Raw genomic sequence first — 229,029 nt, 5'->3', positions numbered from 1 at the left:
TCGACCGGCTCCGCTGACGGGAGCGGCTGCCGGGAGCGGAGCCGGCAGCGAACCGTACGCGGACACGGCCGAGCCCCCTCGGCCAGGACGGCGAACCAGTCGAGAGGGCTCCAACAGTGATGCGGTGATGCAGTGATGCAGTGATGCGGTGATGCGGTGATGCAGTGATGCGGTGGTGCTTGATGGTGCATATGCGATTGTTGTGCCGTGGTGCTTCGGTACGTCAGTGTCTCGGTACTCCTCCGTTCTGCCTGTCAGAACGCTCCCGTGCTCACCTCGTGCACGAACGCATTCCACGAGTCGGGGGCGAAGCCGATCGAAGGCCCTTCCGTGACCTTCGAGTCCCGCACCGCGATGGCGTGCAGCACGGGGGACTTGACCTCTACACACGCTCCGTTGCCCGTGGAATACGAGGACTTGATCCAGGAATCCGCGGTGCCTTGCTGGATGGCCATGTTTGCTCCGGTCTAGCCAGTGGTCGAATTGCAGCCCCGCTCGGTGATCCAGAGCGGTTCTCGCCAACGATCGTGTCTTGATGGCGTGATCGACGCTACTCGCCAACTTGGGTGCGTGAAGCGGCCATTCACTCAACCGGATGGCATATTCCATAGAGGTCTTCCGCCATGCGGAGTCGAAGGTGTACCGTGCGGCGCCTTTGCCTCGGAGGCATGAAAACCGGCGAATCGGTGACGGAATCCGACCTTCCGGAAATTGCCTCCGAAGATCGTCAGCGTGCGTACTCCTTCGCGATCTCCGAGATGAACTGTCGCGATTGCTCCACATTCAGCGCCTGTGCCCGCAGATGCTCGTACATGACGCTGTACTTCTGCACGTCGTTGGCCTTCTCCAGATACAGGTCGCTGGTGACGCCCTCGATGTAGACCACGCTGGAATCCGCCGCGTCGGGGAACTCCAGAATCGCGTACTGCCCGTTCAGACCCGGGTGCGCGCCCATCTCGAACGGGATGACCTGCACGGTGACGTGCGGCAGTTGGGACTGCTCGACCAGGTGCTCCAACTGCTCGCGCATGACGTTCTTGCCGCCGACCGTCCGCTTCAGCGCCGCCTCGTCGAGGACCGTCCACAGGCGCAGCGGCTGGTCGGCCGCCTGGATGCGCTCCTGGCGGCGCATACGGACCTGGACGCGCTTGTCGATGTCCGACTGGGTCGTCTCCGGCAGTGCGCCGTTGATGAGCGCCTCGGCGTAGCCCCGGGTCTGCAGCAGGCCGGGGACGACCTGGGGGTCGTAGACGCGGAGACTCGCCGCGTCCGTCTCCAGGCCGATGTAGACGCTGTACGGGATGTCGCCGAAGGAGTGCCACCAGCCCTGCTGGCGCGAGTCCTTGGCCATCTGCATCAGCGAGTCGACGATCCGATGGTCCTCGACCTCGTACACCCCGCACAGGTCGCGGACGTCGCGCTGGCTGATGCTGCGCCGCCCGTTCTCCAGGCGGCTGATCTTCGACTGTGACACCAGCAGGCGCTCGGCGACCTCTTCGGCGGTCATGCCCTTGAGCTCGCGGAGCCTGCGCAGCTCTTGGCCCAACCGGCGTCGCCTGACGGTGGGATTGACGTTGGACGCCACGGGACGTGCACCTCCGGCTGCGTGCATTTTTTTGTACGTTGCGTATCTGCTGCTGAGCAGATTGCCACCAACAGGCGTCAAGCGCTGGCAAACAGCGGATATGCACGGGATACGCACCCGTCGCGGGCCCCGGGGGACACCCTGTGCGAACGCGACGCGCACACGCGACCGCGCGGGGCGACGGCCGGGCACCCGCTCGATGAACGGATGTCCGGTGCATCGCCCCGCGCGGTACAGCGGCTCCCGAACCGGGTCTTTGGGGACTGCGGTGCGGCGCTGTTGCGGGTGGTGCGAGTAGTGCTTCGGTTACGCGTGGTGCTGGTGTCGCCGGCTCACTAGTGGGCGACGGCGCGCGCCATGGATCCGCGGCGCTGCTGTTGCATCGGAACGCCGCTCGCGGGTTCCGGTGCGCCCCGGCCCGCCGGGGCGGCGGGCGAGCGGCGTGGCTGAGCGGCCACACCGTTCTGGACGTCCATCACGGCGTGCGCCACGAGGCCGCCCATGGGGTCGTGCCTGATCAGATCCCGCAGCCGGGAGCGGGACGATCGTCCCTCGTTCCCCGGGTACAGGTGCTTGCCGAGTCCGACCGCGTGGGCCAGCGCGGCGAGCGCCGCGGTCCGTGGGTCCGGCGGAACGCCGGTACGGATCGCTGAATCCAGCCGGGACCTGATCTCCCGGCTGATAGCCGTGTCCGTCGCCTGGTAGCGAGTCGTCGGCAGTACCCCGCACATCTGTCCCGCCACGGCATGCACCATGCCGCACCGCTCCAGGTGCGAGAGGTAGGTCTGGCGAAGCCCCAGTCGTGGCCCGCCAATCCAGTGGACCGCCCGCACAGGAGCGCCGCGCCTTCGCAGCAACTCCAACGCGCAGTCCAGAGTCGGATCTCCGGTCGGCCGTGGTGCCACCACGGCGATACGATCCCCGTCTGGGGCTATCCGTCCGGCCAGCGCCAGCTCTACTAGCTGTGCTCCGGCCAGACCTAGGTCGAGCGACTGCGGCTGTGCGGTGGTACCCGTGGTCGGGTCCAGCGCCAGCAGCAGAAGCTCCTCCGGAAGTGTTCTGCGGCTCCTGCCCATCCATGCCTCCCCGCGTGGATGAATGACAGGGTGACCCCTCTCACATTGGCTTGTCGAGGGTGCGTGGGGGCTTTGGGCGGGAACCAGTAGGTATGTCGTTCTCGTCTACCACGTGGGTGAAGACCCCACACAGGACACTGGTACATGGTTCGGACAGTGCTGGTTTGCGCCGGCGCGTAGTGGTCAGCGGTCGAGGAGGCATTGGTGGCGGGGACCCCCGACAGGTCGGGCGAAGAGCAGAAGGCGTCGGGCGGGCCGGTCCCGGACAAGCGGGATCCGCGCATTGCGGTGGCGCGGGAGACCCCGTCGGCGTCGGGCGTGGATCAGGCGACGGCGGTGTTCTCGGTCCGCGATGTCGCGGCGGCGGACGCCGGGTCCGGGCCGGCCGCTGCCGCGGAGGAGGCCGGTGAGGCGGGTTCCCCGTCCGAGGCGGCCGGTGACGCGCGGCTGAGGGCCGCGGTGGCCGCGTGGGTCTCCGGCGGGGACGGTGGCGCCGAGTCGGACGCGGACGGGTCCGGTGACGCCGATGAGGCCGGCACCGACGCCGAGGCCGCGCCGAGCGCGGACGCGGACGCGGAGACCGAATCCGAGTCCGAGCCCGAGTCCGAGTCCGACCCGAGTGGTGAGGCCGGGGAGCCGGTGGCTGCTGTCGCGGAGGACTCCGGCGCCGCCGAGGCTTCGGACGACGACGCCACGGATCGTCCCGAGCCGGCCGCGGCCGCGGCCGCGGCCGAGCCCGAGACTGAGCCGACGGTCGACGCGGATGCCGCCGAGGCCGAGTCGGCCGTTGCGGACGACTCGGTCAGCGACGCGGATGCCGAGCCGGAGTCGGCCGCGCCCGAGGAGCCTGCGGCGGCATCGAAGCCGCCCGCCGGTGACGATGACGGCGATGGCGATGGCGATGGCGATGGCGACGCTGACAGTGACGATGAGGACAAGCCCGAGCCGTCCGCGGTAGCGGATGCGAAGCCCGCCGAGTCGAAGCCCGACACCTCCGACGACGAAGCCGACGCCACCGACGCCACCGACGCCGGGGCCGCCGAGCCCGAGCCCGACGCCGCCAAGGCTCAGGGCACCGATCAGCCCACCACCGTGTTCAAGGCCGTCGCGCCGCTGGTCGACCAGCCGACCACCATGCTCAAGGCGCCCGGCGCGAAGACGCCTGAAGCCAAGCCGTCCGACGCGAAGCCGTCCGACGCCAAGCCGTCGTGGGCGAAAGCCAGTGGGACCGAGGAGTCGGAGGCCGAGCGGACCAGCAGGTTCGTGCCGCTCAAGCCGCTGGACGACAAGGCCGCACCCGGCGCGCCCGCCGCACCCGGCACCGGCAAGAAGTCGACCGGTCAACCGGCGGAGCCCCCCGCCCCGGAGCGGACCACCCAGCAGCCCCTGCCGCCCAAGCCGCCGCTGGACCTGCTGGCCGAGCTGACCAACACCCCGCCGCCCCCGGAGACCCGGGTCCGCACCACCGTGCGCCGGGTCAAGGTCTGGACGCCGCTGGTCCTGCTGCTCGTGGTCGTGTTTGCAGTCGTACAGGCCGTGCGCCCACTGCCGACCCCGACGCTCGACCTCACCGCGCAGGAGACCGTCTCCTTCGAGGGCGGCAAGCCGTCCGTGCCGTGGCCGAGCCAGGGGCAGGCGGCCATGGACGTCAACGGCATCGGTACGTTCGGCACGTCCGGCAACCAGAAGCCCGTACCGATCGCCAGTATCGCCAAGGTGATGACGGTCTATCTGATCCTGCGCGACCACCCGTTGAAGCCGGGTGAGAAGGGCCCGAAGATCCCGGTCGACGCGGCCGCGCAGAAGCACTACGAGACCGGCAAGGCCGAGAACGAGTCGGTCGTGAAGGTCACCGAGGGCCAGCAGATCAGCGAGTACGAGGCCCTTCAGGCGGTCATGCTGCCGTCCGCGAACAACATCGCCAAGCTGCTCGCGCGCTGGGACACCAAGAGCTCCTCCGAGGACGCGTTCGTCGACAAGATGAACAAGACCGCCAAGGAGCTGGGCATGAAGAGCACCACCTACACGGACCCCAGCGGCCTCGACAAGACGACCGTCTCCACCGCGCAGGACCTGGTGAAGCTCGGCCGTGCCGCGATGGAGAACCCGGTCTTCAAGGAGATCTCCCGCCAGCCCAGCTACGTGGACCTCAACGGCGACAAGCAGAACAACTTCTTCGGGCTCGTCCCGACCGTCGCCATCGGCATCAAGACCGGCACCACCACCGCGGCGGGCGGCAACATCCTGTTCGCCGCGGAGAGGAAGGTCGACGGCAAGACGCAGACGATCATCGGCGCGGCCCTCGGCCAGTACGGCCGCAACGGCACCGCCAACATCGACGAGGTCACCGGCGTCGTCAAGAAGCTGATCGAGTCGGGGCAGAGCGCGCTCACCGCCAAGACCGTCGTGAAGAAGGGCGACGTCGTCGGCCAGGTCGACGACGGCCTGGGCGGCACCACCCCGGTCGTCGCCACGAAGGACGTCTCCGCCGTCGGCTGGTCGGGCCTGACGGTCCGGCTGACGCTGGACGAGCAGAAGGGCAAGACGATCCCGCACTCGGCGAAGGCGGGCACGCAGGTCGGCGTCCTGAGCGTCGGCGACGGCAAGAACGACGCCGACGCCGTCGAGGTCCCGGTGGCACTCCAGAAGGACCTCACGGAGCCGGGCTTCGGCGCGAAGCTCCGCAGGGTCGGCTGAGCGGGAGCGGGAGCGGGAGCGGGAGCAGGAGCAGGGAGCAGGAGCAGGAGCAGGGAGGGAGCGCCCGCCGGTCACCGACCGGCGGGCGCTCGTTCGTTCTCCCCTTCAGTCCCCGGGGCACACCGCACGCCCTTCCCCGAGGGCCCGCCGTAGGCGGAGCTGATCCGGACCGTGCCCGGGGCCTTCACCGTCAGGCGGGTGAACTCTCCGGACGGTGCCAGGCAGCCGGCATCCGCCCACAGCCAGGGTGAGTAGGCGATCCGCACGGTGACGGATCCTGCCTTCGGCATCGACACGACCAGGTTCGCTCCGTCGGAACTCGCCACCGAAGCGGGCGGATCCACGAGGGGCACGGCGTCCCGCACGCGGTAGATCTGCCAGTTGGCGTCGTGCCACACCTGCTTCAGGTAGCGCGGCTCGCTCATGACCAGGGCGTGCTCCAGCTTCGCCGGGCCGTCGGGCGCCCCCTTGGGGAGGACCACGAAACCCACGGCCCAGTGGTCGAGCCAGGCGCGGTAGGAGGCCGAGGTGAACGAACCCTCCGGCACGTTCGTGCCGCCGTTCCCGTCGTAGAAGAGCCGCCCGCGTTCGACGTCGGCCTGGCGGTTCCAGCCGCGGGCCATGTTTATGTACGGGGCGAGGACGGCCGCTTCGCGGTGGTCGCGGGCGGGCACCACCTCGACGCGTGTGCGCTCGGCGCCCAGTCGCTTGAGCTCGGTGACGACGCCGCTCGTCCGCACCGCCCAGGCCGGAACCTCCGTGTTGGCCCTGATGTCGGCGATCGTCTTGCCCGACAGCCAGGTCAGGGAGAGACACAGAGCGACGACGCAGACCGCCCGCCGGCGCCGTGGTGTGAACGGTCCGCCGGCCGGGGAACCGCCCTCGGCACCGTGGAACCCGTGCAGGGCGATGGCCAGCAGGGCCGGTGGCGCGGCCAGTTCCGTGAGGCGCTCGACATTCGTTCCGACGGGCGAGGTGACGAAGAAGGTGAGGACCACCCCGAGCGCGTACACGGCAGCCCCGCATCTCAGCAGGCGCCACGCGCGCGGTGCCGTCAGCAGGATCACGGCACACAGCAGAACGGGCGGCCAGATCCGCCCGAACGGCATCGGTTGCTCGCCCTTGAAGGGGAACAGCCACGTGGTCAGGGCGACGACGACGACCGGAGGGACGAGCAGCGACGCCGCCCGGCTCCCGTCGCGGGTCAGCAGATGGGCGGCGCCGACCACGACGAGGAACAGGCCGGCCACCGGACTGGCCATCGTCGACACCGCCGCGCACAGGGCCGAGACCGAGAGGCGCGCGGCGCCGTGTCCGCCCGCGAGGACGACGACCGCCGCGAGCCCGAAGGCCACGCCGAGCATGAAGGTGGAACGTCCCGACACCACCTGGCACCACAGACAGAAAGCGGCGACCAGCGCCGGTGCCAGGGGCCGGCGCACCTTGGCGCGGAGCATCAGCACGCCGGCGAGCCACGAGGACGCGAGCCCGGACAGCAGCGTCATCGGGACGACACCGATGGCCGCCATCACGTAGGGCGAGATCACGCTGTAGTTCGCCGTGTGCAGACCGCCGTACCAGAACAGGTTGTACGCGTATCCCGGGTACTGCCGCGCGAATTCCGCCCACGCCACCTGGGCCGCGAGGTCTCCGCCGCCGGTCGCGAAGACCGCCCACCACAGCCCGTACAGCGGCACCGTGCACGCGGTGACCAGGAGCGGCATCCGGTGGCGAACGTGCCACGGCACGGGGACGCGACGCTCGGCGGGAGTGCCTGCGCCGAGGGCGTTGCCGGGGGCGGGCAGTTCGGTGGAGTGCACTGAGCGTGTCCGTCTCGGTCGGGGAACGTGGTCGGTTCTGTAGACGCTATTCAGTGCTGAGGCGATGCCCGACGCGTGACACATCCGCGGGGCGCCACCGAAGAGTGTGCCGTCAGGAAGAGCCGGTGCGCGCGGGCCACGTGCGGAACCATCCCGCGGCATCGGCCCGCAGGACCCGTGCTAGCGTCGCGAGACCGGGGCAGAGCCGGGACGTTCCCTCGGTCGGTAACGACGGTACGTACGGGAGTGTCAGCAGTGACCACAACGGAGTCGACGCTCCCTGATGACGCCGAGCCGGGCGCGGGGGGCGTACGAATACATCCCCGCGCCGGAGAGCCGGGGGGCCAAAAGCCGTCCGCGTCTCCCGCCGACGGTGACGGTGCGCCCTCCTGGACGGACCGTGCCCATCGGCATCCGGTCGTCGTCGCCACCGCCCTCGCGGCGGTGCTGCACCTCATCTGGTTCTTCACGTTCGCGAACAGCGGCGGTGACCTCGCGGCTCAGGACGCCTGGGCCGAGTTCGTCGGCCAGCACCCCGACTCCGCGTACAACCTCGCCTGGTACGGCGGCATGCACCCCGTCTCGTACAGCGTGGTGTCGCCGTACCTGATGGCCGTGCTCGGTGTCCGTACGACGATGATCGTCGCGGGCACCCTGTCCGCCGCCCTGCTGACTCTCCTCCTGACCCGCGCGCGCGTCGTGGCGAGACCCCTGTGGCCCGCGCTCGCCGGCGTCTTCGCCCTGGTGTGCAACGGGGCGTCGGGGCGCGTCACCTTCGGGCTCGGCATGATGTTCGGGCTCGCGGCGGTCGCCGCCGTGTTCTGCTGGCCGTACCGCTGGCGTCACAAGCGGTGGGCGAAGGCCGTCGTCGCCGCCCCGCTGGCCGGGCTCGCGACGGCCTCTTCACCGGTGGCGGGCCTGTTCGTGGGGCTGGTCGCCGTCGCGCTCTTCCTGCAGAAGCGGCGGCCCGGCGCGTACGCGCTCGGACTCGCGCCCGCCGCCGTGGTCGGGCTGTCCGCGTGGCTGTTCCCGTTCTCGGGCACCCAGCCGATGCCGTTCCTGTCGGCGCTGCTGCCGCTCGTCTACGGCGCCCTCGTCCACTTCCTCGTTCCGAAGGAGTGGGTGACGGTCCGGATCACCTCCGCCGTCTACACCGTGTCCGTGCTGCTCGTGTGGCTGGTCAACTCGCAGATCGGCACCAACATCACGCGTCTGCCGATGCTCTTCGCGGGCGTCGCGCTGCTCGCCGCCCTGCCGTTCACGGTGCCGCGTTCACGCAAGTGGTACGTCACCGTGATCGCGTTCATCGGGTTCAACGGGTGGGTCGGAGGCAAGTTGGCCTACGACGTCGTGCACACGATCCCGGCCGCCTCCTGGGCCCGCGAACTGGCCCCGCTCGTCAACGAACTCCAGCAGGTCAAGGCCGAGCGCGGCCGCGTCGAGGTCGTTCCCGCCCGTTCGCACCGGGAGGCGTCCGCGCTCGCCCCGTACGTGAACCTGGCCCGCGGCTGGACCCGGCAGGCCGATATGAAGCGCAACCCGCTCTTCTACGACGACACGCTCAACTCGGCCAACTATCACCAGTGGCTCAAGCGCTGGGCCGTGCACTACGTCGTCCTCCCCAAGGGCGAACCGGACGGTGACGGCGGCGAGCGTGAGCGGGAGCTGGTGCAGCGCGGGCTGCCGTATCTGAAGCAGGTCTGGGGCGACGACAACTGGCAGCTGTTCGCCGTCACCGACCCGACGCCGCTGGCCGAGCCGAACGCGGCCGTGGACGCCGCCGAGCAGGCCGAGCTGACCATCGAGGTGACCAAGCCGGGCCGGGTGCTCATCCGCGTCCCGTACTCGCCCTGGCTGGCCGTCGTCGACGCGGACGGCAAGGCGCTGGAGGCGCCGAGGGAGACCGAGGCCTCGAAGCGGGCCCGGGAGAGCGACGAGTTCTCGCCGAAGCGGTACGAGAACGTGCACGGGTGCCTGTTCGAGACCGAGGAGGACGCGTCCGGCGACCAGTGGACGGAGCTGGTCGCCCCGCGTGCCGGCACGTATCACCTGGCGGCGCCCTACAAGTGGTGGTCGCGGGGCACGCCGTGCCCGGACGAGCTGCGGTAGCCGTCCGGCGGGTGCGGGGGGTTCCTGCGCGGTTGCCGGGTGCGGTCTCGTCGGCGGGTGCGGGTGCGGGTGCGGGTGCGGGTGCGGTCTCGTCGGCGTGTGCGGGTGTGTGGGGCTTCTCGCGCAGTTCCCCGCGCCCCTGAAGCATGCGCTGCGCGCAGCTCTCAGGGGGCGAGCAGCTCGGTCAGCCGGGACAGTTGTGCGGGGTCCTCCAACGCCGAGCCCACGGCGACCACCCGCGCCCCGGCTTCGAGGTAGGCCGCCGCGTTCCCCGCGTCCATGCCCCCGGTCGCCACGAACGGCACCTCGGGGAACGGCCCGCGCATCGCCCGGAACCAGTCCACGCCCAGCACGCTCGCCGGGAACGCCTTCAGCCAGTCGAGGCCGAGCGCCCGCGCCGCCTGCACATCGGTGGCCGTGGCCACCCCGGGCAGATGCGGCAGGCCCGCGTCGATGCTGTCCCGCGCCACCCGCTTGTCGAGCCCCGGCGCCACCGTGAACGCGGCGCCCGCGGCCGCGGCCCAGCCGAGCCGCTCGGCCGTGGTCACCGTGCCCGCGCCCACCGGTTTGCCCCGCTCGGCCCCGGCGGCCACCACCGCGGCGAGCACCCGCGCCGCCTCCTCGCTCTGCACCGGTACCTCGACACACTTGATGCCCAGGTCCCATGCGCGTACGGCGAGTTCGACGGACCTCTCGGCGGACATGCCGCGCAGGATCGCCATCACCGGCACCCCGGCGAACAGCTCGTCGAAGGACGTCGGTGCCTTGTCGGTCATCGGATTCACGCTCGCCATCCCAGTTCCTCGGAGATCGTCTCGGCGGTGGTCAGCAGGTCGGGCAGCACGTCACGAACCAGCGCGTCGAGGTCCGCGCGGGCCTTGAGCGCGGTCACCGACACGGCCGCGACCACCTCGCCGCCATGGTCCCGCACGGGGACGGCGACGCAGTTCACGTAGTCCTCGTACTCGCCGTCGTCGACGGCCCAGCCGCGCGCCCGCGTCGCGTCGAGCGCCGCGCGGTACGCGTCCGGGTCGGTGAGGGTGGTCGCGGTGCGCGGCGCGAAGTCGCAGTCCACCAGCAGGAGTTCGGCCCGCTCGCGGGGCAGGTGGGCGAGGATCGCCTTGGCGACCCCGGCGGTGTGCAGCCGCACGGGCCGGCCGATCTCGGCGTAGAGCCGCACCCCGTCCACCGGGTCGATCTTGTCGGCGTAGACGATCCGGTCGCCCTCCAGGGCGGCGAGGTGCACGGTGTGCCCGCGGCGTTCGCCGAGGGCGCGCAGGTGCGGGCTCGCGATGTCGCGCAACCCGAACTGTTCCAGGGCGAGTTGGGCGAGCCCGGCGAGTCGGTGCCCGACCGCGTACCGGCCGTCGGGCAGCCGGCGCGCGAGGCCGCCCTCGGTGAGCGACTCCAGCAGGCGCAGCGCCGTCGAGCGGTGCACACCCAGATGGGCGCCGACCTCGGTCTGGGTGCGGGGGGCGCGGGCGACGAACTCCAGGATGTCGACGGCCCGCCGTACGGTCTGCGACACCCGGTCACACGCCTTCGGCCGGTACGTAGTCCTCGATGCTGCGCAGGGTGCGCCCGGCGAGCCGGTGGCCGAGGGCGAGGCGGTCGCGCGGCGCGTCCCCGGCGAGCAGCGCGCCGAGGTATCCGGCGGCGAAGGCGTCCCCCGCGCCGACGGCCTCGACGACGTCGACGGCGGGCGCGGCCACGAACTCGGTTGTCCCGTCGGTGAATTCGGTGGCGCCGACCGCGCCGTCCTTCACCACGAGGGTGCCGCGCGGCGCGAGACGGGCGTGCAGTTCCTCGGCGGTGGCGGTGCCCCAGAGGGCCTCGCCCTCGTCGCGCCCGACGAGCACGATGTCGGCACGGCGGGCCAGGGTGAGCAGCGCGTCGGCCGCCTCCTCGCGTGAACTCCACAGTGCGGGGCGGTAGTTGAGGTCGAAGGAGAGCAGGGTGCCGTGGTCCGGGGCTCGTTCGGCGAGGGTGTGGACGAGGTCCGCGCAGCCGGCGGAAAGGGCCGGGGTGATCCCGGTCAGGTGCAGCAGTCGTACGCCGTCCAGGTCGATCCGGTCGGCGTCGGAGGACGTCATCCGGGAGGCGGCCGAGCCGCGGCGGTAGTAGTGCACGCGGGTGGTGCCGTCGGGCCCCGGATCCTTGAAGTAGACGCCGGTGGGCGCGAGCGGGTCCACGGCCACGCCGTCTACGCGCACCCCGCGGGCCGCGACCGTCGCGGTGATCCGCCGCCCGAACGGGTCGTCGCCGACCCGGCTCACCCAGGCCGTGCGGTGCCCCAGGTCGGCGAGGTACTGCGCGACGGTCGACTCGGCGCCCGCGACCGCGAGCCGGATCTCCCGGCTGTGCTCGAGACCGGCGCCGTCGGCCGGGGTGAGCTGCGCCATGGTCTCGCCGAGGCAGATCACCTCGGGGCGGTGCGGGGCTGTCACGGGGTGGCTCCTTGCGCGGCGGGGGCGGGCTGTGGCCGACGCTAACAGGAGACGCGCAACGGGCGTGCACATGGTGCAACAAGGGGTCCGTCGGTCTCGGCCGGTCCGGAATCCGGATGCGCCCCCGCACCGCTCCCGCCATCATGCGGATCATGCCGTTCACGACGAAGCACACGATCCCGCCCGGCACGCTCTCCTCCGTCCCGCAGCCGACCTTGCGCACCGCCGACGGGGAACTCCTGCTCCGACCCTTCGAGTTGGCCGACGCCGAGACGATCCACGAAGCCTTCGAGGACCCGGCCCTGAGCCACTGGAACATCCGCACCATGGACTCCCCGGACGAGGCGCGCGACTGGATCGAGTCGGTGCGCGGGGCCTGGCGCGAGGAGAGCGGCGCCCAGTGGATGGTGACCAGGGCCGCCGACGGCGAGCGGCTCGGGCGGATGGCGCTGCGGACCGTGGACCTGTGGGAGGGACTCGCCGAGATCGGCTACTGGGTGCTGCCGGGTGCCCGTGGGCTCGGCGTGGCCCCCCGGGCGCTGAACGCCATGACGGACTGGGCCCTGGGGGCCGGCTTCCACCGCATCGACCTGCTGCACTCCACCCGCAACGAGGCCTCGTGCCGGGTCGCCGAGAAGTCCGGCTATCCGCTGGAGGGCACCCGCCGCAGTTCCGCGCTGCACACCGACGGCTGGCACGACATGCACGTACACGCACGGATCCAGTAGCGCCGGACCACCGACCGGCACCGGGTCACACGAGGACGAGAGCGGCGACGACCGGCGCCGCGTACAGCAGCGGGAACGGCACGTGGCTGAACCAGCGGGCCCGCACCACCGTGACCACGGCCCCCGCGAAGTACAGGACGAGGCCGATCCCGGCCGCGATCCCGACGGCCGGCACCGCGAGCCCGACCAGCAGGCCCACCGCCCCCGCGGCCTTCGCCGCGCCCAGCCACGGCAGCCATCCGGCGGGGACGCCGTAGTCCGCGATCGGCTTCACCACCCACTCGGCGCGGGCGAAGACGGAGACGGCGGAGAAGGCGGTCATGGCGGCGGCGACCACGGTGACGACGACAAAGGCGACAGACATCGAGAACTCCTCGACTCGCGGGCCGGCGCGGCCCTCAACTGGCTTTTCGTGACGTGGAATTGATCCACTGCCTGTCTGACGCGGCCCGCGCCGAAGGTGTGACAGCACCACGACTCAAGACCTCGAACCGAAGCTGCGGGAAGCACTCTTGACAGCGTGCGTACTGTTTCGCGACCTTTGAGCCCCATGGGGGAAAAGGGGGGCCCATGCTGCACCGCACGCCGTACACGATGTGCATGATCCGCACGGTCACTGATCCACGCGCCCCTGCGGAAGGGCGGTCGATCGCACGGTGAACATCACCACGCACAGACCCGAGGAACTGAGCTCGTCCCTGCGCGCTGTCTGGCACGAGATCATGGACGACGCGCCCGACTACCAGAATCCCTTCCTGTCACCGGAGTTCGCGTCCGGTGTGGCCCGTCACCGGCCCGGGGTGCAGGTGGCGGTTCTGCGCGAGGGGGGAGAGCCGGTCGGTTTCCTGCCCTACGAGAAGGGCCCGCTCGGCGTCGGCCGCGCGCTCGGCCTCGGCCTCTCCGACTGCCAGGCCCTGGTGCACAGACCCGGCGTCACCTGGGACACCCAGCGGCTGCTGAGAGCCTGCGGCCTCGCGGTCTTCGAGTTCGACCATCTCGTGGAGGAACAGAAGCCCTTCGGCCGCTACGTCACCGGGACGTTCGCCTCACCGGTCCAGGACCTCAAGGACGGCGGCCACGACTCCTACGAGGAATGGCTGCGGGCGACCTACCCCGGCCAGGCCAGGACGATGCTCAAGAAGGAGCGCCGCCTGACGCGGAACGTGGGGGAGATGCGCTTCGTCTACGACGAACGCGACCCGGCCGTCCTGCGCGGGCTGATGCGCTGGAAGTCGGCGCAGTACCGCCGCACCGGCCGTATGGACCGCTTCGCCCGCCCCTGGATCGTGCACCTGGTGGACGAACTCTCCACCGTCCAGGCGCCCCACTTCACCGGCGTCCTCTCCGTCGTCTACGCGGGCGACCGCCCCGTCGCCGCCCACTTCGGGCCCACCTCCCGCACCGTCTTCGCGGGCTGGTTCACGGCGTACGACCCCGAGTTCGCCTACTACTCGCCGGGCCTCATGATGCACCTGCGCATGGCGGAGGCGGCGGGCCGGCGCGGCATCCGGATGATCGACTGGGGCCGCGGCGAGAAGGAGTACAAGGACTGGCTCAAGACCCGTGAACTGCGCGTCGCCGAGGGCTTCGCGACCCGCCCGCACCACCCGATGGCGACGGCCCACCGCATGTGGCGCCGCCCCGTCCGCGGCCTGCGCAACACGGTCCTGGCCCATCCCGAGCTGCGCGACCGCGCGGACCGCCTGCTGAAGACGGTGGGTTCGCTGCGCCGGTGAGTCCCGTCGTGCGTCAGCCCCTGCGGGCCACGCCCCCGTAGAAGCCGATCCTCCCCGCCTCGGCCGGCGGCGGGGAGTCGGGCCGCCAGTACGAGATCTGGGCGAGCCCCGGCTCGACGAGCTCGAACCCCTCGAAGAACTGCTCCACTTGAGCCTTGGGCCGCAGGTTGAGGGAGGCGGACGCCTTGCGGCTGTAGCCGTCCTGGGCGTCGCTGCGGTCGGCGAAGTCCCCCGTGGCGTGCGACAGCACCAGATAGCTGCCGGCCGGCAGCGCGTCCCTCAACTCGGCCGCCACGCGCCCCGGTTCGTCGCTGTCGGCGAGGAAGTGCAGCACCGCGACGAGCAGCAGCGCCACCGGCTCGTCGAAGTCGATGAGCCGCCGCACGTCCGGGTGGTCGAGGATGCTCCGCGGATCCCGTACGTCGCCCAGGATGATGCCGGTCGACCCGGTGCGGCTGAGCAGCGCGTCCCCGTGGGCCTTCACGATGGGGTCGTTGTCGACGTAGGCGACGCGCACGCCGTCCGACGTGACCTGCTCGGCGATCTCGTGCACGTTCGGCGAGGTGGGCAACCCCGTCCCGATGTCGAGCACTTGACGCACCCCCTGCCCCACCGCGAACCGCACGGCCCGCTCCATGAAGGCCCGGTTGGCCCGCACCCCGGCCCGCGCCTCGGGCGCCACGGCGACCAGCTCCTCACCGGCCTGCCGGTCCACGTCGTAGTGGTTCTTGCCGCCCAGCAGGTAGTCGTAGATCCGGGCCGGGTGCGGCCTGCTGGTGTCGATCACCCCGGCCGCGATGTCGTCCTGCTGCACGCTGCGCTCCCTCCACGATCAAGTGCGAACAGCTTCGCACATCAACTTTCTCTGTAGTCAACGGAGTTGGCTGCCCCCGTCACGCCTCCTCCGCGAGCGCCTTGATCCCCTGGAGGGTGGTCTCGATGCCGGCGCGCAGTTCGCCGAGCCGGGCGGCCACGATCCTCTCCTCGGGAACCGGCATGCTCTCGATCGCGAGGCTGACCCCGGAGCGCCCAGGACCGATCCGCACGGCCTGCCGCAGCCGGGTGCCATCGCCCTCGCCCACCAGATCGAACCGCCAGGCCGCCAGCGCCTTCGCGGGGTCCTCCGTGGGCTCCCCGTACCGGCCGTCCGCATCCATGACGGCCCAGGCGAGAGCACGCCCCGGCACACACTCGACGATCTGCGAGACGGTCCGCCACTCACCGATCACGGGATGCCGGTTGTGCCCGGCGAACCGCGCGCCCACGACCGCCGCCCCGGCCCCGCCGAGCCATTCGACACGCTGCAACTCGGGACTCAGCCGCGCCGGCAGACGGACATCACTCACCAACTCCCAGACCCGCGCCGGATCCGCGTCGACGTAGAGCTCGCACTGGATGCCCGGTCCGTCGGCGTAGCGCATGGTGTCTCCCTCTGGGGCACGTTGGTGCGCCGGCTGCTTCCGGCGCTTCGGCACTTTCGGGCGCCCACTATGCACTCGGCCGGTCGGCCGTCCGATGGCAAGGTGGCCACGTGAAGACGCGCGACGAACTCATGGGCGCCCTTTCCGGGATGCGACGGGCGCAGATAGGCAGCCGAAGGGCCCCGCACAAGCCACTGCTGGTGCTCTGGCTCCTGGGGCGCTTCGTCAACTCGGGGAGTACCGCTGTCACGTACGCGGAGGCCGAGGAGCCGGTGAGCCGCCTGATCAACGACTTCGGCCCGGCCGTCACGAGCCGGGCACGGGCCCGCGAGCGGGCGGCGATGCCCTTCGTGCACCTGGAGCGCGAACTGTGGGATCTCCGCGACCACGACGGAAACCCGGTCGGCCCGGACGTCCCGGAACGCGGCAACTGGCTTCGGAGCCACGGCGCTCACGGCCGGCTGAGCGGGGACGTGGAGCGGCTCCTGTCCGTCCCGGGCACGCCCACGGCAGCCGCCCGCCTGCTGCTGGAGCAGCACTTCACGCCGTCGCTGGAAGCCCCCGTCTGCGATGCCGTCGGCCTGGACCTCGCCGACCCGGACGCCGACTCCGTACTGCGACCGTCCGAGGCGAAGCGCCGCAAGCGCCGAGCGGGGTTTGCCGAGGAGGTGCTGCGCGCGTACGCGTATGCGTGCGCCTTCTGCGGATACGACGGGGCGCTCGGCCGCAACCCCGCCGGACTGGAGGCCGCGCACGTCAAATGGCACAGCCAGGACGGCCCCGACGAAGTGCACAACGGGCTGGCTCTCTGCTCCCTGCACCACACCCTGTTCGACCTCGGAGTACTCGGCCTCCTGCCCGATCTGCGCATCCAGGTGTCGCAGCTGTACGTGGCCCGAAGCCCGGCCGGCCAGGCCGTCGACGCCCTGCACGGCCTGCCACTGGCCACCCCCAGGCCCGGCCGCCCGGCGATCGACGTCCGGTTCGTTCTCTGGCACGGACAACAGGTCTTCAAACGCCCTGGAGCCCAGGCCGCGTGAATCCGGTCCCGCTCCGCGCGCCCGCGATCACGACAAAGGGCCAGTCCAAGAGGATCAAGCCTCTGAACTGGCCCTTAGTGCTGTGCCCCCGGCAGGATTCGAACCTGCGACACCCGCTTTAGGAGAGCGGTGCTCTATCCCCTGAGCTACGAAGGCGAGGCAATACGCGGCCAGTGTAGCGGGTGCCGGTTTCGGGGCGGGGGTGTCAGGGGGTGGGGAGGGCGGGCAGGAGGTCGGCGACGCCCTTGCGGACCGAGGGGATGTCGGAGCCGGTCAGGTAGTGCTCGTTGTAGGTGGTGGGGCCCAGGGCGTCGCGGATCAGGGTCTCGCAGGTGCGGCGGTGTTCGGTCATCTCGGGGGAGCCCAGGTGCGGGGTGCCGAGGATGTCCCAGGCGCGGTCGACGAGGCCGAAGATGCGGGCCGCCAGCGCCGGGCGCTGGTCGCCGGTGGCGGCGACGGCGAGGGAGTCCAGGGTGACCGCCATGCCGTAGAGGTCGTCCAGGTTCCACTTGGCTTCCAGGGAGGAGCGCAGCGGGGCGATCGCCTCGGCCGGGGTGCCCTGGGCGATGCACTGGTTGCCCCAGACGTAGTCGGCGTAGGAGCGGGCCCAGATCTCGCCGATGGGGATGGTCAGTTCCCGCAGGCGGTCCACCCGGGCCCGGACGCCGTCGGCCTCGCCGAGCATCATGTGCGCGTAGCCCCAGGTGGGCAGGCAGACCAGTTCGATGATGGGCGGCCCCGAGCGCGCGGCCTCCTCGTAGGCGGCCGCGTACAGCGGCAGCGCCCGGTCGGGGTGGCCCTGCAGCGTCAGGGCGCTGGCGTGCACGCACAGGGCGCCGGCCAGCGCGGGCTTGTCGTCGTACTTCTCGGCCAGCACCCGCGACTGCTCGGACAGCCGGGCGGTGGCGTCGAGGTCGCCCTGGCCGAGAGCGACCATGCCGCACGCCCACAGGGCCCGCGCCGACCCGCGCGGCCGGTCGGGGGCGAGGTCGAGGGCGGCCTCCAGATAGTGCCGGCCCTCGCGCAGATGCCCGCAGCAGAACCAGTAGTAGACGAGGTCGCTCGCCATCTGCAGGGCCGTGTCCGGGTCCGTCTGCAGACAGGTGTCCAGGGCGGTGCGGAGGTTGGGGAGCTCGGTGGCCGTCCGGGCCTGCCACTTCGGCTGGTCCGGGCCGATCCACTCCTGCTCACCGAGGTGCGCCAGGTGGCCGTAGTAGTCGCGGTGGCGCAGCCGCACCTGCTCGCTCTCGCCGAGCCGCTCCAGCCATTCGGCGCCGTACTCGCGCACGGTGTCGAGCATCCGGTAGCGGCGCGCGTCCGCGGTGCCCTCGGGCAGCAGCACGGACTTGGCGACGAGACCGTCCAGGACACCGGCGAGGTCACAGTCGCTCAGCGGGTCCGCGCTGCACACGAAGTCGACGGCCCGCAGATCGAAGCTGCCGGGGAAGACGGAGAGCCGGGCCCACAGCAGCCGCTCCTGCGGGGTGCACCACTCGTGGCTCCAGCCGATGGTGGTGCGCAGGGCGCTGTGCCGGGCGGGCCGGCGCACGGTCGGGACGGTGTCGGCGGCGGCGGCCGTGTCGGTGACGTCGGTGACGTCGATGTAGTCGGAATCGGGGAGCGGTGGCTCGGCCCCGGCGTTCGACGACAGGACGTTCATCCGGTGGTCGAGGCGCTCCACGAGGTGATCGACGGAGGTGGCCCGCAGCAGTCCGGCGGCGAGCTCGATGGCGAGCGGGACACCGTCCAACAGGGCGCACAGGCGCGCGAGTTCGGACGGGTCGGACAGGTCGGGCGACTCCGGTTCGAGCTCGCCCGGCCAGGCGCGGGCGCGCAGCAGCGCCAGTGCCTCGCCCTCGGGTTCGGTGCCCATGGGGCCGACGTCGATCACCTTCTCGTACGGCACGTCGAGAGCCTGCCTGCTGGTGGCCAGGACGCGCAGTCCCGGCGCCGCGTCGAGGAGCGTGCGGGCGAGCCGGGCGCACTCGTCGACCATGTGCTCGCAGGTGTCCAGGACGAGGAGCAGCTCGCGCTCGCGCAGATAGTCGGCGAGTACGTCGATGAGGGGCCGGTTCGTCTGGTCGGCGACCCCCAGCACGCCCGCCACGGAGTGTTCGAGGAGGTCGGGGGAGAGGACCGGGGACAGCTCCACCAGCCAGGCGCCGTGCCTGAGCAGCGGCGCGGTGCGGGCGGCGGCGCGCAGCGCGATCCGGGTCTTTCCGATGCCGCCGGGGCCGGTCAGTGTGACCAGCCGTTCCGATTCGAGGGACGCCAGGACCTCGGTCATCTGGCGGGCCCGCCCGATGAACGCGGTGTTCTCTACGGGCAGGTTGCCGCTCCGAGAGCTGTCGCTGTGCATGACCATGGCGGGATCCCGCCTCCCCTGTGAGGCTCCGGCTTCCAAGCACGGAGCGTTGCACAGAGGAACACCCCCTGTCACTCGAACGGGGGATTGTTGTGGGTGTGCGCCGTTCTGGAGAACGGCGGGCGAAAGCGCTGGTGGCGGGCGGGAGTTGGGGGAGAGCCGGGCGGCGGCCGCTACGACCTCAGGAACGCCAGGACCGCCAGGACCCGGCGGTGGGTGTCGTCGGTCTGCGGCAGGTCGAGCTTGGTGAGGATGTTGCCGATGTGCTTGCCGATCGCCGCCTCGGAGACGACGAGGGCGCGGGCGATCGCCGCGTTCGACCGGCCCTGCGCCATCTCGCCGAGGACCTCGCGCTCGCGCGGGGTGAGGACGGACAGGGGGTCCTTGCGGCGGCGCAGCAGCTGGCGGACGACCTCCGGGTCGACGACGGTGCCGCCGGCCGCGACGTCGGTCAGCGCGGCCAGGAACTCCTCGACCTGCCCGATGCGGTCCTTGAGGAGATAACCGACGCCGGTGCCGTCGCCGGAGTCGAGGAGGTCGGCGGCGTACGCGCGCTGCACGTACTGGCTGAGGACGAGGACGGGCAGGTCGGGCTGCCGCTCGCGGAGTTGGAGGGCGGTGCGCAGCCCCTCGTCCTGATGGCCGGGCGGCATCCGGACGTCCGTGACGACCAGGTCCAGGTCCGGGGCGTGGTCCTGGACCGCCTTGGCCAGCGACGGGGCGTCGCCCACCGCCGCCACCACCTCGTGGCCGCCGCGCGCGATCAGTCCGATGAGGCCCTCGCGCAGCAGCACGCTGTCCTCGGCGAGGACTATGCGCAGCGATCCGGATTCTCCAGAGGGCACGGCAGCTCCACACGCAGCAGGGTCGGACCGCCGGGCGGGCTGGTCAGCGTCAGTCTGCCATCGAGGACCGACACCCGGTCGGCGAGTCCGGTCAGGCCGGTGCCGCGGGCCGGGTCGGCGCCGCCGTGGCCGTCGTCGCGTATCTCCAGGACCAGGCGGCCCGCGGTGTGGGCGCCGGTCACCAGAGCCCGGTCCGCGCCGCTGTGCCGGGCGATGTTGGCCAGGGCCTCGGTCGTGACGAAGTAGGCCGCGGACTCGACCGCGCGCGACGGGCGGGCGCCGTCCGGCAGTTCGAGCCCGTCGAGGTCCAGGTCGACGGGGGTGGGGGAGCGGTCGGCGGCGTCCGCGACGGCTGCGGCCAGGCCGTAGTCGGTGAGCACCTGGGGGTGGATGCCGTGGATGAGTTCGCGCAGCTCGGACAGGACGAGACCGGCCTCGCCGTGCGCCTTGGTCAGCTGGTCGGCGAGCGGGCCCGGCGGCGCGTCCAGGCGGGCCAGGCCGAGCGTCATGGTGAGGGCGACGAGGCGCTGCTGGGCACCGTCGTGCAGATCGCGCTCGATACGGCGGCGCTCGGCCTCGAAGGCGTCGACGAGGCGGGCCCGCGACGAGGTCAACTCCCTTACGCGCACGTCGGTTTCCGGTGGGGTGAGGAGCAGCCGGGCCAGGGCCGCGCGGGCGCCCGCCGCGCAGCCGACGACGTACGTGCCGAGGGCCAGCAGGACCACCCCGAGCAGCGCGGACGCCCAGGCGCCGGACCAGGACGTGACCGTCCACAGCTTCACCACCCGCGCCTCCTCGCCGTCACCGGCGGTCGCCATGAGCGCGGGCGTGGCGACGACGGCGAGCGGCAGGAACAGGCCGACGGCCAGGGCCAGCGCGTCCAGCGGCCACAGCACGGTGGCGAGCACGACGGTGTGGGCGAGGTCGCGCCACGTGGCCCGCTCCCGGGCCCGTGTGCGCAGCCAGCCCCACGGGCCGTGGGTGTCCGGGGTGCGGTGCGGGTCGGGGAGCGGCGGCGCGGCCGGGTCGATCAGGCGCAGCCTGCGCCGTTCGAGAGCCGCCACCGGCAGCCCGGTCAGGGCGACCGCGGCGAGCAGCGGAAGCCCGATCAGGAGCAGGGCGAGCGCGATGCCGGCGGCCGCCGTCACGACCAGCGCGAGCAGGGTGACCAGGCCGCAGACCGCGCCCGTGAGCAGGTACGCGGCGCCGCGCCACGGCCAGGCGGAGACGGGGTGGCCGGGGCGGGCCATGGCCTGCCAGACGGTACGAGGGGGCTGCATCGCTGAACCGTATGCGCGGGCCCGTCCCGGCGGCCATCGTGCCAGGGGGAGGGGTGGGGGTATGCCTGGCCCTACCCCAGGTCTCGTCCAGGCGTGACTGTGCCGGGGCGGCGCGGACGGTTTCGTGGAGGTCATGCAGAACACCACCTCGGGCACGTCCCCGTACGCCGTCCAACTCGACTCCGTGACAAGGGAGTTCGGCCGCCCGGCCGTCACCGCCCTGGATCATGTCTCGCTCGGCTTCCCGCACGGGTCGTTCACCGCGGTGATGGGGCCCTCCGGCTCCGGCAAGTCGACGCTGTTGCAGTGCGCGGCGGGCCTGGACCGGCCGACCTCCGGAACCGTCACCGTGGGCGGCACCGACCTGTCGCGGCTGAGCGAGCGGCGCCGCACGCTGCTGCGCCGGGACCGCATCGGCTTCGTCTTCCAGAGCTACAACCTGCTGCCCGCGCTGACCGCCGAGCAGAACGTGGCCCTGCCGCTGCGGCTCGCCGGACGAAGGCCGGCCCGGGGTGCGGTGCGGGAGGCGCTGGAGCGGGTGGGGCTCGGCGACCGGGGCCGGCACCGGCCCGGGGAGTTGTCCGGCGGACAGCAGCAACGGGTCGCGCTGGCGCGGGCGTTGGTGACGCGCCCCGACGTGCTGTTCGGGGACGAGCCCACCGGCGCGCTGGACTCCGTCTCGGGGCGGGAGGTCCTGGGGGAGCTGCGGGCCGTCGCCGACAGCGGGCAGACCATCGTGATGGTCACGCACGACCCGGTCGCGGCGGCCTGGGCGGACCGGGTGGTGTTTCTGGTGGACGGGCGCCTCGCGGGGGAACTGGTCTCGCCCCCGGCGGATCTGGTCGCCGCGGAACTCGCCCGCCTCAGCGGCCTCCGGGACAGGCCGTCCACCGGCCGCGGGACGGACGCGACTGGTCACGCCCACGCGGCGGCGGAGCCGCACCCCGCCGCGGCCCGCGCCTCTTTCGGAGAGATCTCATGCTGACCACTGTTCTGCGCACCCTGCGCCTGCGCTGGACCACCCTCATCGGCACCTTCGTCGCGCTCGCCCTCGGGGTGGCCGCCGTCGCCGCCATGGGGTTCGCGCTCGACGCCGCACAGGACACGCCCCGGCGCGCGCCGGAGCGGTTCGCCGCCGCGCCCGTCCTGGTGCGCGGGGACGACACCCTGCGCGTCGGCGACAACACCCGCACCCTGCCGCGCCCGAGACCCGTACCGGCGGCGCTCGTAAGGGAGTTGGCAAGACTCGGGCGGGTCGTCGAGGACCGCTCCTTCGGGGTGTGGGTGCGCGGCGGGCCCGCCGAACTGGTGGGGCATCCGTGGTCCGTCGCCGTCTTCGGGCGGTACGCGGTCGAGGACGGGCGGGCGCCGCGCGCGGACGGCGAAGTCGTCGTCGGCGCGGGCGTGGCCCGCGTCGGGCAGCGGCTCGGCACCTCGCGCGGCACCGTGCGGGTCGTGGGAGTGACCCGTGAGACGTCGTCCGCCGAGCGCGCCGTCTTCTTCACCGACCGGCAGGCCGCGCACATCGCCCCCGACGTCCGGCAGTTGGCCGTGACCGGCGCGCCTCTCGACGCCGTACGGGATGCCGTCCGGGGCCGTCCGGGTGTGCGCGCCCTGACCGGGGACGCGCGGGGGATCGCCGACGGCGGTCCTGAGCGGGACCAGGAGGCGGTCACCGCGCTGAACGCCCTGTTCGGCACCGCGGCCGGGGTCACCGGGTTCGTGGCGGTGTTCGTGGTGGCGTCGACGTTCGCGTTCTCGGTGGACCGGCGGCGCCGGGAGTTCGGGCTGCTGCGGCTCGCGGGGGCGACGGCGGGGCAGGTGCGCCGCGCCGTGGTCGCCGAGGCGCTGGTCGTGGGGGTGCTCGCGTCGGCCGCCGGATGTGCGCTCGGCGGATGGGGAGCGCCGTACCTGGGGCGGTGGACGGTCGCGCGGGAGCTCGCGCCCGAGTGGTTCGTGATCAGTCCGGGCGGCACCTCGTGGCCGTACCAACTCGCCTTCTGGACAGGGTTGTTCGTCGCCCTGTGCGGAGTCGCCGTCGCCTCCTGGCGGGCCGGTCGCACCCGGCCCGGGCAGGCGCTGCGCGAGGCGTCGGTGGACGGCAAGGTCATGACCCGGGGCCGGACCGTGGCCGGCGGCGGCCTGCTCGTCACGGCCCTGGTCACCCTCGCGCTCGCCCTCTCCTCCGACCCGGGCGACCTGCTGCACCGCAAGACGTACCTCACCCGCCCGATGCTGCTGATCGCGGCCGCCGCGCTGCTCGCCCCGGTCCTGGTGCGCCCGTTCCTGCGCGCCGCGGCCTGGCTGCCCGCGCAACTCCCGGGCATTACCGGCCTGTTGGTGCGGGAGAACACCACCACGAGTCTGCGGCGCACCGTCGCCGTCGCCGCGCCCGTCCTCGCCACGGTGGCGCTCGCCGGGTCGCTGCTCGGCGCCACCGGCACGATCGCCGGGGCGAAGGCCGCCGAGGCGCGGCAGCGGACGGCCGCCGACTACGTCGTGACGCCGCCCGGGGGAGACGGGATCGGCGCGCGGGAACTCGGGAAGCTGCGGCAGGTGCCGGGCGCCACGGTCTCCGCGACCGCCGCGACCACCCTGTACGTCCCCGAGGACGGCGGCATCGCGCTGGTGAAGTCCGAGGCCAGGGCGGTCGATCCGCACCTGCTGGCGCGGACCGTGCGCCTGCCGGTGGCCGCGGGCCGGGTCGCCGACCTCGACGACGACTCCATCGTGGTCAACGAGGAGTGGCAGCGGCACACCGTCGGTCAGCGCGTCGACGTCCACCTGGCCGATGGCACGCACAGGTCCCTGCGGATCGTCGCCGTCCTGCGCACCGGCACCGGCGACAACGGCGCCTACGTCACCGCGCGCAACGCCGGGGGCGCGCCCGTCGACCGGGTCGACGTGCGGCTCGCCGGGAGCGCGGCCCCGCTGCGGGCCGCGGTGGACGGCACCGGCGCCCGCGTCGCCACCACGTCCCAGTGGCTCGAAGCGAGTTACCCCGCGACCAAGCGGACCACGCGGGTCGGCATGCTCCTCGTCCTCGGTATCGCGCTGCTCTACACCGGGATCGCCGTCGCGAACATCACCGTCATGGCCACCGCCGACCGCACCCGCGACCTGACCGCGCTCCGGCTCGCCGGGGCGACCCGCTCCCAGGTGCTGCGCGTGATCGCCGTCGAGGCCCTCGCGGTGGCCGGTGCGGGCGGGCTGCTGGGGGCGCTGGTCGCCGGGGCGAACCTGCTCGGGATGCGGTGCGCGCTGGCCCGGCTCGGGGTGTCCGCCCCCGTCGAGGTGCCGTGGACCGCGCTCGGCGCCACCCTGGCGGCCTGCGCTGTGATCGCGACCGTCGCCGCGCTGCTCGCCGCCCGCACCGGCGGGGATCGGTGTGCCGTGCAGGCGTCTTGACGCGGGCCGGGCCCGGGGACGTACCGTCCGGTATGGCTTCGTCCCTGGAAGAACTGAAGGCCCTGGAAGAGCTGCTCACCGGACCGGGCGCCCCCTTCGCCGTCATACGCGACGAAGGCGGGCGCCTCGCCTATGCGGAAGGGGCCCGCACCCTGCGCGAGTTCGCCGAGACGACCTGGGCGTTCGGCGACACCCCGTACCTGATCGCCGACAGCGGGCGGCTCACGTACGGGGAGTTCTTCGCGGCGGCGAGCGCGCTGGCCCGCCGCTTCCTGGACACGTACGGCCTCGCGCCGGGTGACCGTGCCGTCATCGCCATGCGCAACCATCCCGAGTGGCAGGTCGCCTTCTGGGCGGCGCAGTTGGCGGGCCTCGTGGCCGTGCCGCTCAACTCGTGGTGGACCGCGGACGAACTCGCGTACGCCCTCGACGACTGCCGCCCCGGGGTGCTGCTCGTCGACGGGGAGCGGTACGAGCGGGTCGCCCCCTGGCTCGACGCCCGTAGCGGCGACGACCGGCCCTGGACCCTGGTCTGCCACGAGGAGGGGCGGGAGCCCGGCGGACCGCGCGTCGAGCGGTACGCGGACCTGCCCGCCGCCGACCCGCTGCTCGGGCCGCCCGACGTGGACGTCACGCCGGAGATGGACGCCACGATCCTCTACACCTCCGGCACCACGGGCCGCCCCAAGGGCGCCGTCGCCACCCACCACGCCCACATGGGCGCCATCGCGAACCCCCGCTACTTCGCGGCGCTCTCGATGCTGGGGCGCGGGCTCGTGCCCGGACAGACGGCGCCGCTTCCCGGGCTGCTCACCTTCCCGTTCTTCCACGTCGCGGCCTTCACCGGGTTCTACGCGGCCATGGCGGCGGGCGGCACGCTCGTCCTGATGCGCAAGTGGGACACGGACGCCGCGCTCGACCTGATCCGCGAGCACGGCGTCGGCAGCTTCGGGGGAGTCCCGGCGACCGCCCTCCAACTCCTGGCCAGAGCGGACGAGTTGGACGACGACCTGCCGACCCTGACCATGTTCAACACGGGCGGCGCGGCCGCGCCGCCGGAACTCGTGGCCCGCCTCACCGCCCGCTTCGGCGAACGCATCGAACCCCGCAACGGCTACGGGCTCACCGAGACGCTCGGCGGCATCAGCGCCAACTTCGGCGCGCAGTACCGGCGTTGGCCCGAGAGCGTGGGGCGTCCCGCGCCCGCGGTGGAGGCCCGGATCGCCGACCCGGACGGCGGCGCGCTGCCCGACGGGGAGGTGGGCGAGCTGTGGCTGCGCGGCCAGTGCCTGATCCGGGGGTACTGGGAGAACCCGGAGGCGACCGGGGCGGCGTTCACCACGGACGGCTGGTTCAGGACCGGTGACCTGGCCCGGATCGGCGACGGGCGGATCAGCGTCGTCGACCGGATCAAGGACATGGTGATCCGGGGCGGCGAGAACGTGTACTGCGTCGAGGTCGAGGCCGCGCTGCACGGCCACCCCGACGTCCTGGAGGCGGCCGTCGTGGGCGTCCCGCACCCGGTGCTCGGCGAGGAGGTCGCGGCGGTGGTCAGGGTCCGGCCCGGCTCCGATCTCGACGCGGCCGGGGTGCGGGAGTTCGCGGCGAAGTCGCTGGCCGGGTTCAAGGTGCCGGCGCGGGTGGTGGTGCAGGAGGCGGAGTTGCCCCGCAACGCGACGGGGAAGGTTCTGAAGCGGGAGGTGCGGCGGGGGCTGGCGTCACCCTGAGCGGAGCGTCGCCTGTTCATCTGCCGGGTGTGCCCGGTTCGCGCGTGCGGCTCCGGTGGGGGCTTCTCGCGCAGTTCCCCGCGCTCCTGAAGCGAGCTGCGCTCGCTGTCGGGGGCGCGGGGAAACCGAAGCCGCGCCCGGAAGCTAGCGCCGTGAGACGTACACCCGGTAGCCGCCGCCCTGCTCCACGCCCGCCACGGAGATCCGTACTCCCGTCCTGCGGTCCTTGAAGACTTCTCCGGGTCGGTAAGCCGCGTCGGACAGCTCGGCGTGCACGTTGGGCCGCCGCGTGCACCCCCCGCTGTCCGGCGTCGCGTCCTCCACGGTGATGGGACCGTGCCCGGTGTCCACGTCCGCGTCGACCCGGTAGACGAGAACGCCCGGCCGGCACACCGCCTCGTCGTTGCCGCCGGAGCTGCGCACCTCGATCGCGTACCCGGTCTTCTCGGTCAGCGGCACGAACGCCATCTTCGTGCCGTCCCCCTTCGTGCCCATCGGCGTGATCACGTCCTCCGTGGTGCCGGGCTGCGCGGCGCAGCGGATCTGGGAGTCGTCGAGCCAGCCCAGCTTCCACTTGTGCCAGCCGAGGAGGTCGTTCCCGACGCCCCAGTCCTCGCTCATGATGTCCCAGTGCCCGACGGCGCCGCCGCCGTCCTGGGTGTAGAGGTCGGGCAGGCCGAAGACGTGCCCGTTCTCGTGCGGCAGCACCCGGTAGCCGGTCTCCGCGTACGAGCCGGAGCCGTCGTCCTGCCGGGAGTACACGAAGGACGCGTTCGACAGCGGCACCCCGTCCGCGACCGGCGCCTCGTGGTTGCCCGCGAAGGTCACCGAGAGCACGGTGTCCAGGGCGGAGGGGCCCGCGTTCGGCGTCACCAGGATGTTCACGAGGTCGTACGCGCTGAAGTCCACGTCGGGGTCGGCGGCCGTCACGATGTCGTCGACCAGCTCGCGGTAGCCGGGGTCGAAGGGGGCGCCGCGCTCTATCCCGTACGCCGTGAAGGGCTTCGGCATGCGCAGCCAGTGCTTGACGGGTGCCTCGGGGACGTAGTCGAGCTTTCCGTAGGAGGCCTTGGCGAACCACTCCTGGGTCTGCGGGAAGAACTCCCCGAGCCGGTCCATGGCGGTGCCCTCACCGGGCGCGTCGGGGAAGTCGATCATGAGGTTCAGGGCGTGGACGGTGCCGGTCGAGCGGGCGTAGCCGGTCGAGGTGGGCACGCCCTCCGACATCTGGACGCCCATGGTGCCGCGGATCATGCAGGGTCCGAGCGAGGTCGCCCGGGCGAGAGCCACCGGGCCCGCCGCGGTGGGCGAGCTGTCGACGAGCCGGCCGGTGCTCGCGGTCATGGTGAGCGCGAGGGCGACGGCGGTGGCCCCGGCGAGCAGCGCACCGCGCCGACCCCTGCGTATGTGCTGCCGCATCCGACCCGCCTCACGCTCGGCTCCGTTTCGATCACCCTGTGTCGAGGTGCGGCGTGTCGCGCGCTGGGTGCGCCGATCGTGGGTATTCGCGGCGCGCGAGGTGTGAGTCAGGTCACATGCCGGGCGGGAAATAACCGGGGACGGTTTCCCCGTTTGGCTAGGTGCCCGGATGAAGCGGGGAGTCGTTCCCCACTTCTCCCGACCGTGACCAGTTCGCGACCAGTCCGCACGACCAGTCCGCACGACCAGTCCGCACGACCAGCCCGTCAGACCAGCCCGTCAGATCAGAGGAGACCGCCGTGGCCACCGCCCCCGCCACCGAGCAGCCACTGCGCCGCACCCCGCGCCCGCGGGCCGACGCCGTGCGCAACCGGGAGCGGATCGTGGCCGCCGCGCGCGAACTGCTCGTCGAGCACGGGACCGAGCTCCCGCTCGACGAGGTGGCCCGCCGGGCCGGGGTCGGCAACGCCACGCTCTACCGGAACTTCAAGGACCGCGGCGAACTGCTGCACCACGTCGTGCTCACCGTCACCGACCACGTCACCGACCACGCGGAGCAGGCACTCGCCGCCGAGGAAGCCGGCGAGAAGGAGATCTTCGAGGCGCTGGGCGCCTTCGTGCACGCGGCCGCCGACGAACGCATCGGCGCCCTGTGCCCGGTGCTCAACGCCACCTTCGACAAGGACCACCCCGACCTCGTCGCCGCTCTCGACCGGCTCACCGCCGTCATCGAGACGCTGATCGGCCGCGCCCACGCGGCCGGCCGACTGCGCCCCGACGTCGGTGTCGGGGACCTGATGGTCGCGCTCTCCCAGCTCACCCGGCCGCTGCCCGGCACCGCGTGCCTCGGCTTCGACCGGTACGTCCACCGTCATCTGCAGCTGTTCCTCGACGGCCTGATGGCACCCGCCCGCTCGGAACTCCCGGGCGAGGCCGCGACCTTGGAGGACCTCCGCCAGGGCTGAGGTCCCGGCCCGCCCCGATCACGCAGCAGTTCACTCGGCAGCATCCCGATCCCGTACAAACGCGATTTCTCACGCTTATTCACGACTTGGAGTCCCGCTGTGGGTACCCCCTTGCCGGAAACGGCTCTCGACTCGCGGCGCTGGAAGGCCCTGGCCTTCATCGCGCTCGCCCAGCTGATGGTGGTCCTCGACGCCACCATCGTGAACATCGCCCTGCCGTCGGCCCAGGCCGACCTCGGCATATCCGACGGCAACCGCCAGTGGGTCATCACGGCCTACGCGCTCGCCTTCGGCGGTCTGCTCCTGTTCGGCGGCCGCATCGCCGACCTGTGGGGCCGCAAGAACACCTTCGTCACCGGTCTGATCGGCTTCGCCCTCGCCTCTGCGCTCGGCGGCGCCGCGCAGAACGAGGGCATGATGCTGGGCGCCCGCGCCCTGCAGGGCCTGTTCGGCGCGCTGCTCGCGCCCGCCGCCCTCTCCCTGCTCGCCGTGATGTTCACGGACGCCAAGGAGCGCGCGAAGGCGTTCGGCATCTACGGTGCGATCGCCGGTGGCGGTGGCGCCGTCGGCCTGATCCTCGGCGGCTTCCTCACCGAGTACCTGAACTGGCGCTGGACGTTCTTCGTGAACATCCCGTTCGCCGCCGTCGCCGTGCTCGGCGCGCTCTTCGTCATCACCGAGCCGGCCGGCACGCGCAACCGCTCGCCGCTCGACATCCCCGGCGTCGTCCTGTCCACGCTCGGCCTGGTCTCGCTCGTCTACGGCTTCACGCGCGCCGAGTCCAACGGCTGGTCGGACGCCTCCACCATCGGCCTGTTCGTCGCCGCCGTGGTCCTGCTGGCCGCCTTCGTGTTCACCGAGTCGAAGGTGAAGCACCCGCTGCTGCCGCTGCGCGTGGTCGCCGACCGCAACCGCGGCGGTGTCTACGCCTCGCTCGGTCTCGCCGTCATCGCGATGTTCGGCCTGTTCCTCTTCCTGACCTACTACCTCCAGGTCGTGAAGGGCTTCTCGCCGGTCAAGACCGGCTTCGCGTTCCTGCCGATGATCGCGGGCATGATCACGGGCTCCACCCAGATCGGCGCCCGCCTGATGACGCGGGTCCCGCCGCGCCTGCTGATGGGCCCCGGCTTCGTCGTCGCGGCGCTCGGCATGGGTCTGCTGACCCAGCTCCAGGTCGACTCGTCGTACGCCGGTCTGATCTTGCCCGCCCAGCTGCTGCTCGGCCTCGGCATGGGTACGGCGTTCATGCCCGCCATGTCGCTCGCCACGATCGGCGTCGAGCCGCGGGACGCGGGCGTCGCCTCCGCGATGATCAACACCTCGCAGCAGGTCGGCGGCGCCATCGGCACGGCCCTGCTGAACACGATCGCCGCCTCGGCCACGGCCGCGTACATCGCGGACCACGCGGCCGGCGCCCGCAACGCGCAGCTGCTCCAGGCGCAGGCCATGGTCAACGGCTACACGCACGCCATCTGGTGGGCCGTGGGCATCCTGGTCGTCTCGGCCACGATCGCCTTCACGCTCATCAACACCGGTGTCCCGGGCGCCGGTTCGGCCCCCGCCGCCTCCGGTGACACGGACGGCGTCGAGGACGAGTTCAAGATCCCGGTGGTCGCGCACTGACCTCCGGCGCCCCCGGCACCGGCCTTCGGGTCACCTGAGCCAGGGGAGGTCCGCCCCGGCCTCCTTCGGCTGAAGTCCCTCGGCGACGATCGACATGATCTCGCCGAGGGACTTCTGCTGTTCGGGGCTGAGCCGCTCGAACAGTGCCTGCCGCACGGCGGAGACGTGCCCGGGCGCGCTCTTCTTCAGTACGTCGAGACCGTCGTCCGTCAGCACCGCGAACTGGCCCCGCTTGTCCGAGGGGCAGTCCTCGCGCCGCACCCAGCCGCTCTTCTCCAGGCGGGCGATCGCGTGCGAGAGGCGGGACCGGGTGATCTTGGCGCTCCTCGCCAGCTCGGTCATCCGCAGCCGCCGCCGGGGCGCCTCGCTGAGCTGCACGAGCAGCCCGAAATAGAGGTGCGGCATCTTCGCGTCGCGCTGCAACTGTCGGTCGAGGTGGTCGTCGAGGAGAGCGGTGGCCTGCAGATACGCACGCCAGACCTGCTGCTCGTCCGCGGAGAGCCACTGCGGCTCGGGGCTGTTCATGGGCTCCATCGTAAAGACCTCCTCCTTGAACGTTAAACAAACGACGGGTATCTTCGTCAGTACCCGACGCTTGAAACTTCAAGGAGGTCGTCGTGTCCACCGCAGCCGCACCGGAGCGCATGCCCGCGCTCTATCTCTCCCACGGCGCCCCGCCGCTCGCCGACGACGCGCTCTGGCCCGGCCAGCTCGCCGCCTGGTCCGCCGACCTGCCGCGCCCCAAGGCGATCCTGATGGTCTCCGCGCACTGGGAGGAGGCCCCGCTCGCCCTCGGCGCCACCGAGACGATCCCGCTGGTCTACGACTTCTGGGGCTTCCCCGAGCACTACTACCAGGTGACGTACGCGGCTCCGGGTGCGCCCGAACTCGCCGACTCCGTACGCAAGTTGCTGCGCGCCCCGGGCATCCCCGTGCAGGACGTGCCGGACCGCGGCCTCGACCACGGTGCGTACGTCCCGCTCGTCGAGATGTACCCGGACGCCGACATCCCCGTCCTCCAGGTCTCCATGCCGACGCTCGACCCGAGGAAGCTGATGGACATCGGGCGGAAGCTGGCGCCGCTGCGCGACGAGGGCGTGCTGATCGTCGGCTCCGGGTTCTTCACGCACAACCTCGCGGCGCTCCGTGCCTCCGGCGGTGTCCCGTCGTGGTCGGCGGAGTTCGACGACTGGGGGCAGCGGGCGCTGGCCGCGGGGGACGTGGACGGGCTCCTCGACTTCACGCACAAGTCGCCCGCGGGTGCGCTGGCCCATCCCCGTACGGAGCACTTCGCACCGCTGTTCGTGACCCTCGGCGCGGTCGAGGCCTCCGGCGAGCTGGGGACGCAGCGGTCGGTGATCGACGGGTTCTGGATGGGGCTGGCGAAGAGGTCGGTCCAGTTCGGGTAGCGGGCGAGGGGGCGGTCGCGCCCGCCGGGTTCCTGTCGCGTGGCCCGCAGCCGCCGGCGTGACCGTCAGACCAGCGGCGCGCTGAGTTCGATCGACCGGAGCGCCGCGCTCAGGGCCGTCTCGTCACCGACGTCCAGCGCGGTGTCCGTGAACTTGATGACGTGTTCGTCGCCGTGGGCCAGCGCCCGCTCGACGACCTCCTCGGCGCTGAAGGTGCCCGGCGGCTCGTAGGCGACGGGCGCGTCCGGCGCGTACATCGCGGTCACCGCCGCCGAAGCCGTCCACGCGGCGGCCAGGGACGGCACCCACAGGGGGCGGGGCAGCGCGGGCAGGACACGCAGCACGGCGTTGGGCGCGGTCGCCGCGTGGACCAGCATCGTCTCCTCGCCGTGGCCATGGGTGGCGTACCGGTGGGTGGCCGCACGGACCAGTGCGGTGAGCCGGCGCCGGGCCTCGTCCGGATCGGTCACCGAGCGCGCCCACACCGGCAGGGCCGTGACCCGGGCGAGCCGTGCGGGGAAGCCGCCGTCGCGGTCCGTGATCGGCGGCACCGCGTCCAGGGCGGCGGCCGGGTCGTCGCCGGTGCCCGGCAGCACGGTGAGACCGGTGACCGGGCGGTGCCGGGCGGCCCAGTAGCCGAGCCCGTGCGCGAGTTCGGCGATGCGCGGTGCGGTCGGCTCGGTGGACAGCAGGGTGCGGACGGCGTGGCCGACGCGGATCACCGGATGCGTGGCGGCCCCGTACAGACCGGGCAGCAGCCGCGGCCACCACTCGGCGAGCACCTCGGGCCACGGGCGCTCCTCGATCTCCCGCGAGAAGAAGGCGATCCAGTCCGCCGCGCGGCGCGGATCGCCCAGCGCCTCCTGCCAGTTGACGGCCGTGACGGCTTCCACCGGGTCGGGGAACTCCTCCAGCCTGGGCGCGTACAGGTCCAGCCAGCGGTGCACCGAACCGGCCCGGCCGCGCGCGGCGAGAGCCTCGACCGCCATCGGGGCGTGGTTGCTCAGCCGCCCGAGCCGCTCGGGCCCGGTGGCGTGCAGCCGCTGCAGCGCCTCGTCGAGGGTGCCGGAGGCGTCGGTGTTCCGGCTCGTGTCCGTGCCCGTACCTGTACCTGTACCTGTACCTGTGTCCGTGCCCGTGTCCGTCGTCATGGCGGAACCGTAGGCACCCGTGGGCAGGCCACGTAACCGTCTGTGGCCCTAGGCGCCGGGCCCTAGGTCACGACCTAGGACTCGCCTAGCCTCTGGCCATGACTGATGCGACCGAGGTGATGATCAGGCCCGGGACCGAGGCGGACCTGGAGGCGCTGACCGACCTCTACAACGAGTACGTCCGTACGACACCGATCACCTTCGACACCGAACCCTTCACGGCGGAGGCGCGCAGGCCGTGGCTGCACGCGCACCCCGACCACGGACCGCACCGCCTGTTCGTCGCCGAGGAGACGGTGGGCGGCCGCGTTCTGGGGTACGCGACGTCGAGCGCGTTCCGCCCCAAGGCGGCGTACTCCACCTCTGTGGAAGTGACGGTGTACTGCGCTCCGGATGCGGGCAGGCGCGGTGTCGGAACACAGTTGTACGAGGCCCTGTTCAAGGCACTGGAGGGCGAGGACGTGCACCGCGCGTACGCGGGTGTGACCCAGCCCAACGAGGCGTCGACACGGCTGCACGCCCGCTTCGGCTTCCGGCCGATCGGTACGTACCGGGAGGTCGGGCGGAAGTTCGGCCGCTACTACGACGTGGCCTGGTTCGAGAAGGACCTGGAGAAGGACCTGGAGAAGGACCTGGAGAAGGATCTGGAGAAGGATCTCGATCGGGGCCCCGGGGAGGAGGCAGGGCGATCCGGGCGGGAAAGTCGGGGCGAAAGGCCCTGACGTTCGTGACCTTTGCGGTCGCCGCGGTGGCTCCGGACGCGCAACCATCAGAGCGCTGGAGCCGTCTCTGGTGGCAGAGAGCCGACGGCGGGCGAGGGTGACGTCACTCGTGACCCACGGCCTGACCTGCTTCTCTGTGGTCTCCGACGGTCTCTCGTCGGGCCTTCTCGCGCAGTGCGGCGCGACAGGGTACTGCATGATCACAAAAAAGATGGGCGGCTTGGGAATTCTGTCCGGATTCCACGCGTTGATTCATTCGGAAGCAGGGCACCCGAAAGGCGTCTGAGACGCCTCAAGGGCGTACAAGCCGACCTACCACCGCAAGGGAGCACGCATGGCAACCCGTGCCGTAGCCCGTCGTAAGTCCGCCGCCTCCGGCGAGACTGTCGCGGCACGCAGTGTTCGCGCCGTAGGCGGGGAGATCGCCGACCGCGACCTGGTCGGTATGTACCTCGACGAGATCGCGCGTACACCGCTGCTCGACGCCGCCAAGGAAGTCGAGCTGTCCCAGACCATCGAAGCGGGTGTGTACGCCCAGCAGATACTCGACGGCGAGGTCTCCGACAGCAAGGCCGCCGTCGAGGCGTCCCGCGAGGAGCTGGAGGCGCTGGTCGAGGCGTCGGAGAAGGCCAAGGACATCTTCATCCGGTCGAACCTGCGCCTGGTGGTCGCGGTCGCCCGCCGCTACCCGAGGAGCGGCCTGCCCCTGCTCGACCTGATCCAGGAGGGGAACGCGGGCCTGGTGCGCGCGGTCGAGAAGTTCGACTACCGCAAGGGCTTCAAGTTCTCCACGTACGCGACGTGGTGGATCCGTCAGGCCATCACCCGCTCCATAGCCGACCAGTCCCGCACCATCCGCCTCCCCGTCCACCTGGTCGAGGAGCTGGGCCGGATCCGCCGGGTGCAGCGCGAGTTCAACCGCGAGCACGGACGTGAGCCGGAGCCCGCGGAGATCGCCGCCGAGCTCGACAAGACGACGCCGGAGCGCGTCGTCGACGTCCTGGACTGGGCCCGCGACCCGGTCTCGCTGAACATGTCGGTGGACGACGACGGCGATACCCAGTTCGGTGACCTCCTGGAGGACACCTCCGCGGTCTCGCCCGAGCAGTCCGTCCTGACCCTGCTGCGCAGCGAGGAGCTGGACGACCTCATTGGGCGCCTCGACCAGCGCACGGCGTCGATCATCAAGATGCGGTACGGGATCGAGGACGGCCGGGAGCGCACGCTGACCGAGGTCGGCAAGGAGCACGGCCTCACCCGCGAGCGCATCCGCCAGATCGAGAAGCACGCGCTCCTGGAACTGAAGAAGCTGGCCCGCGACACCGGGTTCGACGCGGCGGCCTGAGCCCCGACAGGGGCGCGGGGAACTGCGCGAGCAACCACGACGAAAGCCGCGGACGCATCTGCTGGGCACATGAGCAGACGCGTCCGCGGCTTTTCTATGGCTGAGCGCGCAGTTCCCCGCGCCCCTGATCGACACTCCGCACCATGCGGTTGCCCAACTCCCTGACGGCGTCGATCAGTTCCTCCGGGCCCCGGACGCGAAAGTCGAACCCGGTCGTCGCCAGCCGCACCGCCATCCACTCCACGGCATCGGAGACGCTGGCCCGCAACCGGCACCCCCCGCCCGGCAACGCCTCCGGCACCCCCACGGAACCCGGCACGCGAGCCGCGACCACATCCACCGGCGCCGAGAACTCCACATCCAGCTCGTACGAGCCCGCGCCGCGCGACGACACCGACCGCCGTACGAACTCCGCCGCACCCCCTTCCGGCACCACCCGCGGAGCGAACCGCGCGCCGGTGGCGAACGGCTCGGTCAGCCGGTCGACCCGGAACGTCCGCCAGGCGTCGCGATCGATGTCGTAGGCGACGAGGTACCAGCGGCGCCCGGTGGAGACGAGGCCGGACGGCTCCACCAGGCGGCGCGTGTCCGTGCCGTCGGCCGCCCGGTAGTGGAAGCGGAGCCGCTCGTGCCCGGCCGTCGCCGAGGCGATCACGGTCAGCGTCTCGGGCGCGATCGTGGCGCCGTCCCCCGAGGTGAGCGGGATGGTCGCAGCCTGGAGCGTGGCCACCCGGTGCCGCAGCCGGCCCGGCAGCACCTGTTCCAGCTTGGTGAGGGCCCGCACCGACGCCTCCTCCACGCCCTCGACGGCGTGCCCGGCGCCGGCGCGCAGGCCGACCGCGATGGCGACCGCCTCCTCGTCGTCGAGCACCAGCGGGGGCAGCGCCTTGCCCGCGACGAGCCGGTAGCCGCCGTCGGCACCCAGCGTGGCCTGCACGGGGTAGCCGAGGTCGCGCAGCCGGTCGATGTCGCGGCGGACGGTGCGCCGCGAGACGCCGAGCCGGTCGGCGAGCTCGCCGCCGGGCCATTCGCGCGGGGTCTGCAGGAGGGAGAGGAGCTGGAGCAGCCGGGCCGGTGTGTCCGTACTGGATGTGCCGTGCGTCGTCATGTTCTCCATGTTCATCAGGATGACGCCCATCTAGGACAGGATCTGACCTAGATGGGTTCTACGGTCGTTCCATGACCTCAACCGCAGCACTCGACACGGGGGCCGACCGGGCCGACCGCCGCCGCTGGTTCGCGCTCGCCATCGTGATGACGGCGGCGTTCATGGACCTCGTCGACGTCACGATCGTCAATGTCGCCCTGCCCACCATCCAGCACGACGAGGGCGCCACCACCGGGCAGATCCAGTGGATAACCGCCGGGTACGCGCTGGCCTTCGCGGCGCTGCTGATCACGGGCGGCCGGCTCGGTGACATCTTCGGCCGCAAGCGGCTCTTCCTGCTCGGCATCGCGGGCTTCACCGCCGCCTCCGCGCTCTGCGGCTTCGCCGTGAACCCGGAGATGCTGGTCGCCTCCCGCGTCCTGCAGGGCGGCATGGCGGCGCTGATGGTGCCGCAGGTCCTGTCGATCGTGCACGCGACGTTCCCGGCGCACGAGCGCGGCAAGGTCTTCGGCCTCTTCGGGGCGATCGTCGGGCTCGGCGCGGTCACCGGGCCGCTGCTCGGCGCGCTGCTCACGCAGTGGAACATCGCGGGTCTGGAGTGGCGCCCGATCTTCCTGATCAACCTGCCCGTCGGCATCGCGGCGCTGATCCTCGGCTCCCGCTTCATCACCGAGTCCAAGGCGCCGAAGGCCCTCAAGCTGGACCTCGTCGGCGTCGTGCTCGTCACGCTCGCGATGCTGGCGCTCGTCTACCCGCTGACCCAGGGCCACGAGAACGACTGGCCGCTGTGGGGCTACGTGATGATGGCGTCGTCCGTCGTGATCGTCGCCGTACTGATCGCGTACGAGCGGGCGAAGACGCGCCGCGACGGCTCCCCGCTCATCGAGCTCTCGCTGTTCAAGGTGAAGAGCTTCGCGGCCGGCATCGCCGTGCAGACCGTCTTCGGCCTCGTCATGGGCATCTTCTTCCTGACCTGGACGCTGTACATGCAGATCGGCCTCGGCTGGAGCGCGCTGCGGGCGGGCCTGACCGGAGTGCCGTTCTCGATCGCCGTCTCGGTCGCCGCCGGGATCTCCGTACAGAAGCTGGTGCCGCGCTTCGGGCGCAAGGTGCTGCAGGCGGGCGCGCTCCTGATGGCCGCCGGTGTGCTGATCTACGTGGTGGAGGCCGGGCACTACGGACTGGGCATCGCCTCCTGGCAGATGGCGCTGCCGCTCGTCGTGATGGGCCTCGGCATGGGCCTGATCGTCGCCCCGCTGACCGACGCCGTTCTCTCCGAAGTGCCGCGCGAGCACGCCGGTTCGGCGTCCGGGCTGATCAACACCGTGATGCAGATGGGCAACGCGCTGGGCCTCAGCCTGGTCTCGGTCGTCTTCTTCAACGTCGTCGAGGACCACGCGGCGCAGGGCAACGCGGCCTTCGTCGACGGTTTCCGCAGCGCGCTGGTGTGGGCGGCCGCCATCCTGGTCGGCATCTTCCTGCTGATGTTCGCGCTGCCGAGCAAGCCGGCCGTGGGCGCGGACGGCGAGACGGCGGAAGCCGATCAGCCGGCCCGCGAGCCCGAGCTGGTGTAGAACTCCCGCCCCTGACGCATGTCTCAGGGGCGCGGGGTCGTGTCGATCAGCGGCTCCGCCGCGGGGCGCGAGAAGCCCCACCGGCCGCCACCCGGCAACGAAACAACTCAACGAACGGCGCTGGCCCTCAGGCGCTGGACCCCACTCGGTCCAGCGCCTCCAGCACATCCCGCGGCCGCCCACCGGAGGTCACCGCGGAGCCGATCCGCTCCCGTATCGCGGAGCGCACCGTGGGCCACGACTCAAGGCCCACCGGATGGAACTCCGCATCCGGCAACTGGCGCACGAAAGGCCACAGTTCGCGCTGCGAGCGGTCCTCGCCGAGCTCCTCCGAGTCGCTCACCGTCGCCGGCAGCGTGCCGGTGCCCGTCCCGTAGGTCCGCGCGGCCGGCGAGGAGAACAGGAACGTCAGGAACGTCTTGGCCTCCGCGCGGCGGCCGTTCGCCCTGAACGCCATCAGCCAGTCGTTGAGCCCGACCGGGGGAGCCGCCCCTTCGCCGTCCCGCTTGGGGAAGGCCGCGGTGGCGTACTTCAGGCCCGCCTGCCGGGCGGCGCCGAGCAGCACCGGGTGGGCGAGGAGCATGCCGACCTTCCCTTGGAGGAACTGCGCGTACGCCTGCGTCCTGGTGAGCTTCGCCGGGTCGGTGCCCGCGAGGCCCTCGCCGACGAGCCGGTCGCGCAGCCAGGTCAGGGTCGCCTCGTTCTCGGCGGAGACGAACGCGTAGCCGGTGGCCGAGGAGTAGCCGCCGTCGCCCGCGAGCAGCCAGGCGAGCAGTTCGTCCTCCGCGGCCTCGGGGCCGAAGGTGAGCGCGTAGGGCGTGGCGACGCCGATTCTCCGCAACGCCCGTGCGCAGGAGTGGAGTTCGTCCCAGGACGTGGGCGCCCCGCTCCGTCCGGCCTGCTCGAAGAGGGCCGCGTTGAAGAAGAGGCGCGGGGCGCTGGCCTGGGTGGGGATGCCGTACTGGACGGAGTCGACCTGTCCCGCGTCGGCGAACGAGTCGATGAAGTTCGCCTGCACGGGCACGTCGAAGAGCTCGCCGGCCGGGTAGAGCCTGCCGTCCTCGGCGTACGCCGCGAAGAAGTTGCCCTCGGAGATGTCGGGAGCGCGGCCGTCCTTGACCCGGCGGGCGAGCGTGGCGTCCAGCTTGAGGAAGGGGACGCGCTCCACCGCGACCCGGATGTCCGGGTGCTTCTCCTCGAACGCCTTCACCGCCGCGTCCCACCGGTCCTCGATGGAGGTGCCGACGGTGCCGTCGTAGCTCGCGAGCAGCAGGTTCAGGGTGACGGTGGCGTCGTCGGCGCCGCAGCCGCTCATCGCCAGGGTCCCCGCCCCGGTCAGACCCGCCGTCTGGAGAAGAAACCGCCGTCGACGCATCGCGCTTGCCCCGCTGTTCTGTTGTGGGTGGAACGGTCGCCCGCGATGGTGGCACATTTTGCCATGTGGGCATAATCTGACTCATCGGCAGGTGTGGCAACCCCAGCGAAGTGGAGCCCTGATGAACGACCTCACCGGCAAGACCGTCCTCGTCTCCGGCGGAGCCCGCGGTATCGGCGCCGAGATCGCCCGCCGTGTGGTGGCCGCGGGCGGCGCCGTCGTCATCGGTGACGTGCTCGACGACGAGGGCGGGGCGCTCGCCGCCGAACTGGGTGAGCGGGCGCGCTTCGTGCGGCTCGACGTGACCTCGGAAGAGGCGTGGCAGGCCGCCGTCGCCCACGCCGTCCAGGAGTTCGGCGGGGTGCACGGCCTCGTCAACAACGCCGGGATATCCACCGGTTCACCGCTGGAGGAGGAGAGCGTCGAGCACTTCCGCCAGGTCGTCGACATCAACCTGGTCGGCGTCTTCGCGGGCATGAGGACGGTCATCCCGGTGCTGCGGGAGGCGGGCGGCGGCTCCATCGTCAACATCTCGTCGGCCGCCGGTCTGATGGGGCTCGCGCTCACGTCCTCGTACGGGGCGTCGAAGTGGGCCGTGCGCGGCCTGACCAAGATCGCGGCGGTGGAGCAGGGCACGGCGAAGATCCGCGTGAACTCCGTGCACCCCGGCATGACGTACACCCCGATGACCGCCCGGCTCGGCATCCCGCGCGGTGACGGCGGCTACCCGGGCACCCCGATGGGCCGGGTCGGCGAGGCCGAGGAGATAGCGAGCGCCGTGGTGTTCCTGCTGTCGGACGACGCCGCGTACGTGACCGGCGCCGAACTGGCCGTGGACGGCGGCTGGACCACGGGGCCGACGGTGAGCAGTGTGCTGGGCCGATAGCGGCCGGGGCACTCACGACCGAGGCCCCCGAGGCCCCTGAGGCCTCTGAGTCCGATTGCGTCCGATTGCGCCCGGCCGGGCCGGATGGGGTCCGGTCGAGCCCGGTCGAGCCCCGTCGAGCCCGATCGAAGGGCCCGGCTCCCCGCCCCCGTGCGGAGAGCCGGGCCCTTCGGCATGTGCTGCGCAGGACCAATGCCCGTTTGTGTCTGTCCAGTGCCCGATCCTGTTTACTTTACGAGAGGGCGGCCGTAGCCTCGCAGGAGAGCAACAGATTCGGGCACACTCGAAGACGAGGGCACAGGTAGACGGACATGTACGCACCGGAGCGTCAGCAGGAGATCCTCCGTCTCGCGCGGGACGGCGGCCGGGTCGACGTGCTGTCCCTGGCCGAGGTCTTCCAGGTCACCGCGGAGACCGTCCGGCGCGACCTCAAGGCCCTGGACCGGGCCGGACTCGTCCGGCGCGTGCACGGCGGAGCCATCCCGGCCGGCCGCCTCGACTTCGAGCCCGACCTCGCCGAGCGCGAGTCCACCGCCGCCGACGAGAAGGACCGCATCGCCCGCGCCGCGCTCGCCGAGCTGCCGGCCGAGGGCAGCGTCGTCCTCGACGCAGGCTCGACGGTGGCCCGGCTCGCGGCCGAGCTGCCGCTGGAGTCCGAACTGACGGTCGTCACGCACTCGTTGCCCACCGCGGCCCGCCTCGCCGACCACCCCGGCATCCAGCTCCACCTGATCGGCGGCCGGGTCCGCCACCGCACCCGCGCCGCCGTCGACGCCTGGGCGCTGCGCGCGTACGGCGAGATCCGCGCGGACGTCGTCTTCCTCGCGGCCAACGGCTTCTCGGCCGAGGCCGGACTGACCACCCCCGACCTCGCCGAGGCCGCCGTCAAGCGCGTCGCCGTCGCCGCGGCCCGCCGGGTCGTGCTGCTCGCCGACTCCGGCAAGTACGGCCAGGAGCACTTCGCCCGGTTCGGCGACCTCACCGACGTGGACCTGCTGATCACGGACACCGGCCTCGACCCCGAGGACGCGGCCGCGATCGAGGCGGGCGGCACCGAGGTCGCCCGCGTATGAATCCCCGCACCCCAGCACTGGACACCGGCATGATCCTCACCGTCACCCCCAACCCCTCCCTCGACCGCACCTACGAGGTCCCCGGCCTCGACCGCGGTGAGGTGGTGCGCGCCAGGGGCGAGCGCATGGACCCGGGCGGCAAGGGCGTCAACGTCTCCCGGGCGGTGGCCGCCGCCGGCGCCCCCACCCTCGCGGTGCTGCCTCTGGGCGGGGCCCCCGGCGCCCTGGTCGCCGAGCTCCTCGACGGTCAGGGCATCGAGGTCGCCCCGGTCCCGGTCGCGGGCCACACCCGCTCGAACATCGCCCTCGCCGAGCCGGACGGCACGCTGACGAAGATCAACGCCCCGGGCCCCGAACTGACGCCGGGGGAAGCCGAGTCGCTGCTGGCCACGGTGGGGGAGAAGTCGGCGGGCGCCGACTGGATCGCCTGCTGCGGCAGCCTGCCGCGCGGCCTGGAACCCTCCTGGTACGCCGCCCTGGTGGCCCGCGCGCACGAGGCCGGCGCCCGGATCGCCCTCGACACCTCGGGCCCGGCACTGCTCGCCGCCCTGCGCGAGCGCCCCGACGTCGTCAAGCCCAACGCCGAGGAGCTCGCCGAGGCCGTCGGCCGCCCGCTCGCCACGATCGGTGACGCGGTCAAGGCGGCGGAGGAACTGCGGGAGTCGGGCGCGGCCGCCGTCCTCGCCTCGCTCGGCGCCGACGGCCAGCTCCTGGTCGACGCGTCCGGTACGTGGTTCGCGAGCGCCCCGGTCGACGCGGTACGCAGCAACGTCGGCGCCGGCGACTCGTCCCTGGCCGGATTCCTGATCGCGGGCGGCACCGGGCCGAAGGCCCTGGCCTCGGCGGTCGCCCACGGCGCGGCGGCCGTCCAGCTGCCGGGCAGTGCGATGCCGACCCCGGCGGACCTGAGGCCGGACGCGGTGGCGCTGACGGCGGAGGTTCCGCTGGACCGCGCCCTGACGGAACCGGTGACGTGATGGACCGCACCCGCCCCGCACCCGCCGGCCCCGCACCCGCCACCCCGGCACCCGCACCTGCCACCGAAGTAGCCACCCAGCAGACGTGTAGGCAAAGGAGCCCGCGATGACCACGGCCCAGATGATCACCGCGGACCTGGTCGATCTCGACCTGTCCGCAGAAACCAAGGACGCGGCGGCCCGTTCGCTGGCGCAGCGCATGGTGGCCCTCGGCCGGGTCACCGACCTCGACGGCTTCCTGGCCGACGTCGCGGCGCGGGAGGCCCAGATGCCGACCGGCCTCGACGGCGGCATCGGCATCCCGCACTGCCGCAGCGCCCACGTCACCGAACCCACCCTCGGGTTCGGCCGCGCGGCGCACGGCATCGACTTCGGCGCCCCGGACGGTCCGGCCGACCTGATCTTCCTCATCGCGGCACCCGCCGGAGCGGACGACGCGCACCTGACGATCCTGTCCTCCCTGGCCCGCCAGCTGATGGACGAGGACTTCAAGGCGGCACTGCGCGCGGCGACCGACGCGGAGCAGGCGGCGGCACTGATCCGCGGGGACGAGGAGGCTTCCCAGGAGGCGCCGGCCGCCCCCGATCGGGCCACGGAGGCCACGGAGGCCACGGAGGCCACGGCGGCCACGGCGGCGACAGAGGCGACGGCGGCGGCGACGGCCACGGCCACGTTCAAGATCGTCGCCGTCACCTCCTGCCCCACCGGCATCGCCCACACCTACATGGCGGCCGAGTCCCTGGAGAACACGGCTCGCGACACCGACGGGGTCGAGCTCGTCGTCGAGACCCAGGGCTCCGCCGGATTCACCCGCCTCGACCCTGCCGTCATCGCCGGGGCGGACGGCGTGATCTTCGCCCACGACGTCCCCGTACGCGAGAAGGAACGCTTCGCGGGGAAGCCGACGGTCGACGTCGGCGTGAAGGCCGGCATCAACCGCCCCGCCGAACTCATCGCGGAGGTACGGGAGAAGGCGGCCCGCGGCGAGATCACCGGACCTGCCGGAGGCGGAGAGATATCCACACCTGTGGACAACTCCGGGGAAGCTGGGGACGGTTACGGGACGAAGCTCCGCAAGTGGCTTATGTCAGGCGTCAGTTACATGGTGCCCTTCGTCGCCGCCGGTGGCCTGCTCATCGCGCTCGGTTTCGCGATCGGCGGCTACGAGATCACCGACGTCAAGGTGCAGACGCTGCTCAACAGCTTCGACTGGACCTCGTCGACGAGCTGGGCGGCGCTGCTCTTCTACACCGGCCAGGCGGCGTTCGCCTTCCTGGTCCCGGTCCTTGCCGGCTACATCGCGTACGGCATGGCGGACCGGCCGGGCCTCGTCCCCGGCTTCGTCGGCGGCTCGATCGCGCTGACCGTCAACGCGGGCTTCCTCGGCGGTCTCGCCGCCGGTCTCATCGCGGGCGGCGTCGTCATGGCCATCCAGAAGGTGAGGGTGCCGGCCGTGCTGCGGGGCATCATGCCGGTGGTCGTGATCCCGCTGCTCTCGTCGATCGCGGTCGGCTTCCTGATGTTCGTGGTGATCGGCAAGCCGATCGCCTCCCTCCAGAGCGGCCTGACGGACTGGCTCGACTCCCTCTCCGGCGCCAACGCCCTGCTGCTCGGCGCGCTGCTCGGCCTGATGATGTGCTTCGACCTGGGCGGCCCGCTCAACAAGGTCGCCTACGCCTTCGCGGTCGGCGGCCTCGCCGACCCCACCGACGGCTCGCTGAAGATCATGGCCGCCGTGATGGCCGCCGGCATGGTGCCGCCGCTGGCGATGGCCCTGGCCACCACCCTGCGCGGCAAGCTCTTCACCCGCTCCGAGCGGGAGAACGGCAAGGCGGCCTGGGTCCTCGGCGCCTCCTTCATCACGGAGGGCGCGATCCCGTTCGCCGCGGCGGACCCGCTGCGCGTCATCCCCGCGTCCATGGCGGGCGGCGCGGTCACCGGTGCCCTCTCGATGGTCTTCGGCTGCACCCTGCGCGCTCCGCACGGCGGCATCTTCGTGGTCCCGCTGATCGGCAACCCCTGGCTCTACCTGGTCGCGGTCGCGGCCGGAGTCTGCGTCTCGGCCGCGCTGGTGGTCGTACTGAAGGGGATGCGCAAGGAAGCGCCGAAGGGCGACGGGGCGGCGGCGGACACCGGTGCCTCGGCCCCCGCCGCCACGGAGACGAAGGTTCCGGCCGCGGTCTGAACCACCCCGCACGGAAGGCGAGTTCACAGCGGCCGCACAGGCGAAGTGTCCGATAGTGCGAACACTGCGAATACTGTGAGTACTGCGAACACTGTGAGTACTGCGAGATACGTCACGGTCCGGGACCAAAGTCCCGGACCGTGGTGTTCACTGGACCGCATGCCTGAGCACGTGTCGATCCTGCAGCAGATAGGCCTGGCGGTTCTCGTGATCGCCACGGTGGCCTGGGTAGTCGGTCTGGTCCGCCTGGTACGCGTCGTCGCCTTCGCCCCGCCGCGGCCGCCCCTGCCGCGCTCGCTGCCGCTGGGCGCGCTGCCCGGCCAGGCCAAGGCGCCGGCCGTGGAGTCGGTGCCGCTGACGGCCGACGAACAGGACGCGTTCGTCGGCCTCGTGCGGCAGTTCAGCCGGAGCTAGCGAGGCACTGATGGCGCGGCGCTCCGGCGGCCGCGCTCAGCGCCGGACGCGGGTGGCGGCCCGCCGCTCGATCGCGGCCCGCGCCGCCTCCTGCGTCGGATACACCTCGCACATGTGCCGGCCGTCCGGCGTCGCCGTGTGCTCGACCTCCCACAGGCTGATCTCGCAGCCGTCGCCCAGCAGGAACGCGTGCTCGTAGAGCGCGAATCCCGGGCTGATCCGGCGGCCGAACGCCTGCGTGATCTGGTGCGCGCACGCCTCCCGCAGCAGCCGCGCGGTACCGGGCCCCGGACGCGTCTCCACCTCCGGGTTCTCCGCGCGGCGCAGCAGTCGGCGGGCATGGTCGACGGAGCTGTCCGGGTCGGCCGGGCCGAAGGTGCGCCGGCGCGGCGGGACCGGCGGAAACTGGACACGGACGCCCGGTCCGACAACGTTCTCCCGACCTTCGGGAGCCAGGGACACCTCCAGGTCGAAGCCGGGGGCGGCCTCCGGGGCGAGCGGCAGCCGGCCGGTCGCCAGGTGCACCTCGTCCGCCGTGACGTAGACCTCGTGCTGGGTGACGCCGTCCCGGCCGGTGTTGTGCACCAGCTCCCAGAGCGTCAGCGCGCTGCCGTCGGCGAGCAGCCAGGTGTGCCGGTACGTCTCGCGGTGCAGACCCGCGCTGTGGTGCGCCGAGTGCAGCGAACTGTCGTACGCCAGCGCACAGTCGATCCCCTCCAGCGTCTCGTCCGGCAGCTCGAAGGAGTTGATCGAGCGGCCGAGCAGGAGCGCGAGCTGCTCCTCGGGTGACGTGTGAGACGGGGCGTCGTACGTAGGACCGGACTCGTAGTCGTACGGAACGCTCAAGACACCTCCCGGCATCGCTGCTTGTCACCTAGTGGGTGCATACCGTAGCGCTTCGGTCGGACATCGTGTCCCTGAAATCGCAAACGGGGAAAGGGAATTGGCAGGTTCCCTGAACAACGCGCGGGCCGCCCGGGAGGTTCCCGTGCGGCCGGCCGTTCGCGGAGGGGCTCAGGAGGTGCCGCCCGCCGTCCACTGACTCCACGACATGTTCCAGCCGTTGAGGCCGTTGTCCGGGGAGATCGTCTTGTCGGGGGAGTTCTTCACGACGACGACGTCACCGACGAGCGAGCTGTCGTAGAACCACTTGGCGGTGGTGTCGCCGCCCGCACCCTTGACGTCCCGCATGCCGACGCAGCCGTGGCTGGTGCCCTGCGCGCCGAAGATCGACGGCGAGCTCCAGTAGTTGCCGTGGATGAACGTGCCCGACTGCGACAGCCGCATCGCGTGCGGCACGTCCGCGATGTCGTACTCGCCGCCGAAGCCGACCGTGTCGCCGTTCATGCGGGTCTGCACGAACTTCTCGGAGATCACCATCTGGCCGTTGTAGGTGGGGTGCTGGGCGCTGCCGGTGGAGACCGGGACCGTCTTGACCGTCTGCCCGTCGCGCACCACGGTCATCTTCTGCGTGCTCACGTCGACGGTGGAGACCTGCGCGCGGCCGACGGTGAAGGTGACCGTCTTGTGCTGCACGCCGTGGACCCCGTTCGCCCCCTCGACGCCGTCGAGGTCGATCTTCATGGTGACCTTGGAACCGGCCTTCCAGTACTCCTCGGGCCGGAAGTCGAGCCGCTGCGCGCCGAACCAGTGGCCGGCGACCTGCTGCCCGCTGCTGGACGTCACCTTGATGTGCTTCTGCACGTCCTTCTGGTTCGTGATCGCCTTGTCGAACGTGAACGAGACCGGCATCCCGACGCCGACCGTCGTGCCGTTGTCCGGCGTGTACGTGCCGATGAAGCTGTTCGCCGTGGTGACCGTCGTGAAGATGGAGTTGGCGGCCGCCGTGTGCCCGTCGGAGTCCTCGGCCCTCGCGGAGATCCGGTACTTGGTGCCGCGCTCCAGCTGCTCCTTCGGCTTCCAGGACGCGCCGTTCGCGGCGATGGCGCCGGCGACCTGCTTGCCGCCGGCCTCCTCCGTCATCTTCACGTCGGTGAGCTTGCCGTCGGCGACCTTCACCCCGGTCGCGTTGATGGACGCGCCGGTGGCGCCGTCCTTGGCGGAGATGGTGATCCGCGGGGCGTCCTCGCCGCCCCCGCCCTTCTTGCCGTCCGCGGTGGCGCTGCCGCCGCAGGCCGTGAGGGTCAGCGCGCCGAGGGCGAGGGCGGCCCCGGCGGCGGCTATGTTCTGCCTTCTCACGGTCTGCTCCTTCTGTTGCTTCTGTACCTGATGGAGTGGTGTTGCCGGTGTTTTCTCCGGTACGAGGAGAGAGCGCGAGAAGGTCGGAGGAGTTCCTTCCGTTTGCTGTGAAGGCAGCCACAGGGACAGTTCTGTTACGAAGCCGCCCTCCTGTGGCCCGCCCTGTTACGAACGCGGGGGCGCGGCCTGCGCTCCGTACAGGTCGCTGTACGCGAGGTGGGCCCCGGCCGGGGTGCGCACCGACTCCGCCGCGCGCACGGCCCGCACGATCGCCCGGGTCACCAGATCGGCGCCCGCCGCCAGGATCTCGTTCAGGGCCAGGGGGTCCGTGGGGTCCAGCGGCCGCGCGCCGGTGGCGAGGGCGAAGACCGTGTCGCCGTCGTTGAGCAGATGCACGGGCCGCACCGCGCGTGCGATGCCGTCGTGCGCGGTGCCCGCGACCTTCTGCGCCTGGGAGCGGGTGAGGTCGGCGTCGGTGGCGACGACGGCGAGGGTGGTGTTCAGCGGGGGTGTGGCGGGTGCCGCGGGCGTGGCCGATGTGCCGGGTGCGCTTGAGGTGGCAGGTGTGTCTGGCATACCTGATGTGCCTGATGTGCCTGATGTGCCTGATGTGCCTGGTGTGGCGCCCGGGATGGCGGCGAGCGGCGACGAACCGTACACGTCTACCTCCGCGAGCCTCCTGCGCGCGGCCTCGTGCGCCTCGGGCGACGGGTACGCCACCGGCCCGCGCCCCGCGAAGAAGTCCCCGTACAGCGCCCCGGTCGACAGGTCCACCGGTGAGCCCACCGCGTTCGCGACGACCAGCGCGCCGACCGTGATCCCGGAGTCGAGCACGGCGGACGCGGTGCCGACACCGCCCTTCAGGCCGCCGACACGGGCGCCGGTGCCCGCCCCCACGTTGCCCTCCTCGACGGGCGAGCCCAGCTCGGTCGCCGCCGCGGCCTCCACCGCGGCGCGGCCCGTGGCGGCGTCGGGCCTGGCCCGCCAGTCGCCGCCCCGGCCGAGGTCGAACAGACAGGCCGCCGGGACCACGGGCACGACCTGCCCGGGACCGCCCACCGGCACCCCGCGCCCCTGCTCCTCCAGCCACGCCACCACCCCCGACGCCGCGTCGAGCCCGAACGCGCTGCCGCCGGTCAGCGTGACCGCCTCGATCCGCTGCACCAGATTGCGCGGGTCGAGCGCGTCGGTCTCCCGGGTGCCGGGCCCACCGCCCCGCACGTCGACGGCGGTGACCGCGCCGCCCTCGGGGGCGAGCACGACCGTGGTCCCGGTCAGGAAGCCGTCCCCGGCGCGGGTGGCATGGCCCACCCGCAGCCCCGGAACGTCGGTGAGGGCATCACGAAAGGTCGTCATGTACCCATGCCTAACACGGCAGTTGCCCCGGGGGCCCGGGTGACGGCCCGGGGCGCCGCCCCGGCCGCCCCTCATGGCGCCGTGCCGCGCCCTGCCTCACCTCTCTCTAGGCCACGCGCTCCGCCCGTCCCGCCCGCGCCGCCCGTGCCGACAAGGTCGTCCCCGTCGCCACCGTCAGCGTCGCCACGATCCCCGCCGCGAGCACCGCCCAGTGCCCGGCGAACGTACAGCCGAGCACCACCAACGCACTGACCGGCAACGTCAGTTGCTGCGCCGCCCCCTCCTTGAAGTACCGCGCGTGCAACGCCCACACCATCAGCAGGAACACCGCCGCCGGGACCGTCACGGCAGCCGCCGCCGCGGTCGTCGACAGATGTGCCTCGCCGACCGCCTGCTCGACGGCGACCTCGATGCCCGCCCCGATCGCCGCCGCCGAAGCGAAGATCAAGTAGTGGCCGTATCCCCACACGAACGCCTGCCGGTTGCTGCGCAGCCGGTCGTGGATCGGCACCGCGAAGTAGATCCACCACGCCGCGAAGACCAGGAGCAGGCCGCCGGCCGCGATCGGCAACAGCTCGCCCAGCGCGTCGTGTTCCTCGACGCCCGACTTCACCGCGATCGTCGCCGCGGAGATCGTCTCGCCGAGCACGATGATCGTGAACAGGCCGTACCGCTCGGCGATGTGGTGCGGGTGCCACGACGTCTGCCGGTTCCGCTCGGCGAACAGCGGCACACACATCTCCAGGAGCGCCATCGCCAGGAACACCAGGTCCTGCGCCACCCCGCCCGGCGCGAACATCAGCCCCAGCCAGCCGATCTGGCACACCAGGATCCCGCCCGCGTACCGCAGCGCGACCGTCCGCTCCGCCCCGCCGCTCGCCCGCGCGGCCCGCAGCCAGTGCGCCGCCATGGCGAGCCGCATGACGAGATAGCCCAGCCACACGACGGTGAAGTCGTCGTCCTCGAAGGCCCGGGACACCCCCGCCGCGAGGACCAGTACGCCCGCGATCTGCACGAGCGTGACGACCCGGTAGATCACGTCGTCGTTGTCGTAGGCGGAGGCGAACCAGGTGAAGTTCATCCACGCCCACCAGATCGCGAAGAAGACCCGCGCGTAGCTGATCACCCCGTCGCCCGTGTGCCCCTGCGCGACGGCGTGCACGAGCTCGACCCCGCCCTGCGCCACCGCCACGACGAAGCACAGGTCGAAGAACAACTCGAGCGGCGACGCGGCCCGGTGCTCCTCGTTCCGCCCTCGCTCCACCATGCGGCGGACGGGAGAACGCTGATGTGAACCCGAGGGCGGGTGGGGCGTGTCTGGCGTGGACGTCATGCGCCCAGGACAGCAGATCCGGCGGCGGAACCGGTGGCGGCACGGGCGGACCGGGGGACCTTGGTCGCCCCGCGCGCCGTACTTTCGGGGCGCACAAGCGCCGACCAAGTCCCCTTACGCCGCCCATATCCCGGCGGGACGCTTGACGAGCAAGGAATGTCAGGAACCCCCTCCTCACCCCCGGGAACACGTCATGAGTCCTGCTGTCAGGGACGCCGCCGAGGTCGACGACGTCACTTCTTCCTACGACCCCCGGCAGTACCGCCCGGGCCGTTCCATCTCCGACTGGGAACCCGAGAACGAGCTCTTCTGGAAGTCCATCGGCAAGCGGGTCGCCACCCGCAACCTGTGGATCGCCGTCCCCGCCCTGCTCGTGGCGTTCGTGGTGTGGCAGGTGTGGAGCGTCACCGCGACGAACCTGACGGACGTCGGCTTCTCCTACAGCACCTCCCAGCTGTTCTGGCTGACCGCGGTGCCCGGCCTCACCGGCGGCACGGCGCGGATCTTCTACACCTTCCTCGGCCCGCGCATCGGCCAGCGCCGCTTCACCGCGCTGTCCACGCTGGTCCTGGTGGTCCCGCTGCTCTGGCTCGGCTTCGCCGTCCAGGACACCTCCACGCCCTACGCCGTGATGGTCGCCATCGCCGCGCTGTGCGGCATCGGCGGTGCCAACTTCGCCTCCTCCCTGGCCAACATCGGCTTCTTCTTCCCCAAGCGCGAGAAGGGCAGCGCCACCGGCATCAACGGCGGCCTCGGCAACCTCGGCGTCTCCGTCGTCCAGCTGCTCACCCCGATCGTCATCACGAGTTCGGTCCTCGCGGTCGGCTCCGCCCAGCACAAGGCCGACGGCACCCCCGTCTATCTGCAGAACGCCGCGTTCCTGTGGGTCCCCGTCCTGCTGGTCCTGGCCGTGATCGCCTGGTTCGGCCAGAACGACCTCAAGGTCGCCTCCACCCCCTTCAAGCAGCAGAAGGTCATCTTCAAGCGCAAGCACAACTGGCTGATGACCTGGCTGTACGTGGGCACCTTCGGCTCCTTCATCGGCTTCGCGGCCGCCCTGCCGATGCTCATCAAGACCACGTGGACCCCGATCGACGCGGCGTACACGGCCGCCACCTATGCCTGGATCGGCCCGGCCATCGGTGCCCTCGCCCGCTGGGGCGGCGGCTGGATCGCCGACAAGTGGGGCGGCGCCCGCGTCACCATCGTCTCGTTCGTCGGCATGGCCGCCGCGATCATCGGCGTCATCGGCTTCATGCCCTCGAACGGTGCCGGCGGCTCCTTCTGGGGCTTCCTCATCTGCTTCTACCTGGCGTTCTTCTTCAGCGGCATCGGCAACGGCTCGACCTTCCGCCAGATCCCGGTGATCTTCCGGGGACAGCACCTGAAGGGCCTGACCGAGGGCACGCCGGAGTACACGAAGGCGCTGAAGCAGTCGGAGATGGAGTCCGGCGCCGTCACCGGATTCACCTCGGCGATCGCCGCGTACGGCTTCTTCTTCATCCCCGCGATGTTCGCGAACTTCGCGGTGACCAGCGCCCTGTGGTGCTTCGTCGGCTTCTACGCCACCTGCGTCGTCGTCTGCTGGTGGTTCTATGCCCGCAAGGGCGCCGAGTCCCCGAGCTGATTTTTTTCGGAATTTCTTGTGAATGCGTTCACAAGTGAACTTGGGTCGAAAGTCCCGAAGAAAACCCCAGGTCACATGGGGAAAGCCCGTCGAGGGCGGTCCGAAAGTGGGTCCTTTGGTCCCGAAATCAGGACCAATGCGGCCCGCCGGACCGCCCTCACGGGAGTCCAATGAATATGCAGCAAAGAACGCAGCGAACCGGTCGAAGAGATGGGGAAGGTGCCGCAGATGACTGCCACTCCCGCAGAAAAGACGACGCTCGGCGAGGCCTGGGACGGCTTCAAGGGAGGCCTGTGGCGCGACTCCGTCGACGTCCGCGACTTCGTCCAGCAGAACTACACCCCCTACGAGGGCGACGGCTCCTTCCTCGCGGGCCCCACCGAGCGCACCACCGCCGTGTGGGACAAGCTCCTCGGCATGTTCCCGGCGGAGATCGAGCGCGGCGTCTACGACGTGGACGTGAAGACCCCGTCCCGCATCGACGCCTTCAAGCCCGGCTACATCGACGGCACCCCCGCCGACCACCAGGACCTCATCGTCGGCCTCCAGACCGACGGCGCCCTCAAGCGCGCGATCATGCCGAACGGCGGCTGGCGGATGGTCGAGGGCGCCCTCAACGCCTACGGCTACGAGGCCGACCCCGAGGTCCGCGACATCTACACCCACCTCCGCAAGACCCACAACGAAGGCGTCTTCGACGCGTACACCCCCGAGATCCGCGCCTGCCGCTCCTCCGGCATCATCACCGGCCTGCCCGACGCCTACGGCCGCGGCCGGATCATCGGCGACTACCGCCGCGTCGCCCTCTACGGCGTCGACCGGCTCATCGCCGCCAAGCAGGCCGACAAGGACAAGCTCGCCGCCGAGTGGCCCACCGAGCACGTCATCCGGGACCGCGAGGAGATCTCCGAGCAGATCAAGGCCCTCAACGAGCTCAAGTCGATGGCCATGGCGTACGGCTACGACATCTCCGGCCCGGCCCGCACCGGCCGCGAGGCCGTCCAGTGGCTGTACTTCGCCTACCTCGCCGCCGTGAAGGAGCAGAACGGCGCGGCCATGTCGATCGGCCGCATCGACAACTTCCTCGACATCTACCTCCAGCGCGACATCGAGGCCGGCCGCATCACCGAGGCCGAGGCCCAGGAGTTCATCGACGACTTCGTCATCAAGCTCCGCATCGTCCGCTTCCTGCGCACCCCCGAGTACAACGACCTGTACTCCGGCGACCCGACCTGGGTCACCTGGTCGATGGCCGGCATCGGCGAGGACGGCCGCCCGCTCGTCTCGCGCACCACCTTCCGCGCCCTGCAGACCCTCTACAACCTCGGCCCGGCCCCCGAGCCGAACCTGACGGTCTTCTGGTCGCGTGAACTCCCCAAGGGATTCAAGGACTTCGCCTCGCAGGTCGCGATCGACACGTCGGCCATCCAGTTCGAGTCCGACGAGCTGATGCGCCCCAAGTACGGCGACGACACCGCGATCGCCTGCTGCGTCTCCGCGATGGCCGTCGGCAAGCAGATGCAGTTCTTCGGCGCCCGCGTGAACGTCGCCAAGGCCCTCCTCTACGCGATCAACGGCGGCCGCGACGAGAAGTCCGGCAAGCTCGTCGTCGAGGGCTTCGAGCCCATCGAGAGCGAGTACCTCGACTACGAGACCGTCGCCCGGCAGTACGAGGACATGCTCGGCTGGCTCGCGAAGACGTACGTGCACGCGCTCAACGTCATCCACTACATGCACGACAAGTACGCCTACGAGCGCATCGAGATGGCCCTGCACGACCAGGACATCCTGCGCACCATGGCCTGCGGCATCGCGGGCCTCTCGGTCGCCGCCGACTCCCTCTCGGCCATCAAGCACGCGAAGGTCAAGGTCGTCCGCGACGAGACCGGCCTCGCCGTCGACTACGAGATCGAGGGCGACTACCCGGCCTATGGCAACAACGACGACCGCGCGGACAGCATCGCCAAGGGCATCGTCCACCACTTCATGGAGCAGATCCGCAAGCACCCGACCTACCGCGACGCGGTGCACACGCAGTCCGTGCTGACCATCACCTCGAACGTCGTCTACGGCAAGAAGACCGGCAACACCCCGGACGGCCGCCGCGCCGGCGCCCCGTTCGCCCCCGGCGCCAACCCGATGAACGGGCGCGACGAGCACGGCTACATCGCCTCCGCCCTGTCGGTCGCGAAGCTGCCCTACGACGACGCCGAGGACGGCATCTCGCTGACCAACACGATCACCCCGGACGCGCTCGGCCGCACCGCCACCGAGCGGATCGGCAACCTCTCCGGCGTGCTCGACGGCTTCATGGCCAGCGACGGCTTCCACATGAACGTCAACGTCCTGAACAAGGCGACCCTCGAGGACGCCATGGAACACCCGGAGAACTACCCCCAGTTGACCATCCGGGTCTCCGGCTACGCGGTCAACTTCGTCCGCCTGACGCGCGAGCAGCAGCTGGACGTCATCAACCGCACCTTCCACGGCTCCCTGTGAGCCGGTCCGCCTGACCGAGTCGGCCCGAGGACCGTACGGAGGAACGTCATGACCGTCATGCTCACCCAGAACCTCACCGCGAACGACGCGCTCACCCCGGCCGCCGCCGCGACGCACCGCCCCACCGAGGGCTCGGTGCACTCCTGGGACCTGTCGACCGGTGTCGACGGGCCGGGCACACGGTTCGTGACGTTCCTCTCGGGCTGCCCGCTGACCTGCCTGTACTGCCACAACCCCGACACCTGGCGGATGCGCAACGGCAAGCGCACCTCGGCCGACGCGATCGTCGCGGAAGCCGCCAAGTACACCCGGTTCATCGAGGCCGCCGGCGGCGGCGCCACCATCAGCGGCGGCGAGCCGCTCCTCCAGCCCGTCTTCGCCGGTGAACTGCTGCACCGCTTCAAGCACGAACTGGGCCTGCACACCGCCCTGGACACGTCGGGCTTCCTCGGCGTGCGTGCCACCGACGCCCTGCTGCGCGATGTGGACCTGGTCCTGCTCGACATCAAGTCCTGGGACCGCGACACCTACAAGAAGGTCACCGGCCGCCCCCTGCGGCCCACCCTCGACTTCGCGCACCGCCTGGCCGACCTCGGCAAGAACGTCTGGGTGCGCTTCGTGCTGGTGCCCGGCCTGACCGACGATCCCGCCAACATCGAGGGCGTCGCCGCCTTCGCCGCGTCCCTCGGCAATGTCTCCCGGGTCGACGTGCTGCCCTTCCACAAGCTCGGCGAGGCGAAGTGGGAGGCGCTCGGCAAGACCTTCACGCTGCACGACACCCCCTCGCCCGGCCCCGAGCAGGTAGCCGCCGCGAAGGCGATCTTCGAGGCCCACGGCCTCACCGCGGTCTGAGCCCCTGCCCGATCGGCGGCCCGGGCCGTGGCCCGGGCCGCCGTCCGATTCCGGGTCCGCCCCCGCGACGTACCCTGGAGTCATGAGCAGCGCCCCCGACCCCGAGCCCCGCGAGTCCGAGAAGCGGGATCCGAAGAAGCGTGACCCGAAGGCCGCGCTGATCTTCGACGATCCGCTGTCGGCCCAGTCCGCGGACGACACGGACCACGGGTGGGGCGACCGGCCGACGGCGTCCGACAACAGCGCCGCCGACCTGGCCCGCTTCCTCGACGAGAAGCCGCCCCACCACCTCTGATCCGCTACGGGGTGTTGTGCCCCGTGCCCCGCTGCGAGACGAGCGCGTCGCGGATCTCCTTGAGGACCTCCAGCTCGGAGACCTCGATCGTCTCCTGCGCGCCTTCCTTCTCGGCCTTCCGGGCCGCCGCCTTGGCCAGGTACTTGGCCATCGGCAGCACCATCAGGAAGTAGACCACCGCGGCGGTGATCACGAAGCTGAGGACGGCGCTGAGCACCGAGCCCCACATGATCGGGATGCCGCTCGTGGCCTCGCCCGCGGCGTTCACCGCGCACGGGCCCTTCAGACACGACTGGTAGTGGTCGAGGTCCTTGGTGCCGAACGCGCCCACCAGCGGATTGATCACGCCCTTGACCACGGAGTTCACCACATTGGTGAACGCGGCGCCGATGACGACCGCGACAGCGAGGTCGATCACGTTGCCACGGAGCAGGAAGGCCTTGAAGCCCTCCAGGAGACTTGTCTTTTCCTCGGTCACTCTCGAGCCCTTCTTGACAGGTGGGGGAGGGGTGCGAGACCCCCGCGTCACCTAAGTCGGGCTGTTCCGAGCATGTCCAATTCTGTACTCCGGACGAGTGACCACAGCGCAAGGCCGTCGCAATTGCGGGCCCGCTCACCACACCGTCACCGCCAACCGGGAGGCGGCACCCGCGCCCGCGAGCCGCGCGGCCGTCGCACGCTCCACCGACAGCACCACCAACGCCCCGCCGGCTTGCGCCAGTTCACCCGGACCGTCGGAGCGCGGCTCCTTCGGCACCGACGCGACCCGGGCCCCCGAGGCGAGAATCCGCACCCCCGGTACCCCGTCCGCCCGCGCGGCCACCACGTCGACCCGGTCGCCGGGCCGCAGCAACCGCACCGCCCCCGCGTCCGCGATCCGCACCGGCGCCGACACCCGTGGGGCGCTCGCCCGCTCGCCCGGCGGCGCCTGGGCCCGCTCGTGCCCGCGCCCCGCACCGGACGACGGCACCGCGGCCACCAGCGCCGCCGCGGTCAGGACGAGCCCGGCGGCGACGGCCGGCCGGTGCCGCCGACGCCCCGGGACGCCGGGCCGCCACCGCCCGCCGCGCACCCGCACGGGCGGGAACGGAGGGACCTCGGACGTCGGGGGCGTGCTGAACGGGGGCGTACGGAACTGGTACGGGTCGGGTGCAGCGGACACGGTCGTCACCGCCAGGTGATCGGAGCGGACCCCGAGGGGCCGAGCCGGGCACCGCGCCCGACTCGACGACCACGATCCGCCGCCGCGCAGGATCCCGCTGAGCCCCGTGTACTACCGAGCGGTTGTGAACAACTCCCTCACCCGAAGGGGGAGTTCCGCACCGTCGACGGAGACCCGGCCCGCGTCGACGGCACGATCCACCGGCTCACGGCAGCCGGATCCCCGGGTCCATCCCGCCGAGCGCCCCCGCGCACAGACAGTCCCGCTCCTCGCTCGTCGGCAGTCCCGCCACCGCGTCGAACAGCACGGTCCGCAGCCGGTCCACGTTCTGCGCGAACACCTTGAGCACCTCGTCGTGCGAGACGCCCTCACCGGTCTCGGCGCCCGCGTCCAGATCGGTGACGAGGGTCAACGACGTGTAGCAGAGCTCCAGTTCGCGGGCGAGCATCGCCTCGGGGTGCCCGGTCATGCCCACCACCGACCAGCCCATGGTGGCGTGCCACTTCGACTCGGCGCGCGTCGAGAAGCGCGGCCCCTCGACGACGACGAGCGTGCCGCCGTCCACCGGCTCCCAGTCCTTGCCGCGCGCCGCCTTCACCGCCACCTTGCGTCCCACGGGGCAGTACGGGTCGGCGGGCGAGACGTGCACGACGTTCGGCACGGTCCCGTCCGGCAGCGGATGCCCGTCGAAGTACGTCTGGACCCGCGACTTCGTACGGTCCACGAACTGGTCCGGCACCAGCAGCGTCCCCGGCCCGTACTCGGGACGGAGCCCGCCGACCGCGCACGGGCCGAGCACCTGACGCACGCCCACCGAGCGCAGCGCCCACAGATTGGCCCGGTAGTTGATGCGGTGCGGCGGCAGATGGTGCCCGCGGCCGTGCCGGGGCAGGAAGGCGACGCGACGCCCGGAGATCTCACCGAGGAAGAGCGAGTCGCTCGGCGGTCCGTAGGGGGTGTCCACCTGGACCTCGGTCACGTCGTCCAGGAACGAGTAGAAGCCGGATCCGCCGATCACGCCGATCTCGGCGCTGGTACTGGGGTTCGCGTTGGTCGCCATGGTCAGCACAGTAACCAAGGGCACCTACGCCGAAGACCCCGCCGTCGGATGACGACAGGGTCTCGTAAGACGTCTCGCGGAAGGTCGCGCCTAGGCGGCGGACGACGAGCTGGAGGAGCCGGAGGAGGCCGACGAAGACGACGACTTCGAGCCCGAGGACGAAGAGGACGAAGAGGTCGAAGAGGTCGACGGCTTCGCGTCCGAGGACGACTTCGTGTCCGAGGAGCCCGACTTCGAGGACGACGACGCCGGGCTGCTGCTCGACGACGAGCCACGGCTGTCGTTGCGGTAGAACCCGGAGCCCTTGAAGACGATTCCGACGGCCGAGAACACCTTCTTCAGGCGGCCACCGCAGTTGGGGCACTCGGTCAGGGCGTCATCGGTGAACTTCTGCACCGCCTCGAGGCCCTCGCCGCACTCGGTGCACTGGTACTGGTAAGTCGGCACTGTGTCTTCCTCCTGGCACTCTCACTCAATGAGTGCTAACGACGCTCCATAGTGGCCTATTCCACGGGATCAGTCCACTGCCACCGGCACTCGGTGACCCACACCACGTGCCACGGTCCGTCCCGCGGGCGGCGGTACGAGCCGAGAACGCAGCAGGAACATGAATCCCAGGGCGAGCACCGTGCCGCCCATCGGGACCAGGAATCCGGCCCCGTCCCAGAACCGGTCCTCCAATTGTCCGGCCACCGTCACGGCGGCCGCCTGACCGAGCGCGACCGCGCCGGTGAGCCAGGTGAAGGCCTCCGTGCGGGAGGTCGCGGGGACGATCTTCTCGACGAGCGTGTAGCCGGTGATCAGGGCCGGCGCGATGCAGACACCGACCAGCAGGCCGACCCCGGCGAGCACCACCACGGACTGCGCGGCCCACAGCCCGGAGGCGGTGACGGCGAGCGCCGTGTAGCCGACGAGGAGGCGGCGCTGCGGCGCGATCTTCCAGGCGACGGCGCCGCAGACCAGTCCGGACAGCATGTTGCCCGCGGCGAAGATCCCGTACAGGACGCCGTTCAGGCCGGGCTGCCCGATCGCCTCGGTGTAGGCGGCGAGCGAGACCTGCATGCCGCCGAAGACGGAGCCGATGCCCAGGAACGTGACGATCAGGACGCGCACACCGGGCACCCGCAGCGCGGAGGCGTGCTCCACGTGCGCGTGCGCGTGCTCGTCGAAACCGCTCACCGGGGGCTGGGTGCCCTTCTGGGCGGCGAACAGCAGACCGCCGACGAGTGTGAGCGCGGCCTCCGTGATCAGGCCCGCGGCCGGGTTGATGCCGGTGCACAGCGCGGTGGCGAACAGCGGGCCGAGCACGAACGTGAACTCGTCCGTGACCGACTCGAACGCCGCCGCGGTCTGCATCAGGGGCGAGCCCTGCAGCCGCACGCCCCAGCGGGCCCGCACCATGGGCCCGATCTGCGGTGTGGAGGCTCCGGTCGGCACGGCGGCCAGGAACAGCGTCCACGTGGGTGCGCCGGACAGGGCGAGCACGGTCAGCGTGGCTCCCGCCGCGGTGTGCACCAGGACGCCCGGCAGCAGGACGGCCCGCTGCCCGAAGCGGTCGGCCAGCTTGCCGCTGTAGGGCGCGAACAGCGCCATGGAGACACCGGTCGTCGCGGAGACCGCGCCCGCGGTGCCGTAGGAGCCGGTCGTGTGCTGCACGAGCAGCACGATCGAGATGGTCAGCATCGCGAACGGCTGACGAGCGGCGAAGCCGGGAAGCAGGAACGTCCAGGCGCCGCGGGTGCGCAGCAGCTGTCCGTAGCCCGGGCGCCGGGCCTGTCCGTTGTCGGGATCGGTGACCGTGGCCTTCTGTGGCACGGCCTTTGCCTTTCTGCCGCCTGGTAGTGCCCCCTTCCCGATCGGGGAAGGGGGCACCGAGAGCCGTCCTCATGCGCCGGTAACCGAGTGATACCTACGGTCCGCGCCAGGAGAGGCCCTGGCCAAGCAGATCAAGCACGTACGAGCAGTGCTGCAAGGGGACCGCGGCCGCTTTGCGGTCGCGCCGGCTCTACTTCAGGCAGAGTCGGTGAAACGTGGGTCTGGTAGGTCCCATGCTAACGGGAGGAGTCCGTTCCCGTGCCCAGCCAGCCGGCCAGCTTGCCGCCGTGGGCGACGGCCCGAAGACGTGCCTCGGCCGCGTCCCGTACGGGATCCGTGGCGACCACGAGCAGCTCGTCGCCGAGGCGCAGCACGGTCGTCGGGCCGGGCACGAAGGACTCCCCGTCGCGCACGACGAGGGTCACGGAGGCGCCCTTGGGCAGCCGCAGCTCCCCGACCTCGACGCCGTGCATCCGGGAGCCCTTGGGGATCGAGACGGACAGCAGATGGCCGCGCAGCCGCTCCAGGGGCGCCGACTCGATGCCGAGGTCGGCGGCCTCCGCGGAGTCGCCCAGCTTCAGTTTCCTGGCGAGCCACGGCAGCGTCGGCCCCTGGATGAGCGTGTAGACGACGACCAGGACGAAGACGATGTTGAAGATCCGCTGACTGTCGGCGATGCCGGTCACCATCGGGATGGTCGCCAGGATGATGGGCACCGCGCCGCGCAGGCCGGCCCACGACATGAGGGCCCTCTCCTGCCAGGGCCTGCGGAACGGCAGCATCGCCACCACCACCGACAGCGGTCGGGCCACGACGGTCAGCACGAGCCCGATGAGCAGCGCCGGCACGATGTCGTCGGCCAGCTCGTGCGGGGTCACCAGCAGGCCGAGCAGCACGAACATGCCGATCTGCGCGATCCAGCCGAGTCCTTCGGCGAACCCGCGCGTGGCAGGCCAGTGCGGCAGCTTCGCGTTGCCCATCACCATGGCGGCCAGGTAGACGGCGAGGAAGCCGCTGCCGTGGGCCATGGCGCCCGCGGCGTAGGCGACGGTGGCGATGGCCATCACGGCGATCGGGTAGAGGCCGGAGGCGGGCAGCGCGACGTGCCGCAGCCCGTAGGAGCCGAGCCACCCGACCGCGAGTCCTATTGCGGCACCGATCGCGAGCTCCAGGGCGATCTCGCCGATGAGCACGTACCAGTGCTCCACCGGTCCCGTGGCCGAGAACGCGACGACAAGGATGACGACAGGAGCGTCGTTGAAGCCGGACTCCGCCTCCAGGACGCCGGTCACGCGCGCGGGAAGCGGCACCTTGCGCAGGACGGAGAAGACGGCCGCCGCGTCCGTGGAGGACACCACGGCGCCGATGATCAGGGACTGCCGCCATTCCAGGCCCACCAGATAGTGGGCGCCCGCCGCCGTCACGCCCACGCTCACCGCGACGCCGACGAGCGACAGGGCGACGGCTGCCGGGAGCGCGGGTTTGATCTCCTTCCACTTCGTGCCGAGACCGCCCTCGGCCAGGATCACGACAAGAGCCGCGTATCCGATGACCTGGGTCAACTCGGCGTTGCTGAAGGAGACGTTGCCGATGCCGTCCTGGCCCATGGCGATACCGATGCCGAGGTACAGGAGCAGGCTGGGCAGCCCGCTGCGCGAGGAGATGCGCACCGCGGCGACCGCGATGAGCAGCACAAGAGCGCAGACGAGCAGGAGCTGGTTGAGGTGGTGGACAGTCAGGGGCCGTTCCTTCCGCGAGGAGACTTCGCAAGGGTGGATGTGGGGGAGTTACTTCGTTACCTTACCTAATCGTTAACGCTTTCTTGACGCTCGGGTCGTTCGACGGACCGCCTGTGGGTGCCTCCTTCCTGACTCCGCGTCCGGGCCCGCACCGCACTGCTCGTATGGTTGCTCCAGCCCGCCGCTAGCGAAGGACAGCAAGGATCGCGATGCCCTCCACTACGAACGCCTCTTCCGGCAGTAAGCCAGGAAAGAAGAAGGGGCGCCGAGCCCGACTGATCGTGATCGTCCTGGTGTTGGCCGTCATCGCAGGCATCGGATACGGCGCCTACTGGGGCGTCGACAGTGTCCGGGCCTCCTTGCCGCAGACCACGGGCTCCGTCGAACTCGACGGTCTCGACGGACAGGTGCAGGTCCGGAGGGACAGCTACGGCATCCCGCAGATCTACGCCTCCTCGGACGAGGACCTGTTCATGGCGCAGGGCTTCGTGCAGGCGCAGGACCGCTTCTACGAGATGGACGTGCGCCGCCACACGACCTCCGGCCGGCTCTCCGAGATGTTCGGCAAGAGCCAGGTCAAGACCGACGAGTTCCTGCGCACGCTCGGCTGGCACCGGGTGGCGCAGAAGGAGTACGACTCCAAGCTGTCGCCGGAGACCAAGAAGTATCTCCAGGCGTACTCCAAGGGAGTCAACGCCTACCTGGCGGGCAAGAGCGGCAAGCAGATCTCCGCCGAGTACGTCGCGCTCGGTCTCGAGAACGACTACAAGCCGCAGCAGTGGACGCCGGTCGACTCGGTGGCCTGGCTGAAGGCGATGGCCTGGGACCTGCGCGGCAACATGCAGGACGAGATCGACCGCTCCCTGATGCGCAGCCGCCTCGACCAGCGGCAGATCGACGATCTCTACCCCGAGTACCCGTACGACCGGAACAAGACGATCGTCCAGGAGGGCGGCTACAACAGCGCCACGAAGTCGTACGACCAGAGCGCGACGGGCACCACCGCGCAGTCGGGCACCGGCGGGGCGGCGGGCACCGGCCTGACGGGCGACGCGACGGCCCCCAGCGGCCTCCAGGGCCAGCTCGGCGGGCTCGCCGACGTCCTGGACCAGATCCCCGACTCCGCGGGCCTGGGACCGAACGGCAACGGCATCGGATCCAACTCCTGGGTCGTCGCCGGCAGCCACACCGTCAGCGGCAAGCCACTGCTCGCCAACGACCCGCACCTGGCGCCGCAACTGCCGTCGGTCTGGTACCAGATGGGCCTGCACTGCACGAGCGTGAGCCCCAAGTGCCAGTACGACGTGACGGGCTACACGTTCGCCGGCATGCCGGGCGTGGTCATCGGCCACAACCAGGACATCTCCTGGGGCCTGACCAACTCCGGCGTCGACGTCACGGACCTCTACCTGGAGAAGTTCAGCGGCGGCGGTTACCTGTACGACGACAAGACGCGGCCCTTCAAGACGCGCAAGGAAGTCATCAAGGTCGCGGGCGGCGATGACAAGACCATCACGGTCCGCGAGACCAACAACGGCCCGCTCCTGTCCGACCGCAACAGCGAACTGGTGAAGGTCGGCAAGAAGGCCTCCGTCGGCACCTCCGCGCCCGACCGCGGCGACGGCTACGGCGTCGCGCTGCGCTGGACCGCGCTGGAGCCCGGCAACACCATGGACGCCGTCTTCGAGATCGACAAGGCGAAGGACTGGAACGAGTTCGGCAAGGCCGCCACCGACTTCCAGGTGCCCTCGCAGAACCTCACGTACGCCGACACCAAGGGCAACATCGGCTACACGCTGCCCGGCCGGATCCCGACCCGCGGCGAGGGCGACGGCTCGCTGCCCTCGCCCGGCTGGGACTCGAAGTACCGCTGGACCGGGTACATCGATCAGGACGAGCTGCCCTCCGAGTACAACCCCAAGCGCGGCTACATCGTGACCGCCAACCAGGCCGTCGTCGGCAAGGACTACCCGTACACGCTCACCACGGACTGGGGCTACGGAACCCGCAGCCAGCGCATCACCGACCTGATCGAGTCGAAGATCAAGGACGGCGGCAAGATCTCGACCGACGACATGCGCACCATGCAGATGGACAACAGCAGCGAGATCGCGAAGCTGCTGGTGCCCTACCTGTTGAAGATCGACGTCAAGGACAAGGACGTCCGTGAGGCGCAGCAGCTCCTGGAGAACTGGGACTACACCCAGAACCCGGACTCGGCCGCGGCCGCCTACTTCAACTCGGTCTGGCGCAACATCCTGAAGCTCGCCTTCGGCAACAAGCTGCCCAAGGAGCTGCGCGTCGAGGGCCAGTGCCTCGTCGTCGACCCGGTCGACAACACCGGACCGGCCGACGAGGACCGCAAGGTCCGCGAGTGCGGCGAGCGGGACACCGACTCGGCGCAGCCGGACGGCGGCGACCGCTGGTTCCAGGTCGTCCGCAACATCCTCAAGGACGAGGACAACGCCTGGTGGAAGGCGCCCAAGTCCCGCACGGACTCGGCCACCCACAACCGTGACCAGCTGTTCGGGCGCGCCATGGAGGACGCCCGCTGGGACCTGACGGCCAAGCTCGGCAAGGACATCGACACCTGGAGCTGGGGCCGGCTGCACAAGCTGGAGCTCAAGAACCAGACGCTGGGCACGGCCGGGCCCGGCTGGCTGCAGTACGTGCTCAACCGCGGCCCCTGGAAGCTCGGCGGCGGCGAGGCGGCCGTCGACGCGACCGGCTGGAACGCGGCGGGCGGCTACGGAGTCGACTGGGTGCCGTCGATGCGCATGGTGGTCAACCTGGACGACCTGGACAAGTCCAAGTGGATCAACCTGACCGGCGCCTCGGGCCACACCTTCAGCTCGCACTACACGGATCAGACCGACAAGTGGGTCAAGGGCGAGCTGCTGCCGTGGCACTTCACCAAGAACGCCGTCGACGACAGCACGTCGGACTCGCTGGTGCTGAAGCCGTAGAACGACAGCGGTGACACCGAGAGGGGCCTCCACGCGCGCGTGCAGGCCCCTCTCGCGTACGCGCTACGCGAAGCGGGCGGTACCCGAGGGAGTCACCACCGCGTGCACGGCCTTGTCGTGCGCCTCCTCCGGGAGGTGCGCGACGACCTCACGGTCGTACAGCAGCACGACGAGCGCCGGATGCGCACCGGCGGCCGCGAGCCGTGCCAGCACCCTGTCGTACGAGCCTCCGCCCCGCCCGAGCCGCATCCCGCGCGCGTCCACGGCGAGCCCCGGCAGCAGCACCGCCTCCGCCTCCAGGACGGCGTCCGGGCCGAGCCGCTCGCCCCCCGGCTCCAACAGGGCCATCTTTCCCGGGTGCTGGACGCGGACGAGCGCGCCGGTTCCGTCGTACGTTCCCCAGTCCAGGTCGTTGTCGGGCAGCAGCACGGGCAGCAGAACCCGCGTCCCGCGCGCGCGGAGCGCGTCGAGGAGGGCCCCCGTCCCCGGCTCGTTGCCCACGGAGACGTACGCCGCGACCGTGCGCGCGGTCGCCAACTCGTCCAGATCGAGGGCCCGCCGGGCGAGGACCGTCTCCGTCTCCCGGACGTCATCCTCCGGCAACGCGTTCCTCACCGCGAGGAACTCCCGCCGCAATGTGCGCTTGTCAGGATGGGCGTCCCGCGCGTCACGTGTGTGTGGGCTCACAGCCGACTCACAAACCTCTCCTTATGCACGCATATATGTGCCAACAAAGCGGACCCACAGATTCCGCCCATTGTTGCCGGATATGGTGACGGACATGACTGACGCGCACACCAGGATCACCAAGGCTGTCATCCCCGCAGCGGGCCTCGGCACCCGGTTCCTGCCGGCCACCAAGGCGACTCCCAAGGAAATGCTCCCGGTCGTCGACAAGCCCGCGATCCAGTATGTCGTCGAGGAGGCCGCGTCCGCGGGCCTCGACGACGTGCTCATGATCACGGGTCGCAACAAGCGCCCCCTCGAGGACCACTTCGACCGCAACTACGAGCTGGAGTCGGCCCTTCAGAAGAAGGGCGACGCCGGCCGTCTCGCGAAGGTCCAGGAGTCCAGCGACCTCGCGACGATGCACTACGTCCGTCAGGGCGACCCCAGGGGCCTCGGTCACGCCGTCCTGTGCGCCGCGCCGCACGTGGGCCACGAGCCCTTCGCGGTCCTCCTCGGCGACGACCTGATCGACCCGCGTGACCCGCTGCTCGCGCGCATGGTCGAGGTCCAGGAGCAGTACGGCGGCAGCGTCATCGCGCTCATGGAGGTGGAGCCCTCCCAGATCCACCTCTACGGATGCGCCGCGGTACGGACCACCGAGGACGACGACGTCGTCAAGGTCACCGACCTCGTGGAGAAGCCGGACCCGGCCGACGCGCCCTCCAACTACGCGATCATCGGGCGCTACGTCCTCGACCCGAACATCTTCGACATACTGCGCAAGACCGAGCCGGGCCGCGGCGACGAGATCCAGCTCACCGACGCCCTGCAGAAGCTCGCCGCGGACGAGACCATCGGCGGCCCCGTGCACGGCGTCGTCTTCAAGGGCCGCCGCTATGACACCGGCGACCGGGGCGACTATCTGCGTGCCATTGTCAGACTCGCGTGCGAACGTGAAGACCTGGGCCCGGACTTCCGGTCCTGGCTTCGCAGTTACGTCACCGAGGAGATGTAGCACCTTGAGCAGCGCGACCCCGTCGTCAGTGTCGGCAGTGCAGTCCGAAGGCCACGGCCAGATCTGGTCGGTGGACGAGCATCTGGACGACATCCTCGCCACCGTCCAGCCCCTCGACCCCATCGAGCTGCAACTCCTCGACGCGCAGGGCTGCGTGCTGGTCGAGGACGTGACGGTGCCGGTCTCGCTGCCCCCCTTCGACAACAGCTCGATGGACGGCTACGCGGTGCGCGTCGCCGATGTGGCGGGCGCGAGCGAGGAGTTCCCCGCCGTCCTCACGGTGATCGGCGACGTCGCGGCGGGCCGGGTCGGCCCTGACGACCGGCTCACCGTCGGCCCCGGCCAGGCCGCCCGCATCATGACCGGCGCCCCGCTGCCGCCCGGCGCCGAGGCCGTCGTCCCCGTGGAGTGGACCGACGGAGGGCTCGGCGCGGGCCCGGTCGCCTCGATGTCCGCCCACAGCGCGTCCCCTGAGGGAGCCTCGGGAGAGGTCCGCGTCCACCGCCCCGCCGCCGCACGCGCGCACGTACGCGCGCAGGGCAGCGACGTACAGGCAGGCGACAAGGCGCTCACCACCGGCACCGTCCTCGGCCCGCCGCAGATCGCGCTGCTCGCCGCCATCGGCCGCGGCACCGTCCGCGTACGCCCGCGCCCGCGCGTGGTCGTCGTCTCCACCGGCAGCGAACTGGTCCAGCCCGGCGAGCAGTTGACCGAGGGCCAGATCTTCGACTCCAACAGCTTCGCGCTGACCGCCGCCGCCCGCGACGCCGGAGCCATCGCCTACCGGGTCGGCGCGGTCGCCGACGACGCCGAGACGCTCCGCTCCACCATCGAGGACCAGCTGATCCGCGCCGACCTGATCGTGACGACCGGCGGCGTGAGCGTCGGCGCGTACGACGTCGTCAAGGAAGCCCTCACCGCCGTCGGCGACCCGGACGAGGAAGGCGGCCTCGGCGCGGGCAGCGGTGTCGAGTTCCGCAAGCTCGCCATGCAGCCCGGCAAGCCGCAGGGCTTCGGCTCGGTCGGCCCCGACCACACCCCGCTGCTCGCCCTGCCGGGCAACCCGGTCTCCAGCTACGTCTCCTTCGAGCTGTTCGTCCGCCCCGCGGTCCGCACCCTGATGGGCCTGCCCGCCGAGTCCGTGCACCGCCCGACGGTCCGCGCGGCGCTCTCCACCGACAAGGCGCTGACCTCGCCGTCCGGCCGCCGCCAGTTCCTGCGCGGCGCGTACGACGCCGAGACGGGCCGGGTCGCCCCGGTCGGCGGCTCCGGCTCGCACCTCGTCGCGGCGCTCGCCCACGCGGACGCGCTGATCGTGGTGCCCGAGGACGTGACGTCGGTGGAGCCCGGCGCCGAGGTCGACGTGGTCCTGCTGGGCTGAGAGCCCGCCGTCGCGGGCTCGCGATACCGTGTCGCGCACAACAGTCCGGCGCGCCGCACCGCGCACGGCTCGGATCGGGAGCGGCACCAGGCCATGAGCACTTCGCAGGATCGACCCCAGGGGCTCACCCACATCGACGAGGCGGGCGCCGCCCGCATGGTCGATGTGTCGGAGAAGGACGTCACCGCCCGCACCGCGCGGGCCAGCGGACGAGTCCTCGTGTCGCCCCGCGTGGTGGAACTGCTGCGCGGCGAGGGCGTCCCCAAGGGCGACGCCCTCGCGACCGCGCGCATCGCCGGGATCATGGGCGCCAAGCGCACGCCCGACCTCATCCCGCTGTGCCACCCGCTCGCCGTCTCCGGGGTGAAGCTGGATCTGTCCGTGGCGGACGACGCCGTCGAGATCCTGGCCACCGTGAAGACGACGGACCGTACGGGCGTCGAGATGGAGGCCCTCACGGCCGTCTCGGTCGCCGCGCTCACCGTGGTCGACATGGTCAAGGCCGTCGACAAGGGCGCCGTCATCTCCGACGTCATGGTCGAGGAGAAGACGGGCGGCAAGTCGGGTGACTGGAGCCGGGCGTGACTCCGTCGGCCCGGTCGATCCTGGAGCGGCCCGTGCCGCCGGCGCCTCACGGGCGGGGTGGTGAGGTCTCGGTGGCGGCCGTCGGCCGGTGGTCCGTCCGCGCGCAGTTCCCCGCGCCCCTGACGCGGCGCACCTGTCCCAGCGGCGCCGGACAAGGCGAGACCGAGCAAGGAGCCCTCGCATGACCGACACCTATCGCGCCCTCGTCGTCACCGCCTCCAACCGGGCCGCCGCAGGCGTCTACGAGGACAAGGGCGGGCCGCTGATCGCCGCCGGGCTGAAGGAGATAGGCTTTCACGTCGAGGGGCCCCAGGTCGTCCCGGACGGGGATCCCGTCGAGGCCGCCCTCCGAGCCGCGGTCGAGGCGGCGTACGACGTCGTCGTCACCACCGGCGGCACCGGCATCTCGCCCACCGACCGCACCCCCGAGGCGACCGCCCGCGTCATCGACCACGACGTACCGGGCATCCCCGAGGCGATCCGCGCGTACGGCCGGGAGAAGGTGCCCACGGCCGCGCTCTCCCGTGGCCGGGCCGGGGTCGCCGGGCGCACACTGATCGTGAACCTCCCGGGTTCGAGCGGGGGAGTGAAGGACGGCCTCGCCGTCCTCGCGCCCCTCCTCACCCACGCCGTCGACCAGCTCCGCGGCGGCGACCATCCCAGATCCGATGCTGCCCACGCCGGGGGTGCGCACTGAACAGCCCGTCCTGGCCCGTCGTCCTGGCGGAGGGCGATGTCGTCCTCCGCCCCATAAGGCTGCGTGACCAGCGCCCCTGGCGCGAAGTGAACCGGCGCAACCGTGACTGGCTGCGCCCCTGGGAGGCGACGATCCCGCCGCCCACGCCGAGCGGTCCGATCACCCACCGCCCGACATACCGTCAAATGGTGCGCCATCTGCGCTCGGAGGCGAACGCGGGCCGGATGCTGCCCTTCGTCATCGAGTACCAGGGCCGCCTGGTCGGGCAGTTGACCGTCGCCGGGATCACCTGGGGATCGATGTGCTCGGGCCACGTCGGCTACTGGGTCGACCAGGCCGTCGCCGGGCGCGGGGTGATGCCGACGGCCGTCGCGCTCGCCGTGGACCACTGCTTCCGCACCGTGGGCCTGCACCGCATCGAGGTCTGCATTCGGCCGGAGAACGGGCCGAGCCGACGGGTCGTGGAGAAACTCGGATTCCGCGAGGAGGGCCTTCGTCCACGGTATCTTCACATCGACGGAGCCTGGCGCGATCATCTGGTCTTCGCGCTCACCGCCGAAGAGGTCCCGGAGGGCATCCTTCAGCGCCGGCGACGCGAGCAGCGCGGCAACGCCGCAGGTCCGGGTACACCCAATGCGGTGGATCCGGGAGCCTCCTCGAAATGAAATAAATGTTCGAAATTGATCGTCGGCGGACCGCTCGGGCCATTAAATTCGCGTCCCGATCGCGCAGTTGATCGCATCAGTCACAAAAAAAGTTCGGAATATCAGCCAGATCGTGCGACACACCGGCCCGATTGGCGGATCGCCTCACGCAATCCCCTCTACGGTGTGAGCGTGAGCAGCAGCGGCCTCATCTACGCAGTCATTGTCGGGGCCTGGGCCGCCTACTTGGTGCCGATGTGGCTCCGTAGGCAGGACGAGCTGAACGAAGCCCGTCCGACGGAACGCTTCAGCACCGCCATCCGGCTTCTCTCCGGTCGGGCGGGCATGGAGCGCCGATACGCCAAGGACCTGCAGGCGCGCTCGCCCGAGTCGGACGAGCGGCCCGGCGACCCGGCCGACCCGGACGTACCCACCGACCCGGTGGACGTCCGGGCCTTCGTCGTGTCCCCGGCCGAGGAACGGGCACCGTCCGTGGAGCGGCCGGTGGAGCGACCCGCCCCGGCCCCCGAACGGGGACGCACGGAACGGGCGCGAGAACCGGAACCGCAGGCGGCCAAGTCGCCCAAGCCCCGCCCCGCGCGCCCCACTTCCGCCTCCGCCGAGGCACAGGCGCGGGCCCGTCGCTCCAAGGTGCTCGCGCGCCGACGCCGTACGACCGTGCTGCTCTTCGCCGCCTTCACGGTCGGCGCGATCGTGGCCGGAGTCGGCGGCCTCGCGTTCCTGTGGGCACCCGCGGCCCCCGCCGTGCTGCTGAGCGCGTACATCGTCTACCTGCGCTCCCAGGAACGCCGCCGCTTCGCCTACGTCATGGACCGGCGCGGCGCCGAGGTCGCCGCGCAGCGTCTGCGCGAGCGCCAGCCGCGCAGGCGGCAGCCGGCCGCGGGACGCACCGCGGCCGAACACACCGAATACACCGAATACGCCGACAACGCGGAGGACGGACCAGGCGCCGAGGAGACGGCGACCGACCCCGGCCTCGAGGCGCTCGCCGCGGACCGGCGCGCGCTCGTCGAACAGACCGACCACGCCGAGTGGGTCGACCAGCAGCGCGAGCGGCAGCGCCGCCCCGGACCCGGCGACAGCTGGGACCCGGTGCCGGTCCCGCTGCCCACGTACGTGACCGCGCCGGTCGCCCCGCGCGCCGGCGGCGGCATCGACTACGGCGCCCCGGAGACCTGGAGCGCGGCCCGCTCCTCGGCGGTCGAGGAGACCGAGGCCGAGGAGCTGCCCGCCGCCGACGACGGACGCAGCGACGCACGCCGCGCCGCCTCCGCGCGCCGCTCGCGCGAGCGGGGCCGCACCCCGCTCTTCGACCAGTACGACGACGGCGTCGACGGACGGCCGCGCGCCGCCAACGAGTGAGCCGGGCGCCTCGAAGGCGCCCGGCTGACCAGCTCGGGAACGGATTTCCAAGCACCCCGATCGGGGTGCTAGAGTTTCACTCGTTGCAAGGGCCTGTGGCGCAGTCCGGTAGCGCACCTCGTTCGCATCGAGGGGGCCAGGGGTTCGAATCCCCTCAGGTCCACTGCAATGAGAACCCCGCTGGGAAACCAGCGGGGTTCTTGCTTTTCCCGGGACCCCCGGAGGGGTCACAGCGCCTTCGCGTAACAGCGGCTCAGGTCCTCGAAGCGGTAGTGGCCGAACTTGGCGCAGGGCTCGTAACCGCTCGACAGGTAGAGGGCTATGGCCTCGGGCTGCTTGGTGCCCGTCTCCAGGACCATGCGGACACGGCCCGCCGCGCGGGCGTCCTCCTCCAGGGCCGCCAGGATGCGACGGGCGAGGCCGAGGCCGCGGGCCTCGGGGGTGACGTACATGCGCTTGAGCTCGGCGTCGCCGTCCGCGTACTCCTCCGCGTTCTTGTCCTGGGTGCGCCAGCCTCCTGTCGCGAGCGGGGTGCCCGCGGCGTCGTACGCGATCAGGTAGAGCCCCCGCGGGGCGTCGAACATCGTGGGGTCGAGGGGTGTGACGTCGCCCTCGTCGCCGTAGCGCTCCGCGTATTCGAGCTGGACGCGGTCGTTCAGCGCGATCGCGTCGGGGTGACCGAAGGAGACCGGGTGCAGGGTGATCGCCGGGGCGGCGGTGGACGACAGGGGCTGGATACTCATGCGTTCTATCGTATCTCTATGCTGACGGTTGCGGCTGACTGTCACAGTGTGCCGGTACCGTGGCCGGGTGCTGACTGTGACCTCTGTGAATGTGAACGGGCTGCGGGCCGCGGCCAAGAAGGGCTTCGTGGAGTGGCTCGCCGAGACCTCCGCCGACGTGCTGTGCCTGCAGGAGGTGCGCGCCGAGCCGCAGCAGCTGCCGGACGAGGTCCGCGACCCCGAGGGCTGGCACGTCGTGCACGCTCCCGCCGGGGCCAAGGGGCGGGCCGGTGTCTCCCTCTATACGCGGCGCGAGCCCGAGCGGGTGCAGGTCGGGTTCGGGTCGGCCGAGTTCGACGGCAGTGGCCGGTACGTGGAGGTCGACCTGCCGGGTGTCACCGTCGCCTCCCTCTATCTGCCCTCCGGTGAGGTCGGGACCGAGCGGCAGGACGAGAAGATCCGGTTCATGGGGGAGTTCCTCGCGTACCTGAAGGAGCTGCGCGAGCGCGCCGCCGCCGAGGGGCGCGAGGTCGTCGTCTGCGGCGACTGGAACATCGCCCACCAGGAGGCCGACCTGAAGAACTGGAAGGGCAACAAGAAGAACTCCGGGTTCCTGCCCGAGGAGCGGGAGTGGCTCGGCCGGGTCTTCGACGCGACCGACGGCGGCTACGTCGACGTGGTGCGCGCCCTGCACCCGGACGTCGAGGGGCCGTACTCGTGGTGGTCCTACCGGGGGCGGGCTTTCGACAATGACACGGGATGGAGGATTGACCTGATCGTGTCAACTCCTGGGCTTGCCGGTCGCGCCCGGAAGGCCTTTGTCGAGCGCGCCGCCACACATGACGAACGGTGGTCGGATCACGCACCTGTCACGGCGGTCTTCGAGCGCTAGCGTGAAGTGCGGGGCGCGCTCGAACGCGCCCCGCATCGGATCCCGCCCCGTCAAGCGGGCAGAGGTTTCGTCCCCATCGTGAACGTCAGGCGCGACGTGTCCGGTCCTGCGAGTCGCTCCGCGCCGCCGCAGCGGCCTTTGGAGACGGTGACTCGCACTTCGGCGGCCAGCAACTCTGAGCGGCTCACCGGCCCGCGCGTGCCGGTCGCTGTGCGATAGCGGTCGAGTACGTAGTCCTCCAGCCAGTCCGACCGCATGGCGGCCGCCGCCGGGCACCTCATGCCCTTTGCCGGGGCGGCGCAGACGTAGTCGCCGTACAGGTAGGACGTGCGTGCCCTGTAGTACATGCGACCACCACAGGCCGCGCAGTGCGCGAGGCGTGTCAGAAGCGCGGAAGTCGGGCGGCGCTCGCCTCTCGTTCCGTTGGACCGGGCCTTCAGGAGGGCCTGGAGGTCATCGAACTCGTCCTCGCTCAGCACCGGTTCGCCGATGAGGACCGGGTGGCCGTCCTCGTCGAGAACGGTCTGTCCCCGGTGGACTCGGTGCCCCATCAGGGATGGCGAACGCAGGACCTTTGACAGGGTTCCCGATGTCCACCGGAATCGGTCGAAGGAGTGTCCGTGCCGGATGCCACCGGTGGCCCGCCCTTGAAGCGGCGCGTGCCGGTCACGAGGGACGAGAACTTCCTCGTCGTTGAGCCGCCGGGCGATCGCCGTCAGGGAATGCCCTGCCTGAGCCTGCTCGACGATGGCGCGCACGAGCGCGGCGGCCTCTGGGGCCGGGGCGAGACACCAGCCCGCCCCGGAGGGGTGCGGTACCCGAACGGCACGAGGCCCCCGCCATAGCGGCCGGCCGCGCGCGACGCCCCGTGGGTGCCGGTGAGCCGGGAGGAGATCGTGCGAGATTCCTGCTCGGCGGCGTAGGCCAGGTCCATGGCGCGGCGGACGGTGCGGCCGTCCGCCTGGGGAGTGATGGTCAATGGCTCCGGCTCATCGGGCAGTCCGAAGACGAGGGTGACGGCCTGCTCGCATCCCCAAGCAATCAACTCGGACATGTGCGCGACAGATCGCACGGCGCGGTCGACGTGTGACCAGATGACGGCGTCGTAGCTGTCCGGGCGGCGGAGCCACGGCCCCAGGGCGGGGCGGCCGAAGGGGGACGTCGCGCGTGCGGAGACGCCGAGGTCGGCGGCCTCGCCGATCAGGGAGAACCCGATGTGGGCGGAGAGGGTGTGGACGGTCGCACGTTGCCTGGCGGGTGATGTCGTCACCTTGGTGACATGGCTGAGTCGTACGGCGCCGAGTGCGCGCCCGCACCCGGAATGGCTACGCTTGGGCATGTTGGCACTCCCAGAAGTGTTGGCCATGCCCCGGGGCTGGTAGGACAGCCGCCGGGGTGTTTCGCGCCAACTCTCTTATCAGGAACGGGAATTCGTGCCCCAGGCGGAGGTAGATCCTTCGAACGGGTGACGGCATTCCTCAGTCGCGTGGGCTGAGCCTGCGGTCCAGGGCCATCGACAGTTCCGCCTCCACCACCGACTTGGCGAGTGGGCGCAGGCGTTGGACGTCCGTGTCCGTGCCGTGGGCGAGGACCAGGTCGTGGAAGAGGGTGGCCAGGGCGTTCGCGTGTTCGCGGACCGTCTTCGCCGCCGCGAGGACCTCGGCGAGCGGGATGCCCTCGCGGACCAGGGCCGCCGACACGTCCAGCAGGCGGCGGCTGATGTGCACGATCTCCTCGCCGTCGGTGCCCAGGTAGCCGAGGTCCAGGGCGGCCTGGAGGTTCTCCGGGGTCACGTCGTCGGCGAAGTGGTCGGCCAGTTCGGTGGCGGTCAGGCGGACCGGGATCTCCTCGGTGGGTTCGCCGAGGCCGAGGAGTTCGGCGACGTCGCGGCCGCGGTCGAAGGCCTCGGAGAGCTCCGCGATGCCGTTGAGGGTGTGGCCGCGCTCCAGGAGCTGGGCGATCGTCTGCAGGCGGGCCAGGTGCGTGTCGTCGTACCAGGCGATGCGGCCCTCGCGGCGCGGGGGCCTGATGAGGCCGCGCTCGCGGTAGAAGCGCACGGTGCGCACCGTGATGCCGGCCGCCTCGGCCAGTTCCTCCATGCGGTATTCGCGCTTCTCGCCGGGTTCCGTCGCTTGGTTCGCCACGGCAGGAACCCTATGTCGTACCGCTGGTAACTTTCCTCGGGCCAACCCCTACCGCTCGGTATGTTGCTGCTCTACCCTCCTGACTGTGCCAGTGTTCACTGGCAGAGTCGCGCGGCTAGGGAGGCGCAGGGATGACCGAGCGCGAGCACGAGCACGTACGGGTGGCGGTGATCGGATCCGGGTTCGGCGGGCTCGGCGCGGCCGTCAGGCTGCGTCGTGAGGGCGTCACCGACTTCGTGGTCCTGGAGCGCGCCGACGCGGTCGGTGGCACCTGGCGGGACAACAGCTACCCGGGGTGCGCCTGCGACGTGCCGTCCCACCTGTACTCGTTCTCCTTCGCCCCGAACCCGGACTGGCCACGGACCTTCTCCGGGCAGGAGCGCATCCAGGAGTACCTGGAGCAGGTCGCCGACACCTTCCGGCTGCGCCCGCACATTCGCCTCAACTCCGAGGTGAAGCAGGCGCGTTGGGACGGCGAGAAGCTGTGGTGGGAGATCGAGACCGCGAGCGGCACGCTCACCGCCGACGTCGTCGTCTCCGCCACCGGGCCGCTCTCCGACCCGAAGGTCCCGGACATCAAGGGGCTCGACGGCTTCCGGGGGAAGGTCTTCCACTCCGCCCGCTGGGACCACGACTACGACCTTCGGGGCAAGCGCGTCGCCATGATAGGGACGGGCGCGTCGGCCATCCAGATCGTGCCGGCCGTCCAGAAGGAGGTCGGGCGGCTCACCCTCTTCCAGCGCACGCCCCCGTGGGTCATGCCGCGCGCCGACCGCGCCATCACCAAGGCCGAGCGCTGGCTGCACCGCCAGCTGCCGTTCACCACGCAGGCCCGGCGCGGACTGCTGTGGGGGATACGGGAGTTGCAGGTCCAGGCGTTCACCAAGCGGCCGAATGAGCTCGGCATGGTCGAGCAGCTCGCCAAGCGGAACATGTACCGGGCGATCAAGGACCCGGCGCTGCGGGCCAAGCTCACGCCCGACTACCGCATCGGCTGCAAGCGCATCCTGCTGTCGAACGCCTACTACCCCGCGCTCGCGCAGCCGAATGTGGACGTCGTCGCGTCCGGGCTGAGCGAGATCCGCGGGAACACGCTCGTCGCCGCCGACGGCACCGAGGCCGAGGTCGACGCGATCGTCTTCGGCACCGGGTTCCACGTCACGGACATGCCGATCGCCGAGCGGGTCGTCGGTGCCGGGGGCGTCAGCCTCGCCGAGAGCTGGAAGGGCGGGATGGCGGCGCTGCGCGGGGCCACGGCCGCGGGCTTCCCGAACTTCATGACGATCATCGGGCCGAACACCGGGCTCGGGAACTCCTCGATGATCCTGATGATCGAGTCGCAGCTGAACTACATGGCCGACTACATGCGGCAGTTGAACGTGCTCGGTGGCCGCGTCGCTCTCACGCCGCGCGAGACCGCCGTCAACGGGTGGAACAACCGCGTGCAGGACCGGATGCGGCGCACCGTGTGGAACACCGGTGGCTGCGACAGCTGGTACCTGGACGAGAACGGGCGCAACACGACGGTGTGGCCCGGCACGACGACCGAGTTCCGGCAGGCCACACGGCATGTGGACGTGGGGGAGTACGAGGTGGTGCGGCCGCCCGTCGATGCTTCCTCCGCCGAGCGCCGTACGAAGAAGAAGACGGAGGTGAGTGCCGCGTGAGCCGCCTCATGCATGTGCGGACCGGGCCCCACGCGCCGCCCGTCGCCGCCGACGAGCTGACCGTGACCTCGGCGGACGGCGCCCGGCTGCACGTCGAGGTGCACGGCCCCGCCGACGGGCCCGCCGTCGTGCTCGCGCACGGCTGGACCTGCTCGATCGCCTTCTGGGCGGCGCAGGTGCGCGCCCTCGCCACCGATCACCGGGTGATCGTGTACGACCAGCGGGGGCACGGGCGCAGCCCCGCCTCCGCTCAACTTCCCTACACCACTGACATGTTGGCCGACGATCTGGAGGCCGTGCTCACCGCGACGCTCGCGCCGGGGCAGGAAGCCGTGCTCGTCGGGCACTCCATGGGGGCCATGACGCTGATGGCCGCCGCGGGGCGCGCGAAGCTCACGGAGCACGCCGCCGCCGTCCTGCTGTGCAGCACCGGCAGTTCGCGGCTGGTCGACGAGTCGACCGTGGTGCCGCTGCTGCGGGCGAGCGGGCTGCGGACGCGGCTGACCCGGGCGATCCTCGGTTCCAGGGCGCCGCTCGGTCCGGTCACTCCGGTCGCCCGGCGGATCCTCAAGTACGGGACGATGGGCCCGGGTTCGTCGCCCGACAAGGTCGAGGCGTGCGCGCGGATCGTGCACGCGTGTCCGCGCGGGGTCCGGTACGGCTGGTCGCAGGTGCTCGAACACCTCCAGGTCGACCAGGGCGTACGGGATCTGGCGATGCCGGTGGCCGTGCTCGGCGGGACCGCCGACCGGCTCACCCCGGTCGTGCACGCCCGGCGGATAGCCTCCGAGCTGCCGAACTGCGTGGGCCTGACCGAGCTGCCGGGGCTCGGTCACATGACGCCGATCGAGGCGCCGGACGCGGTCACCGCGAGGATCCGTGAACTGTCCGACGCATACATCAAGGTGAAGGGGGCCGATGCCGCATGAGCAAGGTCAGTCTCGAAGGTCAGGTCGCGGTCGTCACGGGTGCGGCGCGCGGGGTCGGTGAGCTGCTCGCCCGGAAGCTGTCGGCGCGCGGCGCCAAGATCGCGCTGGTCGGGCTGGAGCCGGACGAGTTGAAGCAGGTCGCGGGGCGGCTGCACTCCGACGCCGACTGGTGGCACGCCGATGTCACCGACCATGTGGCGATGGCGCGGGTCGCGCAGCAGGTGAAGGACCGGTTCGGGAAGGTCGACATCGTCGTGGCCAACGCCGGTGTGGCCACCGGCGGTCCGTTCGTGGACTCCGACCCCGTCGCCTGGCGCCGTGTCATCGAGGTCAACCTCATCGGGTCGGCCGTCACCGCCCGCGCCTTCCTGCCCGTACTCATGGAATCGCGCGGCTACTTGCTGCAGATCGCCTCGCTCGCCGCGATCACCCCGGCGCCGATGATGAGCGCGTACTGCGCGTCCAAGTCGGGTGTCGAGGCGTACGCGCACAGCCTGCGGGCCGAGGTCGGCTACAAGGGTGTCCAGGTGGGTGTCGGTTATCTGTCGTGGACCGACACCGACATGGTGCGCGGTGCCGACCAGGACGACGTGATGCGCGAGCTGCGTCAGCGGCTGCCGTGGCCGTCGAACAAGACGTATCCGCTGGGCCCGGCCGTCGACCGGATCGTGGACGGCATCGAGCGGCGGTCCTCGCACGTGTACGCGCAGTGGTGGCTGCGCGGCATGCAGGGCATCCGCGGGTACCTGCCCGCGCTCATCGGGACCGTCGGGCAGCGCGAGATGCGCCGCTTCGAGGGGCGGCTCGGCAGCGTCTCGAAGGGACTGGTCGGGGCCGGTGGGGCCGCCGACGAATCGGTACGAGGTCGCTGACCTGCGCTTTTTACGCCCCTGCACGGTCGGTCACTGATCGAAATGCGGCATATGTTCCGCCGTGTCAGTCTGGTCGAGGCCCGATCCCCTCACCCACCAACGGGAGTGAACAAGCATGGGCATCATGGACCAGTTCAAGGACAAGGCCGACCAGCTCCAGGACCAGGCGAAGGAGAAGTTCGGCGGCGCCAAGGACGAGGCGAGCGAGCGCGCTCAGCAGGGTCAGGACCAGGCGAGCGAGCGTGCTCAGCAGGGTCAGGACGAAGTGGGCGACCGTGCTCAGCAGGCCCAGGAGAAGTTCCAGCAGGACTCCTGACCTCCGAGTCCGTCCCGAGCGCTCCTTGAGCGCATCGTGACCTGAGCCCCACCCGGTCTCCGGGTGGGGCTCAACTCGTTCGCCCCGTAAGGGAGTTACCGGGGCGGCAGCTTCGGGCGCCGCCGGTCCGGTACGTCCGCGTAGTCCGGCGGGGTCAGGGCGCCCTGCTCCTTCAGCAGGTTCAGGGCGAGTTCGACCGCGTCGTCGAGCTGGGCGTGCCGGCCCTCCGCCCAGTCGAGCGGGGTGCGCAGCACCTCGATGTCGGGGTCGACGCCCCGGTTCTCGATGCTCCAGCCGTACTCGGGGAACCAGGCCGCGTTCATCGGCACGGTGATCACCGTGCCGTCGCCGAGCGTGTGGCGTCCGGTCATGCCGACGACGCCGCCCCAGGTGCGCTGCCCGACGACCGGGCCGAGCGCGAGCAGCTTGAAAGCGGCGGTGATCATGTCGCCGTCGGAGGACGTGGCCTCGTCGGCGAGCGCGACCACCGGTCCTCTAGGGGCATTTGACGCGTACGAGACCGCCTGGGCGTTCCGTGTGAGGTCCCAGCCGATGATCTTCCGGGTCAGTTTCTCGACGACCAGTTCGCTGATGTGTCCGCCCGCGTTGCCGCGCACGTCGACGATGAGGGCGGGCCGGGAGACCTCCATGCGCAGGTCGCGGTTGAACTGGGCCCAGCCGGAGCCGCCCATGTCGGGAATGTGCAGGTAGCCGCACTTGCCGCCGCTCAACTCCCGTACGACGGCGCGCCGTTTGGCGACCCAGTCCTGGTAGCGCAGGGGGCGTTCGTCGATGAGGGGGACCACGGCGACCCGGCGTGCGCGGCCCTCGCCCTCGGCCGGGGTGAAGGTCAGCTCGACCGTGGTGCCGCCGGCGCCCGCGAGCAGCGGGAACGGGCCCGCCACCGGGTCGACCGGGCGGCCGTCCACGTGGGTGAGCGCGGCGCCCTCGCGGATGCCGGTGCCGGCCAGCGGGGAGCGGGCCTTGGAGTCCGAGGAGTCACCGGGCAGGATCCGGGAGACCAGCCAACTGCCGTCCCGGCACACGAAGTTGGCGCCGAGCAGGCCCTGGGCGCGCTGGTAGTGCGGCGGGCCCTCGTTGCGGCGGGCGGCGGCCACGTACGCGTGCGAGGTGCCCAGTTCACCGAGGACCTCGCGCAGCAGGTCGGCGAACTCGTCCGGCGACGCGACCCGTTCGACGAGCGGCCGGTACTGGTCGAGGACGGCGTCCCAGTCGATGCCGCACATCCTCGGTTCCCAGAAGTAGGCGCGGATGATCCGGCCCGCCTCGTCGAAGGCCTGGCGCCACTCGGCGGCCGGGTCGGCCTCGTGCAGGATGCGACGCAGGTCGATCCAGACCGTGGAGTCGCTGTCGCCGGCCTCGGTGGAGGGGACCGCCTGGAGGTCGCCCTCGTCGCCGACGACGAGCCGGCCGCCGTCGCCGCTGACCGCGAACCAGTCCATGTGGTCGACGAGTTGGGTCTTCTTGCCCTTGGCGAGGTTGAAGTGTTCGAGGGTCGGCTGGGCCGAGGGGTCGGCCGGGTTGGCGAACGTCTCGCCGAGCGCGCCCGAGATCGGCCAGCGCAGCCAGACCAGGCCGCCGCCGGAGACCGGGTGCAGCGCCGAGTACTTGGAGGCCGCGACCGGGAAGGGCACGACGCGGTTGGCGAGGCCCTCGATCTCGACGGTCGGCGTGCCGTCGCCGTCCCCCTCGTCCCCCGGGTCCAGGCCGCCCGCCGCGGTGCGTCCGTCCGGCGAGAGCGCGAACGGGGAGGGGGTGGCCGAGGAGAGCGGTACGAGGTAGGGGCGGCAGCCCAGCGGGAAGGACAGGTCGCCGGTGTGCACGTCGTAGACCGGGTCGAAGCCGCGCCAGGACAGGAACGCCAGGTAGCGGCCGTCGCGGGTGAAGACCGGGTTCTCGTCCTCGAAGCGGCCGTTGGTGACGTCGACGATCGTCCGGGCGGCGGGCCCGGCGATGCGCGCCATCTTGATCTGGCGCAGGGAGCGGCCGACGCCCGGGTGGGACCAGGTCAGCCAGGTGCCGTCGGGGGAGAAGGCGAGATCGCGGACCGGGCCGTTGGTGGACCGGATCAGCTCGGTGACCTCGCCGTTCGACTCCTCGGTCGCGTCGATGAGGAGCAGCCGCCCGTCGTTCGACGCGATGGCGAGGCGCTCGCCCTCGGAGTCCGCGACGAGTTCCTGCACGCGGCCGAGTCCGCCGGAGGCGAGCCGCCGGGGCTCCCGGTCGCCGCTGGCCCGCGGGAGGTAGGCGATCTCGACGGCGTCCTCGCCCTCGGCGTCGGTGACGTAGGCGACCTGCCCGCCGGAGCCCAGCATCTCCGGGAGGCGGACCCGCACCCCGGGGGTGTCGGTGATGGTGCGGGCCGGTCCGTCGCGGTGGGTGAGCCAGTACAGGGAGCCGCGCACGACGACCGCGCTGGCCCGGCCCGTCTCGTCGACGGAGAGCGAGTCGATGTGGTGGGCGGCCGGGACCTGGTAGCCGCGGCGCCCGGCGCGCGGGCCGCCGAGGCGGACCTCCAGCCTGCGGGGCCGCGAGGCGGGGCCGAGGTCGTCCAGGATCCACAGGTCGCCCGCGCACTGGTAGACGACGCGGGTGCCGTCGGTCGAGGCGTGCCGGGCGTAGAAGGCGTCGTGGTCGGTGTGCCGGGTCAGGTCGGTGCCGTCGGGCAGGCAGGAGTAGACGTTGCCGATGCCCTCGTGGTCGGAGAGGAACGCGATGCGGTCGCCGACGAACATCGGGGCGTCGAGGTGCCCGTCGAGGTCGGCCAGGATCCGTTGTCCGTGCACCCACAGGCGGCCCTGGGCGCCGCCCCGGTAGCGCTTCCAGGCGGCCGGTTCGTGCGGCGGCGTGCCGGTGAGCAGGAGGGTCTGCCGCTCGCCGTCGATGTCGGCGACCTGGATGTCGGAGACCGGGCCCCAGGGGAGCTTGCCGCCGGGGGAGCCGTCGGTGGGCACGCTGTAGGCGAAGGTGAAGTAGGAGAAGGGCTCGCCGTGCGAGGCGACGGCGAGGATGTCGGCCTTCCCGTCCTTGTCGGGGGGAGTCCAGCCGCGTACCTGGGTGTCGACGCTGCCCCAGTAGGTGAGGCGGCGCGCGGCTCCGCCGTCCACCGGGGCCAGGTGGATCTCGGGGTCGAGGCTGCGCCAGGTCGTGTACGCGATGTGCCGGCCGTCCGGCGAGAAGCGCGGGTGGCTGACCTTGGTGCGGTCGACGGTGACCCGCCAGGCCCGCGCCGAGCCGTCCAGCGGGGCGACCCATAGATCGTCCTCGGCGGCGAAACACAGTCGCTCGCCGCTCAGGTGCGGGAATCGTAGGTAGGCCTGGGCTGTCTCGTCCTGGGTCACCTCCCCATGCTTTTCCGCGACAGGGCCTCCGGCAACCTGGGCCCCGCGCCCCTTGCGGGGGCTCGGTGTGGCGCAACCCACGTACGAAACGGTTTCGTTTCGTTAGGGTGCGGGGTATGTTCAGGACGTACGAACCCGGAGAGGTGAGGTCATGGTCGCCGAAGCGGCAGCGCGACGCAGTCGGCTCACGCCCGAGCGCGAGGCCGAGCTGTACACGGCCGTGCTCGACCTCCTCCGTGAGGTCGGTTACGACGCCCTGACCATGGACGCCGTGGCCACCAGGACCCGGGCCAGCAAGGCGACGCTCTACCGCCAGTGGGGCGGCAAGGCCGAGCTGGTCGTGAAGGCGCTGCGGCACCAGAAGCCGCATTTCGACGAGATCGACACGGGGTCGCTCCGCGGCGACCTGCACGCGATGGTGCTCCGCGACGACGACTGTCACATGGAGCAGAACAGCGCGCTCATGCGCGGCCTGATGGTGGCCGTGCACGCCAACCCCGATCTGCTCGCCGCCTTCAAGGAGTGGATCGTCGCACCCGAGCTGTCCGGTCTCGACCGGATGATGCAGCGGGCGGTGGACAGAGGCGAGATCCGGGCCGACAACCCGGCGCTCGACTACATCATCCACATGCTGATCGGCGCCTTCGCCACCCGCACGCTCATCGACGAGCAGCCGCCCACCCAGGCCTACATCACCTCGTACATCGACGCTGTGGTCCTCCCCGCCCTCGTCGCCTGAGCAACACCCCCGTGCATTGCCCCAGTTGACCGACACGGCCCGCTCACGTCGTCGGGCGATGTTCCCTGCCCTGCCGGACCCCACGACCTGACCGGAGTACGCCTTCGTGGCCACGTTCCTCTACAAACTCGGCAAACTCGCTTTTCGGCGACGGCACTTCGTCGCCCTGATATGGGTGGCGCTGCTCACCCTCGCGGGCGTCGGCGCGGCCACCGCGCCGACCGCCGCCTCCAGCTCCTTCTCGATCCCCGGCACCGAGGCCCAGAAGGCCTTCGACCTGCTCGACCAGCGCTTCCCGGGCTCGGCCGCCGACGGCGCCACCGCCCGGGTCGTCTTCAAGGCGCCGGCCGGTGAGAAGCTCACGGACGCCGCCAACAAGGCGGACATCCAGGACACGGTCTCCGCGATCAAGTCCAGCTCGAAGCAGGTCGCCTCCGTCGCCGACCCGTTCGCCGCGAAGACGATCAGCAAGAACGGCGAGATCGCCTACGCCTCGGCCTCGTACAAGGTCTCCTCGATGGAGCTGACCGACGACGACCGGGACGCGCTGCAGAAGGTCATCGACCAGGCCAAGGAGACCGGGCTGACCGTCGAGGTCGGCGGTGACGCGCTGCAGGCCATGCCGGAGACCGGCGCCACCGAGGTCATCGGCATCGCGATCGCGGCCGTGGTCCTGGTCATCACGTTCGGCTCGCTCCTCGCCGCCGGGCTGCCGCTGCTGACCGCGATCATCGGCGTCGGCATCGGCGTCTCGTCCATCACGGCGCTGGCCGACGCGCTGGACCTGGGCACCACCACCTCCACCCTCGCGATGATGATCGGCCTCGCGGTCGGTATCGACTACGCGCTGTTCATCGTCTCCCGCTACCGCGCCGAACTGGCCGAGGGCCGGGAGCGCGAGGAAGCCGCGGGGCGGGCCGTCGGCACCGCCGGTTCGGCCGTCGTCTTCGCCGGGCTCACCGTCGTCATCGCGCTGGTCGGCCTCGCCGTCGTCAACATCCCGATGCTGACCAAGATGGGCATCGCGGCCGCCGGCACCGTCGCCATCGCCGTGCTCATCGCGCTCACCCTCATCCCGGCGCTGCTCGGCTACGCGGGCAAGCGCGTCCACGGCCGCAAGGCCCGCAAGGCGCAGGAGACCGGGAAGGCCCAGCAGGACGCCGAGCCCAAGACCAACATGGGCACCCGCTGGGCCCGCTTCGTGCTGCGCCGCCCGGTCGCCGTCCTCGTCGTCGGCGTCCTCGGTCTCGGCGCCATGGCCGTCCCGGTCGCCTCGCTCGAACTCGGCCTGCCCGACGACGGCGCGCAGCCCACCAGCACCACCCAGCGCAAGGCGTACGACCTGCTCTCGGAGGGCTTCGGGCCGGGCTTCAACGGGCCGCTGATGACGGTCGTCGACGCGAGCAGGGCCGATGACCCGAAGGCCGCCGTCGACCAGGTCGTCTCGACGATCAAGAAGACGGACGGGATCGCGGCCGTCACGCCCGCGACCTTCAACAAGGCGGGCGACACCGCCATCATCAGCGTCGTCTCGAAGTACAAGCCGTCGTCGGTCCAGACCGAGGACGTCGTGCACTCCATCCGCGACGCGGGCAAGGACATCAAGGCCGACACCGGCGCCGAGCTGGCCGTCACCGGCTCGACCGCCATGAACATCGACGTCTCGCAGAAGCTGAACGACGCGCTCGTGCCCTACCTGGCACTCGTCGTCGGCCTCGCCTTCCTGCTCCTGATGGTCGTCTTCCGCTCGGTCCTCGTGCCGCTCAAGGCGGCGCTCGGCTTCCTGCTCTCGGTGCTCGCCGCGCTCGGCGCCGTCGTCGCGGTCTACCAGTGGGGCTGGCTCGGCTCGCTGTTCGGCGTCGAGCAGACCGGTCCGGTCATGTCGATGATGCCGATCTTCATGGTGGGCGTGGTCTTCGGTCTCGCGATGGACTACGAGGTGTTCCTCGTGACCCGGATGCGGGAGGCGTACGTCCACGGGGAGCGCCCGGCGCAGGCGATCGTCACCGGGTTCCGGCACGGGGCCCGGGTGGTCACGGCCGCGGCCGTCATCATGATCGCGGTGTTCGCGGGCTTCATCGGGTCGTCCGAGCAGATGGTGAAGATGATCGGCTTCGGCCTCGCGATCGCCGTCTTCTTCGACGCGTTCGTCGTCCGCATGACGATCGTGCCCGCGGTGCTCGCGCTGCTCGGCAAGCGTGCCTGGTGGCTGCCGAAGTGGCTGGAGCGGGCGCTGCCGAACGTGGACGTGGAGGGCGAGGGCCTCAGGTCGGCGGCCGACAAGGACGGGGACGCCGACGCCGACCGGGAGCTCGTCAGCGCCTGATCGTCACGGGTGTGATCGTCACGGGCTGACGGTCACGGGCTGACGGTCACGGGGTGATCGTCGCAGGGGTGGCGGTCGTGTAGGTACGACGCAGGAAGCGGATCAGCGCTTTCACGTCGAACTGCACGACCGCCACCCCTGCGCGTGCGTGGAACTCGATGACCGCCTGGACCCGGCCGCACGGCCAGATCCGTACGTCGCCGCCGGTGACCGGCGTGCGCAGGCCGCGCTCCAGGAGCTCGCGAGGGAAGGCCCACTCGCCGTCGGGGATGTTCTCCAGCGCGGGCAGGGTGACGCGGATGTGGTCGTCCCCGCCGTAGCGCAGCACGACCGGTACGGTCCGGTGCTCGTCGGCGGAGTCGGTGACGAGACGGGCGCGGGCGTACTGCTCGACGTACTGCTCGGCGTCACTCATGCATCAAATGTCCCATATGTCTGGCTCTACAGGCCAGGCACAACTGATGCCGAGACGCTCTTGCAAGCTGTTCGCAACAAGCCACTATCATCGAACGGTTAACCACCGCCCCGTCCCCAGCGGAGAGTCGAGCCCCTGACATGCATGTCCCCGACGGATTCATCAACGCCCCCGTCTCGGCGGCCGCCGGTGTCGTCGCCGCGGGCGCCGTCGCCGTCAGTCTGCGCGGAGCGCGCCGCGAGCTCGACGAGCGCACCGCTCCGCTGGCCGGTCTGGTCGCGGCCTTCATCTTCGCCGTCCAGATGCTCAACTTCCCGGTGGCCGCAGGCACCAGCGGCCATCTGTTGGGAGGCGCCCTCGCGGCGATACTCGTGGGCCCCTACACAGGGGTCCTGTGCGTGTCCGTGGTGCTGCTCATGCAGGGCGTGCTCTTCGCCGACGGCGGCCTGACCGCGCTCGGCGTGAACATCACCGACATGGCGATCACCACGACCGTCGTCGCCTACCTCGTCTTCCGCGGCCTGGTGAAGGTGCTGCCGCGCGGGCGCCGCTCGATCACGGTGGCGTCCTTCGTCGCGGCGCTGCTGTCGGTCCCGGCCGCCGCGGTCGTCTTCACCCTCGTCTACGCCGTCGGGGGCACCACCGACGTCTCGATCGGCAAGGTCGCCACCGCCATGGTCGGCGTCCACGTCCTGATCGGCATCGGTGAGGCGGTCATCACCGCGCTCACCGTCGGCGCGGTCGTCGCCGTCCGGCCCGACCTCGTGTACGGGGCGCGGGGCCTCACCCAGCAGCTGAAGCTGAAGGTCGGCGGGGAACTGGTGGACGCCCCGGCGGCCGCTCCCGCACCCGTCGCCGCGCCGGTCGCCGCCCGCTCGCACCGCAAGATCTGGGTCGTCGGCCTGATCACCTCCCTCGTCCTCGCGGGCTTCGTCTCCTTCTACGCCTCGGCCGACCCCGACGGCCTGGAGAAGGTCGCCCACGACAAGGGCATCGACAAGAAGACGAAGGAGCACGCCTCCTCCGACTCCCCGCTCGCCGACTACGGCGTCAAGGACATCACCGACTCCCGGATCTCCGGCGGCCTCGCCGGTGTCATCGGCGTCGGCGTGACGGTCGTCGCCGGCTCCGGCATCTTCTGGGCGCTGCGCAGGCGCCGTACGAGCGACGCGGCCTCCACCGAGGTCACGCAGCGGGTCGAGGCCTGACATGGGTGCCGGACACGCCCACCGTCTCTACCGCGCGGGCCGCTCGCCGGTCCACGCGCTGCCCCCGCACACCAAACTGGCGGCGGTCTTCTGCTTCGTGGTCGTGGTCGTGTCCACCCCGCGCGAGGCGATGTGGGCCTTCGCGCTGTACGCGGTGCTGCTCGCGGCGGTCGCGTACGCGGCCCGGGTCCCGGCGGGATTCCTGCTGAAGCGGCTCCTGATCGAGGTCCCCTTCGTGGCGTTCGCGGTGCTCATGCCGTTCGTCGCGGAGGGTGAGCGGGTGCAGGTGCTCGGGATGTCGCTCAGCGAGAGCGGACTGTGGGGCGCCTGGAACGTCCTCGCGAAGGGCACCCTCGGCGTCGCCGCGTCGGTGCTGCTCGCCTCGACGACGGAGCTGCGCGAACTGCTCCTCGGCCTGCAACGCCTGAAGCTGCCGCCCCTTCTCGTCCAGATCGCGTCCTTCATGATCCGCTACGGCGACGTGATCACGGACGAGATGCGCCGCATGAAGATCGCGCGCGAGTCCCGCGGCTTCGAGGCGTCCGGCGTCAGGCACTGGGGCGTCCTCGCCAAGTCGGCGGGCGCCCTGTTCATCCGCTCCTACGAGCGGGGCGAGCGGGTGCACCTGGCCATGGTCAGCCGGGGATACGCGGGCTCGATGCCCGTGATCGACGAGGTCACGGCGTCGCGCACGCAGTGGTCGTACGCGCTGGCCCTGCCGGGTGCGGCGCTCGTGGTGTGTCTGTTGGGATGGATGCTGTGACTGTTGACTCTCCTGCCTCTCTCGATGTGTCCGGCCTCGCCTTCGCCTACCCGGACGGGCACCAGGCCCTCTTCGGTGTCGACCTGACCATCGCGCAGGGCGAGCGGGTCGCGCTGCTCGGCCCGAACGGCGCGGGCAAGACGACCCTCGTCCTGCACCTCAACGGCATCCTCACCGGCGGCGCCGGCACGGTGACGGTGGCCGGGCTGCCCGTCGACAAGCGGAACATGGCGGAGATCCGCCGCAAGGTCGGCATCGTCTTCCAGGACCCCGACGACCAGCTGTTCATGCCGACGGTCCGCGAGGACGTCGCGTTCGGCCCGGCGGCGGCCGGCATGAAGGGACCCGAACTGGAGGCGTGCGTCCGCAAGGCACTCGCCCTGGTCGGCATGGAGGAGTACGCGGACCGGCCACCGCACCACCTCTCCTTCGGCCAGCGGCGCCGGGTGGCGGTCGCCACGGTCCTGGCGATGGAGCCCGAGATCCTGGTCCTCGACGAGCCGTCCTCCAACCTCGACCCGGCCTCGCGCCGCGAACTGGCCGACATCCTGCGCTCGTTGGACGTCACGGTCCTGATGGTCACGCACGATCTCCCGTATGCCCTCGAACTGTGCCCGCGCGCACTGATCCTCAGCGGCGGCGTGATCGCGGCCGACGGAGCGACCGGGGACCTGCTCATGGACGAGGACCTGATGCGGGCGCACCGGCTGGAGCTGCCGTTCGGGTTCGACCCGGCGTCGGTGGCACACCGGAGCTGACCTCCGGCGCCGGAATCATCCGCCCCCGATGCCTGTTGCACCCACCGTGGAGACAGCAGTGAACGGCACGACGGACCCCCGATTCGAAGGCATACGTACCGCCTTCGCCGAGAATTTCACGGCCCGCGGTGAGCGCGGTGCCGCCGTCGTCGTGTACGAGGGCGGACGCAAGGTCGTCGACCTGTACGCGGGGACGCGGGATGTCGACGGAGTGACTTCCCGGGAGCCCGGCACCGCCCACATCCTGCGCTCCGCCACCAAGGGCGTCGCCGCCACCGCCCTGCTCCTGCTCCACCAGCGCGGGCAGCTGGACCTGGACGCGCCCGTCGGGGCGTACTGGCCCGAGTTCAAGGCGCACGGCAAGGAGGACGCCCGGGTGCGGGACGTCCTCGCGCACCGCACCGGTGTCCCCGCCCTCGACCGGCCGCTGACCCCGGCCGAGGCCGCCGACCCGGACCTCGGCGCCGCGGCCGTCGCCGCGCAGGCCCCGTTCTGGGCGCCCGGCACCGACCACGGCTACCACGCGCAGACGTACAGCTGGCTCACCGGCGAGCTGGTGCGGCGGGTCACCGGGCGCTCCCTGGGCGCGTACGTCGCCGAGGAGATCGCCGGGCCGGTCGGCGCCGACCTGTGGATCGGGCTGCCGGACGCGCGGGCCCACCGCGTCGGCCGGGTCGGACCGGTCGAGGCCCCGGCCACCGCGGGCGGCCCGAGGGTCCGCCCCAAGCGCGGCCTCACCGAGGCGTACACGAACCCGGAGTCGCTCACCCGCCGCGCCTTCGACAGCATCACCCCGGCCCCGGACGAGAACGACCCTGCCTACCGCGCCGCCCAGCTCCCCGGCTCCAACGGCATCGGCACGGCGGACGGTCTGGCCCGCCTCTACGCCTCGCTGATCGGCGAAGTGGACGGCGGGACACGGCTGTTCACGCCGGAGACCCTCCGGCTCGCGCGCACCGAGGCGTCCGCGGGACCCGACCGGATCCTCGTCGTCCCGTCCCGCTTCGGCCTCGGCTACATGCTGCACGGCGTCGCGTCCCCGCTCCTCGCCCCGGGCTCCTTCGGTCACCCGGGCCGCGGTGGCGCCCTCGGGTTCGCCGACCCGGAGTCCGGTATCGCGTTCGGCTACGTGACGAACGGGATGCGGAAGGGCGTCACCGCCGACCCGCGCGCTCAGGCGCTGGTGAGGGCGGTGCGGGAAGCGCTGGGCCGCCACAGCGGGGCGTAGCCGGCCAGCAGGAGCACGGCGCCGAGCGGGATCAGGTCCTTGGTCGTCAGGGGCAGCAGCGAGGCGGTGAAGAGCAGGCACGGGGACCACACCGGCAGCTTGCGCAGCGCGAACAGCCGCAGGCCGAGAATCACCTGGCCGACGAAGAAGAACATCGGGCCGACCGCGTAGAAGGCGAGCTCGGCGCCCGGCAGCGAGCCGAAGTTGTCCGAGAGGCGCCCCATCTCGGCGTGGCTGTCGGCCATCAGGCCCGTCACGATGTCCACCCCGAACTGCACGGTGAGGGCGAACGATCCGGCGACCGCGGCCACCAGGCCCGCCGTCGCCCACCGGTCGCGCGGCCCGGCGAGGGCGCGCATCGCGACGAAGCCACGGACGAAGAAGAACAGCCCGACGACGAAGCACAGGTGCCCGGCGGTCCAGGCGAGCCCCGGCCCGCGCTCGCCGTCGAGACCGTCGAGGATGCGGATGAGCCCGTAGGCGCCGAAGAGGGCGGGCGCGAGGACGAAGTCGCTGCGGTGTGAGGTCATGGTGCGATTCTTCGCTCGCAAGGGTCCCAACTCGATTGGGGGGAGCCCTGGTTGGGCCCGCAGCGCACCCCGAGACGCGTATCGGGGATGTCCCGGGTAGCGTCCCCGTCATGACACGCTTCGAGGGGTACACGGCCCTGGTCACCGCCGCCGGGCGCGGCATCGGCGCCGCGGTGGCCGCCCGGCTCGCCGAGGAGGGCGCCCGCGTCCTCGTGACGGACATCGACCCGGTGGCGGCGGAGAAGGCGGCCGCAGAGATCCGCGAACGGGGCGGTACGGCAAGGGAGTTCGCCTGCGACGTCGGGAACAAGGAGTCTGTGGCGGCCGCTGTCGCGTACGCCGTCGAGACGTTCGGACGGCTCGACGTACTGGTCAACAACGCCTACTCCTGCCACCCCGACGCCCCGCTCTTCGAGGACGAGGACGACGAGGGGTGGGCCCGCGACCTCGACCTCACCCTCACCGGCGCCTACCGGTGCAGCCGCGCCGCGCTCCCGCACCTCGTCGCCTCCGGCCGCGGCGCCATCGTCAACATCGGCTCCGTGAACGGTATCCAGGACTTCGGGAACCACGCCTACAGCGCCGCGAAGGCCGGACTCGCCTCCCTGACAAGGACGTTGGCGGGCCACGCGGGCCCGCGCGGCGTCCGCGTCAACCTCGTGGCACCCGGAACGGTCCGCACGCGGGCCTGGACGGATCAGGGCCGGAACCCGGACGCCGTAAGGGAGTTGTACCCGCTCGGCCGGGTCGGGGAGCCGGAGGACATCGCGGCGGCGGTGGCGTTCCTGGCCTCGCGGGACGCGGCATGGGTCACCGGCGTGGTGCTGCCGGTGGACGGGGGACTCACTGCCGTGAACGTGGGCTTCAGGAAATCGAGCCCCTCCGGCGATTGAGCAGCGGGGTCCCGGGGCAGAGCCCCGAACCACGGCCGACGCTCACCCCGCGTGCAACATCAACCCGATCCCGGCCACCATCACCCCCGCGGCGACCACCCGAGGCGCCCCGAACCGCTCCTTGAAGAACACCGCCCCGATCGCCGCCCCCACGATGATCGAGGACTCCCGCAGCGCCGAGATCGGGGCGAGGTCCGCCCGCGTCTGCGCCCACAGCACGAGCCCGTACGCTGTCACGGAGAGCCCCGCCCCGATCAGCCCGCGCACCGCGAACGGCCGCAGTTTCCCGACCAGTTCGCCGCGCCAGCGGTACCAGGCGAACACCGGCACCGCGATCCCCTCCAGGATCATCAGCCACGCGATGTACCCCGTCGCCGAGCCGGAGGCCCGCACGCCGAGCCCGTCGACGACCGTGTACGAGGCGATCGACACCCCGGTCGCGAGCGCGGCGCCCAGCGCCCGCCAGTCGGGCCTGCCGCCCGACCCCCGTAGACCCCACAGCGCGAGCCCCGTCAGGCCCGCGCACGACACCGCGACCCCCGCCGCCTGCCAGCCGCCCGGCACCTCGCCCGCGAAGACGGCCGCGAGGACGGTGACCACCAGCGGCGCCGTGCCGCGCGCGATCGGGTACGCCTGGCCGAAGTCGCCCAGCCGGAACGACGTCATCAGCAGCCAGTAGTAGCCGACGTGGATGACGGCCGACGCGACCAGGTACGGCCACGCGCCCGCCGCCGGGACCGGCGCGAACAGCGCCATCACGAGGCCGATCAGCGTCCCGCCGCCGGAGATCAGCGTGAACCCGACGAGCTTGTCGGTGATGTGGTGGGCGAGCGCGTTCCAGGAGGCGTGGGTGACGGCGGCGAGCAGCACCGCCGCGGCGACGAGCGGCGTCATGCCGAGGCGTCTTCCCGTACGTCCACGAGGTCGGCGCCCGCGTGCGCGATCAGCTCCTTGGGCGCCATCGGGAAGACGGTGTGCGGGGTGCCGGCCGCCGCCCACACCGTGTCGTGGGCCAGGAGGGACCGGTCGGCGAGGACGCGGGTCCGGTTGGCGTGCCCGAAGGGCGGGATGCCGCCGATCGCGTACCCGGTGAACTCCCGGACCACGTCCGCCTTGGCGCGGGTCACCTTCCCGGCGCCCAGCTCGCCGCGGACCCGCTCGACGTCGACCCGCGAGGCGCCGTCCATGAGGACGAGCACCGGGACCCCGTCCGCCGCGAAGATCAACGACTTGCAGATCTGGCTGAGCTCGCAGCCGATCGCGTCCGCCGCCTCCTGCGCGGTCCGGGCCCCTTCGGGGAAGTTCCGCACGCGCGGCAGGAGTTCGGCGAGCCCCATCGAGGTCGCGGCTTCGGTGAAACGGGGGTGTGCTGCATCAGTCATGGGCGGCACGCTAATGGCCCGTGTACCGCCCACGCGACCCGGTATCGGCTCCCGGACCGACCCCGGCTCAGCCCCCGGCGAGCAGCATCTGGCGCACGATCGGGCCCGCCGAGTCGCCGCCGTGCCCGCCCTCCTGCACCACGGCCGCCGACGCCAGGTCACCGCGGTACGCCGTGAACCAGCCGTTGGGCTGCTTCTGCCCGTCGACCTCCGCCGAACCGGTCTTCGCGCCCATGTCGGAGCCGAGCCCGGACATCGGCTTCACCGCCGTGCCCGCGACCGCCGTGTAGTGCATGAGCTCCCGCAGGTCCGCGAGGGTCCCCGAGGACAGCGAGCGCGACGCCTTCGCGAGCGTCCGGTGATCGACGTCCGGCGAGACGAGGTACGGCTGGTGGAAGGTGCCGCTCTTCACGGTCGCCGCGACCGACGCCATGTTCAGCGGGTTCATCCGCACGCCGCCCTGCCCGATCAGCGAGGCCGCCATCTGCGCCTGCGACTGCACGGGCACCGCGCCGTCGAAACTCGGCACGCCCACCGCCCAGTTGTTGAGCCCGAGCCCGAAGACCTGCTGCGCCTGCTTGGTCAGCGAGTCGTCGTCGAGCTCCGGCGCCTGGCTGATGAAGGCCGTGTTGCAGGACGCGGCGAAGCTTGCCTTGAACGTGCCGTTCTTGATCTGGAACTTGTCGTCGTTCTGGAACTTCCAGTGCCCGTACGTGAAGTACTTCGGGCAGGGGTGCTGCTTGTCGACCGCCGCGAGGCCCTTCTCCAGGAGCAGCGACGACGTGATGACCTTCATCGTCGAGCCGGGTGCGAGGGAGCCCTGGAAGGCCGTGTTGAACCCGGCGGAGGAGTTGGCGACGGCGAGGATCTCACCGGTCGACGGCCGGACGACGACCACCGAGGCCCGCTTGCGCGAGGCGACCTGGCTCTCGGCCGCCGCCTGCAGGGTGGGGGAGAGGGTCGTCTTCACCGTGCCCGGGGTGCCCTCGGAGAGGGTGACCAGGGTCTTGTCCGGCTGGGCCTCCTTCTTCGACGACGACTCCTTGCGCACGATGCGCAGTTCGACGCCCGCCGTGCCGCCCGCCGTCTTGCCGTACTTCTCGCGCAGCCCGTCGACGACCGTGGCGAGCGAGGGGTACTTCTTCACGTCCAGCTCGTCGCCGTCCCGGTCCACGGCCTTCACCGGCGGGTCGCCCGCCTCACCCGTGACGAGCTTGTCGCCGTCCTTCAACTCCGGGTGCAGGACGGACGGCTGCCACTTCACGAGGACCTCGCCGTCGCTCTTGCGGCGCACGGCCGTGAGCGCGGAGTCGTAGGCGAAGGGCTTGGTCTTCTTCTCGTACGAGACGGTCGACGCGACGTGGAAGGGGACCTCGGCGCCCGTGCTCCTGCCCGGCGTGAGCTTCACGTCGGTGAGCCGGGCGTCCTTGGTCAGGCCGGTGAGGGCCTTCTCCGCCGTGCTCGGGTCGTCGGTGTACGCGGCCGCCTTGGCCGCGTCGCCGGACTGCCACGCGGTGAGGAACCGGTCGGCCGCGGTCCGGACCTCCTTGGCGGAGGGCGGGCCGGTCTTGATCTCCGGCTTCTCGTCGGAGCTGGCGGAGCTGCCCGCCTTCGCGTCGGAGGTGTCCATCAGAGCGTAGGCGCCGACGCCTGCCCCGACGACAGCGACGACAGCGGCGCCGCCGATCACCAGGGCGTTCATGTTGCGGCGCGCCGGTTCGTGGCGCTTGCCTCTGGTGCCCAACGTTTCCCTCCGGGGGATCTAGCGGACGGTAAGCCTAGCCCCGTCGGGGCGCGGGGAACTGCGCGACCGGCAACGGACAAGCCGCACCCGCCGTACTACAGAACGCCGCAGACGGGTCTGCGGTTTCGTGTGGTTTCTCGCGCCCCGCGGCGGAGCCGCACATCGACACGGCCCCGCGCCCCTCACGGGGCGCTGCTCAACACCGCCGCGACGATGGGTCCGGCCGCGTCGCCGCCGTGGCCGCCCCGCGGAACCGTCGCGGCGGCCACGATGCCGTCACCCCGGAACCCCGTGAACCAGGAGTCCGCGGTGCCCTGCCCGTCGACCTCCGCGGAACCGGTCTTCGCACCCTTGTCCCCGGGCACCGACCGCATCGCGTTCACGGCCGTGCCACTGGTCGCGGTGATCCGCATCATCTGCTTGACCTGCTGCGCGGTCGCGGGCGCGACGCCTCGCGCGGTGGCGAGTCGACGGTTGTCGAGGTTCTGCGGGACGACGATCGGCTGGCGGAACGCTCCGGTGATGGCGGTCGCCGTCACCGACGCCATGTTGAGCGGGTTCACCTTCACCAGGCCCTGACCGATCACGGCGGCCGCGTCGTTCGAGGTCCCGTCGATGTCCACGGAGCCGTCCCGGGAGACGATCCCGGTCTTCCAGTCCTTGCCGAGGCCGAAACGGTTCGTCGCCTCGTCCGCGAACCGCTGCGGCTTCAGATCGTCGTAGAGCTTGATGAACGCGGTGTTGCAGGAGCGGGCGAAGCTCTGGCTCAGGGTCGCGCCCTCGTCCGGCGCCATGCCCTTGAGGTTGTGGAAGGTCTGGCTGAGCGCGACGACCGAGTCGGGGCAGGGCGCCGCGCCGCTCGCCGAGGGGACGACACCGTTGTCGAGCAGCGCCGACGCGGTCAGGATCTTCATCACGGAGCCGGGCGCGGTGCCGCCCTGGAACGCGGCGTTGAACTCACCCTTCTCCTGGTTGGCGACCGCGAGCACCTCACCGGTGGACGGCTTGATCGCCACCACGGACGACTTGGCGTACTTGTTCACCTGCTGCTCGGCCGCCGCCTGCACGCTCGCGCTGATCGTGGTGGGCAGCTTGCCCGGCTTGCCCTTGCGGAGGGTCAGGAGCGTCTTCGCGGTCGTCGTCGTGCCGTCGGCGGCCGTTCGCTCGATGTACGTCTCCACGCCCGGCGAACCCCCGGTCTCGTCCCCGTACTTGGCGCGCAGCTGGTCCAGGACCGGGCCGAGGGAGGGGTACTTCTTCGCGGTCAGCACGGCCCCGCCCCGGTCCACGGCCTCGATCGGCGGCGCCGCCGACTCACCGGTGACGAGCTTGTCGCCCTTCTCCATCGCGGGGTGCAGCACGGCCGGCTCCCAGTCGACCAGGGCGCGGCCCGTGGTGCGGCCGCGCACGACCGTCAGCGACGAGCCGTACGCCATCGTCCGCTTCTTGCCGTCGAACGAGACCGTCGCCTTCACCTTGAACGGCACCTTGGCACCGGCCGGCTCGCCCGCCGTCAGGACGGTGTGCGTGACGTGGGCGTCGTCGTGCCAGCCGGAGACCGCCGTCGAGGCGTCCTCGGCGTTGTTCGTGTAGTGCGACGCCGTGGCCGGGTCGTTCTTCGCCCACGCCGTCAGGAACTTCCGCGACGCCTCTTCGACCTCGTCGGCCGACGGCGGCCCGGTCCGACGGGCCTGTGGCCCGCTCTGCGTCGACGAACCGCCGTCCCCCGTGACCGCGGTGACGATGTTGAAGGCCCCGTAGCCGGCGCCGCCCACCATCACGGTGAACACCCCGCCGACGATGGCGACCTTGACCCCCTTGCGCATGCGCGCCCCCTCCCCAGGTTGACGGGAGGGACTCTAGGCGCGCCGGGGGCCGAGGTGACGGGGTGTTTTCCAGTTGGTGTCCGAAGGTGTCCGAAGAGTGATCACAAGTGCGGCCGAAACCGACCTACACCCAGGTGTCCAGCCACATCCGTGAACGCCAGGAGTCGATCGGGATGGCCGTTCCCGTGTAGATCGGCCAGAAGTACACGAAGTTCCAGACGATCAGCAGGACCAGCACGCCCGCGCTCGCCGTCCCGATCACCCGCCGTCGTTCGCTCGACCCCGGTTTGCCTATGATCCCGCCCAGCAGCATCGCCAGCGCCAGGCACAGGAACGGCGCGAAGACGACCGCGTAGAAGAAGAAGATCGTCCGCTCCTGGTAGTTGAACCAGGGCAGATAGCCCGCCGCGACGGCGCACAGGATCGCGCCGGCCCGCCAGTCCCGCTTGAAGAACCAGCGCCACAGCACGTACAGCAGCGCGAAGCAGCCCAGCCACCACAGCAGCGGCGTACCGAGCGCGAGGACCTCGCGGGCGCACTTCTCGGTCGCGTCCGCCGGGCAGCCGTCCTGGCCCGCCGCCGGGGACTCGTAGAAGTACGAGACCGGGCGGCCGTCGACCATCCAGCTCCACGGGTTGGACTGGTAGGTGTGCGGGGAGCTGAGGGTGGTGTTGAACTTCCAGACCTCGTGCTCGTAGTGCCACAGGCTGCGCACCCAGTCCGGCAGCCAGGTGAAGCTGCCGCCCTGGCCCGCGGTCGCCGCCCAGTTGCGGAAGTAGCCGCCGGAGCCGTCGGCCGGGGAGAGGATCCAGCCCAGCCAGGACAGCACGTACGTACCGATCGCGACCGGCACGGTCGACAGGAACGCCCAGCCCAGGTCCCACTGGTAGGTCGCCATCCACGGGTGCCGCGCCCCGGCCACCCGCCGCGAACCGACGTCCCAGAGCACCGACATCAGCGCGAACGCGGCCAGATAGATGAAGCCGTTCCACTTCGTGCCGCAGGCCAGGCCCAGGCAGAGTCCGGCCAGCAGGCGCCATGGGCGCCATCCGAGCCGCAGCGTCTCGGCGACGCGCTCGTCGGGGCGGACCAGACCGTGTTCGTCGACCGGCAGCGCCGCCGCCAGTTTCTCCCGGGTCCGGTCCCGGTCCACCACCAGGCAGCCGAACGCCGCCACCACGAAGAACACGAGCACCGAGTCGAGCAGCGCGGTCCGGCTCATCACGAACGCGAGCCCGTCCACCATCAGCAGCCCGCCGGCGAGACAGCCCAGGAACGTCGAGCGGAACAGGCGCCGCCCGATCCGGCACACCATCAGCACGCACAACGTGCCGAGCAGCGCCGTCATGAACCGCCAGCCGAACGGGTTGAACCCGAACATCCACTCGCCGATGCCGATGACGTACTTGCCGACCGGCGGATGCACGACATAGGAGGCGTCGGTGGGAATCGGGATGTCGCCGTTGTTCTTGAGGATCAGGTCATTGGCGTTCTTCGGCCAATTCACCTCGAATCCACGGTGGATGAGCGCCCACGCGTCCTTCGCGTAATACGTCTCGTCGAATATCACGGCCTTCGGGCTGCCGAGATTCCAGAAACGCAGCAGGCCCGCGACGAACGTGACGAGCAGCGGGCCCGCCCAGCCGACGAGCCGGCCCGCCGGGTCGGCCGTGAACCGGCTCAGCCCGAACGACGCCCACATGCGCGACGACGGCGCGGTGAACGACGGCACGAGGCGCTCGCCGACATCGCCTTCTCCGACGCCCTCCGCCTGTGGCCCCCGGTATCCGAACCGGCGCAGGCCACGCAGCCACGCGGACGACGGGGCCGCCTCGGCAGCCGAGAAAGCCTGTTCCGGCGGGGGGCCGCTCTGCTTCGCCTTGGCCGACGACGAGGTACTGGTCACCGCGCCATCGTAGGGAACCGCGCTGTGCGAGTCCCGTGTGAGGGCGCGGCCGAGTCGGCCAGGCCCCGTCCCTGCGAGGATGGAACCGTGACAGGAACCGCTGATTCAGCAGCTTCAACCGGAACGCTCGTGCTGGCCGGCACCCCCATCGGGGCCATCTCCGACGCTCCGCCGCGGCTCGCCCAGGAGCTGGCCGTCGCCGACGTCGTCGCCGCCGAGGACACCCGCCGCATGAAGCGGCTCGCCCAGGCGCTCGGGGTGCAGGTCGGCGGGCGCGTCGTGTCCTACTTCGAGGGCAACGAGACCGCGCGCACGCCGGAGCTGGTCGAGGCCCTCACCGGCGGCGCGCGCGTGCTGCTCGTGACGGACGCCGGGATGCCGTCGGTCTCCGACCCCGGGTACCGGCTCGTGGCCGCGGCGGTGGAGCACGACATCCGCGTCACCGCCGTCCCCGGCCCGTCGGCCGTGCTCACCGCCCTCGCGCTGTCCGGACTGCCCGTCGACCGGTTCTGCTTCGAGGGGTTCCTGCCGCGCAAGGCGGGCGAGCGGCTGAGCCGCCTTCGGGATGTGGCCGAAGAACGCCGAACTCTTGTCTACTTCGAGGCCCCGCACCGCCTCGACGACACCCTCGCCGCGATGGCCGAGGCATTCGGCCCGGAGCGCAGGGCCGCCGTCTGCCGCGAGCTCACGAAGACCTACGAGGAGGTCAAGCGCGGCCCCCTGAAGGCGCTCGTCGAATGGGCCGCCGAAGGCGTGCGCGGCGAGATCACCGTCGTCGTCGAGGGCGCGCCGGCGAAGTCCGCCGACGACATCACCCCCGATGAGCTGGTGCGCAGGGTGCTGGTGCGCGAGGAGGCGGGGGAGCGGCGCAAGGAGGCGATCGCCGCCGTCGCGGCCGATGCCGGGCTACCCAAGCGGGATGTCTTCGATGCCGTCGTGGCGGCAAAGAATGCGAATCGGGGCACCCCATAGGGACGTAAAGGACTAGCCTGGATGGCAAAGCGAAGACCGGGTGCCAGGCCCATTTCGGCAGGGAAAAGCCAAATCGGCTCCAACAGTCGACAGGTCTTTTGCGCTCGGCCCGCCGGAGGCGTCCACTGGTTGAAGGGACGCACCCGTCCCCACGTTGCCCCCGGGCAGCGCTTGTCCGGCGGACAAGAGGAGCTGGTATGAGCGAGTTCGCAGCCTCCAAGACGGCCATCACCGGTGCCGCGGCACCACAGACCCCCCACCGCAGCGCGGCGATATCCGTCGCCCACGAGGCATACGCGTTCGCCTGCATGCGGTGCGGGCACGGCTGGGAACAGTCGTACGACATCGAGCACCACGTCGACGGAGAGGGTGCGGAGTTCGTGACGTACGTGGTGGACGGCGAGCGGGTGCCGTCACCACTGTCCAGTCCCACCTGCCTGAACTGCGGCGGCCACGTCGTCCGGATCATGCGGTCCGGCCGTGTCTCGTCGGTGCGTGACGTGATGCAGCGGAAGCAGTCCGTGCCCGCCGCCGGACCCGTCGAGGTCCCCGACCCGGCCGCAGCGGAGCCCGGCGAGCGCCACCACTGGCACCTGTCCGACCTGCTGCACCCCTTCAGCCACCACCACCGGGGGGACGACCCGAAGGCCTCGTAGGCCCCGCGGGCGGGCTTCGTAGGATCGGGGGCATGAGCCCCAGTACCAAGGACGTCACGCCGCCGCCGCTGCCCGCACCGCTCACGGTCGAGGTCGCCGACTCCCACACCCACCTGGACATGCAGGCGGACACCGTGGAGGAGGGCCTCGCCAAGGCGGCGTCGGTGGGCGTGACGACCGTGGTGCAGGTGGGCTGCGACATCAAGGGCTCGCGGTGGGCGGCCGAGCTGGCCGCGGCCCACGCCTCCGTGCACGCGACCGTCGCCCTGCACCCGAACGAGGCCCCCCGCATCGTGCACGGCGACCCCGACGGCTGGTCGCGCCAGGGCGCCCGCGAGCCCCTCGGCGACGCGGGCCTGGACGAGGCCCTCGCCGAGATCGACCGGCTCGCCGCCCTGCCGCACGTGAAGGGCGTCGGCGAGACGGGCCTCGACTACTTCCGCACCGGGCCGGAGGGCAAGGCGGCCCAGGAACGCTCGTTCCGCGCCCACATCGAGATCGCCAAGCGGCACGGCAAGGCCCTGGTCATCCACGACCGCGAGGCCCACGCCGATGTGCTACGCGTCCTGAAGGAGGAGGGCGCCCCCGAGCGCACCGTCTTCCACTGCTACTCGGGCGACGCCGAAATGGCTCAAGTCTGCGCGGAGAACGGCTACTTCATGTCGTTCGCGGGCAACATGACGTTCAAGAACGCGCAGCAGCTGCGGGACGCCCTGGTCGTGGCGCCGCTCGACCTGGTCCTGGTGGAGACCGACGCGCCGTTCCTGACGCCCGCCCCGTACCGCGGTCGGCCTAACGCGCCCTATCTCATTCCGGTCACGCTCCGCGCCATGGCCGAGGTCAAGGGAGTCACCGAAGAAGCCCTCGCGACGTCGGTCTCCGCCAATACGGCCCGCGCTTTTGGTTACTGACCCATAACGGTCGGACCCGCTCACCTTCGGGCACAGTCGCGACACAGAGTAGTCGCACTGCTTTGGAGAGTGAGGAGTGCTCCGCTAGGTTCTGCTCGCCCGAACCGCCCTTGCCTTCCCGCCGGGGCCGGCCCCTTGGAGCGCCTGGAGCCTCGTCGTGAGCAGATCGCCGTACGAGACGTATCCGTCGTACGAGACGTACAAGCCGTACGAGTCGTACGAGACGCCGTACCGGCAGCAGCCGGCGCCGGCGTACGACCCGTACGGCGACGGCCTGCCGGACGGCGGTGCGTACCCGCAGGACGCGTACGCGGCCGCGTACGACACGTACCGGCCCGCGTACGAGTACGCGGGTGCGGCGGAACCGGATCCCGAGGCCGCGGAGCCGGAGGGGGCCGCCGAGCCCCGGCTGCCGCGTCAGTCGCCCGTCTCGGCCGTGTCGGCCGCCCGGCAGGCGGCGCCCGCGCGGCCCGGTGACCCGGTTGAGGTCCGCGACGGCGGTGGGCGGGCCGCCGCGCGCCGGGCCGCGCGCCGCAAGAAGGCCGTCCAGCGGCCCGACGGGCTGCGCCGGCTGGTGCCGCAGGCGCTGGTCGTCGCCTTCCTGGCGGGCGGCACGTCGGCCTTCGTCGCCAACGACAAGGCCATCGAGCTCACCGTCGACGGCAAGGAACGCACCCTGCACACCTTCGCCGACGACGTCACCGAGCTCCTCGCCGACGAGGGCGTCGACATCGGTGCCCACGACCTCGTGGCCCCCGCCGTGGGCACCGCCCTCGCCAGCGGCGACGAGGTCGCCGTGCACTACGGCCGCCCCGTCCAGCTCACCCTCGACGGGCAGCGTCGCAAGGTGTGGACGACGGCCCACACCGTCGACGGAGCCCTGCGGCAGCTCGGGGTGCGGGCCGAGGGCGCGTACGTCTCCACGTCCCGGTCGCACCGGATCGAGCGGCACGGCCTGGACCTCGACGTACGGACCGAGCGCAGCGTCACCGTCATGGCCGACGGACACCGCCGCACCATCCGCACCAACGCGGCGACCGTGCGCGAGGCCATCGACGAGGCCGGGATCACGCTGCGCGGGCAGGACACCACGTCGGTGCCGCAGAGCAGCTTCCCGCGCGACGGGCAGACCGTGACCGTGATGCGGGTGACCGGCTCCAGGGAGACCCGTGAGGAGTCGATCCCGTACGCCACCGAGCGCACCCCGGACCCGACGCTGTTCCGCGGCACGGAGGTCGTCGAGCAGGCCGGCGAGGAGGGCATGAAGCGGGTCACGTACGAGCTGCGCACCGTCAACGGCGTCAAGCAGAAGCCGCGCCGCGTGAAGTCCGAGATGGTGCGCGAGCCGCGGACGCGGCAGGTCAAGGTCGGCACGAAGGCCATGCCCACGTCGGTCGCCGGGGCCGACTCGCTGAACTGGTCCGGGCTCGCGGCGTGCGAGTCGGGCGGGCGGCCGGGCGCGACCGACGCGACCGGTACCTATGGCGGGCTGTACCAGTTCGACACCCAGACCTGGCAGAGCCTCGGCGGTTCGGGGCGGCCCCAGGACGCGGCCGCCTCCGAGCAGACGTACCGGGCGAAGAAGCTGTACGTCCGACGGGGGGCCAGCCCGTGGCCGCATTGCGGTCCCCGCCTGCACGGTTGAGCGTCTGCCGGGTTGCCGCTCCGTTCGCGGCTCTCCGCCGGTGGGGGCTTCTCGCGCAGTTCCCCGCGCCCCTGAGGCATGCGCTGCGCGCAGCCTCCCCTGGGCGAGCGCAGCTCGCTTCAGGGGCGCGGGGAACTGCGCGACCAGCCCCCACCGGGCCCGCGGCCGCCCACAGCGGAGCAACCCCCACCCGAAGCGCCGCTACCCTTGAACGGTGAGCACCCCTGACCCCCAAGGCCCCCTCTTCGGCGCGGCCGACATCCGCGAACTCGCGGCGGCGCTGAACGTAAGGCCGACCAAGCAGCGCGGCCAGAACTTCGTGATCGACGCGAACACGGTCCGCCGTATCGTCCGCACCGCGGAGGTCACCGAGAACGACACCGTCGTGGAGGTCGGTCCGGGCCTCGGCTCGCTCACCCTCGCGCTGCTCGACGTCGCCCGGCACGTCACGGCCGTCGAGATCGACGACGTCCTCGCGGCGGCCCTGCCGGCGACCGTCGCGGCCCGCGTCCCGGCCAAGAAGGATGCCTTCGACCTGGTCAACATGGACGCGATGCAGGTGCGGGAGCTCCCGGGCCCGGCCCCGACCGCGCTGGTCGCGAACCTTCCGTACAACGTCGCCGTCCCGGTGCTGCTGCACATGCTCGACACCTTCCCGACCATCGAGCGCACCCTCGTGATGGTCCAGGCGGAGGTCGCCGACCGGCTCGCCGCACGGCCCGGCAACAAGGTCTACGGCGTCCCCTCCGTGAAGGCCAACTGGTACGCCGACGTCAAGCGCGCGGGCAGCATCGGCCGCAATGTCTTCTGGCCCGCGCCGAACGTCGACAGCGGCCTCGTGGCCCTGGTCCGCCGCGACGAACCCGTCGCGACCACGGCCTCGAAGGAAGAGGTCTTCGCGGTGGTCGACGCCGCGTTCGCCCAGCGCCGCAAGACGCTGCGCGCCGCCCTCGCGGGATGGGCGGGCTCCGCGCAGGCCGCGGAGGAGGCGCTCGTCGCGGCCGGTGTCTCGCCGCAGGCGCGCGGCGAGGCGCTGACGGTGGAGGAGTTCGCCCGGATCGCGGAGGCCAAGCAGCAGTGAGTGTGACCGTACGCGTCCCCGCCAAGGTCAACGTCCAGCTCGCGGTCGGCGCCGCCCGCCCCGACGGCTTCCACGACCTGGCCAACGTCTTCCTCGCGGTCGGCCTCCACGACGAGGTGACGGTGGCCCCCGCCGACGCCCTCGGCCTTACGTGCACGGGTCCGGGCAGCGATCAAGTGCCCCTGGACCGGACGAACCTGGCGGCGCGGGCGGCGATCGCGCTGGCCGAGCGGCACGGCATCAGCCCCGACGTCCGCATCCACATCGACAAGGACATCCCGGTCGCGGGCGGCATGGCGGGCGGCTCGGCGGATGCCGCGGGCGCCCTCGTCGCGTGCGACGCGCTGTGGGGCACGAAGGCGTCGCGCGAGGAACTCCTCGACATCTGCGCCGAGTTGGGCAGCGATGTGCCGTTCAGCCTGGTCGGCGGGGCGGCGCTCGGCACCGGGCGTGGCGAGAAGCTGGAACTCCTCGACGTGGGCGGACCGTTCTGGTGGGTGTTCGCGGCCGCGGACGGTGGGCTCTCCACCCCGGCCGTGTACCGGGAGTTCGACCGGCTCAGCCCGCGGGCACCGGAACCGGTCGCCGCGCCCGCGCTGCTCGACGCGCTGCGCACGGGAGACGTGCACGCCCTCGCGGCGACCGTCACCAACGACCTGCAGCCCGCCGCGCTCTCCCTCTTCCCGTCCCTGAAGGACACGCTCGACGCCGGAACCTCCGCGGGGGCGCTCGCCGCGCTGGTGTCCGGTTCCGGGCCCACGACGGCGTTCCTCGCGGCCGACGAGTCGGCGGCGCGGCGGGTCGCCGAGGGCCTGGCGGCCTCCGGGACGTGCCGGTCGGTACGGGTGGCGTCCTCGCCGGCGCCCGGCGCGACGCTCCTGTGAGCGGCAGCCGCCGGTAAGCGCGGCTACTCAGCGCCCGGTTGAGTACGAGCGCGCTGCCGCGCCGGTCGCCGGCACGCCACGCTGACGTGCATGAAGACAACCGGACGCCGACGGCGCCGCATGCGCCGCGCCGTGGTCCCGCTGGGCGCCGTCGCCCTGTTCGGCGTGCACGCCGCCTTCGCCGTCCGCGGCCACCCGCTGCCGCCCCCGGCCATCGGCGCCGGACAGGGCCGGATCGCCCGGCCGCGCGAGGTCGCCGTCCTCGGGCGGGCCGCGGCGGGAGTTGTCCACAGGCGGCGGGTTTTCCACAGGCCGGCGCGGGGTGGGACGCGCGGCCGTAACCTGATGCCGTCACGGGCTGGGGGAACGACGGGGAATCGGGGGGCCTGACGATGGAGTGCACACGCTGTCGCGCGGCGTTCGTGGGAGCGGACGGCCGCTGCCCGCGTTGCGACGCGCCTTATGTGGCGGGTGCGTACGCCCCGCCGCCCGCCGCTCCGAATCCGTACGCCCCGCCGCAGCAGGCACCGCAGCCGCCCTACGGCACGTATCCGCTCCCGGCCGTGACCCCGTACGGCACGACGGGGTACCCGGGACCGGGCATGCCGCAGCGCCCGCCGTCCCTGCTGTCCGGCCTGGGCACGGCGGTCACGGTCCTGTTCGCGGTGATGGCGGGCCTCGCGCTGCTGCGCGTCGTCGCGGACTTCCGGCTGTACGACGCGCTGGGCAGCATCTGGACGACGAACATCGACGAGGCCGAGTCGATCGACGGCTTCCGCAGGACCACGATGGTGCTGCTGTTCCTCGGGTTCCTCGCCGCGGCCCCGGTCTTCCTGGTCTGGTTCCACAAGGCCCGGGGCAATGCGGAGGCGCTGGCGCCCGGCAGCCAGCGGCACGGACAGGGCATGGCGGTGGGCGCCTGGTTCATCCCGTTCGCCAACTGGTGGATACCCAAGGCCATGACCGACGACATCGCCGCCGCGAGCCAGGGCGTCCCGCGCGCCGGTGGCCTCGGCGTCGTCAACGCCTGGTGGGCGACCTGGGTGCTCTCCAGCGTCCTGGCCGGATTCGGCTGGCCGATGTACGCGAACGCGATGAACGACACGAACCTGTCCGTCGAGGGCGCCCGCACCGCCACCCTGATCCTGATGGGCTCGAACCTGGCACTGGTGGCGGCGGGCATCTGCGGCCTGTCGGTGGTCCGCAGGATCACCGCGATACAGGGCGCGAGGCTGGGCTTCACCTTCCCGACGCAGGGCGGCTACGCGACGTAACGGGCGCGGGGAACTGCGCGAGAAGCCCCACCGGACCCGCACCCGCCATGCTGCACAGGCCCCCGCGGCGCCCAGGCGAAACCACCCGCACCCGCCACCCCGACTACGCTTGAACGTCGGTCCACCCCCGGAGGGGACCGGCACCGTCCCGTGGCAGGAGCGAAATGGCAGTCAACCTGGTCAATGTCGAGGCAGTCAGCAAGGTGTACGGCACCCGTGCCCTGCTCGACGGCGTATCGCTCGGCGTGTCCGAGGGAGATCGCATCGGCGTGGTCGGGCGCAACGGCGACGGCAAGACGACCCTGATCCGCATGCTCGCCAAGCTGGAGGAGGCCGACACCGGCCGGGTCACGCACAGCGGCGGCCTGCGCATCGGCGTCCTCACGCAGCACGACTCGCTCGACCCGAAGGCGACCGTCCGGCACGAGGTGATCGGTGACCTCGCCGACCACGAGTGGGCGGGCAACGCCAAGATCCGCGACGTCCTCACCGGCCTCTTCGGCGGCCTGGACCTGCCCGGCTTCCCGCAGGGCCTGGACACGGTCATCGGCCCGCTGTCCGGCGGCGAGCGGCGGCGCATCGCGCTCGCCCAGCTGCTCATCGCCGAGCAGGACCTGATCGTGCTCGACGAGCCGACGAACCACCTCGACGTGGAGGGCATCTCCTGGCTCGCGGGCCACCTGAGGGCCCGTCGTTCGGCGCTCGTCTGCGTCACCCACGACCGCTGGTTCCTCGACCAGGTCTGCACGCGGATGTGGGACGTGCAGAAGGGCGACGTCTACGAGTACGAGGGCGGCTACTCGGACTACGTGTTCGCGCGCGCCGAGCGGGAGCGGATCGCCGCGACCGAGGAGGCCAAGCGGCAGAACCTGATGCGCAAGGAGCTGGCCTGGCTGCGGCGCGGCGCCCCCGCCCGCACCTCCAAGCCGCGCTACCGCATCGAGGCGGCCAACGAGCTGATCGCCGACGTGCCCGAGCCGCGCGACAAGAGCGAGCTGATGAAGTTCGCGAACGCCCGGCTCGGCAAGACCGTCTTCGAGCTGGAGGACGTCACCGTCCAGGCCGGCCCCAAGGTGCTGCTCAAGCACCTGACCTGGCAGCTCGGCCCGGGCGACCGCATCGGCCTGGTCGGGGTGAACGGGGCGGGCAAGACGTCCCTGCTGCGCGCCCTCACGGACGCCGCCCGCAGCCAGGGCGACGTGCAGCCCGCCGCCGGGAAGGTCGTCGTCGGCAAGACCGTCCGGCTCGCCTACCTGTCGCAGGACGTGACCGAACTTCCGGCCACGCTGCGGGTGCTGGAGGCCGTGCAGCAGATCCGTGACCGCGTCGACCTGGGCAAGGGCCGGGAGATGACCGCGGGCCAGCTCTGCGAGCAGTTCGGGTTCAGCAAGGAGAAGCAGTGGACGCCGGTCGGTGACCTCTCCGGTGGTGAGCGGCGCCGCCTTCAGCTCCTGCGCCTGCTGATGGACGAGCCGAACGTCCTGTTCCTCGACGAGCCGACGAACGACCTCGACATCGAGACCCTCACGCAGCTGGAGGACCTGCTCGACGGCTGGCCGGGCTCCATGATCGTGATCTCCCACGACCGGTTCTTCATCGAGCGCACCACCGACAACACCTTCGCGCTGCTCGGCGACGGCGCGCTGCGGATGCTGCCGCGCGGCATCGACGAGTACCTGGAGCGCAGGCAGCGGATGATCGAGGCCGCCACCCCGGCCCCGGCCGCCGCGCCCGCCGCCAAGTCGGGCCCCTCCGCGGCCGACACGCGTGCCGCGAAGAAGGAGCTGCAGAAGATCGAGCGGCAGATGGACAAGATCTCCGAGAAGGAGGCCAAGCTGCACACCCAGATCGCGGACAACGCGACGGACTTCGGCAAGGTGGCCAAGCTCGACGCGGACCTGCGCGAGCTCGTCGCCGAGCGCGAGGAGCTGGAGATGCGCTGGCTGGAGCTGGCCGAAGACGCCTGATCAGCGCCTCGCGGCGGCGTGAAGGACACCTGCCGGGCCGGTCCGCCCCTGAATACGGGGGATGGACCGGCCCGGCGTCCGTGCGGCTCAGGGTGGTAGAAAGAGGGCCCCCACCTCTGCTCAAGGCTCCCGAGGTACCCACCGCCATGACGCAGCCGCCGCCTCCCCAGCAGCCGCCGAACGATCCCTTCCGCAAGGAGCAGCCGCAGGACGCGCCGCCGCCCGCCGGTGCCTTCGGCCCGCCCCCTCCGCCGCTGCCCGCCGCGCCGCCCGCGCCGCCCGCGTACGGTCAACAGCCCTACGCGCAGCCGCCGTTCGGCGCCCAGCAGCAGCCGCAGTACGGTCAGGCGCCGGGCCCTCAGTACCCGTACGGCTACCCGCAGGGCTACCCGCAGCCGCCCGCCGCGCAGCCGTTCCCGCAGGCCGCCGGGCGAGGGAAGCTGGACTCTCCGGTCGTCTGGATCATCACCGCGGCGGTCGTGGTCATCGCCCTCGTCATTGGCGGCGGCATCCTGTACACCGCCTCCGACGACGGCGGCGGCGACCGGAACACCACCGCCGACGGCAGGAAGGGCGTTGGCGCCGACGGCGGACAGGACAAGGGCGGGTCCGGCCTCGGCGAACCCGGCCAGGAGAAGGTCCCGGCGAACACCTCCGCCAAGGCCGCCTTCCAGCTGGCCGCGCCGAAGGTCGCCAAGAAGAACGTGGACAGCGTCAGGGGTTCCTGGCTCACCGACCGGACGTACGCCAAGGCGGGCGTCGGCAAGATCGTCGGCTACGACCCCGCGACCGGGAAGAAGACCTGGACGCTGCCGCTGCCCGGCCAGACCTGCGGCGGCACGCAGGACGTCACCAAGGACGCCCTGGCCGCCGTCGTCAGCGAGGACGCGGCGCGGCCCGCGGACGGCAGCCACCGGACCTGCTCGCGGATCACGCTGTTCGACGTGAACACCGGCAAGAAGGTGTGGACGAAGAGCGTCGGCTCGGGCACCAAGGCGATCCCGTTCGAGGAACTGTCCTTCTCCGGCGACACGTTGGCGGTCGGCGGCGGCCTGCGCGGCGGCGCCGCCCTCGATGTCAGGACCGGCAAGGTGCTGTGGCAGCCGATGACCGGCAGCTGCGAGGACGTCGGCTACGCCGGCGGCGCGCAGCTGGTCACGGTGCGCACGTGCGGCGACTACGGCCACGAGCGGTACGAGGCCCAGCTCCTGGACCCGAAGACCGGCCGCCCCAAGTGGACGTACCAGCTCGCGGCCGACGTCGAGAGCGCGAAGGTGCTCTCCACCGACCCGGTCGTCATCGGCGTCGGCAGGGGCGACAACGCGGCGGGCACCGTCTCCGGCATCCTCTCGATGGACCAGAGCGGCAGGCTCGTCACGGAGATCCCCGTCGACGACGAGAAGTACGACTTCGACTGCGAGGTCGGCCGGGTCGACGGCTGCCAGAAGATCGTCGTCGGCAACGGCCGGGTCTATCTGGCCACCCGGCAGCACGACGGGGGCGGCGACATCGGCACGACCAACGAGATCGTCTCGTACGACCTGAGGTCCGGGAAGCCCACCGGTGACCGGGCCGACGGCGGCGGCTTCGGGATCTTCCCGGTCCGGATGGACGGCGGGAACGTCCTCGCCTACAAGGACGATCCGTACGGGAAGGGCGCCCGGATCGTCTCGATCGACCCCAGGTCGATGAAGCAGACGACGCTCCTGCGGACCCCGACCACCGAGTCGGTGATGCGCGCGCTCAGCAGCATGGTCGTGGGCCGCACCGGATCCGAGGTGCGCTACTCCAACGGCCGGTTGTTCCTCGGCAAGTCCCTGATCAGCGCTCCGTACGCGAAGGACGTCAAGGACTACACGGCGATCGCCTTCGTCGCGGGCGGCTGACGATCACGGGGCGCGGGGCGTGCGCGCCGTGCGCTCCCGTACCCCTAATCACCCCTGAAAGGCGGGGATTTCAGCATTCAGGGCCGCTTCTCGCCGGTAGGGGGCGCGCAACGTCGAACAAGCGTGTAGCTTCCGGGGGATGAAGGAGGACGGAGAGTCGGGGGGCTCGCCTGTCCGTGGGGGGCCCAGGAGGCAGGTGCTGCCGCTGGGGCGATCTGGGGGGTTGGCTCGATGGGTGTGCGGCTCATGGTGGTCGACGACCACCGACTGCTCGCCGAGGCGCTCGCCTCGGCGCTGAAACTGCGCGGACACCGCGTCCTGGCCGCGGCCGCGCCCGCCGCCGGCGCCGCCGAACTGGTCATCTCGCGCGCCCCGGAGGTCTGCCTCCTGGGGACGGCGACCCCGGCGGAACCGGGCACGTTCGACCCGGTGGTCCGCATCAAGCGGGAGCGCCCGCAGGTGGCGGTGGTGGTCCTCGGCCCGGTCCCGTCCCCGCGCGGCATCGCCGCGGCCTTCGCCGCGGGAGCCTCCGGCTACGTACGCCACGACGAGCGCATAGAGGGAGTGGAGCGCGCCCTGATGAAGGCACGGGCGGGCGAGGCGGCGGTGGCCCCGGCCCTCCTCCAGGGCGCCTTCAGCGAGTTGCTCAACCCGGCGGCGCAGCCCGACGACGAGGGGCAGCGCCTGCTGCAGATGCTGACCCCGCGCGAGGTCGAGGTCCTGGTCCGGGTCGCGGACGGCGAGGACACGCGGCTGATCGCGGCGGGCATGGGCATCGCCCCGTCCACGGCCCGCACCCACGTCCAGCGGGTCCTGATGAAACTGGGCGTCGGCTCCCGCCTGGAGGCCGCGGCCCTGGCGGCCCGCACGGGCCTGCTCGACCGGGCGGGCCCGGTGACCACCCCGTCGGCCCAGCCGTCCCCGGAACCGGACCAGGACACCACCTAGGGCGACTTTCCCTCACCGCGTTCGTCCGCTACAGTTGATCATGCGTTGGTCACCGCAACAGCGGGTGTCCGACAGTGCGTTGGTGGTCCAAGGAAAGACGCCCCGCTTCCTGCGGGGAAATGCAGGTGCAAGGCCTGCCCGGCGCTCCACAGTGAGAAGGCCCGCCCCGTTCCGACGGGGCGGGCCTTTCTGCTCTCAGTGGCTTGATCCGCCGGACAGTGCCTGGGCGTCCCTCGTGAAGTGGTCGAACTCGCCTGCCCTTACGCCGAGTACGAAGGCGTCCCACTTCTTGCGGGTGGTGGTGACGACGGTGTCCGGGGCGGACGGTTCGCGCAGGTGCACCAGATCGCCGTCCGGGGCGAAGGTGACGGTGACGCGCTCCGGTGCGCGGTCCTCTTTGACTGCGTCGAGGAGGTGGTTCAACAGGGCTGTGTCGAGGGTGAGTTCCTCGGTGGGGGTGTCGCTCTCGCGGAGGCGGATGGCGTTGCCGGGGGCCGGGGCCAGTTCTACGCAGTTGTTGCCCTCGCCGCCGCCGGAGAAGGAGGACTTCTGCCATGGGGTGGGGGTGGTCATGGCTCGACCTCACAGTTCCTTGGTCAATTGGTGGATGAAGTCACGCGACTTGCTTGGGTCGAGTGACGCCGCCTCCACTTTACGGAAGAGTGTTCGGAAGTGCGTCAGTTGGGCCTCGGCATCGAGGAATGCCGTGAACGCCGTACGCCACACCAAGGGCCCGGCCGCGCTCCGCCTCCGCTGGGTCGACGGGGTCCTCCGGATCGGCGTATGGGACGCGGACCCGAAACCACCCGCTCCACCCCTTTTCGCCCCGCCCGACGCCGAGAAGGGCCGCGGCCTCGATCTCGTACGGGCCTGCGCCGACGGCTGGGGCTGGCACCCGCTGGCCGACAGTGGAGATCGCGGCAAGCTCGTCTGGTGCGAACTGGGCGCGGCCGCCTGATGGTCAGCTCGCCCCACGAGACGATGCACCACTTCTTCCGCAAGGAAACGGCCATGATGGTGCGCAACTTCCAGCGCCTGTTCCACGTGTCGTTTCCCGAGGCTCGCGACATCGCCGTCCTCAACACCGATCTCACCGAGGTCACCCCGGTCGAGAGACGCGTCGACACCCTGATGCGCGTGGACACGGACGAGGGCAACTACCTCTTCGCGTACGAGTCCCAGGGCAAGCGTGACGACTCCAAGCGCGGGAGCTGGGCCTACTACTTGGCGTACCTGTACGCGAAGTACGGGATTGAGCCAGTGCTCATCGTCCTGACCCAGAGCCGGTCCACGGCCCGCTGGGCGGCGCGGCCGATCCGGCTCGGGCTGAAGGAGTGGCCGTCGCTGATGGTCCGGCCGCTTGTCCTGGGGCCGGACAACGTCCCGAGGATCACCGACGAGAAACAGGCCATGGAGGACCCGTCGCTGGCGGCGTTCTCGGCGATTGTTCATGGCCGTGGCAAGGACGCCGCTGCGATACTTGAACCGCTCGCAGCCGCACTGAGGACCATTGAGAGCGACAGCGCCGGAATGCTCGCGCAGTTCGTGGACACGGGCCTGGTCAATCCCCAGGCGAAGGAGATCTGGAGGGACCTGATGACACAGGTGAGCTACTTCTTCCGGCACCCTGTCGCGGAGAAGGTGCGGGAGGAAGGCCGAGAGGAAGGCCGAGAGGAAGGCCGAGAAGAGGGGCGGGAGGAGGGGCGTACTCAGGCTCAGGCCGAGATGACCCTCCGCATCCTCGAATGGCGCGGCCTCGCCGTCCCCGACGCGGTGAGCGCCCGCGTCCTCGCCTGTGCCGACGCCGACCAGTTGACCGTCTGGGCCGAGCGCGCGGTACATGTGTCGGACGCGGGGGATCTCTTCGCCTCGTAGCGCCAAGGGGAGCGTAAGGAAGAGGGCCGGAGCCCACCGTTCGTGAACGGTGGACTCCGGCCCCGATGAAGCGGGTTACGCCTCGTCGTCCGGTGTCGGCGGAGCCGTCGGGCGCAGCTTCAGCCAGACCAGGAAGAACACACCGAGGGCCAGCATGCCGATGCCGGTCCACAGGTTGATGTTGATGTCCTGGGCCTTCTTGAGGTCGGCGTCGGACGCCGTGATGCCCGCGATCGTGACGATGATCCCGTACACCACGAAGAGTCCGCCGATGATGCGGCGCACGTCGAAGAGGCGGGCCGCCGTCGCCGACTTGGCCTCGAGGTCCTTCACCTCGTCCACGTGCTGGTTCGTGTGGTCGCTCATGTCGTGTACCTCGGGCCTCAGAAGGAGAACGGGATGTAGCAGATGACGGCGAGGGCGATCGCGCCCCAGCCCAGCAGGGCCGGCTTGCGGTACCAGGCGTCGTCACCCTCGGCCGGCGGCTCTTCCACGCCCGGCGCCTTGGTGCCGTAGACGAGACCGGCCAGTTCCTCGGCGGGCTTGGACTTGGTGAACATGGTGACCACGAACATCACGATCGCGCCGATCACGAAGGCGACGATCGACGAGACGAAGTTGGCGCCCTGGTCCGAGGGGATCGAGATGACGCCCTGCTTGTAGAACCAGAAGTAGTTCACCATCGCGGCGACGGTGCCCGACAGCAGACCCCAGAAGCCGGCCGCGGCCGTGGTGCGCTTCCAGAACATGCCGATGATGAACACCACGAACAGCGGGACGTTGAAGAAGGAGAACAGCGTCTGCAGGTAGTTCATGATGTTGCTGAAGCTGCCCGCGATGAACGCCGTGCCCATGCCGATGAAGACGCCGACGGCGGTGACGACCCGGCCGGTCTTCAGGTAGTACGCGTCGCTCTGGTCCTTCTTGAGGTACGCGGCCCAGATGTCGTTGGTGAACACCGTGTTGAACGACGAGATGTTGGCCGCCATGCCCGCCATGAAGGCCGCGAGCAGACCGGTCACCGCGATGCCGAGGACACCGTTGGGCAGCAGGTCGCGCATGAGGACCGGGATGGCGTCGTTGTACTGGAGGCCGTCCGCGCCGCCCTTGCCGAGCGAGGGCTCCATCACCAGGGCGATCAGACCCGGGATCACGACGACCATCGGGATGAGGATCTTCGGGAACGCGGCGATCAGCGGCGTGCGCTTGGCGGCGGAGAGGTTCTTCGCGGACAGCGCGCGCTGCACCTCGGCGAAGTTCGTCGTCCAGTAGCCGAAGCTCATCACGAAGCCGAGGCCGAGCACGATGGTCAGCCAGTTCGCGCCGAGCGGGTTCGAGGAGCCGATGCCGGTGCCCTGCCACGCCGTCATGAACGAGTCGCCGTGCGACTTCGACAGCGAGTCGGATATGCCGTCCCAGCCGCCGACGCGCTTGAGGCCGACGATGGTCAGCGGGATCAGCGCGGCGAGGATCACGAAGAACTGCAGGACCTCGTTGTAGATCGCCGAGGACAGGCCGCCGATCGTGATGTACACGAGGACGAACAGGCCCGCGATGACGATGGCCAGCCACTGCGGCCAGCCCAGCAGCGCCTGCAGCACCAGCGCCATCGCGTACAGGTTCACGCCTGCGATCAGCACCGAGGAGACGGCGAAGATGATCGAGGACAGGAGGTGGGAGGAGGGTCCGAAGCGGTGCAGCAGGAACTCGGGGACCGAGCGCACCTTGGACATGTAGTAGAAGGGCATCATGACCAGGCCGAGGAAGACCATGGCCGGGATGGCACCGATCCAGTACCAGTGGACGGTGTAGGCGCCGTACTGTGCGCCGTTGGCCGCCATGCCCAGGATCTCGGTCGCACCCAGGTTCGCCGCGACGAAGGCGAGGCCTGTCACCCATGCGGGCAGGGAACGGCCGGAGAGGAAGAAGTCAAGGCTGGTCTTGACCGAGCGGCGGGCCGCGAAGCCGATGCCCAGGACGACGACGAAGTAGATCGCGAGGATCGCGTAGTCGAGGCCGTTGGTGGGCAGCCGTAGCCCTGCCGCCAGCGTGATTGTGGGGGACTGCATCAAGAACTCGCTTCGTTGCATGAACTGAAACAGTCCGGAACCTACGCCTCCTTCTTTAAGAAGTGAACAGTTGATGTGATGTTCTTTGTTCGATTGTGATCGAGACTGCCGGATCCGTTCGGATCCCTTGACGTCATTGTTGGCTTATGCTTTGTTGTGTTTGGTTCTGTTTGATTGTCCGTTGTTGGTGCGATGAGGAGCATCGGTCGTGAAGAAGACGTCGACCCGGCTGGCTGATGGGCGAGAGCTCATCTACTACGACTCGCGCGACGACGTCGTCCGGGAGGCCGTCGACCGGCGTCCCCTCGACCGCACCGTCACCACCTCCGAGGTCCGCCGCGACCCGTTGCTGGGCGACGCCGTGGCCATCGCCTCGCACCGGCAGGGCCGCACCTACCACCCGCCGGCCGACGAGTGCCCGCTGTGCCCGTCCGAGGGCGAGCGGCTCTCCGAGGTCCCCGACTCCTCGTACGACGTCGTCGTCTTCGAGAACCGGTTCCCCTCGCTCGCCGGGGACGCGGGCCGCTGCGAGGTCGTCTGCTTCACCTCCGACCACGACAAGTCGTTCGCCGATCTCAGCGAGGAGCAGGCCGGGCTGGTGCTCGACGCCTGGACCGACCGCACCGCCGAACTCTCGAACCTCGACTCCGTCGAGCAGGTCTTCTGCTTCGAGAACCGCGGCGCCGAGATCGGCGTCACCCTCGGCCACCCGCACGGGCAGATCTACGGCTACCCCTTCGTCACCCCGCGCACCGCGCTGATGTTGCGCTCCGCCGCCGAGCACAAGCAGCAGACCGGCGGGCGGAACCTGTTCGCCGACGTCGTGGAGAAGGAGCGCGAGGAGGGCACGCGCGTCGTCCTGGAGGGTGAGCACTGGATCGCCTTCGTGCCGTACGCCGCCCACTGGCCGTACGAGGTGCACCTCTACCCGAAGCGGCAGGTCCCGGACCTGCTCGCGCTCGACGACGCGGCCCGCACAGAGTTCCCCAAGATTTATCTGGAACTGTTGAGGCGCTTCGACCGGATCTTCGGCGACGACCAGCCGGTGACGCCGTACATCGCCGCCTGGCACCAGGCGCCGTTCGGCCCGCTGGACGAGTTCGAGGGCGTCAACCGCGACGACTTCGCGCTCCATCTGGAGCTTTTCACCATCCGCCGTACGTCCGGCAAGCTGAAGTTCCTCGCGGGTTCCGAGTCGGGCATGAGCGTGTTCATCAACGACGTGCCGCCGGAGGCCGCGGCCGAGCGACTGCGAGAGGTAGCGAGTAAGTAATGAGCAAGGCCGTTTCTCGGAAGTACCTGGTCACGGGCGGTGCGGGTTACGTCGGCAGCGTCGTCGCGCAGCACCTGCTGGAAGCGGGACACGAGGTCACCGTCCTCGACAACCTCTCCACCGGCTTCCGTGAGGGCGTCCCCGCCGGGGCGACCTTCGTCGAGGGCGACATCCGCGACGCCGCCAAGTGGCTCGACTCCTCCTACGAGGCCGTGCTGCACTTCGCCGCCTTCTCGCAGGTCGGCGAGTCCGTCGTGAAGCCCGAGAAGTACTGGGACAACAACGTCGGCGGCACCATGCAGCTGCTCGCCGCCATGCGCACGGCCGGGGTGAAGAAGCTCGTCTTCTCCTCCACCGCCGCCACCTACGGCGAGCCGGTCAGCACCCCGATCACCGAGACCGACCCGACCGCGCCGACTTCCCCCTACGGCGCCTCGAAGCTCGCGGTCGACCATATGATCACGGGTGAGGCGGCGGCCCACGGGCTCGCGGCCGTCTCGCTGCGGTACTTCAACGTCGCGGGCGCGTACGGCAGTTGCGGTGAGCGCCACGACCCCGAGTCGCACCTCATCCCGCTCGTCCTCCAGGTCGCCCAGGGCCGGCGCGAGGCCATCTCCGTCTACGGGGACGACTACCCGACCCCCGACGGGACCTGTATCCGCGACTACATCCACGTCGCGGACCTCGCCGAGGCCCACCTGCTCGCCGTCGAGGCCGCCCGCCCCGCCGAGCACCTCATCTGCAACCTCGGCAACGGGAACGGCTTCTCCGTCCGCGAGGTCATCGAGACCGTCCGCCAGGTCACCGGCCACCCGATCCCCGAGGTCGTCGCACCCCGCCGGGGCGGCGACCCGGCGGTCCTGGTCGCCTCCGCCGCCACCGCGCGCGAGCGCCTCGGCTGGAACCCGTCCCGCGCGGACCTCGCGGGAATCGTCGCCGACGCCTGGCAGTTCGCCCAGGCGCGCCAGGAGAAGTAAGGGCTGTCAACTGATGTCTGTCGCCGCGCAGTTCAGTGATCTCTACGGGTACGAGCCGGCCGGAGTGTGGGCGGCCCCCGGCCGCGTCAACCTCATCGGCGAGTACACCGACTTCAACGAGGGCTTCGTCATGCCCCTCGCGCTGCCGCACACCGCGGTGGCGGCCGTGGCCAAGCGGGACGACGGTGTGCTGCGGCTGCACTCCGCCGACATCGACGCTCCCGTGGCCGAACTGCGCGTCGACGAACTGATCCCGCTCAGCAAGTACGGACAGGGCGGCTGGGCCGCCTACCCGGCCGGTGTGGTGTGGGCGCTGCGCGACGCGGGGCACACCGTCACCGGCGCGGACATCCACCTCGCCTCCACGGTGCCGACGGGCGCGGGCCTTTCGTCCTCGGCCGCCCTGGAGGTCGTGACGGCGTACGCGCTCAACGACCTGTTCGAACTCGGGCTCTGCGCACCGGAGTTGGCGGTCCTCGCGCAGCGCGCGGAGAACGTCTTCGTCGGCGTCCCGTGCGGCGTCATGGACCAGATGGCGTCGGCGTGCGCGAACGAGGGGCACGCGCTGCACCTCGACTGCCGCGACCTGTCGATCCGGCAGGTCCCGTTCGACCTCGCCGAGGAGGGCCTTCAGCTCCTCGTCGTCGACTCCCGCGTCAAGCACGAGCTCGGCGACGGCGCCTACGCGGAGCGGCGGGCCGGCTGCGAGGAGGGCGCCCGGGTGCTCGGGGTCTCGCACCTGCGGGACGTCGCGTACGCCGAACTGGACGATGCCGTACGGAAGTTGGAGCAGGCCGGGGTCGACGAGAAGGTCGTGCGGTACGTCCGGCACGTCGTCTCGGACGATCACCGGGTGGAGCGGGTCATCGAGCTGCTCGACGCCGGGGACGTGCGGGCGATCGGTCCCGTCCTGTACGACGGTCACCGCTCGCTCCGTGACGACCTGCGCATCTCGTGCGCGGAGCTGGACCTGGTCGTCGACACGGCGCGGGCCGCGGGAGCGGTGGGCGCGCGGATGACGGGCGGCGGGTTCGGCGGGTCGGCCGTGGTGCTGGTCGAGACCGGGGACGTGGAGGCCGTGACGAAGTCGGTGCTGGCCGCGTTCGAGGGGGCCGGGTACACGGTGCCCCGGGTGTTCGCCGCGGTTCCGTCCGCGGGGGCTCGGCGATTGGGCTGATGTCGCCCTTTCGCCGCAGGGGTTCGCCCTGATGCGCGAGTGCCGGTCCGTGGGGCTTCTCGCGCAGTTCCCCGCGCCCCTTCGGGGCGCTCTAGCCGAGCCTCTTCGTCAAGGTGAACTCCTTGACGCCCGGCGGATAGTCGGGGATCACCGACACCACCTCGTAGCCGTGCTGTCGGTAGAAGCCGGGGGCCTGGAAGTCCCAGGTCTCCAGGCGGGAACGGGTGCAGCCGTGGTCCTCGGCCGCGACGCGTTCCGCCTCCGTGAGGAGGCGGGAGCCGAGGCCCGCGCCGCGGTGGCGGTCCGCGACCCAGAGCACGTTCACATGCAGCCAGGTCGCCCAGGTGTGCGCGTCCAGGCCACCGGCGAGCGCGCCGTCCGCCTCCAACGCCCACACCTGCAAAGGAGTTTCCCGCTCGGCAGGGGTGCCGCGCAGGGCGCGGATCGCCGGGGACGCCGCCGTATTGGTGTCCCTGAGCAGCGAACGGAGCAGAAGCCCGCGGTCTTTGTCGACTTCTGTCTCAATGCGAAACATGTGCCTCACCATAAACGCGCTGGACAGTCGCCTGTCGGTCAACTGGGAACCAGTTCTGTGAATTGCCTTCCCCTCCGGGCCCGCAGCCCTAGTCTGAGGACAGCACCGGTGGGGGCCGGTGTTGATCAGGGGGCGAGACAGCCGGGTACGACGCCCGGAGTGGGGGTAGCAGTCTGGGCACGGCGGCGGCCGTGCGGCTGCGGTGACCTGTAACTCCGGGCGCCGTACCTGCGTTGGTCGTTACTGCGACCAGTGGGGGTTATTCAGTGGTTCGTATTCGGGTTCTGGTCGTCGACGACCATCGCATCTTCGCCGAGTCCCTCGCCGCGGCGCTCGCCGCCGAGCCGGACGTCGACGTGTCGGCCGCGGGCAGTGGCCCCGCCGCCCTGCGCTCCCTGGAACGGGCGGCGGCCGAGGGGCGCAGATTCGATGTGCTGCTCGTGGACGCGGACCTCGGTGCGGCGTCCCTGCAGGGCATGCGGCCGCCGACGGTGGTGCCGGACGGCCCGGCGCAGGACGGGCTCGTGGACGGCATCTCCCTGGTCGCGGGTGTCCGTTCGGGCCAGCCCGCGGTCCGCACGGTGGTGCTCGCCGAGCGCGACGATCCGCGCCGTGCCGCGCTCGCGCTGCAGGCCGGTGCGTCCGGGTGGGTCGCCAAGGACTGTTCGCTGTCGCGCCTGTTGACCGTCATACGAGGTGTGCTGCGGGACGAGACGCATCTGCCTCCGGCGCTGCTCACGGGGGTGCTGCGGGAGTTGACCGCGGCCCGTAAGCACCGCACGGAGTCGGAGCGCCTCGTGGAGTCGCTCACGCCGAGGGAGCGCGAGGTGCTGCGCTGCATGGTCGCGGGGCTCGGCCGCAAGGCCGTCGCCGAGCGGCTCTTCTTGTCGCCGCACACCGTGCGTACCCATATGCAGAATGTGCTGGGGAAGCTGGGGGTGCACTCGACGCTCGCCGCGGTTGCGCTCGCGCGCCGGGCCGGGGTTGGGCCGGTCGACCTCGAGGCCGCCAGCTGATCTGCCGGGTTGCGGTTGCGGTTGCGGTTGCGGTTGCGGTTGCGTTCGCGGGTGCGGCCCGCTGGGGCTTCTCGCGCAGTTCCCCGCGCCCCTGAGGCGAGCTTCGCTCGCCCAGGGAACGACTAGCCCGGGATGTTGTCGAACGGCGCCGTCAACTGCCTGAGCAGCGACGCCAGTTCGGCCCGGTCGCCTCGGGAGAGCTCCGCGAGGATCGCCCGCTCCTGCGCGAGCAGCCCCGCCAGGGCCTGGTCCGCGCGGTCACGGCCCTCGGGCGTGAGACGCACCAGGACGCCGCGGCGGTCGCTGGGATCGGGGAGCCGCTCGACGAGGCCCTTCTTGGCCAGGCGGTCGATGCGGTTGGTCATCGTGCCCGACGTCACCAGGGTCTGGGTCAGCAGCTGCCCGGGCGAGAGCTGGTACGGCGCGCCCGCACGGCGCAGCGACGTCAGGACGTCGAACTCCCACGGCTCCAACTGGTGCTCGGAGAACGCGAGACGGCGGGCACGGTCGAGATGGCGTGCGAGTCTGCTGACCCGACTGAGCACCTCGAGGGGCTCCACGTCGAGGTCGGGGCGCTCCCGGCGCCACGCTGCGACCAGACGGTCGACCTCGTCCTCCATGACGATCAGTGTAGGGGGTGTGTCGACATGAAGTCTCTTGAAGTCGAGTCTCTTGACATCGAGATACTTGGGCGCGCAGCCTGGAGGACATGACGACGCCCTCGCCCACCTGGGATCCGCAGCAGTATCTCCGCCACGCCGACCACCGCGGCCGCCCCTACGTGGAGCTGCTGGCCCGCGTCCCCGCGCTGCCGCGTGAGCGGGCCCGCGTCGCCGACCTGGGATGCGGTCCCGGCAACGTCACGGGGCTGCTCGCCGAGCGCCGGCCCGACGCGCACATCACCGGCTACGACAATTCGCCGGAGATGCTCGCCAAGGCCGAGGAGTACGCGGGGCCCACCGCCGGCGGCGGCCGCATCGACTTCGCGCCCGCCGACCTGAGGCACTGGGAGCCCACGGAGACGTACGACCTGATCGCCTCGAACGCGACCCTGCAGTGGGTCCCGGGGCACGTCGACGCCTTCCCGCGCTGGCTGGACGCGCTCGCTCCCGGCGGCACGTTCGCCTTCCAGGTGCCCGGCAACTTCGAGGCCCCCAGCCACGTCCTGATGCGGGAGCTCGCCGGCTCCGCGCGCTGGAAGGACCGGCTCGCCGGGGTGCTTCGGCACGCCGACGCGGTGCTGGAACCCGCCGCCTACCTGGAGCGGCTCGCCGACCTGGGCTGCGCGGTGGACGCCTGGGAGACCACGTACATGCATCTGCTGCAGGGCGAGGACCCCGTCCTGGACTGGGTGAAGGGGACCGGCCTGCGGCCCGTGCTCACCGCGCTCGCCGACGACCCCAAGGCGCGGGACGCGTTCGTCGCCGAGTACCGGGATCTGCTGCGCGCGGCGTACCCGCCGATCGCGCACGGCACCGTGCTGCCGTTCCGGCGGATCTTCGTGGTGGCGGTGAAGGCCGCGTGATCGCCGCCCTCGACCACGTACAGCTCGCCGCCCCGGTCGGCAGCGAGGACGCCCTGCGGTCCTTCTACGTCGATGTCCTCGGGATGACCGAGGTGGCCAAGCCGCCCGTGCTCGCGGCGCGCGGCGGCTGCTGGTTCGCCGCCGGCGAGGTGCAGCTGCATCTCGGGGTGGAGGCCGACTTCCGGCCCGCGCGCAAGGCGCATCCCGGGCTGCGGGTGCGCGACATCGAGGCGTACGCGCGGCAGCTCGCCGAGCGTGGCGCCGAGGTGGTGTGGGACGACAACCTCCCCGGCCACCTGCGCTTCTACTCCACCGACCCCGTCGGCAACCGGCTCGAATTCCTGGAGCCGTCACCGGCCGCCACGCGGAAGCCCGTGTGACCCGTCGAGGCGTCCGGAGTGTTGGACGTCCGCGCCGAGCAGCGGTAGCGGTTGCAGTACGAGGCGTGGCACAGGTGCGAGCCGCCGCGCAGGGCCCGGCTGGGTGAGCCGGGCTCGAAGAGGTCGGCCGTCCACTCCCAGACGTTGCCGACGGCGTGGTGCAGCCCGAAGCCGTTGGGTGCCAGGGAGCGCACGGGGGCGGTGCCGACCGGGGCCGTCGGACCGTCCGGGAACGTGCCGCGGAAGATCACCGCGCGGTCCGGCGACGGCGGTTCGTCGCCCCAGGGGTGGCGGGCCTGGACGAGGCCGCCGCGGGCCGCGTACTCCCACTCCGCCTCGGTGGGCAGGCGGGTGCCGGACCAGGCGCAGTACGCCCGCGCGTCGTGCCAGGAGACGTGGGTGACGGGGTGGTCGAGGCGGTCGTCCGAGCGGGATCCGGGGCCCTCGGGCTCGCGGTGCCAGGCGCCCGGCACCGCCAGCCACCAGTCGGCGCCGGGCACGGACTCCGCCCGCTCCCGGGCCTCGGCGGTGACGCTGCCGCGGAAGACGAAGGAGTAGCCGAAGCGCTCGGCCTCGGTGCGGTAGCCCGTGGCCTCGGCGAAGGCGCGGAACTCGGCGTGGCTGACGGCCGTGGCGGAGATCCGGAACGGCGCCACCTCGACCGTCCGCACCGGCCCCTCGCCGTCGTCGGGGAACGCGTCGCCGTCCTGCGTGCCCATCCGGAAGGCGCCGCCGGGGAGGGACAGCAGCGGCGCGAACGCGCCGGGGTGGCCGCCGTGCTGCTCCCCGGCGCCGCGGTCGAGCAGCGGCAGGGTGGTCCGGCCGGGCGCGGCGGAGCGGTCGGGGGCGCAGCAACGGCGGCTCATCGGGGATCCTCTCGGCAGGCGTGGTCGAACGGCGTCGTCAGGCGGTGCGGTCCGCGGCCAGGGCGGCCGCGAGGTCCGGGACGCCGAGGGCCTTCTCCTGCGCCGGCGTGGCCCGGTAGAGGCTGTTGCTCAGCTGGTACGGGTCCGCCTGGAGGTCGTAGTACTCGCGGAACCCGACCTGCCCGGTGCCGCTCACCGTGCCCGCGGCGTCGGTGTGCAGGTCGTAGTACTCCGTGTACTGGCGGTCCTTGGAGACGTACGACGACCAGGTCCGCTGCCCGGCCCCGGTGCCCTGCTTCCACCACTCGACGAGCAGGTGGTCGCGGGAGTAGCCGCTGAGCAGCGAGCGGCCGTCGTGCGGGGTGTCCGCCGTGATCCCGGCCGCGTCGAGGACGGTGGGGGCGATGTCGATGTTCGCCACGATGCGGTGGTCGGTGGTGCCGCCGCCGAGTCCGCCGCCGGGCCAGGAGAGGTAGAACGGCACCTCGTGCGCGGGGCGGTACGGGACGCCCTTGCCGGTCAGGCCGTGGTCGGCCCAGTTGAAGCCGTTGTCGCCGATGTAGATGACCAGGGTGTTGTCCAGCTGGCCCAGGGCCGCCAGCTTGTCGTGGAGCGCCTGGACCGCGTCGTCCACCGAGCGCAGGGTGCGCAGCTGCTCGGCGCGCACCCGGCGGCCGTCCGCCAGGGTCTGGGTGGCGTTGCGCACGTAGGGCGGCTTGTCGCTGCGGTCCGCCTCCGGCACGGAGGGGCGGCCGTCCCAGGCGGGCACCTCGGTGCCGGCGTACTTGGGCTCGGGGGTGCGGGGGCCGTGCGAGGCGTAGGGGGTGACGTAGGCGAACCAAGGGCGTTCGTCGGTACGGGACTTGTCGAGGAAGGCGAGGGCGCGCTCCTTGATCACGGTGGTGGTGTAGCCGTCGACGGTCCGCACGGTCCCGTTCACGTTGAACGTGCCGTTCACGTACGAGGGTCTGAGCAGCGCGAAGTCCTCGAAGTGCGGCGGGTTGTCGGCGACGTCCCAGGAGTTGAGGTACTTGCCGAACAGGCCCGTCCGGTAGCCGGCCTGCTTCAGGTACCGCTGCAGGGTGGTGTGCTGGTCGAGGGCGTGCGAGGCGCCGTTGTTGCGGACGCCGTGGTTGTGGGCGAAGCGGCCGGAGAAGACCGAGGACCGCGACGGGGCGCACAGCGGGGTGGTGACGTGGCCGTTGGTGAAGCGCACGCCCTGGCCGGCCAGCCAGGCGACGGTCTTCGGGGTGGCCCACTCGGTCTGCTTGGGCTGGTCGTCGGTGACGATCAGCAGCACGTTGGGGCGGGCGGCGGCGGCCCGGGCGGGGGAGGCGGCGAGCGCGGGCAGGCCGGCACCGGCGGCGACGGCCGCCGCGGTGCCGAGGATTCCGCGGCGGGTGGGACCGGAAGCGCTGCCGGACGTACTGGAGGTGCTCATGACAAACTGACCCTCTCGTCTGCGTGCGGGACGGCGGTGGGGATGGTGTCGGTACGAGAACGCTAGGCGCGGGCCCGGGCCGGATCCATGCACGGAGCGCGAAGGGTTTGTTGCTGGTTCATTGCCGTGCGTGAGAGGCCCACGCGGCGGGGCCGTACATCGACACGGCCCCGCGCCCCTTTCGGGGGCGCCTAGCTCTTCCGGTGCCCTATCAGCCGCGGCTTCGGCTCAAGCCCGTCGAGGCCGTGCCAGGCCAGATTGACCAGGTGCGCGGCGACCTCGGCCTTCTTCGGCTTGCGGGCGTCCAGCCACCACTGGCCCGTCAGCGCCACCATGCCGACCAGCGCCTGCGCGTACATCGGCGCCAGCTTCGGGTCGAAGCCCCGGGCCTTGAACTCGCGGCCCAGGATGTCCTCGACCTGCGTGGCGATGTCCGAGATCAGCGAGGCGAAGGAGCCCGTGGACTGCGGGATGGGGGAGTCGCGGACCAGGATGCGGAAGCCGTCCGTGTACTCCTCGATGTAGTCGAGGAGCGCGAACGCCGCCTGCTCGCACAGTTCACGCGGGTGCCCGGCGGTCAGCGAGCTGGTCACCATGTCGAGGAGCTGGCGCATCTCGCGGTCCACGACGACCGCGTACAGGCCCTCCTTGCCACCGAAGTGCTCGTACACCACCGGCTTGGAGACCCCGGCCTTCGCCGCGATCTCCTCCACCGACGTGCCCTCGAACCCCTTCGCGGCGAACACCGTGCGGCCGATCTCCAGGAGCTGCTGGCGTCGCTCGGCCCCCGTCATCCGCGTACGGCGCACGCGCCGCGTCGGTTGCTTGTCGGGCTTGTCACTGCTCGGGGTGCTTGAGTCGGTCGCCACGACTCCCATCATGCCGTGCCGGGGTCAGGCGGCGTCGGCGGCATCAGCCTTGCGGCGCGACGCGATCCGGTCCTTGGACGGCCAGCGCACGTCGTACGCCCATCCCGCCCGCTCGAACCAGCGGATCAGCCGGGCCGAGGAGTCGACCTGCCCGCGCATCACACCGTGCCGCGCCGAGGTCGGGTCCGCGTGGTGCAGGTTGTGCCAGGACTCGCCGCAGGACAGGACCGCGAGCCACCACACGTTGCCGGAGCGGTCGCGGGACTTGAAGGGGCGCTTGCCGACCGCGTGGCAGATCGAGTTGATCGACCAGGTCACGTGGTGCAGCAGGGCCACCCGCACCAGCGAGCCCCAGAAGAAGGCCGTGAACGCGCCCCACCAGGACATCGTCACCAGGCCGCCGATCAGTGCGGGCAGGAACAGCGAGACGAGCGTCCACATGACGAACTGGCGGGAGATCGCGCGGATCGCCGGGTCCTTGATCAGGTCCGGGGCGTACTTCTCCTGCGGGGTCTGCTCCTCGTCGAACATCCAGGCCATGTGCGCCCACCACAGGCCCTTCAGCAGGGCCGGCACCGTCTCCCCGTACCGCCACGGCGAGTGCGGGTCGCCCTCCGCGTCGGAGAACTTGTGGTGCTTGCGGTGGTCCGCGACCCAGCGCACCAGCGGACCCTCCACCGCGAGCGAACCCATGATCGCCAGCGCGATCCGCAGCGGCCGCTTGGCCTTGAAGGAGCCGTGCGTGAAGTAGCGGTGGAAGCCGATCGTGATGCCGTGGCAGCCGACGTAGTAGAAGAGCACCAGCAGGCCGAGGTCCAGCCAGCTCACACCCCAGCCCCAGGCCAGCGGCACCGCCGCGAGCAGGGCCAGGAACGGCACCGCGATGAACAGGAGCAGTGTGATCTGCTCCAGCGAGCGCTTCTGTTCACCGCCCAGCGTCGCCGACGGCAGCGGAGCGGACGTCTGCCGCGGGGCATCGTCGATCACATCGGAAGTGGTGGCCATGGGACGTCCCCTGTAAGTCGAGGGTTGAGAAGGGCTGAGACGGGTCAGGAGATCCACAGGATCACGGGGCGCCGCCGACGGTGTGCGCACGTCGTACCTACCGTTCCGTAACCTACGGAGTCGTAAGTATGGCAGTGCGCAGCTCGGAGGCAAGAGGCCCCGGCCGGTGCCGCGCGCACGGGCACATATCCTTGGGAACGGTCGGACAGCGCGGTCCGCTCTGAATCTCCACCCCGGAGTACTACCCGGTTTAGGGGACTCTTCCCTCCAGACGAGCTTCACCACTGCAAGGAGCCGCACCTGTGAGCAGTGCCGACGATCAGACCGCTGCGACGAGCACCAGTGCCGAGCTGCGCGCCGACATCCGCCGTCTCGGCGATCTGCTGGGCGAGACGCTCGTACGCCAGGAGGGGCCTGAGCTCCTCGAACTCGTCGAGAAGGTCCGCCAGCTGACGCGCGAGGACGGCGAGGCCGCCGCCGAGCTGCTGCGCGGTACCGAACTGGAGACGGCGGCCAAGCTGGTCCGCGCCTTCTCCACGTATTTCCACCTGGCCAATGTCACCGAGCAGGTGCACCGTGGCCGCGAGCTGCGCGCCATGCGCGCCGCCGAGGGCGGCCTGCTGGCCCGCACCGCGGACCGCCTCAAGGACGCCGACCCGGAGCACCTGCGCCAGACGGTGCAGAACCTCAACGTGCGCCCCGTCTTCACGGCGCACCCGACCGAGGCCGCCCGCCGCTCGGTCCTCAACAAGCTCCGCCGCATCGCCGAGCTGCTCGAGACGCCGGTCCTGGAGACCGACCGCCGCCGCTACGACACCCGCCTCGCCGAGAACATCGACCTGGTGTGGCAGACCGACGAGCTGCGCGTCGTACGCCCCGAGGTGACCGACGAGTCGCGCAACGCGATCTACTACCTGGACGAGCTGCACGCGGGTGCGGTCGGCGACGTCCTGGAGGACCTGACCGCCGAGCTGGAGCGCGTCGGCGTCACGCTGCCCGAGCACACCCGCCCGCTCACCTTCGGCACCTGGATCGGCGGCGACCGCGACGGCAACCCGAACGTGACCCCGCAGGTCACCTGGGACGTCCTGATCCTCCAGCACGAGCACGGCATCAACGACGCGCTCGACATGATCGACGAGCTGCGCGGCTTCCTGTCGAACTCGATCCGCTACACGGGCGCCACCGAGGAGCTGCTCAGCTCCCTCCAGGCCGACCTGGAGCGCCTCCCGGAGATCAGCCCCCGCTACAAGCGGCTGAACGCCGAGGAGCCCTACCGGCTCAAGGCCACCGCGATCCGGCAGAAGCTGGAGAACACCAAGGACCGGCTGGCGAAGAACACACCGCACGTCGACGGCCGCGACTACCTCGGCACCGCCGAGCTGCTGCACGACCTGACCCTCATCCAGACCTCGCTGCGCGAGCACCGCGGCGGCCTGTTCGCCGAGGGCCGCATGAACCGTACGATCCGGACCCTGTCCGCGTTCGGTCTGCAGCTCGCCACCATGGACGTGCGCGAGCACGCGGACGCCCACCACCACGCCCTCGGTCAGCTCTTCGACCGGCTCGGCGAGGAGTCCTGGCGCTACGCCGACATGCCCCGCGACTACCGGGGCAAGCTGCTCGCCAAGGAGCTGCGCTCGCGCCGTCCGCTGGGTCCGACCCCGGCGCCGCTGGACGCCGCCGGTGAGAAGACCCTCGGTGTCTTCCACACGGTCAAGAAGGCCCTCGACGTGTTCGGGCCCGAGGTCATCGAGTCGTACATCATCTCGATGTGCCAGGGCGCCGACGACGTGTTCGCCGCCACCGTGCTCGCCCGCGAGGCCGGTCTCATCGACCTGCACGCCGGCTGGGCCAAGATCGGCATCGTGCCGCTCCTGGAGACCACCGACGAGCTCAAGGCCGCGGACACGATCCTGGAGGACATGCTCTCCGACCCGTCCTACCGGCGCCTGGTCGCGCTGAACGGGGACGTGCAGGAGGTCATGCTCGGCTACTCCGACTCCTCGAAGTTCGGCGGCATCACCACCTCGCAGTGGGAGATCCACCGCGCCCAGCGCCGGCTGCGTGACGTCGCGCACCGCTACGGCGTCCGCCTGCGCCTCTTCCACGGCCGCGGCGGCACCGTCGGCCGCGGTGGCGGCCCCTCGCACGACGCGATCCTCGCCCAGCCCTGGGGAACCCTGGAGGGCGAGATCAAGGTCACCGAGCAGGGCGAGGTGATCAGTGACAAGTACCTGGTGCCGTCGCTGGCCCGGGAGAACCTGGAACTGACCGTCGCGGCCACCCTGCAGGCCTCCGCCCTGCACACCGCGCCGCGCCAGTCCGACGAGGCTCTCGCCCGCTGGGACGCCGCCATGGACGTGGTGAGCGACGCGGCCCACGCCGCCTACCGCAAGCTCGTCGAGGACCCGGACCTGCCGTCCTACTTCCTCGTGTCGACGCCGGTGGACCAGCTCGCCGACCTGCACCTCGGCTCGCGGCCCTCCCGCCGCCCCGGCTCGGACGCCTCGCTCGACGGCCTGCGCGCCATCCCGTGGGTGTTCGGCTGGACCCAGTCCCGGCAGATCGTGCCCGGCTGGTTCGGCGTGGGCTCCGGCCTCAAGGCGCTGCGCGAGGCGGGTCTGGACACCGTCCTCGACGAGATGAACGAGCGCTGGCACTTCTTCCGCAACTTCATCTCCAACGTCGAGATGACGCTCGCGAAGACCGACCTGCGCATCGCCCGCCACTACGTCGACACGCTCGTCCCGGACGAGCTCAAGCACGTGTTCGCCGACATCGAGGCCGAGCACGCGCTCACCGTCGCCGAGGTCCTGCGCATCACCGGGGAGTCCGAACTCCTCGGCGCGCAGCCCGTGTTGAAGCAGACGTTCGCCATCCGCGACGCCTACCTCGACCCGATCTCGTACCTCCAGGTCGCCCTGCTCAAGCGGCAGCGCGACGACGCCGCCGCGGGCCAGGAGCCGGACCCGACCCTCGGCCGGGCCCTGCTGCTCACCGTCAACGGTGTCGCGGCCGGTCTGCGCAACACCGGCTGACCGCCCGACCTAGAAGACGGCGGCCGTCGCCCAGGCGGCCGTCAGCAGAACGACACCGGCGCCTCCCGTGATCCACGCGAGGCGCCGGTTGCGCATTCCGCCCGCGAGCACGACGCACGCCAGCAGCAGCGCGCCGCCCAGCGGGATCCACGCCTTGAAGAAGCCTGCGGCCCCGGTCCGCACGGCCGTCGCCGAGTCCGGCTTGAGCACCACGGGCAGCCGGACGCCCTTCTTCTCGCCGACCGAGCGGCCGATCGTCACCTTCGGATGCCGCACGGGTCCCTCGGCGGAGGGCACGAAGGACCCGGCGCAGGTGCTGCCCGCGCACCGCGTCACCGTCATGTGCCCGCGTTCGCGGCCCTTGGAGAACACCACGTGCTGCGCCGTCCCCCAGGACGCCCAGAACCCGGCGACCAGGACAAGAAGGGCAAGAGCCGCCGACGCGACCGTTCGGGAGACCGACACCGCTGAAGCCATGGCCGCGATCTTTGGCCATGGATGTGCGAATGGTCAACCATCCGTGTGACGGTCAGGAGTTGTACGAGGACTGTGCCCGCTCCAGGCCCTCGGTCACGAGCGCCTCGACGGCGTCCGCGGCCCGGTCCACGAAGTAGTCGAGCTCCTTGCGCTCGCCCGAGGAGAAGTCCTTCAGCACGAAGTCCGCGACCTGCATCCGCCCCGGGGGCCGGCCGATGCCGAACCGCACCCGGTGGTAGTCGGGGCCCATGGCCTTCGTCATCGACTTCAGACCGTTGTGCCCGTTGTCGCCGCCGCCCAGCTTGAGGCGCAGGACGCCGTAGTCGATGTCCAGCTCGTCGTGGACGGCCACGATGCGCTCCGTCGGCACCTTGTAGAAGTCGCGCAGCGCCGTCACCGGGCCACCGGAGACGTTCATGTACGACATCGGCTTGGCCAGGATGACGCGGCGGTTGGCCGGTCCTGGCGGACCGATCCGCCCCTCCACGACCTGGGCCTGCCCCTTGGTCGCCCGCTTGAACTTGGCGCCCATCCGCCGCGCGAGGAGATCGGCCACCATGAAGCCGACGTTGTGCCGGTTCATCGCGTACTCGGGGCCGGGGTTGCCGAGCCCGGCGATCAGCCAGGGAGCGTTCTCGTCGGACATGCACTTTCCTCCGCTAGAGATAGCTGTACGGGGTGGTGGACCGTGCCCACCACCCCGTACACCAGGTCATACGACGAAGGCTCAGGCCTCCGCGGCCTCGTCGCCCGCGGCGTCGGCCGGGGCCTCCTCGGCCTGCGCGGCCAGGACCTGAAGGACGACGGCGTCCGCGTCGGTGGCCAGCGTGGTGCCGGCGGGCAGCGTGATGTCCTTGGCGTAGACGGCGTCACCGGCGTCGAGGCCCGCGATGGAGACGGTGACCGACTCCGGGATGTGCGTGGCCTCGGTCTCGACGGAGAGCGTGTTCAGCACGTGCTCCAGCAGGTTGGCACCGGCGGCCAGCTCGCCCTCGGTCAGGATCGGGAGCTCGACGGTGACCTTCTCGCCGCTCTTCACGAGGAGCAGGTCGACGTGCTCGAGGAAGCCCTTCAGCGGGTCGCGCTGCACGGCCTTCGGGATGGCCAGCTGGGTCTTGCCCTCGAGCTCCAGGGAGAGCAGGACGTTCGGCGTGCGCAGGGCGAGCAGCAGCTCGTGGCCCGGCAGCGTGATGTGGATCGGGTCGCCACCGTGACCGTAGACGACGCCGGGAACCTTGCTCTCGCGGCGGATGCGGCGGGCGGCGCCCTTGCCGAACTCGGAACGGGTCTCGGCGGCGAGCTTGACCTCGGACATGTGCTCTCAACTCCTCGTAGAACTTGGGGAAACCCCGAAGGGCTGGTCACCCGGCCACGAACGGCCTGCTACGAAGAGCGCGTCGATAACGGACAGCCGGATACTTCCGAGAACAGAAGTACGGCCTCCCTCGCCGAGCAACTTTGGCAGTCTACTCGGCGAGGAAGGCCGTACCCAAATGGATCTTCGGCTACGAGATCACGCTTCGCCCTCGAAGAGGCTGGTCACCGAGCCGTCCTCGAAGACCTCGCGCACCGCGGAGGCGATGGTCGGGGCGATCGACAGGACCGTGATCTTGTCGAGCTCCAGCTCGTTGGGCGTCGGCAGCGTGTTCGTGAAGACGAACTCGCTCACCTTGGAGTTCTTCAGGCGGTCCGCGGCGGGGCCGGAGAGCACACCGTGCGTCGCCGTCACGATGACGTCCTCGGCGCCGTGCGCGAACAGGGCGTCGGCGGCGGCGCAGATCGTGCCACCCGTGTCGATCATGTCGTCGACCAGGACGCAGACGCGGCCCTTCACGTCACCGACGACCTCGTGCACGGTGACCTGGTTCGCCACGTCCTTGTCGCGACGCTTGTGCACGATCGCCAGCGGCGCGCCCAGACGGTCGCACCAGCGGTCGGCGACGCGCACGCGGCCGGCGTCGGGGGAGACGACGGTCAGCTTGTCGCGGTCCACCTTCGCGCCCACGTAGTCCGCCAGGATCGGCAGCGCGAACAGGTGGTCCACCGGGCCGTCGAAGAAGCCCTGGATCTGGTCCGTGTGCAGGTCGATGGCGAGGATGCGGTCCGCACCCGCCGTCTTCAGCAGGTCCGCGATCAGACGCGCCGAGATCGGTTCACGTCCGCGGTGCTTCTTGTCCTGCCGCGCGTAACCGTAGAACGGCACGATCACGGTGATGGAGCGGGCCGACGCGCGCTTCAGCGCGTCGATCATGATCAGCTGCTCCATGATCCACTTGTTGATCGGAGCCGTGTGGCTCTGGATCAGGAAGCAGTCGGCGCCGCGTGCGGACTCCTGGTAGCGGACGTAGATCTCGCCGTTGGCGAAATCGAAGGCTTTGGTCGGGACGATCCCGACACCGAGCTGGTGCGCGACCTCCTCGGCAAGCTCGGGGTGGGCGCGGCCTGAGAAGAGCATCAGCTTCTTCTCGCCCTGCGTCTTGATCCCGGTCACAGCACTAGTCTCCTCAGACCTCAGACGAGTACGTCCGCCGCAGCTGCCCGCGCGTCCCTATAGCAGCGAGCCAGGCGAATCGTGTGCACCTATCACGGTACGCCGTGTCGGACGCACCTGTTTCCGGTCAGCCCTCGCTGCCGGGCTCCCTGGTGGACGCTTCGGCCGCCTTCGCGGCCGCGCTCCCCGGACGCTTGCGCGCCACCCAACCCTCGATATTCCTTTGCTGGCCCCGGGCGACGGCGAGTGAACCGGCCGGCACGTCCTTCGTGATGACCGAGCCCGCGGCGGTGTACGCGCCGTCCCCGACCGTGACAGGCGCCACAAACATGTTGTCCGATCCGGTCCGGCAGTGCGACCCGATCGTCGTGTGGTGCTTGTCCTGACCGTCGTAGTTCACGAAGACGCTGGCCGCGCCGATGTTCGTGAAGTCGCCGATCGTCGCGTCACCGACGTAGGAGAGGTGCGGCACCTTCGTGCCGTCGCCGATCGTCGCGTTCTTCGTCTCGACGTACGTGCCGACCTTCGCCTTCACGCCGAGGCGCGAACCGGGGCGCAGGTACGCGAACGGGCCGACCGACGCCTGGGGCCCCACCTCGGAGCTGACGGCGACCGTGTTGTCCACGCGCGCGCCCGCGTGGACCGTGGTGTCCGTGAGGCGGGTGTTGGGGCCGACGACCGCGCCCTCGGCGATGTGCGTGGCGCCGTGCAGCTGCGTGGCGGGAAGCACGGTGGCGTCGCGCTCGAACGTGACGGTCACGTCGACGAAGGTGGAGGCCGGGTCGATGATCGTGACGCCGTCCAGCATCGCCTGGTTCAGGAGGCGGTCGTTCAGGATGCGACGGGCCTCGGAGAGCTGTACGCGGTTGTTGATGCCGGCGATCTCGCGGTGGTCGCGCGCCACGGACGCGCCGACCCGGTGGCCGGCCTCACGCAGGATGCCGAGGACGTCGGTCAGGTACTCCTCGCCCTGGCTGTTGTCCGTACGCACCTTCTTCAGGGCGTCGGCCAGCAGGCGGCCGTCGAACGCGAAGACGCCCGAGTTGATCTCACCGATCGCGCGCTGCGCCTCGGTCGCGTCCTTGTGCTCGACGATCGCCGTCACCGCGCCGGTCGCGGCGTCGCGCACGATGCGGCCGTAGCCCGTCGCGTCCGGGACCTCGGCGGTCAGCACCGTCACCGCGTTGCCGTCGGCGCCGTGGGTGGCGGCCAGGTCCTGGAGCGTCCCGCCGGTCAGCAGCGGCGTGTCGCCGCAGACGACGATCACCGTGCCGTCGAGGGAGCCGGCCGGGTCGATGCTCTCCAGGCCGATGCGGACGGCGTGGCCCGTGCCGTTCTGCTCGTCCTGGACCGCGGTGCGGGCCCCGGTGTCGATGACGCTCAGGTGCGCGGTGACCTTCTCGCGTTCGTGGCCCACGACCACGACCAGCCGTTCGGGGCTCAACTCCCGTGCGGCGGCCAGGACGTGGCCGACCAGTGAGCGGCCACAGAGCTCGTGCAGGACTTTCGGAGTGGCCGACTTCATACGGGTGCCCTCACCCGCTGCAAGTACGACGACGGCGGCCGGGCGGTTGGCGCTCACGGGTGTGCCCTTCGGCTGTGGATGCGATGTGGGGTGGACATTCGCAGGATACCGGGGGGTTTCCGTTGGGAAATAAGGGCGGGCCCCGACCTTTGCGGTCAGGACCCGAAGTGAAGCCGGATGTGAACCCGATGGGGGCTCGGAGCGAGCCCCGAGGTGAGAAGAGCTCCCCCGCCAGGACTCGAACCCGGACAGATGGCACCAAAAGCCACAGTGCTGCCAATTACACCACAGGGGACCGAACTCGACGGAACCGGACAGAACGTCAGGTCGGCGAGCGGGCACCCAACACTATGCCGTACCGAGTGCCTTCCGTGCGACGGTACAGGTTCGCGCAGGCGCCGGTGGGGTGTGCCGTTTCGACCCTGTTCGGTCGCCGGGTGCGGTGTGACGCAGTAGGCAAAACTCGCCGGAAACCGGGCGCCCGGCGACCGTAGGGTGGAGGCATGACCACGACGGGGGAAGTTCACCGAGCCGCGGCCGGGGGGCCGTGGTGGTGGGAGCGGCGGCGCAGCGCGCTGTTCGATGGGGGACTGGGGGTGGTGTCGGCCGCGGAGTGCGCGGTCGAGGGAGTTTCGTTCGCGCACAAGGCCGGGCTGCCGGCGGCGGTGGGGATCGTCTTCGGCGTGCTGGCCGGGGCGACGCTGGTGCTGCGGCGGCGCTGGCCGATCGCGGTGGTCCTGGTGTCGGTGGCGATCACGCCGGCGCAGATGGGCGTGCTCCTGACCATCGTCGGGCTGTACTCGCTGGCCGCGTCCGAGATGCCGCGGCGGATCATCGGCGCGCTGGCGGCCATGTCGTTCGCGGGCACGCTGATCGTGGCCGTGGTGCGGGCGCAGCAGGACGCCGCGCACGGGGTCGACGCGTTCCAGGTGGGCAGCTGGTTCATCCCCTTCATCGCCATCACCACGGCGCTGGGCCTGACCGCCCCGCCGCTGCTCTTGGGCATGTACGTCGGCGCCAGGCGGCGGCTGATGGAGAGCCTGCAGGAGAGGAACGATTCGCTGGAGCGGGAGCTGCTGCTGCTCGCGGAGCGGGCCGAGGAGCGGGCCGAGTGGGCGCGCGGCGAGGAGCGGACCCGGATCGCCCGGGAGATGCACGACGTGGTCGCGCACCGGGTGTCGTTGATGGTGGTGCACGCGGCGGCGCTGCAGGCGGTGGCGCGCAAGGACCCCGAGAAGGCCGTGAAGAACGCCGCGCTGGTCGGCGACATGGGGCGGCAGGCGCTGACGGAGCTGCGCGAGATGCTCGGCGTGCTGCGCGCGGGCGAGGCCGTGCCGGAGCGGGAGCGCGGGCGCGCGGTGCCGCTGGAGGCGGTGGGCGTGGCCGCGGCGGCCGCGGCGTCGCGGGCCGAGGAGGAGGCGGAGAACGGGCCCTGTCTGGCCGAGGTGGAGGAACTGGTCGGGCAGTCGCGGGCGGCCGGGATGGTCGTGGAGATGACCGTGGAGGGAGACGTGCGGGTGTACGCCGCCACGGTGGAGCAGACGGCCTACCGGGTGGTGCAGGAGGCGCTGACGAACGTGCACAAGCACGCGGCGGGCGCCAAGACGTATGTGCGGCTCGCGCATCGGGGGGCGGAGATCGCGATGCAGGTGGAGAACGAGTCGCCGCCGGTGGCCGCGGGGGCCTCCGTGGGGTTGCCGTCCGGCGGGAACGGGCTGATCGGGATGAAGGAGCGGGTGGCCGGGCTCGGCGGCGTCTTCGTGTCCGGGCCCACCGACGCGGGGGGTTTCCGGGTGTCGGCGGTGCTGCCTGCGGGGTGAGTCTGTCGGGCGCGGCTTTCGTCGTGGCTGGTCGCGCAGTTCCCCGCGCCCCTGAAGGCATGCGCTGCGCGCAGCCTTCCCCTGGAGCGAGCGGAGCTCGCTGTCAGGGGCGCGGGGGAACTGCGCGACCAGCCCCCACCGGCCTTGAGCCGACGGCGAGAGCCTGAGGGGGCAGACGGCTATTCCGCCTGGAGCCGGGACGGCTGAGCCCCGGTGACCAGGGTTTCGAGGGCGGAGTCGATCGTGGCGCCCAGGTACCAGTCGCCGCTGTGGTCGAGGGCGTAGACGCGGCCCTCCGTGTCGATCGCCAGCAGGGCCTCCGTGCCGGACTCGGCGCCGAGCGGGCAGACCTCCGTGTCGAGGGCGCGGCCGAGGTCGCCGAGGGTGCGGGCCATGTGCAGGCCGTGCAGGGGGTCGAGGTGCGGCTGGGACGGGGCCACGTGGCGCCCGGGACCCGTGGGGGTCAGATGGAGGCCGCCGAACTCGGCCCAGGCCTCGACCGCCGCAGGGAAGACGGAGTGACGGTGGCCCGCGGGGGAGACATGGGTGCGCAGGGCGTCGGCCCAGAACTCGGCCTGCTTGATGTCCCAGCGGCCCGACTGCCAGCCCGCCGCGCGCAGCGCCGCGTCGACGGGCTCGGTGAAGCGCGAGCTCGAAGTGCCGTTGGTGGAGGGGGAGTTGGACATCAGTGGGGGGCCTCGTCCTCGGCGGTCGGGTCTACCACGTGTACGCCGAAGTGGGCCGTCAGGGCGGCGCAGGCGCGGCAGGGGCGGGCGAAGCCACCGTGCAGCGGGTCGCCGTCCTCACGGATGCGGCGGGTGGTGAGCTTCGCGTGCTTGAGGGCCTTGCGGGCCTCGCTCATCGTCATCGGTCTGCGGCGGGCGCGCTTCGACTTCTCGGTGCGCTCGCTGTCGGTCGCCGCGAGGTGCCGGGAGATGAGGATGGCCTCGGCGCAGCGGCCGGTGAAGCGGTCGCGCTGCCCGCTGGTCAGCGTATCGAGGAAGTCCTGGACCAACGGGTGCAGCGCGGGCGCCTGTTCGCCGCGGGCCGCGGTGGACGTGAGGGTGGAGCCGCGCACCGACAGGGCGGCGGCGACCGTGGGCAGGATGCCGTCGCGGCGTCCGCGCAGCACGGGGGCGGGGGCGGTTTCGGTGGCGCTCCAGCCCACGCGTGGGTCGGCCCCGGACCCGGTGTCCGTGACGGGCTGTGCGATGCCGCTGTTCATGTGGTGCTTCCCCTCCTGCGGTTTCCCGCTGCAATCCCCCAGGTTGCCTGGACAGAGTGCCAAATGGGGCGGGCGGTGCGGAAGTCGGGCCCCTTGATATGGCCGGGACGTGCGTGATCGTCACGGGGTGGTGACAGTGGGGTGACTGCTGGTCATGGAACCGGAGGGCCGGTGACCGGTGTCGTACGACCGCATAGGCTGTCACGACCAGCAACCGTCGACAGCGCCGCAGGGGGCAACCGCCATGACGACAGGTCGGCTCGGGCAGCAGGCCGCGCCGCCGAACGCGGCCTACGCCGGGCAGGTAGTGCACTTCCCGGACCCGGTCCGTGCCGCCCGCCACCCGCGCGGGGTGCGGGTGGACAGTGACGGCTATCCGGACTTCTCGGCCTACGCGCGCGCGGTGGCGGAGATCGCGGAACCGCCGGAGGGATTCGGCGTCGACGAACTGCGGCTCACGGACTACGTGTCGGCGAACGCCGCCCTGGCCGCCTCGGGACACGAGCTGTGGGACACGATCCCGCCGGTGGCGACGCCGCACGGCTGGACCTGGCACCACGTGCGCGCCTCGCGCCGCCTCGAGCTGATCCCCGTAGAGGTGAAGGCGCTGCTGCGGCACCACGGCGGGCTCGCGACGGCCGGGGTGGACCAGCACAAGCGCGGGACCCGGCCGTTGCAGGACACCCGGCCCGCGCACTTCGGGCTGCCCAAGTCGGCGGTGGCGGTGACGGAGCAGCAAGTGCTCGGCGCCGAGGAGGACCTGGGCTGCCGGCTGCCCGGGGCGTACCGGTCGTTCCTGAAGGCGGGCGGCGGGTGCGCGCCCGTCGGGACCGCCCTGGACGCCGAGTTGGGGCTCCTGATCGACCAGCCGTTCTTCACCGTGCGCGACGAGGCGGCCGTCAACGACCTTGTCTACGTCAACAAGTGTCTGCGTGATCACCTGACGAAGGACTACCTGGGCGTCGGGTTCGTGCAGGGCGGGATCCTCGCCGTGAAGGTGAAGGGCTCGGCGATCGGGTCCGTGTGGTTCTGCGCGTACGACGACGCGCGGGACGGCGGCGAGACGGCGCACTGGTCGGTGGCCGAGCGGGTGGAGCGCCTGCTGCTGCCCTGCGGTGACGACTTCGACGCCTTCCTGTCCCGGCTGGCCGGCAATCCGCCGGAGCTGGAGACGGTGGCGAACCTGATGGTGGACGGCGGCTTCGCGAGCGCCGTCCCCGTGTCCACGGCTACGACGTACCCGGACGAGGGGTGAGGGTCCGATGGTGACGTTCGCGCAGGCGCAGGAGCGCGCCGAGGAATGGATCAACGGCGAGGTGCCCGCGTACCAGCACCGTGAGGTGCGGGTGCGGGAGTTCGAGCTGGGCTTCGTGGTGTGGGCGGAGGACCGGGAGGGCGGTCCGATCTCCGACGGCGGCCGCCAGCGGCTCGTCATCGCGCGCGACAGCGGCGAGGCGACGCTGTGGCCCTCGCTGCCGGTGGGCGAGGTGATCCGGCGGTACGAGGAGGAGTACGGGCTGCCGGACGCACCGGCCGATTCCGTGCCGCCGCGCCCGCCCGAGCGGGTGGACCTGAACCAGACGTCGTTCCTGCTGTCCCCGCCGGAGTGGTTGCAGGAGGCGGCGGACAAGCTGGGGATCCCCGACCGGCGTTCGGCCTCGACACCCACGTCCGGTGCGGGCACGGGCATGGGCGCGGGGTCCGCGCCGGAACCGCAGGACGCGGTCCCGGCCGCGTCGGCCGCACCGCCGTTGGATCCGCCTCCACCGGCCGACGCGACGCCGTGGGCCGGTACGGACACGAACGGGATGGGGGACGAGGAGGACCGGTCGGTGCCGCTGCCCGACACGGTGTTCTCGCCGCCGCTGGCCGAGGACGCGCCGCCGCCCGGGGTGCGGCCGGAAGCGATGACCGATCTGATGCCGAACGGCAGCCAGTTGCCGCCGACCGCGCAGTCCCCGGCCCTGGGCGGCGAGCCCGATCGAGGGGCGCCCACGCCTCCGCCCACGCCTCCGCCTGCGCCGCCGTCGACGTACGGGTACCCGCAGGGTGGACCTGGTGGACCTGGTGGGCCCGGTGGGGCCAACACCCCGCCGCCTCCGCCTCCGCCGCCGTACGGGTTCCCGCAGGTCGGTCCCGCCGGGGCCGACACCCCGCCGCCGCCCCCGGGTCCGACGCCCGGTCCGGGCGCGGGCGCCGGTGCCGCGCTGCCGCCTCCGGTACCGGGGACGGCCGTGCCGGTGACACCGCCGCCGGGTGCCGTTCCGGCGTACGGCTATCCGCAGGGCCCGGCCCCCGCAGGTGCGGGGCAGGACGCCTCCGGGCGGCCGCTGCCGCCCGGCGCCGAGGCCATCGCGAACGCCGCGACCAGCAAGGCGCAGCCGCCGCGCTCCGGCGGTGCGCAGACCCCGCCGCCCCCCGGTGCCCCGGGCACGCCCGGCGGTGCCGGCTACGTCCCGACGCAGATGGTGCCCGCGCCCGGTCCCGGCGGGCAGCCGCAGGCCCCGGGCGCCCCGGGCGCCCCGGGTGCTCCCGGTACGCCTCCGCCGCCGCCTGTCGGTGACGGGGTGCACCACGCCGCGACCATGCTGTCCGGGCCGCCGGTGGCGGGTCCCGGCGCTCCCGGCACGCCGCCTCCGCCCGGTCCGCCCGGGGCTCCGGGCGCGCCCCCTCCGCCCGGTCCGCCCGGCGCCCCCGGTACGCCTCCGCCGCCGCCTGTCGGTGACGGGGTGCACCACGCCGCGACCATGCTCTCCGGGCCGCCGATGGGCGGGCCCGGTGCGCCGCCCCCGCCGCCCGCCGGGATGCAGCCCGCCGGGATGCAGCCCGCCGGGATGCAGCCCGGTGGGATGCCGCCGGGCGCGATGCCGCCGCCGGTGCCGGGGCAGCAGATCCCGGGCGGTCCGCCGCCCGCGTACGGGTATCCGCAGGGGGCGCCCGCGCAGCCGGCGGGTCAGCCGACCGTGGGCCCCGGCTACCAGGCGGTGCTGCGCTACCGCGCGCCCGACGGTTCCGAGCAGCAGCTCATCCGCCGCTCGGCACCCGGTGTGCCGCACCCGGAGTGGCAGATCTTCCACGAGCTGCGCGGCATGAACATCCCGCCGGACCAGGTCCTCGAACTCCACACCGAGCTGGAGTCCTGCGCGCTGCCCGGCGCCTACTGCTCCCGCATGATCCAGGAGCAGTGGCCGCAGGCGCGCATCACGTCGATCGCTCCGTACGGCACCGACCACGCCTCGCGCCAGCAGGGCATGCAGCAACTGATCGCGCACCAGGGCGAGTTGCACCAGGTCGCCGATGGGCCCGCGCGTCCGGCTCCGGTGCGCGCGCCGCTGCCGCCCGCGCAGCCCGCGCAGCCGATCCCGCCGGAGGGCATCGCGCAGGAGCTGGCGGCGGCGTTCGGTCCCGGCGTGTTCCGGTTCGACCAGCGGGCGGTGTCGCGCCAGGGCGTCCCGGACGTCGTCGCGCACACGCTCGTCGTGGCCGGGCTCCCGGCGGACTTCGGGCCGTTCTTCTGGGCGCAGGCCCAGCAGGGCCGCCCGGTGCCGACGCTGGCCGAGCTGGCGCAGGAGCGCGGGGTGCAGCCGGCGTCGGACGCGGGCTCGTACCTGGTGATGGGCTCCGACTTCGGCAAGGCGCTGTGCGTCCAGTACGGGACGGCGCACATCGTGGCCGTGCCGGTCGAGGCCGGGCCGGGCGGTGCCCCCGTACCGCCGCAGTTCGTGAACTCCGGGCTGCCGGAGTTCGCCCGCTCGCTGGCCCTGCTCGGCCGGATGTGGCGGCTGCGCTACGGGCTCAACCCGGAGCAGGCGGGCCGCTGGACCGTCGACTTCCAGGCCCAGCTGAACGCGCTCGACCCGGCGGCGCTCGGTTCGCCCGAGACCTGGTGGTCGGTGCTGCTCGAGCAGATGTGGGACGGCCTGCTGTAGCGGGACGGGAGCCGCGGGGCGATGCACCATTAGGGTGTATCGCTCTGCGGCTTTTCTGGCGTTGTGTCAGGTTCGTACCATGACGACGCCCACACCGGAGGAGTACCCGGATCCGCAGGATCCGCAGGGGCGCCGTCCGCTGCCGCCGGCGAGCAGCACCACGGTGTACCGGGCGTCGCGGCGCGGCCGTCGCGGTGGGAACGGGCGCCGGAGCCGGCCCAGGCGGCTCTCCGTCCTGCTGCTGGCCTTCGTCCTGGTGGTCGTCGCGTACGCGGTCGGCGTCGTGATCTGGGCGGTCTCCCAGATCCAGCGGACCGACGCCCTCGGTGACTACGACGGGCGGCCCGCCGCCGGCGCGGGTACGAACTGGCTGCTCGTGGGCTCCGACAGCCGCACCGACCTGACCAAGGAGCAGCAGCAGGAGCTGCACACCGGCTCCGACTCGGGCAACGAGACCGACACCATCATCGTGCTGCACTACGGCAAGAGCGGCCCGTACCTGGTGTCCCTGCCGCGCGACAGCTACGTGAACATCCCCGGCCACGGCATGAACAAGATCAACGCCTCGTTCGCGATCGGCGGCGCCCCGCTCCTGACGCGGACGGTCGAGGAGGCGACGGGGCTGCGCCTGGACCACTACGCCGAGGTCAGCTTCCTCGGGTTCGTGGACGTCGTGAACGCGCTCGGCGGGGTCGAGGTGTGCGTCCCGCAGGACCTGGACGACTCGTACTCCGGGGCCGACTTCAAGGCCGGCTGCCAGACGATGAACGGGAACCAGGCCCTCGCCTACGCCCGTGACCGGCACAGCTACGCCGATGGTGACCTGGGCCGCGTACAGGCGCAGCAGCGGCTGATCGCGGCGATCGCGGACAAGGCGCTGAGCCCCGCCACGCTGCTGAACCCCTTCAAGCTGCTGCCGTTCCTGGACGCGTCGCTGAACGCCCTCACCGTCGACCAGGACGCGGGGATCACGAACCTCGGCAAGCTGGGCCTGGAAATGGATGACATCTCACACGGCGACGGGTCCACGACGACCGTGCCGATCGGCAGCGAGCCCTACGTGGCCGGGGTCGGCGACGTCGTCGAGTGGAACCGGGCCGAGGCCGAAGAACTCTTCTCCGCGCTCCGCGACGACACGACGATTCCGACTTTCGACAGCAATTGACGCATCCTTGACCGGGTGGGTCGGGCGGTGTGTCGCGTGTGTCGCGTTGTGGACGCTTCCGCCTGATCGAGAAAGATGTGCGCCAATCGCGCAGAACGTCGTACGTCAGGCTGGTCGAGAGGGGCATCCATGATGAGCGGTGCAGGGGCATCGGCGACGGGTCCGTCCCCGTCGTCGTACGGCTTCGTCGTCACGAGGGGCCGGGGCGGCCGCGGATACCGGCCCGAGCAGGTGGAGGCCTTCGCCGAGAACATCTCCCGGGAGCGCGACGACGCCTGGGAGCGGGCCGCGCGCCTGACCGTGCTCCACAAGGAGATGGAGGCGGAGGCCGAGCGGCTGCGCGAGGTCGTCGCGCACCTCGCCCCGCAGACCTACGCCACTTTGGGCAAGCGCGCCCAGTACCTGCTCGAACTCGTGGAGGAGGAGACCGCCGCCCTCCGGCACGCCGGGCAGCTCGACGCGCAGGCGGTCACCGAGGCCGCCGAGCGGGCCGGCCGTGAGGAGCGGGACGCCGCGCAGGCCTACGCCGACGAGGTGCGCGAGGAGGCGGAGGAGCGGGCCCGGCACCGGGAGGCCGCGACGCGGGCCGCCGCCGACGAGATCCGGGTCGCCGCGCGCCGCGACGTGAAGGAGACCCGGGGCGAGGCCCTGGAGGCGCTGCGCGACATGCGGCGGCGCTGCGAGGGCGTCCTCGCGGACCAGGCCAAGGAACAGGCCGAGCGGCTCGACGCGCTGGAGCGGGAGAGCGCCGAGCGGGCCGCCGCCGCGGACGCGTGGGAGGCCGCCGCCGTCACGGAGGCCGAGGCGCTGCTCTCCGAGGCGAAGCGGGCGCTCGCCGAGGCCGAGGAGGCGGCGCGGCACGGGCAGGAGGACGCGGAGGCCTCCGGCGGGGAACTGGTCGCGCAGGCCCGGGCCCGGGAGGAGCGGATCGACCGGGAGACCGAGCGGGTGCTGCGGGAGCACGCGGAGGCCCGGGACGAGGTGCGGGCCCACATGGATCATGTGCGCAGTTCGCTGGCGGCGCTGACGGGGCGGGCACCGGCCGAGTCCGATTAGGGGATCCGCCTCTCGGCCGTTCGCCTGCCGTGGTTCAGGCGCGGACGGTCACCTGGCGGTGGCGCGTACCGGCTCCAGGCGAGCCGTCGCGGTGACCGGCGTCGCGTGCGCGGGCCGCGTCGTGCGGTGCTCGTAGGAGGCGAACAACTCCCTTATCGCGGCGCCCAGTTCGGCCGCCTCGTCGGCGGTGAGGTGCAAGGTGGCGGACATCGACTCCGGGGCGGGCGTCCGCTCCGGAGTGTCCCAGAGCAGCCGCCACGGCCGGTCCCGCCTGCCGTCGTGCGGCGCCTCCTCGATCAGGCCGTGCCGGGCGAGCTGGCGCAGGTGGAACGAGCACAGCCCCGAACTGTGCCCCAGGCGGGCCGCCGCCTGCGTCGACGTGAGCGTGCCGACCTCGGCCAGCAGATCGAGCAGGGCGATGCGGACGGGATGGTCGGGCAGCGGGCGGGCGGTGCGGGCCGTCTGAGGTGTGCGATCTTCTCCGGTCACTTTGCAAAGAGTGCTACTTTGCAAAGGAGTTGGTCAAGTGCCGTCAGGAGCAGAGGGGTTGAGCGGGATGGGTGAGGGGTCGCTGTCGCCGGAGGTCGAGCGGGGTGCGGTACGGCGCGTCACCCTGGTCGGCGAGGACGTGCTGCGGCGCCGCTGCGCGCCCGTCACGCGGGAGCACTTCGGCACTCCCGAACTCGCCCGGCTCATCGACGACATGTTCGCCACGAACCACGTCGCGCACGGCGCGGCCATCGCCGCCAACCAGGTCGGCGTCGACCTGCAGCTGTTCGTGTACGACATGGAGGACGACTGGGGCGTGCGGCACACCGGGCACATCGCCAACCCGGTCCTCGACGAGGAGCCGGTCGCGACCCGAAGACTCGTCGAGGAGATGGAGGGCTGCCTGTCCGTGCCCGGCCCCTACAAGCCGGTCGCCCGCGCCGACCACGCGGTCGTCCGCGGCCAGGACAAGGACGGCAACGACCTGGTGGTCGAGGGGCGGGGCTACTTCGCCCGCTGCCTCCAGCACGAGACCGACCATCTGTACGGGCGGCTGTATCTCGACCGGCTCGGCAAGCGCGAACGGCGGGACGCGCTGCGGGAGATGGAGGAGCTGCGGGACGGGGTGCTCGCACGGCGGGCGGCGACGGCGGAGCGGCTGGGGAAGTGAGCGGGGCGTCCACCGACAGCCTCACCCGGCCCCCTCCCGCGTCGGCGGCCGGTGCCCGTGGCCGCCCGGGCCGCCGCGACCAGCCGGTGTTCCCCTGACCACCCGCGGCGAGTTCCTCTGCCGCCTTCGGCATGTTGCGCCCGGTGAGTGACCCGCCGTCTCGGCACACTGCTCGCATCGCGCCGGGTGAGCGATCCGGTGCGGAGCGCGACGAGAGGGATCAGTGTGAAGCGTACGGCGATGGCAGTGGCGACGGCGGTGGCCTCGATGGCGGGGCTGGCCGGAACGGCCGCTCCGGCGACCGCGGTCGACGTTCCCGGGTCGACGCCGGGCGTGGTCGCGCCCGCCTACTCCCCGGACGTCGACTGGATCACCTGCCGGATCAACGAGGAGCGGACCGCGCGCGGGCTGCCGGGGCTGCGGCTGTCCGACACGGCGTCGAGGGTGGGCCGCGACCACGCCCGCGACATGGCCGACCAGGGCGAGCTCGCCTCGGTCGGCAGCGACGGGCGGGACCTGCGGACGCGCCTGAACGACGCCGGGCTCTACTCCGCGGACGCCGAGGAGTACCTGTACTCCGGCTACCACCACGACGGCTACTTCGCGGACATGGTCACGGACCCGGACCCGGGCAACGACATCTTCCCGGCCCTCATGAACCGGAAGTTCACCGCCATCGGCATCGGCTACGACCGGACCTACTGGGACGTGAACCTGCTCGGACCGCACCGCAAGCTCGTGACCCGGGCCCCGGTCTGCGCGGACACCGAGTGATCCATCAAGGATCGTGATCGCTGCGAGCGCGTGGTGCCCCTGGGTCCCGTGCCTCGATTCCGGTGAACTGTTCATCGAGAGAGAGCACTTGAACCCGTAACCCAGGGAGATCACGATGACCGCCACGACCGCCGGCGCCACCACCGCACCGCGTACCGTCGTCCTGCGCTACTTCGAGGCCCTCGCCGCGGGCGACCAGGAGACGATCCTGGACTCGTGGGCCGAGGACGGCACCTGCTGGTACGGCGGCGACCTGCCCATCTCGGGCACCTGGCGGGGCCGCGACCAGGTCATCGACGGCTTCCTCGGCACCGCCTTCGCCCACCTCGACCCCGAGCGCGAGGTGGGCCTGAAGGTCACCAACGTGTTCGGGGAGGGCGAGCAGGTCCTCGTCGAGTGGCACTCCTGGGCGACCGGCCGCACCGGCCGGCCCTACGACCAGCGCAACATCGGCGTCTTCGTGGTGCGGGACGGCCGGATCGCCGCCATGCGCGAGTACGCCGACACGCAGAACTGGGAGCGGGCGCTGATCGACGCGTGACGGTTCACAGGCGGGCCTCCAGGGCGGCGCGCCGCGCCGCCACCCACCGGTGCGCGTCCCGCACCCGCTCCACCACCCCGGCCCCGCGCAGCCGCAGCATCGCGGGATCCCCGCGCTCGGCACCCGCCGCGATCCCTCTCCAGCACCGGTCCTGCCACCACAGGACGGTGTCCAGGAGCGGGGCGCGGCCGACCGCGTCCAGTCCGTACGCGTCGCAGACCAGCCGCATCAGGCGGGCGGCCTCGGCCGGGTCCCCGGCGTCGGGGCCGAGTTCCAGGTGCTGCCAGCACAGATGGGCGACGTCCTCGACGCGCCGCCCGGGCGCGGCCAGGTCCCAGTCGACGAGGGCGACGGGCCGCCAGGAGCCATCCTCCGTGTAGACCGTGTTGCGGGGATCGAGGTCGTGGTGGCAGACGACCTCCCGCCCCTCGGCGAGCGGCGTACCCGCCGTCAGGTCGTGGAACTCCCGTATGAGTACGGCCAGTTGGGCCAGTCCCTCGTCGGTGCGGGCGGCCCGTCGGTCCGCCGCGGTGAGCGCGGCCCGGCCCGGCACGTACGTGAACGTCTCGCGCCCGTCCTCGTCCACGCCGAGGAACCGGGGCGCCCCCGGCCAGCCCCTGCGCTCGAACAGGGCGAGGAGTTCATGGACGTACGGGGAGCGCGGCGCGGGCGCCCTGCGTACCGTGTCCGCCACCCGTACGACCCGGTGGATGTGGCCGCCCGGGAGGGGCCGGTCCCGTGGTCCTTCGCTCGCCGCCGTCACGGGATCAGTCTCCCGAGAAACCCCAGAAGTACAGCTCGCTGGGCCGGCCCGTCGAGTCGTGCAGGACCGCGACGCGGCCCAGCCAGCGGTCCGCCACCAGCCCGTCGATCACCTCGACGTGCTCGCGCGTGAGGACGTCCGTGCCGGTGAGACGGCAGGCCTCCGCGGGGTGGACGGGCTGCACGGTGCCCCACACGGGGTGTTCGCCGGGGCGCAGGACGCGGTCCATGTCGAGGATCGAGTGGGTGCCCTGTTCCTGGACGTCCTCGTCCCGCCACAGTTCCTCGATCGTGGCCGGGCGCGGGGCGGCGGGGGTCTGCCCGTCCCCCTCCCGCCAGTGGTAGTCGCCCTCCCGGAAGACCCGCTCGCGCAACTCCTCCAGAGCCGCCGCCGTGTCCGCCTGGTACGGGACGTAGTACTCCCACCCCGTTGCGCCCATGCCGCCTGCCCCGCTTTCGAACTCAGTTCTACCGTCCGCGTGTTCGGGGGAATTTATCAGCGGGTTCCGGCACCGGCGCACCGGCCAGGATCCATCCCTCCACGGCCTCGTAGCGCTGCTGTTGCTGCGCCGCCTTGCGCGGCGGGGTCAGGACCGTGCCCAGCCAGCCGAAGAGGAAGCCCAGGGGGATCGAGACGATGCCGGTCGTCGTGAACGGGAACCAGTTGAAGTCCCGCCCCGGGAACGCCGCCGTCGGCGAGCCCGAGACCAGGTTCGTCCCCGTCATCAGGAGCAGGCACGCCGCCGTGCCGCCGAGCAGGGTCCACAGCAGGCCCGCCCGGGTGTAGCGGCGCCAGAAGAGGCTGTAGACGAGGGCGGGGGCCAGGGCGGAGGCGCCCAGGCAGAAGGAGAGGGTGGTCAGCGGCTGGAGGTTGCGGTGCTGGACGAGGGTGGCCAGGAGGATGGCGGGAGCGCCGACGGACAGGGCCGCGATCCGGGCCACCTTCAGCTCCTTGCGGCGGCTCAACTGCCGCTTGCGGTAGGCGAACACGTCGTGGGCCAGCGCGTTGGCGCAGGCCAGGATCATGCCCGCCACGGAGGCGAGCAGCGTGAGGAAGATCGCCGTGGTGACCATGGTGAAGAGCAGGGACTCGGCCACCGACATCGCCTTGCCGAAGGCGGCCCTGGCGCCGAGCAGGAACGCCGTGTTGCCCTGCGCGTTGGCCGACGTGATCGCCGTACGGCCGACCAGGGCCGCGGCGCCGAACCCGATCACCGAGATGATCAGCACGAAGAGCCCCGCCGCCGACACCGCCCAGGACATCGAGCGGCGCGCCTCGCGGGCGTTGCGGGCCGTGTACATGCGCATGGTGACGTGCGGGAGCGCGGCGCCGCCGAGCACCACGGTCAGCTCCGAGCTGATCATGTCCAGGCGGGGGAAGCTGCTGCCCGTGAACTGCAGTCCCGAGGTGAGGTAGGCGCGGCCGGCCCCGCTGCCCCGGGCGGCCTCGGCGAGCAGGGCGCCCGGGTCCCAGTCGAAGCGGTGCAGGATGAGCGCCGCGGCCACGGTGCCCGAGCCGAGCAGCATCACGATCTTGAAGATCTGGATGACGGCGGTGCCCTTCATGCCGCCGATCGCCGCGTAGCTGATCATCAGCCCGCCGAGCCCGATCACGCAGACCGTCTTGAAGGTCTCGTTGTCGAAGCCGAGCAGGAACGCCAACAGGTCGCCCGCGCCCGCCAGTTGGACCAGCATCAGCGGGAGCAGCGCGGCGAGCGTCACCACGCAGGCCGCCATCCGCGCCGACCGTCCCGGCATCCGGCGCGCGAGGACGTCGCCCATGGTGAACAGGCCCGCGTTGCGCAGCGGTTCGGCGAGCAGGAACATCAGCAGCATCAGGGAGAGGGCCGTGCTCAGGGCCAGGACCACACCGTCGTAGCCGAGCAGGGCGATGATGCCGGTGGTGGAGAGGACGGTGGCCGCGGAGATGTAGTCGCCCGCGATGGCCAGGCCGTTGCGCATCGGCGTCAGGCTGCCGAAGCCCGTGTAGAACTCCTCCAGGTCGTCGCGGTCGGGGCTGGTGACGATGCACAGCAGCAGCGTGGCCGTGGCCACCGCGGTGAAGGCGACCAGCGACATGGACTCGGCCGAGGTGTCCACGAGGGCCTTCACCGGCTGCCGCCGATCCTGCGCAGCCGGTGGGCGAGCGGGTCGACGCGTCGCCGGGCCGTGTGCTCGTACAGCGCCAACGCCAGGCAGGTGACCGGGAGTTGGAGGAGGCCGATGAGCAGCCCCGAGGAGAGGCCGCCGGTGACCGAGCGGTTCATGAGGGCGGGGGCGAAGGCCGACAGGAGCAGGAAGAGCGTGAAGTAGCCGAGCGCGGTGAGGGTGGCGACGCGCCGCTGCCAGCGGTAGGCGGTGCGCAGCAGCCGCAGGTCGCCGGTGGGACCGGTGGGCGGCGGCAGGTCGGGGTGGCGGGGGAGGCGGTGGGTGTGGGTGGGACGGGGCGGTGTCGGCATCCCGGTGCTCCTTGCTCGGTGCAGGGCGGTGAGGGTGTCCTGAGGTCGCCGGTCGTGGGGCGGTGTGGGTGGGTGTGGGGTGTCCTGGGGGCGCCGGTCGCGGAGCGGTTCGCGCGACGGCGCCCGGCGGTGCCGCACGGACAGTGACGCATGGACGGGGCCGTCGCGGCCGGTGCGCCGTCCGGTTCGCTGTGCGGCCGGGGCGCGAGGTCATCCCCCGGGGGAACGCGGCATCAGGGCGGGGGCCGGCGCCGACGGGAGCAGGGTCGACGTGCGGCGGGCGCGGGGAGGCGGTGGTGCGGGTGCGAAGAGCGGTGCGGTGTCGGCATCCCGTTCTCCTTGCCTGGCTCGGGTCCGCCGGGGACGGACGGACCGCAGGGAGGGTGTGGGGAGTGTGGGGAGCCGGAACGTTACTCGCAGGTAGACGAGTTGGGGGAGGGTTTGCGCGAACTGATCAGTCGGATCGCCGCTGCTTTTCCTGTACGGGAGACGAGGGGGACGAGGGCTTCGGCGGTGACGGCGGGGACGCCGGCTGCGGAGCCTGCGCCTCCAGAACCGGGAAGCGGCGCGGCGCGAGGGCGAACAGGACGGCCAGCGCCACGGCCGCCGCGCACGCCGCCCCCACGTACACGGAGTCGACGGCCGCGTCGATCGCCCGTCGCACGCCCTCGGAACCGGCGTCGCTGGTCACCGAGTCGAGGTCGGTGCCCGCGCCGAGCCGCCCGGAGATCACCGCATTGGCGACCGCGCCGAAGACGGCCGCGCCGACGGTCTGGCCGATCTGCCGGTAGAAGAGGATCGAGGCGGTGGCCGTGCCGCGCTCCGCCCAGCCCACCGACGACTGCACGCCGATGATCAGCGGCAGCTGGAACAGGCCGAGGGCCGCACCGAGCAGCAGGCTCAGCAGGGTCGGCTGCCAGACCGCGCCCGGGAAGGGCAGCAGCGGGAACGCGATCAGCAGCCCGAGCGCCGCCGTCATGCCGATCAGGGCCGTGTCGCGGAAGCCGATCCTGCGGTACACGTGCTGGCTGAGCGCCGCAGAGATCGGCCAGCTCAGGGTCATCACGGAGAGCACGAACCCGGCCGCGGTGGGGGACAGGCCGAGGACGGACTGCGCGTACGTGGGCAGGAAGGTGGTCGGCGCCACCATCAGCAGGCCCATCGCGCCGAGCGCCAGATTGACCGCGGCGATGGTGCGCCGCTTCCAGACCCACCCCGGCAGGATCGGCTCGGGGGCCCGCCGCTCGATCAGCACGACCGCGCCGATGAGCGCGACGCCCGTACAGAGAAGGGCGATCGAGGGCGCCGAGTCCCAGGCCCACGCGACCCCGCCCTGCACCAGCCACATCAGCAGCACCCCGCCCGCCGCGAACACGGCGAGCGCGCCCGCCCAGTCGATCCTCGGGCGCGGGCCGGGTTCCCGGGCGGGCTCGTGCAGGTGTCGTACGACGAGGAAGAGCGCGACGGCGCCGATGGGCAGGTTGATCAGGAAGATCCAGCGCCAGCCCGCGGTCGAGGCGAGCAGCCCGCCGAGCGCGGGGCCGAGCACCGACGACGTGGCCCACACCGTGGACAACTTGGCCTGGATCTTGGGGCGTTGTTCGAGGGGGTAGAGGTCGGCGGCGAGGGTCTGCACGGTGCCCTGGATCGCGCCGCCGCCCAGGCCCTGGACGACGCGGAAGGCGATCAGCGCGCCCATGTTCCAGGCGCTCGCGCACAGCAGCGACCCGGCCAGGAACAGCACGCTGCCCGCGATGAGGACGGGCTTGCGGCCGAGGGTGTCCGACAGCTTGCCGTAGACGGGCAGCGTGACGGTCACCGCGAGCAGATAGCCGGAGAACAGCCAGGAGAAGACGGAGAAGCCGCCGAGGTCCCCGACGATCTGCGGGACCGCCGTGGAGACGATGGTGGAGTCGAGCGCGGCCAGCGCCATCGACAGCATCAGCGCGGCGACCACCGCACCCCGTGCGTTCCTGCTCTGCATTCGTTCCCCCTGCATCTATCTCCGGCGAGGAGCTTATGCGGGTGGAGGCGACCCTGAGTAGAGCTCCACCGGGAGGTGGACAGCCCCTAGGGGTTGCTCCGTAGATCGGACCGGGGACGGTTCGTCCCCCTGGAGGAGGAGCCGGGCGGGGGGTTCTTCCTACCGTCTAGGGGTGGGGTTTTCCCCCGGGAAAGACGGTGACTTCCACCAGCGCGCCCGAGGCCCCGCGTCACCAGACTTGTACCTGTCCTCGCGGATCGCCGCGAAGACGGATATCCGACATAGGAGAGAAACCGTGACAACGGCTGTGAGCATTCCCAGGACCGGGGGCACTGGCGGGCGAACGGCCGTTGCCGCGAGGGCACGGCAGGTCGTCAAGGCGTACGGGTCGGGGGAGACCCGGGTCGTCGCGCTCGACCACGTCGACGTGGACATCGCCCGCGGACAGTTCACCGCGATCATGGGCCCGTCGGGGTCCGGCAAGTCGACGCTGATGCACTGCCTCGCGGGCCTGGACACCGTGTCCTCCGGCCAGATCTACCTCGACGAGACCGAGATCACCGGCCTCAAGGACAAGAAGCTGACCCAGCTGCGGCGCGACCGCATCGGGTTCATCTTCCAGGCGTTCAACCTGCTGCCCACGCTGAACGCCCTGGAGAACATCACGCTCCCCATGGACATCGCGGGCCGCAAGCCCGACAGGCAGTGGCTGGACCGGGTCGTCACGACCGTCGGCCTCGCCGAGCGCCTCAAGCACCGGCCCACCCAGCTCTCCGGCGGCCAGCAGCAACGCGTCGCCGTGGCACGGGCGTTGGCGGCCCGGCCCGAGATCATCTTCGGTGACGAGCCGACCGGAAACCTGGACTCGCGGGCCGGCGCCGAGGTGCTCGGCTTCCTGCGCCGCTCCGTCGACGAGCTCGGCCAGACCATCGTGATGGTCACCCACGACCCGGTGGCCGCCTCGTACGCGGACCGCGTCCTGTACCTGGCCGACGGCCGCATCGTCGACGAGATGCTCCGGCCGACCGCCGAGGCCGTCCTGGACCGCATGAAGGACTTCGACGCCCGGGGCCGTACGTCATGAGCGCCAACACCGTGATGAAGACCTCGCTGCGCAACTTCTTCGCGCACAAGGGCCGCATGGCCCTCTCGGCGATCGCCGTGCTGCTCTCGGTCGCCTTCGTGACCGGCACCCTCGTGTTCACCGACACGATGGACAAGACCTTCGACAAGCTGTTCACGGCCACCGCGTCGGACGTCACCGTCAGCCCGAAGGGGTCCGACAGCGAGGGCAGCGCCACGGGCCGCCCCGAGTCGCTGCCCGCCTCCGCCATCGACACCGTGAAGAAGGCCGAAGGCGTCAAGTCGGCCGAGGGCGCGGTCGGTTCGATGAACGTGACCGTCGTGAACGCCGACAACAAGAACATGGGCTCCGAGAACGGCGCCCCGACCATCGCCGGCAACTGGACCAAGAACGACCTGCGGTCCATGGAGATCACCTCGGGGCACGCGCCGCGCGGCCCGACCGAGACCATGGTCGACGCCGACACCGCGAAGAAGCACCATCTGAAGCTCGGTGACGAACTGCGCACCATCGCCGCCACCGGCGACCTCAAGACGAAGATCGTCGGCATCGCCGCCTTCAAGGTGACCAACCCGGGCGCGGCCGTCGTCTACTTCGACACCGCCACCGCACAGCGCGAACTCATCGGGAAGACCGGCCGGTTCACGCAGATCAACGTCGCCGCGGACGCCGGGTACACCGACGCGCAGGTGAAGAGGAACGTCGCCGGCACGCTCACGGGCTCGTACAAGATCCAGACACAGCAGGAGGCCGCGGACGCCAACGCCTCCGACGTCGGCTCCTTCATGGACGTCATCAAGTACGCCCTGCTCGGCTTCGCCGGGATCGCCTTCCTCGTCGGCATCTTCCTGATCATCAACACGTTCTCGATGCTGGTCGCCCAGCGCACCCGCGAGATCGGCCTGATGCGGGCCATCGGCTCCTCGCGCAAGCAGGTCAACCGGTCCGTGCTCGTCGAGGCCCTGCTGCTCGGCGTCGTCGGCTCCGTCGTCGGTGTCGGCGCCGGAGTCGGGCTCGCCATCGGCCTGATGAAGCTCATGTCCGCCGCGGGCATGGACCTGTCCACGAACGACCTCACCGTGAAGTGGACGACCCCGGCGATCGGCCTGCTCCTCGGCATCGTCGTCACCGTCCTCGCCGCGTACCTGCCCGCACGCCGGGCCGGCAAGGTCTCCCCGATGGCGGCCCTGCGCGACGCGGGCACCCCGGCCGACGGCAGGGCCGGCGCGGTCCGCGCGGTCATCGGCATCCTCCTCACGGGCGGCGGCGGTTACGCGCTCTACCTCGCCACGCAGGCCGACAAGGCCGGCGAAGGCTCGCTGTACCTCGGCGCGGGCATCGTCGCCTCGCTCATCGGGTTCGTCGTCGTCGGCCCGCTCCTCGCCGGGATCGTGGTCCGGGTGATCAGCGCCGTCCTGCTGCGGTTCTTCGGCCCGGTCGGGCGGATGGCCGAGCGCAACGCGCTGCGCAACCCGCGGCGCACCGGTGCCACGGGCGCGGCCCTGATGATCGGCCTCGCGCTGGTCGCCTGCCTCTCCGTCGTCGGCTCCTCGATGGTCGCCTCGGCCACCGACCAGCTCGACAAGTCCGTCGGCGCCGACTTCATCGTCGAGCCCAGCAACGGCGGCATCACCCCGCAGGCCGCCACGGCCCTGAAGAACGTCCAGAAGGACGGTCTGGTCTCCCACGTCACCGAGGTCAAGTTCGTCGAGGCGACCGTGATCACACCCTCCGGCAAGAAGGAGAAGGAGGAGCTCTCCGCGGCGAGCCCGTCCTACGCCGAGGACCTGCGGCGCGACATGACCGCCGGGCAGCTCTCGGCGGCGTACGGCAAGAACGCGATGTCGGTCGGCTCGGAGTTCGCGACGCGCCACCACATCGGGGTCGGCGACACGATGACCGTCGCCTTCGACCACGGGCGGACCGCGAAGCTGAAGGTCGCGGCGATCACGAATGACGAGAACACCGTGTTCGACAAGGGCGCGATGTACACGAACGTGGCGACCGCCGCCCAGTACGTACCCGCCGACCGGCTGCCGCTGAACGGCATGATGTTCGCCAAGGCCGCGGGCAGTGACGACGACACCGCGAAGGCCGCCGCCGCGTACAAGGCCCTGAAGGCGTCCGTCGCCTCCGACCCGACCGTCAAGGTCAAGGACCAGACCGACTACAAGCAGACCCTGAAGGACCAGATCGGCCAGCTCCTGAACATGATCTACGGGCTGCTCGCGCTGGCGATCATCGTCGCGGTGCTCGGCGTCGTGAACACCCTGGCCCTGTCGGTCGTCGAGCGGACGAGGGAGATCGGCCTCATGCGGGCCATCGGCCTCTCCCGCCGCCAGCTGCGCCGCATGATCCGCCTGGAGTCGGTGGTCATCGCCCTCTTCGGTGCCCTGCTCGGGCTCGGCCTCGGCATGGGCTGGGGCGCGACGGCCCAGAAGCTGCTGGCCCTGGAGGGCCTGGGCGTCCTGGAGATCCCGTGGCCGACGATCATCTCGGTCTTCGTCGCCTCGGCCTTCGTGGGCCTGTTCGCCGCGCTGATCCCGGCGTTCCGGGCGGGGCGGATGAATGTGCTGAACGCGATCGCGACGGAGTGATCGCGGGGTACGTGTGAGGGGCCCGGCTTGTGCCGGGCCCCTCACCCTTGACTACGGGACGCGTCCGATGTTCAGGACGATGATGGTGATGGTGCCTTCATCGATCTCGTACAGGAGGCGGTAGCGGCCTATGTGCATGCGCCGCAGCTCCGGGGACCCGTAGGCGGTCGTGCCGATCGGGCGTGGATCGTCGGCGAGCTGATCGGCGGCCGCGTATACCTGCCGCAGGCCTTCGGGGTCGTCCTTGAGGAAGCGGACCGCGGTGTTGGTTGCCCGCTCGTGCCAGATGACGTGGTAGCTCACTCACGCTCCAGGCCGAGCAGCTTGCCGACTTCTTCGTGCGGTACGCCGACGAACGTGCCCGCGGCCTTCTCCGCGCGGTATTGGGCCACGGCCAACTGCTCCTCCAGCTCCAGCACCCGCTCCTCCAGCTCGGCCAACTCTCTGGGGTTGATGAACACGGTCGCGGCCTGGCCGTGATCCGTGATCGTGATGCGCTCCCGCGCATGCGCGGTGCGGCGCACCAGGGAACCGAACCGGGCGCGGGCCTCGGTGATGGGCAGCGTCTCACTCATGTACGAAACTGTACGCTTCCAGCATCTTCAGTGCAGTCCCTCGATCGGGCGACACCGTCACTGCATCCCGAAGGCCTCCGCAATGTCGTCCGGCAGTTCGTCGAAGTCGTCGGGGGTATGGATCTGTCCGCGCAGCGCACCGTGACCGCTCCGGTTAGCCTTCGCAGGCAGTGGCCGCACCTCAGGTGCCGCGTCGTCGACCTCGTACGTCTGGATTGCGCTCATGGACTCACCGTAGGTCCGTGCCACCCGGCGTGCTCCGGTTCGGCCAGGTGTGCCCCGGAAGGACGACGTACCCTGGAACCCCCGGCCCGTTCGACGTGTCGGGCCCTTTGCGTTGCTCACCAAGCCGGACGGAAGCGGAACGCCCCCATGAGCCTGCACGGACTGCTCGACGCCGTCGTCAAGGACGCGGCCCTCACCGAAGCGGTGAAAGCCGCAGGTGACGGCAACCGCATGCACATCGACCTGGTCGGCCCGCCCGCGTCCCGCCCCTTCACGGTGGCCGCCCTCGCCCGCGAGGCGAAGCGGACCGTGCTCGCCGTCACCGCCACCGGGCGCGAGGCCGAGGACCTGGCGGCGGCGCTGCGCTCGCTGCTGCCCGCGGACGGTGTCGTGGAGTTCCCGTCGTGGGAGACGCTGCCGCACGAGCGGCTGAGCCCGCGCTCGGACACGGTCGGCCGGCGCCTCGCCGTGCTGCGCCGGCTCGCCCACCCGCGCACCGACGACCCGGAGACCGGCCCGGTCTCCGTCGTCGTCGCGCCGATCCGCTCCGTCCTGCAACCGCAGGTCAAGGGGCTCGGCGACCTGGAGCCCGTGGCACTGCGCTCCGGCGACTCCGCCGACCTGAACGAGACCGTCGAGGCGCTGGCCGCCGCCGCGTACGCCCGCGTCGAACTCGTCGAGAAGCGCGGCGAGTTCGCCGTGCGCGGCGGCATCCTCGACGTCTTCCCGCCGACCGAGGAGCACCCCCTCCGCGTCGAGTTCTGGGGCGACGACGTCGAGGAGATCCGGTACTTCAAGGTCGCCGACCAGCGGTCCCTGGAGATCGCCGAGCACGGACTGTGGGCGCCGCCCTGCCGGGAACTGCTCCTGACCGCCGACGTACGCGCCAGAGCGGCCGAACTCGCCGAGCAGCACCCGGAGTTGGGCGAACTGCTCGGCAAGATCGCCGAGGGCATCGCGGTCGAGGGCATGGAGTCCCTCGCCCCCGTCCTCGTCGACGACATGGAGCTGCTGCTCGACGTCCTGCCCGCCGGGTCCATGGCGGTCGTCTGCGACCCGGAGCGGGTGCGCACGCGCGCCGCCGACCTGGTGGCGACGTCGCAGGAGTTCCTCCAGGCGTCCTGGGCCGCGTCCGCGACCGGCGGCGCGGCCCCCATCGACGTGGGCGCCGCCTCCCTGTGGGCCATCGCGGACGTCCGGGACCGGGCCCGTGAGCTCGGCATGATGTGGTGGTCGGTGTCCCCGTTCGCGGCGGACGCCGACGGTTCGGACGCGGACACGCTTCAGCTGGGCATGCACGCCCCGGAGACGTACCGCGGCGACACCGCGAAGGCGCTCGCCGACACCAAGGGCTGGCTGGCCGACGGCTGGCGCACGGTCTACGTCACCGAGGGGCACGGCCCCGCGAGCCGCACCGTCGAGGTGCTCGGCGGCGAGGGCATCGCCGCCCGCCTGGAGAAGGACCTCGGGGAACTCGCGCCCTCCGTCGTCCAGGTGGCCTGCGGCTCGCTCGAAGTCGGCTTCGTGCACCCGCAGTTGAAGGTCGCGGTCCTCACCGAGACCGACCTGACCGGGCAGCGGACGGCCGGCAAGGACGGCCAGCGGATGCCCGCCCGCCGCCGCAAGACCATCGACCCGCTCACCCTTGAGGCCGGCGACTACATCGTCCACGAGCAGCACGGTGTCGGCCGCTACATCGAGATGGTCCAGCGCACGGTCCAGGGCGCGACCCGCGAGTACCTCGTCGTCGAGTACGCCCCGGCCAAGCGCGGCCAGCCCGGCGACCGCCTCTACATCCCGACCGACCAGCTGGAGCAGATCACCAAGTACGTCGGCGGCGAGGCCCCGACCCTGCACCGCCTCGGCGGCGCCGACTGGACGAAGACGAAGGCGCGCGCGAAGAAGGCGGTCAAGGAGATCGCCGCCGACCTCATCAAGCTGTACTCGGCCCGCATGGCGGCGCCCGGGCACGCCTTCGGCGCGGACACGCCCTGGCAGCGCGAGCTGGAGGACGCGTTCCCGTACGCGGAGACGCCCGACCAGCTGACCACCATCGCCGAGGTCAAGGACGACATGGAGAAGACGGTCCCGATGGACCGCCTGATCTGTGGCGACGTCGGCTACGGCAAGACGGAGATCGCCGTCCGCGCCGCGTTCAAGGCGGTCCAGGACGGCAAGCAGGTCGCGGTCCTCGTGCCCACCACCCTCCTGGTGCAGCAGCACTTCGGCACGTTCAGCGAGCGCTACGCCCAATTCCCGGTGAGCGTCAAGGCGTTGAGCCGCTTCCAGACGGAGACGGAGTCCAAGGCGACGCTCGAAGGGCTGCGCGACGGCTCGGTCGACATCGTCATCGGCACGCACCGCCTCTTCTCCTCCGAGACCAAGTTCAAGGACCTGGGCCTGGTCATCGTCGACGAGGAACAGCGCTTCGGCGTCGAGCACAAGGAGCAGCTGAAGAAGCTCCGCGCCAACGTCGACGTCCTGACCATGTCCGCGACGCCGATCCCCCGTACGCTCGAAATGGCCGTGACCGGCATCCGCGAGATGTCGACGATCACCACGCCGCCCGAGGAGCGCCACCCGGTCCTCACCTTCGTCGGCCCGTACGAGGAGAAGCAGATCGGCGCGGCCATCCGCCGCGAGCTGCTGCGCGAGGGCCAGGTCTTCTACATCCACAACCGTGTCGAGTCGATCGACCGCGCGGCGGCCAGGCTCCGGGACATCGTGCCGGAGGCGCGCATCGCGACGGCCCACGGCCAGATGTCCGAACAGGCCCTGGAACAGGTCGTGGTGGACTTCTGGGAGAAGAAGTTCGACGTCCTCGTCTCGACGACGATCGTCGAGTCCGGCATCGACATCTCCAACGCGAACACGCTGATCGTGGAGCGCGGCGACAACTTCGGCCTCTCCCAGCTCCACCAGCTGCGCGGGCGGGTAGGACGAGGCCGCGAGCGCGGCTACGCCTACTTCCTGTACCCGCCGGAGAAGCCCCTGACGGAGACCGCCCACGAGCGCCTCGCGACGATCGCCCAGCACACCGAGATGGGCGCGGGCATGTACGTGGCGATGAAGGACCTGGAGATCCGCGGCGCGGGCAACCTGCTCGGCGGCGAGCAGTCCGGCCACATCGCGGGCGTCGGCTTCGACCTCTACGTCCGGATGGTCGGCGAGGCCGTGGCCGACTACCGCGCGCAGATGGAGGGCGGGGTCGAGGAGGAGCCGCCGCTGGAGGTCAAGATCGAGCTCCCGGTCGACGCGCACGTCCCGCACGACTACGCGCCGGGCGAGCGGCTCAGGCTCCAGGCGTACCGGTCGATCGCCTCGGCGAACACGGAGGAGGACGTCAAGCACGTCCGCGAGGAACTCACCGACCGCTACGGCAAGCTGCCCGAGCCGGTCGAGAACCTGCTGCTCGTCGCGGGTCTGCGGATGCTCTCCCGCGCCTGCGGCGTCGGCGAGATCGTCCTCCAGGGCACCAACATCCGCTTCGCGCCGGTGGAGTTGAGGGAGTCGCAGGAGCTGCGCCTCAAGCGCCTCTACCCCGGAACGGTCATCAAGCCGGCCACCCACCAGATCCTGGTCCCGCGCCCGAAGACGGCGAAGGTCGGCGGAAAGCCCTTGGTCGGGCGGGAGCTGCTGGCCTGGGTCGGGGAGTTCCTGGCGTCGATCCTGGGGTCGTAGGGGTCAGTCCGCCGCGGTGTCGCCGGGCTCGGCAGGGGCCTGGCCGCCGCGGCGCCAGATCGATGTCGAGGGTGAACGGCACGGTCAGCTTGAGGCGATCGTGGTGGATGCCGGTGATGGCGTAGGCGTTGGTCGCCGGGTCGAGCTCGTAGACGTAGACGACCGGCTTGCCGTCGTTCTCCTCGATGCGCCAGTAGTGCCGGATGAGGGCGCCCGCGTACTTGCGGGGCTTGATCTCGCGGTCGCGCTCCACGGAGTCGTCCGAGACGATCTCCACGGCGAGGCGGATGTCGGCCGGGTCGTACCAGGTCTGGCGGGGACCGGTGACGGCGCTGCGCGGGACCAGCATCAGGTCGGGCTCGGGCCGGTTCCGCTTGTCGATCTTCGTGGTCATCTCGCGGACGACGAACAGCTCCTCCGGCGCCCGGTCCTCCAGGGCACGCTCCAGCAGGCGCAGCGTGGTCATGTGGAAGTTGGTCTGCGGGCTCGCGAGGAACAGGCCTCCGTCGATCATCTCTGTGTGCGGGGGGAGGCCCGGGATCGTGTCGAGGTCGTCGGCCGTCCAGCCGCCCAGCGGCGGAGTCGGCCAGCTGCTCTGCTCCTGCTCCGGCTCGTTCTCGGCGGCGGTGCTCATCATCAGCGCTCCCGCGCGGCGGAGTCTGGCGCGTATCGCCAGCGTACTCGGCGGCTTGATCCACGCATCGCCGGAACGAGTGACCACGCCTTGGGTCACTTGTTCGGAGCCACCCCGTCCAGTGCGGTGGCCAACCGATTCCGCACCGCCACCTGCGCCGCGATCCTCCGGTCGATCACCGCGAGGCGTTCGCGGGCGATGCGGAAGAAGCCGTCCGAGGGGCCGTTCGCCAGCAGATCGCCGTCCAGGCACGGCAGGAAGAGCCGTACGTCGTCGACCGTGAGCCCCGCGTCGAGCAGCAGCCGGATGTTGCCGACGCGGGTCACGGCCGGGTCGCCGTACACGCGGTAGCCGTTCGCCGCCCGCTCCGACGTGATGAGCCCCGCCTGCTCGTAGTGGCGCAGCGCGCGTGACGACGTGCCCGTGGCCGCCGCGAGTTCCCCGATCCGCATGCACGGCAGTCTCAGGCGACGACCGCGCCCCGTCCACCGGCACGATCACCCCGGTGACGAACGACGCGTCCGGCGACGCGAGGTGCGTGATCGCCGCCGCGACGTCCTCCGGCCGCCCGACCCGCCCGAGGGGCGTGTGCTCCAGCTGCCACTCGCGGATCGCGGCCCGCTCCTCGGGGCTGAACGCGGAGTGGTCGGCGATCGGCGTCTCGATCGCGCCGGGGGCGACCGCCGCGACCCGGATCCCGCGCGGCGCGAGCTGCACCGCCCAGCTGCGGGTGAGCGAGTCGAGGGCCGCTTTTCCGGCCGCGTAGAGGGAGTTGCCGGGCCAGCCGCGCTGCCCGATGGCGGTGGTGACGTTGACGACGACGCCGCGGCTGTCCTCCAGCGCGGGCAGTGCCGCCTGCACGAGGAGCACCGGCGCGATCAGGTTCGTGGCGAGCAGGGGCCGGACGGAGGCGCGGGTGTAGGTCTCCAGGGACTCGCCGTTCGTGATGCCCGCGTTGTTGACCAGCACATCGATCCGGCCATGGGTGTCGAGCACCGTACGGACGATGGCCCCGGGGGCGCCGTCCGCCGTGATGTCGGCGGGCAGCGGCGTGATCAGCTCCTCGGCGCGGGCGGCCGTGCGGGCGAGCGGCTCGGGGCGGCGGCCCACCGCGACGACCCGGTCGCCGCGCGCCGCGAAGGCGTGCGCGGTGGCGCGGCCGATGCCGGTCCCCGCGCCCGTGACGACGACGACGCGCGGTGGGGCGCTGGCGTTCATGGTGTCCATGCGGGGATCGTCTGACCCTGACGCCAGTGACAACGTCAAGGGCGACTTCAAGTGCGGCTTCGAGGACACCTTCAAGTCGCCTCAGGGGAGGGGATGTTCGTGGCGCACGTTCCGGACGCCAAGGTCCGTCAGATGTGGCACCTGCTGGAGCCGCTGCACGCCGTGCTCTACTACACGCCCGAGGTCTTCGAGGAGGCGGCGGACCTCGGGTACCCGGTCGAGGAGCGCTGGCCGAGCTACTTCGCCTGGCGCGCCGCCCCGCTCGGCGCCCCCGGTGCGGTCCGCGTCGCCTCCGCCTTCTACAGCTTCAGCCCGGCGATGGTCGCCGCACACGTACCGGCCGCCTGGACGGTGGCGCCGCCGAAGGAGGTCCTCGCCGCACGGCCGCGCGGCATCGACCGCGCCTACCGGTCGCTCTTCGGCGAGGCGCTCGACAGCCCCGAGGTGGCGCGCGCCGCCGACCTCGTCCGGCGGGCCGCCGAGGCCGCGGGCGTCGAGGGCCGTCCGCTCGCCGCCGCCAACGCCGAACTCCCGTGGCCCGACGCCCCGCACCTGGTCCTGTGGCAGGCGGCCACCGTGCTGCGCGAGCACCGCGGCGACGGGCATCTGGCCGCGCTGCTCACGGCGGGGCTCGGCCCGGCCGAGTCGCTGGTGTCGTTCGCGGCGATCGGGGCGGCGCCCACCGGGACGTTCGCGAGCCGCGGCTGGACGCACGCCGAGTGGGACGCGGCGCACCAACACCTCGCAGGGCGCGGCCTGGTGGACGAGGACGGGATCGCCACCGACGCGGGCCGCGCGCTGCGCGCCGAGGTCGAGGCGCGCACGGACCGCCTCGCGGCCGCCCCCTGGCGCGCCCTCGGCACGGAAGCGGTCGACGAACTGGGGGAACTTCTCGGCCCGTTGTGGGTAACCGTTCTCGGGTCGGGGCTGCTGCCGTCGGTCACGACGCTGGGCATCGGCAAGGTCTGACGGATCGTCCGGCCGATGGTGTGATCATGCGTCGGGTACGGTGAGCGGTCCGAAACCGAACAAAAGGGGAGGTAGTTCCGTGACGGTGCGGGCAACGGTGCGCACGACTGCACAGCGAGGTGCCGGCCGGTTCGTGGCCGCCGCACTGGTGGCCGTCGTCGCCGCCACCGGATGCGAGGCGACGACCGTCGGGACCGGCGGTGAGGCGGGCCCGGAGCCGCAGGGCAAGGCGGGCAGCGCGCTGGCCGCCGTCGACTCGCTCACCGTCAAGGGTCGCGCGCCCAAGACCGGTTACGCGCGCGAGCGGTTCGGCAGTGCCTGGGCCGACACCGACTCCAACAGCTGCGACACCCGTGACGACATCCTCAAGCGGGACCTGAAGGGCGTGCGCTACTCGGACGGCGACTGCAAGGTCGTCTCCGGCACGCTCGCCCCGGACCCGTACGGCGGCAAGGACGTCTCCTTCACCCGAGGTCGCAGCAAGGTCGACATCGACCACCTCGTGGCGCTCTCCGACGCCTGGCAGAAGGGCGCCTTCCAGTGGGAGCCGGGCAAGCGCATCGCGTTCGCCAACGACCCGCTGAACCTGCTCGCCGTCGACGCGACCCCCAACCGCAGCAAGGGGGACGGCGACACGGCGACCTGGCTGCCGCCGAACAAGAAGTACCGCTGTACGTACGTCGCCGGGCAGGTCGCCGTGAAGAAGAAGTACGGGGTGTGGGTGACCGCCGCCGAACGCGACGCCATGAAAAAGGTCTTGACCACCTGCCCGGACCAGAAGCTACCTTCGGGCGGCAGTCCGACCGAGGCTCCCGCACGCTTCCACGCGCGCTGAGCCCTTCCCGAAAGACGCCGCACATGACTGCCGACCCGGCCCTGAAGATCACCACGCTCGCCGAGCGGCCCGAACTGCGCGACGCGATGTGGACGATGCCCGACACCTGGCCGGTGTTCGTGCAGCACGACGCGGTCGGCTGGTCCTTCATGGGGCGGATCGCCGTCGATTTCCCCGAGTACGTCCTGGTCGCCACGGGCGAGTCCGGTGACGTGGTCGCGAAGGGCGTCAGCGTGCCGTTCGCCCAGCACGTCGAAGGGCGCGGGGGAGTGCTCCCCGACCGTGGCTGGGACCGGGTCGTCCAGTGGGCGTTCTCCGACCTGCGGCGCGGCGTCGTGCCCGACACGGTCAGCGCCGTCGAGATCACCATCGTGCCGCGCCTGCTGGGCCGCGGCCTGTCCGGGCGGATGCTCGCCGCGATGCGGGAGAACGCGCGGGCGCACGGCTTCGGCGAGGTCGTCGCGCCGGTGCGGCCGAGCGCGAAGCACCAGGAGCCCGCGGCCCTGATGAGCGAGTACGCGTACCGGACCAGGGAGTCGGACGGGCTGCCCGAGGACCCCTGGCTGCGGGTGCACGTGCGCGCGGGCGGGGTCATCGAGAAGGTGGCGCCCGCCTCGATGACGGTGTCCGGGTCGCTCGACGAGTGGCGCGAGTGGACCGGCCTGCCCTTCGACACGGCGGGCCCGGTCGAGGTGCCCGGCGCCCTGGTCCCGGTGCACTGCGCGCCGGAACGCGGCCACGCCGTCTACGTCGAGCCGAACGTATGGGTGCGGCACGCGCTGTGAACACCCGCTGCGCGCGCGTGCTGTGAACACCCGCGGCGCGCGCGTGCTGTGAACACGCCGGTGCGGCACGCGTCGTGAACGCGTGCCGCACCGACCGCCCCCCTCGGGCGGATCACCCGGGCTCCGTCACACCTTCAGGTCCCACTGCGTGCCGTCGTACTCGAAGCTCGGCGTGACCTCGACCGTGAGGTTCTTGGCGTCCGCCGGGGCGTCGAAGGCGTAGACGACCGTGGCCTTCTTGCCCGGCAGGATCGTGCCGTTGAAGCCCGCGCCCACCTTGTCGTCGAAGATCTCCTCGGCGGTCACGCCTTCCTTGCCGGCGCGGGCGTCGGCGGTCAGCAGCGTCGCGTCGAACTTCGCCTTGCTGTCGTTCGTGACCGTGACGGTGACCTTGTAGGCCTTGTTGCCCTTGGTGTGGCCCACGGCGTACTCGTTCGGGTTGAACGTCACCGCGTTCGACACCGTCACCGTCAGGTCGTCGTCGTAGACCACGGAGTCGCCCGCTTCGAGCGTCTTGCCGGCGACCGGCTTCTCGTCGGCCTTGTCGCCCTTACCGCCCTTGTCTTCCTTGCTCTTGTCGTCTTTCGCGCCGCCGGACGGCTTGGTGTCCTTGGCCTTCGTGTCCGACACCGACTTGTTGATCTCGTCGACCGCGTCGTCGACGGCCTTGAACGTGGTGTACGCGCCGAAGATCGCGAGGCCCATCGCGATCACGCCGAGGATCGCGCCGGTCAGCGCCACCCCCTTGTTCGTGGCCTCGCCCCGCTTGGCGCGCCCGCTGCCCGTCAGACCCAGGATCACGGCGATCACGCCGAGGACACCGGCCAGCCAGAACATGATCGGGATCACCCCCGACAGGGCGCCGATGACGCCGAGGATCAGCGCCGCCGTCCCCAGGCCGTTGCGCGCGATCCGCTGCGGCCCCTGCTGCGGCGGCTGGAACGGCGGGTACTGCGGGTGCTGCTGGGTCTGGGACATGGGATTCCTCCGAGATGAGAGACGCCAACCTCCCCCCGGCTTTCCGTGTGTCCGGCGGTTGGCTGGGTCAAGAACACCATCTTCTGTGAACCGAGTCAACCGCGTTCACGAGAATTGAGGTGTGAACACTTGTGAATGGGGTTCTTATGCGGAGATCGGTAGGGTCGGGCGTACACGCCGGGCCACGGCGTCCATGCCATGCCACGAGGGGAGCCGCTGCGGTGCAGGACAACGCGACAGAGGTGACGGCCGCCGGTATCGCCCGGCTCGCGGGGGTCGGCCGGGCCGCGGTCTCCAACTGGCGGCGTCGGCACGCCGACTTCCCCAAGCCCGTCGGCGGCTCCGACACCAGCCCCTCCTTCGCGCTCACCGAGGTCGAGGACTGGCTGCGCACCCAGGGCAAGCTCGCCGAGGTCCCGCTGCGCGAGCGCGTCTGGCAGCAGCTCGCCGGACACCCGGCGGGCCCCGTCACCGCACTGCTGCACGCCGGAAGCGCCCTGCTGCTCGTGCACGACCGCTCCACCGAATGGCTCGCGCTCGCCGGGACGGCCGACGACAGCGCCCTCGCCGAGCGCCTCCCGGCCGCCCTCGAAGGCGTCCTCACCCCGCGGTTCGGGCACGCGGCGGAGCGCGCCCTCGCGACGCCGACGTCCGCCGCGCTGCTGCCCTCGGTGCCGCTGCTGCGCGGCGCGGCCGAACTCGCCGCCGAGCTCGGCGCCCGCCGCACCTTCGCGTTCCTGCTCGGCCGGCACCTCGACGCGAACCCGCGGCAGTACACGCTGACCCCGCCGGGCCCCGCCGCCCTGATGGCCGCCCTCGCGGGCCCCGCCACCACCGTCCTCGACCCGGCCTGCGGCACCGGCGCCCTGCTGCACGCCGTGCGGAGCCTCGACGCCCGTCCCGGCCGCCGCCTCTACGGACAGGACTCCGCCCCCGAACTCGCCGCACTCACCGCCCTGCGCCTGGCCCTGGACGGCAACGGGGAGGACGACGCCCCCACCCTGCGCACCACCGCCGCCGACACCCTGCGCGGCGACGCCCTGAGCGACGTACAGGCCGACGTGGTGCTCGCCCACCCGCCGTTCAACGAGCGCGGCTGGGGCCACGACGAACTGGCCTACGACCCGCGCTGGGAGTACGGCTTCCCGGCCCGCACCGAGTCCGAACTGGCGTGGGTGCAGCACGCGTTGGCCCGCCTCAGGGACGGCGGCACCGCGGTCCTGCTGATGCCGCCCGCCGTCGCGTCCCGCCGCTCGGGCCGCCGCATCCGCGCCGACCTGCTGCGCCGCGGCGCCCTGCGCGCGGTGATCGCGCTGCCCGCCGGCGCGGTCCCGCCGAACAACGTGCCGCTGCATCTGTGGGTGCTGCGCAGGCCCGCCGGAGCGGGATCGTCGACGCCCGCCCCCGAGCTGCTGCTCGTCGACACGACGTCCCTCGCCACCCCCGGTGACGTGCGCGAGAAGCAGTCCTGGGCCGCCGTGCAGGACGCCGTGCTCGACGCCTGGCGCACCTTCGACCAGGCCGGGTCGCTGGCGGAGCGCCCCGGGGTGGCCCGCTCCGTGCCGGTCATCGAACTGCTCGACGACGAGGTCGACCTCGCCCCCGCGCGCCGCCTGCCCCCGCCGGCCGCGGGCGGCGGCGGCGCCGCCGAGCTGGCCGCCGTACGGGAGGACCTCGCCGACACCCTGCGCCTGGCCACGAAGCTCGCCCCGGCGTCCGCCGCCCCGGCCGCCGAACCCGCGCGCTGGCCGCAGATCACGGTCGGTGAACTCGCCCGCGCGGGCGCCCTGTTGATGCGCACGGCGTCATCCGTGGGCGGCTACTCCGGTACGGGCGACCACGCGCGCGTGCCGGTCCTCACCGACCACGACGTCCTCACCGGCGCCGCCCCCTCCGGGACGCTCACGGGCGACGACGAGCCGTTCCTCCTGGTCGCGGGGGACGTCGTCGTGCCCGTCGTCGGCGGCGGCGCCACCGCCCGCGTCGTCGACGAGGCCACCGAGGGCGCCGCCCTCGGCCGCGGTCTCGCGCTGCTGCGCCCCGACCCGGCCGCGCTCGACCCGTGGTTCCTCGCCGGGTTCCTGCGCTCCACCGCCAACAACCGCCAGGCCAGCAGCTACGCCTCCACCGCGACCCGGCTCGACGTGCGCCGCCTGCAGCTGCCCCGCCTGCCGCTGGCCGAACAGGCCGGATACGGCGAGCGGTTCAGGGCGCTCGCCGCCTTCGAGGACGCGCTGCGCACCGCGGGACGCCTCGGCGAGCAACTCGTCCAGGGCCTGCACGACGGCTTGACGGACGGCACGCTCGCACCGGAGTGAGGGCCACCGCCCGGGAAGGTCCACAACGGTTCGGTACAACCCGGGGCCGGTTGTCATGGTCGGCCTATACGCTCGAAGGAACAGGCACGACGAGCGAACCAGGAGCAACCATGTACGGGCCCGGCGCGGCACCTCCCTCGCGCAACGAGGGCACGGCCATCACCCTGCGGGTGCTGTTCGCCGTGCTGTCCGTGCTCAGCTGCGGCCTGTTGTCGTGCGTTCCGCTGTTCCGCGTCGCGATGCTGCGCGGCAAGGTGATCGACTGGATCGTCGCCTGGGCCGCGCTGCCCCTGTCGCTGACGCTGCTCGCCATCGTCGGCGCGTTGCCCGAGGAGGACCCGCGCACGGACGTCGCGCTCGCCATGGTCCTGATCATCGCCGCCGGCAGCGCCGCGCACTACGTCATCTTCGACATACGCAGGCTGCGGGCGCTGCCGCCGTCGCCCATGGGCATGTACCCGCCGACGGCCCCGACGGTCGGCTACGGCTACCCGCACCCGCAGCAACCCCAGCCGCAGCCGCAGCCGTACGCGCAGCCGCCCCTGCACCACACGATGCCCTCCCAGGCCCCCGTCCCGCCGCCGCAGCAACCCCAGCCGCAGCAGCCCCCGCAGCCGCAGCCTCAGCAGCAGAACCAGGGGCAGCCGCCGCACCGCATCGACCAAGTGCGCGCTGAACTCGACGAGTTGAGCGACTACCTGCGCAAGCAGGACGGCGGTCAGTGACCGCGATGACAGGGCTTCCCACCACCGGCGGCCACATGATCGCCGGACGCTACGAACTGTCCTCGCTCATCGGCCAGGGCGGCATGGGCCAGGTCTGGACGGCGTACGACCGGCGCCTGGACCGCCGCGTCGCCGTGAAGCTGGTCCGCCCCGACCGGGTCGCCGGCGCCGAGGCCGACGAACTGCGCCGCCGCTTCCTGCGCGAGTGCCGCGTCACCGCCCAGGTCGACCACCCGGGCCTGGTCACCGTGCACGACGCGGGCACCGAGGGCGACGGCAGCGACGGCTCCACGTCCTTCCTGTACCTCGTCATGCAGTACGTCGACGGGTCCGACCTCGCCGACCACCTCGCCGAGCACGACCCGTACCCGTGGCCGTGGGCCGTCTCCACCGCGGCCCAGCTGTGCGCCGTCCTGTCGGCCGTGCACGCGGTGCCGATCGTGCACAGAGACCTCAAGCCGCGCAACGTGATGGTGAAGAAGGACGGCACCGTCACCGTCCTCGACCTCGGCGTCGCCTCCGTCCTCGACACCGACACCACCCGCCTGACCCACACCGGATCGCCCATCGGCACGCCCGCCTACATGGCGCCCGAGCAGGCGATGGGCGGCGCCGTCGGCCCGTACACCGACCTGTACGCGCTCGGCGTGCTGCTGCACGAACTCCTCAGCGGCGACGTCCCCTTCGCGGGCACCACCGCCCTCGGCATCCTCCACCGCCACCTGTACGAGGCCCCGGTCCCGGTCCGCCAACTGCGCCCCGAAGTACCGGAAGCGCTGGAGGCACTGGTGCTCCGCCTCCTCGCCAAGGACCCGCAGCACCGCCCGGACTCCGCCCAGCAGGTCTACGAGGAGCTGCTCCCGCTGCTGCCCTCGCGCGGGGTGCCCACCGGCCGCCCGCTCGACCCCACCCGCCCGTTCCTGCGCCCGCACGCCCCCTGGCCGGACCGGGCCGTCACGCCCGCGCCGCAGCCCGCCGGGGCCGAGATGCAGGGCACCCAGGGCGGGCGCCCCGACGTGGCCCGCGCCGTCGACGAGGTCAAGCGGCTGCTCGGCGAGGGCCGCATCACGCAGGCCGTCGACATCCTCGGCGCGATCCTGCCCGAGGCGGCCGCCCAGCACGGCGAGCACTCGCCCGTCGTGCGCACCCTGCGCAAGCAGTACGCGGCCACGCTCATGGACGACGGTCAGTACCGCCGCGCCCTGCCCGAACTGCGCCGCCTCGCCGACGAGCGCGCCGCCGAGGCCGGACACGCCGACCCGCAGTCCCTCCAGTTCCGCTACGAGTCCGCCCAGTGCCTGGAGGCCCTCGGTGAACCGGCCGCGGCCCTCGCCGAGTACCGCTCGCTGCTCCCGTACTACGAGAACCAGTACGCGACCACGGACCTGCGTCTCGCCCTGGAAGTGCGCCGCCGCATCGGCCAGTTGCTGCTCGCCGTCGGCGACCGGGGCGCCGCCCAGGAGACCCTGATCCGGCTGCTGCACGACTCCGAGCGGCTGCACGGCCCGGCCCACCCGTTCCCGTCGGAGGTGCGGCGCACCCTGCAGTGGCTGGGACAGGTCAGGGGCTGACCGGCAAAGATCCGGGCAACCCCGGGTCAAGACCTGTCTCCCGGCTGTCCCACACCTGTGCGACCAGGCATGATCGGATCGCCCGCAGCACGCCGTTCGATCGAACGTGCCCGTGCCCTGACGTCCTCTCACCAGGGCCTGCCGGCGCCCCCCCGTACACCTCCCGAGAAACACCATCGCCATGCGCTCACTGCCCCGTGCCGCCGCCCTGCTCACCGCGGCCGCCGTCCTCCCGCTCGCCCTGACCGCGTGCTCGTCCGACGACACCACCGACGCCGCCAAGTCCTCGGCCGGTAAGTCCTCCGCCGCGAAGTCCGAGGACCCCGACGCGGGCCTGGCCACCGGCGCCCGGCTGAAGAAGGCGCTCGCGCCCGCGTCGTTCTTCGGCGCCGGCTACTCCGTCGACAAGTCCGCGGCCCGCGACACCGGAACCACGTACCAGGAGCCGACCAGCGACCCCGCAGCCGTCACCAAGCCGGACTGCGCGAAGCTCGGCGGCACCAGCTGGATCGCCCTCACCGGCGACGAGGGCGTCTCCTTCGCGCAGAACGACTACATGAACGCCGACACGACCGCCGACATCGCCCAGGAGATCGACGAGTTCCGGGGCACGACGGCCACCACGGTCATGAAGCACCTGGTGCGGGCCGTCGCCGCCTGCCCCACCTACAAGGACGCGGACACCAAGTCCGAGGTGAAGGTGTCCGGCAAGGCGACCGCGGGTCTCGGCGACGACGCGTACACCGTCACGCTCACCGACTCGGTGTGGGACAACGGCACGACCTTGATCGCCGTCCGCAAGGGCACGTCCGTCGTCACGGTCATGTCGACGGACGGCCACGACAACGGCGCGGCCACGGCGGGCAAGCTCGCGAAGCGAGTAACTGACAGCCTGTAAGGCAGCTTTGTCGCCTGTTACCTTTCGATGCGCTCCGGCGGGGGAGCCGGGCGCGATCACCAGATGTGTACGAATCAGGGGTGGGAATCGCATGTCCACGCACGGGTCCAAGAAGTCCGGCAGCCACCGACTCTCCAAGCGGAACCGTTACCTCGCATGGAGCGCCGCCGGAGCCGTCGTCGTCGCGGGCGGCGCCTTCGCCGCGACCTCCGCCTCCGCGGCCACCACCTGGCCCGCGCAGAAGACGTTCACCGGCCGCGCCTTCGACACCTGCACCGCGCCGTCCGCCGCCGCGATGAAGGCCTGGCACACCGGGTTCTACGGCGCCGCGGCCGTCTACGTCGGCGGCAAGAACCGCGGCTGCGCCCAGCCCAACCTCACCGCGTCCTGGGTCAAGACGGTCAGCGCGCAGGGCTGGAAGCTCATCCCGCTCTACGTGGGTGCGCAGCCGCCGTGCCAGACCGGCACCCGCAACGAGAAGATGACCACGTCCAACGCCGCCACGCTCGGCACCGCCGACGGCAAGGACGCGGTGGCGAAGTCGGCCGCGCTCGGCATGAAGGCGGGCAGCGCGATCTACCTGGACATGGAGCCGTACGACATCAAGGACAGCTCCTGCAACAAGGCCGTCCTGAACTACGTACGCGCCTTCGACAAGGTCCTGCGCGGCAAGATCTACCGGGCCGGCTACTACGGCTTCTCCAGCTCCAGCGCCGCCGCGATCGCCACCGCCACCGACCGCACGGACCTGCCGGGCAACCTCTGGTACGCCAAGTGGGACAAGGTGAACACCACGACGTCCGACTGGCCGTGGTCCACGTCGCTCTACACGAACCACAGCCGCGCGCACCAGTACATGGTCAACAGCAAGGAGACGCGCGGCAGTTACACCATCACGGTGGACCGCGACGCGTGGGACGCGCCGGTGGCCATCGTCGGCTGAGGCGACGGGCCAACAAAGTCGGCGGGGGTACCTCATCTCCCGACGAATCGTTGTCGAATAGGTGGCCGAGCCCGCGGCCACCTCCTAACATCGATCACCGCCGGACTTTGTGCACCGACGCACAAACTCGCCGCAGGGAGGCCCACCTTGCACCGCCGCCGCATTGCCATCGCGTTCACGTCCGCCGCCGTCGCCGTACCTCTCCTCACCGCCTGCGGAAGCGAGGCGCACCCCGGCGCCGCGGCCGTCGTCGGTGGGCAGCGCATCACGGTCTCCCAGCTGGAGAGCCGGGTGAACGAGGTGCGGGACGCGCAGCAGGCGGCCACCGCCGACAGCGCGCAGTACGAACAGGCCATCGCCAAGACCGGCGGCCTCACCCGCAACACCCTGCACACGATGGTCCTCGACCGCGTGCTGCACCGCGCCGCCACCGACGCCGGCATCAGCGTCTCCCGCAAGGAGATGCAGGAGATGCGGACGGGCCTGGAGCAACAGGCGGGCGGCGCGAAGCAGTTGGAGGCCGCCTGGCTCCAGCAGTACAACGTCCCGCCCAAGCGGCTCACCGAGTCCCTGCGCACCGAGATCGAGGCGCAGAAGCTGTCGACGACACTTGGCGCCGACACCCGGACGCAGGAAGGGCAGGCCGTGTTCTGGAAGGCGCTCGCCCGGGCGTCCAAGGAGCTGAACGTCGACCTGAACCCGCGCTACGGCAACTGGGCCGTGACGAAGAACGGCGCCGTCGGCCGCGTGGACGCCAAGACACCGTGGCTGAACCAGGTCACGAAGCAGGAGCCGGCCCAGGCGGCCCCCGAGACGGCATAGCGGCGGGCATTGTCGGCGGCCTGCGTTACGTTCGAGGCGTGAACGACGACACCACTCCCGACGCCGGCCGCATCGTCCTGCTCACCACCAGCCACCGGGTCGCCCCCGGTCTGCTGTCCTGGCAGGCATGGCAGGTCCTGCGGGCCGCCGACCAGGTGCTCTGCGCCGACGCGGCGCACCCGCAGCTGCCGTACCTGAAGGAGGCGGGCGTCGAGGTCACGCTCGCGAGCCCGGTCGCCCGCGACCTCGTGGAGAGCTGCGCCGACGGCGCCCGCACGGTCGTCGTCCTGACCACGGCGGAGGGCGACCGCACCCTCACCGACGGCCTGGCGACCCTGGCCGGCTCCGGCCGCGTGGCGATGCCGGCGCTCGAACTCCTCCCCGGTTCCTACGATCTTCCGGGCGCCCGCCTCCTCGACCTCGTCCAGGTGATGGACCGCATCCGCCGCGAGTGCCCCTGGTCGTCCCTGCGCACCCACGAGGACCTGGCGAAGTACGCGATCGAGGAGGCGTACGAGCTGGTCGAGGCGATCGAGACGGGGGACAGGGACGAGCTGCGCGAGGAGCTCGGCGACGTCCTGCTCCAGGTCGTCTTCCACGCCCGGATCGCCCAGGAGGCGACGGGCGAGGCAGAGGACGGGAGCGACGAGCCGTTCTCCATCGACGACGTCGCGGGGACCATCGTCGACAAACTCGTCCACCGCCACCCGCACGTCTTCGGCGACGACACCGCGTCCACGCCGGAGGAGGTCAGGGAGCACTGGCTGCGCACCAAGGCCGAGGAGAAGCAGCGCACGTCCGTCACGGACGGCGTCCCGGTCGGCCAGCCGGGCCTGGCCCTCGCCGCGAAGCTCGGCTCCCGGGTCCGGACGGCGGGCCTGGACGTGCCGCTGCCCACCGGCGCGGGTGTCGGGTACGAACTGCTGGCACTCGCCCTGCGCGCCGAGGCGGAGGGAGTCGACCCGGAGGCCGCGCTGCGGGCTGCCGCCCGGGCTTATCGGGATGCGGTGCGGGTCTCGGAGGGGCTGGACCAATAGGGGCGCGGGGCTGTGTCGATATGCGGCTCCGCCGCGCGGGCGCGCTCACCCGTCACGGCTGAGCGCGCAGTTCCCCGCGCCCCTTACGGGGCGGATAACGTCGGGGCGTGACCGAGAGCCCCGCCCCGCACGACGCCCCCGACATGCCCGAACTCTTCACCTGGGAGTTCGCCAGCGATCCGTACCCGGCCTACGCCTGGCTGCGCGAGCACGCCCCCGTGCACCGCACCACGCTCCCCAGCGGGGTGGAGGCGTGGCTGGTCACCCGGTACGCGGACGCCCGGCAGGCCCTCGCCGACCAGCGGCTCAGCAAGAACCCGGACCATCACGACGAGCCCAGCCACGCCAAGGGCAAGACGGGCATCCCGGGCGAGCGCAAGGCCGAGCTGATGACGCATCTGCTCAACATCGACCCGCCGGACCACACCCGCCTGCGCCGCCTCGTCTCGAAGGCGTTCACCCCGCGCCGGGTGGCCGAATTCGCCCCCCGGGTCCAGGAGCTGACCGACCGCCTCATCGACGAGTTCGCCGCCAAGGGCGAGGCCGACCTGATCCACGACTTCGCGTTCCCGCTCCCCATCTACGCCATCTGCGACCTGCTCGGCGTCCCGCGCGAGGACCAGGACGATTTCCGGGACTGGGCGGGGATGATGGTCCGGCACGGCAAGGGGCCTCGCGGTGGGGTCGCCCGCTCGGTGAAGCTCATCCGGAACTACCTGGCCGACCTGATCCATCGCAAACGCGCGGCTCTCGACGAGAGCGACGGCTCCGACGACCTCATCTCCGGCCTGATCCGCGCCTCCGACCACGGCGAGCACCTCACCGAGAACGAGGCAGCAGCCATGTGCTTCGTGCTCCTGCTCGCCGGTTTCGAAACCACGGTCAACCTCATTGGCAACGGCACGTACGCCCTGCTGAGAAACCACGAGCAGATGCAGGAGTTCCGCACCACCGTCGCCCGAGGGGACACTGCGGTCCTGGACACCGCGGTCGAGGAACTGCTGCGCTTCGACGGGCCGGTGGAATTCGCCACCTGGCGCTTCGCCACCCAGCCGTTGGAGCTTGCAGGGCAGCACATCGCGAAGGGAGAACCCGTACTCGTGGTGCTGGCGGCGGCCAACCGCGATCCGGCCCGCTTCGACCACCCTGATGTCCTGGACCTCGACCGGCGCACCAACCCCCACCTCGGTTACGGCCACGGCATCCACTACTGCCTCGGTGCACCGCTGGCCCGTCTGGAGGCCCGTACCGCTCTTGCGACACTCCTGGGCCGCATCCCCGACCTGGCACTGGCCGCGGACCCGGCAGATCTGCGTTGGCGTGGCGGACTGATCATGCGCGGGCTCAGAACCCTGCCCGTCACCTTCACCGCGCAGCCTGTCGGGACGTGCCAGGAAACTTCCTGATCTGCCGTCACGGGCGCATCACGCGACGTAGCGTCACCGACAGAAGTCCGGCCGAGAACGCGGTCCGGGAGAGGTACGCGGTGCTGCCCGGGGATGGTGTGCAGTACGAGCGCCGTATGCGGGAGTTCGACCAGGCCGTCGCCGACCACGAGGAGTTGTTGCTGCGCAAGGTGCCGGAGTGCGTCGCGGCAGGAGTCGCTCCGGCCGTGCCGCAGGCCGCGGTTGAGCGTATGCAGGAGGAACTCGACGATCTGCGCCGTCAGCGTGCTGTGGCCGCGGAGTGGCTCGCCGGGAGGGAAACGCGTGACGGACAGCGAGACGAACTGCTGGTTGCCATCGCGTCCGGGACGTCCCCCGGCACGAGCCTGCGGCTTGACCTGCTCCGAGGTCTCTTCGAGGTGCTCGATGTGAAAGTGCGCTGCGCGACACGCGACTTGCTGTATCGGGCGGGAGTCAGATGTCCGGTCGGCGCGTGGCACGAGGAGACGGGCACGCTGGTTCCGCCCGACCCCACGGACGAGGAGTGGCAGTCCGTCGTCGAAGCAGTCCGCCCCTCCTTCACCCAGCGCCACTTCACCAGCAAGTACGACATCCGCCAGCAGTTCAACGGCATGCTGCACCGGCTCCGGCGCGGACTGACCTGGGGACCTCCGCAGGCCGTCAGGGAGCGTCAACTCTCCTGGTGGAAGAAGGGAGCCTGGCCCGCTGCCGTGCAGGCGCTGCAAGCGGACGTACGGGGTGAACCGGTGCGCCGACCCTCCGGCGTGCCCGCTTTCCGGATCACCACGAGCATCGGCGAGCGGGGGGTGGAACCGGTGGAGGAAAGGTTGTGAACTGTGCCGATTCATCGCGTAGTTCGCAGTTGTTCCCAGCCCCCCGGCAGCTGATGCTGCGTCAGGACTGTGATGTTCACGTGATCTGCGCTGCATCGACTTGTGACAAGCGTTCGAGTCCCGCTACGTTCACCAGTCATCGCGACACATGCACAACCGGCACCACCCGTCCACCCCGTCGCGTGCTGCATCAGTCTCGCGAAAGGCAATCGCATGCTCTCCGGGAACGGCCGTCACCGGCGCCCCCGTCAGGCCCCTGCCCTCGTCGTCGCCGCCGGAGTCACCGGCAGCGCCATCGCGATCCCGCTGCTCGCGGCGACGAACGCGAGCGCGGCCTCCACCGCCACCTGGGACAAGCTCGCCGAGTGCGAGAGCGGCGCCCAGTGGAGCCTGGACGCGGGCAACGGCTACTACGGAGGCCTGCAGTTCTCGCAGGAGATGTGGGAGCGGTACGGCGGGCTCGAGTACGCGCCCAGAGCCGACCAGGCCAGTCGCTCCCAGCAGATAGCCGTCGCCGAGAAGGTCCTCGACGACAGGGGCCCGACCGCCTGGCCGAGCTGCTCGATCACGGCGGGCCTCACCAAGAGCGACGACTCGGCCGACGTCGACCCGGGCGCGACCACCTCCCCGCAGTCGTCCGACACGGACTCGGGAGAGAAGAATCACGACGAGTCCGGCGCATCGGACAAGTCGTCGGGCAAGTCGTCGGACGACTCGACGAGCAAGGTGAGCGGCAAGTCGTCGGACGACTCGTCGGACAACTCGTCGGACACGGAATCGGACGAGACGTCCGACGATGCGTCAGCTGACGACTCCGCCGACGCCTCCGCCGATACCTCCGGTAACAAGGCGGGCGACAAGGGTGGCGCGACGGACGATGAGTCCGCTCAGTCCGGCGCCACCTCCTCGGACAGCCCCGAAGCGACCCCTGACGCCACCTCTGACGCCACCTCAGACCCCTCGGCCTCCGGCCGCCACCGCGGCGACCGCGCCACGGACGACACCGCCGACTCCCGCGCGGGAGACGGTCGTCACGCCTCGCGCGACGACCGGCGTGCCGCGGACGGCTACACGGTCCGCGCCGGCGACAACCTCTGGGACATCGCCGACGCCCAGGACGTGCGGGGCGGGTGGACCGAGCTCTACGACCTGAACAAGAAGACCGTCGGAGCCGACCCCGACCTCATCCTTCCTGGTCAGAGTCTGGATCTAGGCCTCGAATCGGGCGAAAAGTAGCGGGAGTTCAGGGGTCTTTGGGGCGCGTATGTCCGCTTTTGCTCGAGTGAGACATGAGTCTCAAAGACCCTGATCGTCTTTGAAATAGGGCGGATCGACTGCTTACGGTCGTGACCGCTCGCCACAGCGGGCCCCGATGGACGTCACGCCGAATCCTGCCAACGTCCGTACGGGAACAGTCGTCGCGTCAGCGCCGTAGGCAGGAGCGGGGGACCCAGGTAAGTGCCCGGCCGGGAGACCGGACGGGCTTGGGGTGAAGTCGTGCGCAAGGTCGCGCGGCCGGACACTCACTGGTCCGAACCCGACAGCTCACCTCGCAGGCGTCGGTGAGGGGATCTCTCCATGCTGTTTTCCAGCAAGAGCAACAAGCACCGCCGCCCGTCCAAGGCCGTCCGTGTCGCCACGCTCGCCGGTGTCACCGGTGCCGCCGTCGCCGTCCCGCTGATCGGCGCCACCTCCGCCTCCGCCGCGACCACCTCCGAGTGGGACCAGGTCGCGCAGTGCGAGTCGGGCGGCAACTGGTCGATCGACACGGGCAACGGCTACTCCGGTGGCCTCCAGTTCTCGCCGTCCACCTGGTCGGCCTACGGCGGCACGCAGTACGCGTCCTCCGCCTCCCAGGCCTCCAAGTCGGAGCAGATAGCCGTCGCCGAGAAGGTCCTCGCCTCGCAGGGCAAGGGTGCCTGGCCGAGCTGTGGCGTGGGCCTGTCCGGCGCCTCCACGGGCAACGCCCCGGCCCCGCAGCAGGACGACTCGAACCAGCAGTCGCAGCAGCAGAGCCAGCCGCAGCAGCAGGAGCAGAAGTCGACCGAGCAGCACACCGACTCCTCCGCCGCCTCCCGCTCGCAGCAGCGCGACACCGTGACCACCCCGACCGGCAAGAAGGTCGAGAAGGGTGACGGCGAGTACAAGGTGAAGTCCGGCGACACCCTCAGCAAGATCGCTGACGCCCACGGCACGAACTGGCAGAAGCTGTTCAAGCTGAACAAGGACATCGTCAAGGACGCCAACCTGATCTACCCCGGTCAGCAGCTGCACCTCAGCTAAGACCTGTCGGGAACGCCGCGGGCCCGGCATCGGCGGACGCCGGACCCCGGTCGCACCCCCGTCCTCACTCCCCGGTGGGCCGCTCACCTGAGCAGCCCCCGCCCCATGCAGCGGGCGGGGGCTGCTGTCTTTGTTCCGTTAAGAAACATTTCGCTCTCGGCGTTGTCCACGGGCCGGGCGGTCGGCTGGCCGATGCTCCGGAGCCGGTTACGCTCAGGGGTGCGGGACCTAGTAATCCAAACGCCGCCCGCGTCATAGCGTCACATCCCAGAAGGAGATGCTCGTGCCGTCCATCGACGTCGTCGTAGCCCGGGAAATCCTGGACTCCCGAGGCAACCCCACGGTCGAGGTCGAGGTCGGCCTCGACGACGGCAGCACGGGTCGTGCTGCTGTTCCGTCCGGCGCCTCCACCGGTGCCTTCGAGGCCATCGAACTCCGTGACGGTGACCCCAACCGTTACCTCGGCAAGGGTGTCGAGAAGGCCGTCCTCGCCGTCATCGAGCAGATCGGCCCGGAGCTCGTCGGCTACGACGCCACCGAGCAGCGCCTGATCGACCAGGCGATGTTCGACCTGGACGCCACGGACAACAAGGGCTCGCTCGGCGCCAACGCCATCCTCGGCGTCTCGCTCGCCGTCGCGCACGCCGCCTCCGAGGCCTCGGACCTGCCGCTGTTCCGCTACCTCGGTGGTCCGAACGCGCACCTGCTGCCCGTCCCGATGATGAACATCCTGAACGGTGGGTCGCACGCCGACTCCAACGTCGACATCCAGGAGTTCATGATCGCCCCGATCGGCGCGGAGTCCTTCTCCGAGGCCCTGCGCTGGGGCGCCGAGGTCTACCACACCCTCAAGAAGGTGCTGAAGACCAAGGGCCTGTCCACCGGTCTCGGCGACGAGGGCGGCTTCGCCCCGAACCTGGAGTCGAACCGCGCCGCGCTCGACCTCATCCTCGAGGCGATCAAGGAGGCCGGCTACATCCCCGGCCAGCAGATCGCGCTCGCGCTGGACGTCGCCGCCTCCGAGTTCTACAAGGACGGCAAGTACCAGTTCGAGGGCAAGGAGCGCTCCGCCGCCGAGATGACGGAGTACTACGAGGAGCTCGTCTCCGCGTACCCGCTCGTCTCCATCGAGGACCCGCTGTACGAGGACGACTGGGCCGGCTGGAACGTCATCACCGAGAAGCTGGGCGACAAGGTCCAGCTCGTCGGCGACGACCTCTTCGTCACCAACCCGGAGCGCCTGGCGCGTGGCATCGAGGAGAACTCGGCCAACGCCCTGCTCGTCAAGGTCAACCAGATCGGTTCGCTGACCGAGACCCTGGACGCCGTCGAGCTGGCCCAGCGCAACGGCTTCAAGTGCATGATGTCGCACCGCTCGGGCGAGACCGAGGACGTGACGATCGCGGACCTCGCCGTCGCCACGAACTGCGGCCAGATCAAGACCGGCGCCCCGGCCCGCTCCGAGCGCGTCGCCAAGTACAACCAGCTCCTGCGCATCGAGGAGATCCTGGACGACGCGGCGGTCTACGCCGGCCGTTCGGCGTTCCCCCGCTTCAAGGGCTGACCTCTCCGACCTGGCCTGACGGCCTGGTGAGGCAGTAGTTACGTACGTCCCCGCACTCGGTCCCGTACCGTGTGCGGGGACGTACGTACGTATCGGGGAGGCGGCAGCAGCGATGCCCGGCAAGGTCCGAGACAAGAGCCGCGGTGGACCGGACCGCTTCTCCACGGCCACCCGGCTGCGCCTCCTCGGCGAACAGACGGCCGAGCGCGTCTACCGCTCGCAGAACAAGCGCCAGGCCCGCCGCTCCCGCCTCACCGGCCGCGCGGCGCTCCTCGCCCTGGTCGTCTGCACGCTGGTCGTCGCCCTCGCCTACCCGATAAGGCAGTACGTCTCCCAGCGCGGCGAGATCGAGGACCTCCAGCGGCAGCAGCAGGAGGCCAAGGAGCGGGTCGACCGGCTGCGCGACGAGAAGGCCCGCTGGCAGGACGACTCCTACGCCGAGCAGCGGATCCGCGAGCGCCTGCACATGGTGATGCCGGGCGAGACCGGATACGTCGTCCCCGAGTCGCGGGCCACGGGCTCCGCGGCCCGCACCGGCCAGGGCGCGGCCGACCGCCCCTGGTACTCGAACGTCTGGGACGGCGTCGACAAGGCCGACCAGGCCGACCAGGCCGACCACTGAGCCGGACCCACCCCCGCACCTCACTGACACGAAAGACACCCGAGAACAGTCATGGAAACGCCCCCGCCGCAGACCGAGTCCACCGCCCCCACGGACGCCGACATCCACGCGTTCAAGGAGCAGCTCGGCCGCCCGCCGCGCGGCCTGCGGGCCATCGCGCACCGTTGCCCGTGCGGCAACCCGGACGTGGTCGAGACGGCCCCGCGCCTGGAGGACGGCACGCCGTTCCCGACGACGTACTACCTGACGTGCCCGCGCGCGGCCTCCGCGATCGGCACGCTCGAGGCCAACGGCGTCATGAAGGAGATGACGGAGCGGCTGAAGACGGACGAGGAGCTGGCCAAGCAGTACCGGGCCGCCCACGACGACTACATCGCGCGCCGCGACGCCATCGAGGTCCTGGAGAACTTCCCGAGCGCCGGCGGCATGCCCGACCGCGTGAAGTGCCTGCACGTCCTCGTGGCCCACTCGCTGGCCGCGGGCCCCGGCGTGAACCCGCTCGGCGACGAGGCGATCGAGATGCTCCCTCAGTGGTGGAAGAAGGGCGCGTGCGTGAGCGCGGAGCCCGCCGGGGAGACCGAGTGACCAGGGTCGCCGCGATCGACTGCGGCACGAACAGCATCCGCCTCCTCGTAGCGGACGCGAACCCGGAAACCGGTGAACTCGTCGACCTGGACCGCCGGATGACGATCGTCCGCCTGGGCCAGGGCGTCGACAGGACCGGCCGCCTCGCCCCCGAGGCCCTGGAGCGCACCTTCGCCGCCTGCCGCGAGTACGCCGCGGTGATCAAGGAACACGGCGCCGAGAAGATCCGCTTCGTGGCGACCTCGGCCTCCCGCGACGCCGAGAACCGCGACGACTTCGTCCGCGGCGTCCAGGACATCCTGGGCGTGGAGCCCGAGGTGATCACGGGCGACCAGGAGGCGGAGTTCTCCTTCACGGGTGCGACGAAGGAACTGACCGGCCGCGACGACATGGCCAAGCCCTACCTGGTCGTCGACATCGGCGGCGGCTCCACGGAGTTCGTCGTCGGCGACGCCACCGTCGACAAGGCCCTCTCCGTCGACATCGGCTGCGTCCGTATGACGGAGCGCCACCTGGTCGCCGAGGACGGCACGGTCACCGACCCGCCGACCCCGGCCCAGATCGAGGCGATCCGCGCGGACATCGCCGAGGCCCTCGACAAGGTCACGCAGACCGTCCCGATCCTCGACGCCCGCACCCTGGTGGGCCTGGCCGGTTCGGTCACCACGGTCGCGGCGCTCGCGCTCGGCCTTGAGGAGTACGACTCGGCGGCGATCCACCACTCCCGCATCTCCTTCGCGCAGGTCGCCGAGCTCACCGACTGGCTGCTGACCTCCACCCACGCCGAGCGCGCGGCGAAGCCGGTCGTCCATCCCGGCCGGGTCGACGTGATCGCCTCGGGCGCGCTGGTGCTGCGCCTGATCATGGAGTGGATCGGCGCGAGCGAGGTCGTGGTCAGCGAGCACGACATTCTGGACGGCATCGGATGGTCGATCGCCTGACCCCGGCCGCCCCCGGCTGACCGGGAGCGCGTCGCGCGGCCCCTTGTAGGGTGCCGCGCATGGGGGAGAACACGGCGCGTGGCGCCTATCGGACGGGTCCGCTCTGGGCCGTGGTGGGGATCTCGCTCGGCGTGCTGCTGGTCGGCTCGCTGCTGGCCCTGTTCGGGATGCTGGAGTTCGACGAGCGGTGCATGCAGGGGCTCACCACGGGCCCCGGCCGCCTTCTCGACGTGCACACCCAGGCGTTCCCGGCGGCGACGGTCTGCGAGTTCGAGGGCGGGGACGTCACGTCGCTGGGCGGCCGGTGGCCGCTCGCCGCGGTGCTGTGGCTCGCCATGGCGGCGTTCGTCGGCTGTCTGCTGGTGGCGCTGGTCGCCGAATGCTGCGAACCGGCCGTGGGCCGTGACCACATCATGCCGATGACCAGGAAGGCCAAGCTGCGCCGCACCGGGGCCGCGTTCTTCGTGACCGGCTCGGCCTTCGCCGGCTTCTACGCGCTCGTGGGGTGGCGGCTGCTGGCCGGACCCTCGGCGGCCTGCGCGGCCGGGGCGGACTGGGGCGACAGCCCGCCGCAGACCCTGGATCCGAGCTTCCTGCCGCCCCAGGCGACCTGCCGCTACGGCAGCGGCCTGACGAAGCGGCTCAACCCCGACTGGGCCGCGTCGCTCGCGATGGAGCTGGCCGTCCCGGCGCTGCTCGCGGGCGTCGGATTCGCCCTCGCCTGGTGGCGTCTGCGGCAGGGGCGCGGGGCCGCGAAAACCCCTCGCATGAGCGCGCGAACCCCCGCCTGAGCACCCCGGAAGGCCTCCGCGACACACCCGTACGACACCCCGTCGGGAAAGTTCGTGAAGTTCTTCACAAGGAATTCGGCCCTGTTGGACGCTGTTACGGGCCCTTGGGTCCGTCCGGGGCCTTCCAAGGGCCCTGCCGGACGGGGCACGGGGGGTTCCGCGCGTGTTACGCGCAGATGAAGATCGGGAGTGGTTCAGTGCGGCCGAACGCTCACTGTCGCTGCTCAAAGGGGGTGAGCAACGACTGGCGGCACACCGTGGTTCCCTTCGCACACCATGACATGGGTCACGTGGGCGGCGAAGTGTAGCAGAGCCCCCGACCAACCTTGTGAAGGGGCGCACGAGCACCCCCCTCCACTCGGGTGGATACTCGATGGCATGAGCACCACGGAGCGTCCCAGGATCCTCATTGTCGGGGGTGGGTACGTAGGCCTGTACGCAGCGCGTCGCATCCTCAAGAAGATGCGTTACGCGGAAGCGACCGTCACGGTCGTGGACCCGCGCTCGTACATGACGTACCAGCCCTTCCTCCCCGAGACCGCCGCCGGCAGCATCTCGCCGCGCAACGTCGTCGTCCCGCTGCGACGCGCTGTGCCGGGAGCCGAGATTCTCACCGGCCGCGTCACCACCATCGACCAGGACCGCAAGGTCGCCACGGTCTCGCCGCTCGTCGGCGAGGCGTACGAGGTGCCCTTCGACTACCTGGTGATCGCGCTCGGCGCGGTCTCCCGCACCTTCCCGACGCCGGGCCTCGCCGAGGCGGGCATCGGTATGAAGGGCGTCGAGGAGGCCATCGGCCTGCGCAACCACGTGCTCGAGCAGCTCGACAAGGCCGAGTCGACGACCGACGAGGAGATCCGCCGCAAGGCGCTCACCTTCGTCTTCGTCGGCGGTGGCTTCGCGGGCGCCGAGACCATCGGTGAGGTCGAGGACCTGGCGCGCGACGCGGCCAAGTTCTACAAGAACGTGAAGCGCGAGGACATGCGCTTCGTGCTCGTCGACGCCGCCGACAAGGTGCTGCCGGAGGTCGGTCCCGACCTCGGTACGTACGGTCGCAAGCACCTGGAGTCGCGCGGCATCGAGGTCTACCTGAAGACCACCATGCCGTCCTGCGTCGACGGTCACGTGGTGCTCTCCAACGGCCTCGAGGTCGACGCCAACACCATCGTGTGGACGGCCGGCGTCAAGCCGAACCCGGCGCTCGCCCGCTTCGGTCTCCCGCTCGGCCCGCGCGGCCACGTGGACACCGCCGCCACCCTCCAGGTGCAGGGCACCGACTACATCTGGGCCGCGGGCGACAACGCCCAGGTCCCGGACCTCGTCGGCCGCGCCGCGGGCAACGAGAACGCCTGGTGCCCGCCGAACGCCCAGCACGCCATGCGCCAGGCCAAGGTCCTCGGCGACAACGTGATCTCGGGCATGCGGGGCTTCCCGCAGGGCGAGTACAAGCACGCCAACAAGGGTGCGGTGGCGGGTCTCGGCCTCCACAAGGGCGTCGCGATGATCGTCATGGGCAAGATGAAGATCAAGCTCAAGGGCCGTCTCGCCTGGTACATGCACCGCGGCTACCACGGTCTGGCCATGCCGACCTACAACCGCAAGGTGCGCGTGATCGCCGAGTGGACGATCAACATGTTCCAGAAGCGCGACATCACCGCGCTCGGCGCCCTGGAGACTCCGCGCGAGGAGTTCTACGAGGCCGCCAAGCCGGCGCCCGCGCCGAAGGCGGAAGAGAAGAAGACCGAGGAGAAGAAGGCCGAGGCCAAGGCCTCCTGACCGCTCCGTAGCTCACGCCCGAAGGGGCCGCCCGCCATCCGTGGTGCGGGGGGTCCCTTCGGGCGTTTTCGCGTGCCGTCGCCCCACGCGACTACATGGTGTCTACATGTATTTTGCTCATCCGTGACCGGATAACGGGACTGCGGGAGTGCCCGGTTGGTGTTTACCTGCTGTTGGACCGGCCCGGGACATCCGGGGTTTCCGACGTCACGGAGGTGTGCGCCATGCAGGACGCCGCACAGCGGCTGAAGAACCTCGCCGAGCAGCTGCTCGGCACTGAACTCCCCGTGCGCCTGCGCGCCTGGGACGGCTCGGAGACCGGCCCCCCGGACGCGCCCGTCCTCGTCGTCCGCAGTCGCCGCGCCCTGCGCCGCCTCCTGTGGAAACCGGGCGAACTGGGCCTCGCCCGCGCCTGGGTGGCCGGTGAGCTGGACGTGGACGGCGACCTGTACGAGGCCCTGGACGTGATGGCGGGCCTCCTCTGGGAGCACGACGACGACGCCCCGCGCAGGAGCCTCGCGGAGGCCCTGAAGGACCCCCAGGTGCGGGCCGGCGTGCGGGAGCTGCTGAAGCTGGCGGGCCCGTTCCCGCCCCCCGCCCCGCCCGCCGAGGAGATGCGCCGCAGGGGCCGCCTCCACCTCCACACCAAGGGCAGCGACAAGCAGGCCATCAGCCACCACTACGACGTCGGCAACGACTTCTACGAGCTGGTCCTCGGCCCCTCGATGGTCTACTCGTGCGCGTACTGGGAGGACCCCGGGTCGCCGGGTGCCACCCTCGAAACCGCCCAGCGCGACAAGCTGGAGCTGATCTCCCGCAAGCTCGGCCTGAAGCCCGGGATGCGGCTGCTCGACGTCGGCTGCGGCTGGGGCTCCATGGCCATCCACGCGGCCCGCGAGCACGGTGTCACCGTCGTCGGCGTCACCCTCTCGCAGGAGCAGGCCGCGTTCGCCAGGAAGCGCGTCGCCGACGAGGGCCTCACCGACCGGATCGAGATCCGCGTACAGGACTACCGCGATGTGCGCGACGGCCCGTACGACGCGATCTCCTCCATCGGGATGGCCGAACACGTGGGCAGCGAGCGGTACCTGGAGTACGCGAGCGATCTGTACGCCCTGCTGAAGCCGGGCGGCCGGCTGCTGAACCACCAGATCGCGCGGCGGCCGCAGATGGACGAATCGGCGTACGAGGTCGACGAGTTCATCGACGCGTACGTGTTCCCCGACGGGGAGCTGGCCCCCGTCGGCACGACCGCGGGGCTGCTTGAACGGGCCGGGTTCGAGGTCCGTGACATCGAGGCGATCCGCGAGCACTACGCCCTCACCCTGCGCGAGTGGGTGCGGAACCTGGAGGCCCGCTGGAAGGAGGCCCTCACGCTGGTCAGCCCCGGCCGGGCCCGCATCTGGCGCCTCTACATGGCCGCCTCCGCGCTGAGTTTCGAGCGCAACCGCATCGGGGTCAACCAGATCCTGGCCGTGAAGACGCCGGAGAGCGGGGCGTCGGGGATGCCGCTGCGGGCGCGCACCTGGAACTAGGTCCGGTACGCGCGAAGGGGCGCCCGGTGGATCTCACCGGGCGCCCCTTGCGCGTAACCGCGCCTCCGCTACTCGGACTTGATGGCCGCGAGCATGTTCAGGCGGGCCGCGCGGCGGGCCGGCCACAGGGCCGCCAGGATGCCGACGACCGCGGCGAGCGCGAGGAAGAGGCCCATCCGGCCCCAGGGCAGGATCAGCTCGTACGTCGACATGCTGTTGCCGATCAGCTGTCCTGCCGCCCAGCCGAAGAACACGCCCAGGCCGATGCCGAGCACGCCGCCGAAGAGCGAGATCACCAGGGACTCCAGGCGGACCATGCGTTTGATGCCCTTGCGGTCGATGCCGATCGCGCGGAGCATCCCGATCTCCTGCTGGCGCTCGAAGACCGACATGGCGAGCGTGTTGATCACGCCGAGGACGGCGACGATGACCGCCATGGCGAGCAGGCCGTAGAGCATGTTCAGCATCAGCGTGAACATCTGCGCGATCTGGTTGGAGATGTCCTGCTTGTCCTGGACCTGGATCGCCGGGTTCTCGCCGAGCGCCTTGGTGAGCCGGTCCTGGTTGGCGTCGGTGGCGCCGCCGGACATCTTCACCATGACCTGCATGTCGGTGACGGCGCCGTCGACGTGCGGGTTCAGGGTCGCGGAGTCGAGCAGGACGCCCCGCATCATCTCGTTGCCCTCGTAGACGCCCGCGACCGTGAGGCGCTGCTTCTCGCCGTCCTCGTAGGCGGTGGTGAAGGTCGAGCCGGTCTTCCAGCCGTGGTCCTTCGCCGTCTTGTCGTCGACGACGACGTTCGAGCCGCCGACGGTGAACGCGCCGTTCTTCAGCGTCAGTCGGGCGAGCTGGTCGATCGTCTTGCCGTTGACGCCGGTCAGGTACTCGGTGTCGCCGTCGATCCGGGACGGGGAGTTGGACAGGCCGGTGGCGGCGGTGACGCCGGAGGTGCCGTCGAGGGTCTTCAGGACGTCGGGGGAGAGCGCGTTCCCGTTCGCCATGGAGACGACGTAGTCCGCCTTGATCGAGTCGGCCGCCATCTTGTTGATGGCGCCCTGGACGCTGCCCGCGATCACGGTGAGGCCGGTGATCAGGGTCAGGCCGATCATCAGGGCCGAGGCGGTGGCGGCGGTGCGGCGCGGGTTGCGGACCGAGTTCAGGCGGGCCAGCTTGCCGGAGATGCCGAAGGCGCGCAGCACCGGGGCGGCGGCCGCGATCAGCGGGCGGGACAGCAGCGGGGTGAGGATGAAGACGCCGATGACGAGCAGGGCGGCGCCCAGGCCCATCGGCATCTGCCCGTCGGAGCCCTTCATGGTCGTCGCGGCGAGCACGGCCACGACACCGGCGGCCGAGACCAGCGCGCCCAGCGTGTTGCGCAGGACCAGGGACTTGGCGGTCGGGGCGGCGTGCACCGCGTTCATCGCGGCGACCGGCGGGATCTTCGCGGCGCGGCGGCCCGGCAGCCAGGCGGCCAGCATCGTGATGAGGACGCCGACGACGAGGGCGGAGACGACCGTGCCCACGGAGACGACCAGCGGTCCGTCCGGGATGATCGCGCCCGTCGAGTTCATCAGCGACCGCATGCCCGCGCCGATGCCGATGCCGACCGCGAGGCCGGTGACGGCGGCGACGGCGCCCACGAAGAAGGCTTCGAGGAGGACCGAGCGCGTCACCTGGCGGCGCGAGGCGCCGACCGCGCGCAGCAGGGCCAGCTCCTTGGTGCGCTGGGCGACCAGCATCGTGAAGGTGTTGGCGATGATGAAGATGCCGACGAAGAGCGCGATGCCCGCGAAGATCAGCAGCATCGTCTTCATCGAGCTCATCGACGAAGAGATCTGCTCGGCCTGGTCGGCGGCGAGCTTCCGGCCGGTCTCGCTGTCCACCGCGGTGGTGCCGAGCGCCTTGTCGAGCTCGCTCTTCAGCCGGTCCTGGCTCGTGCCCGCCGCGGCCTTCACCTGGATCTCGTCGTACTGGCCGGGCTTGTGGAACAGCTGCTGCGCGGTCGCCGTGTCGAACAGGGCGAGCGAGCCGCCGGCGGCGACCTCGCCGTCGTCCGTGGTGAAGACGCCGGTGAGGGTCGGGGTCAGGACCGGGCCGTCGACGGACATCCGGACCTGGTCGCCGATCTTGTAGCCGGCGCGCTTCGCGGTCTCGGCGTCGAGGGCGACCTGGTGCGCGCCGTGCGGGGCGGCGCCCTCGCTCAGCGGGTAGCGGGCGTCGGCCTTGCCGGCGGAGCCCGCGTAGTTGCCGCCCTTGGTCGAGAAGCCGTTGCCGACGAGCTTGCCGTCCTGGTCGGCGACGGCCGCGTAGCCGCTGACGACGCCGGTCGCCGAGGCGGCGCCGGGCACGCTCCCGGCCTTCTTCAGGGCGGCGTCGGTGAGCTTCGCGTCCTCGCCGACCTTGTCGCCCTTGGCCTCGGTCCGGCCGGGGGTGAGGGCGACGTCGACGTTGTCGTAGCCCTTGGCGGAGGACTTCTCCAGGGCGGAGGAGATGGTGTTGGTGAAGACGAGGGTGCCGCTGACGAAGGCGACGCCGAGCATGACGGCGAGCACCGTCATCAGGAGGCGGGCCTTGTGCGCGAACACGTTGCGCAGGGCTGTACGGAACATGGGTTTCTGCCAGTCCAGGGTTCGGCGGGGCGATGCCCCGGCCCGGCGTCTGGGGCCTGTCTGCAAACTCCCGTCGTCGCCCGGAGGGCGAGGCAGACGGGAGTTTGAAGACAGGACCCAGACGCCGTAGGGGCTGTGGTCGGTCTGCGAGTGCGGGGTGCGCCGTGGTGGCTCGCGCGTCTCCCCGCGAGCCTCAGCTCGTGCGGCCCTTGGAGTCGAACCGCTTCATGCGGTCCAGGACCGTGTCCGCCGACGGGCCGTGCATCTCGTCGACGATCCGGCCGTCGGCCAGGAAGATCACCCGGTCCGCGTAGGCCGCGGCGACCGGGTCGTGCGTGACCATGACGACGGTCTGGCCGAGCTCGCGGACGGAGTTGCGCAGGAAGCCGAGGACCTCCGCGCCGGAGCGCGAGTCCAGGTTTCCGGTGGGCTCGTCGCCGAAGATGATGTCGGGCCGGGAGGCGAGCGCGCGGGCCACGGCGACGCGCTGCTGCTGGCCGCCGGAGAGCTGCGCGGGGCGGTGGCCGAGGCGGCCGGAGAGGCCCACCATCTGGATCACGTTCTCCAGCCACTGCTTGTCGGGCTTGCGGCCCGCGATGTCCATGGGGAGCGTGATGTTCTCCAGGGCGGTCAGCGTCGGCAGCAGGTTGAACGCCTGGAAGATGAAGCCGATCTTGTCGCGGCGGAGCTTGGTGAGCTGCTTGTCCTTGAGCGAGCCCAGCTCGGTCTCGCCGATGCGGACGGAGCCGGAGGAGAAGGTGTCCAGGCCCGCGACGCAGTGCATCAGCGTCGACTTGCCGGAGCCGGACGGGCCCATGATCGCGGTGAACTCGGCCTGCCGGAACTCGACGGAGACCCGGTCGAGCGCGACCACCTGGGTCTCACCCTGTCCGTAGATCTTGGAGAGATCCGTGGCACGGGCGGCCGCCGTGGTGGTCCGGCCTGCGAGAGGGGTGGTGGTCACGGGTGGGGCTCCTGTCGGGACGACTTCCGGGGACTGTTCCATCGTCCTTGCCGATCGACGCCGTGAAGTCAGCCGCAGATCCCGTTCGAAGGGGCGACTTCGGGCGGACCGGCGGCGCCCGTGTCATACCTGGGGATGAGGGGGAACCCCGAGGGGAAGCGGCCGCTCCGGCCGTGGGACGGAGGTGAAATTCCGTCAATCCGCGAGCAACGGCACACATCGGTGGAAGGGCCTCCGGCAAGTGCGGATGGCTCCTGTCATGGGCTGATGCACCCTCAGACGTCAATAAAATAAGACAACATCGGGCTGTTGTTCCGCTGATCGGGGGATGCCGCCGGATAGTCTCGGAAGGTCGACGCGGAGCCGCTCAGCCTGCCCGGATGGTGGAATGCAGACACGGCGAGCTTAAACCTCGCTGCCCTTCGCGGGCGTACCGGTTCAAGTCCTGTTCCGGGCACCTCCGACATCTCCGCACTCCTTCCCCTCGCTTCCCTGCTCTCTCACATTTGAGGGATTGCGTGTGAGACGTGCTCCTGGCACGGTCCGCGCTGCCATCCTGGTGTCCGGGAAACCTGCAGGGCACGGGGGAATGGCTCATGCGTCGGTCGTCTCTGGTTCGGTACGCGGTGGTGAGTGCGTTCGTGGGCGCGGCCCTCTGCCTGGGCGGCTGCTCGGGCGGCGGGGGCGGCTCGGGCGACGACGGGGGCGGCGGAGCGGGTGGTGCGTCGGCACCGGGCGTGGGGGACCCGGGCGCGGTGACCTCGGCGACCGACGGGGGCGCCGGTGACCCGGGCGCGGTGACCTCGGCGACCGACGGGGGCGCCGGTGACCCGGGCGTGCCGCCGGTGCAGCCACCACCCACGGACACGGGGCCGTCGACCGGGCCGGGGCCGGGAGTCAGCGGCGGGCCGCCCACCACCTGCCCCGGCGGGACGGCGAGCCCCGACGAACTGACCGGGGAGTGTCCGACGCCCGGGACCACGAGCCCGGATCCGGAGGGGGACCGGTCCCCCTACCCGGACACCGGCGCACCGGCCCCCGGCGAGAGCTGACGGGCCGCCAGGTGACCGGGCCCGTACCGTCACCACCGCCGTACCCGCCGAACGTGCCCCGGCCGCGGCCGGACCCTCCGGCGGCCGTACCCCCGGTTCGCGCCCCCGCGCCCGCGCCCACTCCCACTCCCACTCCCGCTCCTGGACCGGCGCGGTCGGGCGTACTGCGCATGGATCTCATCAACTCCGTTGTGGGAGCGGGGTCGTTCATCGCCGGGCTGATGCTCTACGCGGGCTACATCTACGCCAACGCGTACTTCGGCTACTTCCGACTGGACTCCTTCGCCGTCGGCTTCGACACGTTCGAACTGGTCATGCGCAGCCTGCGACTTGCCACCCTGCCGGTCCTGGAGATCCTCACGCTGCTGCTCCTCGTGCCCGCGCTGCCACGGCTTCTGACGGTGCTTCGGATTCCCGCGCGGCACATCGAGCGGCTGCGCGGAGCCGGGCGGGCGGTCGCCCGGGCTCACCTCGTGCCGGTCGCCGCGGGCGCCCTGCTCCTGCTGCTGTGGCGGTGGATCCAGCCCTACGGATGGGCGGCGCCGCTGCTCGTCGTGGGCGGGCTGCTGCTCGGGCAGGCGCCCGCGGCGGGCCCGCGCGCCATCTGGGAGCGGACCGTGTCGCTGCTCCTCGCGGGCCTGTTCCTGGTCTGGGTCGTGGCGCTCGTGGCGGGGCAGCTCGGCCGGCAGGACGCCGGATCCGATGCGGCCCTGATCGTGCGCCGCCCCTCCGTGGTCATCCTGAGCACCGACCGGCTGTCCATCGCGCCGCCGGGTCCGGGCGGCCAGGACCTGGGCGAGGGGGCCCACTACCGGTACCGCTACGAGGGCCTGCGGCTGCTGATCGAGCGCGGTCACCGCTACTACCTGCTGCCCGTGCACTGGCGGCGCGGGACCGATCCCGTCTATGTCATCGCGGACGACAGCAGCGTCCGCGTCGAGATCAGGCCGGGTGTGCTGCCCAAGACCCATTGACACCCGTGCGCGAGCGGGCGGAAGATCCCCCACAAGCGTTCTTTGAACGAAAGTTCACCAGGCGAACGCAAGCGAACGCACCACACGCAATGACGCGAGGGGATCCGTATGCGCACCACCGTCGGCATCGTCGGAGCAGGCCCGGCGGGGCTGCTCCTGGCCAGGCTTCTGCACAACGCAGGGATCGAGTCCGTGGTCCTGGAGAGCCGTGACCGCGCGTACGTCGAGCAGCGCCAGCGCGCCGGGATCCTGGAGCAGGGCACCGTCGACGTGCTGCGCGAGGCGGGCGTCGGCGCCCGCATGGACCGCGAGGGCCTCCCGCACGACGGCATCGAGCTGCGCTTCGACCGCCGCCGCCACCGCGTCGACTTCCCGGCTCTGACCGGCGGTCGGCAGGTGATGGTCTACGCGCAGACGGAGGTCTGCAAGGATCTGATAGCCGCTCAACTCGTCGACGGCGGGCCGCTGTTGTTCGAGGCGGAGGCGCTCGCCGTGGAGGGCGCGGACACCCCGGCCCCGCGGATCCGGTTCCGTCACGAAGGCCGCGAGGACGTCCTCGACTGCGACTACGTGGTCGGCTGCGACGGCTTCTGGGGCGTGGCACGGCAGGCCGTCCCGGAGTCGGTCTCGCGCACGTACGAGCGCACGTACCCGTTCGGCTGGCTCGGCATCCTCGCCGATGTCGCCCCCTCCCACGACGAGCTGGTCTACGCCCGCAGCGACCGCGGCTTCGCGCTGCTGAGCATGAGGTCCCCCTCGGTCACCCGCGCCTACCTCCAGGTCCCCGAGGGCACCGACGCCGACGACTGGGCCGACGAGGAGATCTGGGACGAGCTGGACCGCCGCCTGGAGGTCGACGACCCGGACTGGCGCCTCGCGCGCGGACCGGTCACGTCCAAGTCGGTCACCCCCATGCGGTCCTACGTCCACGAGCCCATGCGGCACGGCCGGCTCTTCCTCGCCGGGGACGCGGCCCACATCGTCCCGCCGACCGGCGCCAAGGGTCTCAACCTGGCGGTCGGCGACGTCGTCACCTTCGCCCGCGCGCTGATCGCGTACCGGGAGAAGGGGGACGCGACCGCCCTGGACGCTTACTCCGAGACCTGTCTGCGGCGCGTGTGGCAGGCCGAGCGGTTCAGCTACGCGATGACGACGATGCTGCACCGCGCGCCCGACGCCACCGCCTTCGACGACAGGATCCAGCTGGCCCGGCTCGACCGCGTGACCACGTCCGGGTCCGCGGAGGCCGATCTCGCCGAGGCATACACCGGCTTCGCTCTGTGACCGCCCGGTGATCCCTCGGTGAGCGGAACAACGCAGGCCAGTGCGGCGTTCCTCGTAACAGGATGGGAAAGATCCTCCTTGAGCACTAGGATCGGATCTTTGCCAGACCATTACTCTTGATGGCAAGGCCATATCCGGTGGCCACGGAGGAGTGAAATGAGGAGCAGCAACCCGGTCTTCTCGCGACGGGGGTTCAGCCGCGACAACGGCTACGCGCAGTTCAACGCGCAGCCGCAGGCCGGGGGCCCCGCTGTCGGCACGGCGCAGGGGAACCCCTACGCGCAGGCCCCCGCCGGCAACCCGTACGCGCAGAACCCGTACGCGCAGCAGGACGTGCAGTACGGCGCTCCGCAGGCGCCGGTCACCACCGGTCGCATGACGATGGACGACGTCGTCGTGCGTACCGCCACCACGCTGGGCCTGCTGGTCGTCACGGCCGCGCTCGCCTGGGCGTTCCTGCCGGTCGACGAAGCGAACATCGGCAAGTCGTACGGCATCGCGATCGGCGCGGGCCTCGTGGCGATGGTCCTGGGCTTCGTCCAGGCCTTCAAGCGCAAGGCGTCCCCGCCGATCATCCTGGCGTACGCCGCCCTCGAGGGTGTCTTCCTCGGCGTGGTGTCCAACGTCGTGGACACCCACATCGCGAGCGGCGCGGCCATGCAGGCCGTCATCGGCACGATGGCCGTGTTCGTCGGCGTCCTCGTCGCGTACAAGGCCGGCTGGATCCGCGTCAACCGCCGCTTCTACGGCTTCGTGATGGCCGCGGCGATGGGCTTCATCCTGCTGATGGCCGTGAACCTGCTGTTCGCCGTCTTCGGCGGCGGTGACGGCCTCGGCTTCCGCAGCGGCCCGCTCGGCATCCTGTTCGGCGTCATCGGCATCCTGCTCGGCGCGTGCTTCCTGGCCCTGGACTTCAAGCAGGTCGAGGACGGCATCGCGTACGGCGCCCCGAAGGAAGAGGCGTGGCTCGCCGCGTTCGGTCTGACCATGACGCTGGTCTGGATCTACATGGAGTTCCTGCGGCTCATCGCGATCCTGCAGGGCAACGACTAGTAGTCCCCTCGGCAGTCCGGGGCCCGCGCACCTTCCGGTGCGCGGGCCCTTTGCTGTCTGGGGGAGTGGTGTGCGGCTAACCGAAGCGCCGTGCGGCGCGCCTGAGGTCGTACTCGTGGACGATTGCCTTGGCGTGGCCGTACGCGAGGTCGTGCTCCCCGCGCAGCCAGCTGACCTTCTCTTCGAAGCGAAGGAAGCAGGGGCCTTCTTCGACGGTGCGCAGCCAGTCGGAGACTTCACGACCGGTGCAGTGGGGGATGCGAGCCAGCAGATTGCGGTGGGTCTCCTCGGAGAAGACTTGGGACATCGGCGCCTCCGGAACGCTTCGATGTGGCCGGTCCTTCACGCCACCGTGCCTGACCCGTCCCGGCTTGTAAACAGCTACCGTTACCGCGTGCTTGATACGACGTCTTTGACTGCCGTGGTGGATCAGTTCGCGGATCGGCTCCGGGCCGCTCCCCAGAGCCGGCTGCAGCGGGGTGCCGCCGCGGCGGCACTGGAGCTGGCCAGGGAACTCGCCGCGTGGGCCCAGCGGTTGGAGGCGCCCGGGGCCGAGGTGCGGGAGATGCCGGACGCGGGGATGTTCGCCGCGGCGGACCAACTCACCGTCGCGGGGCGGGACCTGGGGGTGGCTCTGCGTGACGCGGAGGACCTGGCCCGGGCCGTCGAGATGGTCGAGGCGGGGATGAAGCGGGCCGGGGTCTAGCGGCTACGGGCCGGCGGGGCTTCTCGCGCGGTTCCCCGGCCGGGGATCAGGCCGACGCTATGACGCGGTCCGCGAGGATGTAGACGCTGCCCGAGCCGCACTCGAAGGTCAGGGCGTACGCGCCCGAGATGCCGGAGCCGCCGAGCAGGACCGGGGTGTCACCGGCCCGCAGCGCCGCGGCGAGCTGCTCCGCCGTCTCGCGGTGGCCCGGGGTCATGCACAGGGTCGTGCCGTCGGCGAAGACGTAGACGTCGAGCGTGCCGAGCGGCCCGGGGCGGACGTCCGCGAGGGCCGTGCGCGCCTGCGCCAGCTCCTCCAGACAGGCCACCGTGCGCTCGTGGTCGCCGACGCCCCCGGCGATCCCGGAGACCTCGGCCTGCACCGGGACGAAGTCGGGGTGCGAGGGGTGGCGGCGGCGGGCCGCGGCCAGCTCAGGGGACTCGTCGGCGAACTCGTCCTCCGACTCCAGGGAGGGCTCGAGCACCGGCTCGACGACCGGTTCGAGGCCCGCGAAGTCCGCCTGCCGGGGCATGAAGAGCTCCTCGCCGAGCGCGCCGCCCGCGAGGAACGGCGGCAGGTCGGAGCCGTCCCGCGCCTCCTGCGCCGCCCAGAACGCCCGCGCCTCGGCCAGCTCCCGCTCCCGCTCCTCGGCGAGGGCGTCGGCGACGGCCTCGCGTATCGCGTCGGTGTCCGGGGTGGTGCGGGCCGCCGGGACGGTCGCGGGGCGCGCGCCGACGGCGCGGTCCCGGGCCAGCTCGTCTCTCAGGTCCACGATCTGCCGGCGCAGACCCCGCACATGGTGCAGAGTGACGGCGCCGACGGCCGTGGCAGCGGCCGAGGCGAGCAGCAGGACACTGAGGGTGGCAGGCATGGCGCTCACTGACGTACTCCCGGTTTCAAGTCGACCCCCGACTTCCTACATCAGCTTGAAGCCTGGACGAACCAGCTGTCAGTGCATTACGTCACGAATTGGACAGGTCTTTTGGCCGGGCGTTTAGGCCCGGTATGGCCTGGGTACGCGCTGACCTGCGAAAATCGTTCTCCCCCATGACGCGGATCACATCATGGGGGAGATTGGATCACGATTGAGTAGACGGATTCCGGTCAAGGACCGGTCCCGGCCGACTCAGGCTTCGGGGCTGTCTCAGCTCAGGCGCTCGATGACCATCGCCATGCCCTGGCCGCCGCCGACGCACATGGTCTCCAGGCCGAACTGCTTGTCGTGGAACTGGAGGCTGTTGATCAGCGTGCCGGTGATGCGGGCGCCGGTCATGCCGAAGGGGTGGCCGACGGCGATGGCGCCGCCGTTCACGTTCAGCTTGTCCTCGTCGATGCCCAGCTCGCGGGCGGACGGGATGACCTGCGCGGCGAACGCCTCGTTGATCTCGGCCAGGTCGATGTCGCCGATGGTCAGCCCGGCGCGCTGGAGCGCCTGCTTGCTGGCCTCGACCGGGCCCAGGCCCATGATCTCGGGGGACAGGCCGGAGACGCCGGTGGAGACGACGCGGGCGAGCGGGGTCAGGCCCAGCTCGCGCGCCTTGGTGTCGCTCATGATCACGAGGGCGGCGGCGCCGTCGTTCAGCGGGCAGCAGTTGCCGGCCGTGACGAGTCCGTCCGGGCGGAAGACCGGCTTGAGCCCGGCCACGCCCTCCAGGGTGACGCCGGCGCGCGGGCCGTCGTCCTTGCTGACGACCGTGCCGTCGGGGGTCGTCACCGGGGTGATCTCGCGCTCCCAGAAGCCGTTCTTGATGGCTTCCTCGGCGCGGTTCTGGGAGCGCACGCCGAAGGCGTCCATCTCCTCGCGGGTGATGCCCTTGAGGCGGGCCAGGTTCTCGGCGGTCTGGCCCATCGCGATGTACGCGTCCGGCACGAGGCCGTCCTCGCGCGGGTCGTGCCAGGAAGTGCCCTCCTGCTGGGCGACGGCCGCGGTGCGGGCCTCCGCCTCGGCGAAGAAGGGGTTACGGGTGTCGGGCAGCGAGTCCGAGTTCCCCTTGGCGAAGCGGGACACCATCTCGACACCGGCCGAGATGAAGACGTCGCCCTCGCCCGCCTTGATGGCGTGCAGCGCCATGCGGGTCGTCTGCAGGGAGCTGGAGCAGTAGCGGGTGACGGTGCAGCCGGGCAGGTGGTCCATGCCCATCTGCACGGCGACGATGCGGCCGAGGTTGTTGCCCTGCTCGCCGCCGGGCAGGCCGCAGCCGAGCATCAGGTCGTCGATGTCGCGCGGGTCCAGCTCGGGGACCTTGGCGAGGGCGGTCTGGATGATCGTGGCGGTCAGGTCGTCAGGGCGCAGATCCTTCAGGGAGCCCTTGAAGGCGCGGCCGATCGGGGAACGGGCTGCTGAGACGATCACTGCTTCGGGCATCACGGCTCCAGAGGGTTCGAGTGCGGTGGCGCTTTTCGGGCGGACCGTCTGGGAAGTTACCCGTACGTATGGCGCGGGTCACTGCCCTGGCCGTGTGACCCCTGCCGCATTTTTCTAAGCGCTTGCTCAGCGCTCCGCGGGTCGAGCGGTTCATCGGGGCCGGAGAAATGCGCCCTCCCGGCGCGCTGGGAACGCGGGCGAGGACGAGCCCCGTAAGGGGCGCGGGGAACTGCGCGAGAAGCCCCACCGGGCGGTCAGCCGCGTACGGCGCCGAGGTGACCGCCCCCTGAAGCGCTCACCCCGCGCCGGGGCTAGGAGCCGACCGGGGTCGGGTCCTGGGTGTGGACGCGGCGGCGGCGACGTCGCTTGAGCAGGGCCCACGGACCGCGCGGCCCCGTGGGCATCGCGCCGGTGACCTCGGTGCCCCCCTCCGCCGCGGCCCGCGCCGCCGCCCGGGCGACCGGCAGGAAGCCCTCCGAGCGGGAGACGTCCGGCCGCTCCTCCTCGGGCCACAGGCCGAGGGACGCGCACAGCGTGGGCAGCATGGCCATCGCCGCCGTCGCGTACCCCTCCGCGGAGGGGTGGTAGTTGTCGGGACCGAAGAGCTCGCGCGGGTTCGCGGAGAACTCCGGGCCGAGCAGGTCACCCAGGGACACCGTCCGCCCGCCCTGCTCCACCGTGCCGATGGTCTGCGCCGCCGCGAGCTGCCGCGAGGCGCGCCGGGCGATCCAGCGCAACGGCTGCTGCACCGGCTCCACCGAGCCGAGATCCGGGCACGTGCCGACCACCACCTCGGCGCCGGCGGTGCGCAACCGCCGTACCGCGGCCGACAGATGACGTACCGACTTGGTCGCCGGGATCCGGTGCGTGACGTCGTTCGCGCCGATCATGATCACGCAGACGTCGGGCCGCCAGTCCGGGTCGGAGAGGATCAGCGCGACCTGCCGGTCGAGGTCGTCGGACATGGCGCCGGGCAGCGCCACGTTGCGCAGTTCCACCGTGCGCTCGGCCACCGCCGCGAGGCCCGACGCGAGCAGCGCGCCCGGGGTCTGCCGGGCCCGGTGCACGCCCTGCCCGGCGGCCGTGGAGTCACCGAGCACCGCGAACCGCAGCGCCGCGGCGCCCGCGGTGCCGAAGGTCCTGCCGTACCGCCCGTCCGCGGACGGCACATGGACCGGATCCGTGCCGTGGTTGCCGACCTGGCGGCGTGCCATCTGCACCTCCGCGAGCACCACCCCAACCGCTGCGGCGCCCAGGAGCCCGATCCCGCCACCGCCGTACGCCGCGCCCGCGGCGATCCGCCGTGCCACCCTCGCCCTGCTCGACATGTTCCGCGGCCACCTGCCTCTGTTGCCTCGACGACTGCCCGACTCCGCGACCCGGGCGACTCTTTTCCGGGCACATGAACTCCTTGCCCCGTAATCACCGTCGGTCAATCGCAATGGGAGATGAAGCCCCGGTGTGCGCAATACGCTGGCCGCATCCCCACGCAGGAGATCCACAGGAGATCCGGAGTAGACCGTGCAGATCCACGACTCGATGATCAGCCTCGTCGGCAACACCCCGCTCGTCAGGCTCAACAAGGTGACCGAAGGGCTCCGGGCGACCGTCCTGGCCAAGGTCGAGTACTTCAACCCCGGCGGTTCCGTGAAGGACCGCATCGCGCTGCGCATGATCGAGGCGGCCGAGCGGAGCGGGGAGCTGCGGCCGGGCGGCACGATCGTCGAACCGACCAGCGGCAACACGGGCGTCGGGCTCGCCATCGTCGCCCAGCAGAAGGGGTACAAGTGCATCTTCGTGTGCCCCGACAAGGTGAGCACCGACAAGATCAACGTGCTGCGCGCGTACGGGGCCGAGGTCGTCGTCTGCCCGACGGCCGTCGACCCGGAGCACCCGGACTCGTACTACAACGTCTCGGACCGCCTGGTCAGGGAGACTCCGGGGGCCTGGAAGCCCGACCAGTACAGCAACCCGCACAACCCCCTCTCCCACTACCACTCCACCGGTCCCGAGCTGTGGAAGCAGACGGACGGCCGGATCACGCACTTCGTGGCCGGGGTCGGGACCGGCGGCACCATCTCCGGCACGGGGCGCTATCTGAAGGACGCGAGCGAGGGCCGGGTCCAGGTGGTCGGCGCCGACCCCGAGGGCTCGGTCTACTCGGGCGGCTCCGGGCGGCCGTATCTCGTCGAGGGCGTCGGTGAGGACTTCTGGCCGACGGCGTACGACCGTGACGTGGCCGACGAGATCGTGGCGGTGTCCGACAAGGACTCCTTCCAGATGACGCGGCGCCTCGCCAAGGAGGAGGGTCTGCTCGTCGGCGGGTCCTGCGGGATGGCGGTCGTCGCCGCGCTGCGGGTCGCCGAGAGGCTCGGGCCCGACGACGTCGTGGTCGTGCTGCTGCCGGACAGCGGCCGCGGCTACCTCAGCAAGATCTTCAACGACGAGTGGATGGCGGACTACGGGTTCCTGGAGGACACCGGGCCGAGCGCGCGCGTCGGCGACGTCATGAAGGACAAGGCCGGCGGCGCCCTGCCCGAACTCGTGCACATGCACCCGGAGGAGACGGTCGGCGAGGCCATCGACGTGCTGCGGGAGTACGGCGTCTCGCAGATGCCGATCGTGAAGCCCGGGGCCGGGCACCCGGACGTGATGGCCGCCGAGGTCATCGGGTCGGTGGTGGAACGGGAGCTGCTCGACGCCCTGTTCGCCCAGCGGGCCTCCCTCGGCGACCCGCTGGAGAAGCACATGTCGGCCCCGCTGCCGCAGGTGGGTTCCGGGGAGCCGGTGGCGGACCTGATGAGCGTGCTCGGGCGCGCCGACGCGGCGATCGTGCTGGTCGAGGGCAAACCGACCGGTGTGGTGAGCCGTCAGGACCTGCTGGCGTTCCTGGCGAAGGGCGCCGTCAAGTAGATCCCGGGGGCCGCGCCGGGGAGGTTCGCGAAAACGGTACGAGCGCGACACGTGCGCGCAGCACCCGCTTAACACGGGTCCGGCAGATTAGTGGATGTCGGAAGGGGCGGGAGCGGCTCCCCGCCCCAGCCGACACCGTAGCGGCGTCAAGGACAACCGGAGCGGCTCCCGGACCTCCATGGACGCCCAGGACGTGCCGGCCAGGCCCTGACCGGGCCGGACACGTCCCCCGCGGGGACCGCCGTCGTCCCGCCCCCCGTAAAGGGGGTGCGGCGGTCCCCGCGCAACTCTTTTCCCGGGTACGGGAGTTACTCCACGAAGAGGCCGCGCTCGGCCGCCCGTACGTCGAACTCCTCCAGCCTCGCCTGTGCCTCCGGCAGCCCGTCGCACAGGGCCTCCAGCAGGACCCGGCCCAGCAGCATCGGCGCGCACGCCGTGTCGAAGGCGAGTCCGGTGCCGACCGCGGCGGGCAGCAGCAGATCGGAGTGGGCGGCGACGGGCGCGAAGGCCGAGTCGGCGACCGTCACCACCGTCAGGCCCGCCGACTTCGCGTGCGCGAGGGCGTCGACGACCTCGCGCGGGTGGCGGGGCAGCGCGAAGCAGAGCAGGGCCGTGGCCCCGGCCCGCACCGCCGTGTCGATGCGGTCGGCGAGCATCGTGCCGCCCTCGTCGAGGAGGCGCACGTCCGGGTGGACCTTCGCCGCGAAGTACGAGAACCCGTACGCCTGGGAGGCCGCGGCACGCAGCCCGAGCACCGGCAGCGGCCGGGAGGCGGCGAGCAGCCGGCCCGCGCGCTCGACCGGTGCCGGGTCGGCGAGGAGGTCGGCGAGGTGGCGCAGATTCGCGATCTCGGCCTCCACCGCCTGCTGGTACTCGTTGGCCTTGGTCGCGGACGCCGGTTCGGCGGGGGCGACCTCGCGCAGGTGTTTGCGCAGCGCCGGGTAGCCGTCGAAGCCGAGGGCGACCGCGAAGCGGGTCACGGAGGGCTGGCTGACCCCGGCGAGCTCGGCCAGCTCGACGGAGGACAGGAACGGCACGTCGGCCGCGCGCCGCACCATGCAGTGCGCGATGCGGCGCTGGGTGGGGGTGAGCCGGTGGCCCTCGAAGAGGTGCTGGAGGCGGGCGGCGGGACTGTGGCCGCCCGTGGCTCCGCCGGTCCTGCCGGTCTGCTCGGTCTGCTCGGTCATGGCTCCCCGTCCGTGCCCCGCCGGCCCGTTCGTGCCATTCACGGGGATTGTGTTGTGCATGAGCTTATTCAGGGGTGGGGCGGGGCGCCAGGGGTTGATTGCCGTGTGCGAATGCGTGGGGGCTTCTCGCGCAGTTCCCCGCGCTCCTGGAGCGAGCTTCGCTCGCCCAGGGGAGGCTGTGCGGAGCGCATGCCGACGCCTACTCCGTGAACCGGTCCAGCATCGACGCCGCTCGCTCCACATCCAGCGTCAGGGGGCGATCGGCCATCTCGGGAGCGAGTTCCGCGTCCGCCAGGGCGAAGGCGCGGCCGACCGGAAGGTCCGGGTCGAGGCGGAGGTCGCGCAGCCGCAACGCCCTTACCGACGCGACGAGTTCGCAGCCGATGACCTGGCGGTAGGCCGCGCACAGGCGCAGCGTCTGACGGGCCGCCAGGGAGGCGAAGCTGGCCTGTTCCTCGACGCCGCGGGAGAGGACCGCGTGGCCGAGCGAGGCGGGGGCCGCGAAGGCGCGCAGGTCGGCGAGGGCGCCACCGGCCGCGTACTCCAGGATCATCACGCCCGACGACGCCGCCTCGCCGTCCGCGAGGAAGGGGCGCAGGCGGGTGAAGTTCGGCTCGTTCAGGGTGGAGAGGCGGGACGTGGACAGGCGGGCGACCTGGGTCATCGCCAGCCTGAAGTGGTCCAGGGCCAGGGCGAGTTGGGCCATGTAGAAGCCGCCGTGGTGATACGCCGCCATGTCCGCGGGGGAGATGAGCGGGTTCTCCGCGGCCGCGTTGATCTCGACCGTGAGGACGTCCTCGAGGGAGTCCGCCGCGTCCTGCGCCGGGCCGTGGATCTGCGGCACGCAGCGGAAGCCGTACGGGTCCTGGATGCGGCCGAGCGGCGGGGTGGGGCGCTCGTCGGCGCCGAGGATCGCGCGCATGCTCGCCGCGACGTCGTAGCTGCCCCGGTGCCGGCGGGCCTCGTGGACCGGCAGCGCGTACGCCTCGTAGGAGCCGTCGACCGCCATCAGGCTCATCGCGGCGACGAGCTGCGTGGCCCGCAGGAGGGTGCGCAGTTCGTGCAGGGCGAGGGCGGCTTGGCCGAGGGTGAGGGCGTTGGAGGAGATCAGGGCCAGCGCGTCGTTGTTGTCGAGGGGCTGGGCCTCGGGCGGGGTGCCCTTGCCGCGCCAGGGGTGTTCGCCCGCGAGCGCCAGGCCCATCTGGGCGAGCGGGGCGATGTCGCCGGTACCGACCGAGCCGTGCTCGTTGACCGCGGGGTGCGCGCCGTTCGCCAAGGCCTCGCACAGCGCCGTGACGACGGTGGGGCGCAGGCCGGCGCCGCCCGCGAGCAGCTGGTTCGCGCGGACCGCGAGCATCGCCCGTACCTCGCGCTCGGGCAGCTCGTCGCCGATCGCGCCCGCGTGGCTGCGCAGCAGGCGCAGGCCGTGGTCGGCGGCGGCCTCGGTGGGCACGTCCTCGGAGCGGTTGGCGCCGACGCCGGTCGAGCGCCCGTAGACGCGGCCCCAGGCGGCGATCTCGCGGGCCGCGTTCCAGGACTCCTCGACCCGCTTCATGGCGTCGGTGCCGGGGACCGGGCGCGCGGCGGCGTGGGCGAGGCGGACCACGTCGGCGACCGGGAGGCCGTGGCCGTCGAGGACGACCACGGGCTGGGCGACGGGGCGGGTGGCGGGGGCCAGGGGTGTCGCAGAGGACGACTTCGGGGGCATAACGGGCTGTTCCTCCTCAAACAGTCGTCTGTGTCTCACAGTTCGGGCGATGTGGGGCGATCCGCAGGTGATTTACCGGCGATTTACACGAGGGCATTGACAACCTATTCACGCACCAAGAACTCTGCATGACGATATGCAGGACGGGCAAGAGGACTCCAGAGGCGCTCCATGATCCAGTTCGAAGCGGTCCACAAGAGGTTCCCGAACGGCACGACGGCGGTCCACGATCTCTCGCTCGACATGCCGGAAGGGGGCGTGACCGTCTTCGTCGGCTCCTCCGGATGCGGCAAGACCACCAGCCTCCGGATGATCAACCGCATGGTCGAGCCCACCTCCGGCACCATCCGGGTCGGCGGACGCGACGTCCTGGAGCAGGACGCGGCCGAGCTGCGCCGCTCCATCGGTTACGTCATCCAGCAGGCGGGCCTCTTCCCGCACCGCACCGTCCTCGACAACGTCGCCACCGTGCCGCTGCTCCTCGGCTGGGGCCGCAAGAGGGCGCGGGCCGCCGCCGGTGAGCTGCTGGAGCGGGTCGGGCTCTCGGCCGAGATGGGCAAGCGCTACCCGCACCAGCTCTCCGGCGGTCAGCAGCAGCGCGTCGGCGTGGCCCGCGCGCTCGCCGCCGACCCGCCCGTCCTGCTCATGGACGAGCCGTTCGGCGCCGTCGACCCGGTCGTGCGCACCCAGCTCCAGGACGAACTGCTCCGCCTCCAGCAGGAGTTGAACAAGACCATCGTCTTCGTCACGCACGACATCGACGAGGCGGTCCGGCTCGGCGACCGCATAGCCGTGTTCCGCGAGGGCGGCCACCTCGTGCAGTGCGCCGCGCCCGCGGAGCTGCTCGCCCGGCCCGCCGACGACTTCGTCGCGGACTTCCTGGGCGCCGAGCGCGGCCTGAAGCTGCTGTCCCTGACCGACCTGAGCGACGTACCGCAGGGGCCCGCGCCGGACGGTGGCCCCTGGGAACTGGCCCTGGACGCGGCCCGCAAGCCGCTGGCCTGGCGCGACCGGGAGACGGGCGCCGAGACGCCCGTACGCCCGCTGCGGGACCGGGACTCGCTGCTGTCGGCGCTGAACGAGTCGGTCGCGTCCCCGGCGGGGCTGGTGGCCCGCGTCGACGCGGATGGCGTGCTGACCGGGGTCACCTCCCGGGACGACATCCACGGACGGGCCGGAGTCGCGCACGCGCAGGCCCTGACGGATGCCGGGGCGGGCGCCGCATGACCATCGACTGGACCTGGGTGTCCGAGCACGGCTCGGACCTCACCACCCTCACCGTCTCCCACCTCCAGGCCGCCCTCACCGCCGTCGGGCTCGGCCTGCTGATCTCCCTCCCGCTCGCCGTCGTCGCGCACCGCGTGCGGCCGCTGCGCGGCTTCCTGCTCGGGCTCTCGAACGTCCTGTTCACGATCCCGTCGATCGCGGTCTTCGTGCTGCTGCTCCCGGTCTCCGGGCTCACCCGCACCACCACCGTCATCGGCCTGACGATCTACACGCTCGTCGTACTGCTCCGGAACACGGTCGAGGGCCTGGACTCCGTACCGCAGAAGACGAAGGAGGCCGCCAAGGCCATGGGCACGCGGCCGCTGCGCACGCTCCTCACGGTCGAGTTCCCGCTCGCGCTCCCCGTGATCATGGCGGGCGTCCGCATCGCCACCGTCATGTCGATCTCCCTCGTCTCCGTGGCGACCTACATCGGTGACGGCGGCCTCGGCCAGCTCTTCACCGACGGCTTCCAGCGCAACTTCCCGACCCCGGTGATCGTCGGCGTCGTGCTCACGCTGCTGCTCGCGCTCGTCGCGGACGCGCTCCTCGTCGCCGTGCAGCGGCTGCTCACGCCCTGGACCCGCACCCGGACCCGGAAGGCCTGACCGCCATGTACGAACTCTTCAAGAACCTCGGGTCCTGGCTCGTCAGCGGCGAGCAGTGGACCGGCAGCGACGGCATCGGGCACCGGCTCGCCGAGCACCTCCAGTACTCGCTGCTCGCCACGCTCATCGCCGCCGTGATCGCGCTGCCCGTCGGGCTGCTGATCGGGCACACCGGACGCGGCGCCTTCGTCGCGATCAACCTCTCCTCCTTCGGGCGCGCGCTGCCCACCGTCGGACTCGTCGTCCTCGTCTTCCTGGCCAGCGGCCTGTCGATGTGGCCGGTCTACATCGCGCTGGTCGCGCTCGCCGTGCCGTCCATCGTGACGAACACGTACGCGGGCATGACCGCCGTCGACCCGGAGGTGCGCGACGCCGCACGCGGCCAGGGCATGCGCGCCCACCAGGTGCTGATCCAGGTCGAGTTGCCGCTCGCGCTGCCGCTGATCATGACCGGGCTCAGGCTCGCGCTCATCCAGGTCGTCGCGACCGCCACCATCGCCGCCTACGTCTCCTTCGGCGGGCTCGGCCGCTACGTCTTCGACGGGCTCGCCCAGCGCGACCTCGTGCAGGTGCTCGGCGGGGCCGTGCTCGTCGCGCTCGTCGCGGTCGTCCTCGACCTGGCCCTCTCCGGCCTCCAGCGCCTGCTGTTCCGTCACCGCCCGACCACCCTGAAGTCCGCCTAGGAGTCACCCACATGAACCGACGTACCCTCCTCGGCGGCCTGGCCGCGGCAGCCTCCGTCCCCGCGCTCGCCGCCTGCTCCGGCGGCATCACCTCCCTCGACGGGCAGGGGAGTTCGGGCGGATCGGGCGGCGGGTCCAGCAAGGGCGGCGTCACCATCGGCACCGCCAACTTCACCGAGAACCAGGTCCTCGGGTACCTGTACGCGGCCGTCCTCGAAGCGGCCGGCGTCAAGACGACCGTGCGGCCCAACCTCGGCACCCGCGAGATCCTCATCCCCGCGCTCAAGGGCGGCGACATCGACCTGCTGCCCGAGTACCAGGGCGCCCTGCTGCACTACCTCGACACCAAGTCCACGGCCGCCGAGGAGGGCGAGATGCAGAACGCGCTCGCCGTCGCGCTCCCCGACGGGCTGCAGATCCTGCCCTACGGGATGGCCGAGGACTCGGACGCGTTCGTCGTCACCCGCGAGACCGCCGAGAAGTACGGCCTCAAGTCCCTTGCCGACCTCGCGCAGCACAACGGCAAGCTCGTCATCGGCGCGGCGCCGGAGGTGAAGAAGCGGCAGGTCGGCGCCGAAGGGCTCAAGGACGTGTACGGCGTCGACTTCAGGGAGTTCAAGTCCCTCGACTCCTCGGGGCCGTTGGTGAAGGGCGCCCTCAAGAAGGGCGACGTCGACGTGGCGAACCTGTTCACCACCGACACCGACATCGCCGCCAACCACTGGATCGTGCTCAGCGACCCCAAGAACCTGATCCCCGGCCAGCACGTCGTCCCGCTGATCGCCGACCGCAAGGCCGACTCGACCGTCCGCAAGGCCCTCGCGCGCCTCGGCAACGTCCTGACGACCGCGCAGCTGACCGAGCTCAACCGGCTCGTCGACAAGGACAAGAAGGACCCCGAGGACGTCGCGAACGACTACGCGAAGCAGCACGGGCTCACCAAGAAGCAGAAGAAGTAAGAGGTAGCGCACCATGGCAGCGGTAGTGGAGCAGCACTCCATCGACGTCGTCCCGGACAGCGAGCGGCACGGGCGCGCGTTCCACCAGTTCACGCTCTGGCTCGGCGCCAATCTCCAGATCACGGCCGTCGTCACCGGCGCCCTCGCCGTCGTCTTCGGCGGCGACGTCGTCTGGTCGCTGATCGGGCTCGTGCTCGGCAATGTGCTCGGCGGCGCCGTCATGGCGCTCCACTCGGCGCAGGGCCCGAAGCTCGGGCTGCCTCAAATGATCCAGTCCCGGGCGCAGTTCGGGGTCAAGGGCGCCGTCGTCCCGCTGCTCCTGGTCATCCTCATGTACGTCGGCTTCTTCGCGAGCGGCAGCGTGCTCGCCGGACAGGCGACGGCCGAGCTGACCCACACGAGCGACACCACCGGCATCATCGCCTTCGCGGTCGTCACCGCGGTCATGGCGGCCGTCGGCTACCGCGTCATCCATGCCCTCGGCCGGGTCGCGAGCGTGATCTGCGCGCTGGCCTTCGTGTACCTGGGGGTTCGGCTCGTCGAGCGCGTCGACCTCGGCGAACTGCTCGGCGACGCGCACTTCTCGCTGCCGATGTTCCTCCTCGCGATGTCGCTCTCGGCGTCGTGGCAGCTCGCGTTCGGCCCGTACGTCGCCGACTACTCGCGCTATCTGCCGCGCACGACGAGCGCGAAGGCCACGTTCTGGTGGACGCTGTCCGGCTCGGCGCTCGGCTCGCAGTGGTCGATGACGTTCGGTGTGCTGGTCGCGGCCTCGTCGGGCGGCGCCTTCCTCGACGACCAGGTCGGTTACGTCGTCTCGCTCGGCGGCGCGGGCCTGGTGGCGTCCTTCTTCTACTTCGTGATCGCGCTCGGCAAGCTCACCATCAACGTGCTCAACACGTACGGCGGGTTCATGTCGATGGTGACCGGCATCAGCGGCTTCCGCGGGCAGCGGACGCTGTCGCCGCGCGGCCGGGCCGCGTACATCGCGGTCATCATGGTCGCGGGCACGGCGGTGGCGCTGGCGGGCAAGGACAGCTTCCTGTCCTCCTTCAAGGACTTCCTGCTGTTCCTGCTGACGTTCTTCACCCCGTGGTCCGCGATCAACCTGGTCGACTTCTACCTGATCTCGCGCGAGAAGTACGACATCCCCGCCCTCAGCGACCCGCGCGGCCGCTACGGCGCCTGGCGGTGGGACGCGCTCGTGTCGTACGCGGTCGGGGTCGCGGCCCAACTCCCGTTCCTGGCCACGTCGTTCTACACCGGGCCGTTCGTGGAACCGCTCGGCGGCGCCGACGTCTCGTGGATCGTGGGCCTCGTCGTGCCGGCCGTCCTGTACTGGGCGCTGGCCCGGCGGGACACCACGCACGTGCCGGCCGAGACGATCCTGGAACCGGTCACGGAGGGTGGGTCCGCGATCTCGGTCAGGTCATGATCCGGATTCGGAACGATCAAGAATTCCCGACAGGGGATGGCTCGTGACCGTACGGGCCCCTACGGTGCATATGTGCCGAAACGCAGGATCTTCCTGACGGCGACGGCAGCTCTCGCCACGCTGGCCCCCGGGCCGGCCGTCGCCGCCCCGTATCCGCGACCCCGATCCGCCCACGAGTCCCTGACCGTGCTCCTCGACGGCAACCTCCGCTACGCACAGGGCCGTTCACGCCATCCGCACCAGGGCCGCGGGGTGCGCCAGGTGCTCGCCGCCGCCCAGCAGCCGTTCGCCGTCGTGGTCGGCTGCATCGACTCGCGCGTACCGCCCGAGCTGGTCTTCGACCAGGGGCTCGGTGATCTGCTGTGCATCAGGACGGCCGGGGAGGTGCTCGACGACGCCGTGCTCGGGTCCGTGCAGTTCGGGGTCGCGGAACTGGGCGTGCCGCTCGTCCTCGTCCTCGGGCACGAGCGGTGCGGGGCGGTCGCCGCCGCGCTGGCCCACGTCGCGGTCGGCGCCCCCGCCCCCGGGCATCTGCGCCGCCTCGTCGACTCCATCGCGCCCGCCGCCCGCGCCTGTCGCGACCTGCCCGGCGACTGGGCCGAGCACACGGTGCGCCGCCACGCCCGTGCCGTACGGGACACGCTCCGCGCGGATCCGGTGATCGGCGGCGGCGGAACGGTCGTCGCCGCGGCCCGCTTCGACCTGGACTCCGGGGGCGTGGCCCTGCTGTCGTGAGGGCCGGCCAAGAGGGGGGTTAGCCCCACTGCGTCCGGGTCTCCGGCTCCGTACCGTTCGAGGGTATGGAAGCCCGCGAACGCGCACGCGATGTCGTATCCGCCGGAGATCCCGGAGACCTCGGGGACGCCGAACTCAAGAAGGAGCTCGACGCCGCCCTGCAGGCCCGCAGAGAGCTGGGCGAGGAGTACGAGTCGGCGCTCGTCGACTCGTTCCTCGACAAGGTCGACCAGCGCCTCGACTCCGTCGTCGACCGCCGGGTGCGGCGCCAGCTCGCCGAGCACCAGATGGTCCTGGCGCGCGGCGCCCGCGGCGGCCGCGCCTCCGGCGACAGCTGGGGCGAGCGCTTCGGCTTCGCGGTCGTCTCGCTCGTCCTCGCGATCCCGCTGTCCGCGATCGGCGTGGTCAACGCGGACCTGCCCGGGCTGCTCATCGCCTGGGGCGGGATCGTCGGGGTGAACGCGCTGCACGCGGGCGTCCGGCCGCGGCGCCGGCGTGAGCCGCGGGAGCCGTCCGACTGGGAGGGGTAGCTCACGCCTGCCGCGTCGGCAGGACGACGGCCTGGCGCAGGTTCACGTGGCGGGGGCGGCTCGTCGTGTACGCGATCAGGTCCGCGATGTCGTGCGACGTGAGGCCGATGAGGGCCTCGAACATGCCGTCCAGATCGGCCGAGAGATCCGCGTTGTCGACGTGGGACGCCAGCTCCGAGTCGGTCAGGCCCGGTTCGATGTTGGTGACGCGGACGTCGCGTGGGCCCAGTTCGGTGCGCAGCGACTGGGAGAGGTACGTCAGGGCCGCCTTCGTCGCCCCGTACACCGCGTAGTGGGGGAACGGGACGTGCGCGCCGATCGAGGAGATGTCGACCAGGTCCGCGGTGCCGCCCGCCTGGGCCGTCGCGATCAGGTCGGGGGTGAAGGCGCGGATCACGCGCAGCGCGCCGGTCACGTTCGTGTCGAGCATGCGCTGCCACTCGTCGGCCCGGCCCTCGGTGATCGGGTTCGGGAGCATCACGCCCGCCGCGTTCACGACCAGGTCGACCTGCCCGTACGCGGCGTGGACGGCGTCGGCCGCCGCGTCGACCGAGGCCTGGTCCGTGATGTCCGTGGCGAGCGGCAGGGCCTGTCCGCCGTCCGCCTCGATCTGCGCGGCGAGGTCCTTGAGGCGCTCCTCGCGGCGGGCGAGCAGCGCGACCCGGGTGCCGTGCGCGGCGAGCAGGCGGGCCGTGGCCTCGCCCATGCCGCTGGCGGCTCCGGTGATGACCGCGGTGCGGCCGGCGAGCGAGGCGTAGGGCGAGGCGGGGTGTGTGTTCGTCATGGGCATCACTGTGGTGCGGGGCGGACGCGCTACCCAGTGCTGAGCCTTTCCTGGGTTCAGCAGTACCAGGATGCGAACGCGGCGCGTGCCTAGGATCGGACGCATGGAAGAGCGGCAAGACCTGGGCGGCATAGGGGACTTCTTGCGGTCGCGGCGTGCCCGCGTCCGGCCCGAGGAGGTGGGACTGCCCGGACACGGGCGGCGGCGGGTGCCGGGGCTGCGGCGCGAGGAGGTCGCGCAGCTCGCCGGGGTCAGCGTCGACTACTACATCCGCCTGGAGCAGGGGCGCGGTCCTTCCGTCTCCGACGCCGTACTGGACGCTGTGGGACGGGTCTTGAGGCTCGACGAGACCGAGCAGGCGTACCTTCGGTCGGTGGCGCGGCCCGACGAGACGCGGCGCCGGACGGCCGGGCGGCCCGCGGGGCAGCGGGTGCGGCCGGGCCTGCGGCTGCTGCTCGACACGATCGAGAAGGCGCCCGCGTTCGTCCTCGGGCGGCGCATGGACGTCCTCGCGTGGAACGCGCTCGGTGACGCCCTGCTCGGGTTCTCGCGCATGACGCCCAAGGCGCGGAACATGCCGCGGCAGGTGTTCCTCGAACCCGCCGCGCGCGAGCTGTACCCGGACTGGGCGGCGGTCGCGGCGGAGACGGTGGCGTATCTGCGCCTCGATGCCGGGACGCATTCCCGGGATCCGCAACTCGCCCGCCTGATCGGCGAGTTGTCCCTCGCCAGTGAGGACTTCCGGCGGCTGTGGGCGGATCACCAGGTGAAGGAGAAGACGCACGGGGCGAAGCGGATGCTGCACCCGGTGGTGGGTGAACTCGCCCTGCCGTACGAGACGTTGACGGTGTCCGGGGAGCCGGACCAGGCGCTGGTGGTGTACACGCCGGAGCCGGGTTCGCCGACGGAGGAGCGGCTGCGGCTGCTGGCCAGCTGGGCGGCGACCGGGGTTTCCTGAGCCGGACCGGTGCTCTCAGGCAGTCCTCAGACACGGGCATTACTCTCCCCGCGACGAGGCGGAGGGAGCAGTGGTGACACGCGGAGCTCAGGGGCTGGTCAGGACGGCCGTCGTGGTGCGGGCGGGAGCCGCCCCGCTGTGGTGGCTCGGGGTGCTCGCGGCCGGGATCGGGGTGCTGCCCGGCGGCTTCACCGGGCGCCGGATCGGCGTGATGGCGGGCGCCCTGCTGTGCGTCGCGGCCGCGCTCTGGGTGGCGTACAGCCGTCGCAGGCGGTATCTCGAACTGACGCGGGACGCCACGCGCGCCGGCAAGCACGACGTCCTCCAGGACCGTGCCGTCACCGTGCGCAACTGGCGCCGCGGGCACCGCTGGTGGCTGCTGCTCGGGTTCCTCGCGGCCGTCGGCAGCGCGTTCGCCGTGCCCGCCGCGGGCGGGATGACGCTGGCCGGTGCGGGCGCCGGGCTGTGGCTGAAGGCCGCCTGGCTGGGGCGGCGGGAGCGGGGTGCGCAGACGCTGGTGTGGCTGCGCGTGGACTGGCTCGGACCGCGCGCGGGCGCGCCCGTCGGCAAGCAGGTCAGGGGATACCGCGCGACCGGACCGGCCGCGGGGGACGCCGCGCCCGGTGGGGCGCGGCGCCACTGACCCGAGGGGTGTGAGGCTCAGACCTCCAGGTCGGCCTCGATCTTCTTCAGCTGGTGGCGGGCCATCGCGAGGTTGGCGCGCGAGGAGTCGAGCACCAGATAGAGGAACAGGCCGTTGCCGCCGCGCCCTTTGATCAGGCGGATCAGGTGGTACTGGGTGTTGAGCGTGATCAGGATGTCCTCGATCTCGTCCTTGAGGCCGAGGTGCTCCATGGTGCGCAGCTTGGCGCGGACGACGTCGGTGTTGCCGGCCGCCGCGACCTCCAGGTCGAACGACTTGGAGCCGCCGATCGTCCCGAGGGCCATGCCGCTGGTGTAGTCGACCAGCGCGGCAGCGCTGGCGCCCTCGATGGAGGCGACCGCGTCCTTGAGGGCTGTCTCGGTGTTGGCCATGGTGATGATTCCCTTTCGTGTGCAGCTGTCGCTGTGTGGCTGTGGCGCTGTACCGCTGTGTGACGGTGTTCTTCAGGACTTCAGGACTTCAGGTTCTTCAGGGCTGTCCGGCCGTCAACGGGCCGTTCTGGGCTGCAGCTTGGGCTCGGGGTGCTTGGTCACCTCGGACCGTTTGGCCGCGTCGGAGCGGTTGGTCGTGTCCGGGCGGTTGGTCGTGTCCGGGCGGTTCGCCGCCCGGACCGGCAGCCCGCTGTCGGTGGTCGCCGGATCCGCCGGGACGACGCCCGGACCCGTGGCCGTGCCGGTGCGGGCCCGGGACCTGCCACGGGTGCGCACCAACGGTTCGGGCGCTTCGGCCGCCGCCTCGGCGACGAGATCACCGACCCGGGAGCCGGCCCTGCGGCCCTCCAGGTGGAGCCGTCCGACGTTGACCCGGTCCTCGGCGAGCAGGGTGAGGACCGCCTGGTCCCCGGCGGCGTACGTGGCGACGTAGCCGTCCTCGCCGCGGACCAGGAGTTCCCGGAAGGCGCCCTGCCCGGTGGCGTCCGCGAGGCGCTGGGCGACACCGAGTGCGGCGGCGGTCAGCGCGGCCACCCCCTCCGGTTCGACATTGGGGGTGTCCTGGGCGAGTACGAGCCCGTCGACGCTGGCCGCGAGCGCCCCCGTGACCTGGGGCACCCGGACCCTCAACCGCTGTAGTTCGCCGAGGACTTCGGCCTCGTCCGCCATCGGCGGTCTCCCTTCAGGGCTTGCGGAGCGTTCGGAGGAGCCTCGTGTGCTGCTGCGCCTGAGGCGGATCACAGGGCCTCCAGGGCGTTGCGCAGGCGGCGCAGCAGGGCCACGTCGGGGTCGTCCACGGTGGCCCGCGCCAGCCACTCGGGCGGGGCGGCGGTGACCGGCTCGGCCGGGGGCGCGGTGGTCACCAGGCCGCCCGCGGCGAGCCGGCGCAGATCCACCAGGGTGTGGAAGGCGGGCCTGCCGAGGGCGAGCGCGATCTGGGACGCGGTGCGCTCGCCGTCGACCAGGTCGAGCACCCGGCGCCGGCGCGGCGGCACCCGGATGTCGGGCGGCGCGGCCCGGGTGAGCGGAGCCGTGTCGGTGTCGGGCTCGGGCCAGATCCGCTGCAGCAGGTCGCGGCGGCGCATCGTCTCCCGCTCGACGGCCGCGACCGGCACCGGGCGCACCGCTCCGAACCAGTGCGAGACCCCGTACCGGAACCGGGTCGGCCCGCTGCTCGGCGCGAGGGTGAAGTACGCGGCGTCGAACAGGGCTCCCAGATGGCAGAGTTCGAGCGCGCCGTCGGTCAGCCGTCCCTGCTCGACCAGGTACCGCCCGACGCGGTGCCGGGCCCCGGCCCGGTCGACGGCCTCCCACCAGCGGTCGGCGTGCAGGGCGCCGCCCGCGGTGAGCAGCACGTCCATGCCCGGTGTCACGGGGGACTCGGCGTGCACGATCCGGCCGTCGGCGAGGTAGAGGGTGCCGTGCTCGCGGATCAGCGCTCCGGTGGCCTGCTCGTCGGCGAGCCGGCTGAGCATCGGGGAGACGCCGGGGGGCGCGGGTGGGGCGTTCATCCCAGCACCAGGCGGTCGGCGAGGTCGGCGAGGCGTATTCGGGCGAGGGCGAGATTGCCCTCGTCGCGATCGAGCCACAGGTGCACGAAAACGCTGCTGTCGAAGGTGGTCGGCACGAAGCGCAGCAGGTGGTATCCGTCACGGCTGGTGACGATGACGTCCTCGACGGGCGGTGTCTTGTCGCCCGCGGTGCCCTGGGTCCAGTCGTTGCCGTCGGCGGGGGCGAAGGCCCGGTGCTCGGCGGCCAGCCGGGCCAGTTCCGCGGCCTCGGTCGCGGTGGCCTCGTGGTCCCCGTTGGGCGAGTCCCCGATGGTGCCCAGCGCGAGTCCGCTGGTCCAGTCGACGACGGAGGCGCCCCGTGCCCCCGGCAGTCGCATGACCTCGAGCAGGCACTCGTCGATTCCGGGCACGCCTGAAACTCCCCACCTGGTCGCCACATCCGTCTACCGTTGATGCGTGTGTGACGGAGACGCTACGCACGGTACGGCGACCTGGTGAGCGTTCTGGCATTTTCCAGTGGAACATTCTTCGAGGGGCTAGAATCCGCCAACTCGCCGAGAAAAGTGGGGTGTTCAGGCCACGCGCGCCCCTTGTGGCGCCCGCGCGCCCCCTGCGTCCCTGGCGCCGTCGCGCAGCCGGCGCCCCTGCCGTCCCGGCCTCGTCGGCCGTCTCCTCGCTGCCCACGGGCATCACGATCTCGCCGGCCACGCCCCGGAGCCGCGCCCCCGCGCGGTGCGGCGGCATCACGGCGAGGTGTTGACTAGTCCTATTCAAATGGCCAGGATGTGAATAGAGAATTCATCACGTGGACTTCATTCATGGACGTACGCGGACCGGGAGGCAGGCCGGTGTCGGGACCCCGCCGAGAAGGAGACAGCAAGTGAGTGCTTCCCCCGAGTCGCCGAGCTTCCTGCGGATGTGGCAGGACCTCCTCCCGATCGGCCGGGACAAGGACACCCGCGGCTACCGCCGCCACGCCTGGACCGGCGCCGACGCCGACTGCCGGGCCTGGTTCAAGGAGCAGGCCGAGTCCCGCGGCCTGACCCACGAGCTGGACCGCAACGGCAACCAGTGGGCCTGGCTCGGCGACCCGGAGGCCGGCGGGGCCGTCGTCACCGGATCCCACCTGGACTCGGTGCCCGACGGCGGCGCCTTCGACGGCCCCCTCGGCGTGGTCTCCTCCTTCGCCGCACTGGACGAACTCCGCCGCAGGGGAGCGGAGTTCACCAAGCCCTTCGCCGTCACCAACTTCGGCGACGAGGAGGGCGCCCGCTTCGGCCTGGCCTGCGTGGGCTCCCGCCTCACGGGCGGCCACCTCACCCGCGAGGCGGCGTACAAGCTGACGGACGCCGACGGGATCACGCTCCCGCAGGCGATGGAGCGCGCGGGCTACGACCCCGAGACGATCGGCCCGGACCCCGAACGCCTCGCCCGCATCGGCGCGTTCATCGAACTCCACGTGGAGCAGGGCAGGGCGCTCGACCTGTCCGGTGACGCGGTCGGCATCGCCAGCAGCATCTGGCCGCACGGCCGCTGGCGCTTCGACTTCGCGGGCGAGGCCAACCACGCGGGCACGACCCGCCTGGTCGACCGCCGCGACCCGATGCTGAGCTACGCGGAGACCGTCCTGGCGGCCCGCCGCGAGGCGCGACTGGCGGGCGCGGTCGCCACGTTCGGCAAGATCGCGGTCGAGCCGAACGGCGTCAACGCCATCCCGTCCATGGTGCGCGGCTGGCTCGACTCGCGCGCCGCCGACCAGGACGCGCTGGACCGAACGGTCACCGCGATCGAGAAGGCGGCCCGCGAGTACGGGGAGGCCCACGGCATCGACGTGACCCTCACCCGCGAGTCCTTCACCCCGGTCGTCGAGTTCGACCACGCGCTGCGCGACGAGCTGGCCCGCGTTCTCGGCACGGAGTCGGAGCTGAAGATCCCCGTGCTCGGCACCGGGGCAGGACACGACGCGGGAATCCTCGCCTCGTCGATCCCCACCGCCATGCTGTTCGTACGCAACCCCACGGGCGTCTCGCACTCCCCGGCCGAGTTCGCCGCCGAGGACGACTGTGTCGCCGGGGTCCGCGCACTGGCCGACGTACTGGAAGGGCTGGCCTGCAAGTGACGGTGGAGCAGACGGAGCGGACCGATCCGACCGAGCGGCCGAGGACGTACTGGCTGGAGCACGCCTGGCTCGGCACGCACGTCGAGCCGGACGTGGCCGTGGACGTGACCCGCGACGGCCGGATCGCCGCGGTCCGCACCGACGTCCCCGCTCCGCCCCCCGGCGCCACGGTCCTGCGCGGCCTCACCCTCCCCGGCCTCGCCAACGCCCACAGCCACGCCTTCCACCGGGCGCTGCGCTCGACGGTGCAGGTCGGCTCGGGCACGTTCTGGACGTGGCGCGAGGTCATGTACGGCGTCGCGGACCGCCTCACCCCGGACACCTACCACGCCCTCGCCCGCGCGGTGTACGGAGAGATGGCGCTGGCCGGCATCACCGCGGTCGGCGAGTTCCACTACGTGCACCACGCGCCCGGCGGCACCCCGTACGCGGACCCGAACGCGATGGGCGAGGCCCTGATCGCGGCGGCGGACGAGGCGGGCATCCGCCTCACCCTTCTCGACACGGCCTACGTCTCCTCCGGCTTCGGCAAGGCCCCCGACCGCCACCAGCTCCGCTTCTCGGACGGCACGACGGAGGCCTGGGCCGAGCGCGCGTCGCTGCTGAAGGACCGGCCGCACGCGAGGATCGGCGCGGCGATCCACTCGGTCCGGGCGGTCCCCGCGGACCAGCTGGCGACGGTGGCGGACTGGGCGTTGTCCCGCCGGGTCCCCCTCCACGTACACCTCTCGGAACAGACCGCCGAGAACGACGCGTGCCAGGCGGCCCACGGCTGCACTCCCACCCAACTCCTCGCCGAACACGGGGTGTTGAGCGCCCGCACCACCGGCGTCCACAACACCCACCTCACGGACGCGGACATCGCTCTCCTCGGCGGCTCGTCCACCGGTACCTGCATGTGCCCGACCACGGAACGCGACCTGGCCGACGGCATCGGCCCGGCGGTGGCGCTCCAGCGGGCGGGCTCGCCCCTCTCGCTCGGCTCGGACAGCCACGCGGTGATCGACCTGTTCGAGGAGGCGCGCGCGATGGAGCTGAACGAGCGCCTGCGGTCCCGCACCCGTGGCCACTGGACGGCCGCCGCCCTGCTCCGCGCGGCCACGGCCGACGGGCACGCGGCGCTCGGCTGGGACGACGCGGGCGTCATCGAGGCGGGCGCGATCGCCGACCTGGTGACGGTGACCCTCGACTCGGTCCGCACCGTGGGCGCACTGCCGCGCCTCGGCGCGGAGACGGCGGTGTTCGCGGCGAGCGCCGCGGATGTGACGGATGTGATCGCGGGGGGCCGGGTGGTGGTCCGCGACGGGGAGCACGCGCTGCTCGGCGACGTGGCGACGGCCCTGTCGGCGGCGGTCGCGGCGCTGCGGTAGCCGTCCCGGCGGGTGCGGGTCGAGTGTGGCTGGTCGCGCAGTTCCCCGCGCCCCTGAAGGCCTGCGGCTTCGCCGCGCCTTCCCCGACGAGATGCCGCACGAAGTGCGCATCTCAGGGGCGCGGGGAACTGCGCGACCAGCCCCCACCGGCCGTCAGCCGGCACACGGCAGAACCCACCCCCACGGAGAGGAACCATGAAGCCCACCACGGCCATCACCCACATCGCCACCCTGGTCACGAACAACCCGGACCTCGGCGACGGCCCCCTGGGCCTGATCAAGGACGCCGCCCTGGTCATCGAGGACGGCAGGATCGCCTGGGCGGGTCCCACGTCCAAGGCCCCGGCGACGGACGAGGCCCACGACGCGCAGGGCCGGGCCGTCGTCCCCGGCTTCGTGGACTCCCACTCCCACCTGGTCTTCGCGGGCGACCGCACCGCGGAGTTCAACGCCCGTATGTCCGGCCAGAGTTACCAGGCAGGAGGCATCCGTACGACGGTGGCGGCCACCCGCGCCGCGACGGACGCCGAACTCCAGGCGAACCTCACCCACTACCTCGCGGAGGCCCTGCGCCAGGGCACGACCACCTTCGAGACGAAGTCCGGCTACGGCCTCACCACGCAGGACGAGGAACGAGCGCTGCGCATCGCGTCGGCCCACACCGACGAGGTCACGTACCTGGGCGCGCACATCGTGTCCCCGGACTACGCGGACGACCCGTCGGCCTACGTGGACCTGGTCACCGGCGAGATGCTCGACGCCTGCGCCCCGCACGCCCGTTGGATCGACGTGTTCTGCGAGAAGGGCGCGTTCGACGGCGACCAGGCGCGCGCGATCCTCACGGCGGGCAAGGCGAAGGGCCTGCTCCCGCGCATCCACGCCAACCAGCTCAGTCACGGCCCCGGCGTCCAGCTGGCGGTGGAACTGGACGCGGCGTCGGCCGACCACTGCACGCACCTCACGGACGCGGACGTGGACGCCCTGGCGCAGGGCGACACGGTCGCGACCCTGCTGCCCGGTGCCGAGTTCTCCACCCGCGCCGAGTGGCCGAACGCCCGCCGCCTGCTGGACGCGGGCGCCACGGTGGCGTTGTCGACGGACTGCAACCCGGGCTCGTCCTTCACGTCGTCGGTCCCGTTCTGCATCGCCCTCGCGGTACGGGACATGGGCATGACCCCGGACGAGGCGCTCTGGTCGGCGACGGCGGGCGGCGCGCGGGCCCTGCGCCGCACGGACATCGGCCACCTGGCCCCCGGCGCCCGCGCGGACCTGGCGTTCCTGGACGCCCCCAGCCACGTACACCTGGCGTACCGGCCGGGGGTGCCGCTGGTGTCGCAGGTGTGGCGGGCGGGCGTACAGGTGGTGTGAGGGAGGGCCGGTTCACCGCCGCCCGAGATAGACGCCCAGGGCCCGCTGCAGCACTTTCCCCTGCGGGCCCACGGGCAGCTCCCACTCCCCGAGGTACTCCACGGCCCGCCCGCCGGTCCCGGTCTTGAAGCGGAGCCGCCCGAGCAGCCGGTTGTCCTCGGTCAGCAGCGGACTGACGGACCGCAGGTCGTAGGTACCGGCTCCCGCGGCCCGCGCGTCGCCGAGCATGCGCCACAACAGGGCGTTGCTGGGCCGCAGTTCGCGTGCCCTGGGGTCGGACGCGGCGTAGGAGTGCCAGACCCGCGACCCCACGGAGATCATCAGCGCGGCGGAGAGCATCTCCGCGTCGTGCTCGGCGATGTAGAGCCGCAGCCGGTCCCCGTCCTCCGCGTTCAGCTCCTGCCACATGCGGTGGAAGTACGCGGCGGGGCGGGCCTTGAACCCGTCCCGGACGGCCGTCGCGGCGTACAGCTGGTGGAATTCGGGCAGGTCGGCGGCCGTCCCCCAGGACACCCGGACCCCGGCCTCGTCGGACGCGTCGAGCGCCTGCCGCCAGTGCGGTGCGAGCCCCTCGCGGACCTCCCGCGCGGACCGCCCGGCCAGCGGCACGTGGCAGCCGAACCGCGGCTGCCCCACCCCGAACCCGGTCTCGTCCCCGTCCGCGCACGGCCGCCAGCCGAGCCGCCGCAGCCGCTCCCCGACCTCGAGGGCGGTCCCGTCGATGTGGTCGGCGGCCATCCCGTGCAGATGCCGTACGCCGCTGTCGGCGATGCCCTCCGCGACGGTGGCCGGCTCCCAGTGCCGTACGACGAGGGGCGGCCCGATCCGCAACGAGAACGCGCCGCGCGCCTCCACGTGCGCGATCAGCGGCTCCAGCCACCGCTCGAGTCGCCGGTCCCGCCAGTCGATCGACGGCCCGTCGGGCAGATAGGCGAGCGAGCGCCGCGTCCCCGGCATCGACCGGTACAGCACGAGCCCCGCCGCCACCATGACCGGCCCGGCGGCCCCTCCTGGTTCCCGCTCCTCGAACCACCCGACGCTCTCCGCCTCCCAGTCGGGCTTCACGCCGCCCCACTCGGGGATCTGAAGGTGGCTGACCTCGGGATACAGGGTGAGGTGAGCCAGATGCTCCGCGCGGGCGATGCCCCGTACGGAGAGGGTGGGCGGTCTGGTCATGGCAGGCGGTCGCTCCTGATAGGCGGCAGCCACCGTAAGCCGCAGGTCACACGCTTGGTCAAGATTTCAAGGGCCGGGCCGTGCCCGTGCGCCGCCGGCGGAGCGTTCATCCTCAATCCATTGCAACGGAGCGGGTCGTCGTCGTTGCGTTACCGCAGAGCCCGTTGCAATGAAATATCGCCCCTGGCCTGCAATTACAGGAATGCATCGCGCTCATGGTGTTGAGCGATCGGCAAATGCAACGTAGCGTTTCACTCATCGCAAACGAAAGCGCCGGCGACATCGCACACGACATCGCACGCGTTGAGACCAGGGAGAGAACCATGCAGACCTTCACCACCCCCGCCCCGATCGCCACCGTCCTGACCGTCCCCGCCGCCCGCATCCAGGTCATCGCCGCGGACCGCGCCGACACCACCGTCGAGATCGGGCCCGCGAACGCCTCCAAGAGCCGTGACGTGAAGGCCGCCGAGGAGACCACCGCCGTGTACGCCGACGGGGTGCTGCGGATCGCGGCCCCGGAGGCGAAGAACCAGGCCTTCGGGTCGTCCGGCTCCATCGAGGTGACCGTGCGGCTGCCCGCCGGGTCCGGGGTCGAGGTCACGGCCGCCGTCGCCGAACTGCGCGGTGTGGGACCGCTCGGGGACGTCGTCGTCGAGAGCGCGCAGGGGCCGGTCCAGCTGAGCGAGGCCGCCAGTGCGCGGATCAGCCTTCAGGACGGCGCCATCACCATCGGGCGCCTCGCCGACGGCGGTGAACTCAGCACCCAGCAGGGTGACCTGACCGTCGGCGAGGCCGTCGGCGGCAAGCTCACCCTGAGCACCCAGAAGGGCGACATCGGCGTCGCCGCCGCCGCGGGCGTCTCCGCGTCGCTGGACGCGGGCACCGGCTACGGCCGGGTCGGCAACTCCCTCAAGAACGCCGACGCCACCCCCGGCCTGACCATCGAGGCCACCACCTCCTACGGCGACATCGTGGCCCGCAGCCTCTGAGTCGTAGGGTCGCCCGCATGACGACCGCATCGGCATCCGCCTTCGACACGCAGGAACGCCACATGTGGGCCGGGCGCGCCGCCGCCTACCGCCGCAGCGCGGAGCGGCTGTGCGCCCACCCGGTGCCCGACCTCCTCGACGCCGCCCGAGTGGCCGAGGGGGTCGGGCACTTGGACGTGGGGTGCGGCACCGGCACCGTCGTCGAGGCGGCCCGGGCGCGCGGCGCGCACGTCACCGCCGTGGACGCCGAGCCGGACATGGTGGCGGCGACCGGGGCCCGGGTCCCGCAGGCCCGGGTCGAGCACGGAACCCTCCCCGAACTGCCCTTCCCGGACGCGGAGTTCGACGCCGCCACCGCCAACTTCGTCCTGAACCACGTCGGCGACCCGATCGCCGCGCTCACCGAACTCCACCGCGTCCTGCGCCCCGGTGGCCGCGTCGCCGTCACCCTCTGGCGGAACCCCGACGCGGCGGGCCAGACCCTGCTCGGCCGGGCCGCGCAGGCGGCGGGAGTCACGCCCCCGGCCGGACGCGCGGGCCCCGGCGTCGACTTCGCCCGCACCGGTGACGGCGTCGCCGGACTGCTGCGCACGGCCGGGTTCGCGGACGTACGGGGCACGGAGCTCGCCTGGGAGCACCCCGCGGACGCCGAGGAGTGGTGGGCCGGGTTCGCGGACGGGGGCATCGGCACCGTCGGCACGATGCTCGGCGCGCTGACACAGGAGGAGCGCGCCGCCGCCAAGGCGCACTACGACCGGCTCGCGGAAGAACTCGCGGGCCCGGACGGGCGGTTGCTGCTCCCGCACATCGCCGTACTGGCCCACGGGGTCAAGGCCTGAGCGCACACAAAACGGGCCCGTCTCCCGGGGATCAGGGAGGCGGACCCGTTCGGTCGAGGAACCTTGAGGGGCTGGAGGGCGGGCTCACTCCTCCACCGTCAGCCCCTTGCGCAGGCGTACCAAGGTGCGCGACAGGAGTCGCGACACGTGCATCTGCGAGATTCCCAGCTCGTCGCCGATCTCGGACTGGGTCATGTTCGCCACGAAGCGCAAGGACAGGATCTTGCGGTCGCGCGGCGGGAGCTCGGCGATCAGCGGCTTGAGCGACTCGACGTACTCGATGCCTTCGAGGCCGTGGTCCTCGTAGCCGATCCGGTCCGCGAGCGCGCCCTCGGAGTCGTCCTCCTCGGGCTGGGCGTCCAGCGAGCTGGCGGTGTAGGCGTTGGACGCCGCCATGCCCTCCACGACCTCGTCGTTCGAGATGCCCAGGCGTTCGGCGAGCTCGCCCACCGTGGGTGCGCGGTCGAGCTGCTGGGCGAGTTCGTCGCCCGCCTTGGCGAGGTCGAGACGGAGTTCCTGGAGACGGCGCGGCACGCGCACCGACCAGGAGGTGTCGCGGAAGAAGCGCTTGATCTCGCCGACGATCGTCGGCATCGCGAAGGTCGGGAACTCGACGCCGCGGCTCAGCTCGAAGCGGTCGATCGCCTTGATCAGGCCGATCGTGCCGACCTGGATGATGTCCTCCATGGGCTCGCTGCGGGAGCGGAACCGGGAGGCCGCGAACTTCACCAGGGCGAGGTTGAGCTCGACCAGCGTGTTGCGGACGTAAGCGTATTCGTGGGTGCCCTCTTCGAGGGACTCGAGACGCGAGAAGAGCGTCTTGGAGAGCGCTCGCGCGTCGAGCGGCGCGACCTCGTCGAAGGGCGGGATCTCCGGCAGGCCCTCAAGGCCTTCCAGAGCGTCCGTCGAGCTGTCCGTCGTGGTGTCCTCGACATCCGATGCATGAGGTGCGTCGGTGTGGGCACGGGGTTCCGGGGGGAGAGTCGACGTCGCCTGGTCAGTACGCGATTCGTCGAGCCGGGGTGACATGATGTCCTCCATCGTTCTCGGCATATGGCTGCCGATGCCAATACGTGCACTGCGGTGTGCGGCGCCTCCGAAGCCGGCCGTGTCGATTGCTGTCCCTACTAGGCCTACCCGCTTTCATCACCGGGCCGCAAGTGCGTTTCATTGCGAAATGTCCGATTCCTAGGGGTTGTTCGGGTACCGGGCCGCGTAGGGAAGGCGTAGTGTTCGAGGGCGTCAACCGCACGTCGTAGGCAGTGAGAGCTTGAGCGGGAGAGGGTCGTCATGGACCGCGGGACAGTCGGCAGCGCACATCGGGGCCGGCTTCTGGTCGAGGTGCGACAGGAGGGCTCCAGCGCCGTCGTGACTCCGGCGGGTGAGTTGGATCACCACACCGCCGATCTGCTGCGCGACCCCCTGGACGAATGCCTCGCGAACGGACTTTCCCGGCTGATCGTGGACTGCTCACGCCTGGAGTTCTGCGACTCGACCGGGCTGAACGTACTGCTCGGCGCCCGCCTCAAGGCCGAGGCCGCGGGCGGTGGAGTCCATCTGGCCGGGATGCTGCCGGTGGTGGCCAGGGTCTTCGAGATCACCGGTGCCGAGGCCGTTTTCACGGTGCACGAATCGCTGGAGGCGGCGCTCGCCCCGGAGTGACCCGAAGACCCCGGAACGCCGCGCGCCCGCGAGGGGCAGAAGTTACGCTCCAGTTGTCTCTGCGTGATCGAGGCGTTACCAGCGTCACAGGTTCCGCCTCAAAGTAGGGGGTGTTCCTGTCGTCCGGCCGGGCAGGAGACCCCCGACCGCGAACGTGACGCATCAGACGAAGACAACTCGTGACGACGACTCCGACCCCGACCTCTTGAACTTTGAAGCTGATATTGGTGAATCGGTGAGGTGAAGTGCTGATGAGCGCCACCCGGCCTTACTCGCCGGGCGACCACGGCCCCGGGTCCGGCGACGAGCCGGCCGCTGAGAGCCGTCAGGTCCGCAGGCTGAGCCTCGACGACGCGAGCGGCATCGTGCCGCTGGCCCGCGACTTCACCCGGGACGCGCTGCATGCCTGGGGCTGGCTGCCCGCCGCGACCGCGGATCGCCGTGCCGCCGCGGAGGACGTCCTGCTGGTCGTCTCCGAGCTGGTCACCAACGCCTGCCTGCACGCCGAGGGCCCGGACGAACTCGCGCTGTTCTACGGGGACTCCCCGGCCAACAAAGTGCTGCGCATCGAGGTCTCCGACCGCGGCGCCGGGCAGCCCGCGCCGCGCACCCCGCACCGCGCGGGGCGCCCCGGAGGCCACGGCATGTTCATCGTCCAACGCCTCTGCCTGGACTGGGGAGTTGTCCGCACCCCCGGAGTCACCGGCAAGACCGTGTGGGCGGAGGTCGGCGCCCCCGCCTGACCCGCCCCGCGGGCTTGTTTCCCGCGAATTCCGTACGTATTTCCGAGCACGCCGGATCGTCTTCGATCCGGCGTGCTCTTTGTCTTCCCTCGACAAGGTCCCCGGCGTACCTTGAGCCACCCGCATCTGATGAACCGTCAGTAACCGTCGGTCGAAGGGATTCTCGAGGTGTCGTACCGGACGTACCAGAAACGAACCGCCGCGTTCGCGCTCAGCGCGGCCCTGGCCGGCTCGGCGGTGCTGATGGCCGCCCCCAGCGCTTCGGCCACGGTGCAGGACGTCAACTACCAGTGCAAAACGCCGATCGGCAACAAAGGGGCCGTGTCCCCGATCGACATGAAGTCCGTCAAGAGCGGCGGCGGCTACAAGATCACCATGTCCTTCCAGAAGGGCGTCTCCTCCAGCCCGGTCGAACTGGGCAAGGGCGCGATGAAGCCGAGTGCCGTCATCAAGCTGGGCGGCGCGGAGAGCGGCCAGCTCGCCGTCTCCGGGCCGCCGAACTCCGAGGCGATACCCGCCAATTCGCCCATCAAGATCAGCGACTTGAGCGGGACGTACACGCCGAGGAAGAGCGGCAAGGTGACGTTCACGGCGGGCGTCCTCACCATCAAGGCACTGGGCACGACGACGACCTGCACCCCGGCCAACAATCCGAAGCCGTCCCTGGAACTGGACGTCAAGGCCGCGGGCGGCAGCGCCTCCTCCGGCTCGGGCTCCGGCTCCGGATCCTCGGGCTCCTCCCAGTCGGCTCCCTCGGGAGGCGGGGAACTCCCGCAGACCGGCCCGGAGGACTCGGCGATCGCGCTGGGGACCTTGGGCGGCACGGTGCTCCTCGCCGGTGCGGCGGGTGCGCTGTGGCTGACCCGCAGGAACCAGTCGGCGCGGTAGATGGCGCCCCGTAAGGGGCGCGGGTCCGTGCCTACGAGCGGCTCCGCCGCGGGGCGCGCGCAACCACGCACGACCCGCACCCGCACAGGACTCCCTCGCCCCTACGGCGCATGGGCGCTCATAGGTGCCGCCCTACTGGCGTGGGGCGGCACCGGGGCGGCCCGAGCGGCCCAGCCGCACTGGACGGTCGCCCCGTCCGCGGGCGGCGGATCAAGGCCCGCCGCACAGGACGGCCGCCCCTACATCTACGCGGAGGGCACCCCCGGAACCGTCCTGGAGGACAAGGTGGCCGTCACCAACCCGACCACCAAGCCACTCAAGATCGCCCTGCGCGGCGCCGACGCCGACAACCGCACCGACGGCGCCCTCGACGTCCGTAAGAAGGCACGCGACACCGGCGCCTGGATCAGGTTCGCCGAGACCACGGTGAGGATCCCGGCCCGCACCCGCGCCGAGGTCCCGTTCACCGTGACCGTCCCCGCGGGCGCTACCCCGGGCGACCACCCGGGCGCGATCGTGGCGAGCGGCGGCGGCCGGGACGCCGGGGTCAGCGTCCACCTGCGGGTCAGCGGGCCCACGCTCGCCGCGCTCACCGTCGAGCACGTACGGGTCAGGGACGGCGACTCCATCGCGTACGACGTGGTGAACCGCGGCAACACGACCCTCACACCCCGCCTCGCGGTGAAGGCCGACGGCGTCTTCGGCACCGTCCTCGACAAGCGGGCCCGCACGCTCCCCGTCGAACTGCTGCCGGGCCGCCGCGTCACCCTCACCGAACCGTGGCCGGGGGCGCCCGCCCTCGACGCGGTCGACGTGAAGGTGACGGTCACGGCGGGCGGCGGCGCGGCGGACTCGGCGACGACGACCGCCCGGTTCGTGCCGTGGGGCGTCGTCGGCGGCGCCCTGGCCGTGCTCGCGGGAGCCGGCTGCGCCGCCTACTGGTACGTACGCAACCGACGGAACCCAAGGGACCAAAGGGGTATGCCATGAACCGCCGCAGCGCCCGCGCACCGCGGTTGCTGACCGTCCTGGCCCTCGTCGCCGCGCTGGTGGCGGGCGCCGCTCCGTGGGCGGCGGCCGCCGACGGCAAACCCACCGTCACGCTCTCCAAGTCCCAGGCGGGGACGGGCGGTTCGATCACCGTCAACGGCGCGGGCTGGGGGTCGAAGGCGCTGCTGATGCTGCTGATCTGCGGGCAGTCGACCCCGGAGCGCGGCGTCGTCGGCGGCACCAACTCCTGCGCCAACTCCGACGGGCTCGCCGTCACCACCGACGCCAAGGGGGCCTTCAGCAAGAAGCTGCCGGTCGCCGAGCCGCCCGCCGCGTGCCCCTGCGTCGTCCACGTGGCGACCGCGACCGGGGAGAAGGCGCAGGCCGACGCCGCGTTCCAGGTCGCAGGGCACCCGGTGAAGGCGCTGCCGAAGGAGTCCGGCAACGGGCAGTTGTCCATGGTCACCGACACCCGGCTCGAAGGGTCGAGCGGCGTCCTGACGTGGTTCGGCGCCCCGCCGTCGCGCACGTTCACCTTCACCGTCGGCAACGTCGGCTCGACGCCCGTCAAGAACCCGGTCTTCCAAGTCGGCACCTCCCACGGTGTGTTCGCGCCGCAGTGGGAGGAACAGCAGTGGCGCGGCACGATCCGGCCGGGCCGCAAGGCGCAGATCGAACTGCCCGTCGATCTGTCGGCCGGCGCCCACGGCAGCTACCTGGTCTCGATGAAGTACGGGGGCAAGGTCCTCGCCGAACAGCCCTGGGGCGTGGGCCGCCCCTGGGGCGTGACGCTCTTCTGGCTGCTGCTCTGCGTCGTCGTGCCGGCCGCCGTCTTCCGCATCGGCATGGCGGTCGTCGACCGGATCAGGCCGCGCGACCGTCACGGCGCGCAGGGCCGTCACCGCGGCGCCCAGCGCCTGGCCGAACTCACCGTGAAAATGCCCAGGTTGAGGCCTCCGCAGCAGGAACCGAAACCTGCCGCCGGCACGCCGCGGCCCGCTTCGGCGGAGCCCGCCACGCACGCCACGACCACCCTGCCCTGGTTCACCCCGGACACCGATCCGGGTGTGCCCGCGGCCGGTCAGCTCTCCGCACCGCACGACAACAGCCAGACGACGAAAGGAAATCCGTGAGCACGCAACGGAGAGTGAGTGCGGCCGGCGTCGCCCTGATGCTCGGCGGGGCGGGACTGCTGCTCGTCGCGTCCCCCGCGCAGGCCGCCGACGTCTCGTACAAGACCGAGTGCGTTCCGCCCGCGATCTCAGGGCTCGATCCCGTCGAGGGCACCACGCAGGTGGAGATCACGGCGCCCGAGACGGCGAAGGTCGGCGACGAGGTCGAGGTGACCTGGAAGTTCGTCCAGGCCGCCTCCAAGAACCCGGACGTCCTCGACCTCGACGCGAACACCGTGCAGCCCACCGGCACGCTCAAGGCGGCCGGCGCGCAGACCGGTGACATCGCGATGTCGGGCCCGCGCGAGAACCCGGCGATCCCCAAGAACAGCGCGATGAAGCTGTCCACGATGAAGGGCAAGGTCAAGTTGACCGCGGCCGGGGACGTGACGCTGACCCCGGACAAGTACAACATCAACGTCAACAAGCCCATCTCGACGGACACCAAGTGCTCGCCCAAGGAGACCGTGAAACCCGGCGCGACCATCAAGGTCTCGGACGGCAGCGGGAGTTCGGGCGGCAGCGGCGGCGCGGCGGCGGGCGGCTCGTCGAGCTCCGGCGGCAGCGCCGCGGGCGGCCTGATCAGCGGCGCGAGCAGCGCGGGCGGGGCCAGCGGTTCCGGCGGTTCGAGCAGCTCGGGCGGGACCAGCGGCGCGGGTGGCTCGGACGCCACCGGCGGCACGAGCGGCGGCGACAGCGGGAAGACCGACTTCACCGGCAAGGAGGTCGAGATCCCGTACGCCTGCAAGACGCCCATCGGCGACAAGAACGCGACGTCACCGGTGCAGATCAACGCCAAGAAGGACGGCGGGAACTACGCCCTGACGGTGAAGTTCAAGAAGTCCGTCATGGACAGCCCGGCCGACATCCCCGCCGACTCGGTCAAGCCGTCGATGGCGGTGAAGCTGGGCGGCGCCGACAAGGGCACCGTCGCCGTCGAGGGCCCGACCAACAAGGAGCCGATCAAGTCCGGTGACCCGATGACGATCCCCGACCTGACCGGCACCTACAAGCCGGGCGCCGACGGCAAGTCGACGCTGTCGCCGGGCGTCCTCACGGTGAAGGCGCTGGGCACGACCACCACCTGCACGCCGAGCAAGACGGAGGTCTCCCTGGAGATCGACACGACGGCGGTGGAGGGCGGCGCGTCCGGCTCGGGCTCGGGCTCCGGCTCCGCGGGCGGTTCGGCGGGCGGTTCGGCGGCCACCGGCGGCGGCCTCGCCGAGACCGGTGCCTCGAATGACGGCGCCCTGCGCGCGCTCGGCCTGGTGGCCGGCACGGTGATCCTGCTGGGCGGCGCGGTGTTCACGTTCCTGCCCAAGCGGCGGGCGGCCAGGAGGTAACGGCCGACAGGGCCCGCCGCACCGGAAACCCCGGTGCGGCGGGTCTCTGTCATGAGTAGTGGTAGCGGGCCTTCAGGATCTTCACTTCCTTGTCGTCGGCCCGGTACACGAGCCGATGCTCGTCGTCGATGCGCCGGGACCAGTAGCCCGACAGATCGCCTTTGAGCGCCTCGGGTTTGCCGATGCCCTCGAACGGGGTGCGCTGGATCTCCGCGATCAGCCGCGTGATCCGGCGGGCCGTCCTGCGGTCCGCCGACAGCCACCAGCAGAAGTCCTCCCAGGCGGCGGTGTCGAAGTGGACACTCCTCACTCCTCGCCCCCCGCGAGGTCCCGCAACTCGTCCAGCGTCTTCTCGGCGCCCGGGTGGCTTCCCGCGCGGTCGCGGGCCACGGCTTCCATCAGGCGCTGGGCATTGGCCGGCGAGCGCAACAGGTAGACCGTCTCCTGCCAGGCGTCGTAGTCGTCGGCGGACATCAGGACCGCGTCCCCGTTGCGCGAGGTGATGCGCACCGGAGCGTGGTCGGTGTTGACGCGCTCTATCAGCGGATAAAGGGTGGCGCGGGCTTCGCTGGCACTGATGGACACGAGGACTCCTTGGGAGCGAGATCCGTACCGGTTTTCCGTACTGGAAGGGTACCGGATTCTGGTACCAGTCTTTCGGTGAGGCTGACCGGACCTGGAGCAGACGCGAAAAGGGGGCCTGGCCGCACCGTCCGGTGCGGCCAGGCCCCCTTTCACGCGGAGCGCGGGCGGGTCAGTGCACGCCGCCCATGAGCGGCTTGACCTTCCGGCGGAACATGAAGACCGCGACACCGGCGAGGACCGCGATGGCGCCCTGCGAGGCGAACCACCACTGGGTGTCCGTCGGCGCACCGATCAGCTGGAGGAGCGCGATGACGGAGTCGCCCGCGGTGACGGCCAGGAACCAGACACCCATCATCTGGGAGCCGTACTTGGCCGGCGCCAGCTTGGTGGTGAGGGACAGGCCGACCGGGGAGAGCGTCAGCTCACCGATGGTCTGGATCAGGTAGACCGCGCACAGCCACAGCGGCGTCACCTTGGCGTCGCCGGAGGCGGCGGCCTGGGCGAGCATCATCACGAAGAAGGACAGGCCGATCAGGAAGACACCATTGGCGAACTTCGTGATGGTGCTGGGCTCCTTGCCGCGCTTGTTGAGCGCGATCCACAGCCACGCGGCGACCGGCGCGAACGCCATCACGTACAGCGGGTTCAGCGACTGGAACCAGCTCGACGGGAAGTCGAAGCCGAACAGGGTGTTGGCCGTGTTGTCCTGCGCGAAGACGGTCAGCGTGGAGCCGGTCTGGTCGTAGATGGCCCAGAACACGGCGGCCACGACGAAGAACCAGATGTACGCGGAGACCCGGGACTGCTCGGTGTCGTCCAGCTCCCGGTCGCGCTTCATCTTGACCAGGTACCAGATCGGCAGGACCAGACCGAGGATGGTCAGCGGCCACAGCATCCAGTTCACGGTGAGCCAGCCGCCGAAGCCGACGATGCCGTAGAACACGACGGCCAGTCCGGCCCAGAAGGCGACCTTCTTCCAGATCGCGGTCTTCTCGGCAGCGGACATCGGCGAGGGGACGACCGTCGACTCGGACGACAGGAAGCGGAAGCCGAACAGGAAGCACATCAGGCCGAGCGCCATGCCCACACCGGCCATCGCGAAGCCGAGGTGCCAGCTGACCTTCTGGCCGACCGTGCCGATCGTCAGCGGCGCGACGAACGCGCCGAGGTTGATCGCCATGTAGAAGATCGAGAATCCGCCGTCACGCCGCGGGTCGTTCTTGTCCGGGTACAGGTGGCCGACCATCGTCGAGATGTTGGCCTTCAGCAGACCGGAGCCGATCGCGATCAGCGCGAGGCCGCCGTAGAACGTGCCGGCCCACGGCAGGGCCAGCGTGAAGTGGCCGACCATGATGATGCCGGCGCCGACCGCGGTGGTCTTGCGCGGGCCCCAGACGCGGTCGCCGAGCCAGCCGCCCGGCAGCGCGAGCAGGTAGACGAGGGCGTTGTAGACCGAGTAGATGGCGAACGCGGTGGCGGTCGTGAGACCGAGGCCACCGTCGACCACGGCTGCCGACAGGTAGAGAACGAGCAGTGCCCGCATCCCGTAGAAGCTGTAGCGCTCCCACATCTCCGTCAGAAACAGAAAGGCGAGGCCGAGGGGGTGGCCGAGGAAGCGCTTGTCACCGGCGACGGGCGCGGTGGCTTCCTTCGTCAGGGTGGACGCCATGGTGGTTCCTTGCTCGCTCGGGACGCCGCCGTCGTTCCTTTGTGGGGGGTGCGGCGAGCGCCCGGGTGGGGGGTCGGCCGGCACCGGGGTCCTACCGTCCTCCCCACGCCCGGGGGGATGTGCCCGACGAGAGTTCGTACGGGACGAGGTACGGCGGTCCCGGGATCCACACCCCGGCGCGCTTCCTTACGCGCGGGGCCCGGCCACAGGTCATTCCTTTCAAGACTGGCAAGAGCCAGCCCGCACGGAAAAGGGACCTTCGGGCGCGGTGCGCTCCAAAAGTCCCCCAGTAGTGCATCAGGCGTCCGGTCACCATACGACACGACAGTGCGGCATATGGAAGGACTTGAGAGATGGATCACAGGTATTTCCGGAACCGCTCTGGCGATTCAAAGGTGTTCTTAAGGATCGCACCCCAGAGACGTAGGACGTGAAGGCGGAGGCCGTGGTTCCGCTCTCTCTCGGGCCCGTGACCGGACCCGTACCGGCGGATCACCCGGCGGATCACCCCGCAGGGCTCGTCCGGCGCGGACTACCATCACCCCATGACCCGTGTACTGCTCGCCGAGGACGACGCGTCCATCTCGGAGCCGCTGGCCCGCGCCCTGCGCCGGGAGGGTTACGAGGTCGAAGTGCGCGAGGACGGCCCCACCGCCCTCGACGCCGGACTGCAGGGGAGCATCGATCTCGTCGTACTCGACCTGGGGCTGCCCGGGATGGACGGCCTGGAGGTGGCCCGCCGGCTGCGCGCCGAGGGGCACACCGTGCCGATCCTGATCCTCACCGCGCGCGCCGACGAGGTGGACACGGTGGTCGGTCTCGACGCGGGCGCCGACGACTACGTCACCAAGCCGTTCCGCCTCGCCGAGCTGCTCGCCCGCGTCCGGGCGCTCCTGCGGCGCGGCGCCGCCGAGCCCAAGGAGGCCCCGGCCACGCACGGCGTCCGTATCGACGTCGAGTCGCACCGGGCGTGGATGGGTGACGAGGAACTCCAGCTCACGGCGAAGGAGTTCGACCTGCTGCGGGTGCTCGTGCGCGACGCGGGCCGGGTCGTCACGCGCGACCAGCTGATGCGCGAGGTCTGGGACACCACATGGTGGTCGTCGACCAAGACGCTGGACATGCACATCTCGTGGCTCAGGAAGAAGCTCGGCGACGACGCGGCGAACCCGCGGTACATCGCGACGGTGCGCGGGGTCGGCTTCCGGTTCGAGAAGAGCTAGTGCTGGATTCCTCTTTGGCGGGGTAGGTGTAGTCATGAGGGGTGCTGATTCGGGCTGCTCGGGGGCGAGTTGCTGTGCCGAAGTTGCTGTTGGCCCGTCCGGCTTCGGACGAGGCGGAGGAGATCAAGGTCCGCAGGCTGGCCGGGGCGAGGCACGCGCCGGCCGATTGGATCCTGCGGGCGAGGATCATCGCGCTGAGCTGGGATGGCCTGCGCGTTCCGGTGATCGCGGCCCGGCTGGGCTGCCATCACAAGACGGTCCGCAAGTGGTTGTGCCGGTTCAACGCTCAGGGCCTGGACGGGCTCGGGGACCGGCCCGGGTGCGGGCGCAAGCGCCGGATCACCGAGGACGAACGATCCCGCATCATCGCGTTGGTCAAGCTGGCCCCGCCCGGACGGCTGGAGGTCCAGCCGTCTAACGAGCTGTGGGCGGCCGACGTGACCGGGCCGGAGGAGTGGACCCTGGACGCCCTGGCCGCCACCGCCCAGGCCGAGGGCATTCAGGTGGGACGGTCCCAGGTCCGGCGGATCCTGCTGGCCGAGGGCGTGCGCTGGCGCCGTACCCGCACTTGGACCACCAGCCGTGACCCGGAGTTCGCCCCAAAAGGACGAGGATCGTCGGCCTCTACACCGACCCGCCATCGGACGCCACGGTGATCTGCGCGGACGAACTCGGGCCGGTCATCCCGCGCGCCTTTGCGCCCGCGCCCGGCTGGTCACCGGACGGGCACCGGATCAAGGCGGAGCTCGACTACAGCCGCGGTCCGGAGAAGACCTGGGTCTACGGAGGGCTGCGGGTGCGCGACGGCATCGAGATCACCACGACCGCTTCCTCCCGCAATAGCGTCAACTACCAGCAGTTCCTCCACAAGGTCGAGGACGCCAACCCGGCTGGGCCGATCTGGATCGTGACCGACAACCTGTCTTCTCACAACAGCAAGTCCACCCTCGAGTGGCTCGAGGATCACCCGAGGATCTTCCACGCGTTCATCCCGGTGGGGGCCTGCTGGCTCAACCTCCAGGAAGGCTGGTGGCGCATCTTCCGCAAGGCCGCGCTGGCAGGACGCTCCTTCTGCGGCCCTGACGACATCGCCGAGGTCACCGCCGTGGCAACCGCCCAGCTCAACGCCCGCGCCAAACCCTGGATCTGGGGCCGACCACCCCCACCCACCCGCACCCTCCGGCGCCGTTTTGAGTACCGCCTTTGAGGAATCCAGCACTAG

At 71.4% G+C, this 229,029-nt stretch carries 208 protein-coding genes, 4 tRNA genes, 5 pseudogenes and 1 riboswitch (1 of these 218 only partly in view); of the genes and pseudogenes, 125 read left to right on the top strand and 92 right to left on the bottom strand.

Annotated features, from left to right (window positions below; genetic code table 11):
• Positions 1–17 carry the final stretch of a hypothetical protein gene (locus B072_RS0110720; protein WP_018529938.1) on the top strand. Its footprint begins 835 nt before the window's first position, so 17 of the gene's 852 nt are visible here — the last part of the coding sequence; the start codon falls outside the window, past its left edge; its stop codon occupies positions 15–17.
• A 237-nt stretch (positions 18–254) separates the two neighbouring features.
• On the opposite strand, the gene B072_RS0110715 is transcribed toward B072_RS0110720, so the two are convergent.
• The 3 genes from B072_RS0110715 to B072_RS0110705 form a co-directional block, all read right to left on the bottom strand.
• The gene (locus tag B072_RS0110715) at positions 255–455 is read right to left on the bottom strand and encodes a DUF397 domain-containing protein (protein ID WP_018529937.1); all 201 of its coding nucleotides are present in this window, start codon (positions 453–455) and stop codon (positions 255–257) included.
• A gap of 272 nt (positions 456–727) precedes the next feature.
• A complete protein-coding gene (locus tag B072_RS0110710) occupies positions 728–1,585 on the bottom strand; it encodes a helix-turn-helix domain-containing protein (RefSeq protein ID WP_018529936.1) in 858 nt (285 codons plus the stop codon).
• 335 nt (positions 1,586–1,920) lie between these two features.
• Positions 1,921–2,661, bottom strand: a complete 741-nt coding sequence (locus B072_RS0110705; RefSeq protein ID WP_026245678.1) for a GOLPH3/VPS74 family protein — start codon at positions 2,659–2,661, stop codon at positions 1,921–1,923.
• 204 nt (positions 2,662–2,865) lie between these two features.
• Here B072_RS0110705 and B072_RS0110700 point away from each other — a divergent pair, with 204 nt between their 5' ends.
• Positions 2,866–5,358 carry a D-alanyl-D-alanine carboxypeptidase gene (locus B072_RS0110700; protein ID WP_018529934.1) on the top strand — a complete coding sequence of 831 codons (2,493 nt, stop codon included), beginning with the start codon at positions 2,866–2,868 and terminating at the stop codon, positions 5,356–5,358.
• A gap of 71 nt (positions 5,359–5,429) precedes the next feature.
• Here the strand turns inward: B072_RS0110700 and B072_RS0110695 are convergent, their stop codons facing one another.
• A complete protein-coding gene (locus B072_RS0110695; protein ID WP_043243731.1) occupies positions 5,430–7,082 on the bottom strand; it encodes a hypothetical protein in 1,653 nt (550 codons plus the stop codon).
• 351 nt (positions 7,083–7,433) lie between these two features.
• Here B072_RS0110695 and B072_RS0110690 point away from each other — a divergent pair, with 351 nt between their 5' ends.
• The gene (locus B072_RS0110690; RefSeq protein ID WP_026245676.1) at positions 7,434–9,287 is read left to right on the top strand and encodes a hypothetical protein; all 1,854 of its coding nucleotides are present in this window, start codon (positions 7,434–7,436) and stop codon (positions 9,285–9,287) included.
• A gap of 164 nt (positions 9,288–9,451) precedes the next feature.
• Here B072_RS0110690 and B072_RS0110685 read toward each other — a convergent pair whose 3' ends face one another.
• Genes B072_RS0110685 through B072_RS0110675 form a run of 3 tightly spaced genes read right to left on the bottom strand, consistent with a single transcriptional unit; the run spans position 9,452 to position 11,734 of the window.
• Positions 9,452–10,063 (bottom strand): bifunctional 4-hydroxy-2-oxoglutarate aldolase/2-dehydro-3-deoxy-phosphogluconate aldolase, encoded by a 612-nt coding sequence (locus B072_RS0110685; RefSeq protein ID WP_026245675.1) that lies wholly within the window; start codon positions 10,061–10,063, stop codon positions 9,452–9,454.
• Positions 10,064–10,068: 5 nt separating this feature from the next.
• Positions 10,069–10,815 carry an IclR family transcriptional regulator gene (locus B072_RS0110680; protein WP_018529930.1) on the bottom strand — a complete coding sequence of 249 codons (747 nt, stop codon included), beginning with the start codon at positions 10,813–10,815 and terminating at the stop codon, positions 10,069–10,071.
• A 4-nt stretch (positions 10,816–10,819) separates the two neighbouring features.
• Positions 10,820–11,734 (bottom strand): sugar kinase, encoded by a 915-nt coding sequence (locus B072_RS0110675; RefSeq protein ID WP_018529929.1) that lies wholly within the window; start codon positions 11,732–11,734, stop codon positions 10,820–10,822.
• A 152-nt stretch (positions 11,735–11,886) separates the two neighbouring features.
• On the opposite strand from B072_RS0110675, the gene B072_RS0110670 reads away from it, so the two are divergent.
• Positions 11,887–12,462 carry a GNAT family N-acetyltransferase gene (locus B072_RS0110670; RefSeq protein ID WP_026245673.1) on the top strand — a complete coding sequence of 192 codons (576 nt, stop codon included), beginning with the start codon at positions 11,887–11,889 and terminating at the stop codon, positions 12,460–12,462.
• A gap of 25 nt (positions 12,463–12,487) precedes the next feature.
• Here B072_RS0110670 and B072_RS0110665 read toward each other — a convergent pair whose 3' ends face one another.
• Entirely contained in the window at positions 12,488–12,826 is a 339-nt protein-coding gene (locus B072_RS0110665) for a DoxX family protein (protein WP_018529927.1), read from the bottom strand.
• 292 nt (positions 12,827–13,118) lie between these two features.
• Here B072_RS0110665 and B072_RS0110660 point away from each other — a divergent pair, with 292 nt between their 5' ends.
• Positions 13,119–14,198: a GNAT family N-acetyltransferase gene (locus B072_RS0110660; protein WP_018529926.1), complete on the top strand. Its 1,080-nt coding sequence runs from the start codon at positions 13,119–13,121 to the stop codon at positions 14,196–14,198.
• A 13-nt stretch (positions 14,199–14,211) separates the two neighbouring features.
• Here B072_RS0110660 and B072_RS0110655 read toward each other — a convergent pair whose 3' ends face one another.
• Positions 14,212–15,012 (bottom strand): SAM-dependent methyltransferase, encoded by an 801-nt coding sequence (locus tag B072_RS0110655; protein WP_018529925.1) that lies wholly within the window; start codon positions 15,010–15,012, stop codon positions 14,212–14,214.
• A gap of 79 nt (positions 15,013–15,091) precedes the next feature.
• On the bottom strand, positions 15,092–15,619 hold the full coding sequence (locus tag B072_RS0110650; RefSeq protein WP_018529924.1) for an SRPBCC family protein: 528 nt from the start codon (positions 15,617–15,619) through the stop codon (positions 15,092–15,094).
• A gap of 131 nt (positions 15,620–15,750) precedes the next feature.
• Between B072_RS0110650 and B072_RS0110645 the strand changes: the two genes are divergently transcribed.
• Positions 15,751–16,659 (top strand): phosphorothioated DNA-binding restriction endonuclease, encoded by a 909-nt coding sequence (locus B072_RS0110645; protein WP_063746438.1) that lies wholly within the window; start codon positions 15,751–15,753, stop codon positions 16,657–16,659.
• 83 nt (positions 16,660–16,742) lie between these two features.
• On the opposite strand, the gene B072_RS0110640 is transcribed toward B072_RS0110645, so the two are convergent.
• The 4 genes from B072_RS0110640 to B072_RS0110625 all read right to left on the bottom strand — a co-directional run bounded on the left by B072_RS0110640 (position 16,743) and on the right by B072_RS0110625 (position 21,119).
• Positions 16,743–16,815: transfer RNA gene (locus B072_RS0110640), tRNA-Arg, on the bottom strand.
• Positions 16,816–16,864: 49 nt separating this feature from the next.
• Entirely contained in the window at positions 16,865–19,024 is a 2,160-nt protein-coding gene (locus B072_RS42940) for an ATP-binding protein (RefSeq protein WP_018529922.1), read from the bottom strand.
• 173 nt (positions 19,025–19,197) lie between these two features.
• The gene (locus B072_RS0110630; RefSeq protein ID WP_078506377.1) at positions 19,198–19,869 is read right to left on the bottom strand and encodes a LuxR C-terminal-related transcriptional regulator; all 672 of its coding nucleotides are present in this window, start codon (positions 19,867–19,869) and stop codon (positions 19,198–19,200) included.
• Entirely contained in the window at positions 19,836–21,119 is a 1,284-nt protein-coding gene (locus tag B072_RS0110625) for a sensor domain-containing protein (protein WP_018529920.1), read from the bottom strand. The genes B072_RS0110630 and B072_RS0110625 overlap by 34 nt, the downstream gene beginning before the upstream one ends.
• Before the next feature lie 163 nt (positions 21,120–21,282).
• Between B072_RS0110625 and B072_RS0110620 the strand changes: the two genes are divergently transcribed.
• From B072_RS0110620 to B072_RS0110610, 3 genes are read left to right on the top strand one after another with little or no spacing between them, the layout of a single operon-like run.
• The gene (locus B072_RS0110620; RefSeq protein ID WP_043243725.1) at positions 21,283–22,134 is read left to right on the top strand and encodes an ABC transporter ATP-binding protein; all 852 of its coding nucleotides are present in this window, start codon (positions 21,283–21,285) and stop codon (positions 22,132–22,134) included.
• A complete protein-coding gene (locus tag B072_RS0110615; RefSeq protein ID WP_018529918.1) occupies positions 22,128–24,557 on the top strand; it encodes an ABC transporter permease in 2,430 nt (809 codons plus the stop codon). The genes B072_RS0110620 and B072_RS0110615 overlap by 7 nt, the downstream gene beginning before the upstream one ends.
• A gap of 32 nt (positions 24,558–24,589) precedes the next feature.
• Positions 24,590–26,284: a class I adenylate-forming enzyme family protein gene (locus tag B072_RS0110610; protein WP_018529917.1), complete on the top strand. Its 1,695-nt coding sequence runs from the start codon at positions 24,590–24,592 to the stop codon at positions 26,282–26,284.
• A 144-nt stretch (positions 26,285–26,428) separates the two neighbouring features.
• Here the strand turns inward: B072_RS0110610 and B072_RS0110605 are convergent, their stop codons facing one another.
• Positions 26,429–27,703 (bottom strand): M6 family metalloprotease domain-containing protein, encoded by a 1,275-nt coding sequence (locus B072_RS0110605; protein ID WP_018529916.1) that lies wholly within the window; start codon positions 27,701–27,703, stop codon positions 26,429–26,431.
• A gap of 299 nt (positions 27,704–28,002) precedes the next feature.
• Here B072_RS0110605 and B072_RS0110600 point away from each other — a divergent pair, with 299 nt between their 5' ends.
• Positions 28,003–28,668, top strand: coding sequence for a TetR/AcrR family transcriptional regulator (locus B072_RS0110600; protein WP_018529915.1), 666 nt, complete (start codon positions 28,003–28,005; stop codon positions 28,666–28,668).
• 99 nt (positions 28,669–28,767) lie between these two features.
• Positions 28,768–30,291 carry an MFS transporter gene (locus B072_RS0110595; RefSeq protein ID WP_018529914.1) on the top strand — a complete coding sequence of 508 codons (1,524 nt, stop codon included), beginning with the start codon at positions 28,768–28,770 and terminating at the stop codon, positions 30,289–30,291.
• 30 nt (positions 30,292–30,321) lie between these two features.
• Here the strand turns inward: B072_RS0110595 and B072_RS0110590 are convergent, their stop codons facing one another.
• Entirely contained in the window at positions 30,322–30,825 is a 504-nt protein-coding gene (locus tag B072_RS0110590; RefSeq protein WP_018529913.1) for a MarR family transcriptional regulator, read from the bottom strand.
• A gap of 110 nt (positions 30,826–30,935) precedes the next feature.
• Between B072_RS0110590 and B072_RS0110585 the strand changes: the two genes are divergently transcribed.
• Positions 30,936–31,700 carry a dioxygenase gene (locus B072_RS0110585; protein ID WP_043243723.1) on the top strand — a complete coding sequence of 255 codons (765 nt, stop codon included), beginning with the start codon at positions 30,936–30,938 and terminating at the stop codon, positions 31,698–31,700.
• A gap of 65 nt (positions 31,701–31,765) precedes the next feature.
• On the opposite strand, the gene B072_RS0110580 is transcribed toward B072_RS0110585, so the two are convergent.
• Positions 31,766–32,851, bottom strand: coding sequence for a questin oxidase family protein (locus B072_RS0110580; RefSeq protein WP_018529911.1), 1,086 nt, complete (start codon positions 32,849–32,851; stop codon positions 31,766–31,768).
• 98 nt (positions 32,852–32,949) lie between these two features.
• Here B072_RS0110580 and B072_RS0110575 point away from each other — a divergent pair.
• Positions 32,950–33,462, top strand: a pseudogene (locus B072_RS0110575) (GNAT family N-acetyltransferase); the annotation flags it as partial.
• Between the two features lie 445 nt (positions 33,463–33,907).
• On the top strand, positions 33,908–34,918 hold the full coding sequence (locus tag B072_RS0110570) for a sigma-70 family RNA polymerase sigma factor (RefSeq protein WP_026245669.1): 1,011 nt from the start codon (positions 33,908–33,910) through the stop codon (positions 34,916–34,918).
• A 94-nt stretch (positions 34,919–35,012) separates the two neighbouring features.
• Here the strand turns inward: B072_RS0110570 and B072_RS0110565 are convergent, their stop codons facing one another.
• Complete coding sequence (locus B072_RS0110565) at positions 35,013–36,056, bottom strand: helix-turn-helix transcriptional regulator (protein ID WP_018529908.1); 1,044 nt, start codon at positions 36,054–36,056, stop codon at positions 35,013–35,015.
• A gap of 41 nt (positions 36,057–36,097) precedes the next feature.
• Between B072_RS0110565 and B072_RS0110560 the strand changes: the two genes are divergently transcribed.
• On the top strand, positions 36,098–37,600 hold the full coding sequence (locus B072_RS0110560) for an MFS transporter (protein WP_018529907.1): 1,503 nt from the start codon (positions 36,098–36,100) through the stop codon (positions 37,598–37,600).
• A 127-nt stretch (positions 37,601–37,727) separates the two neighbouring features.
• Here the strand turns inward: B072_RS0110560 and B072_RS0110555 are convergent, their stop codons facing one another.
• Positions 37,728–38,915 carry an ABC transporter substrate-binding protein gene (locus B072_RS0110555; protein WP_018529906.1) on the bottom strand — a complete coding sequence of 396 codons (1,188 nt, stop codon included), beginning with the start codon at positions 38,913–38,915 and terminating at the stop codon, positions 37,728–37,730.
• Positions 38,916–39,096: 181 nt separating this feature from the next.
• Here B072_RS0110555 and B072_RS0110550 point away from each other — a divergent pair, with 181 nt between their 5' ends.
• From B072_RS0110550 to B072_RS0110530, 5 genes are all read left to right on the top strand, one after another.
• On the top strand, positions 39,097–39,861 hold the full coding sequence (locus B072_RS0110550; RefSeq protein ID WP_018529905.1) for a glucose 1-dehydrogenase: 765 nt from the start codon (positions 39,097–39,099) through the stop codon (positions 39,859–39,861).
• Positions 39,862–40,172: 311 nt separating this feature from the next.
• Positions 40,173–40,934 (top strand): DeoR/GlpR family DNA-binding transcription regulator, encoded by a 762-nt coding sequence (locus B072_RS0110545; RefSeq protein WP_018529904.1) that lies wholly within the window; start codon positions 40,173–40,175, stop codon positions 40,932–40,934.
• 29 nt (positions 40,935–40,963) lie between these two features.
• Complete coding sequence (gene pfkB, locus B072_RS0110540; protein ID WP_018529903.1) at positions 40,964–41,911, top strand: 1-phosphofructokinase; 948 nt, start codon at positions 40,964–40,966, stop codon at positions 41,909–41,911.
• A 106-nt stretch (positions 41,912–42,017) separates the two neighbouring features.
• On the top strand, positions 42,018–44,096 hold the full coding sequence (locus tag B072_RS0110535) for a PTS fructose transporter subunit IIABC (protein ID WP_018529902.1): 2,079 nt from the start codon (positions 42,018–42,020) through the stop codon (positions 44,094–44,096).
• Positions 44,097–44,255: 159 nt separating this feature from the next.
• Positions 44,256–44,510 (top strand): hypothetical protein, encoded by a 255-nt coding sequence (locus B072_RS0110530; RefSeq protein WP_018529901.1) that lies wholly within the window; start codon positions 44,256–44,258, stop codon positions 44,508–44,510.
• Between the two features lie 36 nt (positions 44,511–44,546).
• On the opposite strand, the gene B072_RS0110525 is transcribed toward B072_RS0110530, so the two are convergent.
• The 4 genes from B072_RS0110525 to B072_RS0110510 all read right to left on the bottom strand — a co-directional run bounded on the left by B072_RS0110525 (position 44,547) and on the right by B072_RS0110510 (position 49,398).
• Positions 44,547–45,356 carry a DUF6227 family protein gene (locus tag B072_RS0110525; RefSeq protein WP_018529900.1) on the bottom strand — a complete coding sequence of 270 codons (810 nt, stop codon included), beginning with the start codon at positions 45,354–45,356 and terminating at the stop codon, positions 44,547–44,549.
• A gap of 168 nt (positions 45,357–45,524) precedes the next feature.
• The gene (locus B072_RS0110520) at positions 45,525–46,709 is read right to left on the bottom strand and encodes a L,D-transpeptidase (RefSeq protein WP_018529899.1); all 1,185 of its coding nucleotides are present in this window, start codon (positions 46,707–46,709) and stop codon (positions 45,525–45,527) included.
• Positions 46,710–46,874: 165 nt separating this feature from the next.
• Positions 46,875–48,065, bottom strand: a complete 1,191-nt coding sequence (locus B072_RS0110515) for a P1 family peptidase (RefSeq protein ID WP_026245667.1) — start codon at positions 48,063–48,065, stop codon at positions 46,875–46,877.
• 106 nt (positions 48,066–48,171) lie between these two features.
• Positions 48,172–49,398: a low temperature requirement protein A gene (locus tag B072_RS0110510; RefSeq protein ID WP_026245666.1), complete on the bottom strand. Its 1,227-nt coding sequence runs from the start codon at positions 49,396–49,398 to the stop codon at positions 48,172–48,174.
• 193 nt (positions 49,399–49,591) lie between these two features.
• Here B072_RS0110510 and B072_RS0110505 point away from each other — a divergent pair, with 193 nt between their 5' ends.
• From B072_RS0110505 to B072_RS0110490, 4 genes are all read left to right on the top strand, one after another.
• Positions 49,592–51,025 (top strand): NarK family nitrate/nitrite MFS transporter, encoded by a 1,434-nt coding sequence (locus B072_RS0110505; RefSeq protein WP_018529896.1) that lies wholly within the window; start codon positions 49,592–49,594, stop codon positions 51,023–51,025.
• Between the two features lie 228 nt (positions 51,026–51,253).
• Entirely contained in the window at positions 51,254–53,524 is a 2,271-nt protein-coding gene (pflB, locus tag B072_RS0110500; protein ID WP_026245665.1) for a formate C-acetyltransferase, read from the top strand.
• Positions 53,525–53,572: 48 nt separating this feature from the next.
• Positions 53,573–54,376, top strand: coding sequence for a pyruvate formate-lyase-activating protein (pflA, locus tag B072_RS0110495; RefSeq protein ID WP_018529894.1), 804 nt, complete (start codon positions 53,573–53,575; stop codon positions 54,374–54,376).
• 82 nt (positions 54,377–54,458) lie between these two features.
• Complete coding sequence (locus B072_RS0110490) at positions 54,459–54,671, top strand: hypothetical protein (RefSeq protein ID WP_018529893.1); 213 nt, start codon at positions 54,459–54,461, stop codon at positions 54,669–54,671.
• Positions 54,672–54,675: 4 nt separating this feature from the next.
• Here B072_RS0110490 and mscL read toward each other — a convergent pair whose 3' ends face one another.
• From mscL to B072_RS0110460, 6 genes are all read right to left on the bottom strand, one after another.
• Positions 54,676–55,149: a large conductance mechanosensitive channel protein MscL gene (gene mscL, locus B072_RS0110485; protein WP_018529892.1), complete on the bottom strand. Its 474-nt coding sequence runs from the start codon at positions 55,147–55,149 to the stop codon at positions 54,676–54,678.
• 135 nt (positions 55,150–55,284) lie between these two features.
• Positions 55,285–55,833 (bottom strand): RcpC/CpaB family pilus assembly protein, encoded by a 549-nt coding sequence (locus B072_RS0110480; protein ID WP_161234327.1) that lies wholly within the window; start codon positions 55,831–55,833, stop codon positions 55,285–55,287.
• Between the two features lie 205 nt (positions 55,834–56,038).
• Complete coding sequence (locus B072_RS0110475) at positions 56,039–56,893, bottom strand: S-methyl-5'-thioadenosine phosphorylase (protein WP_026245663.1); 855 nt, start codon at positions 56,891–56,893, stop codon at positions 56,039–56,041.
• Positions 56,894–56,983: 90 nt separating this feature from the next.
• Positions 56,984–57,340, bottom strand: coding sequence for an FmdB family zinc ribbon protein (locus tag B072_RS0110470; RefSeq protein WP_018529889.1), 357 nt, complete (start codon positions 57,338–57,340; stop codon positions 56,984–56,986).
• A gap of 69 nt (positions 57,341–57,409) precedes the next feature.
• Positions 57,410–58,708, bottom strand: coding sequence for an MFS transporter (locus B072_RS0110465; RefSeq protein ID WP_018529888.1), 1,299 nt, complete (start codon positions 58,706–58,708; stop codon positions 57,410–57,412).
• Positions 58,709–58,944: 236 nt separating this feature from the next.
• Entirely contained in the window at positions 58,945–60,486 is a 1,542-nt protein-coding gene (locus tag B072_RS0110460; RefSeq protein ID WP_026245662.1) for a potassium/proton antiporter, read from the bottom strand.
• A 170-nt stretch (positions 60,487–60,656) separates the two neighbouring features.
• Between B072_RS0110460 and B072_RS0110455 the strand changes: the two genes are divergently transcribed.
• Complete coding sequence (locus B072_RS0110455) at positions 60,657–63,413, top strand: penicillin acylase family protein (protein WP_026245661.1); 2,757 nt, start codon at positions 60,657–60,659, stop codon at positions 63,411–63,413.
• 63 nt (positions 63,414–63,476) lie between these two features.
• On the opposite strand, the gene B072_RS0110450 is transcribed toward B072_RS0110455, so the two are convergent.
• Positions 63,477–64,049: a 5-formyltetrahydrofolate cyclo-ligase gene (locus tag B072_RS0110450; RefSeq protein ID WP_051127144.1), complete on the bottom strand. Its 573-nt coding sequence runs from the start codon at positions 64,047–64,049 to the stop codon at positions 63,477–63,479.
• A 145-nt stretch (positions 64,050–64,194) separates the two neighbouring features.
• On the opposite strand from B072_RS0110450, the gene galU reads away from it, so the two are divergent.
• The 7 genes from galU to B072_RS0110415 all read left to right on the top strand — a co-directional run bounded on the left by galU (position 64,195) and on the right by B072_RS0110415 (position 69,950).
• Complete coding sequence (galU, locus tag B072_RS0110445) at positions 64,195–65,097, top strand: UTP--glucose-1-phosphate uridylyltransferase GalU (protein ID WP_026245660.1); 903 nt, start codon at positions 64,195–64,197, stop codon at positions 65,095–65,097.
• Positions 65,098–65,134: 37 nt separating this feature from the next.
• Positions 65,135–66,478, top strand: coding sequence for a gephyrin-like molybdotransferase Glp (gene glp, locus B072_RS0110440; RefSeq protein ID WP_018529883.1), 1,344 nt, complete (start codon positions 65,135–65,137; stop codon positions 66,476–66,478).
• A 93-nt stretch (positions 66,479–66,571) separates the two neighbouring features.
• Complete coding sequence (gene moaC / locus B072_RS0110435; protein WP_018529882.1) at positions 66,572–67,063, top strand: cyclic pyranopterin monophosphate synthase MoaC; 492 nt, start codon at positions 66,572–66,574, stop codon at positions 67,061–67,063.
• A 181-nt stretch (positions 67,064–67,244) separates the two neighbouring features.
• Positions 67,245–67,760, top strand: coding sequence for a MogA/MoaB family molybdenum cofactor biosynthesis protein (locus tag B072_RS0110430; RefSeq protein ID WP_018529881.1), 516 nt, complete (start codon positions 67,245–67,247; stop codon positions 67,758–67,760).
• The gene (locus B072_RS0110425; protein WP_043243681.1) at positions 67,757–68,425 is read left to right on the top strand and encodes a GNAT family N-acetyltransferase; all 669 of its coding nucleotides are present in this window, start codon (positions 67,757–67,759) and stop codon (positions 68,423–68,425) included. Before B072_RS0110430 ends, B072_RS0110425 begins: the two co-directional genes overlap by 4 nt.
• 171 nt (positions 68,426–68,596) lie before the next feature.
• On the top strand, positions 68,597–69,787 hold the full coding sequence (locus tag B072_RS0110420; protein ID WP_018529879.1) for a hypothetical protein: 1,191 nt from the start codon (positions 68,597–68,599) through the stop codon (positions 69,785–69,787).
• A gap of 89 nt (positions 69,788–69,876) precedes the next feature.
• Positions 69,877–69,950 (top strand) — tRNA-Ala (locus tag B072_RS0110415).
• 64 nt (positions 69,951–70,014) lie between these two features.
• Here the strand turns inward: B072_RS0110415 and B072_RS0110410 are convergent.
• A complete protein-coding gene (locus tag B072_RS0110410; protein ID WP_018529878.1) occupies positions 70,015–70,530 on the bottom strand; it encodes a GNAT family N-acetyltransferase in 516 nt (171 codons plus the stop codon).
• A 46-nt stretch (positions 70,531–70,576) separates the two neighbouring features.
• Here B072_RS0110410 and B072_RS0110405 point away from each other — a divergent pair, with 46 nt between their 5' ends.
• Positions 70,577–71,401, top strand: coding sequence for an exodeoxyribonuclease III (locus B072_RS0110405; protein ID WP_063746437.1), 825 nt, complete (start codon positions 70,577–70,579; stop codon positions 71,399–71,401).
• A gap of 50 nt (positions 71,402–71,451) precedes the next feature.
• On the opposite strand, the gene B072_RS49075 is transcribed toward B072_RS0110405, so the two are convergent.
• From B072_RS49075 to B072_RS0110395, 3 genes are all read right to left on the bottom strand, one after another.
• A complete protein-coding gene (locus B072_RS49075) occupies positions 71,452–72,159 on the bottom strand; it encodes a recombinase family protein (protein WP_234018832.1) in 708 nt (235 codons plus the stop codon).
• Entirely contained in the window at positions 72,117–72,740 is a 624-nt protein-coding gene (locus tag B072_RS49070) for a recombinase family protein (RefSeq protein ID WP_234018831.1), read from the bottom strand. Before B072_RS49070 ends, B072_RS49075 begins: the two co-directional genes overlap by 43 nt.
• Before the next feature lie 139 nt (positions 72,741–72,879).
• Positions 72,880–73,500 carry a MerR family transcriptional regulator gene (locus B072_RS0110395; protein WP_051127149.1) on the bottom strand — a complete coding sequence of 207 codons (621 nt, stop codon included), beginning with the start codon at positions 73,498–73,500 and terminating at the stop codon, positions 72,880–72,882.
• Positions 73,501–73,676: 176 nt separating this feature from the next.
• Between B072_RS0110395 and B072_RS0110390 the strand changes: the two genes are divergently transcribed.
• The 4 genes from B072_RS0110390 to B072_RS0110375 all read left to right on the top strand — a co-directional run bounded on the left by B072_RS0110390 (position 73,677) and on the right by B072_RS0110375 (position 77,329).
• Positions 73,677–75,212: a flavin-containing monooxygenase gene (locus tag B072_RS0110390; RefSeq protein ID WP_018529875.1), complete on the top strand. Its 1,536-nt coding sequence runs from the start codon at positions 73,677–73,679 to the stop codon at positions 75,210–75,212.
• Entirely contained in the window at positions 75,209–76,141 is a 933-nt protein-coding gene (locus tag B072_RS0110385) for an alpha/beta fold hydrolase (protein WP_018529874.1), read from the top strand. Before B072_RS0110390 ends, B072_RS0110385 begins: the two co-directional genes overlap by 4 nt.
• The gene (locus B072_RS0110380) at positions 76,138–77,013 is read left to right on the top strand and encodes an SDR family oxidoreductase (protein WP_018529873.1); all 876 of its coding nucleotides are present in this window, start codon (positions 76,138–76,140) and stop codon (positions 77,011–77,013) included. The genes B072_RS0110385 and B072_RS0110380 overlap by 4 nt, the downstream gene beginning before the upstream one ends.
• 115 nt (positions 77,014–77,128) lie before the next feature.
• Positions 77,129–77,329: a hypothetical protein gene (locus B072_RS0110375; RefSeq protein WP_018529872.1), complete on the top strand. Its 201-nt coding sequence runs from the start codon at positions 77,129–77,131 to the stop codon at positions 77,327–77,329.
• A 95-nt stretch (positions 77,330–77,424) separates the two neighbouring features.
• On the opposite strand, the gene B072_RS0110370 is transcribed toward B072_RS0110375, so the two are convergent.
• On the bottom strand, positions 77,425–80,691 hold the full coding sequence (locus tag B072_RS0110370; RefSeq protein ID WP_018529871.1) for a S41 family peptidase: 3,267 nt from the start codon (positions 80,689–80,691) through the stop codon (positions 77,425–77,427).
• 151 nt (positions 80,692–80,842) lie between these two features.
• On the opposite strand from B072_RS0110370, the gene B072_RS0110365 reads away from it, so the two are divergent.
• Both B072_RS0110365 and B072_RS0110360 read left to right on the top strand, forming a co-directional pair.
• Positions 80,843–81,430, top strand: coding sequence for a TetR/AcrR family transcriptional regulator (locus B072_RS0110365; RefSeq protein ID WP_018529870.1), 588 nt, complete (start codon positions 80,843–80,845; stop codon positions 81,428–81,430).
• A gap of 106 nt (positions 81,431–81,536) precedes the next feature.
• Positions 81,537–83,756 carry an MMPL family transporter gene (locus B072_RS0110360; protein ID WP_018529869.1) on the top strand — a complete coding sequence of 740 codons (2,220 nt, stop codon included), beginning with the start codon at positions 81,537–81,539 and terminating at the stop codon, positions 83,754–83,756.
• Between the two features lie 46 nt (positions 83,757–83,802).
• Here the strand turns inward: B072_RS0110360 and B072_RS0110355 are convergent, their stop codons facing one another.
• Entirely contained in the window at positions 83,803–84,171 is a 369-nt protein-coding gene (locus tag B072_RS0110355; protein ID WP_018529868.1) for an SsgA family sporulation/cell division regulator, read from the bottom strand.
• A 140-nt stretch (positions 84,172–84,311) separates the two neighbouring features.
• On the opposite strand from B072_RS0110355, the gene B072_RS0110350 reads away from it, so the two are divergent.
• From B072_RS0110350 to B072_RS0110335, 4 genes are read left to right on the top strand one after another with little or no spacing between them, the layout of a single operon-like run.
• On the top strand, positions 84,312–85,379 hold the full coding sequence (locus tag B072_RS0110350) for an energy-coupling factor ABC transporter permease (protein ID WP_018529867.1): 1,068 nt from the start codon (positions 84,312–84,314) through the stop codon (positions 85,377–85,379).
• A 1-nt stretch (position 85,380) separates the two neighbouring features.
• The gene (gene cbiQ / locus B072_RS0110345) at positions 85,381–86,142 is read left to right on the top strand and encodes a cobalt ECF transporter T component CbiQ (protein ID WP_018529866.1); all 762 of its coding nucleotides are present in this window, start codon (positions 85,381–85,383) and stop codon (positions 86,140–86,142) included.
• Positions 86,130–86,900: an energy-coupling factor ABC transporter ATP-binding protein gene (locus tag B072_RS0110340; RefSeq protein WP_043243676.1), complete on the top strand. Its 771-nt coding sequence runs from the start codon at positions 86,130–86,132 to the stop codon at positions 86,898–86,900. The genes cbiQ and B072_RS0110340 overlap by 13 nt, the downstream gene beginning before the upstream one ends.
• 28 nt (positions 86,901–86,928) lie before the next feature.
• Positions 86,929–88,128 (top strand): serine hydrolase domain-containing protein, encoded by a 1,200-nt coding sequence (locus tag B072_RS0110335; protein ID WP_051127141.1) that lies wholly within the window; start codon positions 86,929–86,931, stop codon positions 88,126–88,128.
• Here B072_RS0110335 and B072_RS42930 read toward each other — a convergent pair.
• Entirely contained in the window at positions 88,074–88,658 is a 585-nt protein-coding gene (locus B072_RS42930) for a hypothetical protein (protein ID WP_018529863.1), read from the bottom strand. The two genes, B072_RS0110335 and B072_RS42930, sit on opposite strands and share 55 nt — an antisense overlap.
• Before the next feature lie 110 nt (positions 88,659–88,768).
• Between B072_RS42930 and B072_RS0110325 the strand changes: the two genes are divergently transcribed.
• Positions 88,769–89,551 (top strand): SDR family NAD(P)-dependent oxidoreductase, encoded by a 783-nt coding sequence (locus B072_RS0110325; protein WP_018529862.1) that lies wholly within the window; start codon positions 88,769–88,771, stop codon positions 89,549–89,551.
• A gap of 42 nt (positions 89,552–89,593) precedes the next feature.
• On the opposite strand, the gene B072_RS0110320 is transcribed toward B072_RS0110325, so the two are convergent.
• From B072_RS0110320 to B072_RS0110300, 5 genes are all read right to left on the bottom strand, one after another.
• Entirely contained in the window at positions 89,594–90,445 is an 852-nt protein-coding gene (locus B072_RS0110320) for a DMT family transporter (RefSeq protein ID WP_018529861.1), read from the bottom strand.
• A complete protein-coding gene (locus B072_RS0110315; RefSeq protein ID WP_026245655.1) occupies positions 90,442–90,933 on the bottom strand; it encodes a YbaK/EbsC family protein in 492 nt (163 codons plus the stop codon). Before B072_RS0110315 ends, B072_RS0110320 begins: the two co-directional genes overlap by 4 nt.
• Positions 90,934–91,000: 67 nt before the next feature.
• On the bottom strand, positions 91,001–92,677 hold the full coding sequence (locus B072_RS0110310; RefSeq protein ID WP_018529859.1) for a penicillin-binding transpeptidase domain-containing protein: 1,677 nt from the start codon (positions 92,675–92,677) through the stop codon (positions 91,001–91,003).
• A 182-nt stretch (positions 92,678–92,859) separates the two neighbouring features.
• Entirely contained in the window at positions 92,860–94,503 is a 1,644-nt protein-coding gene (locus tag B072_RS0110305) for a penicillin-binding transpeptidase domain-containing protein (protein ID WP_018529858.1), read from the bottom strand.
• A 124-nt stretch (positions 94,504–94,627) separates the two neighbouring features.
• Complete coding sequence (locus tag B072_RS0110300) at positions 94,628–96,409, bottom strand: phospholipid carrier-dependent glycosyltransferase (RefSeq protein WP_018529857.1); 1,782 nt, start codon at positions 96,407–96,409, stop codon at positions 94,628–94,630.
• Between the two features lie 87 nt (positions 96,410–96,496).
• Between B072_RS0110300 and rsmI the strand changes: the two genes are divergently transcribed.
• The 6 genes from rsmI (at position 96,497) to B072_RS0110270 (ending at position 102,558) form a co-directional block, all read left to right on the top strand.
• On the top strand, positions 96,497–97,381 hold the full coding sequence (rsmI, locus tag B072_RS0110295; RefSeq protein WP_106432847.1) for a 16S rRNA (cytidine(1402)-2'-O)-methyltransferase: 885 nt from the start codon (positions 96,497–96,499) through the stop codon (positions 97,379–97,381).
• 197 nt (positions 97,382–97,578) lie between these two features.
• Positions 97,579–98,037 carry a hypothetical protein gene (locus tag B072_RS0110290; protein WP_018529855.1) on the top strand — a complete coding sequence of 153 codons (459 nt, stop codon included), beginning with the start codon at positions 97,579–97,581 and terminating at the stop codon, positions 98,035–98,037.
• Positions 98,038–98,069: 32 nt separating this feature from the next.
• Entirely contained in the window at positions 98,070–98,948 is an 879-nt protein-coding gene (locus B072_RS0110285; protein WP_018529854.1) for a TatD family hydrolase, read from the top strand.
• 157 nt (positions 98,949–99,105) lie between these two features.
• Positions 99,106–100,593 carry a resuscitation-promoting factor gene (locus B072_RS0110280; protein ID WP_018529853.1) on the top strand — a complete coding sequence of 496 codons (1,488 nt, stop codon included), beginning with the start codon at positions 99,106–99,108 and terminating at the stop codon, positions 100,591–100,593.
• A 214-nt stretch (positions 100,594–100,807) separates the two neighbouring features.
• The gene (gene rsmA, locus B072_RS0110275; RefSeq protein WP_018529852.1) at positions 100,808–101,674 is read left to right on the top strand and encodes a 16S rRNA (adenine(1518)-N(6)/adenine(1519)-N(6))-dimethyltransferase RsmA; all 867 of its coding nucleotides are present in this window, start codon (positions 100,808–100,810) and stop codon (positions 101,672–101,674) included.
• A complete protein-coding gene (locus tag B072_RS0110270; protein WP_018529851.1) occupies positions 101,671–102,558 on the top strand; it encodes a 4-(cytidine 5'-diphospho)-2-C-methyl-D-erythritol kinase in 888 nt (295 codons plus the stop codon). Before rsmA ends, B072_RS0110270 begins: the two co-directional genes overlap by 4 nt.
• 27 nt (positions 102,559–102,585) lie before the next feature.
• On the opposite strand, the gene B072_RS48095 is transcribed toward B072_RS0110270, so the two are convergent.
• Positions 102,586–102,849, bottom strand: a complete 264-nt coding sequence (locus B072_RS48095; protein ID WP_018529850.1) for a hypothetical protein — start codon at positions 102,847–102,849, stop codon at positions 102,586–102,588.
• 101 nt (positions 102,850–102,950) lie between these two features.
• On the opposite strand from B072_RS48095, the gene B072_RS0110260 reads away from it, so the two are divergent.
• The 4 genes from B072_RS0110260 (at position 102,951) to B072_RS0110245 (ending at position 108,633) form a co-directional block, all read left to right on the top strand.
• Complete coding sequence (locus tag B072_RS0110260) at positions 102,951–103,832, top strand: DUF4328 domain-containing protein (RefSeq protein WP_078506373.1); 882 nt, start codon at positions 102,951–102,953, stop codon at positions 103,830–103,832.
• A gap of 164 nt (positions 103,833–103,996) precedes the next feature.
• Positions 103,997–105,799, top strand: coding sequence for an ABC-F family ATP-binding cassette domain-containing protein (locus tag B072_RS0110255; RefSeq protein WP_018529848.1), 1,803 nt, complete (start codon positions 103,997–103,999; stop codon positions 105,797–105,799).
• 146 nt (positions 105,800–105,945) lie between these two features.
• Positions 105,946–107,685, top strand: a complete 1,740-nt coding sequence (locus B072_RS0110250) for a PQQ-binding-like beta-propeller repeat protein (protein ID WP_018529847.1) — start codon at positions 105,946–105,948, stop codon at positions 107,683–107,685.
• A 231-nt stretch (positions 107,686–107,916) separates the two neighbouring features.
• Positions 107,917–108,633, top strand: a complete 717-nt coding sequence (locus B072_RS0110245; RefSeq protein ID WP_018529846.1) for a helix-turn-helix transcriptional regulator — start codon at positions 107,917–107,919, stop codon at positions 108,631–108,633.
• A 195-nt stretch (positions 108,634–108,828) separates the two neighbouring features.
• Here the strand turns inward: B072_RS0110245 and B072_RS45955 are convergent, their stop codons facing one another.
• The gene (locus B072_RS45955) at positions 108,829–109,206 is read right to left on the bottom strand and encodes a DUF397 domain-containing protein (protein ID WP_018529845.1); all 378 of its coding nucleotides are present in this window, start codon (positions 109,204–109,206) and stop codon (positions 108,829–108,831) included.
• A gap of 9 nt (positions 109,207–109,215) precedes the next feature.
• A pseudogene (locus tag B072_RS47705) lies at positions 109,216–109,341 on the bottom strand (transcriptional regulator); the annotation flags it as partial.
• A 1-nt stretch (position 109,342) separates the two neighbouring features.
• Here B072_RS47705 and B072_RS0110230 point away from each other — a divergent pair.
• Together B072_RS0110230 and B072_RS0110225 are read left to right on the top strand one after the other, a co-directional pair.
• Positions 109,343–109,591, top strand: a pseudogene (locus B072_RS0110230) (hypothetical protein); the annotation flags it as partial.
• Positions 109,591–110,508, top strand: coding sequence for a hypothetical protein (locus tag B072_RS0110225; protein ID WP_026245654.1), 918 nt, complete (start codon positions 109,591–109,593; stop codon positions 110,506–110,508). The pseudogene B072_RS0110230 and the gene B072_RS0110225, both read left to right, overlap by 1 nt.
• 75 nt (positions 110,509–110,583) lie before the next feature.
• Here the strand turns inward: B072_RS0110225 and B072_RS0110220 are convergent, their stop codons facing one another.
• On the bottom strand, positions 110,584–110,874 hold the full coding sequence (locus B072_RS0110220) for a membrane protein (RefSeq protein WP_018529842.1): 291 nt from the start codon (positions 110,872–110,874) through the stop codon (positions 110,584–110,586).
• A 17-nt stretch (positions 110,875–110,891) separates the two neighbouring features.
• A complete protein-coding gene (locus B072_RS0110215; RefSeq protein WP_043243714.1) occupies positions 110,892–112,577 on the bottom strand; it encodes a sodium:solute symporter family protein in 1,686 nt (561 codons plus the stop codon).
• 208 nt (positions 112,578–112,785) lie between these two features.
• Here B072_RS0110215 and galT point away from each other — a divergent pair, with 208 nt between their 5' ends.
• Genes galT through galK form a run of 3 tightly spaced genes read left to right on the top strand, consistent with a single transcriptional unit; the run spans position 112,786 to position 116,004 of the window.
• Positions 112,786–113,850 carry a galactose-1-phosphate uridylyltransferase gene (gene galT / locus B072_RS0110210; RefSeq protein ID WP_018529840.1) on the top strand — a complete coding sequence of 355 codons (1,065 nt, stop codon included), beginning with the start codon at positions 112,786–112,788 and terminating at the stop codon, positions 113,848–113,850.
• Positions 113,850–114,827, top strand: a complete 978-nt coding sequence (gene galE / locus B072_RS0110205; RefSeq protein WP_018529839.1) for a UDP-glucose 4-epimerase GalE — start codon at positions 113,850–113,852, stop codon at positions 114,825–114,827. The genes galT and galE overlap by 1 nt, the downstream gene beginning before the upstream one ends.
• A 13-nt stretch (positions 114,828–114,840) precedes the next feature.
• Positions 114,841–116,004 carry a galactokinase gene (gene galK / locus B072_RS0110200; RefSeq protein WP_018529838.1) on the top strand — a complete coding sequence of 388 codons (1,164 nt, stop codon included), beginning with the start codon at positions 114,841–114,843 and terminating at the stop codon, positions 116,002–116,004.
• A gap of 91 nt (positions 116,005–116,095) precedes the next feature.
• On the opposite strand, the gene B072_RS0110195 is transcribed toward galK, so the two are convergent.
• Positions 116,096–116,551 carry a GNAT family N-acetyltransferase gene (locus B072_RS0110195; RefSeq protein WP_026245652.1) on the bottom strand — a complete coding sequence of 152 codons (456 nt, stop codon included), beginning with the start codon at positions 116,549–116,551 and terminating at the stop codon, positions 116,096–116,098.
• 254 nt (positions 116,552–116,805) lie between these two features.
• Between B072_RS0110195 and B072_RS0110190 the strand changes: the two genes are divergently transcribed.
• A complete protein-coding gene (locus B072_RS0110190; RefSeq protein ID WP_018529836.1) occupies positions 116,806–117,555 on the top strand; it encodes a LuxR C-terminal-related transcriptional regulator in 750 nt (249 codons plus the stop codon).
• Positions 117,556–117,677: 122 nt separating this feature from the next.
• Here B072_RS0110190 and B072_RS0110185 read toward each other — a convergent pair whose 3' ends face one another.
• Positions 117,678–118,175: a MarR family winged helix-turn-helix transcriptional regulator gene (locus B072_RS0110185; RefSeq protein ID WP_018529835.1), complete on the bottom strand. Its 498-nt coding sequence runs from the start codon at positions 118,173–118,175 to the stop codon at positions 117,678–117,680.
• Between the two features lie 89 nt (positions 118,176–118,264).
• Here B072_RS0110185 and B072_RS0110180 point away from each other — a divergent pair, with 89 nt between their 5' ends.
• Positions 118,265–119,080 (top strand): trans-aconitate 2-methyltransferase, encoded by an 816-nt coding sequence (locus B072_RS0110180; protein WP_018529834.1) that lies wholly within the window; start codon positions 118,265–118,267, stop codon positions 119,078–119,080.
• A complete protein-coding gene (locus B072_RS0110175) occupies positions 119,077–119,460 on the top strand; it encodes a VOC family protein (RefSeq protein WP_018529833.1) in 384 nt (127 codons plus the stop codon). Before B072_RS0110180 ends, B072_RS0110175 begins: the two co-directional genes overlap by 4 nt.
• Here B072_RS0110175 and B072_RS42925 read toward each other — a convergent pair.
• From B072_RS42925 to B072_RS0110155, 4 genes are all read right to left on the bottom strand, one after another.
• On the bottom strand, positions 119,385–120,326 hold the full coding sequence (locus B072_RS42925; RefSeq protein ID WP_018529832.1) for a formylglycine-generating enzyme family protein: 942 nt from the start codon (positions 120,324–120,326) through the stop codon (positions 119,385–119,387). The genes B072_RS0110175 and B072_RS42925 overlap by 76 nt on opposite strands.
• Before the next feature lie 37 nt (positions 120,327–120,363).
• Positions 120,364–121,767: a sulfatase gene (locus B072_RS0110165; protein WP_018529831.1), complete on the bottom strand. Its 1,404-nt coding sequence runs from the start codon at positions 121,765–121,767 to the stop codon at positions 120,364–120,366.
• Between the two features lie 191 nt (positions 121,768–121,958).
• Positions 121,959–122,648: a TetR/AcrR family transcriptional regulator gene (locus B072_RS0110160; protein WP_026245651.1), complete on the bottom strand. Its 690-nt coding sequence runs from the start codon at positions 122,646–122,648 to the stop codon at positions 121,959–121,961.
• A 12-nt stretch (positions 122,649–122,660) separates the two neighbouring features.
• Complete coding sequence (locus tag B072_RS0110155; RefSeq protein ID WP_018529829.1) at positions 122,661–123,641, bottom strand: acyl-CoA desaturase; 981 nt, start codon at positions 123,639–123,641, stop codon at positions 122,661–122,663.
• Positions 123,642–123,943: 302 nt separating this feature from the next.
• Between B072_RS0110155 and ppc the strand changes: the two genes are divergently transcribed.
• The gene (gene ppc, locus B072_RS0110150; RefSeq protein WP_018529828.1) at positions 123,944–126,682 is read left to right on the top strand and encodes a phosphoenolpyruvate carboxylase; all 2,739 of its coding nucleotides are present in this window, start codon (positions 123,944–123,946) and stop codon (positions 126,680–126,682) included.
• 9 nt (positions 126,683–126,691) lie between these two features.
• Here the strand turns inward: ppc and B072_RS0110145 are convergent, their stop codons facing one another.
• The 6 genes from B072_RS0110145 to B072_RS0110120 all read right to left on the bottom strand — a co-directional run bounded on the left by B072_RS0110145 (position 126,692) and on the right by B072_RS0110120 (position 131,470).
• Complete coding sequence (locus tag B072_RS0110145) at positions 126,692–127,159, bottom strand: hypothetical protein (RefSeq protein ID WP_051127140.1); 468 nt, start codon at positions 127,157–127,159, stop codon at positions 126,692–126,694.
• Positions 127,160–127,211: 52 nt separating this feature from the next.
• Complete coding sequence (gene pth, locus B072_RS0110140) at positions 127,212–127,805, bottom strand: aminoacyl-tRNA hydrolase (RefSeq protein WP_018529826.1); 594 nt, start codon at positions 127,803–127,805, stop codon at positions 127,212–127,214.
• A gap of 81 nt (positions 127,806–127,886) precedes the next feature.
• Positions 127,887–128,474, bottom strand: a complete 588-nt coding sequence (locus tag B072_RS0110135) for a 50S ribosomal protein L25/general stress protein Ctc (RefSeq protein WP_018529825.1) — start codon at positions 128,472–128,474, stop codon at positions 127,887–127,889.
• A gap of 198 nt (positions 128,475–128,672) precedes the next feature.
• Positions 128,673–129,650, bottom strand: a complete 978-nt coding sequence (locus B072_RS0110130; protein WP_018529824.1) for a ribose-phosphate diphosphokinase — start codon at positions 129,648–129,650, stop codon at positions 128,673–128,675.
• 127 nt (positions 129,651–129,777) lie between these two features.
• Positions 129,778–131,232 carry a bifunctional UDP-N-acetylglucosamine diphosphorylase/glucosamine-1-phosphate N-acetyltransferase GlmU gene (gene glmU, locus B072_RS0110125; protein ID WP_078506372.1) on the bottom strand — a complete coding sequence of 485 codons (1,455 nt, stop codon included), beginning with the start codon at positions 131,230–131,232 and terminating at the stop codon, positions 129,778–129,780.
• Between the two features lie 166 nt (positions 131,233–131,398).
• Positions 131,399–131,470, bottom strand: a tRNA-Gln gene (locus B072_RS0110120).
• Positions 131,471–131,678: 208 nt separating this feature from the next.
• Between B072_RS0110120 and B072_RS0110115 the strand changes: the two genes are divergently transcribed.
• Positions 131,679–132,995: a sensor histidine kinase gene (locus B072_RS0110115; RefSeq protein WP_026245649.1), complete on the top strand. Its 1,317-nt coding sequence runs from the start codon at positions 131,679–131,681 to the stop codon at positions 132,993–132,995.
• Between the two features lie 179 nt (positions 132,996–133,174).
• On the opposite strand, the gene B072_RS0110110 is transcribed toward B072_RS0110115, so the two are convergent.
• Together B072_RS0110110 and B072_RS0110105 are read right to left on the bottom strand one after the other, a co-directional pair.
• Positions 133,175–133,681, bottom strand: coding sequence for an SUKH-3 domain-containing protein (locus B072_RS0110110; protein ID WP_018529821.1), 507 nt, complete (start codon positions 133,679–133,681; stop codon positions 133,175–133,177).
• Positions 133,681–134,220, bottom strand: a complete 540-nt coding sequence (locus tag B072_RS0110105; RefSeq protein WP_018529820.1) for a YwqJ-related putative deaminase — start codon at positions 134,218–134,220, stop codon at positions 133,681–133,683. Before B072_RS0110105 ends, B072_RS0110110 begins: the two co-directional genes overlap by 1 nt.
• A gap of 244 nt (positions 134,221–134,464) precedes the next feature.
• Between B072_RS0110105 and B072_RS0110100 the strand changes: the two genes are divergently transcribed.
• The 4 genes from B072_RS0110100 to B072_RS0110085 all read left to right on the top strand — a co-directional run bounded on the left by B072_RS0110100 (position 134,465) and on the right by B072_RS0110085 (position 140,370).
• Positions 134,465–135,475 carry an HNH endonuclease gene (locus B072_RS0110100; protein ID WP_018529819.1) on the top strand — a complete coding sequence of 337 codons (1,011 nt, stop codon included), beginning with the start codon at positions 134,465–134,467 and terminating at the stop codon, positions 135,473–135,475.
• A 7-nt stretch (positions 135,476–135,482) separates the two neighbouring features.
• Entirely contained in the window at positions 135,483–138,149 is a 2,667-nt protein-coding gene (locus B072_RS0110095; RefSeq protein ID WP_018529818.1) for an SUKH-4 family immunity protein, read from the top strand.
• A 79-nt stretch (positions 138,150–138,228) separates the two neighbouring features.
• Positions 138,229–139,314 carry an LCP family protein gene (locus B072_RS0110090; protein WP_018529817.1) on the top strand — a complete coding sequence of 362 codons (1,086 nt, stop codon included), beginning with the start codon at positions 138,229–138,231 and terminating at the stop codon, positions 139,312–139,314.
• A gap of 129 nt (positions 139,315–139,443) precedes the next feature.
• Positions 139,444–140,370 (top strand): cellulose-binding protein, encoded by a 927-nt coding sequence (locus tag B072_RS0110085; RefSeq protein ID WP_234018830.1) that lies wholly within the window; start codon positions 139,444–139,446, stop codon positions 140,368–140,370.
• Between the two features lie 48 nt (positions 140,371–140,418).
• On the opposite strand, the gene B072_RS42920 is transcribed toward B072_RS0110085, so the two are convergent.
• Positions 140,419–140,859, bottom strand: coding sequence for a winged helix-turn-helix domain-containing protein (locus B072_RS42920; protein ID WP_018529815.1), 441 nt, complete (start codon positions 140,857–140,859; stop codon positions 140,419–140,421).
• A 67-nt stretch (positions 140,860–140,926) separates the two neighbouring features.
• Here B072_RS42920 and def point away from each other — a divergent pair, with 67 nt between their 5' ends.
• The 3 genes from def to B072_RS0110065 all read left to right on the top strand — a co-directional run bounded on the left by def (position 140,927) and on the right by B072_RS0110065 (position 142,844).
• Positions 140,927–141,529: a peptide deformylase gene (gene def / locus B072_RS0110075; RefSeq protein ID WP_018529814.1), complete on the top strand. Its 603-nt coding sequence runs from the start codon at positions 140,927–140,929 to the stop codon at positions 141,527–141,529.
• Positions 141,530–141,769: 240 nt separating this feature from the next.
• Entirely contained in the window at positions 141,770–142,303 is a 534-nt protein-coding gene (locus B072_RS0110070; RefSeq protein ID WP_158689177.1) for a CAP domain-containing protein, read from the top strand.
• A 115-nt stretch (positions 142,304–142,418) separates the two neighbouring features.
• A complete protein-coding gene (locus tag B072_RS0110065) occupies positions 142,419–142,844 on the top strand; it encodes a nuclear transport factor 2 family protein (protein ID WP_018529812.1) in 426 nt (141 codons plus the stop codon).
• A gap of 4 nt (positions 142,845–142,848) precedes the next feature.
• On the opposite strand, the gene B072_RS0110060 is transcribed toward B072_RS0110065, so the two are convergent.
• The 5 genes from B072_RS0110060 to B072_RS42910 form a co-directional block, all read right to left on the bottom strand.
• The gene (locus tag B072_RS0110060) at positions 142,849–143,607 is read right to left on the bottom strand and encodes a phosphotransferase family protein (RefSeq protein WP_018529811.1); all 759 of its coding nucleotides are present in this window, start codon (positions 143,605–143,607) and stop codon (positions 142,849–142,851) included.
• Between the two features lie 4 nt (positions 143,608–143,611).
• Entirely contained in the window at positions 143,612–144,046 is a 435-nt protein-coding gene (locus B072_RS0110055) for a hypothetical protein (RefSeq protein WP_018529810.1), read from the bottom strand.
• A 28-nt stretch (positions 144,047–144,074) separates the two neighbouring features.
• Positions 144,075–145,685, bottom strand: a complete 1,611-nt coding sequence (locus B072_RS0110050; RefSeq protein WP_051127148.1) for a cation acetate symporter — start codon at positions 145,683–145,685, stop codon at positions 144,075–144,077.
• A gap of 29 nt (positions 145,686–145,714) precedes the next feature.
• A complete protein-coding gene (locus B072_RS42915) occupies positions 145,715–146,065 on the bottom strand; it encodes a DUF485 domain-containing protein (RefSeq protein ID WP_018529808.1) in 351 nt (116 codons plus the stop codon).
• 454 nt (positions 146,066–146,519) lie between these two features.
• Positions 146,520–148,049 carry an MDR family MFS transporter gene (locus B072_RS42910; RefSeq protein ID WP_234018829.1) on the bottom strand — a complete coding sequence of 510 codons (1,530 nt, stop codon included), beginning with the start codon at positions 148,047–148,049 and terminating at the stop codon, positions 146,520–146,522.
• Positions 148,050–148,344: 295 nt separating this feature from the next.
• On the opposite strand from B072_RS42910, the gene B072_RS0110035 reads away from it, so the two are divergent.
• Both B072_RS0110035 and B072_RS0110030 read left to right on the top strand, forming a co-directional pair.
• A complete protein-coding gene (locus tag B072_RS0110035) occupies positions 148,345–149,133 on the top strand; it encodes an ABC transporter ATP-binding protein (protein ID WP_026245645.1) in 789 nt (262 codons plus the stop codon).
• The gene (locus B072_RS0110030; protein ID WP_018529805.1) at positions 149,130–151,730 is read left to right on the top strand and encodes an ABC transporter permease; all 2,601 of its coding nucleotides are present in this window, start codon (positions 149,130–149,132) and stop codon (positions 151,728–151,730) included. Before B072_RS0110035 ends, B072_RS0110030 begins: the two co-directional genes overlap by 4 nt.
• Positions 151,731–151,781: 51 nt before the next feature.
• On the opposite strand, the gene B072_RS0110025 is transcribed toward B072_RS0110030, so the two are convergent.
• From B072_RS0110025 to B072_RS48650, 3 genes are read right to left on the bottom strand one after another with little or no spacing between them, the layout of a single operon-like run.
• Entirely contained in the window at positions 151,782–152,033 is a 252-nt protein-coding gene (locus B072_RS0110025) for a type II toxin-antitoxin system RelE family toxin (protein ID WP_018529804.1), read from the bottom strand.
• The gene (locus tag B072_RS0110020; RefSeq protein ID WP_018529803.1) at positions 152,030–152,305 is read right to left on the bottom strand and encodes a type II toxin-antitoxin system prevent-host-death family antitoxin; all 276 of its coding nucleotides are present in this window, start codon (positions 152,303–152,305) and stop codon (positions 152,030–152,032) included. The genes B072_RS0110025 and B072_RS0110020 overlap by 4 nt, the downstream gene beginning before the upstream one ends.
• A 57-nt stretch (positions 152,306–152,362) precedes the next feature.
• The gene (locus tag B072_RS48650) at positions 152,363–152,530 is read right to left on the bottom strand and encodes a hypothetical protein (RefSeq protein WP_199791028.1); all 168 of its coding nucleotides are present in this window, start codon (positions 152,528–152,530) and stop codon (positions 152,363–152,365) included.
• A gap of 147 nt (positions 152,531–152,677) precedes the next feature.
• On the opposite strand from B072_RS48650, the gene mfd reads away from it, so the two are divergent.
• Complete coding sequence (gene mfd, locus B072_RS0110010; protein WP_018529801.1) at positions 152,678–156,211, top strand: transcription-repair coupling factor; 3,534 nt, start codon at positions 152,678–152,680, stop codon at positions 156,209–156,211.
• 94 nt (positions 156,212–156,305) lie between these two features.
• Here mfd and B072_RS42900 read toward each other — a convergent pair.
• The 3 genes and pseudogenes from B072_RS42900 to B072_RS46390 all read right to left on the bottom strand — a co-directional run.
• Positions 156,306–156,740, bottom strand: a pseudogene (locus tag B072_RS42900) (Uma2 family endonuclease); the annotation flags it as partial.
• Positions 156,741–156,940: 200 nt separating this feature from the next.
• Entirely contained in the window at positions 156,941–157,297 is a 357-nt protein-coding gene (locus B072_RS0110000; protein ID WP_018529799.1) for a MerR family transcriptional regulator, read from the bottom strand.
• A gap of 28 nt (positions 157,298–157,325) precedes the next feature.
• Positions 157,326–158,072, bottom strand: a pseudogene (locus B072_RS46390) (SDR family NAD(P)-dependent oxidoreductase); the annotation flags it as partial.
• A 93-nt stretch (positions 158,073–158,165) separates the two neighbouring features.
• Between B072_RS46390 and B072_RS0109980 the strand changes: the two are divergent.
• From B072_RS0109980 to B072_RS0109970, 3 genes are all read left to right on the top strand, one after another.
• Entirely contained in the window at positions 158,166–159,041 is an 876-nt protein-coding gene (locus B072_RS0109980; RefSeq protein WP_018529795.1) for an SCO6745 family protein, read from the top strand.
• Positions 159,042–159,174: 133 nt separating this feature from the next.
• Positions 159,175–159,876 (top strand): HNH endonuclease family protein, encoded by a 702-nt coding sequence (locus B072_RS0109975; protein ID WP_018529794.1) that lies wholly within the window; start codon positions 159,175–159,177, stop codon positions 159,874–159,876.
• Between the two features lie 23 nt (positions 159,877–159,899).
• Positions 159,900–160,661, top strand: coding sequence for a hypothetical protein (locus B072_RS0109970; protein ID WP_018529793.1), 762 nt, complete (start codon positions 159,900–159,902; stop codon positions 160,659–160,661).
• A 126-nt stretch (positions 160,662–160,787) separates the two neighbouring features.
• On the opposite strand, the gene B072_RS0109965 is transcribed toward B072_RS0109970, so the two are convergent.
• Positions 160,788–161,639: a DUF4190 domain-containing protein gene (locus B072_RS0109965; protein WP_018529792.1), complete on the bottom strand. Its 852-nt coding sequence runs from the start codon at positions 161,637–161,639 to the stop codon at positions 160,788–160,790.
• A gap of 221 nt (positions 161,640–161,860) precedes the next feature.
• Between B072_RS0109965 and B072_RS0109960 the strand changes: the two genes are divergently transcribed.
• The 18 genes from B072_RS0109960 (at position 161,861) to B072_RS0109870 (ending at position 182,289) form a co-directional block, all read left to right on the top strand.
• Positions 161,861–163,957 (top strand): N-6 DNA methylase, encoded by a 2,097-nt coding sequence (locus B072_RS0109960; protein ID WP_018529791.1) that lies wholly within the window; start codon positions 161,861–161,863, stop codon positions 163,955–163,957.
• 110 nt (positions 163,958–164,067) lie between these two features.
• Positions 164,068–164,682: a hypothetical protein gene (locus tag B072_RS47700; RefSeq protein ID WP_018529790.1), complete on the top strand. Its 615-nt coding sequence runs from the start codon at positions 164,068–164,070 to the stop codon at positions 164,680–164,682.
• 5 nt (positions 164,683–164,687) lie between these two features.
• Entirely contained in the window at positions 164,688–166,253 is a 1,566-nt protein-coding gene (locus tag B072_RS0109950) for a serine/threonine-protein kinase (protein ID WP_026245644.1), read from the top strand.
• Between the two features lie 181 nt (positions 166,254–166,434).
• Positions 166,435–167,151 carry a hypothetical protein gene (locus B072_RS0109945; protein WP_018529788.1) on the top strand — a complete coding sequence of 239 codons (717 nt, stop codon included), beginning with the start codon at positions 166,435–166,437 and terminating at the stop codon, positions 167,149–167,151.
• Between the two features lie 91 nt (positions 167,152–167,242).
• Positions 167,243–168,094 carry a glycoside hydrolase domain-containing protein gene (locus B072_RS0109940; RefSeq protein ID WP_018529787.1) on the top strand — a complete coding sequence of 284 codons (852 nt, stop codon included), beginning with the start codon at positions 167,243–167,245 and terminating at the stop codon, positions 168,092–168,094.
• A gap of 147 nt (positions 168,095–168,241) precedes the next feature.
• Positions 168,242–168,916 (top strand): SurA N-terminal domain-containing protein, encoded by a 675-nt coding sequence (locus B072_RS0109935; protein ID WP_018529786.1) that lies wholly within the window; start codon positions 168,242–168,244, stop codon positions 168,914–168,916.
• A 38-nt stretch (positions 168,917–168,954) separates the two neighbouring features.
• Positions 168,955–169,953 carry a nucleoside triphosphate pyrophosphohydrolase gene (locus tag B072_RS0109930; protein WP_018529785.1) on the top strand — a complete coding sequence of 333 codons (999 nt, stop codon included), beginning with the start codon at positions 168,955–168,957 and terminating at the stop codon, positions 169,951–169,953.
• A 143-nt stretch (positions 169,954–170,096) separates the two neighbouring features.
• Positions 170,097–171,359: a cytochrome P450 family protein gene (locus B072_RS0109925; protein ID WP_051127147.1), complete on the top strand. Its 1,263-nt coding sequence runs from the start codon at positions 170,097–170,099 to the stop codon at positions 171,357–171,359.
• The gene (locus tag B072_RS0109920) at positions 171,341–172,192 is read left to right on the top strand and encodes a hypothetical protein (protein WP_158689176.1); all 852 of its coding nucleotides are present in this window, start codon (positions 171,341–171,343) and stop codon (positions 172,190–172,192) included. Before B072_RS0109925 ends, B072_RS0109920 begins: the two co-directional genes overlap by 19 nt.
• A 213-nt stretch (positions 172,193–172,405) precedes the next feature.
• Positions 172,406–173,428, top strand: coding sequence for a transglycosylase family protein (locus B072_RS0109915; RefSeq protein ID WP_018529782.1), 1,023 nt, complete (start codon positions 172,406–172,408; stop codon positions 173,426–173,428).
• Between the two features lie 136 nt (positions 173,429–173,564).
• A riboswitch (cyclic di-AMP (ydaO/yuaA leader) is annotated at positions 173,565–173,766 on the top strand.
• Between the two features lie 4 nt (positions 173,767–173,770).
• Complete coding sequence (locus B072_RS0109910; RefSeq protein WP_018529781.1) at positions 173,771–174,475, top strand: transglycosylase family protein; 705 nt, start codon at positions 173,771–173,773, stop codon at positions 174,473–174,475.
• A gap of 283 nt (positions 174,476–174,758) precedes the next feature.
• Positions 174,759–176,039: a phosphopyruvate hydratase gene (eno, locus tag B072_RS0109905; RefSeq protein ID WP_026245643.1), complete on the top strand. Its 1,281-nt coding sequence runs from the start codon at positions 174,759–174,761 to the stop codon at positions 176,037–176,039.
• 112 nt (positions 176,040–176,151) lie between these two features.
• On the top strand, positions 176,152–176,661 hold the full coding sequence (locus B072_RS0109900; protein ID WP_018529779.1) for an FtsB family cell division protein: 510 nt from the start codon (positions 176,152–176,154) through the stop codon (positions 176,659–176,661).
• Between the two features lie 51 nt (positions 176,662–176,712).
• A complete protein-coding gene (locus B072_RS0109895) occupies positions 176,713–177,246 on the top strand; it encodes a DUF501 domain-containing protein (protein ID WP_018529778.1) in 534 nt (177 codons plus the stop codon).
• Positions 177,243–178,187 carry a Ppx/GppA phosphatase family protein gene (locus B072_RS0109890; protein WP_018529777.1) on the top strand — a complete coding sequence of 315 codons (945 nt, stop codon included), beginning with the start codon at positions 177,243–177,245 and terminating at the stop codon, positions 178,185–178,187. Before B072_RS0109895 ends, B072_RS0109890 begins: the two co-directional genes overlap by 4 nt.
• 59 nt (positions 178,188–178,246) lie before the next feature.
• A complete protein-coding gene (locus tag B072_RS0109885; protein ID WP_018529776.1) occupies positions 178,247–178,978 on the top strand; it encodes a hypothetical protein in 732 nt (243 codons plus the stop codon).
• A 378-nt stretch (positions 178,979–179,356) separates the two neighbouring features.
• Positions 179,357–180,754: an NAD(P)/FAD-dependent oxidoreductase gene (locus B072_RS0109875; protein WP_018529775.1), complete on the top strand. Its 1,398-nt coding sequence runs from the start codon at positions 179,357–179,359 to the stop codon at positions 180,752–180,754.
• Between the two features lie 224 nt (positions 180,755–180,978).
• Positions 180,979–182,289 carry an SAM-dependent methyltransferase gene (locus B072_RS0109870; protein WP_018529774.1) on the top strand — a complete coding sequence of 437 codons (1,311 nt, stop codon included), beginning with the start codon at positions 180,979–180,981 and terminating at the stop codon, positions 182,287–182,289.
• 68 nt (positions 182,290–182,357) lie between these two features.
• Here the strand turns inward: B072_RS0109870 and B072_RS0109865 are convergent, their stop codons facing one another.
• On the bottom strand, positions 182,358–184,898 hold the full coding sequence (locus B072_RS0109865; RefSeq protein ID WP_018529773.1) for an ABC transporter permease: 2,541 nt from the start codon (positions 184,896–184,898) through the stop codon (positions 182,358–182,360).
• Between the two features lie 193 nt (positions 184,899–185,091).
• Positions 185,092–185,862, bottom strand: a complete 771-nt coding sequence (locus B072_RS0109860) for an ABC transporter ATP-binding protein (RefSeq protein ID WP_018529772.1) — start codon at positions 185,860–185,862, stop codon at positions 185,092–185,094.
• 374 nt (positions 185,863–186,236) lie between these two features.
• Between B072_RS0109860 and B072_RS0109855 the strand changes: the two genes are divergently transcribed.
• The 5 genes from B072_RS0109855 (at position 186,237) to B072_RS0109835 (ending at position 190,225) form a co-directional block, all read left to right on the top strand.
• A tRNA-Leu gene (locus tag B072_RS0109855) sits at positions 186,237–186,319 on the top strand.
• Between the two features lie 139 nt (positions 186,320–186,458).
• Positions 186,459–186,914 (top strand): hypothetical protein, encoded by a 456-nt coding sequence (locus B072_RS47310; protein ID WP_158689175.1) that lies wholly within the window; start codon positions 186,459–186,461, stop codon positions 186,912–186,914.
• Positions 186,915–187,084: 170 nt separating this feature from the next.
• Complete coding sequence (locus tag B072_RS0109845) at positions 187,085–187,888, top strand: hypothetical protein (RefSeq protein WP_018529770.1); 804 nt, start codon at positions 187,085–187,087, stop codon at positions 187,886–187,888.
• A gap of 108 nt (positions 187,889–187,996) precedes the next feature.
• Complete coding sequence (locus tag B072_RS0109840; RefSeq protein ID WP_018529769.1) at positions 187,997–189,172, top strand: 4-hydroxybenzoate 3-monooxygenase; 1,176 nt, start codon at positions 187,997–187,999, stop codon at positions 189,170–189,172.
• A gap of 156 nt (positions 189,173–189,328) precedes the next feature.
• On the top strand, positions 189,329–190,225 hold the full coding sequence (locus B072_RS0109835) for a Bax inhibitor-1/YccA family membrane protein (RefSeq protein WP_018529768.1): 897 nt from the start codon (positions 189,329–189,331) through the stop codon (positions 190,223–190,225).
• Positions 190,226–190,301: 76 nt separating this feature from the next.
• Here B072_RS0109835 and B072_RS0109830 read toward each other — a convergent pair whose 3' ends face one another.
• Entirely contained in the window at positions 190,302–190,532 is a 231-nt protein-coding gene (locus B072_RS0109830) for a DUF4287 domain-containing protein (protein WP_018529767.1), read from the bottom strand.
• An 87-nt stretch (positions 190,533–190,619) separates the two neighbouring features.
• Here B072_RS0109830 and B072_RS0109825 point away from each other — a divergent pair, with 87 nt between their 5' ends.
• Positions 190,620–190,931 (top strand): hypothetical protein, encoded by a 312-nt coding sequence (locus tag B072_RS0109825; protein ID WP_026245642.1) that lies wholly within the window; start codon positions 190,620–190,622, stop codon positions 190,929–190,931.
• 46 nt (positions 190,932–190,977) lie between these two features.
• Here B072_RS0109825 and B072_RS0109820 read toward each other — a convergent pair whose 3' ends face one another.
• The 3 genes from B072_RS0109820 to B072_RS0109810 all read right to left on the bottom strand — a co-directional run bounded on the left by B072_RS0109820 (position 190,978) and on the right by B072_RS0109810 (position 194,624).
• The gene (locus B072_RS0109820) at positions 190,978–191,802 is read right to left on the bottom strand and encodes a hypothetical protein (protein WP_018529765.1); all 825 of its coding nucleotides are present in this window, start codon (positions 191,800–191,802) and stop codon (positions 190,978–190,980) included.
• A 273-nt stretch (positions 191,803–192,075) separates the two neighbouring features.
• Positions 192,076–193,296: an acetyl-CoA C-acetyltransferase gene (locus B072_RS0109815; protein WP_018529764.1), complete on the bottom strand. Its 1,221-nt coding sequence runs from the start codon at positions 193,294–193,296 to the stop codon at positions 192,076–192,078.
• A gap of 311 nt (positions 193,297–193,607) precedes the next feature.
• Complete coding sequence (locus tag B072_RS0109810; protein ID WP_078506369.1) at positions 193,608–194,624, bottom strand: SGNH/GDSL hydrolase family protein; 1,017 nt, start codon at positions 194,622–194,624, stop codon at positions 193,608–193,610.
• Between the two features lie 193 nt (positions 194,625–194,817).
• Between B072_RS0109810 and B072_RS0109805 the strand changes: the two genes are divergently transcribed.
• Entirely contained in the window at positions 194,818–196,209 is a 1,392-nt protein-coding gene (locus B072_RS0109805; protein WP_018529762.1) for a cystathionine beta-synthase, read from the top strand.
• A 308-nt stretch (positions 196,210–196,517) separates the two neighbouring features.
• Here B072_RS0109805 and B072_RS0109800 read toward each other — a convergent pair whose 3' ends face one another.
• Both B072_RS0109800 and B072_RS0109795 read right to left on the bottom strand, forming a co-directional pair.
• Positions 196,518–197,396 carry a MurR/RpiR family transcriptional regulator gene (locus tag B072_RS0109800; protein ID WP_018529761.1) on the bottom strand — a complete coding sequence of 293 codons (879 nt, stop codon included), beginning with the start codon at positions 197,394–197,396 and terminating at the stop codon, positions 196,518–196,520.
• Positions 197,397–197,595: 199 nt separating this feature from the next.
• On the bottom strand, positions 197,596–199,104 hold the full coding sequence (locus tag B072_RS0109795; protein ID WP_018529760.1) for an aromatic amino acid ammonia-lyase: 1,509 nt from the start codon (positions 199,102–199,104) through the stop codon (positions 197,596–197,598).
• A 171-nt stretch (positions 199,105–199,275) separates the two neighbouring features.
• Here B072_RS0109795 and B072_RS0109790 point away from each other — a divergent pair, with 171 nt between their 5' ends.
• From B072_RS0109790 to B072_RS0109760, 7 genes are all read left to right on the top strand, one after another.
• Positions 199,276–200,331 carry an ABC transporter ATP-binding protein gene (locus B072_RS0109790; RefSeq protein ID WP_018529759.1) on the top strand — a complete coding sequence of 352 codons (1,056 nt, stop codon included), beginning with the start codon at positions 199,276–199,278 and terminating at the stop codon, positions 200,329–200,331.
• The gene (locus B072_RS0109785; RefSeq protein WP_018529758.1) at positions 200,328–200,978 is read left to right on the top strand and encodes an ABC transporter permease; all 651 of its coding nucleotides are present in this window, start codon (positions 200,328–200,330) and stop codon (positions 200,976–200,978) included. The genes B072_RS0109790 and B072_RS0109785 overlap by 4 nt, the downstream gene beginning before the upstream one ends.
• A gap of 5 nt (positions 200,979–200,983) precedes the next feature.
• Positions 200,984–201,661, top strand: a complete 678-nt coding sequence (locus B072_RS0109780; RefSeq protein WP_018529757.1) for an ABC transporter permease — start codon at positions 200,984–200,986, stop codon at positions 201,659–201,661.
• A gap of 11 nt (positions 201,662–201,672) precedes the next feature.
• Positions 201,673–202,620, top strand: coding sequence for an ABC transporter substrate-binding protein (locus tag B072_RS0109775; RefSeq protein WP_018529756.1), 948 nt, complete (start codon positions 201,673–201,675; stop codon positions 202,618–202,620).
• Between the two features lie 13 nt (positions 202,621–202,633).
• Entirely contained in the window at positions 202,634–204,055 is a 1,422-nt protein-coding gene (locus B072_RS0109770) for a purine-cytosine permease family protein (protein ID WP_043243669.1), read from the top strand.
• Positions 204,056–204,127: 72 nt separating this feature from the next.
• On the top strand, positions 204,128–204,790 hold the full coding sequence (locus B072_RS0109765) for a carbonic anhydrase (protein ID WP_018529754.1): 663 nt from the start codon (positions 204,128–204,130) through the stop codon (positions 204,788–204,790).
• A 65-nt stretch (positions 204,791–204,855) separates the two neighbouring features.
• On the top strand, positions 204,856–205,320 hold the full coding sequence (locus B072_RS0109760; protein ID WP_018529753.1) for a hypothetical protein: 465 nt from the start codon (positions 204,856–204,858) through the stop codon (positions 205,318–205,320).
• 1 nt (position 205,321) lies between these two features.
• On the opposite strand, the gene B072_RS0109755 is transcribed toward B072_RS0109760, so the two are convergent.
• Entirely contained in the window at positions 205,322–206,104 is a 783-nt protein-coding gene (locus tag B072_RS0109755) for an SDR family oxidoreductase (protein ID WP_018529752.1), read from the bottom strand.
• A 103-nt stretch (positions 206,105–206,207) separates the two neighbouring features.
• On the opposite strand from B072_RS0109755, the gene B072_RS0109750 reads away from it, so the two are divergent.
• Together B072_RS0109750 and B072_RS0109745 are read left to right on the top strand one after the other, a co-directional pair.
• A complete protein-coding gene (locus tag B072_RS0109750; RefSeq protein WP_026245640.1) occupies positions 206,208–207,062 on the top strand; it encodes a helix-turn-helix transcriptional regulator in 855 nt (284 codons plus the stop codon).
• 73 nt (positions 207,063–207,135) lie between these two features.
• Entirely contained in the window at positions 207,136–207,705 is a 570-nt protein-coding gene (locus B072_RS0109745) for a hypothetical protein (protein WP_026245639.1), read from the top strand.
• Positions 207,706–207,722: 17 nt separating this feature from the next.
• Here the strand turns inward: B072_RS0109745 and B072_RS0109740 are convergent, their stop codons facing one another.
• The 4 genes from B072_RS0109740 to B072_RS0109725 all read right to left on the bottom strand — a co-directional run bounded on the left by B072_RS0109740 (position 207,723) and on the right by B072_RS0109725 (position 210,078).
• Positions 207,723–208,097: a hypothetical protein gene (locus B072_RS0109740; RefSeq protein ID WP_018529749.1), complete on the bottom strand. Its 375-nt coding sequence runs from the start codon at positions 208,095–208,097 to the stop codon at positions 207,723–207,725.
• Positions 208,098–208,211: 114 nt separating this feature from the next.
• Positions 208,212–208,826: a roadblock/LC7 domain-containing protein gene (locus B072_RS42890; RefSeq protein WP_018529748.1), complete on the bottom strand. Its 615-nt coding sequence runs from the start codon at positions 208,824–208,826 to the stop codon at positions 208,212–208,214.
• A 68-nt stretch (positions 208,827–208,894) separates the two neighbouring features.
• Entirely contained in the window at positions 208,895–209,668 is a 774-nt protein-coding gene (locus tag B072_RS0109730) for a DUF4388 domain-containing protein (RefSeq protein ID WP_026245638.1), read from the bottom strand.
• Positions 209,665–210,078 (bottom strand): hypothetical protein, encoded by a 414-nt coding sequence (locus tag B072_RS0109725; RefSeq protein ID WP_018529746.1) that lies wholly within the window; start codon positions 210,076–210,078, stop codon positions 209,665–209,667. The genes B072_RS0109730 and B072_RS0109725 overlap by 4 nt, the downstream gene beginning before the upstream one ends.
• A gap of 506 nt (positions 210,079–210,584) precedes the next feature.
• Here B072_RS0109725 and B072_RS0109720 point away from each other — a divergent pair.
• The 3 genes from B072_RS0109720 to hutI all read left to right on the top strand — a co-directional run bounded on the left by B072_RS0109720 (position 210,585) and on the right by hutI (position 214,525).
• The gene (locus tag B072_RS0109720; protein ID WP_078506382.1) at positions 210,585–211,787 is read left to right on the top strand and encodes an allantoate amidohydrolase; all 1,203 of its coding nucleotides are present in this window, start codon (positions 210,585–210,587) and stop codon (positions 211,785–211,787) included.
• Entirely contained in the window at positions 211,784–213,157 is a 1,374-nt protein-coding gene (locus B072_RS0109715; protein WP_018529744.1) for a formimidoylglutamate deiminase, read from the top strand. The genes B072_RS0109720 and B072_RS0109715 overlap by 4 nt, the downstream gene beginning before the upstream one ends.
• 195 nt (positions 213,158–213,352) lie before the next feature.
• A complete protein-coding gene (gene hutI, locus B072_RS0109710) occupies positions 213,353–214,525 on the top strand; it encodes an imidazolonepropionase (RefSeq protein ID WP_018529743.1) in 1,173 nt (390 codons plus the stop codon).
• Positions 214,526–214,537: 12 nt separating this feature from the next.
• Here hutI and B072_RS0109705 read toward each other — a convergent pair whose 3' ends face one another.
• Entirely contained in the window at positions 214,538–215,701 is a 1,164-nt protein-coding gene (locus tag B072_RS0109705) for a lipid II:glycine glycyltransferase FemX (RefSeq protein ID WP_018529742.1), read from the bottom strand.
• A gap of 323 nt (positions 215,702–216,024) precedes the next feature.
• Here B072_RS0109705 and B072_RS0109700 point away from each other — a divergent pair, with 323 nt between their 5' ends.
• Together B072_RS0109700 and B072_RS0109695 are read left to right on the top strand one after the other, a co-directional pair.
• Entirely contained in the window at positions 216,025–216,693 is a 669-nt protein-coding gene (locus B072_RS0109700; protein WP_018529741.1) for a DUF4097 family beta strand repeat-containing protein, read from the top strand.
• 17 nt (positions 216,694–216,710) lie between these two features.
• Positions 216,711–217,532, top strand: a complete 822-nt coding sequence (locus B072_RS0109695; protein ID WP_026245636.1) for a class I SAM-dependent methyltransferase — start codon at positions 216,711–216,713, stop codon at positions 217,530–217,532.
• 84 nt (positions 217,533–217,616) lie between these two features.
• Here B072_RS0109695 and B072_RS0109690 read toward each other — a convergent pair whose 3' ends face one another.
• Positions 217,617–218,573 carry a SigB/SigF/SigG family RNA polymerase sigma factor gene (locus B072_RS0109690; protein ID WP_018529739.1) on the bottom strand — a complete coding sequence of 319 codons (957 nt, stop codon included), beginning with the start codon at positions 218,571–218,573 and terminating at the stop codon, positions 217,617–217,619.
• Positions 218,574–218,822: 249 nt separating this feature from the next.
• On the opposite strand from B072_RS0109690, the gene B072_RS0109685 reads away from it, so the two are divergent.
• The 6 genes from B072_RS0109685 (at position 218,823) to B072_RS0109660 (ending at position 224,330) form a co-directional block, all read left to right on the top strand.
• Positions 218,823–219,194 (top strand): STAS domain-containing protein, encoded by a 372-nt coding sequence (locus B072_RS0109685; protein ID WP_018529738.1) that lies wholly within the window; start codon positions 218,823–218,825, stop codon positions 219,192–219,194.
• A gap of 251 nt (positions 219,195–219,445) precedes the next feature.
• Positions 219,446–219,937 (top strand): ATP-binding protein, encoded by a 492-nt coding sequence (locus B072_RS0109680; RefSeq protein WP_026245634.1) that lies wholly within the window; start codon positions 219,446–219,448, stop codon positions 219,935–219,937.
• Positions 219,938–220,105: 168 nt separating this feature from the next.
• Positions 220,106–220,825 (top strand): LPXTG cell wall anchor domain-containing protein, encoded by a 720-nt coding sequence (locus B072_RS0109675; RefSeq protein ID WP_018529736.1) that lies wholly within the window; start codon positions 220,106–220,108, stop codon positions 220,823–220,825.
• Positions 220,826–220,852: 27 nt separating this feature from the next.
• Positions 220,853–221,815, top strand: a complete 963-nt coding sequence (locus B072_RS42885) for a hypothetical protein (protein WP_158689174.1) — start codon at positions 220,853–220,855, stop codon at positions 221,813–221,815.
• Positions 221,812–222,948, top strand: a complete 1,137-nt coding sequence (locus B072_RS0109665) for a hypothetical protein (RefSeq protein ID WP_018529734.1) — start codon at positions 221,812–221,814, stop codon at positions 222,946–222,948. Before B072_RS42885 ends, B072_RS0109665 begins: the two co-directional genes overlap by 4 nt.
• Before the next feature lie 38 nt (positions 222,949–222,986).
• Positions 222,987–224,330 (top strand): hypothetical protein, encoded by a 1,344-nt coding sequence (locus B072_RS0109660; protein WP_051127145.1) that lies wholly within the window; start codon positions 222,987–222,989, stop codon positions 224,328–224,330.
• A gap of 49 nt (positions 224,331–224,379) precedes the next feature.
• On the opposite strand, the gene B072_RS0109655 is transcribed toward B072_RS0109660, so the two are convergent.
• The 3 genes from B072_RS0109655 to B072_RS0109645 form a co-directional block, all read right to left on the bottom strand.
• Positions 224,380–224,640, bottom strand: coding sequence for a Txe/YoeB family addiction module toxin (locus tag B072_RS0109655; protein ID WP_018529732.1), 261 nt, complete (start codon positions 224,638–224,640; stop codon positions 224,380–224,382).
• Positions 224,637–224,915, bottom strand: a complete 279-nt coding sequence (locus tag B072_RS0109650; RefSeq protein WP_018529731.1) for a type II toxin-antitoxin system Phd/YefM family antitoxin — start codon at positions 224,913–224,915, stop codon at positions 224,637–224,639. Before B072_RS0109650 ends, B072_RS0109655 begins: the two co-directional genes overlap by 4 nt.
• A 169-nt stretch (positions 224,916–225,084) precedes the next feature.
• A complete protein-coding gene (locus B072_RS0109645) occupies positions 225,085–226,584 on the bottom strand; it encodes a peptide MFS transporter (RefSeq protein ID WP_018529730.1) in 1,500 nt (499 codons plus the stop codon).
• A gap of 545 nt (positions 226,585–227,129) precedes the next feature.
• On the opposite strand from B072_RS0109645, the gene B072_RS0109640 reads away from it, so the two are divergent.
• From B072_RS0109640 to B072_RS0109630, 3 genes are all read left to right on the top strand, one after another.
• Complete coding sequence (locus tag B072_RS0109640; RefSeq protein WP_018529729.1) at positions 227,130–227,807, top strand: response regulator transcription factor; 678 nt, start codon at positions 227,130–227,132, stop codon at positions 227,805–227,807.
• 74 nt (positions 227,808–227,881) lie between these two features.
• Positions 227,882–228,463, top strand: a complete 582-nt coding sequence (locus B072_RS0109635) for a helix-turn-helix domain-containing protein (RefSeq protein ID WP_018529728.1) — start codon at positions 227,882–227,884, stop codon at positions 228,461–228,463.
• Entirely contained in the window at positions 228,460–229,014 is a 555-nt protein-coding gene (locus B072_RS0109630; protein ID WP_018529727.1) for a transposase, read from the top strand. The genes B072_RS0109635 and B072_RS0109630 overlap by 4 nt, the downstream gene beginning before the upstream one ends.
• Positions 229,015–229,029: the final 15 nt, after the last annotated feature.

This window comes from Streptomyces sp. HmicA12 (assembly GCF_000373565.1).
Classification (GTDB): domain Bacteria; phylum Actinomycetota; class Actinomycetes; order Streptomycetales; family Streptomycetaceae; genus Streptomyces.
The sequence above is the reverse complement of the archived record's forward strand: the minus strand, read 5'-3'. Positions and strand labels throughout refer to the sequence as shown.

Coding starts and splice junctions, on each gene's coding strand:
- B072_RS0109705 (WP_018529742.1), bottom strand. CDS start 215,701: ATGACCAGACCGCCCACCCTCTCCGTACGGGGCATCGCCCGCGCGGAG.
- B072_RS0109815 (WP_018529764.1), bottom strand. CDS start 193,296: ATGCCCGAAGCAGTGATCGTCTCAGCAGCCCGTTCCCCGATCGGCCGC.
- B072_RS0109900 (WP_018529779.1), top strand. CDS start 176,152: ATGCCCGGCAAGGTCCGAGACAAGAGCCGCGGTGGACCGGACCGCTTC.
- B072_RS0110110 (WP_018529821.1), bottom strand. CDS start 133,681: ATGTCCAACTCCCCCTCCACCAACGGCACTTCGAGCTCGCGCTTCACC.
- B072_RS0110315 (WP_026245655.1), bottom strand. CDS start 90,933: ATGACTGATGCAGCACACCCCCGTTTCACCGAAGCCGCGACCTCGATG.
- B072_RS0110340 (WP_043243676.1), top strand. CDS start 86,130: ATGGATGCTGTGACTGTTGACTCTCCTGCCTCTCTCGATGTGTCCGGC.
- B072_RS0109645 (WP_018529730.1), bottom strand. CDS start 226,584: ATGGCGTCCACCCTGACGAAGGAAGCCACCGCGCCCGTCGCCGGTGAC.
- B072_RS0110195 (WP_026245652.1), bottom strand. CDS start 116,551: ATGGTGAGGCACATGTTTCGCATTGAGACAGAAGTCGACAAAGACCGC.
- B072_RS0110095 (WP_018529818.1), top strand. CDS start 135,483: ATGGTGACGTTCGCGCAGGCGCAGGAGCGCGCCGAGGAATGGATCAAC.
- B072_RS0109865 (WP_018529773.1), bottom strand. CDS start 184,898: ATGTTCCGTACAGCCCTGCGCAACGTGTTCGCGCACAAGGCCCGCCTC.
- B072_RS0110135 (WP_018529825.1), bottom strand. CDS start 128,474: ATGTCCGAGGTCAAGCTCGCCGCCGAGACCCGTTCCGAGTTCGGCAAG.
- B072_RS0110105 (WP_018529820.1), bottom strand. CDS start 134,220: ATGAACAGCGGCATCGCACAGCCCGTCACGGACACCGGGTCCGGGGCC.
- B072_RS0109660 (WP_051127145.1), top strand. CDS start 222,987: ATGCTCGGCGGGGCGGGACTGCTGCTCGTCGCGTCCCCCGCGCAGGCC.
- B072_RS0109835 (WP_018529768.1), top strand. CDS start 189,329: ATGAGGAGCAGCAACCCGGTCTTCTCGCGACGGGGGTTCAGCCGCGAC.
- B072_RS0110065 (WP_018529812.1), top strand. CDS start 142,419: ATGACCGCCACGACCGCCGGCGCCACCACCGCACCGCGTACCGTCGTC.
- def (WP_018529814.1), top strand. CDS start 140,927: ATGGGTGAGGGGTCGCTGTCGCCGGAGGTCGAGCGGGGTGCGGTACGG.
- hutI (WP_018529743.1), top strand. CDS start 213,353: ATGAAGCCCACCACGGCCATCACCCACATCGCCACCCTGGTCACGAAC.
- B072_RS0110365 (WP_018529870.1), top strand. CDS start 80,843: ATGGTCGCCGAAGCGGCAGCGCGACGCAGTCGGCTCACGCCCGAGCGC.
- B072_RS0110505 (WP_018529896.1), top strand. CDS start 49,592: ATGAGTCCTGCTGTCAGGGACGCCGCCGAGGTCGACGACGTCACTTCT.
- B072_RS0110645 (WP_063746438.1), top strand. CDS start 15,751: ATGGGCGCCCTTTCCGGGATGCGACGGGCGCAGATAGGCAGCCGAAGG.
- B072_RS0110535 (WP_018529902.1), top strand. CDS start 42,018: ATGACCACGGCCCAGATGATCACCGCGGACCTGGTCGATCTCGACCTG.
- B072_RS0110705 (WP_026245678.1), bottom strand. CDS start 2,661: ATGGGCAGGAGCCGCAGAACACTTCCGGAGGAGCTTCTGCTGCTGGCG.
- B072_RS0110390 (WP_018529875.1), top strand. CDS start 73,677: ATGACCGAGCGCGAGCACGAGCACGTACGGGTGGCGGTGATCGGATCC.
- B072_RS0110650 (WP_018529924.1), bottom strand. CDS start 15,619: ATGCGCTACGCCGACGGACCGGGCATCCAGTGCGAGCTCTACGTCGAC.
- B072_RS0110550 (WP_018529905.1), top strand. CDS start 39,097: ATGAACGACCTCACCGGCAAGACCGTCCTCGTCTCCGGCGGAGCCCGC.
- B072_RS0110185 (WP_018529835.1), bottom strand. CDS start 118,175: ATGGAGGACGAGGTCGACCGTCTGGTCGCAGCGTGGCGCCGGGAGCGC.
- pflB (WP_026245665.1), top strand. CDS start 51,254: ATGACTGCCACTCCCGCAGAAAAGACGACGCTCGGCGAGGCCTGGGAC.
- B072_RS0109840 (WP_018529769.1), top strand. CDS start 187,997: ATGCGCACCACCGTCGGCATCGTCGGAGCAGGCCCGGCGGGGCTGCTC.
- B072_RS0110090 (WP_018529817.1), top strand. CDS start 138,229: ATGACGACGCCCACACCGGAGGAGTACCCGGATCCGCAGGATCCGCAG.
- B072_RS0110610 (WP_018529917.1), top strand. CDS start 24,590: ATGGCTTCGTCCCTGGAAGAACTGAAGGCCCTGGAAGAGCTGCTCACC.
- B072_RS0109980 (WP_018529795.1), top strand. CDS start 158,166: ATGTTCGTGGCGCACGTTCCGGACGCCAAGGTCCGTCAGATGTGGCAC.
- pth (WP_018529826.1), bottom strand. CDS start 127,805: ATGTCCGACGAGAACGCTCCCTGGCTGATCGCCGGGCTCGGCAACCCC.
- B072_RS0109695 (WP_026245636.1), top strand. CDS start 216,711: ATGACGACCGCATCGGCATCCGCCTTCGACACGCAGGAACGCCACATG.
- B072_RS0109760 (WP_018529753.1), top strand. CDS start 204,856: ATGGAAGCCCGCGAACGCGCACGCGATGTCGTATCCGCCGGAGATCCC.
- B072_RS0110590 (WP_018529913.1), bottom strand. CDS start 30,825: ATGGAGCCCATGAACAGCCCCGAGCCGCAGTGGCTCTCCGCGGACGAG.
- B072_RS0110510 (WP_026245666.1), bottom strand. CDS start 49,398: ATGACGTCCACGCCAGACACGCCCCACCCGCCCTCGGGTTCACATCAG.
- cbiQ (WP_018529866.1), top strand. CDS start 85,381: ATGGGTGCCGGACACGCCCACCGTCTCTACCGCGCGGGCCGCTCGCCG.
- B072_RS0110325 (WP_018529862.1), top strand. CDS start 88,769: ATGACACGCTTCGAGGGGTACACGGCCCTGGTCACCGCCGCCGGGCGC.
- B072_RS0110245 (WP_018529846.1), top strand. CDS start 107,917: ATGGGTGTGCGGCTCATGGTGGTCGACGACCACCGACTGCTCGCCGAG.
- B072_RS47310 (WP_158689175.1), top strand. CDS start 186,459: ATGCGTCGGTCGTCTCTGGTTCGGTACGCGGTGGTGAGTGCGTTCGTG.
- B072_RS0110100 (WP_018529819.1), top strand. CDS start 134,465: ATGACGACAGGTCGGCTCGGGCAGCAGGCCGCGCCGCCGAACGCGGCC.
- B072_RS0110620 (WP_043243725.1), top strand. CDS start 21,283: ATGCAGAACACCACCTCGGGCACGTCCCCGTACGCCGTCCAACTCGAC.
- B072_RS0110255 (WP_018529848.1), top strand. CDS start 103,997: ATGGCAGTCAACCTGGTCAATGTCGAGGCAGTCAGCAAGGTGTACGGC.
- B072_RS0110050 (WP_051127148.1), bottom strand. CDS start 145,685: ATGTCGCTGGTCGCCTTCACCGCGGTGGCCACGGCCACGCTGCTGCTG.
- B072_RS0109775 (WP_018529756.1), top strand. CDS start 201,673: ATGAACCGACGTACCCTCCTCGGCGGCCTGGCCGCGGCAGCCTCCGTC.
- B072_RS0110515 (WP_026245667.1), bottom strand. CDS start 48,065: ATGACGACCTTTCGTGATGCCCTCACCGACGTTCCGGGGCTGCGGGTG.
- B072_RS0109800 (WP_018529761.1), bottom strand. CDS start 197,396: ATGACCGAGCAGACCGAGCAGACCGGCAGGACCGGCGGAGCCACGGGC.
- B072_RS45955 (WP_018529845.1), bottom strand. CDS start 109,206: ATGACCACCCCCACCCCATGGCAGAAGTCCTCCTTCTCCGGCGGCGGC.
- B072_RS0110335 (WP_051127141.1), top strand. CDS start 86,929: ATGCCTGTTGCACCCACCGTGGAGACAGCAGTGAACGGCACGACGGAC.
- B072_RS0110555 (WP_018529906.1), bottom strand. CDS start 38,915: ATGAGCGGCTGCGGCGCCGACGACGCCACCGTCACCCTGAACCTGCTG.
- B072_RS0109685 (WP_018529738.1), top strand. CDS start 218,823: ATGGACCGCGGGACAGTCGGCAGCGCACATCGGGGCCGGCTTCTGGTC.
- B072_RS0110160 (WP_026245651.1), bottom strand. CDS start 122,648: ATGATGGGAGTCGTGGCGACCGACTCAAGCACCCCGAGCAGTGACAAG.
- B072_RS0109785 (WP_018529758.1), top strand. CDS start 200,328: ATGACCATCGACTGGACCTGGGTGTCCGAGCACGGCTCGGACCTCACC.
- B072_RS0110020 (WP_018529803.1), bottom strand. CDS start 152,305: ATGAGTGAGACGCTGCCCATCACCGAGGCCCGCGCCCGGTTCGGTTCC.
- B072_RS0109830 (WP_018529767.1), bottom strand. CDS start 190,532: ATGTCCCAAGTCTTCTCCGAGGAGACCCACCGCAATCTGCTGGCTCGC.
- B072_RS0110670 (WP_026245673.1), top strand. CDS start 11,887: ATGCCGTTCACGACGAAGCACACGATCCCGCCCGGCACGCTCTCCTCC.
- B072_RS0109700 (WP_018529741.1), top strand. CDS start 216,025: ATGCAGACCTTCACCACCCCCGCCCCGATCGCCACCGTCCTGACCGTC.
- B072_RS0109770 (WP_043243669.1), top strand. CDS start 202,634: ATGGCAGCGGTAGTGGAGCAGCACTCCATCGACGTCGTCCCGGACAGC.
- B072_RS0109690 (WP_018529739.1), bottom strand. CDS start 218,573: ATGGAGGACATCATGTCACCCCGGCTCGACGAATCGCGTACTGACCAG.
- B072_RS0109885 (WP_018529776.1), top strand. CDS start 178,247: ATGGGGGAGAACACGGCGCGTGGCGCCTATCGGACGGGTCCGCTCTGG.
- B072_RS0110665 (WP_018529927.1), bottom strand. CDS start 12,826: ATGTCTGTCGCCTTTGTCGTCGTCACCGTGGTCGCCGCCGCCATGACC.
- B072_RS0110395 (WP_051127149.1), bottom strand. CDS start 73,500: ATGGAGGAACTGGCCGAGGCGGCCGGCATCACGGTGCGCACCGTGCGC.
- B072_RS0110320 (WP_018529861.1), bottom strand. CDS start 90,445: ATGACGCCGCTCGTCGCCGCGGCGGTGCTGCTCGCCGCCGTCACCCAC.
- B072_RS0109740 (WP_018529749.1), bottom strand. CDS start 208,097: ATGGCCAACACCGAGACAGCCCTCAAGGACGCGGTCGCCTCCATCGAG.
- B072_RS0110375 (WP_018529872.1), top strand. CDS start 77,129: ATGGGCATCATGGACCAGTTCAAGGACAAGGCCGACCAGCTCCAGGAC.
- B072_RS0109640 (WP_018529729.1), top strand. CDS start 227,130: ATGACCCGTGTACTGCTCGCCGAGGACGACGCGTCCATCTCGGAGCCG.
- B072_RS0109665 (WP_018529734.1), top strand. CDS start 221,812: ATGAACCGCCGCAGCGCCCGCGCACCGCGGTTGCTGACCGTCCTGGCC.
- B072_RS0109720 (WP_078506382.1), top strand. CDS start 210,585: ATGTGGCAGGACCTCCTCCCGATCGGCCGGGACAAGGACACCCGCGGC.
- B072_RS0110250 (WP_018529847.1), top strand. CDS start 105,946: ATGACGCAGCCGCCGCCTCCCCAGCAGCCGCCGAACGATCCCTTCCGC.
- B072_RS0110580 (WP_018529911.1), bottom strand. CDS start 32,851: ATGACGACGGACACGGGCACGGACACAGGTACAGGTACAGGTACAGGT.
- B072_RS42890 (WP_018529748.1), bottom strand. CDS start 208,826: ATGGCGGACGAGGCCGAAGTCCTCGGCGAACTACAGCGGTTGAGGGTC.
- B072_RS0110570 (WP_026245669.1), top strand. CDS start 33,908: ATGGCAACCCGTGCCGTAGCCCGTCGTAAGTCCGCCGCCTCCGGCGAG.
- B072_RS0110225 (WP_026245654.1), top strand. CDS start 109,591: ATGGTCAGCTCGCCCCACGAGACGATGCACCACTTCTTCCGCAAGGAA.
- B072_RS47700 (WP_018529790.1), top strand. CDS start 164,068: ATGTACGGGCCCGGCGCGGCACCTCCCTCGCGCAACGAGGGCACGGCC.
- B072_RS0110625 (WP_018529920.1), bottom strand. CDS start 21,119: ATGGCCCGCCCCGGCCACCCCGTCTCCGCCTGGCCGTGGCGCGGCGCC.
- B072_RS0110530 (WP_018529901.1), top strand. CDS start 44,256: ATGCCTGAGCACGTGTCGATCCTGCAGCAGATAGGCCTGGCGGTTCTC.
- B072_RS42940 (WP_018529922.1), bottom strand. CDS start 19,024: ATGGTCATGCACAGCGACAGCTCTCGGAGCGGCAACCTGCCCGTAGAG.
- B072_RS0109915 (WP_018529782.1), top strand. CDS start 172,406: ATGCTCTCCGGGAACGGCCGTCACCGGCGCCCCCGTCAGGCCCCTGCC.
- B072_RS0109820 (WP_018529765.1), bottom strand. CDS start 191,802: ATGCCTGCCACCCTCAGTGTCCTGCTGCTCGCCTCGGCCGCTGCCACG.
- B072_RS0109795 (WP_018529760.1), bottom strand. CDS start 199,104: ATGCCCCCGAAGTCGTCCTCTGCGACACCCCTGGCCCCCGCCACCCGC.
- B072_RS0110350 (WP_018529867.1), top strand. CDS start 84,312: ATGCATGTCCCCGACGGATTCATCAACGCCCCCGTCTCGGCGGCCGCC.
- B072_RS49070 (WP_234018831.1), bottom strand. CDS start 72,740: ATGCCCAAGCGTAGCCATTCCGGGTGCGGGCGCGCACTCGGCGCCGTA.
- B072_RS0110220 (WP_018529842.1), bottom strand. CDS start 110,874: ATGAGCGACCACACGAACCAGCACGTGGACGAGGTGAAGGACCTCGAG.
- B072_RS0109790 (WP_018529759.1), top strand. CDS start 199,276: ATGATCCAGTTCGAAGCGGTCCACAAGAGGTTCCCGAACGGCACGACG.
- B072_RS42910 (WP_234018829.1), bottom strand. CDS start 148,049: ATGCAGAGCAGGAACGCACGGGGTGCGGTGGTCGCCGCGCTGATGCTG.
- B072_RS0110165 (WP_018529831.1), bottom strand. CDS start 121,767: ATGAGCACCTCCAGTACGTCCGGCAGCGCTTCCGGTCCCACCCGCCGC.
- B072_RS0109925 (WP_051127147.1), top strand. CDS start 170,097: ATGCCCGAACTCTTCACCTGGGAGTTCGCCAGCGATCCGTACCCGGCC.
- B072_RS0110290 (WP_018529855.1), top strand. CDS start 97,579: ATGAGCGAGTTCGCAGCCTCCAAGACGGCCATCACCGGTGCCGCGGCA.
- B072_RS0109950 (WP_026245644.1), top strand. CDS start 164,688: ATGACAGGGCTTCCCACCACCGGCGGCCACATGATCGCCGGACGCTAC.
- B072_RS0109940 (WP_018529787.1), top strand. CDS start 167,243: ATGTCCACGCACGGGTCCAAGAAGTCCGGCAGCCACCGACTCTCCAAG.
- B072_RS0109845 (WP_018529770.1), top strand. CDS start 187,085: ATGGATCTCATCAACTCCGTTGTGGGAGCGGGGTCGTTCATCGCCGGG.
- moaC (WP_018529882.1), top strand. CDS start 66,572: ATGAGCACTTCGCAGGATCGACCCCAGGGGCTCACCCACATCGACGAG.
- B072_RS0109730 (WP_026245638.1), bottom strand. CDS start 209,668: ATGAACGCCCCACCCGCGCCCCCCGGCGTCTCCCCGATGCTCAGCCGG.
- B072_RS0110070 (WP_158689177.1), top strand. CDS start 141,770: ATGGCAGTGGCGACGGCGGTGGCCTCGATGGCGGGGCTGGCCGGAACG.
- mfd (WP_018529801.1), top strand. CDS start 152,678: ATGAGCCTGCACGGACTGCTCGACGCCGTCGTCAAGGACGCGGCCCTC.
- B072_RS0110410 (WP_018529878.1), bottom strand. CDS start 70,530: ATGAGTATCCAGCCCCTGTCGTCCACCGCCGCCCCGGCGATCACCCTG.
- B072_RS0110560 (WP_018529907.1), top strand. CDS start 36,098: ATGACCTCAACCGCAGCACTCGACACGGGGGCCGACCGGGCCGACCGC.
- B072_RS48650 (WP_199791028.1), bottom strand. CDS start 152,530: ATGAGCGCAATCCAGACGTACGAGGTCGACGACGCGGCACCTGAGGTG.
- B072_RS0110215 (WP_043243714.1), bottom strand. CDS start 112,577: ATGCAGTCCCCCACAATCACGCTGGCGGCAGGGCTACGGCTGCCCACC.
- B072_RS0110455 (WP_026245661.1), top strand. CDS start 60,657: ATGCCCTCCACTACGAACGCCTCTTCCGGCAGTAAGCCAGGAAAGAAG.
- pfkB (WP_018529903.1), top strand. CDS start 40,964: ATGATCCTCACCGTCACCCCCAACCCCTCCCTCGACCGCACCTACGAG.
- B072_RS0110695 (WP_043243731.1), bottom strand. CDS start 7,082: ATGCCGCTCCTGGTCACCGCGTGCACGGTGCCGCTGTACGGGCTGTGG.
- B072_RS0109895 (WP_018529778.1), top strand. CDS start 176,713: ATGGAAACGCCCCCGCCGCAGACCGAGTCCACCGCCCCCACGGACGCC.
- B072_RS0109875 (WP_018529775.1), top strand. CDS start 179,357: ATGAGCACCACGGAGCGTCCCAGGATCCTCATTGTCGGGGGTGGGTAC.
- B072_RS0110685 (WP_026245675.1), bottom strand. CDS start 10,063: ATGACCGACAAGGCACCGACGTCCTTCGACGAGCTGTTCGCCGGGGTG.
- B072_RS0109945 (WP_018529788.1), top strand. CDS start 166,435: ATGCGCTCACTGCCCCGTGCCGCCGCCCTGCTCACCGCGGCCGCCGTC.
- B072_RS42930 (WP_018529863.1), bottom strand. CDS start 88,658: ATGACCTCACACCGCAGCGACTTCGTCCTCGCGCCCGCCCTCTTCGGC.
- B072_RS0109910 (WP_018529781.1), top strand. CDS start 173,771: ATGCTGTTTTCCAGCAAGAGCAACAAGCACCGCCGCCCGTCCAAGGCC.
- B072_RS0110305 (WP_018529858.1), bottom strand. CDS start 94,503: ATGCGCAAGGGGGTCAAGGTCGCCATCGTCGGCGGGGTGTTCACCGTG.
- B072_RS0109810 (WP_078506369.1), bottom strand. CDS start 194,624: ATGTCGAGCAGGGCGAGGGTGGCACGGCGGATCGCCGCGGGCGCGGCG.
- B072_RS0109755 (WP_018529752.1), bottom strand. CDS start 206,104: ATGACGAACACACACCCCGCCTCGCCCTACGCCTCGCTCGCCGGCCGC.
- B072_RS0110565 (WP_018529908.1), bottom strand. CDS start 36,056: ATGGGCGTCATCCTGATGAACATGGAGAACATGACGACGCACGGCACA.
- B072_RS0110605 (WP_018529916.1), bottom strand. CDS start 27,703: ATGCGGCAGCACATACGCAGGGGTCGGCGCGGTGCGCTGCTCGCCGGG.
- B072_RS0110145 (WP_051127140.1), bottom strand. CDS start 127,159: ATGGCTTCAGCGGTGTCGGTCTCCCGAACGGTCGCGTCGGCGGCTCTT.
- B072_RS0110260 (WP_078506373.1), top strand. CDS start 102,951: ATGGAGTGCACACGCTGTCGCGCGGCGTTCGTGGGAGCGGACGGCCGC.
- B072_RS42915 (WP_018529808.1), bottom strand. CDS start 146,065: ATGCCGACACCGCCCCGTCCCACCCACACCCACCGCCTCCCCCGCCAC.
- B072_RS0110285 (WP_018529854.1), top strand. CDS start 98,070: ATGAGCCCCAGTACCAAGGACGTCACGCCGCCGCCGCTGCCCGCACCG.
- B072_RS0110180 (WP_018529834.1), top strand. CDS start 118,265: ATGACGACGCCCTCGCCCACCTGGGATCCGCAGCAGTATCTCCGCCAC.
- B072_RS0110055 (WP_018529810.1), bottom strand. CDS start 144,046: ATGGGCGCAACGGGGTGGGAGTACTACGTCCCGTACCAGGCGGACACG.
- B072_RS0109870 (WP_018529774.1), top strand. CDS start 180,979: ATGCAGGACGCCGCACAGCGGCTGAAGAACCTCGCCGAGCAGCTGCTC.
- B072_RS0110615 (WP_018529918.1), top strand. CDS start 22,128: ATGCTGACCACTGTTCTGCGCACCCTGCGCCTGCGCTGGACCACCCTC.
- B072_RS0110430 (WP_018529881.1), top strand. CDS start 67,245: ATGACCGACACCTATCGCGCCCTCGTCGTCACCGCCTCCAACCGGGCC.
- B072_RS0110155 (WP_018529829.1), bottom strand. CDS start 123,641: ATGGCCACCACTTCCGATGTGATCGACGATGCCCCGCGGCAGACGTCC.
- B072_RS0110380 (WP_018529873.1), top strand. CDS start 76,138: ATGAGCAAGGTCAGTCTCGAAGGTCAGGTCGCGGTCGTCACGGGTGCG.
- galE (WP_018529839.1), top strand. CDS start 113,850: ATGAGCAAGGCCGTTTCTCGGAAGTACCTGGTCACGGGCGGTGCGGGT.
- B072_RS0110475 (WP_026245663.1), bottom strand. CDS start 56,893: ATGGCGACCAACGCGAACCCCAGTACCAGCGCCGAGATCGGCGTGATC.
- B072_RS0109680 (WP_026245634.1), top strand. CDS start 219,446: ATGAGCGCCACCCGGCCTTACTCGCCGGGCGACCACGGCCCCGGGTCC.
- B072_RS0110715 (WP_018529937.1), bottom strand. CDS start 455: ATGGCCATCCAGCAAGGCACCGCGGATTCCTGGATCAAGTCCTCGTAT.
- galK (WP_018529838.1), top strand. CDS start 114,841: ATGTCTGTCGCCGCGCAGTTCAGTGATCTCTACGGGTACGAGCCGGCC.
- B072_RS0109750 (WP_026245640.1), top strand. CDS start 206,208: ATGGAAGAGCGGCAAGACCTGGGCGGCATAGGGGACTTCTTGCGGTCG.
- B072_RS0109970 (WP_018529793.1), top strand. CDS start 159,900: ATGACTGCCGACCCGGCCCTGAAGATCACCACGCTCGCCGAGCGGCCC.
- B072_RS42925 (WP_018529832.1), bottom strand. CDS start 120,326: ATGAGCCGCCGTTGCTGCGCCCCCGACCGCTCCGCCGCGCCCGGCCGG.
- galU (WP_026245660.1), top strand. CDS start 64,195: ATGACTGACGCGCACACCAGGATCACCAAGGCTGTCATCCCCGCAGCG.
- B072_RS0110355 (WP_018529868.1), bottom strand. CDS start 84,171: ATGAGTGACGCCGAGCAGTACGTCGAGCAGTACGCCCGCGCCCGTCTC.
- B072_RS0109780 (WP_018529757.1), top strand. CDS start 200,984: ATGTACGAACTCTTCAAGAACCTCGGGTCCTGGCTCGTCAGCGGCGAG.
- B072_RS0110545 (WP_018529904.1), top strand. CDS start 40,173: ATGTACGCACCGGAGCGTCAGCAGGAGATCCTCCGTCTCGCGCGGGAC.
- B072_RS0110585 (WP_043243723.1), top strand. CDS start 30,936: ATGCCCGCGCTCTATCTCTCCCACGGCGCCCCGCCGCTCGCCGACGAC.
- pflA (WP_018529894.1), top strand. CDS start 53,573: ATGACCGTCATGCTCACCCAGAACCTCACCGCGAACGACGCGCTCACC.
- B072_RS0110030 (WP_018529805.1), top strand. CDS start 149,130: ATGAGCGCCAACACCGTGATGAAGACCTCGCTGCGCAACTTCTTCGCG.
- B072_RS0109965 (WP_018529792.1), bottom strand. CDS start 161,639: ATGTCCCAGACCCAGCAGCACCCGCAGTACCCGCCGTTCCAGCCGCCG.
- B072_RS0110085 (WP_234018830.1), top strand. CDS start 139,444: ATGATGAGCGGTGCAGGGGCATCGGCGACGGGTCCGTCCCCGTCGTCG.
- B072_RS0110490 (WP_018529893.1), top strand. CDS start 54,459: ATGAGCAGCGCCCCCGACCCCGAGCCCCGCGAGTCCGAGAAGCGGGAT.
- B072_RS0110000 (WP_018529799.1), bottom strand. CDS start 157,297: ATGCGGATCGGGGAACTCGCGGCGGCCACGGGCACGTCGTCACGCGCG.
- B072_RS0110115 (WP_026245649.1), top strand. CDS start 131,679: ATGACCACGACGGGGGAAGTTCACCGAGCCGCGGCCGGGGGGCCGTGG.